187 protein-coding genes, 4 tRNA genes, 2 pseudogenes and 1 riboswitch (2 of these 194 cut by a window edge) are annotated in these 230,686 nt (G+C 61.9%); of the genes and pseudogenes, 85 read left to right on the top strand and 108 right to left on the bottom strand.

The annotated features are described in order from the left end of the window. The 9 genes from Aeroheme_RS13360 to Aeroheme_RS13320 form a co-directional block, all read right to left on the bottom strand. Window positions 1–932, bottom strand: partial view of a DUF6270 domain-containing protein gene (locus Aeroheme_RS13360; RefSeq protein ID WP_411166013.1) — the 5' portion only. Its footprint begins 253 nt before the window's first position; only the first 932 of its 1,185 coding nucleotides appear in the window; the start codon lies at window positions 930–932; the stop codon falls past the left edge of the window. A gap of 154 nt (window positions 933–1,086) precedes the next feature. Beyond that, a complete protein-coding gene (locus Aeroheme_RS13355) occupies window positions 1,087–3,360 on the bottom strand; it encodes a CDP-glycerol glycerophosphotransferase family protein (RefSeq protein WP_411166012.1) in 2,274 nt (757 codons plus the stop codon). Between the two features lie 4 nt (window positions 3,361–3,364). Continuing rightward, entirely contained in the window at window positions 3,365–4,456 is a 1,092-nt protein-coding gene (locus Aeroheme_RS13350) for a stealth family protein (RefSeq protein ID WP_411166011.1), read from the bottom strand. 44 nt (window positions 4,457–4,500) lie between these two features. Continuing rightward, window positions 4,501–5,379, bottom strand: coding sequence for a UTP--glucose-1-phosphate uridylyltransferase GalU (gene galU / locus Aeroheme_RS13345; RefSeq protein WP_411166010.1), 879 nt, complete (start codon window positions 5,377–5,379; stop codon window positions 4,501–4,503). A gap of 410 nt (window positions 5,380–5,789) precedes the next feature. Further along, window positions 5,790–6,992 (bottom strand): sugar transporter, encoded by a 1,203-nt coding sequence (locus Aeroheme_RS13340; protein ID WP_368169346.1) that lies wholly within the window; start codon window positions 6,990–6,992, stop codon window positions 5,790–5,792. A 15-nt stretch (window positions 6,993–7,007) separates the two neighbouring features. Further along, window positions 7,008–7,658, bottom strand: coding sequence for an ABC transporter ATP-binding protein (locus tag Aeroheme_RS13335; RefSeq protein ID WP_275058440.1), 651 nt, complete (start codon window positions 7,656–7,658; stop codon window positions 7,008–7,010). Between the two features lie 22 nt (window positions 7,659–7,680). Then, window positions 7,681–8,481, bottom strand: coding sequence for an ABC transporter permease (locus tag Aeroheme_RS13330; RefSeq protein ID WP_368169347.1), 801 nt, complete (start codon window positions 8,479–8,481; stop codon window positions 7,681–7,683). 61 nt (window positions 8,482–8,542) lie between these two features. Continuing rightward, the gene (locus Aeroheme_RS13325; protein ID WP_411167248.1) at window positions 8,543–10,312 is read right to left on the bottom strand and encodes a polysaccharide biosynthesis/export family protein; all 1,770 of its coding nucleotides are present in this window, start codon (window positions 10,310–10,312) and stop codon (window positions 8,543–8,545) included. Between the two features lie 24 nt (window positions 10,313–10,336). After that, window positions 10,337–10,711, bottom strand: coding sequence for a hypothetical protein (locus tag Aeroheme_RS13320; RefSeq protein WP_106887241.1), 375 nt, complete (start codon window positions 10,709–10,711; stop codon window positions 10,337–10,339). An 816-nt stretch (window positions 10,712–11,527) separates the two neighbouring features. Here Aeroheme_RS13320 and Aeroheme_RS13315 point away from each other — a divergent pair. Further along, window positions 11,528–12,052: an acyloxyacyl hydrolase gene (locus Aeroheme_RS13315; RefSeq protein WP_408864815.1), complete on the top strand. Its 525-nt coding sequence runs from the start codon at window positions 11,528–11,530 to the stop codon at window positions 12,050–12,052. A 78-nt stretch (window positions 12,053–12,130) separates the two neighbouring features. Here the strand turns inward: Aeroheme_RS13315 and Aeroheme_RS13310 are convergent, their stop codons facing one another. The 3 genes from Aeroheme_RS13310 to Aeroheme_RS13300 form a co-directional block, all read right to left on the bottom strand. Beyond that, complete coding sequence (locus Aeroheme_RS13310; protein WP_408848751.1) at window positions 12,131–12,772, bottom strand: energy-coupling factor ABC transporter permease; 642 nt, start codon at window positions 12,770–12,772, stop codon at window positions 12,131–12,133. Between the two features lie 79 nt (window positions 12,773–12,851). Beyond that, window positions 12,852–13,694: a pyruvate formate lyase 1-activating protein gene (gene pflA / locus Aeroheme_RS13305; protein ID WP_411166009.1), complete on the bottom strand. Its 843-nt coding sequence runs from the start codon at window positions 13,692–13,694 to the stop codon at window positions 12,852–12,854. 75 nt (window positions 13,695–13,769) lie between these two features. After that, a complete protein-coding gene (locus Aeroheme_RS13300) occupies window positions 13,770–16,709 on the bottom strand; it encodes an EAL domain-containing protein (RefSeq protein ID WP_411166008.1) in 2,940 nt (979 codons plus the stop codon). 134 nt (window positions 16,710–16,843) lie between these two features. On the opposite strand from Aeroheme_RS13300, the gene Aeroheme_RS13295 reads away from it, so the two are divergent. Continuing rightward, on the top strand, window positions 16,844–18,532 hold the full coding sequence (locus Aeroheme_RS13295; RefSeq protein ID WP_411166007.1) for an FAD-dependent oxidoreductase: 1,689 nt from the start codon (window positions 16,844–16,846) through the stop codon (window positions 18,530–18,532). 93 nt (window positions 18,533–18,625) lie between these two features. Here the strand turns inward: Aeroheme_RS13295 and Aeroheme_RS13290 are convergent, their stop codons facing one another. Genes Aeroheme_RS13290 through Aeroheme_RS13270 form a run of 5 tightly spaced genes read right to left on the bottom strand, consistent with a single transcriptional unit; the run spans window position 18,626 to window position 23,739 of the window. Further along, window positions 18,626–19,054 (bottom strand): ion channel, encoded by a 429-nt coding sequence (locus tag Aeroheme_RS13290; protein ID WP_106887235.1) that lies wholly within the window; start codon window positions 19,052–19,054, stop codon window positions 18,626–18,628. A 1-nt stretch (window position 19,055) separates the two neighbouring features. Next, window positions 19,056–20,084 (bottom strand): DUF2955 domain-containing protein, encoded by a 1,029-nt coding sequence (locus Aeroheme_RS13285; protein WP_163134898.1) that lies wholly within the window; start codon window positions 20,082–20,084, stop codon window positions 19,056–19,058. An 8-nt stretch (window positions 20,085–20,092) separates the two neighbouring features. After that, the gene (locus Aeroheme_RS13280; RefSeq protein ID WP_111912798.1) at window positions 20,093–21,187 is read right to left on the bottom strand and encodes an HlyD family secretion protein; all 1,095 of its coding nucleotides are present in this window, start codon (window positions 21,185–21,187) and stop codon (window positions 20,093–20,095) included. Continuing rightward, window positions 21,180–22,697 (bottom strand): efflux transporter outer membrane subunit, encoded by a 1,518-nt coding sequence (locus Aeroheme_RS13275; protein WP_234676559.1) that lies wholly within the window; start codon window positions 22,695–22,697, stop codon window positions 21,180–21,182. The genes Aeroheme_RS13280 and Aeroheme_RS13275 overlap by 8 nt, the downstream gene beginning before the upstream one ends. 4 nt (window positions 22,698–22,701) lie before the next feature. Then, complete coding sequence (locus tag Aeroheme_RS13270; protein WP_234570474.1) at window positions 22,702–23,739, bottom strand: AI-2E family transporter; 1,038 nt, start codon at window positions 23,737–23,739, stop codon at window positions 22,702–22,704. Window positions 23,740–24,301: 562 nt separating this feature from the next. Here Aeroheme_RS13270 and Aeroheme_RS13265 point away from each other — a divergent pair. Together Aeroheme_RS13265 and pbpC are read left to right on the top strand one after the other, a co-directional pair. Beyond that, window positions 24,302–29,155, top strand: coding sequence for an alpha-2-macroglobulin family protein (locus Aeroheme_RS13265; protein ID WP_411166006.1), 4,854 nt, complete (start codon window positions 24,302–24,304; stop codon window positions 29,153–29,155). Between the two features lie 127 nt (window positions 29,156–29,282). After that, window positions 29,283–31,529 (top strand): penicillin-binding protein 1C, encoded by a 2,247-nt coding sequence (pbpC, locus tag Aeroheme_RS13260; protein ID WP_411167247.1) that lies wholly within the window; start codon window positions 29,283–29,285, stop codon window positions 31,527–31,529. A gap of 70 nt (window positions 31,530–31,599) precedes the next feature. Here pbpC and Aeroheme_RS13255 read toward each other — a convergent pair whose 3' ends face one another. Then, a complete protein-coding gene (locus Aeroheme_RS13255) occupies window positions 31,600–32,559 on the bottom strand; it encodes a hypothetical protein (RefSeq protein ID WP_411166005.1) in 960 nt (319 codons plus the stop codon). A 175-nt stretch (window positions 32,560–32,734) separates the two neighbouring features. On the opposite strand from Aeroheme_RS13255, the gene thiI reads away from it, so the two are divergent. After that, a complete protein-coding gene (thiI, locus tag Aeroheme_RS13250; RefSeq protein ID WP_042648533.1) occupies window positions 32,735–34,183 on the top strand; it encodes a tRNA uracil 4-sulfurtransferase ThiI in 1,449 nt (482 codons plus the stop codon). A 73-nt stretch (window positions 34,184–34,256) separates the two neighbouring features. On the opposite strand, the gene Aeroheme_RS13245 is transcribed toward thiI, so the two are convergent. Next, window positions 34,257–34,649: a hypothetical protein gene (locus Aeroheme_RS13245; protein ID WP_005326432.1), complete on the bottom strand. Its 393-nt coding sequence runs from the start codon at window positions 34,647–34,649 to the stop codon at window positions 34,257–34,259. A 101-nt stretch (window positions 34,650–34,750) separates the two neighbouring features. Then, a complete protein-coding gene (locus Aeroheme_RS13240; protein ID WP_025326511.1) occupies window positions 34,751–35,383 on the bottom strand; it encodes a trimeric intracellular cation channel family protein in 633 nt (210 codons plus the stop codon). A 388-nt stretch (window positions 35,384–35,771) separates the two neighbouring features. On the opposite strand from Aeroheme_RS13240, the gene Aeroheme_RS13235 reads away from it, so the two are divergent. The 8 genes from Aeroheme_RS13235 (at window position 35,772) to Aeroheme_RS13200 (ending at window position 44,446) form a co-directional block, all read left to right on the top strand. Further along, the gene (locus tag Aeroheme_RS13235) at window positions 35,772–36,641 is read left to right on the top strand and encodes a flagellin (protein ID WP_368169358.1); all 870 of its coding nucleotides are present in this window, start codon (window positions 35,772–35,774) and stop codon (window positions 36,639–36,641) included. A 610-nt stretch (window positions 36,642–37,251) separates the two neighbouring features. After that, window positions 37,252–38,157, top strand: a complete 906-nt coding sequence (locus Aeroheme_RS13230) for a flagellin (RefSeq protein ID WP_368169359.1) — start codon at window positions 37,252–37,254, stop codon at window positions 38,155–38,157. 615 nt (window positions 38,158–38,772) lie between these two features. Continuing rightward, window positions 38,773–39,675 carry a flagellin gene (locus Aeroheme_RS13225; protein ID WP_368169360.1) on the top strand — a complete coding sequence of 301 codons (903 nt, stop codon included), beginning with the start codon at window positions 38,773–38,775 and terminating at the stop codon, window positions 39,673–39,675. A gap of 36 nt (window positions 39,676–39,711) precedes the next feature. Continuing rightward, on the top strand, window positions 39,712–40,161 hold the full coding sequence (locus Aeroheme_RS13220) for a flagellar protein FlaG (RefSeq protein WP_368169361.1): 450 nt from the start codon (window positions 39,712–39,714) through the stop codon (window positions 40,159–40,161). 31 nt (window positions 40,162–40,192) lie between these two features. Further along, a complete protein-coding gene (gene fliD, locus Aeroheme_RS13215) occupies window positions 40,193–41,587 on the top strand; it encodes a flagellar filament capping protein FliD (RefSeq protein ID WP_368169362.1) in 1,395 nt (464 codons plus the stop codon). A 20-nt stretch (window positions 41,588–41,607) separates the two neighbouring features. Then, the gene (gene fliS, locus Aeroheme_RS13210) at window positions 41,608–42,030 is read left to right on the top strand and encodes a flagellar export chaperone FliS (protein ID WP_025326517.1); all 423 of its coding nucleotides are present in this window, start codon (window positions 41,608–41,610) and stop codon (window positions 42,028–42,030) included. Window positions 42,031–42,080: 50 nt separating this feature from the next. Then, window positions 42,081–42,353, top strand: a complete 273-nt coding sequence (locus Aeroheme_RS13205) for a hypothetical protein (protein ID WP_411166004.1) — start codon at window positions 42,081–42,083, stop codon at window positions 42,351–42,353. Beyond that, window positions 42,353–44,446: a 6-hydroxymethylpterin diphosphokinase MptE-like protein gene (locus Aeroheme_RS13200; protein WP_411166003.1), complete on the top strand. Its 2,094-nt coding sequence runs from the start codon at window positions 42,353–42,355 to the stop codon at window positions 44,444–44,446. The genes Aeroheme_RS13205 and Aeroheme_RS13200 overlap by 1 nt, the downstream gene beginning before the upstream one ends. A gap of 275 nt (window positions 44,447–44,721) precedes the next feature. Here the strand turns inward: Aeroheme_RS13200 and Aeroheme_RS13195 are convergent, their stop codons facing one another. The 14 genes from Aeroheme_RS13195 to Aeroheme_RS13130 form a co-directional block, all read right to left on the bottom strand. Next, on the bottom strand, window positions 44,722–45,387 hold the full coding sequence (locus Aeroheme_RS13195) for a class I SAM-dependent methyltransferase (protein WP_411166002.1): 666 nt from the start codon (window positions 45,385–45,387) through the stop codon (window positions 44,722–44,724). After that, on the bottom strand, window positions 45,388–46,446 hold the full coding sequence (gene pseI, locus Aeroheme_RS13190) for a pseudaminic acid synthase (protein ID WP_411166001.1): 1,059 nt from the start codon (window positions 46,444–46,446) through the stop codon (window positions 45,388–45,390). Continuing rightward, window positions 46,443–47,006, bottom strand: coding sequence for a UDP-4-amino-4,6-dideoxy-N-acetyl-beta-L-altrosamine N-acetyltransferase (gene pseH, locus Aeroheme_RS13185; protein ID WP_368169366.1), 564 nt, complete (start codon window positions 47,004–47,006; stop codon window positions 46,443–46,445). The genes pseI and pseH overlap by 4 nt, the downstream gene beginning before the upstream one ends. Next, window positions 46,988–47,932 carry a hypothetical protein gene (locus Aeroheme_RS13180; protein ID WP_368169367.1) on the bottom strand — a complete coding sequence of 315 codons (945 nt, stop codon included), beginning with the start codon at window positions 47,930–47,932 and terminating at the stop codon, window positions 46,988–46,990. Before Aeroheme_RS13180 ends, pseH begins: the two co-directional genes overlap by 19 nt. Next, window positions 47,933–49,222, bottom strand: coding sequence for an aminotransferase class III-fold pyridoxal phosphate-dependent enzyme (locus tag Aeroheme_RS13175; protein WP_168234751.1), 1,290 nt, complete (start codon window positions 49,220–49,222; stop codon window positions 47,933–47,935). It abuts the gene before it with no gap. Continuing rightward, the gene (locus tag Aeroheme_RS13170; RefSeq protein ID WP_411166000.1) at window positions 49,219–49,974 is read right to left on the bottom strand and encodes a cytidylyltransferase domain-containing protein; all 756 of its coding nucleotides are present in this window, start codon (window positions 49,972–49,974) and stop codon (window positions 49,219–49,221) included. Before Aeroheme_RS13170 ends, Aeroheme_RS13175 begins: the two co-directional genes overlap by 4 nt. Further along, a complete protein-coding gene (locus tag Aeroheme_RS13165; RefSeq protein WP_411165999.1) occupies window positions 49,971–50,816 on the bottom strand; it encodes an aldo/keto reductase in 846 nt (281 codons plus the stop codon). The genes Aeroheme_RS13170 and Aeroheme_RS13165 overlap by 4 nt, the downstream gene beginning before the upstream one ends. After that, window positions 50,807–51,949, bottom strand: a complete 1,143-nt coding sequence (gene pseC / locus Aeroheme_RS13160) for a UDP-4-amino-4,6-dideoxy-N-acetyl-beta-L-altrosamine transaminase (protein WP_368169371.1) — start codon at window positions 51,947–51,949, stop codon at window positions 50,807–50,809. The genes Aeroheme_RS13165 and pseC overlap by 10 nt, the downstream gene beginning before the upstream one ends. Further along, the gene (pseB, locus tag Aeroheme_RS13155; protein WP_411165998.1) at window positions 51,946–52,950 is read right to left on the bottom strand and encodes a UDP-N-acetylglucosamine 4,6-dehydratase (inverting); all 1,005 of its coding nucleotides are present in this window, start codon (window positions 52,948–52,950) and stop codon (window positions 51,946–51,948) included. The genes pseC and pseB overlap by 4 nt, the downstream gene beginning before the upstream one ends. Before the next feature lie 106 nt (window positions 52,951–53,056). After that, window positions 53,057–53,896: a cobalamin-binding protein gene (locus tag Aeroheme_RS13150; RefSeq protein WP_411165997.1), complete on the bottom strand. Its 840-nt coding sequence runs from the start codon at window positions 53,894–53,896 to the stop codon at window positions 53,057–53,059. Then, window positions 53,889–54,821: a cobalamin biosynthesis protein gene (locus tag Aeroheme_RS13145; protein ID WP_411167246.1), complete on the bottom strand. Its 933-nt coding sequence runs from the start codon at window positions 54,819–54,821 to the stop codon at window positions 53,889–53,891. The genes Aeroheme_RS13150 and Aeroheme_RS13145 overlap by 8 nt, the downstream gene beginning before the upstream one ends. 26 nt (window positions 54,822–54,847) lie before the next feature. Then, on the bottom strand, window positions 54,848–55,540 hold the full coding sequence (mtnN, locus tag Aeroheme_RS13140; protein ID WP_411165996.1) for a 5'-methylthioadenosine/S-adenosylhomocysteine nucleosidase: 693 nt from the start codon (window positions 55,538–55,540) through the stop codon (window positions 54,848–54,850). Between the two features lie 109 nt (window positions 55,541–55,649). Further along, window positions 55,650–56,408: a substrate-binding periplasmic protein gene (locus Aeroheme_RS13135; protein ID WP_411167245.1), complete on the bottom strand. Its 759-nt coding sequence runs from the start codon at window positions 56,406–56,408 to the stop codon at window positions 55,650–55,652. Between the two features lie 355 nt (window positions 56,409–56,763). Continuing rightward, window positions 56,764–57,693, bottom strand: a complete 930-nt coding sequence (locus tag Aeroheme_RS13130; protein WP_106887213.1) for a ZIP family metal transporter — start codon at window positions 57,691–57,693, stop codon at window positions 56,764–56,766. Between the two features lie 336 nt (window positions 57,694–58,029). Between Aeroheme_RS13130 and Aeroheme_RS13125 the strand changes: the two genes are divergently transcribed. Beyond that, entirely contained in the window at window positions 58,030–59,661 is a 1,632-nt protein-coding gene (locus tag Aeroheme_RS13125) for a methyl-accepting chemotaxis protein (protein ID WP_395948660.1), read from the top strand. Window positions 59,662–59,743: 82 nt separating this feature from the next. Here the strand turns inward: Aeroheme_RS13125 and gloA are convergent, their stop codons facing one another. The 8 genes from gloA to rsxA all read right to left on the bottom strand — a co-directional run bounded on the left by gloA (window position 59,744) and on the right by rsxA (window position 67,095). Further along, a complete protein-coding gene (gene gloA, locus Aeroheme_RS13120) occupies window positions 59,744–60,151 on the bottom strand; it encodes a lactoylglutathione lyase (protein WP_025326535.1) in 408 nt (135 codons plus the stop codon). 80 nt (window positions 60,152–60,231) lie between these two features. Next, the gene (gene nth, locus Aeroheme_RS13115) at window positions 60,232–60,873 is read right to left on the bottom strand and encodes an endonuclease III (protein ID WP_025326536.1); all 642 of its coding nucleotides are present in this window, start codon (window positions 60,871–60,873) and stop codon (window positions 60,232–60,234) included. 30 nt (window positions 60,874–60,903) lie between these two features. Then, the gene (locus Aeroheme_RS13110) at window positions 60,904–61,662 is read right to left on the bottom strand and encodes an electron transport complex subunit E (protein WP_025326537.1); all 759 of its coding nucleotides are present in this window, start codon (window positions 61,660–61,662) and stop codon (window positions 60,904–60,906) included. Between the two features lie 38 nt (window positions 61,663–61,700). Next, window positions 61,701–62,333 carry an electron transport complex subunit RsxG gene (gene rsxG, locus Aeroheme_RS13105; protein ID WP_168234758.1) on the bottom strand — a complete coding sequence of 211 codons (633 nt, stop codon included), beginning with the start codon at window positions 62,331–62,333 and terminating at the stop codon, window positions 61,701–61,703. Window positions 62,334–62,376: 43 nt separating this feature from the next. Beyond that, window positions 62,377–63,429: an electron transport complex subunit RsxD gene (gene rsxD / locus Aeroheme_RS13100; protein WP_139744532.1), complete on the bottom strand. Its 1,053-nt coding sequence runs from the start codon at window positions 63,427–63,429 to the stop codon at window positions 62,377–62,379. 3 nt (window positions 63,430–63,432) lie between these two features. Beyond that, window positions 63,433–65,928, bottom strand: coding sequence for an electron transport complex subunit RsxC (gene rsxC / locus Aeroheme_RS13095; protein ID WP_411165995.1), 2,496 nt, complete (start codon window positions 65,926–65,928; stop codon window positions 63,433–63,435). A 14-nt stretch (window positions 65,929–65,942) separates the two neighbouring features. Continuing rightward, entirely contained in the window at window positions 65,943–66,509 is a 567-nt protein-coding gene (rsxB, locus tag Aeroheme_RS13090; RefSeq protein ID WP_139744889.1) for an electron transport complex subunit RsxB, read from the bottom strand. Between the two features lie 4 nt (window positions 66,510–66,513). Beyond that, a complete protein-coding gene (gene rsxA / locus Aeroheme_RS13085; RefSeq protein ID WP_106887207.1) occupies window positions 66,514–67,095 on the bottom strand; it encodes an electron transport complex subunit RsxA in 582 nt (193 codons plus the stop codon). A 111-nt stretch (window positions 67,096–67,206) separates the two neighbouring features. Between rsxA and Aeroheme_RS13080 the strand changes: the two genes are divergently transcribed. Beyond that, window positions 67,207–68,103 carry a DMT family transporter gene (locus tag Aeroheme_RS13080; protein ID WP_411165994.1) on the top strand — a complete coding sequence of 299 codons (897 nt, stop codon included), beginning with the start codon at window positions 67,207–67,209 and terminating at the stop codon, window positions 68,101–68,103. Between the two features lie 61 nt (window positions 68,104–68,164). Beyond that, complete coding sequence (locus tag Aeroheme_RS13075; RefSeq protein ID WP_163153855.1) at window positions 68,165–68,362, top strand: hypothetical protein; 198 nt, start codon at window positions 68,165–68,167, stop codon at window positions 68,360–68,362. A gap of 79 nt (window positions 68,363–68,441) precedes the next feature. Here Aeroheme_RS13075 and Aeroheme_RS13070 read toward each other — a convergent pair whose 3' ends face one another. Both Aeroheme_RS13070 and Aeroheme_RS13065 read right to left on the bottom strand, forming a co-directional pair. Beyond that, window positions 68,442–69,740 carry a methyl-accepting chemotaxis protein gene (locus Aeroheme_RS13070; RefSeq protein ID WP_394293348.1) on the bottom strand — a complete coding sequence of 433 codons (1,299 nt, stop codon included), beginning with the start codon at window positions 69,738–69,740 and terminating at the stop codon, window positions 68,442–68,444. A gap of 322 nt (window positions 69,741–70,062) precedes the next feature. After that, window positions 70,063–70,518, bottom strand: a complete 456-nt coding sequence (locus tag Aeroheme_RS13065; protein ID WP_171275853.1) for a DUF4124 domain-containing protein — start codon at window positions 70,516–70,518, stop codon at window positions 70,063–70,065. A gap of 299 nt (window positions 70,519–70,817) precedes the next feature. On the opposite strand from Aeroheme_RS13065, the gene fabV reads away from it, so the two are divergent. Together fabV and Aeroheme_RS13055 are read left to right on the top strand one after the other, a co-directional pair. Continuing rightward, a complete protein-coding gene (gene fabV / locus Aeroheme_RS13060) occupies window positions 70,818–72,011 on the top strand; it encodes an enoyl-ACP reductase FabV (protein WP_106887202.1) in 1,194 nt (397 codons plus the stop codon). A 160-nt stretch (window positions 72,012–72,171) separates the two neighbouring features. Continuing rightward, window positions 72,172–73,647, top strand: coding sequence for a YfcC family protein (locus Aeroheme_RS13055; RefSeq protein WP_404835190.1), 1,476 nt, complete (start codon window positions 72,172–72,174; stop codon window positions 73,645–73,647). A 66-nt stretch (window positions 73,648–73,713) separates the two neighbouring features. Here Aeroheme_RS13055 and Aeroheme_RS13050 read toward each other — a convergent pair whose 3' ends face one another. Next, window positions 73,714–74,928 carry a pyridoxal phosphate-dependent aminotransferase gene (locus tag Aeroheme_RS13050; RefSeq protein WP_106887201.1) on the bottom strand — a complete coding sequence of 405 codons (1,215 nt, stop codon included), beginning with the start codon at window positions 74,926–74,928 and terminating at the stop codon, window positions 73,714–73,716. A gap of 359 nt (window positions 74,929–75,287) precedes the next feature. On the opposite strand from Aeroheme_RS13050, the gene Aeroheme_RS13045 reads away from it, so the two are divergent. Continuing rightward, on the top strand, window positions 75,288–75,518 hold the full coding sequence (locus Aeroheme_RS13045) for a DUF1653 domain-containing protein (protein WP_404835189.1): 231 nt from the start codon (window positions 75,288–75,290) through the stop codon (window positions 75,516–75,518). 41 nt (window positions 75,519–75,559) lie between these two features. Here Aeroheme_RS13045 and Aeroheme_RS13040 read toward each other — a convergent pair whose 3' ends face one another. From Aeroheme_RS13040 to Aeroheme_RS13020, 5 genes are all read right to left on the bottom strand, one after another. After that, window positions 75,560–75,817, bottom strand: a complete 258-nt coding sequence (locus Aeroheme_RS13040; protein ID WP_010674029.1) for a GrxA family glutaredoxin — start codon at window positions 75,815–75,817, stop codon at window positions 75,560–75,562. Between the two features lie 253 nt (window positions 75,818–76,070). After that, entirely contained in the window at window positions 76,071–77,504 is a 1,434-nt protein-coding gene (gene dacB, locus Aeroheme_RS13035) for a D-alanyl-D-alanine carboxypeptidase/D-alanyl-D-alanine-endopeptidase (protein WP_404835188.1), read from the bottom strand. 92 nt (window positions 77,505–77,596) lie between these two features. Continuing rightward, window positions 77,597–79,357, bottom strand: a complete 1,761-nt coding sequence (locus tag Aeroheme_RS13030; protein WP_289975308.1) for a DEAD/DEAH box helicase — start codon at window positions 79,355–79,357, stop codon at window positions 77,597–77,599. A gap of 113 nt (window positions 79,358–79,470) precedes the next feature. Then, on the bottom strand, window positions 79,471–80,508 hold the full coding sequence (locus tag Aeroheme_RS13025; protein ID WP_139744895.1) for an HlyD family secretion protein: 1,038 nt from the start codon (window positions 80,506–80,508) through the stop codon (window positions 79,471–79,473). Window positions 80,509–80,518: 10 nt separating this feature from the next. Beyond that, a complete protein-coding gene (locus tag Aeroheme_RS13020; protein WP_106887198.1) occupies window positions 80,519–80,851 on the bottom strand; it encodes a DUF3302 domain-containing protein in 333 nt (110 codons plus the stop codon). Window positions 80,852–81,094: 243 nt separating this feature from the next. Here Aeroheme_RS13020 and Aeroheme_RS13015 point away from each other — a divergent pair, with 243 nt between their 5' ends. Next, window positions 81,095–82,705: a mechanosensitive ion channel family protein gene (locus tag Aeroheme_RS13015; RefSeq protein ID WP_404835186.1), complete on the top strand. Its 1,611-nt coding sequence runs from the start codon at window positions 81,095–81,097 to the stop codon at window positions 82,703–82,705. Window positions 82,706–82,776: 71 nt separating this feature from the next. Here the strand turns inward: Aeroheme_RS13015 and Aeroheme_RS13010 are convergent, their stop codons facing one another. From Aeroheme_RS13010 to adhE, 5 genes are all read right to left on the bottom strand, one after another. Then, window positions 82,777–84,198, bottom strand: a complete 1,422-nt coding sequence (locus Aeroheme_RS13010) for a carbon starvation protein A (RefSeq protein ID WP_411165993.1) — start codon at window positions 84,196–84,198, stop codon at window positions 82,777–82,779. A 142-nt stretch (window positions 84,199–84,340) separates the two neighbouring features. After that, the gene (btsR, locus tag Aeroheme_RS13005) at window positions 84,341–85,045 is read right to left on the bottom strand and encodes a two-component system response regulator BtsR (RefSeq protein WP_111912446.1); all 705 of its coding nucleotides are present in this window, start codon (window positions 85,043–85,045) and stop codon (window positions 84,341–84,343) included. Continuing rightward, a complete protein-coding gene (locus Aeroheme_RS13000; RefSeq protein WP_411165992.1) occupies window positions 85,042–86,733 on the bottom strand; it encodes a LytS/YhcK type 5TM receptor domain-containing protein in 1,692 nt (563 codons plus the stop codon). The genes btsR and Aeroheme_RS13000 overlap by 4 nt, the downstream gene beginning before the upstream one ends. Before the next feature lie 352 nt (window positions 86,734–87,085). Further along, window positions 87,086–88,321, bottom strand: a complete 1,236-nt coding sequence (locus Aeroheme_RS12995) for an HD-GYP domain-containing protein (protein WP_411165991.1) — start codon at window positions 88,319–88,321, stop codon at window positions 87,086–87,088. 110 nt (window positions 88,322–88,431) lie between these two features. Next, entirely contained in the window at window positions 88,432–91,107 is a 2,676-nt protein-coding gene (gene adhE, locus Aeroheme_RS12990) for a bifunctional acetaldehyde-CoA/alcohol dehydrogenase (RefSeq protein WP_163153832.1), read from the bottom strand. A gap of 896 nt (window positions 91,108–92,003) precedes the next feature. On the opposite strand from adhE, the gene Aeroheme_RS12985 reads away from it, so the two are divergent. The 7 genes from Aeroheme_RS12985 to Aeroheme_RS12955 all read left to right on the top strand — a co-directional run bounded on the left by Aeroheme_RS12985 (window position 92,004) and on the right by Aeroheme_RS12955 (window position 99,836). Next, window positions 92,004–92,639: a YchE family NAAT transporter gene (locus Aeroheme_RS12985; RefSeq protein WP_162520114.1), complete on the top strand. Its 636-nt coding sequence runs from the start codon at window positions 92,004–92,006 to the stop codon at window positions 92,637–92,639. 280 nt (window positions 92,640–92,919) lie between these two features. Then, window positions 92,920–94,539, top strand: coding sequence for an ABC transporter substrate-binding protein (locus tag Aeroheme_RS12980; protein ID WP_234568642.1), 1,620 nt, complete (start codon window positions 92,920–92,922; stop codon window positions 94,537–94,539). A 98-nt stretch (window positions 94,540–94,637) separates the two neighbouring features. Next, window positions 94,638–95,558, top strand: coding sequence for an oligopeptide ABC transporter permease OppB (gene oppB / locus Aeroheme_RS12975; protein WP_106887190.1), 921 nt, complete (start codon window positions 94,638–94,640; stop codon window positions 95,556–95,558). Between the two features lie 14 nt (window positions 95,559–95,572). Then, window positions 95,573–96,484 carry an oligopeptide ABC transporter permease OppC gene (gene oppC, locus Aeroheme_RS12970; protein WP_111912458.1) on the top strand — a complete coding sequence of 304 codons (912 nt, stop codon included), beginning with the start codon at window positions 95,573–95,575 and terminating at the stop codon, window positions 96,482–96,484. 113 nt (window positions 96,485–96,597) lie between these two features. Then, the gene (locus Aeroheme_RS12965; RefSeq protein ID WP_368169389.1) at window positions 96,598–97,578 is read left to right on the top strand and encodes an ABC transporter ATP-binding protein; all 981 of its coding nucleotides are present in this window, start codon (window positions 96,598–96,600) and stop codon (window positions 97,576–97,578) included. Further along, entirely contained in the window at window positions 97,579–98,574 is a 996-nt protein-coding gene (gene oppF / locus Aeroheme_RS12960; RefSeq protein ID WP_106887186.1) for a murein tripeptide/oligopeptide ABC transporter ATP binding protein OppF, read from the top strand. Between the two features lie 302 nt (window positions 98,575–98,876). Beyond that, entirely contained in the window at window positions 98,877–99,836 is a 960-nt protein-coding gene (locus Aeroheme_RS12955; protein WP_163153828.1) for a TerC family protein, read from the top strand. A 53-nt stretch (window positions 99,837–99,889) separates the two neighbouring features. On the opposite strand, the gene alr is transcribed toward Aeroheme_RS12955, so the two are convergent. Further along, a complete protein-coding gene (alr, locus tag Aeroheme_RS12950; RefSeq protein ID WP_163155764.1) occupies window positions 99,890–101,116 on the bottom strand; it encodes an alanine racemase in 1,227 nt (408 codons plus the stop codon). A 176-nt stretch (window positions 101,117–101,292) separates the two neighbouring features. Between alr and Aeroheme_RS12945 the strand changes: the two genes are divergently transcribed. Then, complete coding sequence (locus Aeroheme_RS12945; RefSeq protein WP_163149251.1) at window positions 101,293–101,739, top strand: methyltransferase family protein; 447 nt, start codon at window positions 101,293–101,295, stop codon at window positions 101,737–101,739. Window positions 101,740–101,793: 54 nt separating this feature from the next. Here Aeroheme_RS12945 and Aeroheme_RS12940 read toward each other — a convergent pair whose 3' ends face one another. The 4 genes from Aeroheme_RS12940 to Aeroheme_RS12925 form a co-directional block, all read right to left on the bottom strand. Next, the gene (locus Aeroheme_RS12940) at window positions 101,794–103,047 is read right to left on the bottom strand and encodes a dicarboxylate/amino acid:cation symporter (protein ID WP_162520068.1); all 1,254 of its coding nucleotides are present in this window, start codon (window positions 103,045–103,047) and stop codon (window positions 101,794–101,796) included. Between the two features lie 202 nt (window positions 103,048–103,249). Beyond that, complete coding sequence (locus Aeroheme_RS12935) at window positions 103,250–103,720, bottom strand: CC0125/CC1285 family lipoprotein (RefSeq protein WP_139744341.1); 471 nt, start codon at window positions 103,718–103,720, stop codon at window positions 103,250–103,252. A gap of 133 nt (window positions 103,721–103,853) precedes the next feature. Beyond that, window positions 103,854–103,930, bottom strand: a tRNA-Pro gene (locus Aeroheme_RS12930). A 211-nt stretch (window positions 103,931–104,141) separates the two neighbouring features. Beyond that, window positions 104,142–105,485 (bottom strand): dihydroorotase, encoded by a 1,344-nt coding sequence (locus tag Aeroheme_RS12925; protein WP_106887180.1) that lies wholly within the window; start codon window positions 105,483–105,485, stop codon window positions 104,142–104,144. A 79-nt stretch (window positions 105,486–105,564) separates the two neighbouring features. Between Aeroheme_RS12925 and Aeroheme_RS12920 the strand changes: the two genes are divergently transcribed. Further along, window positions 105,565–106,440 (top strand): 6-pyruvoyl trahydropterin synthase family protein, encoded by an 876-nt coding sequence (locus Aeroheme_RS12920; RefSeq protein ID WP_411165990.1) that lies wholly within the window; start codon window positions 105,565–105,567, stop codon window positions 106,438–106,440. An 84-nt stretch (window positions 106,441–106,524) separates the two neighbouring features. On the opposite strand, the gene Aeroheme_RS12915 is transcribed toward Aeroheme_RS12920, so the two are convergent. Next, window positions 106,525–108,537 carry a methyl-accepting chemotaxis protein gene (locus Aeroheme_RS12915; protein ID WP_168234809.1) on the bottom strand — a complete coding sequence of 671 codons (2,013 nt, stop codon included), beginning with the start codon at window positions 108,535–108,537 and terminating at the stop codon, window positions 106,525–106,527. A 258-nt stretch (window positions 108,538–108,795) separates the two neighbouring features. Between Aeroheme_RS12915 and hinT the strand changes: the two genes are divergently transcribed. The 9 genes from hinT (at window position 108,796) to secF (ending at window position 116,933) form a co-directional block, all read left to right on the top strand. Next, window positions 108,796–109,146 (top strand): purine nucleoside phosphoramidase, encoded by a 351-nt coding sequence (hinT, locus tag Aeroheme_RS12910; RefSeq protein WP_025326574.1) that lies wholly within the window; start codon window positions 108,796–108,798, stop codon window positions 109,144–109,146. After that, window positions 109,146–110,567, top strand: a complete 1,422-nt coding sequence (locus tag Aeroheme_RS12905) for a COG3014 family protein (protein WP_411165989.1) — start codon at window positions 109,146–109,148, stop codon at window positions 110,565–110,567. Before hinT ends, Aeroheme_RS12905 begins: the two co-directional genes overlap by 1 nt. A 67-nt stretch (window positions 110,568–110,634) precedes the next feature. Continuing rightward, window positions 110,635–111,033, top strand: a complete 399-nt coding sequence (locus tag Aeroheme_RS12900) for a YcfL family protein (protein WP_139744339.1) — start codon at window positions 110,635–110,637, stop codon at window positions 111,031–111,033. Further along, window positions 111,033–111,629: a penicillin-binding protein activator LpoB gene (gene lpoB, locus Aeroheme_RS12895; protein WP_111912313.1), complete on the top strand. Its 597-nt coding sequence runs from the start codon at window positions 111,033–111,035 to the stop codon at window positions 111,627–111,629. Before Aeroheme_RS12900 ends, lpoB begins: the two co-directional genes overlap by 1 nt. Next, a complete protein-coding gene (locus Aeroheme_RS12890) occupies window positions 111,619–112,482 on the top strand; it encodes a phosphotransferase (protein ID WP_411165988.1) in 864 nt (287 codons plus the stop codon). Before lpoB ends, Aeroheme_RS12890 begins: the two co-directional genes overlap by 11 nt. Window positions 112,483–112,533: 51 nt before the next feature. Beyond that, the gene (locus Aeroheme_RS12885; RefSeq protein WP_106887116.1) at window positions 112,534–113,394 is read left to right on the top strand and encodes a DUF6279 family lipoprotein; all 861 of its coding nucleotides are present in this window, start codon (window positions 112,534–112,536) and stop codon (window positions 113,392–113,394) included. 68 nt (window positions 113,395–113,462) lie between these two features. Beyond that, on the top strand, window positions 113,463–113,960 hold the full coding sequence (locus Aeroheme_RS12880; protein ID WP_411165987.1) for a hypothetical protein: 498 nt from the start codon (window positions 113,463–113,465) through the stop codon (window positions 113,958–113,960). Between the two features lie 146 nt (window positions 113,961–114,106). Continuing rightward, complete coding sequence (secD, locus tag Aeroheme_RS12875; RefSeq protein WP_171275868.1) at window positions 114,107–115,909, top strand: protein translocase subunit SecD; 1,803 nt, start codon at window positions 114,107–114,109, stop codon at window positions 115,907–115,909. Between the two features lie 109 nt (window positions 115,910–116,018). Beyond that, window positions 116,019–116,933, top strand: coding sequence for a protein translocase subunit SecF (gene secF, locus Aeroheme_RS12870; protein ID WP_411165986.1), 915 nt, complete (start codon window positions 116,019–116,021; stop codon window positions 116,931–116,933). Window positions 116,934–117,001: 68 nt separating this feature from the next. On the opposite strand, the gene Aeroheme_RS12865 is transcribed toward secF, so the two are convergent. After that, window positions 117,002–117,604 (bottom strand): DUF924 family protein, encoded by a 603-nt coding sequence (locus tag Aeroheme_RS12865; RefSeq protein ID WP_411165985.1) that lies wholly within the window; start codon window positions 117,602–117,604, stop codon window positions 117,002–117,004. A gap of 127 nt (window positions 117,605–117,731) precedes the next feature. Between Aeroheme_RS12865 and Aeroheme_RS12860 the strand changes: the two genes are divergently transcribed. From Aeroheme_RS12860 to Aeroheme_RS12825, 8 genes are all read left to right on the top strand, one after another. Further along, complete coding sequence (locus tag Aeroheme_RS12860; RefSeq protein WP_411165984.1) at window positions 117,732–117,872, top strand: hypothetical protein; 141 nt, start codon at window positions 117,732–117,734, stop codon at window positions 117,870–117,872. A 1-nt stretch (window position 117,873) separates the two neighbouring features. After that, window positions 117,874–118,788 (top strand): DUF808 domain-containing protein, encoded by a 915-nt coding sequence (locus Aeroheme_RS12855; protein ID WP_234567640.1) that lies wholly within the window; start codon window positions 117,874–117,876, stop codon window positions 118,786–118,788. A 170-nt stretch (window positions 118,789–118,958) separates the two neighbouring features. Next, window positions 118,959–120,737 (top strand): M3 family oligoendopeptidase, encoded by a 1,779-nt coding sequence (locus Aeroheme_RS12850; protein ID WP_106887110.1) that lies wholly within the window; start codon window positions 118,959–118,961, stop codon window positions 120,735–120,737. Between the two features lie 114 nt (window positions 120,738–120,851). Then, on the top strand, window positions 120,852–122,660 hold the full coding sequence (locus Aeroheme_RS12845) for a M3 family oligoendopeptidase (protein ID WP_411165983.1): 1,809 nt from the start codon (window positions 120,852–120,854) through the stop codon (window positions 122,658–122,660). A 209-nt stretch (window positions 122,661–122,869) separates the two neighbouring features. After that, window positions 122,870–123,409 (top strand): alpha/beta hydrolase YcfP, encoded by a 540-nt coding sequence (ycfP, locus tag Aeroheme_RS12840; RefSeq protein WP_163137317.1) that lies wholly within the window; start codon window positions 122,870–122,872, stop codon window positions 123,407–123,409. A 74-nt stretch (window positions 123,410–123,483) separates the two neighbouring features. Beyond that, window positions 123,484–124,776, top strand: coding sequence for an NAD(P)/FAD-dependent oxidoreductase (locus Aeroheme_RS12835; protein ID WP_163156638.1), 1,293 nt, complete (start codon window positions 123,484–123,486; stop codon window positions 124,774–124,776). 227 nt (window positions 124,777–125,003) lie between these two features. Beyond that, entirely contained in the window at window positions 125,004–125,321 is a 318-nt protein-coding gene (locus Aeroheme_RS12830) for a heavy metal-binding domain-containing protein (RefSeq protein ID WP_025326589.1), read from the top strand. Between the two features lie 324 nt (window positions 125,322–125,645). Next, window positions 125,646–126,656 (top strand): S66 peptidase family protein, encoded by a 1,011-nt coding sequence (locus Aeroheme_RS12825; RefSeq protein WP_411165982.1) that lies wholly within the window; start codon window positions 125,646–125,648, stop codon window positions 126,654–126,656. Window positions 126,657–126,717: 61 nt separating this feature from the next. Here the strand turns inward: Aeroheme_RS12825 and Aeroheme_RS12820 are convergent, their stop codons facing one another. After that, window positions 126,718–128,979: an LTA synthase family protein gene (locus Aeroheme_RS12820; protein WP_411165981.1), complete on the bottom strand. Its 2,262-nt coding sequence runs from the start codon at window positions 128,977–128,979 to the stop codon at window positions 126,718–126,720. A gap of 249 nt (window positions 128,980–129,228) precedes the next feature. Between Aeroheme_RS12820 and Aeroheme_RS12815 the strand changes: the two genes are divergently transcribed. After that, on the top strand, window positions 129,229–130,323 hold the full coding sequence (locus Aeroheme_RS12815; protein ID WP_411165980.1) for a hypothetical protein: 1,095 nt from the start codon (window positions 129,229–129,231) through the stop codon (window positions 130,321–130,323). A 135-nt stretch (window positions 130,324–130,458) separates the two neighbouring features. On the opposite strand, the gene lysC is transcribed toward Aeroheme_RS12815, so the two are convergent. Both lysC and argA read right to left on the bottom strand, forming a co-directional pair. Beyond that, window positions 130,459–131,811, bottom strand: coding sequence for a lysine-sensitive aspartokinase 3 (gene lysC / locus Aeroheme_RS12810; RefSeq protein ID WP_025326592.1), 1,353 nt, complete (start codon window positions 131,809–131,811; stop codon window positions 130,459–130,461). A gap of 86 nt (window positions 131,812–131,897) precedes the next feature. After that, window positions 131,898–132,119, bottom strand: a riboswitch (Lysine riboswitch). 108 nt (window positions 132,120–132,227) lie between these two features. Beyond that, the gene (argA, locus tag Aeroheme_RS12805) at window positions 132,228–133,556 is read right to left on the bottom strand and encodes an amino-acid N-acetyltransferase (RefSeq protein ID WP_025326593.1); all 1,329 of its coding nucleotides are present in this window, start codon (window positions 133,554–133,556) and stop codon (window positions 132,228–132,230) included. A 252-nt stretch (window positions 133,557–133,808) separates the two neighbouring features. Here argA and msrA point away from each other — a divergent pair, with 252 nt between their 5' ends. Beyond that, window positions 133,809–134,441, top strand: a complete 633-nt coding sequence (gene msrA, locus Aeroheme_RS12800) for a peptide-methionine (S)-S-oxide reductase MsrA (protein ID WP_408781934.1) — start codon at window positions 133,809–133,811, stop codon at window positions 134,439–134,441. Between the two features lie 279 nt (window positions 134,442–134,720). On the opposite strand, the gene Aeroheme_RS12795 is transcribed toward msrA, so the two are convergent. From Aeroheme_RS12795 to Aeroheme_RS12785, 3 genes are read right to left on the bottom strand one after another with little or no spacing between them, the layout of a single operon-like run. Next, the gene (locus Aeroheme_RS12795; RefSeq protein WP_163137332.1) at window positions 134,721–135,056 is read right to left on the bottom strand and encodes a DUF3802 family protein; all 336 of its coding nucleotides are present in this window, start codon (window positions 135,054–135,056) and stop codon (window positions 134,721–134,723) included. A gap of 11 nt (window positions 135,057–135,067) precedes the next feature. After that, window positions 135,068–135,604 carry a GNAT family N-acetyltransferase gene (locus tag Aeroheme_RS12790; protein WP_395948631.1) on the bottom strand — a complete coding sequence of 179 codons (537 nt, stop codon included), beginning with the start codon at window positions 135,602–135,604 and terminating at the stop codon, window positions 135,068–135,070. Window positions 135,605–135,609: 5 nt separating this feature from the next. Next, the gene (locus Aeroheme_RS12785) at window positions 135,610–135,981 is read right to left on the bottom strand and encodes an MmcQ/YjbR family DNA-binding protein (protein ID WP_395948630.1); all 372 of its coding nucleotides are present in this window, start codon (window positions 135,979–135,981) and stop codon (window positions 135,610–135,612) included. Window positions 135,982–136,090: 109 nt separating this feature from the next. Here Aeroheme_RS12785 and Aeroheme_RS12780 point away from each other — a divergent pair, with 109 nt between their 5' ends. Next, window positions 136,091–136,879, top strand: coding sequence for an alpha/beta fold hydrolase (locus tag Aeroheme_RS12780; RefSeq protein ID WP_289987372.1), 789 nt, complete (start codon window positions 136,091–136,093; stop codon window positions 136,877–136,879). 134 nt (window positions 136,880–137,013) lie between these two features. Here Aeroheme_RS12780 and Aeroheme_RS12775 read toward each other — a convergent pair whose 3' ends face one another. The 6 genes and pseudogenes from Aeroheme_RS12775 to Aeroheme_RS12750 form a co-directional block, all read right to left on the bottom strand. Then, window positions 137,014–137,832, bottom strand: coding sequence for a DUF5677 domain-containing protein (locus Aeroheme_RS12775; protein ID WP_368169405.1), 819 nt, complete (start codon window positions 137,830–137,832; stop codon window positions 137,014–137,016). A 209-nt stretch (window positions 137,833–138,041) separates the two neighbouring features. Beyond that, a pseudogene (locus Aeroheme_RS12770) lies at window positions 138,042–138,586 on the bottom strand (lipocalin family protein); the annotation flags it as partial. A 92-nt stretch (window positions 138,587–138,678) separates the two neighbouring features. After that, window positions 138,679–139,380 carry a cold shock domain-containing protein gene (locus tag Aeroheme_RS12765; RefSeq protein ID WP_395948629.1) on the bottom strand — a complete coding sequence of 234 codons (702 nt, stop codon included), beginning with the start codon at window positions 139,378–139,380 and terminating at the stop codon, window positions 138,679–138,681. 495 nt (window positions 139,381–139,875) lie between these two features. Beyond that, complete coding sequence (locus tag Aeroheme_RS12760; RefSeq protein ID WP_411167244.1) at window positions 139,876–140,916, bottom strand: lipocalin-like domain-containing protein; 1,041 nt, start codon at window positions 140,914–140,916, stop codon at window positions 139,876–139,878. A 23-nt stretch (window positions 140,917–140,939) separates the two neighbouring features. After that, complete coding sequence (locus tag Aeroheme_RS12755) at window positions 140,940–143,360, bottom strand: FtsX-like permease family protein (protein ID WP_411165979.1); 2,421 nt, start codon at window positions 143,358–143,360, stop codon at window positions 140,940–140,942. A gap of 9 nt (window positions 143,361–143,369) precedes the next feature. Beyond that, the gene (locus Aeroheme_RS12750) at window positions 143,370–144,044 is read right to left on the bottom strand and encodes an ABC transporter ATP-binding protein (RefSeq protein WP_289975189.1); all 675 of its coding nucleotides are present in this window, start codon (window positions 144,042–144,044) and stop codon (window positions 143,370–143,372) included. A gap of 152 nt (window positions 144,045–144,196) precedes the next feature. Between Aeroheme_RS12750 and Aeroheme_RS12745 the strand changes: the two genes are divergently transcribed. The 3 genes from Aeroheme_RS12745 to Aeroheme_RS12735 all read left to right on the top strand — a co-directional run bounded on the left by Aeroheme_RS12745 (window position 144,197) and on the right by Aeroheme_RS12735 (window position 146,812). Continuing rightward, complete coding sequence (locus Aeroheme_RS12745; protein ID WP_025326602.1) at window positions 144,197–144,670, top strand: DUF4357 domain-containing protein; 474 nt, start codon at window positions 144,197–144,199, stop codon at window positions 144,668–144,670. Window positions 144,671–144,791: 121 nt separating this feature from the next. After that, window positions 144,792–146,219, top strand: a complete 1,428-nt coding sequence (nhaD, locus tag Aeroheme_RS12740) for a sodium:proton antiporter NhaD (RefSeq protein WP_411165978.1) — start codon at window positions 144,792–144,794, stop codon at window positions 146,217–146,219. Window positions 146,220–146,248: 29 nt separating this feature from the next. After that, window positions 146,249–146,812, top strand: a complete 564-nt coding sequence (locus Aeroheme_RS12735; RefSeq protein ID WP_411165977.1) for a pyridoxamine 5'-phosphate oxidase family protein — start codon at window positions 146,249–146,251, stop codon at window positions 146,810–146,812. An 82-nt stretch (window positions 146,813–146,894) separates the two neighbouring features. Here the strand turns inward: Aeroheme_RS12735 and Aeroheme_RS12730 are convergent, their stop codons facing one another. From Aeroheme_RS12730 to Aeroheme_RS12660, 15 genes are all read right to left on the bottom strand, one after another. Beyond that, window positions 146,895–148,097, bottom strand: coding sequence for a Bcr/CflA family multidrug efflux MFS transporter (locus tag Aeroheme_RS12730; RefSeq protein WP_411165976.1), 1,203 nt, complete (start codon window positions 148,095–148,097; stop codon window positions 146,895–146,897). 116 nt (window positions 148,098–148,213) lie between these two features. Further along, entirely contained in the window at window positions 148,214–149,860 is a 1,647-nt protein-coding gene (locus tag Aeroheme_RS12725; protein WP_411165975.1) for a hypothetical protein, read from the bottom strand. Window positions 149,861–149,947: 87 nt separating this feature from the next. Beyond that, complete coding sequence (locus tag Aeroheme_RS12720) at window positions 149,948–151,213, bottom strand: hypothetical protein (RefSeq protein WP_411165974.1); 1,266 nt, start codon at window positions 151,211–151,213, stop codon at window positions 149,948–149,950. Between the two features lie 106 nt (window positions 151,214–151,319). Beyond that, window positions 151,320–151,892: a hypothetical protein gene (locus Aeroheme_RS12715; protein WP_411167243.1), complete on the bottom strand. Its 573-nt coding sequence runs from the start codon at window positions 151,890–151,892 to the stop codon at window positions 151,320–151,322. A gap of 169 nt (window positions 151,893–152,061) precedes the next feature. After that, entirely contained in the window at window positions 152,062–153,486 is a 1,425-nt protein-coding gene (locus tag Aeroheme_RS12710; RefSeq protein ID WP_411165973.1) for an NAD(P)/FAD-dependent oxidoreductase, read from the bottom strand. 80 nt (window positions 153,487–153,566) lie between these two features. Continuing rightward, a complete protein-coding gene (locus Aeroheme_RS12705) occupies window positions 153,567–154,391 on the bottom strand; it encodes an FTR1 family protein (RefSeq protein WP_106887089.1) in 825 nt (274 codons plus the stop codon). Then, on the bottom strand, window positions 154,391–157,405 hold the full coding sequence (locus Aeroheme_RS12700; RefSeq protein ID WP_411165972.1) for a YncE family protein: 3,015 nt from the start codon (window positions 157,403–157,405) through the stop codon (window positions 154,391–154,393). The genes Aeroheme_RS12705 and Aeroheme_RS12700 overlap by 1 nt, the downstream gene beginning before the upstream one ends. Before the next feature lie 4 nt (window positions 157,406–157,409). Then, window positions 157,410–157,859 (bottom strand): hypothetical protein, encoded by a 450-nt coding sequence (locus Aeroheme_RS12695; RefSeq protein WP_411165971.1) that lies wholly within the window; start codon window positions 157,857–157,859, stop codon window positions 157,410–157,412. A 122-nt stretch (window positions 157,860–157,981) separates the two neighbouring features. Continuing rightward, window positions 157,982–158,467, bottom strand: a complete 486-nt coding sequence (locus Aeroheme_RS12690; RefSeq protein WP_106887087.1) for a YqhA family protein — start codon at window positions 158,465–158,467, stop codon at window positions 157,982–157,984. An 87-nt stretch (window positions 158,468–158,554) separates the two neighbouring features. Then, on the bottom strand, window positions 158,555–159,256 hold the full coding sequence (locus tag Aeroheme_RS12685) for a peptidase (RefSeq protein ID WP_411165970.1): 702 nt from the start codon (window positions 159,254–159,256) through the stop codon (window positions 158,555–158,557). A 43-nt stretch (window positions 159,257–159,299) separates the two neighbouring features. Further along, entirely contained in the window at window positions 159,300–160,100 is an 801-nt protein-coding gene (locus Aeroheme_RS12680; RefSeq protein ID WP_411165969.1) for a transglutaminase family protein, read from the bottom strand. Beyond that, a complete protein-coding gene (locus Aeroheme_RS12675) occupies window positions 160,097–161,023 on the bottom strand; it encodes an alpha-E domain-containing protein (RefSeq protein ID WP_307764878.1) in 927 nt (308 codons plus the stop codon). Before Aeroheme_RS12675 ends, Aeroheme_RS12680 begins: the two co-directional genes overlap by 4 nt. Beyond that, a complete protein-coding gene (locus Aeroheme_RS12670; protein ID WP_411165968.1) occupies window positions 161,017–162,453 on the bottom strand; it encodes a circularly permuted type 2 ATP-grasp protein in 1,437 nt (478 codons plus the stop codon). Before Aeroheme_RS12670 ends, Aeroheme_RS12675 begins: the two co-directional genes overlap by 7 nt. A gap of 310 nt (window positions 162,454–162,763) precedes the next feature. Beyond that, window positions 162,764–162,839: transfer RNA gene (locus tag Aeroheme_RS12665), tRNA-Asn, on the bottom strand. Between the two features lie 2 nt (window positions 162,840–162,841). Beyond that, window positions 162,842–162,917 (bottom strand) — tRNA-Asn (locus tag Aeroheme_RS12660). A gap of 544 nt (window positions 162,918–163,461) precedes the next feature. Between Aeroheme_RS12660 and dauA the strand changes: the two genes are divergently transcribed. Then, on the top strand, window positions 163,462–165,198 hold the full coding sequence (gene dauA, locus Aeroheme_RS12655; RefSeq protein WP_411165967.1) for a C4-dicarboxylic acid transporter DauA: 1,737 nt from the start codon (window positions 163,462–163,464) through the stop codon (window positions 165,196–165,198). A 182-nt stretch (window positions 165,199–165,380) separates the two neighbouring features. Next, window positions 165,381–165,468, top strand: a tRNA-Ser gene (locus tag Aeroheme_RS12650). A 686-nt stretch (window positions 165,469–166,154) separates the two neighbouring features. On the opposite strand, the gene Aeroheme_RS12645 is transcribed toward Aeroheme_RS12650, so the two are convergent. Next, window positions 166,155–167,369, bottom strand: a complete 1,215-nt coding sequence (locus Aeroheme_RS12645; RefSeq protein WP_411165966.1) for a hypothetical protein — start codon at window positions 167,367–167,369, stop codon at window positions 166,155–166,157. Between the two features lie 884 nt (window positions 167,370–168,253). Here Aeroheme_RS12645 and hybO point away from each other — a divergent pair. The 11 genes from hybO (at window position 168,254) to Aeroheme_RS12590 (ending at window position 179,414) form a co-directional block, all read left to right on the top strand. Beyond that, window positions 168,254–169,387: a hydrogenase 2 small subunit gene (gene hybO, locus Aeroheme_RS12640; protein ID WP_025326646.1), complete on the top strand. Its 1,134-nt coding sequence runs from the start codon at window positions 168,254–168,256 to the stop codon at window positions 169,385–169,387. 2 nt (window positions 169,388–169,389) lie between these two features. Beyond that, window positions 169,390–170,433, top strand: a complete 1,044-nt coding sequence (hybA, locus tag Aeroheme_RS12635) for a hydrogenase 2 operon protein HybA (protein WP_411165965.1) — start codon at window positions 169,390–169,392, stop codon at window positions 170,431–170,433. Next, entirely contained in the window at window positions 170,426–171,613 is a 1,188-nt protein-coding gene (gene hybB / locus Aeroheme_RS12630; protein ID WP_139744840.1) for a Ni/Fe-hydrogenase cytochrome b subunit, read from the top strand. Before hybA ends, hybB begins: the two co-directional genes overlap by 8 nt. Next, complete coding sequence (gene hybC, locus Aeroheme_RS12625; RefSeq protein WP_163149123.1) at window positions 171,610–173,313, top strand: hydrogenase 2 large subunit; 1,704 nt, start codon at window positions 171,610–171,612, stop codon at window positions 173,311–173,313. Before hybB ends, hybC begins: the two co-directional genes overlap by 4 nt. Then, window positions 173,313–173,843, top strand: coding sequence for a HyaD/HybD family hydrogenase maturation endopeptidase (locus Aeroheme_RS12620; RefSeq protein WP_411165964.1), 531 nt, complete (start codon window positions 173,313–173,315; stop codon window positions 173,841–173,843). Before hybC ends, Aeroheme_RS12620 begins: the two co-directional genes overlap by 1 nt. Beyond that, window positions 173,825–174,364 (top strand): hydrogenase-2 assembly chaperone, encoded by a 540-nt coding sequence (hybE, locus tag Aeroheme_RS12615; RefSeq protein WP_411165963.1) that lies wholly within the window; start codon window positions 173,825–173,827, stop codon window positions 174,362–174,364. The genes Aeroheme_RS12620 and hybE overlap by 19 nt, the downstream gene beginning before the upstream one ends. Before the next feature lie 103 nt (window positions 174,365–174,467). Next, complete coding sequence (locus Aeroheme_RS12610) at window positions 174,468–176,096, top strand: ABC transporter substrate-binding protein (RefSeq protein WP_411165962.1); 1,629 nt, start codon at window positions 174,468–174,470, stop codon at window positions 176,094–176,096. Beyond that, the gene (locus Aeroheme_RS12605) at window positions 176,081–177,085 is read left to right on the top strand and encodes an ABC transporter permease (RefSeq protein WP_411165961.1); all 1,005 of its coding nucleotides are present in this window, start codon (window positions 176,081–176,083) and stop codon (window positions 177,083–177,085) included. Before Aeroheme_RS12610 ends, Aeroheme_RS12605 begins: the two co-directional genes overlap by 16 nt. Beyond that, window positions 177,075–177,890 carry an ABC transporter permease gene (locus tag Aeroheme_RS12600; RefSeq protein ID WP_411165960.1) on the top strand — a complete coding sequence of 272 codons (816 nt, stop codon included), beginning with the start codon at window positions 177,075–177,077 and terminating at the stop codon, window positions 177,888–177,890. The genes Aeroheme_RS12605 and Aeroheme_RS12600 overlap by 11 nt, the downstream gene beginning before the upstream one ends. Continuing rightward, window positions 177,884–178,672 carry an ATP-binding cassette domain-containing protein gene (locus Aeroheme_RS12595; RefSeq protein ID WP_411165959.1) on the top strand — a complete coding sequence of 263 codons (789 nt, stop codon included), beginning with the start codon at window positions 177,884–177,886 and terminating at the stop codon, window positions 178,670–178,672. Before Aeroheme_RS12600 ends, Aeroheme_RS12595 begins: the two co-directional genes overlap by 7 nt. Window positions 178,673–178,772: 100 nt before the next feature. Continuing rightward, window positions 178,773–179,414, top strand: coding sequence for an ATP-binding cassette domain-containing protein (locus Aeroheme_RS12590; protein WP_411165958.1), 642 nt, complete (start codon window positions 178,773–178,775; stop codon window positions 179,412–179,414). Between the two features lie 365 nt (window positions 179,415–179,779). Here Aeroheme_RS12590 and hypB read toward each other — a convergent pair whose 3' ends face one another. After that, window positions 179,780–180,622 (bottom strand): hydrogenase nickel incorporation protein HypB, encoded by an 843-nt coding sequence (hypB, locus tag Aeroheme_RS12585; protein ID WP_411165957.1) that lies wholly within the window; start codon window positions 180,620–180,622, stop codon window positions 179,780–179,782. Between hypB and Aeroheme_RS12580 the strand changes: the two genes are divergently transcribed. Then, a complete protein-coding gene (locus Aeroheme_RS12580) occupies window positions 180,515–180,883 on the top strand; it encodes a hypothetical protein (protein WP_338120454.1) in 369 nt (122 codons plus the stop codon). The two genes, hypB and Aeroheme_RS12580, sit on opposite strands and share 108 nt — an antisense overlap. On the opposite strand, the gene hypA is transcribed toward Aeroheme_RS12580, so the two are convergent. The 5 genes from hypA to hypF form a co-directional block, all read right to left on the bottom strand. Continuing rightward, entirely contained in the window at window positions 180,861–181,202 is a 342-nt protein-coding gene (hypA, locus tag Aeroheme_RS12575; RefSeq protein WP_059168076.1) for a hydrogenase maturation nickel metallochaperone HypA, read from the bottom strand. The genes Aeroheme_RS12580 and hypA overlap by 23 nt on opposite strands. A 66-nt stretch (window positions 181,203–181,268) precedes the next feature. After that, the gene (gene hypE, locus Aeroheme_RS12570) at window positions 181,269–182,273 is read right to left on the bottom strand and encodes a hydrogenase expression/formation protein HypE (RefSeq protein ID WP_319889741.1); all 1,005 of its coding nucleotides are present in this window, start codon (window positions 182,271–182,273) and stop codon (window positions 181,269–181,271) included. Between the two features lie 85 nt (window positions 182,274–182,358). After that, window positions 182,359–183,477: a hydrogenase formation protein HypD gene (gene hypD / locus Aeroheme_RS12565; RefSeq protein WP_411165956.1), complete on the bottom strand. Its 1,119-nt coding sequence runs from the start codon at window positions 183,475–183,477 to the stop codon at window positions 182,359–182,361. Then, window positions 183,471–183,722 carry a HypC/HybG/HupF family hydrogenase formation chaperone gene (locus Aeroheme_RS12560; protein WP_411165955.1) on the bottom strand — a complete coding sequence of 84 codons (252 nt, stop codon included), beginning with the start codon at window positions 183,720–183,722 and terminating at the stop codon, window positions 183,471–183,473. Before Aeroheme_RS12560 ends, hypD begins: the two co-directional genes overlap by 7 nt. Before the next feature lie 5 nt (window positions 183,723–183,727). After that, a complete protein-coding gene (gene hypF, locus Aeroheme_RS12555) occupies window positions 183,728–186,157 on the bottom strand; it encodes a carbamoyltransferase HypF (protein ID WP_411165954.1) in 2,430 nt (809 codons plus the stop codon). A gap of 955 nt (window positions 186,158–187,112) precedes the next feature. Here hypF and recR point away from each other — a divergent pair. The 9 genes from recR (at window position 187,113) to Aeroheme_RS12510 (ending at window position 196,838) form a co-directional block, all read left to right on the top strand. Beyond that, window positions 187,113–187,712 (top strand): recombination mediator RecR, encoded by a 600-nt coding sequence (gene recR, locus Aeroheme_RS12550; protein ID WP_025326665.1) that lies wholly within the window; start codon window positions 187,113–187,115, stop codon window positions 187,710–187,712. 306 nt (window positions 187,713–188,018) lie between these two features. Continuing rightward, on the top strand, window positions 188,019–189,932 hold the full coding sequence (htpG, locus tag Aeroheme_RS12545; protein ID WP_411165953.1) for a molecular chaperone HtpG: 1,914 nt from the start codon (window positions 188,019–188,021) through the stop codon (window positions 189,930–189,932). A gap of 252 nt (window positions 189,933–190,184) precedes the next feature. Further along, window positions 190,185–190,829 carry an adenylate kinase gene (gene adk, locus Aeroheme_RS12540; protein ID WP_106887067.1) on the top strand — a complete coding sequence of 215 codons (645 nt, stop codon included), beginning with the start codon at window positions 190,185–190,187 and terminating at the stop codon, window positions 190,827–190,829. A gap of 154 nt (window positions 190,830–190,983) precedes the next feature. Continuing rightward, entirely contained in the window at window positions 190,984–191,958 is a 975-nt protein-coding gene (hemH, locus tag Aeroheme_RS12535) for a ferrochelatase (RefSeq protein ID WP_106887066.1), read from the top strand. A gap of 62 nt (window positions 191,959–192,020) precedes the next feature. Further along, window positions 192,021–192,413, top strand: coding sequence for an MAPEG family protein (locus Aeroheme_RS12530; protein ID WP_317841011.1), 393 nt, complete (start codon window positions 192,021–192,023; stop codon window positions 192,411–192,413). 186 nt (window positions 192,414–192,599) lie between these two features. Continuing rightward, a complete protein-coding gene (locus tag Aeroheme_RS12525; protein ID WP_106887064.1) occupies window positions 192,600–193,904 on the top strand; it encodes an inosine/guanosine kinase in 1,305 nt (434 codons plus the stop codon). 161 nt (window positions 193,905–194,065) lie between these two features. After that, entirely contained in the window at window positions 194,066–195,694 is a 1,629-nt protein-coding gene (locus Aeroheme_RS12520) for a methyl-accepting chemotaxis protein (RefSeq protein ID WP_262109765.1), read from the top strand. A 114-nt stretch (window positions 195,695–195,808) separates the two neighbouring features. Beyond that, on the top strand, window positions 195,809–196,171 hold the full coding sequence (locus Aeroheme_RS12515; protein ID WP_010674427.1) for a DUF2750 domain-containing protein: 363 nt from the start codon (window positions 195,809–195,811) through the stop codon (window positions 196,169–196,171). A gap of 172 nt (window positions 196,172–196,343) precedes the next feature. Beyond that, window positions 196,344–196,838, top strand: a complete 495-nt coding sequence (locus Aeroheme_RS12510; protein ID WP_106887063.1) for a hypothetical protein — start codon at window positions 196,344–196,346, stop codon at window positions 196,836–196,838. Here the strand turns inward: Aeroheme_RS12510 and Aeroheme_RS12505 are convergent. Then, on the bottom strand, window positions 196,801–198,441 hold the full coding sequence (locus tag Aeroheme_RS12505) for an EAL domain-containing protein (protein ID WP_106887062.1): 1,641 nt from the start codon (window positions 198,439–198,441) through the stop codon (window positions 196,801–196,803). The two genes, Aeroheme_RS12510 and Aeroheme_RS12505, sit on opposite strands and share 38 nt — an antisense overlap. A 187-nt stretch (window positions 198,442–198,628) precedes the next feature. Between Aeroheme_RS12505 and glgC the strand changes: the two genes are divergently transcribed. Continuing rightward, on the top strand, window positions 198,629–199,903 hold the full coding sequence (glgC, locus tag Aeroheme_RS12500; protein WP_163149105.1) for a glucose-1-phosphate adenylyltransferase: 1,275 nt from the start codon (window positions 198,629–198,631) through the stop codon (window positions 199,901–199,903). 63 nt (window positions 199,904–199,966) lie between these two features. On the opposite strand, the gene Aeroheme_RS12495 is transcribed toward glgC, so the two are convergent. Both Aeroheme_RS12495 and Aeroheme_RS12490 read right to left on the bottom strand, forming a co-directional pair. Further along, window positions 199,967–201,964 carry a hypothetical protein gene (locus Aeroheme_RS12495; protein WP_411165952.1) on the bottom strand — a complete coding sequence of 666 codons (1,998 nt, stop codon included), beginning with the start codon at window positions 201,962–201,964 and terminating at the stop codon, window positions 199,967–199,969. Between the two features lie 148 nt (window positions 201,965–202,112). Further along, window positions 202,113–202,664, bottom strand: coding sequence for a lipoprotein (locus Aeroheme_RS12490; protein WP_368169490.1), 552 nt, complete (start codon window positions 202,662–202,664; stop codon window positions 202,113–202,115). A gap of 321 nt (window positions 202,665–202,985) precedes the next feature. On the opposite strand from Aeroheme_RS12490, the gene Aeroheme_RS12485 reads away from it, so the two are divergent. From Aeroheme_RS12485 to Aeroheme_RS12455, 7 genes are all read left to right on the top strand, one after another. Next, window positions 202,986–204,149 carry an isochorismate synthase MenF gene (locus tag Aeroheme_RS12485; protein ID WP_411165951.1) on the top strand — a complete coding sequence of 388 codons (1,164 nt, stop codon included), beginning with the start codon at window positions 202,986–202,988 and terminating at the stop codon, window positions 204,147–204,149. Beyond that, complete coding sequence (locus Aeroheme_RS12480) at window positions 204,146–205,807, top strand: (2,3-dihydroxybenzoyl)adenylate synthase (protein ID WP_411165950.1); 1,662 nt, start codon at window positions 204,146–204,148, stop codon at window positions 205,805–205,807. Before Aeroheme_RS12485 ends, Aeroheme_RS12480 begins: the two co-directional genes overlap by 4 nt. A gap of 23 nt (window positions 205,808–205,830) precedes the next feature. After that, on the top strand, window positions 205,831–206,739 hold the full coding sequence (locus tag Aeroheme_RS12475) for an isochorismatase family protein (RefSeq protein WP_411165949.1): 909 nt from the start codon (window positions 205,831–205,833) through the stop codon (window positions 206,737–206,739). Continuing rightward, a complete protein-coding gene (amoF, locus tag Aeroheme_RS12470) occupies window positions 206,736–209,837 on the top strand; it encodes an amonabactin biosynthesis non-ribosomal peptide synthetase AmoF (RefSeq protein WP_411165948.1) in 3,102 nt (1,033 codons plus the stop codon). The genes Aeroheme_RS12475 and amoF overlap by 4 nt, the downstream gene beginning before the upstream one ends. A 20-nt stretch (window positions 209,838–209,857) precedes the next feature. Next, the gene (gene amoA, locus Aeroheme_RS12465; RefSeq protein WP_411167242.1) at window positions 209,858–210,607 is read left to right on the top strand and encodes an amonabactin biosynthesis protein AmoA; all 750 of its coding nucleotides are present in this window, start codon (window positions 209,858–209,860) and stop codon (window positions 210,605–210,607) included. Window positions 210,608–210,742: 135 nt separating this feature from the next. After that, window positions 210,743–217,024, top strand: a complete 6,282-nt coding sequence (gene amoG / locus Aeroheme_RS12460; RefSeq protein WP_411165947.1) for an amonabactin biosynthesis non-ribosomal peptide synthetase AmoG — start codon at window positions 210,743–210,745, stop codon at window positions 217,022–217,024. Further along, the gene (locus Aeroheme_RS12455; protein ID WP_411165946.1) at window positions 217,021–218,571 is read left to right on the top strand and encodes an amino acid adenylation domain-containing protein; all 1,551 of its coding nucleotides are present in this window, start codon (window positions 217,021–217,023) and stop codon (window positions 218,569–218,571) included. Before amoG ends, Aeroheme_RS12455 begins: the two co-directional genes overlap by 4 nt. Window positions 218,572–218,640: 69 nt before the next feature. Here Aeroheme_RS12455 and Aeroheme_RS12450 read toward each other — a convergent pair whose 3' ends face one another. Then, complete coding sequence (locus Aeroheme_RS12450; RefSeq protein ID WP_411165945.1) at window positions 218,641–219,579, bottom strand: ABC transporter substrate-binding protein; 939 nt, start codon at window positions 219,577–219,579, stop codon at window positions 218,641–218,643. Window positions 219,580–219,789: 210 nt separating this feature from the next. Between Aeroheme_RS12450 and Aeroheme_RS12445 the strand changes: the two genes are divergently transcribed. Then, window positions 219,790–220,515 (top strand): 4'-phosphopantetheinyl transferase family protein, encoded by a 726-nt coding sequence (locus tag Aeroheme_RS12445; protein ID WP_411165944.1) that lies wholly within the window; start codon window positions 219,790–219,792, stop codon window positions 220,513–220,515. A 75-nt stretch (window positions 220,516–220,590) separates the two neighbouring features. On the opposite strand, the gene Aeroheme_RS12440 is transcribed toward Aeroheme_RS12445, so the two are convergent. From Aeroheme_RS12440 to Aeroheme_RS12420, 5 genes are all read right to left on the bottom strand, one after another. Then, complete coding sequence (locus tag Aeroheme_RS12440) at window positions 220,591–221,418, bottom strand: amonabactin ABC transporter ATP-binding protein (RefSeq protein WP_411165943.1); 828 nt, start codon at window positions 221,416–221,418, stop codon at window positions 220,591–220,593. 43 nt (window positions 221,419–221,461) lie between these two features. After that, window positions 221,462–222,544, bottom strand: coding sequence for an amonabactin ABC transporter permease subunit 1 (locus Aeroheme_RS12435; RefSeq protein WP_411165942.1), 1,083 nt, complete (start codon window positions 222,542–222,544; stop codon window positions 221,462–221,464). A gap of 11 nt (window positions 222,545–222,555) precedes the next feature. Then, a complete protein-coding gene (locus tag Aeroheme_RS12430; protein WP_411165941.1) occupies window positions 222,556–223,572 on the bottom strand; it encodes an amonabactin ABC transporter permease subunit 2 in 1,017 nt (338 codons plus the stop codon). A 75-nt stretch (window positions 223,573–223,647) separates the two neighbouring features. After that, window positions 223,648–225,621, bottom strand: coding sequence for a siderophore amonabactin TonB-dependent receptor (locus tag Aeroheme_RS12425; RefSeq protein WP_289983026.1), 1,974 nt, complete (start codon window positions 225,619–225,621; stop codon window positions 223,648–223,650). 58 nt (window positions 225,622–225,679) lie between these two features. Then, entirely contained in the window at window positions 225,680–226,915 is a 1,236-nt protein-coding gene (locus Aeroheme_RS12420) for an MFS transporter (protein ID WP_411165940.1), read from the bottom strand. 286 nt (window positions 226,916–227,201) lie between these two features. Here Aeroheme_RS12420 and Aeroheme_RS12415 point away from each other — a divergent pair, with 286 nt between their 5' ends. Further along, complete coding sequence (locus tag Aeroheme_RS12415) at window positions 227,202–227,948, top strand: hypothetical protein (protein WP_163137025.1); 747 nt, start codon at window positions 227,202–227,204, stop codon at window positions 227,946–227,948. 18 nt (window positions 227,949–227,966) lie between these two features. Here Aeroheme_RS12415 and Aeroheme_RS12410 read toward each other — a convergent pair whose 3' ends face one another. The 3 genes and pseudogenes from Aeroheme_RS12410 to Aeroheme_RS12400 all read right to left on the bottom strand — a co-directional run. Continuing rightward, entirely contained in the window at window positions 227,967–228,428 is a 462-nt protein-coding gene (locus tag Aeroheme_RS12410) for a DUF2919 domain-containing protein (RefSeq protein WP_106887046.1), read from the bottom strand. A gap of 132 nt (window positions 228,429–228,560) precedes the next feature. Further along, window positions 228,561–229,508, bottom strand: a complete 948-nt coding sequence (gene corA / locus Aeroheme_RS12405; protein WP_005332981.1) for a magnesium/cobalt transporter CorA — start codon at window positions 229,506–229,508, stop codon at window positions 228,561–228,563. A 282-nt stretch (window positions 229,509–229,790) separates the two neighbouring features. Continuing rightward, a pseudogene (locus tag Aeroheme_RS12400) lies at window positions 229,791–230,686 on the bottom strand (electron transfer flavoprotein-ubiquinone oxidoreductase) (it continues 874 nt past the right edge of the window).

Here is a 230,686-nt window from a genome sequence, read left to right as displayed (position 1 = left end):
TGATTGGCCATGGGTAGGTCAAGTATAAATATGTTATTTATGGGTATTTTTTTAGCGCATTCTTCAATTAGTTTATTGAGGCCTTCCACAAGTTGTATCTTTTTATCATGAGAATCGAATGGTATTATTTTTCCACTCTTATTGCTTTGGTAGTGCTGTGTTTTTCGATAGTCCCAAGATAGTGTTGCTAGTGAGCCATTAACTTCCATTAAGTCGAAACGCTCATCCATAAAGTCGAGCAGAAGAATATAGTTGCTCGACTTAAGGGACGCTATAGTTTCCTTAATAGCTGTCTTACTTAGCTCTAATGATACACATTTTTTTATAAATGGACTGTCAATGTTTAAACTATCTTTGCTGTGAGCAATGCTAGGGCTTATTGCTGCGGCAATACTGTTTCTTGCGATATATGATGAGATGTAAACATCATCATTGGCGGTGTTAATTTCATCATAGATACGCACAGTATCTCTTGAATCACAGCTTCCAAGAATGGAAAGGGATATCTTTCTAGAATCATTATTATCCATCCCCAATATCTTCAAAGACTTAGGAATATCCTCATAAAAGACATGTATTTTCCTTTGAACTAGACTTTTTAATTTCAGTTCTTGTTCATTTAAACAATCGGACTGAACTTGAAAATATATGTTTTTTGTTTCTGGAATTGTGTTTAATATTTTAATGCATTCTTCAATGAAGTTAACATTAGACCAACGCATTTTATTGAAAATAATGTTATCTATCTCTGACAACCTATTGAAGATACTATCTATGGCAATCTTTGCTTTCGTGGCCTCATTATCTTCGGGAGATAAAAAGAGTCTCTCAAGAGATAGTGTAGATATTTCTATGAGAACATTCATCTTCCTTGCTTGGATTAAATCCAAGACGCGTGGCGTGACATCGCCTAATACTACGGTGTTATTCATAATGATATACCATAAATATGAATGAATTTGACCTTGATTGGGTGCAGTATCGTAAATACGAACTAAATTGTTTTCTAGGGATTAGTGTTACCTTAAATTCATGATGAGATATAAGATAACATGATAAGTAAGGCTACATGCCTAGTTTTGGCCCTCATAATTCAATCAATTCAATTATTCTTTTGGTATTATTATTATCCCTGTAATCAAAAAATTTATTGGCTATTTTGGCGTACTCTTTACCTATATTAAATTTGTTTGATGCCAAGTGCTTTATCGCTTTTAACAGATCATCTTCAGTAGTAACCACTGGACCTGGAATGCCTGTATGGGGGCATACAAGAGGGCCGCCGCGAGTAGAGAAGAACTTTTGAGAATCAAACCAATAATATATGACAGGTTTTCTTTGATAAAGCATGTCAAAGGATGCAGACGAATAATCGGTAATCATAATGTCAGCAGACACTATTAATGACTGAACATCTATGTCATTCATGCTATGTAGAGATATAAAGTTTGATTGAGGTAAGGTTTTCAAGTGTGCATGCATTTTATGGTGTAAACAGATATCAGCAGATAGATTATTTTCTTTTAAGAAACCATTTAATTCATTAGATTGTAATAATGCATGTATTTTTTTGTAGTATTGAGATTTTTTGAACTGTTGCTCGTTTACATTTGACAGCCAGTCTCTCCAAGTTGGTAGGATTAATATCCTTCTGGTCATTTTTGGCCGTTGCTTAGGAAGTTTATCAAAACGTGAAAGACCTGTGACAGCAACCTCCTCTTTATCAAAGCCAAATTGTCTACATACTAAACTTCTTTCAAATTCAGAACTAACAATAAACTTATTTGGTAATTCGGAACGCTTCTCCATTGAGTTTTTATCGTAGTATCCAGTCGCTCTATTTAAAGCGAAAATACCATGTTGTAAGAAAATCTTACTCTTATGGCCGTGCTCATGCGCAACACGCTTCCATTGATGGAACACATCCCTCATACTATCACTAAAAACATACGTTGATGCGAGATTGAATATAATGAAATGCTTTAGACTGCCATAAAAAATAACGTTGTCAAATTCTTTTATATTGACTATTGTTTTGGCTTTTCTGTCAATCACATAGTAATATTTTTTATCGCCTTTGTATTTTTTTGCGTCGTTAACATAACTAAAAACATGATAGCTTGAATCATTGGCAGTCTTTCCTAGTCGTTCACCGACCAAAACAATGTTTCCGTCATTTTTATATAGTCTTGTTATCAGCTGTGCTGACTTATATTTAACATGCCATTTGGTATTTATGTATGAAGATTTTAGTTTGTTTTTAATCTTGTTGAATCTGTTTTTTATCCTTTTCAACATTAAGTGTCTGTAATCTTTAGTTATGTCATCATCGCCAATTATTTTTCCTTTTTTAAGACAGGAGAGTTGAAGATTACCATTCATAACCCTGTGAGCTTCGGAATAAAAGCCATGATATATGAGTAACAACGGTAAGCGTCTTGGTGGCGTAAATGCACGTAAAGGTTTATCACCAATTTTAAATTTTAAGAAATTATGAATGTGTTTATATATTGGTTTTGCTTCATCAATGGATGAATCTGAAGCATACTTTGTTAATCTATAGAGAATGCCACGGAGAATAAAAAGTTTTGCTAAATAAGTTTGTCTTTCTGGCAAACTAAATTGTAAACTTAGGTCATATACTTTTGTCAAATCATAGAATACTTTTTCATTTACTATCTGAGTGCAGGATGGATTATCTTCATCATCTCTTCCCCTATACAAGTAACTAATATGTGGAGTGGTAGATATATGATTGGATTTATACATAGCCTTCATTACAAAAATCCAGTCCTCGGCTAACTTGATACCAATAGGGAACTCGATATTGTTTCTTAATAAAAGATTTCTTTTATATAACTTTGCCCAAGGTGCTGGGGTTTTAACTAACATTGAGTGATGAAAGAATTTCACTTTTCGTAGCGCAGCGCTCGCAACTTCGGCATGTTCTTCTATAAACCAACTTCTTCTGGAGTTGAACGCCTTACTATGAGAAACAATGACTTCTGAACCAGTCTCTTTTGCCAACTTATATAATGGTGATAATGCATCTGCAGGTAGTAAATCATCTGAGTCCAAGAAAAATATATACTCACCAGATGCTATCTTCACTGCATTATTTCTAGCTACAGATTGACCGGCATTTTCCTGCTGTATAAGATATATATTACTATAGGTGCTCTGATACTCTTTTATTATCTCAACTGAATTATCAGGAGTTCCATCATCAATTAAAATAACTTCAATGGATTGTTCAAAGCTTAAGCCATCAACAGTCTGTATTATTAATGAATCTATACAGTCTCGAATATATTTCTCAACATTGTATACAGGAATGATGATTGAAATTAGTTTGTTCACTTATTTATCCCAATGTCTTATTAAAATAATTAGAAAGTAGTAATTTAACATTGCTGTTTTGTTTTATATTTTTTACATTAAAATCGTTTGCGCAAAAAGAGTGGGGTAGCGTCCCTTTCTGTTTTGCTATTTCAAGAGCTTTAAAGTATGCCGCAGCAGCCGGAGATCTCACATTAAAATAATAGCAAATGTCTCTGGAGGGTACAGCAACCCCCCTTATATAGGAGAGCCAAGGTACGAAAAAAGTTGCTAAATTAATATCATGATTCGTTCTAAATCTATTTGGGAGAAATTTCTTTAAATCAGAACGGTATAATCTCCAACTTTCTTCATACATACTTTTTCTAAGTGGTACATAAGTGTGTACTAAAGGATGGTCGACTAGAAAACTGTAGTCATGGTTTAATATGGAGGCTGATTTTAATGACGCAGATAATGTTGGTGTATTAGTTCCTTTTTCTTGCATGATCGACAAACTTTTTTTTGACATAAAAAGTGAGGCGATGCCATTGCTTCTGAAAAAGTGGCCTGCAGGAAGCGGTCTGGCAACAAAAACATCATCATTAAAATAGATAAAGTGCTCTGCCAAATCTGGGATCCGGTGCAGGTGGGCTTCTATGACATGTGAGTTGAATGTGGGTAGATACTGTGCTTCGATAATATCAGTATGATCAACGATACGAACTCTATCACTTGGCGTCAACCATTTAGGGCACTGGTTATCTGTGACAATATATATTCGCCGGACCCAAGGGAGAAACTTCAAAACACTACCTAAGGAATATTTCAGTTCATCATGATTACTAAATCTAGCTGGATCGACAGCATATTTTCCTACATAGCTTTCATCTATCAGCAGTTTTTGTTCTTGATAGCGTGATTGCCATTCAGGGTCTGCATCATCAACCCATGTAAAAACAACATCAATTGGAAAGTCAATGTCTATCTGACTCTCCAATGCAAGATCGTGTCGCATTAGAATATGCTCTTCATTCTCTGAACAAGCGATCTCATTACGAATTACAGGGTACTTGTTATTCAAGTGATCCCTAATGAAAATACCTGGATTTTTGAAGAACTTTTTAAGTTTACGCATATTTTTGCATCATAAAGAGCGGGATACCCGCTCTTTTATTTAAATCAAATTAAGGATGTTATAAAATCTCTAAAACCATCTTTATAGTCTTTATGGCGGAGACCATATTCAACAAATGCCTTCATATAACCCAATTTGTCACCACAGTCATGAGATTTTCCCTGCATACAGAAGGCGTCGACCTGTCCACCTTTGAGTAACTCGGATATGGCATCAGTGAGCTGAATTTCATCTCCTGCTCCTGGTTGTGTCATACGCAAATGCGACCATATATCCGGGGTCAATACGTAACGTCCCACGATGGCAAGGTTGGATGGTGCTTCATCTTGTGCTGGCTTCTCGACCACATTAAATATGGTGGCAGACTCACCTGAGGTTATATCAATGGAATGGCAATCCACAATACCGTATTTTGAAACATCTTGAACCGCCACCGGTTCAACCATGATCTGGGAACGACCTGACTCTTTATAATTACGGACCATTCTAGCCAAGTTGTCTTTTTTAAGATCGCTGGCGGCATCATCGATGATGACGTCGGGCAGTACCACGACGAAAGGGTTGTGACCAACAAGGGGATAAGCTGAAAGCACTGCATGGCCCAACCCTTTTGCTTCCCCCTGGCGGACATGCATAATGGTTACGTCTTTGGGGCATATGGATTGAATCTCTTCCAGTAACTGCCGTTTGACGCGACTTTCCAATGTTGCTTCCAGCTCAAACGACTTGTCGAAGTGGTTTTCGATGGCATTTTTCGACGAGTGTGTGACCAGAATTATTTCCTTGATACCGGCAGCGATACATTCATTGACCACATACTGAATCAAGGGTTTATCTACAATAGGCAGCATTTCCTTTGGAATGGCTTTTGTAGCAGGTAGCATGCGGGTACCCAACCCCGCGACTGGAATTACAGCTTTCATTTTATCCCTTAGCATTGTTTATATTGATTATTATATGGCATAGAGCAGGTGGGACTATAAATATGAAATAGTTCCTCTGTCTTACCTTGTGGAAATTGAAATTATGATTTTTGATGTCCTCTCAAAAATCAGTTTCACTTCGTTTTAAAATAACCCTGGACAATTAAAGAAGTTGGATGCCGAGATTGAATTAATAGTGAGCTACTCGACTCGAAGGTGATCTCTTTATTTTTATGGTTGTACCTCTCGAACTAGCTAAAGGTGGTTATATCAAGAAGAGTGCCGGATACAAGTGTGACTGGCTTCTGGCTAAACCGTCGGCAGATTGGCAGAGCCTTGGCCCATCAAGTGAGATAGGGCACATGAGATCCTCATGTGTCTGAGCCAGATAATTCAACGTCATATATCGGTCAGTCTTGGTGCTCGCGGAGGGTTGCGAGACCCATCACTATCAAGCCATAGAAGAGGAACAACAATACACCGACGGTAGCCAAGTTGTAGAGACGGCGAGGGTATTCCGCATCCTGTGCCAGGCTCGGTTGACTGATAACCAGCAGGTGTTTGAGCTTGCGGTATGCCTCGACCCTGGTCTGCTCCAGGCTGATGAGGCCCGTCTTATAGAGATCCGCTGCCAGAGTGGCCTGGGTCTGTACATCCAGATAACCGGCGTTGATCTCGTTCATGGCATCTTTATCGAGACCGGTGAGCTTGGCACGCTCCTGCTCCAGTTGCCGGGTCAGGGCATCGACGCGGCTCTGCACCGAGATGACGGCGGGGGCGTTCTCTCTCATATAGCTGCGCAGTTGTTTGAGCTGCGCCTGCTGGTTTACCAGCTCGGCCTCGATCTGGCTGACTACCCCGAGACGGGCGCTACTGGTGGATTCCGGGCTGATAAGTTGATGGCTGTTTTGAAACGCCAGCACCTTGGCCTTCTCATCCTGCAACCGTCGATAGGCGCGATCGACCTCTTTCTCGACAAAGGCCAGTTGATCCAGCGCCACTTGATGCCCCAGCTTGTTGATAAAGCGCTCGGACTCCTTGAGCATCAGGCCCACTACCCGCTGGCCATATTCGGGATCAAATGCCTGCAACTCGATGGTGAGCACGCCCGACAGTTCATCAAAACGTAACATCAGGTGGTTACGATAATATTCGATAAAATCTTCCCGGCTGACATCCTGTGGCAGGCGGGAGAAATAGTCTGCCTGATCGTTCTGGTAATGGGACTTGAGGTCAAGCTCCTTGTCGAGTTTTGCCAGCAGGTCCCAGGAGTTCAGATAATCCTGGATCAATAGGGCATCCTGATGATTGCTGCCGCCAATACCCAGCATCGAGAGGGCATCGGGCAGCATCTTGATCTGGTCAGCCTGCTTGATGATGATCTCCGCCCGGCTCACGTAACGGTCAGAGGCGATGACCCCCAGATAGAGAGCCGCAATGGTAAAACAGGCGACGACCCAGAGAAAACTGCCGAGCTTGAGGCTCTGCTGCCAGGAGCGGTGGGCAATCTGAAAGCCGCTGGAGTCGATAAAGAAACGCTTGGGCTCATTGCCGAGCTTGCGCAGTTTGCGTGCGAAGCGGGATGGTCTTTCGGAACGGATAGGTTGGGTCATGGTGAATGCAGCTTGTTAGAGATTCTGATAAATGCGGATGGCGTCATCGATATTGTCGAAGATTTCCAGTGTACTGTTGCGCAGCAATATCCCCATGTCGCACTGCTGGCGCAGGTTTTTCATGTCGTGGGACACCATGATAAGGCTCGCGGTCTCGCGCTTTTGATTGAAGGTATCAATGCATTTTTGTTTGAAACGAGCATCCCCCACCGAAGTGATCTCATCGGTCAGATAGATATCAAAGTCAAAAGCCATACTGACGGCAAAGGAGAACTTGGATTTCATGCCGCTGGAGTAGGTTTTTATTGGCAGCTCGAAGTGCTTTCCTATTTCGGAAAACTCCTTGACCCACTCCTCCACCTCTTGGGTATCGCGTACACCGTGGATACGACAGACGAAGCGGGTGTTCTCCCGCCCTGTCATGCTCCCTTGAAATCCGCCACTGAGGGCCAGCGGCCAGGAGACGCGACAATGGCGCGTTACCTTGCCCTGATTGGGTGTATCCATACCGCCCAGCAGGCGAAGCAGGGTGGATTTGCCCGCACCGTTGACCCCCAGAATACCGATGTTGCGATCCTGCGGCAGTGTGATGCTCACATCGCGCAGCACATAGTTGCGGCCGAACTTGGTGGGGTAGTACTTGGATACATTGTCGAGAATGATCATGTTATTCCGCACTCATTGGCGATCAACTGGCGATCAGCCGGCGATGGCTCAGACGATAGCAGCTCATGGCAAAAGTCAGCAGCAGCAGGGTCACGCCTGACAGATAGGCCGCGCTGACATTGGGACTGCTGTAACCGGCGATCCAGCCACTTCGGATCAGCTCGAGGGCATGCACCAGCGGGTTCCATAAAAACCAGTGTTGATACTGGACTGGGATGCTGATCAGGGGATACATCACACAAGAGATAAACATCAGCGGCATCATCAGCAGACCGAGGAACTTGTCTGCCTCCTGAAATAGCGTGCAGATAACGCAGAAGACGATACCGAGGGAAAAGGAGAACACCATCAACAGCAAATAGATGAGGATCACCTGCAAGGGATCCGCCGGAATGGCATCGAACCCGAACCAGAGCAGCCCCAGTACCAGGATGATACCAACCATCATGCCAATCATGGTCTCGAGCATGAAGCGGGCAACAAAGGTAGAGAACGGAGTCACCTGCCGGTAGCAGAACAGCCCCATATTGGCGCTGACTGCGGATTGCAGCTTGCTCACGACATTCTTGAAAAAGAGAAAGGGCAAATAGCCGGCAGTTATAAAGAGTGGTGCCGGCGCCCCCCCGAACCCACTGTGGCCGCGCAGCCCGAAAATCAGGCTGAAGGCGCTGATCATCAGTAAGGGATCGATCAAGGCCCAGGCATAGCCAAGCCGGTAACTGCCAAAACGGGTCTTCAGTTCTCGGATAAGCAAACCGAACGTCACATCGCGCAGCACCTGCAAGGGCGTTCGAGGTGTTTGATTGAGAATGGGTTTATGCATTGAGTCGTTTACCGTATGGCAGACTCGCCGATTGGCGAGCCTGCATTGTTCGGTTGGCGGTTTAGTTGATGGCTACGTTCGCCGCCACGGCGATCTGATAGATGATTTGGGTAATGTCTTTGACCGACTGCATGGTTTTGCTGTCAACCTTGGGCAATACCATGATCTGATCCCCAGGTTGAACGTTCCCCTGACCCTTGAACTCCACCAGCCCGTTGGCATGGACCACGGCGATGCGCTGATCATTGGCTCGTTCGGTAAACCCACCGGCCCAGGCCACATAATCATCGAGGTCGGCATTGGCGTTGTAGACCACGGCTTGTGGCATCAACACTTCACCACCCACCTGGATAAGGTCAGTCTTGTTCGGGATCACTATCTGGTCGCCTTGCTCCAGCTGAATGTTGGCGATGATGCCCTTGTCGGCGACCACGACCTTGCCCAGGGGTTGAATCTTGCGAGCCTTGTCCACAAACTGCATGACCAGCTCGGCCTCTTTGGCACGGATGGTCGCCTCACCATCCGAACTGGCCGGCGCGGTGAATACGCTGCGCTCCAGCCGGTTGAGCGACTCATCCAGCATATCTTTTTGCCTGATGGCCACGCTCTTTCGCATCAGATAGATGGATTGGTAATCGGCCAGATCCGGATTGATCGGAATGTGGTTGAGCAGATCGTGCAGTTTGGTCTCTTTGCGGACGGTGAAGTAAGAGGGGCCCATATAACTGCCGGTGACCTGCACATCGTAAACTTGTGCATGCATGTCATCGTTAAACAGCACCTTGTCGCCGTCCTTGAGTTGGACCTGAGCAAAATCTTTGTAAGGCAGATAAATAGAGAAGGGACCGTTTGCACGATCGCCAATTACCCCGACATGACTCACCTTGGCGAGGGGCAGGGCATAATTGACCAGTTCCGAACCCAGGGTATTGCGCTGCTTTAATTCGAAGCGGAATGGGTTGCGAACCTTGCCAGCCACATTGATCATCGGCCCCTGGGGTTCCACCAGGATCACATCCTGATCTTTCAGGGAAAGCTTGGGCATTTTGCCTTTCTGCATGAATTCATACAGGTCGATCTGCTGGAGGACCTGGTTTTGGCGCAAGACCTTGATTTGACGGTAGCTGCCACGCTCTGAATCGATGCCACCCGCCCGCTTGAGGAAATAGAGCACGCTGTCAGACGATTGTCCGGCATATTGGCCTGGGCGGATCACCGGCCCTGTCACGAATACACTCACTGGGGTTGTCGTCAGCAAATTGACGTAAATGTTGACGTTGTTGGTGAATACATCACCAATCTTGCTGGTTACCAGATTATTGATTTGGCTGGCAGGAACATTCTTGACATTGATGGGGCCAACATCAGGGATGAAAATATTGCCCTGATTGTCGACCGTTACCACATTGGAGAAATTGACTGCGCCCCAGATCCAGATATTCAGCTTGTCACCTGGTGCTATCAGGTAATTGTCATTCAAGCCATCACTGCGTTCAGTTTCATATCCACCTGCAAACAGGTTGGCGCCGTAGGGGGGAGGGAGTCCGGCTTCGGCCTGTGGCAGTAATTTCCGCACATCTGCCTCACCTGGCAGCAACATGCCTTGCCGATTTTGTTGCGCAAAACTGCCGGTTGTTGAACTTGTGCTGGCTTGACCACTCAGCGATGACTGGCCGCCAAGTTGGGGCCGATTGTTATCCCCTGAATTACCCGACAGGTTATAGCCAAATGATGCCCCATTTGCCAGGGCCTGGTCCGGTGCACTAGCCGCCATGGTGGTGCAGGAGGCACTGATGAGAAACAGGAGGGTACTCAGATGACGAACGTTCATTTTCAAAACAGATACCTTCGAGTTTTATTGTTCAGCAAGAAGGCTGCTGACAGAAGCTTGATCCAATTGAGGTATCAGGTACCACATTTCTTCACTCTTGCATGCGACACTTCTTTGTGAGTGGCCTTGCATGTTGTTGAACAGCAGGTCAACGCACTCACGTCCCATGGCCGACACATAGCGTTGACCCAGGGTGAAGGTAACGCCGTTCGTGCTAAGTGCTGCCCCTTGAGGTTGGGTATTGAGCGCCTGTTGCAGATTTGCTGGCATGGCTTGTTGTGCTGTGGTCGATGATGGATTGACGAGGGGACGGGAGGCTTCGACCTGCTTTGGCTCATATGCGCAGCCAGCGATAGACATGGCTAGCGATATCGCCAGAAACCGGGTTGCGTAGTTCATGTGTCAATATTATCCATGGAGTCAAAACTTGAAATGTAAATAATGCGTTAATTTTGTGTTATCGGTGGTGTTCGTCTTGCGATAATACTTGCCTCATGTCCTACCTTGGTCGTGCTGTACCGAAACTGTACATGGAAGTACATTATCTCAAAAGTAAAAAAAGAGAAAAGCTACCGCACGGAAGTGACATTGCTCCGGCCTAGGGGGGTCAAATTGAGGCTTGAAATAAAATTAAAAACATAAGGCGGACTGTCATCAACAGCCCTGTTTGAATAGCTTTCCAGTCGTGCTGGAGCCGAGCTCACATATATTGCGTTATTTCGAAACGCTCGTCATGTTTAATTTTATTCCGGGCGCATATTACCTGTGGGTTGCGAATGAGTCAACACATATTAGTCGTGTAACTGGTAGCGCCAGAGTGATTTAATCTATTGTTATGTAACTATATTTTCATGTTTTCAGTAATGATTGAAACAGGTCTGATGAGTATTTTTAGCGCAGAAGTTGTCAATTTAGAAAGCTCTTAAATAAGGAATGTTTGAGATATCCATTTGATGATGGATATTTTTGTTGCATCAGAAGTAATGATGTGGTTGGTGTGGCAGGGAACGTTATTAAGGCTTACATAGTGTAGGTCATTAGTGTTATCCCCTTGAACATAACGCTCAACTGCTAATTTTGTAGACTATTTCTTCGAAAACATATGCATTTTTAGTTTTTGGTGTTGAGTTGACAGCTCTTTCCCTCACTGACTATGCCTGATGTGTACCTGTTTGACGCTTGACAAAGCGGGGACATCAGGATGCAGGAGGGGGCATGGACGCCAATCTTCACTCGATAGCCAGATTATTGCTCTTGCTGAGCATGAGCACGACAGCCATTGCCAATGACGAAGTCGTGGCTGTGCAGCTAGGAACACCTGCCGAAAACGAGAAGCTCGATATTTATACTGCTGACATCAAGTTCCACCATATGTTCTGGCAATGGGGTGAATCGGGTTGTCAGTTTGGTCTGGGAGTGCGTGGTGGCGTGCTGGATGTTGGCCATGAATCCGGGGCCCGGTTGGGTGCTGGAGGGCGTGCTGAATGCCTGTGGGGCCAATGGGTGGTATGGATGCCGGTTGAGGTACTGTGGCTGAGCAAACATGAGTTCGGGCACAAGGGGAATGGTTTCAAGGACTATGGTGGCCCTGTCCAGCTATCAACAGGATTGGGGTTGGGGTATGCCTTCAATCGGAACTGGCTGTTGGGGTACCAGTATGAACATATGTCCAATGGACACATGTATGAGCACAACCCGTCACTGGACAGCCATACACTCCACATCGATTACAGATTCTAGATTTTCATCAGGTCTTCTTAGCGGTGTTCGACGTTCAGGGTACCCGTGGCATGGGCCGGTACGACCATCATACCTGGTTCAGCGCCCCAGATACTCCCTGTCGAAGAAGGTGTTGACCCAGTGGGGTCGGTAGACGGCGAGCAGTGTCATGGCCATGCCGTTGAGCAGGGCCTCGGGGAAGAGTAGCAGCGGCCAGATCGAGAGGTAGTCGGCACTGATGGTGTGCCAGGGGTAGGCGCCGCTCATCCCCATCAGCAGGGCGCTGGCGAGGATCTTGACCGAGATGCTGAGGGCCCCCCCAAGAAAGGCGGCCACGAACAGGTAGACGAAGAGGTGGCGGGGCAACCAGGCCCAGCTTGCCAGAAACAGCAGCCAGCTGGTGGCCACCGGCAGCGCGACACCGATGAGCGCCTGCCAGCCGAACTCCGCCAGGTTGGTGACACCAAAGGCCCCGAGGATCAGCAGGGTGAGGCAGGGGGCCAGCAGGGCGAGGCGCCAGCCCAGCAGCAGGGTCAGGCTGGTGAGGCCGAGAAAGTGGATCTCCAGCCCCTCGTGGAGGCCTGCCCGCAAGGTCCAGAGCGGCACCAGGACGATGGCGCTCCCCAGGCAGAGGTGCTGATAGAGGGGGTTGGCGTGGAGGGTGCGCAGCAGGGAGGCGTTCAGGCTGAAGGCGAGCAGCACCAGCCAGAGCAGGAGGGCGGCGACTTGTCCTTCACTCATGACCTCTCCTCTTGTGCCGGCGCTGCAAGGCCAGGGGCGCAATAAAAAGAGGCCGCCCTGTGCCGGGCGGCCTCCTGTCTCAATACTTCACGTTGGGGTGGTACTTGCCGAGGATGGCCTGGACCCTGTCCATGGTCTCCTTGCTGGGGGGCTTGATCCCGGTCAGATCGTAAGTGTCTCCCAGCACGTCCCACTTGTGCTTGCCGAGTTCGTGGTAGGGCAGCAGCTCCACCTTCTCGACGCACTTCCCCAGCTCTGCGATGAACTGGCCGAGGCCTTCGGCGCTCTCGTCATCGTCGGACCAGGTGGGCACCACCACGTAGCGGATCCACATGGTCTGGCCGCGGGACGCCAGGTAGCGGGCAAACTCCAGGGTGTACTTGTTGCTGACATGGGTGAGGGGGATGTGCTTCTCGTCGTTGATCTGCTTGATGTCGAGCAGCACCAGATCGGTGTTGTCTAGCACCCGATCGAGCAGCTCGTCGTAGTGACGCACGAAGCCGTTGGTATCTAGGCAGGTGTGGATCCCTTGCGCCTGGCAGGCGGCAAACAGCTCGGCGATGAACTCTTGCTGCAGCATGGCTTCCCCACCGGAGGCGGTGACGCCGCCGCCGGAGGCATTCATGAAGTGGCGGTAGCTGGTGAGATCCTGCATCAACTCGGGCACAGTGACCTCGCGGCCGCCCTGGGTGTCCCAGGTGTCCCGGTTGTGGCAATACTTGCAGCGCATCAGGCAGCCCTGCATGAACACGATGAAGCGGATGCCGGGGCCGTCGACTGTGCCGCAGGTCTCGACGGAATGGATCCGGCCAATGATGTCGGGATTGCTGGTGTCGCTAACGGTGGCGGCAGGGATCCGCTGAGTGCCCTGATCGGCAGGGCCGCTGGTTTCAACGGCAGGGATCCGGTTAATGACTGACATAGACGACTCCAATTGTTCGGACAGGGTTCGAGCGGTCGTTATTTTATGACATAAAGCCCTATAAATCCTACCAGTTTAGCCTGCCGGGGTGGCACCCAGCAGACTCTCCAGTGCCTTGACGGGGAGCGGGCGGCTGGTCAGGAAGCCTTGGTAGTGCTGGCATCCCAGGGCCTTGAGCACGGCCAGCTGCTCCTCGTCCTCCACCCCTTCGGCGGTCACCGTGAAGCGAAACACCTTGGCGAGATCCAGGATGGCCTTGACGATGGCCTTGTCCTGCTCGCTGTGCACCAGCGTCTGGATGAAGCTCCTATCCAGTTTGACCTCATCGGCGGGCAGATCGCGCAAATAGGCGAGAGAAGAGTAACCAGTACCGAAGTCATCGATGGAGATGAGGATGCCCAGCCCCTTGAGCTGGCGGATCTTGGCGATGCTGTCCAGCCGGTTTTCCAGCACCACGGACTCGGTGACCTCCAGCAGCAGGCGCGACGGCGGAACCCCGGTATCGCGCAGCACGTACTCCACCTGCTGCACGAAGCCGGCGGTGTGGAACTGGCGGGCGCTGACGTTGACCGACAGATGGGGGATGGCGAGGCCGTTGTTGAGCCAGAAGCTGTACTGGGCGCAGGCGGTCTTCATCACCCAGTAGCCTATCTCCTGGATCAGGGTGGTCTCTTCGGCGATGGGAATGAAATCCCCGGGGGGGATCATGGTGCCGTCCATCTTCTGCCAGCGCAGCAGGGCCTCCACGCCGGAGAGGCTGCCGTTGTCGACCCTGTACTGGGGTTGATAGTGCAGCACCAGCTCGTTGTTGCGCAGGGCATCGCGCAGCTGGTTGTTGAGGGAGAGCTTGCTCTTCTCCTTCTCCGCCATGGCCTCGCTGAAGAATATGTGGTTGCCCTGGCCGGCCCGTTTGGCCATGTGGACGGCGGTATCGGCCTGCTGCATCAGGATAAGGTGATCCTTGTCATCGTCGCTGAACAGGCTGATCCCCACGGAGGCGCTGCAGTGCAGCTTGTGATCGCCGATGTCGAAGGGGAGCCGGAAAATGCTCATCAGCTCGCGGGCGAAGTGCTCCGCCAGTATCTTGGCGGTGACATAGCCCTGGCCCAGCGCGGTGAACAGCAGGGCGAACTCGTCCCCCGAGGTGCGGGCCAGCACCAGGTTCTCCTGGGGCAGGGACTTGAGCCGCACCACCACGGCCTGGAGCAGCAGATCGCCGCAGGCGTGGCCGAGGGAGTCGTTGATCGACTTGAAGTTGTCGAGATCCAGCAGCAGCAATGCCCCCCACTGCCCGCTCGGGATCGCAAGGGTGCGCTGCATGATGTCGTTCAGGCTGCGCCTGTTGTAGAGGTCGCACAGATCGTCGTAATAGGCGAGCCGCTCTATGTGGCGGGCCGCCTCCCTCTCCTGGGTGATGTCGTGGAAGCTGCAGACGAAGTGGCTGATCTCGTCCTCCTCATCCTTGACGCCGCTCACCATCAGCCGCACCGGGAAGAGATGGCCCTCCTTGTGCAGACACTGCTCCTCGCCGAGCCAGTATCCCTGCTTATCGACGGCGGCAATGACCTCCTGCTTGAGGCTGTCGCCATAGTAGGTGGGCCTCAGGGCCTCGATATGCTGACCGAGCATCTCGTCATCCCCGAACCCTGTGATGCGGCTGAAGGAGTTGTTGACCTTGAGGATGATGCCGCCGTGATCCATCACCAGCAGACCGTCGTGGGTGTTGAAGGCCACTTCGGCCAGGCGCAGGGCATCGTCGTTGGCGAGGCGCTGCAGTTCGATGGCGGCACGCTCACGCTGCTCGTAGAGGGCATCGAGCAGGGGAATGGGGTCGGCCAGCGGCCCGTCGAGCAGCAGGGTGATCTGACCCAGGGGGACGCCGCCCTGGCCCTGGAGGGGAATGCCAATGTAGGCCTTGGCGTTGAGGGCCAGCAGCTGGGTGGCCTGGGGATAGCGCAGGGGCAGGTCTTCCACATAGAGGCTCTGGCCGTGCTGGAAGATCTCCCGGCCCGGGCCTATCTCCATCCGCATGGGCTTGACCGCGGAGAAGGTCTCTCCTTCCAGTACGCAGCGGGGAATGAGCCAGAGATCCTGGCCACGCAGCTGAAACTCTCCGAGCCAGCCGATGCGGGCGCCGCTCGCCGTCATGGCCCAGCGCACCAGGGCGCGGCAATACTCATTGCCGGTGTTGCAACTGAGCCCGCTTGGCAGGGTGAAGGGGGAGGCCTCGGCCACCTCGAGTTCGGGCTGCCAGTGGCCCAGCAACTGGGCGCAGTGGCGCACCAGCTGCAGCGTCTCTTCGCCTATCAGGGTCGTCTCGGCGTATTCGAGGCTGAGCACGCCGATGAGCTTCTCCTGCTCCAGCAGGGCGCCGTCCAGGCGGGAGCTGACATTGGCATTGGCCAGATAATAGTGCTGGCTCAGCATGGGTTGGTGGGCGGCCTCCGAGAAGCTCAGGGCACCCCGGGTACGCAAGGCCCGGATGTAGCGACTGTCACCGCGAATGGCACCGACAGAATCCGCATTCAGGGTGAAGACAGGGGTCAGCTGCTCGCTGCCGAGGGGGCCATTGGCCTGGTAGTGCCAGAGGATCAGGCGATCGGCCCCCAGGCACTCCCTGAGGCTCTCCAGCATGGGGGCATACTGCTGCTGACTGGCCATCTGGCTCAGGCGCGGCAGTTGCAGCGACAAGCTGGCCGCACTCTCCTGGGGTTGGGTCTGCAGGCAGATGAGCCAGAAGGCATCCTGTTCATGGGAGAGGGAGATATGCCACTGCTGGGCGGCAAAGCGCAGCAGCAGCTTGCCCCCCTTGCCGCTGGTGAGCCGCTGCTCTATGGGCTGGCGCAGGGCATCCGGCAACTGGGCCGGCCAGGCGCTGCGGGGCTCATCAAGCCAGTGGAGCGGGGTCTGCATCACATCGGTCAGGGCGACCAGCCGTTGACTACGGGTATCCAGGCGAAAGAACAGGGGGGCCTGGCTGGCTGTCGGGAGATGACTGAGCGCGGTAGACGACATGAACTGACACTATCCTGTTGAGCAATTGTCGGAGGGCAAGAATACTGCAAATCCGCGGCAAACAAAATTTCATTGAAACCTAAATTAGATTGCTCTAATTTAATGTCAATTTCTCGTTGAGTGGAGTCTTGCAGATGAAACGGATCCTGATTGTGGGTGGTGTCGCCGGGGGCGCATCGGCGGCGGCCCGCGCCCGTCGTTTGAGCGAAGAGGCAGAGATAGTGATGTTCGAGCGGGGCGAGTTTGTCAGCTTCGCCAACTGCGGTCTGCCCTATCACATCGGAGGGGATATCCCCAATCGGGATGCCTTGTTGCTGCAGACGCCCCAGAGCTTCAAGCGCCGTTTCAACGTCGATGTGCGGGTCTTCCACGAGGTGATCGAGATAGACAAGGCGAGCAAGAGTCTGCTGGTGCGCAACCTGCAAACCGGCGAGGAGCGGCGCGAGCCCTACGATGTGCTGCTGCTGAGCCCGGGGGCGGTGCCCATTCGTCCTCCTTTCCCCGGCATCGACAGCCCGGGCGTGCACACCCTGCGCAACATTCCGGACATGGATCGCATCCTGGCGGCTTTGCACCATGACAAGCCGCGCCATGTCACCGTGGTCGGCGGCGGCTTTATCGGGCTGGAGATGATGGAAGCGCTGCATCAGCGCAAGCTGGAGGTCACCCTGCTGGAGCTCTCCGATCAGGTGATGGCGCCGGTGGATAAAGAGATGGCCAACATGCTCCATGCCCGCATCCGGGAAGAGGGGATAGATCTGCGTCTGCGCACCGGTCTCTCTGCCATCGAGCGTCTGGATGTGCCGGCAGAGAAGACCTCGGCCGTATCTGTCGCCAGCTGTGCCGGCCTGCGCCTGACCCTCAATGACGGCTCTCATCTCGACACCGGCCTGTTGATCCTCGCCATCGGCGTCAAGCCCGAGACCCTGCTCGCCGCCAAGGCGGGGCTGGAATTGGGACCCCGCGGCGGCATCAAGGTGGATGCCGGCATGCGCACCTCGGATCCCTTCATCTACGCGGTGGGGGATGCGGTGGAGGAGACCGACTTCGTCACCGGCGAGTCCGTGCTGATCCCGCTGGCGGGCCCGGCCAACCGTCAGGGGCGCATCGCCGCCGACAACATGCTGGGCCGAAGCGAGACCTACAAGAAGACGCAAGGCACCGCCATCTGCAAGCTGTTCGACCTGGCGGTGGCCAGCACAGGCCTCAACGAGAAGCGGCTGGTGCAGCTGGGTCTGCCGTTCGAGAAGGTCTATGTTCACCCGGGCAGCCACGCCGGCTATTACCCGGGCGCCCATCCGATCAGTCTCAAGCTGCTGTTTGCCCCGGATGGCAGGATTTACGGCGCCCAGGCCATCGGCAAGGATGGCATCGACAAGCGCATCGACGTGCTGGCGGTGGCCCAACGTGCCGGGCTCACCGTGTTTGACTTGCAGGATCTGGAGCTCACCTATGCGCCGCCGTTCGGCTCGGCCAAGGATGCGATCAACATGGCGGGTTTCGTGGCGAGCAACCACTTGAAGGGGGACAGCATCCTTTGCCACGCGGCCGAGGTGCAGGCCCGCAACCCGCACCAGCTAGTGGTGGATGTGCGTAACGCCCCCGAGCTCGACAAGCTGGGGCGCATACCGGGTGCCCTGCATATCCCCCTCGACGAGCTGCGTGGCCGCCTCGATGAGCTGCCCAAGGATAAAGAGCTGCTCATCAGCTGTCAGGTGGGCTTGCGCGGCCATGTGGCCTGTCGCCTGCTGAGCCAGCACGGCTTCAAGGTGAAGAACCTCTCCGGTGGCTTCAAGACCTGGCAACTGGCCATTGCCGAATAGTCCTGCCCGGCCGAAATGGCCCAATCGACTGCTTTGCATGAAAATGGGCCACTCCATGGAGTGGCCCATTTTTACACCATGAACACAGCCCGATCAGGGGGCGCCGTCATTGAGCTGCTTGCGAATGTGGTGCTGCAAGACCGCCAGCATGGAGGCGCCGGAGAGGCCTATCATCAGGGCGCCGTTGACCGCCTCGAGGGGGCCGAGCAGCTTCCACTGCGGACTCATGACGATGTCGCCATAGCCCAGGGTGGCGAAGTTGACCCCGGAGTGGTAGACGGCCTCCTGCAGGGTGTCGAACTCCCCGAGCCACAGGAAGAGCCCGCCCCAGACGCCGATCTGTGCCAGGTTGCCCAGCATCACCAGGGTGATGATGCCAAACAGCGCCAGCATGCCTGCCAGCACCCCCTCACGCTTGCCGAACCGTTTGATGTAGAAGCGGATGCACCAGACGGATACCAGGGATTGCAACAGCATGTTGATCAGGATCACCGGGATGCCGACCATAAATATGAGAAACATGTCAGTCTCCTAACTTGGCTTCTGCCAGTGGGCGGCCGACCGGCCACCACTGCTCGAGCAGCAAGATACACAGCCAGCCATAGCCGGCCACCACCAGATAGAGGCCACAACGCATGGCCGCCGCCAACCACACATCCTTGCCGGTGGCGCTGTCCTCGATGGCCGGGCCAAACAGGATGAGCGCCGTGATCCAGGCGTTGCTCCAGAACGACGGCGAGCAGCGGCTCGCCACCAGCCGGATCAGACGCCGCGCCAGCCAGAGGGTCATCAGGGCCAGCATCAGCACCAGCATCAAGAGCGAGGGCCAGAGGCTGAGCCCCAGCCAGAGTGCGCAGGCCAGCAGGGCGCCCATCAGGGTCGAGAGCACCAGCTCCTGGCCCGCCTGTCTGGCGTTGAGGGAGGTGCTCTGCTGGGCCAGCGCCACCGTCTTCATCACCGCCGGAATGTAGAATGCCGGGTTGCCGAGGGCCAGCAGCCACACCGGCAGCACTATGGCGACGGCGCGCAGCGCCAGCCGTTTGGGATGTTCGGGGGGCAATGGCACCGGCCTTGCCGCCGCTCCCGCCACCGGCAGGGGAGGGAAGAGCGCGTGAGCCATGCGGTTGACCAGGGTGCCTATCAGGATCCCCAACCCCATCATCTGGGCGATGGCGATGGCAAGGGACTGCTCGATGAGCCCGGCCACCGGGATCACCGTAATGGCCATGATGAGCAGCATGGCGGCGGCCCCCTTGCCGGCCATCGACTGCTGCATCAGCAGGTAGAGCAGCAGGCCGATGAGCAGCACGGCCGCCAGGGCATAGTGGGTCAGCAGGGGGACCAGCAGCACCCCGGCGGCCATGATCCCCAGCAGCAGGAGTCCCCCTGCCAGCCCCTTCTTCAGGCCGAGGGCCTCCCCGGGTCGGCACAGCACCACCCAGGCCATGATGACGCCGAGGTGGGGCATGGGCAGGGCCAATCCGTAACAGATCCCCGCCGCGAGCCCGATGCCAGTGCCAATGCGCAGTACAGCCCTGTCGGCGTTATGCATATGGCGCCTCAATAGAGGAAGGAGAAGAGGCTCATCAGCCGGATATAGAGCGCCCCCAGGAAGTGCATCACCCCGCTCTCACCGGTGTAGACCAGCACATCGGCCTGGCCGCCGACCCGCAGCGCCTCGACCGGTGGAAAGTCATCACTCTGGAAGGCGATTTTGACCGGGAAACGCTGCGCCTGACGCAGCCAGTCACGGTTGTTGTCCACAGTGGGCAGGGCACCGGCGGGCTGGCTCTTGCCATCGCCTACCCCGTAGCCGACGCTGCGGATCTCCCCCTTGAACAGCTGTCCGGGCAAGCTGTCGAGCAATATGGTGACCTTATCCCCTGGCCGGACGTTGCCCAGGTTGTTCTCCGTCAGATCCGCCGATACCCAGACGTCATGGATGGCGATCAGTGTCATGGCCGGTGCGCCGGCCCCGATGAACTGGCCGGCATCCGTGCTGAGATCCGTGATGAGGCCGCGACCCGGCGCCACCACTCGGGTGTTCTGGCGATCCAGCTGCGCCTTGTGGACAGCCGAGCGGGCGCTGAGCAGCTGGGAGTTGTCATCGCCGCTCGCCCCGGCGGCCTCGATGGCGCGGCGGACGTCGGCTTCCGCTGCCGCCACCTGGCTCCTGGCCGTCTCGCGGGTGGCCTGGGCCACCTCGAGGCGACGCACCGAGATGGCGCCCGGATCCTCGCGATAGAGCCGCTCCTGGCGCTCCGCATCCTTGGCCGCGTTGTCATAGGCGGCGCGCATGGCCATCAGGGAGGCCTCGGCCGCCTTGACCCCTTCGGTGTTCGCCTTGACGCCACTCAAGACCGTCTGGTAGTCGGAGTTGGCCTTGGCCAGGGCAATGTCATAGGGCTCGGGGTCTATCTCGAACAGGGGGGAGCCTGCGTCCACGTCCTGATTGTCGTGAACATAGACCCGCTTGATCTGGCCGGACACCTCGGCGGCGACGGGGACCACGAAGGCCTGCACCCGGGCCTGGGAGCTGTATGGGGTCAGCCTGTCCGCCAGCAGATACCAGATGAGCAGGAGGAGGATTGCAGCCAGCAGCCCTAGGGTGGCGCGGCGGCTGGCCTGGCCGGGAGATGCAGTGCTGTCAGTCATGGGAGCTTGCCTTCTGTGTCATGGGGGAGTGGGTTGCGTCGAGCAGGGGAGCCCAGTCGGCGCGCGTGCGCAGCTGGGCCTCCACCTCCGGGGTCACCAGGGGGCGTTCACGCCCCTGTTCCCAACCGCCACCCAGTGCCTTGTAGAGCGTGATGAGATCGCGCATCCGGGCGCCACGGCTGTTGACCAGGCGCTCCTGCTGGTTGAACAGGGCGCGCTGGGAGTCGAGCACCCGCTGGAAGTCCGCCATCCCCTCGCGATACTGGGTGTTGGCTATCTCGAGGGAGCGACGAGCTGCCTCGCCGGTCTGGGTCAGCAGGGCGATCTCGTCCTGGCCGTTGGCGTAGGCCACGGCCGCGTCATCCACCTCGCGGGCCGCCTTGAACACGCTGTCACGATAGCGCTCGTGCAGTTGCTGGAAGCGGGCGTCCTGCACCAAGATCTGGTTGCCGAGCCGTCCCTGATCGAGCAGGTTCCAGCTGAGCGAAGGGCCGACGGCCCAGGAGAAGGTGCCGCTCTCCCCATTGGTGGCGTTGACGCCCAGGGTGCCGAGCAGGGTGATGGAGGGGTAGAGCTCGCTCTCGGCCACCCCTATCAGGGCCGACTGGGCGGCCAGTTGCCGCTCCGCGACCCGCACATCGGGGCGTCGGCGCAGCAGATCGGCCGGCATCTCGGTGACCAGAGCCAGCTCGCCCTGAGGGATCTTGCCGGTGTTGGTGCCCATCTCGGGCAGGGGGCCAGGGGGTCTGGCAATCAGGGTCGAGAGGGCATTCTGGCTCTGGCGCAGGCTGGTCTCGAGCTGCGGAATGCCGGACAGGGTGCCGAGGTACTGGGTCTTGGCCTGCTGCACGTCCAGCTCGGCGCTGTTGCCGCTCTTGAACAGCCGTTCGGTGATCTCCAGGCTGCGCTGCTGGAGGCGGGCATTCTCCCGGGCTATGTAGAGGCGAGCCTCCACGGTGCGGATGCTCACATAGAGCTGGGCCACCTGGGCGGCCATCAGCACCTGGATGTCATCATACTGGGCCAGGGTGGCGAAGTAGTTGGCATCCGCCGCTTCGATGCCGCGTTCGAACTTGCCCCAGAAGTCGAGCTCCCAGCCGAGGTTGAACCCGGCGCCGTAGCTGCTGCCGGTGCTGCTGTGGCCGTTGCGGGTCTGTCCGGCTTGCAGGAACTCGCCCGTGCCCACAGTGGCCTGGGGGCCGAGCAGGCTCTCGGCGATGCCGAGCTGGGCCTGGGCCTCGAGGATCCGCAAACCAGCGATCCGCACGTCCGGATTCTTTCGCAGCGCTTCCTCGACCAGGGCACTCAGCACGGGATCGTTGAGCCGGTTCCACCATTGGCGATAGTCGGCGGTTGCGCTCGCCTGCTGACCCTCGCTGGCGCTGTGCCAGCTGGCCATCTCTTCGACTCTGGGAGCCTGATAGTCGGGGCCTAGCACTGTGCAGGCACTCAATAACAGGCACGCGCCCCCCGTGAACAGGGGGCGCATGGTGTGACGTTGGACGGCCATGGGGTTATTTATCCGCAGAAGCCAGACCTTCGTTGACCCAGGCCATGAAGATGCGATAGCCGATGGAGAGCAGGGTGGCACCGATAAACATGCCGAGGATGCCACTGGCCGCCATGCCGCCAAGGGCGCCCAGCAGTACCACCGGCATGGGGGCATCGACACCGCGACCCAGCAGCAGCGGTTTGAGGACGTTGTCGGCCATGCCTGCGACGATCAGCAGGACGCTGTAGATGATGTTCACCGCAGTGCCGTGATCACCCGTGCTCCACATGTAGGCGATGGCGGGAGCCGTCACCAGGATCACGGGCACCTGGGCGATGCCGAGGATCAGCGCCAGGACGAAGAAGATGCCGACGGCCGGGATCCCTGCCAGCATCATGACGATGCCCGCCAGCAGCGCCTGGATGAAGGCGACCCCGATGACCCCTTGAGCGACGGCACGTATGGTGCTGGTGCACAGCTTGGTCAGCGCCAGCCCCTTGCGTTCATCCGTGATGCGCATGGCGATGCGATCGGCGCTCGCAGCACCCGGTGCGCCCCAGGCCATCATGATGCCGGCCACGATGAAGGAGAAGACGAAGCCGAGCAAGCCCCCCCCCATGCTGGCCAGGATGCCGACGACCTTCTTGGCCAGATCCCCGAGCTGCGGTTTGTAGCTGACGATGAGGCTGGGCAGATCCACCGAGGCCTTCAGCCAGACGGCATGGAGCTTGGCGCCCACCAGGGGAATGTCGGCGATGTCGGCGGAGGGCGCCGGGATCACCAGGGTGTTGTTGTTCACCTTGTCGACCAGGGAGCTGACGCTGTCACCCAGGGAGCTGACCATGACGACGGTAGGGGCCACGATGAGCAGCACCCCCAGCAAGACCAGCAGGGTAGAGGCCTTGCCCTGTTTCCCGCCCAGGCGCGCGGCAAAGCGCTGGTGGAGGGGATAGAGGGTGACGGCCAGGATCAGGGCCCACAACATCATGTTCATGAAGGGGGAGAACACGGTGAAGCAGAAAGAGCCCAGTGCCAGGATAAGGCCAAACTTGATGAACATATCCAGGAATCTGGCAACCAACCTTTTTTCGACTATGGACAGATCATTATTTTCCATTCTGGTATGACTCCGACGGGGGATGAGCACACAACCATGCTGGCCCAACACAGGTGTCGGGCCAGCAGGCATAGGGTGTGTAGTGATAAAGAACACTGAGTTCAGCGTGTGGGGGGCACTCTGACCTTGCCTGCATTTAATTTATGGCACAGGAACTCAATGTTTAAAAAATATTTAACTGCTTGATATTAGGCTGATTGCTTCTACAACTTCAGCGGTGCCAGAGAATAAAGAGTATTCCTATACCACACAAGGGAACTGTTGCCCCCAGTCTAGCTTGGGTTCAGAAAACGGGGAGGAGTTTACCTGTATAAAATAACTGCCTAAAAAAGAGTTTCGAATGGGAAATATTATTTACTGGCTCATTAATAGCTATTTCTGCTGCCAGTCACGGAATGCCGTGGATGATGTGTCCGCCGCACTGAGCTTTGTGTTAATGGGGGCGACGTTTTATCCTATTGGCTCCTGCGCTGCGCTGGCAGCGACTCAACCCGGGATCAAACCTATGCGTCTCCTCAAGCCCTCTCCTGTGTCTCGCGTCCCTCGCTTACTGGCCTCGTTATTGGCGGGGGTGGGGGCTCTGCTGCTGGCAGGCTGCGGCCCGGACACCCCGGCGCCCGCATCCCCCCCAACCGAGGTGCAGCAGGAGGCCGGGGCACCGACCTCAGTGGTGCAGGCCAATGCCCGCCAGTACAGGGACGCCCCGGCGCTGGCACTGGTCTTCTCCGGCCCCCTGACGCCCAAGGCGAACTGGCAGAGTTGGCTCATTGTCAATGAAGGTGGCAAGCAGGTGCAGGGGGAGTGGATCCTGGCCGAAGATGGCCGCACCCTCTATTTCCCGAACGTCCAGCCCGACAAGAGCTATGAGGTGAGTCTCAAGGCGGGGCTGGGCCCATCTCCCCAGCGCTGGACCCTCAAGACCCGGCCGCTGGAGGCGGGGGCCTCCTTTACCGCCAGTGGCATGGTATTGCCCCTGCGCGAGGAGCTGCGCCTGCCCATCAGCGCGGTCAACGTGGACGAGGTCAACATCGACTTCTTCCGGATCGATGCCGAGTATCTGCCGCGCTTCCTGGCCGAGTATCGCCCCGGCGCCGGCATGGGCAACTGGGAGCTGGAGCAGGTCACCCAGCGTGCCAAGCGGGTGTTCAGCGGCCGCTATGCCCTGGCGCTCGATGCCAACCGGCGCGAGACCCGCCTTATCAATGTGAAGGAGCCGCAACTGGCCGAGGCCGGGGTCTATTTTGCGGTGATGTCTCCCCTTGGCAACTACGACTGGCGCAAGGAGACCACCTATTTCGCGGTGAGCGACATGGGGCTCAGTGCCCGCCGCTACCGGGATCGACTGGAGGTGTTCGTCAGCTCCCTGGCAACCGCCGACCCCCTCAAGGAGGTGCAACTCTCCCTGCTCGACGAGAAGGGTAACCGGCTGCAGGTGCAAACCACGGATCCCCAGGGCCATCGTCGCTTCGATCAGGTGCAGGGGGCTCGCCTGCTGCTGGCCGAGCAGGGCAAGCATCTGGCGGTGCTGCGCCTCGATGACGCGGCCCTCGATCTCTCTACCTTCGATCTGGGCACCCAGCCCTGGCAGGCCCAGCAGCTCTATCTGTTCAGTGGACGGGATCTCTACCGCCCCGGCGAGCGGCTCGACAGCGAGATCCTGCTCAAGGGGCAGGATGGCCAGCTGTTGCCCGGCATGGCGGTGGAGCTGGAGGTGAAACAGCCGGACGGTCAGCTGCTGGAGCAGAAACGGCTGCTGCCTGACCCCTTGGGCGCCGCCCACTACGGCCTGCGCCTGCCGCAGGATGCGCCCCTGGGGCGCTGGACCATCACCCTCAAGACATCGGCAGGCAGCCGCTTCGAGTGGCCCTTCCTGGTGGAGGAGTTCCTGCCCGAACGGCTGAAACTGCAGCTCGGCAAGGGGCCGGATGGGGAATTGCAGAGCCCGGAAGCGGCCCTCACCTTGCCGCTGCAGGGGGACTACCTCTACGGTGCCCCGGCGAGCGGCACCAAGGCGAAGGCGGAGGTGAAGATAAGCCGCGCCACCATGCCCTTCACTCAGTGGCAGGAGTTTACCTTAGGGGACGTGCTGCTCGCCGAGCAGGCCAAGGTACTCGAACCCGTCAACCTCACCCTCAATGCTCAGGGGCAGGGAGCCTTCTTGCTGCAAGATGAGCTCGATGGCGTGCGTGCCCTCGGGCCGCTGGAGGTGGCCTACCGGGTGTCGCTCTCCGAGCCCGGTGGCCGCGCCGTCAATCGCAGCCGCACCCAGTACGGCTGGCCCGCCGGCAGCCAGTGGCCGGCGCTCAGGGCCGATTTCGTGGCGGAGCGGGTAGAGGGGGGCAAACCGCTGCCCTTCCAGATCCTCAACCTCGACGACCAGGGCCAGCCGGTGGCGGGGGAGGTGAAGGTGCGCCTGGTCAACGAGTACCGCGACTACTACTGGCACTACGCCGACGGCGAGGGGTGGAAGTACGAGTTCAACAGCCAGCCCTATCTGGAGCAGGAGCAGACCCTGCAGCTGGACGGCAAGGGGCCGACCCCCCTCAGCCTGCCCCTTGCGGCCGGTTGGTATCGCCTCGAGGTGGAGAACAGCCAGGGCCATCAATCCAGCCTGCGGCTGGAGATCGGCAGCTACGCCTGGGGCGGCGGTGGCGAGCAGGCGCGGCCCGACAAGATTGCCATCACCCTCGACAAACGAGCCTATCAGGCGGGTGACAAGGCCAAGGTGACCCTGGTGGCACCGCGTCCGGGCAAGGGGTTGCTGCTGGTGGAAGATGGCGACGGCCTGCGCTGGTGGCAGCGCATCGAGCTGAACGCCGAAGGCGCCGGGCAGGGGGAAGGGCGTGGCGAGTTCGAGATCCCCATCAGCCCCGAGTGGCAACGTCATGATCTCCATATCTCGGCCCAGATCGCCGTCCCTGACAGCGAGTCGAGGCCAGCGAGCAGCAAGGGCATTCAAAGCCTGCGTTCGGTCGGCCTGGTGCCGCTGACGCTCGACCGGGAAGCGCGCCGCTTGCCGTTCACCCTGAGCGCGCCGGATAAAGCCGTGCCGCTCACCCGGCTCGAAGTGACCGCTACCTCCACCCCCAACAGTCAGGGGCGGGTGGTGCTGGCGGCGGTGGACAGGGGCGTGCTCAACATCAGCGACTACAAGCCACTCGACCCGTTCGAGATCTTCTTCGGTCGCAAGCGCTTCGCACAAGACTTGTTCGACAACTACGGTCAGGTGATCCCGCCCCAGGACGGCAAGCTGGCTCGCCTCAACTACGGCGGTGATGCCCCGGCCCTGAAGAAGGGGGGAGCACTGGAGAGCCGGGTCGAGGTCGCTGCGCTCTGGAGTGGCGAGGTGAGTTTTGATGAGCAGGGCAAGGCGGTGATACCGCTGGATCTGCCCAACTTCAACGGCGAGCTGGCGCTGATGGCGTTGGCCTGGAACGAGCAGCAGGTGGGTCAGGCCGAGCGTGCCGTCAAGGTAGTGGCGCCCCTGGTGGCGGAAATTGGCTGGCCGCGCTTTGGCGCTCGCGGGGATCAGACCCGGGCCCTGGTGCAGCTGCGCAACATGAGCGGCGAGGATCAGACCCTCTCCCTTGCCTGGACCCTCAACGGCGGGCTCAAGGCAAACGGCGAGCTGCCCAGCACCCTTTCCCTTAAAAACGGTGAGGAGCAGTGGCTGACCCTGCCACTCACAGTGACAGGCGCCAGCGGCGTAGCAAGCCTGCAGCTGGCGGCCAGCGGCAAGGGCTTTGCGATAAGCCGCGACTGGTCGCTGCCGCTGCGCTCCCCCTGGCCGGCACAGACGCGCCAGCGCTACCAGATGCTGGCCCCGGGTCAGCAGATGAGCTTTGCCCAGAGCGAGCTGGCCGGGCTGGATAGCACCAACCTGCAGGGGCTGCTCAGCCTCTCAGGCACGCCCCCCTGGGATCCGGCCGCCCAGTGGCGGGCGCTGGCCGATTACCCTTATGCCTGTCTGGAGCAGACCCTGTCGCGCGCCTGGCCTTACTTGCTGACCACGGCGGATGAGCGTGTCGCCTGGTCACAACCCACAGAGGGCCGCAAGCCGGTGAGCGAGGCGGATCTGCAGCGCGCCCTGCTGCAACGCTTGCAGCGGCTGCAACTGCCGAGCGGCGGTTTCGGTTTGTGGGATGGACGCTCCGACGAGGAGCAGTGGCTCACCGCCTATGCCGCCGACTATCTGCTGGCCCGCAAGGAGGCGGGGGATGCCGTGCCGGAGGCCATGCTGAGTCAGGCTCTGAACCGGTTGCAGAGTTATCTGACCGACAGCCAGTACGGGGAGCGCTGGAGCAGTGCCCCCGAGCATAGCCGGCTGGCCTATCAGGCCTACAGCGCCTATGTGCTGGCACGGGTGGGTAAGGCGCCGCTCGCCACCCTGCGCCTCATCTGGGAGCAACAGGCCGATCACGCCCGCTCCGGTTTGCCGCTGCTCCACCTCTCGCTGGCGCTCTCGGCCATGGGGGATGAGCAGAACGCCGCCAAGGCCCTTGCCCGGGCGCAGGCGACCGAGCGCGGTGACGACTATCTCGGGGATTACGGGTCCCCCCTGCGTGACCAGGCCCTCGAGCTATCTCTGCTCCGTCAACACAAGCTGGCCGAGGAGCGCTGGCCAGCGCTGAGCGCCAAGGTGGCCGATACCCTGGCTCACCGTCAGTGGCTCAGCACCCAGGAGCGCCTCGCCCTGCTGCGGCTGGCGCAAGTTGATCCCGCCGCCGACTGGCAGGCCAGGTTGGTATCTACCGATGGCGAGCGCCCCTTTGCCGGCGAGGCCAGTGTGCAGCTCGGCGCCCCGGAGGCGCTGACAGCCAGCGCCGTTACCAACGAGGGCAAGGGCTCGCTTTATGTGCAACGCACTCTGATCGGCTACCCCGAACAAGCTCCTACTCGGTTGAGTCAGGGCATGAGCGTCACCCGCAGCTGGTTCAACGGCGACGGCAAGCAGCTTGATCCTGCCAAGGTTCGGGTCGGCGATCTGGTGGTGGTGCGGCTCAATGTGAGTAGCGAATCGGCGGTGCCCGATGCCCTGCTGGTGGAGATGCTGCCGGCCGGTTTCGAGCTGGAGAATCCGGCCCTTGGCAACAGCATCAAGCTGGAAGAGCTTTCGATTGAGGGGAAACCGGCGTGGCAGAGCGAGTGGAACGACTACCTCAAGCATCAGGAGTTTCGTGACGATCGCTACACGGCGGCGCTGGATCTCAGTGCGGGGGGCAACCAGCAGCTGGTCTACCTGATGCGGGCGGTGACGCCGGGTCGTTATCCGGTACCGCCGACCCAGGTGGAGGACATGTACCGACCTGAACTGCGGGCCCTGGGGGAGGATATTCACGAGGTGAGCATCTCTGAGTAATCTTTCCTCCCTCGAGCGGGTTCGCCCGCTCACCCTCTGGCGGCGCAGTTTGCTGAGGCTTAGTCGCAGTGGCCGTGTTTGCCGTGCCTGGCTTGGCCGTTTGCCACCCTGGCTGCGCTGCTCGGGCATGGGGGCAATCGCCCTTATCCTGTTGCTGCTGGCGCTGGATCGCCTCTTCCCGCCGCCACCGCTGGATCCCGCCTACGCGCGGGTGGTGCTCGATATGAAGGGTCGGCCGCTGCGCGCCTTCGCCGACACCAGCGGCGTGTGGCGCTACCCCGTGACCCTGGAGCAGGTCTCCCCCCGCTATATAGAGGCGCTGCTGGGTTACGAGGATCGTTATTTCTGGCGCCATCCCGGGGTCAACCCGGTGGCCATGGTACGCGGGGTTTGGCAGTGGCTGCGCTACGGGCGGGCCGTCTCTGGGGGCTCGACCCTCACCATGCAGGTGGCCCGCCTCATCGAGCCCTACCACAGGAGCGTGCCCGGCAAGCTGCGCCAGATGGCGCGGGCGCTGCAACTGGAGTGGCATTACGACAAGCGCACCCTGCTCACCGTTTACCTCAACCGGGCCCCCTTTGGCGGCAACCTGGAGGGGGTGCAGGCGGCGAGTTTCGCCTATCTTGGCAAGAGCGCGGCCAAGCTGACCCACGCCGAGGCGGCGCTGCTGGCTGTGCTGCCCCAGGCCCCCAGCCGTTACCGGCCGGACAGGCACCCCGAGCGTGCCCGCGCCGCTCGCGACAAGGTGATGCAGCGGTTGGTGACGCAGGGCGCCTGGCCCGAGGCGGTGTGGCAGGAGGGGCGTATAGAGCCTGTGCTGGCCCGTGGTCACTTCACGCCTATGGAGGCGCCGCTGTTTGCCCGGCTGGCGGCTGGCAGCCAGCCGGGGGCCCTGGTGCACACTACGATTGATGGCGATCTGCAGCGCTGGCTGGAAGCCCGGGTGGCGAGCTATATCCGCCGCTTCCCCGAGCAGACCTCAGCCGCCTTGCTCCTGGTGGACAACAGCACAATGGCGGTGCGCGCCTATGTGGGCAGCGCCGAGTATGGCAACTTGCGCCGCCACGGCTACCTCGACATGGTGCAGGCGATCCGCTCCCCCGGCTCCACCCTCAAGCCTTTCATTTACGGTCTGGCCCTGGACGAGGGGCTGGTGCACTCGGCCTCCCTGCTCTCCGATGCCCCGAGGCTGGGCTCGGACTATAGACCCGCCAATTTTACCGGTGCCTTTCAGGGGCCTGTGACCCTCACCCAGGCGCTGCAGCAATCCCTCAACGTGCCGGCGGTGCAGGTGCTGGAGGCGCTTGGGGCCGACAAGCTGGTCAGCCGCCTCGACAACGCCGGGGTGCGGCTGGCGCTCTCGGACAAGCCCAACCCGGCCATTGCGCTGGGGGCGGCGGGCATTCGGCTCGAGCAGCTGGTGGCGCTCTACAGCGCCCTCACCCGGCAGGGGCAGGTGGCGATGCCGGTCTGGCTGGCGGGGCAGCAGGCGGTGCCCCGCCCCTTGCTGAGCCCGGGGGCGGCCTGGATCATCTGGCAGGTATTGAGTGCCCAGGGGCGGGCGGATCAACCCTTCGCCAGCGAGGCTACCGGCCGGGTCAACCGGCTGGCCTGGAAGACGGGCACCAGCTACGGCTATCGGGACAGCTGGGCCATGGGGGTCTCCGGCCGTTGGACCATAGGGGTCTGGCTGGGGCGCCCCGACGGTACCCCCTTGCCGGGCTTTTATGGCCAGAGCGCGGCTGTGCCGCTGCTGCTCTCGGTCTACTCGCGGCTCTCGGACAACAGCCCTTTGCCGGCGCAACCCAACACGGTGAGCGAGGCCGAGATCTGCTGGCCGCTGGGGCGCAAGGCAAGTGCGACCCTGCCTGAGGCCTGCCTGCAACGCCAGAGCGCCTGGCTGCTGGAAGCGCGGGATCCGCCCACCCTGCCGGATCCCATGGATTGGCCCTCGCCGCTGCGCCAGGTTGCGCTCACTGCCGAAGGCAAGCCGACCCTGGCCCGCTGCCAGGATGCGGCTCAGTCAGGCGTTCGGGCGCTCTGGCCGCTCTCGCTGGAACCCTGGCGCACACCCGGCGAGCGCCGCCAGGCGCTGCTGGCAAGTGGTTGTGCGGGGGAGGAGCAGAGCGCCGACTTGCAGGCTCCCATTCGCATCCTGGCGCTGGGGGAGGGGAATCTTATCCGCAGTCAGCGCTACCGCCTGCAACCCAGGGTGCTGGGGGGCGTGGGCAAGCCGCACTGGTTTCTCAACGGCCAGCGGCTGCGCTGGGACGGGGATCAGGTACTGAGCGAGGCGGGGCGCTACCAGCTGGTGGTGGTGGACGAGGCGGGCAACAGCGATCGCATCGAGTTTCGGCTGGAGAACCCCTCCTGAGGCAGGCGGGTCAGGGGGGCCTCGTTCAGGGCGACAATATCTTGACGGCAGCCCCTGTGCTGGCGCTGGGTCAGGGTTTGACCTGACCCAGCCGGGTGAAGAAGTGCTGACTCTTGCGCTGGTGAAAGTGGCTCTTCTTGATGGGATGGAAGACAAGGTGGCTGTCGGGGTGACTCTCCTTGAGCCTGTGGATCATCGCCATGGCGGGCAATGAGCAGCTGACAAGGGTGGTGAGTGGCAGGCTGCGGGTCTCTGGGCCCAGCAGCTGGTTGAGCCCCTGCTGCGCCTGCTCGAAGCGGGCCAGTACGGCAGGGTCGGCGTAGCCGCTGCCCAGCATGGCGAGCAGGGCATCGAGGGCCTGATGAAACTCGGCCAGCTGCTGGCGAAAACCGCTGCGCCCGCGCAGGGCAACCAGCTCATCGAAGGAGATCTCGGCGAGGTGAGTGGGCACTTGCAGCGGGATTTCGAGGTGGAAGCAATCCTGGCCACCCCGGTTGTGGTAGCGGGATTCGAGCAGGTGCAGCAGCCTGTCCAGGTAGTCGTGATCCGTGATGAGGGCCCCCTCATTGGCGAGCGCCCACTCACGGGCGAGGCGCATGGAGAGCAGGTTGGCGAAGCGTCGCGCCATTCTGATCCCCCCCTCATCCTGGGTCGCAAAGCCGTGGCTCAGGCAAAAACCGTGCAGCCGCTCCAGACCTGGCTGGGCGGGGCAGAAGCAGTCGTGGTTGGCACGCTGGCGCCAGCGAGCGATCAACTCCTTGTTGCCAAACACCTTGTGGCGGACGAAATCGGGGGCGATAAGGCCGGTAATCTGATTTTCGATTTGGGGGGTGATGGCGGCAAAGAAGGTTGGTGCCGGCCGCTCGGCCAGCAGATCGCTCTGCTGGCGCAGGGTATCGAGCAGGGCGGTGAGGCCGCTCTTCTCGCTGACGGTGAAGACGAAGGCGAGCCGCTCCAGATAAACAAGAGCAAACTTGAGCCAGAGTTCATCCCGTACTTCCATGCCGGGGTAGTAGATATAGGTCTTCATCGGATCGTCAGTGTTCAAGCCGGTGGCCAAGGCGCAGGCTCGGGAATATACGCAAGATTGCCGCCTTGCGGCAAACATTGTGTGGGAAAATCTGCCGTCACCTGGCCAGTAGGCGCTGGCGCCAAACTTCTGATATAATTCGCGCCCTTAAATCAAGGCCACCCGAGTCAACACCATGAAGTTCATTATCAAGCTGTTCCCCGAAATCACCATCAAGAGCAAGTCAGTGCGTCAGCGTTTCACCAAGATGCTGCAGGGCAACATCCGTAACGTGTTGCGCCGCTTTGACGAAGACGCCCGCGTGCGGATGGACTGGGACAAGCTGGTAGTGAGCTCCCGCAACGATCAGTTCCACGCCCAGTATCTCGAGACGCTGGCCTGCATCCCTGGCATCCAGTATTTCCTCGAAGTGAAACTGAGCAACTTCACCGATCTGCACGACATCTTCGAGCAGACCCGCGCCGTCTGGGGCGATCGCCTGAAAGGCAAGACCTTCTGCGTGCGTGCCCGTCGCGTCGGCAAGCACGACTTCAGCTCCCTGGAGCTGGAGCGCTATGTGGGCGGTGGCCTCAACCAGCACTGTGAAACCGCCGGTGTGCGCCTCAAGAAGCCGGATATCCAGGTCAACCTGGAAGTGGAAAACGACGAGCTCTACATCATCAGTGCCGTCCACCACGGCATGGGCGGCTTCCCCATGGCGACCCAGGAGGACGTGTTGAGCCTGCTCTCCGGCGGCTTCGACTCCGGCGTGGCCTCCTACCAGTTCATCAAGCGCGGCTGCCGCGTGCACTACTGCTTCTTCAACCTCGGCGGCGCTGCCCACGAGATCGGGGTCAAGCAGGTCGCCTATTACCTGTGGAGCAAGTTCGGCGCCTCCCACAAGGTGCGTTTCACCGCCATCGATTTTGAGCCCGTGGTGGCCGAGATCCTCGAGAAGATCGACAACGGCCAGATGGGGGTGGTGCTCAAGCGGATGATGATGCGCGCCGCCGGCCAAGTGGCGGAAACCTTCCAGATCCAGGCCCTGGTGACCGGCGAGTGTGTGGGCCAGGTCTCCAGCCAGACTCTCACCAACTTGAACGTGATCGACCGGGTGACCGACAAGGTGATCCTGCGCCCCCTCATCACCTGGGACAAGCCGGACATCATCAGCGAGGCGCGTCGCATCGGCACCCTGGAGTTTGCAGAGACCATGCCGGAGTATTGCGGCGTCATCTCCAAGAAGCCCACCATCAAGGCAGTGCTGTCCAACATCGAGGCGGAAGAGGCCAACTTCGACTTCGCCATCCTGGACAAGGTGGTGAGCGAGGCCCGCTATCTCGACATTCGCCGCATCGGCGAAGAGACTGCCGCCCAGGTGCAGGAGGTGGAGACCACCCAGGTGCTGGCCGCCAACGAAGTCATCCTGGACATCCGCTCCAGTGATGAGCGCGACGAGAAGCCGCTGGTGGTGGAAGGGCGCGACGTTCTGCACATCCCCTTCTTCAAGCTGGCGACTGCCTTTGGCGATCTGCCCAAGGAGCAGACCTACCTGCTCTATTGCGATCGCGGCGTGATGAGCAAGTTGCAGGCGCTCTATCTGAAAGAGCAGGGCTTTGACAACGTCAAGGTGTACCGCCCCTGATAGCGTGTGCATGCGCCCATAAAAAAATCCGGCCAAGGTGCCGGATTTTTTTATTTCACATCTTCGGTGATGATCAGGGGCAGGGGACTGGGGTAAAGGTCTCCTGGCCCTGGCAGCGCCAGCCCATCTCGGCCTGACGCATCTGCCACAGGTTGTTGCTGCGAAACAGGGTCAGGATGTAGAGCATGTCGCTCTTCTGGCCATCGAGGGCCACCGAGAGCACCAGATCGTTGTCCAGCTGCTGGGCATGGATGCGGGTGGGCACGTCTTCATGACCCACGAAGCGGCGAGCCACTTCGCGATAGTCGTTGACCCAGCCCTGCTGACTGCTGCTCGCCTGACGGATCTGCTGGTTGAACTGCTGCACCGGGGTGGATGCCAGGCGCCCGAACAGGGCCTGTGCCCCCGCATGAGCCGCTGCCACCATCATCAGAATCAGCGTGGTAATGAGCCCAAGTTTTTGCATGAGGTAATCCGGCTTGAAACGACCACTCTATGACAACAGAAAAGCGGGCTTGGTTCAATCTTGCCCCTGCAAGGGTGGGATCTCGCCCACCCAGACCCGGCTCAGTTGCGCTGCAACGAAAAGGTCGGCAGGGAGAGGTGCCAGTAGATGGCGGCAACGCGCAGGCCAAAAACGGCCGTCATGCAGATGAGCATGGCGGTGACCCTGTCCATGTTGACCTCCAGCGCCAGGGTATAGAGGATGCCCCCCAGGATGCAGGCGGTGGCATAGATCTCCTTTTGCAGCACCATGGGCACTTCCCGGGCCAGCACGTCCCGGATCATGCCACCAGCCACCCCCGTCATGGTGCCCATGAGCACAGCAATCAGCCCAGAGGTGCCGAAGTTGAGCGCCTTCTGGGCGCCAATCACGGTAAAGAGCGCCAACCCGAAGGCGTCCGCCACCGGCAGCACATACCAGGGCATGCGGCGGGGCAACTTGACCATCCACATGCCGATGAGGGCCGTGGCGATGACGACCCAGATGTAGAGTGGGTCGCGTACCCAGAATACCGGGGTGGCGCCCAGGATCATGTCACGTATGGTGCCACCGCCGATGGCGGTCACCGCTGCCAGCACCATGACGCCGAAGCCGTCCATTCTGAGGCGCCCTGCCACCAATACCCCCGAAAACGCGAATACCGCAGTACCAAACATGTCGCTGATGTAAACAATCTGCTCAACCAGTGTCTGCATGGAGAACAACTCACGTCCAATAAATGATGGGGCGGCGATTTTAGGGGCAAGGGGCGCGTGTGAGCAATGCCGGTATGCAAAAGTGGGAGCCAGGGCGGGTTTCTGGGGGCAGGGGAGGGCGGGTGGCTGGCAGCACAGACCCGGCTGGCATGGGCGCTGGCCACCAATCTTTGTGTCGGTTGGGGCGCAGTGGCAAAAATTCTGATTTTTTTCTCAAGGCTGGGAAATAGAGGCCGATATATAGGTTAGGCGGCGATTACTGCCAAGAAGGCAGAAAAAAGAAATTAAAGTCTTACCAAACAGCGCCGTTAACTAAACATATCAGGCACAAAACAAAATAAAGCCTGAGTGAATTAAAGATAAAATTTAATAGCTTAGGAGAAAAATTATGAGTCTGTATATCAATACCAACGTTTCATCGCTCAACGCTCAGCGTAACATGATGAACAGCACCAAATCTCTGGATACCTCCTACACTCGTCTGGCCTCCGGCCTGCGCATCAACAGCGCCAAGGACGATGCGGCGGGTCTGCAGATCTCCAACCGTCTGACCTCCCAGGTCAACGGCCTGGATCAAGGCAACCGCAACGCCAACGACGGCATCTCCCTGGCGCAGACAGCTGAAGGCGCCATGGACGAAGTGACCGGCATGCTGCAGCGTATGCGTACCCTGGCCCAACAATCTGCCAACGGCTCCAACTCCGCCAAGGATCGTGAAGCCCTGCAAAAAGAGGTGGATCAACTGGGGGCCGAGGTCAACCGTATCTCCAGCGCGACCACTTTCGCGGGCACCAAGCTGTTGGATGGCTCCTTTAGCGGCACCTTCCAGGTCGGTGCGGATGCCAACCAGACCATCAGCTTCAGCCTGACTCAGGGTGGGGGGTTCAGTATTTCTGGTATTGCGACAGCAGCATCTGTAACCACGGTTTTTGTCAGTGGCTCAACAGCCGGAGGTATTAGTATCAGCAGTCAGAGCAATGCTCAGAGCGTGCTGGGAGCTGTGGATGCTATGCTGGAAATCGTGGATGGAAAGCGTGCCGAGCTGGGTGCGGTGCAGAACCGGTTAGATTCGACCATTCGCAACCAGTCCAATATCTCGGAAAACGTCTCGGCCGCTCGTTCCCGCATCCGTGATGCAGACTTCGCCACCGAAACAGCCAACATGACCAAGCAGAATATCTTGCAACAGGCTGCCTCCAGCATTCTGGCCCAGGCTAACCAGCGTCCGCAGTCTGCGCTCTCCCTGCTGCAAGGCTAAGCTGACTGATTGCAAGAAAAAGAAAAGGGCGGTTGTTCAGGCCGCCCTGGTAAGCAAGATGGAACAATGGGGTGTTCGGATTTACGCCTTGTCCTATCGAAAGAGAGTTTCTCTTATTGGTATTACCCCTCGAGTGTTGCGCAGATCGTTCACTCTGTCACCCTCGAGGTTGTTCTCCTGAGCGTAAGCTCTTCTTTGGCCGACATTGTCGGCCTTTTTTATGGGCGCCGATAAACTGGCGACACATAAACTTCAGCATAAAACATGCCAATTTTTATTGTGCAGACATCCATGAGTCGCGTCGGAGTATCTCGTGACGACAGGGCTTTGCGGCCACGTCGCCTGGAACAGGGCTGTTGCCCGTTTTTTGCGTGGGGAGGTTGAATAAATTGCTTAAAGCTTCTGATGGGACTGCCGTTACAGAGAGTGAAGCAAATCGAGGGGGTGTTCGGAAAACCAACATTTGCGCAACTGCGGGTCCTGTGTCTGTTCAAACAGGGGACCCGCCAGATGGCACAGACCGTTCAATCTGTCCATCTGAACGGTGGGACCCTGGCTGCACTGACGCAAGCAGAGCCCGCAGTTTCTTGTTCATCAGGAGAAATCTTTTATGGCCATGTTTATCAATACCAACACTTCATCATTGAACGCTCAGCGTAACTTGATGAACACCACCAAGTCGTTGGATACCTCATACACGCGCCTGGCCTCCGGCCTGCGCATCAACAGCGCCAAGGACGATGCGGCCGGTCTGCAGATCTCCAACCGTCTGACCTCTCAGGTCAACGGCCTGGATCAGGGCAACCGCAACGCCAACGACGGCATCTCCCTGGCGCAGACCGCAGAAGGGGCCATGGATGAAGTGACCGGTATGCTGCAGCGTATGCGTACCCTGGCCCAGCAATCTGCTAACGGTTCCAACTCCGCCAAGGATCGCGAAGCCCTGCAGAAGGAAGTGGATCAGCTGGGGTCTGAAATCAACCGTATCTCTACCGATACCACCTTCGCGGGTACCAAGCTGCTGGATGGCAATTATGGCGGAACCTTCCAGGTGGGGGCCGATGCCAACCAGACCATAGGTTTTAGTTTGAGTCAGGCTGGCGGCTTCAGCATTTCAGGAATTGCGACGGCTGCATCCAATTTTACCAGTGGTCCTGCTGGCTCTATCGTCGCCGCGGTTTCAACCATCTTTACCAGTGGCTCAACCCCAGGTGGTATCAGCATCAGCAGTCAGAGCAACGCCCAAAACGTGCTGGCAGCCGTTGACTCCATGCTGGGTGTGGTGGATGGCAAACGTGCCGAGCTGGGTGCGGTACAAAACCGGTTGGATTCGACCATCCGCAACCAGGCCAATATCTCGGAAAACGTCAGTGCCGCCCGCTCCCGTATCCGTGATGCAGATTTTGCGACTGAGACCGCCAACATGACCAAGCAGAACATCCTGCAACAGGCGGCTTCCAGCATCCTGGCCCAGGCCAACCAGCGTCCGCAGTCTGCCCTGTCACTGCTGGGCTAATCAGCAAAAAGAACAGGGCGGTTGTTCAGGCCGCCCTGGTAAGAAAAGATGGAACAATGGGGTGTTCGGATTTACGCCTTGTCCTATCGAAAGAGAGATTATCTTGTTGGTGTATCTCCTCGAGTGTTGTGCAGTCGTTCACTCTGCCACTCTCGAGGAGGTTCTCCTGAGCATAAACTCTTCAATGGCCGACTATCTGTCGGCCTTTTTATTGGCGCCAGAAAAGTGGCGGCGAGAAGTATCCAGCATAAACTATGCCAGTTGAACTTTCTGGCCTGAGTCCAATATGAACAGAAGCCGCCTGCTCTGGACGAGAGCGACCAATAGCCTGATTAACAGCCATCAGCCTCTGAGCGGAAGGCATTTGCCTCTTTGTTGATGAGAGCGGCAATAAATGTCCTAAAGCTTCTGATGGGACTGCCGCTACAAAGGGTGAAGCAAATTGTGGGGTGTTCGGAAAACCAGCATTTGCGCAACTGCGGGTCCAATGTCCGTTCAAACAAGGGACCCGCCAGATGGAACAGACCGTTCAATCTGTCCATCTGAACGGTGGGATCCTGGCTGCATAGATGCAAACAGAGCCCGCAGTTTCTTGTTCATCAGGAGAAATCTTTTATGGCCATGTTTATCAATACCAACACTTCATCATTGAACGCCCAGCGTAACTTGATGAACACCACCAAGTCGTTGGATACCTCATACACGCGCCTGGCATCCGGTCTGCGTATCAACAGCGCCAAGGACGACGCGGCCGGTCTGCAGATCTCCAACCGTCTGACCTCTCAGATCAATGGCCTGGATCAGGGCAACCGCAACGCCAACGACGGCATCTCCCTGGCGCAGACCGCAGAAGGGGCCATGGACGAAGTGACCGGCATGCTGCAGCGCATGCGTACCCTGGCTCAGCAGTCTGCCAACGGCTCCAACTCCGCCAAGGATCGGGAGGCCTTGCAGAAGGAAGTGGATCAGCTGGGCTCCGAGATTAACCGTATTTCCCAAGACACTACTTTTGCCGGCACCAAGCTGCTGGATGGCAACTACAGCGGTAGTTTCCAGGTGGGTGCGGATGCCAACCAGACCATTGGTTTTAGTTTGAATCAGTCCGCAGGTTTCAGCATTTCTGGAATTGCGGCAGCAGCAAATACCACTATTATGGGGGCGAGTGGAGGGGCTCTAGCAGTAACACTGATTTTTACAAACGGGGCTGCAGCCGGTGGCATCAGTATCAGCACTCAGACCAATGCTCAGAATGTTCTTGCTGCGGTTGACTCCATGCTGACCGTAGTTGATGGCAAGCGTGCCGAACTGGGTGCGGTACAAAACCGGCTGGATTCGACCATTCGCAACCAGACCAATATCTCGGAAAACGTCAGCGCAGCGCGCTCTCGTATCCGTGATGCGGACTTTGCGACCGAAACTGCCAACATGACCAAGCAGAACATTCTGCAACAGGCCGCGTCCAGCATACTGGCCCAGGCCAACCAGCGTCCGCAGTCGGCGCTGTCGCTGCTGGGCTAAGTCGGTTCAACCGTCAATTGATATGAGGAGCAGCAGATGGCCAATGAATCGATAGCCATGCCTTCTGTTACTTCGACGCTGACTCAACATGGCGGCCCCCAGGCCGCCATGGCTGTTTCTCCACCCACATCCAGCGGAGAGGAACTGGCCGAACAGACAAGTGTCGAGCCGACAGCCAAGACATCACAGGCACAGGCCAAGGTGTCAGAGCCGCGTATGGACAAGGCCTATATGGAAAAACAGGCCCAGGAATTGCAAGAAAGATTGGACGATTTGAGCAAGTTGAAGGGATGGACCATCAATTTCAGTCTGGTCCCCGAATTTGACCAGCCGGTGATCAAGGTAATAGATGCGGAGACCAAGCAGGTTATCCGTCAGATCCCGAGCGAGGAAATGCTCTTGATAAGCAAGAGGTTGCAATCCATGGATCAGGCGAATGGCAATGGCTCCGGTCTCTCCGGGCTGCTGTTCGATGGTCAGGTGTGACCCAATTTTAAGTCGATAGACAGGAGGATGTATGGCAATTACCTCTGCGGGGGCGGGATCCGGGCTCGATCTTGAAAGTGTGATATCGGCGAGTGTGGCAGCGAAAAAAGCCCAGTTGCAACAACCGATCGTCACCAAACAAAACAGTACCCAGATCACCTTGTCTGGCATAGGTCAGCTGAAATCCTCCATCTCTGCCTTCACCGACATCCTCGACAAGCTGAGTGCCTCCGGTGCTTTCAACAAACGCGCCATCAACATTACCCAGAGCAAAGACGACCCCATACTGAAGGTGGAGAGCAAGTCTGGCGCCTCAAATGGGCAATACAACATCATCGTCAATAAGTTGGCGGAAACGAGTCGTCAGGAAGGCATTTTCGATAGTTCCACCACCTCCCTGGTCACCCAGGATGGGCAACTGACCTTCAAGGCCGGCGACAAGACGTTCAAGGTGGATGTGAAAGCGGGCGATACCCTGCAAGACATTCGCAAGAGCATCAACAGCAATGGCGACAACTTCGGCCTCAGCGCCAACATAGTCAACACGGCGGATGGCAAGGCCAAGCTGGTGATCGATTCCGGCATCTCGGGCGATGGCAAGGACCTGACCATCACCGGGGATACAGCGGAGCTCGCCATCTTCGAGTCGGGGGGCGGTGTCATGAACCAGACCCGGGCTGCCAGCAGTGCTGAGATTTCCGTGGATGGCAACGTCCTCAAGAGCGACACCAATACCTTTGATGACTCTATCCAGGACCTCAAGGTGACTGTGCTGCGCGTGTCGGATAAAGACAGTGCGGGGGATCTCAAGGCAAACAAGGTCGATATCACGACCGACAAGACCTCTATCCAGGAGCTTGTCCAGCAGTTCGTGGATGGTTACAACACCCTGCAAGACAAGATGAATACCCTGGGCAAACGCAACACCTTCGTGGGTGGTGTGAAGCAGGACGATGGCGGCGCCCTGGCCGGTGACTCAACCACAAGAGCCATCGAATCATTCATGAGCAATCTGCTGGTCAGCCCTTCCCAGAACAGCGGTACCTACTCCACCATCTTCGAGGTCGGTATCAAGATGGACAACAAGGGCAAGCTGTCCCTTGACAAGACGAAGTTTGGCGAAGCCGTCGACAAGAACTTCGATCAGGTTGTGGCGCTGTTTGGTGGAGAGAAGGGCCTGGCGGGCACCTTGAATACCGGCTTGAAAGAATATACCAAGAGCGGTGGCATGCTGGCACAACGAGAAGATGTCTTGAACTCGGACTTACGTGCGCTTACCCAGAAAACCGCAACGGCCAGTGCACAATTGGCAAAATATGAAGCCTCACTGCGTGCCCAATATGGCAGCTTGGATGCCTTGCTGGTCAAGATGAACAACTCGGCCTCTGCATTGTCCAGCCTGCAGACGAATTATCAGAAATCTTGATAGATCGAGAGTATTGAAATATGTACAAGCGCAATATCAAAGCCTATACCGCGGGCAACCTCGCAGCCGATCTGGCCACGGCGGATCCTCACCGTGTCATTCAATTGATGATGCAGGGTTGCCTGGAACGCCTGGCACAAGCCAAGGGCGCCATCGAACGCCAGGACATGGAAGCCAAATCGGTTGCCATCTCCAAGGCACAGGGATTACTGCATGGTTTGCAGGATGCGCTGGATATGAGTCAGGGCGCCATGGCAGAAGACCTGTATGGGCTTTACGCCTATATGGACGAACGTATCTGGGATGCCAGTCTGGCACGGGACATTGCCCCCCTCGACGAGGTCATGGGACTGATGCTGACCATCAAATCCGGTTGGGATCAATTGCCTGAAGCTGAAAAACAGCAAGGTTTTCAGATGAGACAGCAGCTGGGTGAGCTGTGAGAGCCACTCTCACCGAGCTCGATGACGCACTGCGGGAAAATACCCGCTTGATGGACGCACTATTGCAGCAGCAGCAATATGATGAGGCCCTGCTCTGCATGGATGAGCGGCTGGCGTTGATAGGTCGTCTGGTGCAGTTTGCTCAAGATGACCCTGAACAACAACAGGCTGTTGCGGCACTGGTTGGCGAACTGTCCATTCAAGAAGAGAGCACGAAAGCCTTGGCAGCCAGCCATCATCACGCCATTTTCGAACAGCTGACCCACGTTGGGAAAGCCAGCAGGGCCGGGCAAGCGTATCGTGCAAACAGCAAGGAGTTCTGATGCCAGTCAATATTGATGCAGCCCTGATAAAAGCGGAACAGGATGCACTGCGACTTCAGCAGCAAGCGGAGCAGGAAGCTGCCATGAAGGTGGCGTTGCCCCTTCGCTTTGCACAAAATATGGCCGCGTTTCGCCAATATATTCCCCATATCGCCGACATGTATGAGGGCTATCAGCCTGCCCGTCCGTTCAAGTTCTTCTGCAATGAAAACGGTCAACCCAATCTGGCCTGGCTCGACGATGATGTCGCAGTGTACGGCGCCGAACCTTATCTCATCTGTGAGACGCTGGTGAAGGAGTTCATGGAGAAGGGGGGCTTGTCCAGGTTCTCCTTCAGCCAGGAGGCTAATGCGATAGGTTTCGTGCATGTTGATTATCTCAACAGGCTCAATGCCTATCTTGACGACATTTCTACGCGGGAAAAAATGCTCGGCCAGGTGCCCCATGAGGTACCGAGTGCCCTTATCTTCGGGGTGGGTCTGGGGTATCACCTCGGTTATCTCTATGAAAGATGCAAGATCGGTACTCTTTTCCTGTTTGAGCCGGACCTGGATCTCTTCTACGCCTCCTTGTTCTGCTTCGACTGGGCGCCATTGCTGACTTATCTGCATCAGGAGAATCTGGGGCTGCATATTTTGCTGGGGCAGGATGAAGAAACCATTGTCAAGGATTTTGCTTCGGCCATTCACAGCCGCGGCTCTTTCCTGATCGCCAACGCTTTCATCATGTGGGGTTATCAGAACGAGAGGATAAGAAAGCTGATAGAGAAGGTGCAGCAGGAATATTATCTGCTGGTCATGGGGTGGGGCTTCTTCGATGACAATCTGATCGCCCTGTCTCACACCATCAATAATATCGAGCGTGCTGTGCCCTTTTTGAAAAAGGGAGGAAAGGTCCCCGCTGGTTATTCTCGGACACCTGTCTTTATTATTGCCAATGGCCCCTCGCTGGATGATGCCATTGCTGTCATCGAGAAAAACAAAGACAAGGCCCTAATTATCTCCTGTGGCAGCGCCATTTCAGCCTTGCACAAGGTCGGCATCAAGCCGGACATTCACGTTGAAACGGAGCGGACCAAGATAGTCTATGACTTCCTGGTCAACTTGAATGATCCTGATTACCTGCGCGATGTCCTGTTCTTGAGTACGGATGTCATTCACCCCGATTGTGCTTCGCTATTCAATCAATCAGTGCTTGCATTCAAACTCAGCGAGCCCGGGGCGGCGATCTACCATAATTACTTTCCCCATTTGAACGCCTGCGCCGCCCTCGGTGGGGTGAACCCCCTGGTGGGCAATATAGGTGTCAGTGCCCCCATCCACCTTGGCTTTAAAAACCTGTATCTGTTCGGTCTGGATAACGGCTACAAGCACAAGGGGCACCATCATTCCAAACTCAGCTCGTACTATAACAACGAGGAGAGTGCGGGGGCGCTGGGCGAGATGATGTATGGCGATAGTTTGTGGCAACGGGAAGGGAATTTTGGCGGCATGGTGATCAGCAATGCCATGTTTGATACCTCGCGGCGGGTGATGGAGCAAGTACTGGCCACCAACGAAGATGTACGCTGTTTCAATTGCAGCGATGGCGCCAAGATAGAGAAGGCGAGGGCCCTGCCCAGTGCCGAGATAAACCTCTCTATCCCGGTTGAAAAATCCGCTCTGCTCGGGGAAATAGTTGCCTTGTGTGCACCAATTTCCTTGTCAAAGCAGGATGTCGAGTCGTTGCTGGATATCGAGTTCTTTAATATCTTCATCGACAAGATGGTGGCCGAATGGCAACAAGACTTCACATCTCGCAATGAGATAAATCAGCTGATGCTGCGCAACTTTGGCTATCTTGCCCAGATTTCTGCTACACGACAGCAGCATATTGCACAAGTCATGATAGGTTCGATGAACTATGTATTTACCCTGCTGAGCTCCATTCTCTACTCCTTCGAGGGGGAGGAAGAGACGCTGGTGCTGATGAAGCCGGCCATCGAACTCTGGCTGGAGTTCTTGGCGAAAGTCAGAGACATGTATCCCAAGGCGCTCGACAGTGTAGATATGAATGACAATGAACTGATGGCTCTGTTTAGAAAGAAAAGTTAGATACTCTGTCTATAACCTTTTTTAGACAAAAAGCACAGTTCCAAGGGGATAATAGCGAACAGTCAAACACCTTTTTGACTGAATGTTCGTTAATTTGAATATTCAGAGTTGTTCCAAGGTTAGAGGGTCAATATGACTGAAACCCTTCCCCTGACTGGCATTCAATAGTAAGAGGGAGGCATCATGCCTCCCTCGCTTTTTAGCTCTTATACCACGCGGGTTGGGACTCAAATTCGCTTAACTGACTTGCATTAGGCCCTTGGGCCGGTGTTTTTTTATCCCTTGGGATAAGGATTCTGTGCCGCGAGCAGGCGTACATCTTTTCGCAGGATCTGCACCGAGATCAGCGCATCCGGCTCAAGTTCAGTGCCACCGTCGTGATGCTGCACGTGTTCAAACAGGCGATGGTAGCCCGGGTGCCAGCCAAACAACTCTCCGTAATTCATCTTGTAGCTGAAGAGATTGGCGTGATGCTGATAGTCGTTGCGATAGTGGCCGGCCGGGGGGTTGAAATCCAGTATGGTCATGAGGCCCCGATCCGTCAGCAGGGCATCACTGCCGGCGGCAATCCTGAACAGATCCTGGGGATCGCACAGATAGAGGCAGAAGCCGAAGATGATGAGATCGACCGGTTCTATTTCGGGCAGGCTGTCGGCTGTTCCCACAGTGAGCTGCAACCCTGGATAGCGGGAGAGCCCATCTTGGATGGCGCTGGCGGACGGATCCACCCCATAGCAACGGGCGTCGTAGTGCTCGGCCAGCTGCGCCAGCCGCCAGCCGTTGGCACAGCCTATCTCCAGGATCCTGGCAGGTTTGCTGCCCAGGTATTCCAGCGCCTTGAAGATGGGGTCACTCGCCAGAGATTTCTCGAGGATGGCGGCCTTGTTGCGCTCGTACCACTCGTTCCCTTCCCGGGCCATGAAGACGTTTTTCTGTTGCATCTACTGCTCCTCGGCAACTTGGGCAATCAATGGCCATGCCAGCGGTGTGCCAGCCTGAATATCCTGGCTTGCACGGCGACCCAGCAGGGAGGGGAGGTGAACCGGGGGTAATCCATCCGCAGGTCGGACGGAGCGGACATTGCGGGAGGTAAAGACCTCTCCGGCTTTCATCGGCTCACAGACGAAGAGTGAGCGGGAGAAGTGCCGGTTTGCCATCGCCTTGTCATTGAGGCTGTAGCAGACCTCCCCCAGGGCTGCTTCAACCTGCCTGATCCCGTCGACCATATGGCAGAACTCGTTCGGTGTCATGGAGAAGGAGGCGTCCGGCCCACCCAGGGCGCGATCCAGAATAAAGTGTTTTTCAATCACGCGAGCCCCCAGCGCCGTGGCGGCCATGGCCACGGCCTCTCCCAGGGTATGGTCGGACAATCCTACCTTCACCCCGAATGTCTGTCGCATATTGGGAATGGTGAGCAGGTTGGCCTCCTCCACCGGGGCGGGGTAGGAGGAGGTGCACTTGAGCAGGGTAATATCCTGATTGCCCATGCGGCGGCAGGCCTGCACGGCGGCATCGATATCGGCCAGGGTCGCGATGCCGGTCGAGATGATCATCGGCTTGCCCTTGCTGGCCGCGTATTCGATCAGGGGAATGTCGGTGATTTCAAACGAGGCGATCTTGTAGAGGGGGACATCGAGGTCTTCCAGAAAATCGACCGCGGTCACATCAAAGGGGGTGGAGAAGAAGAGCAGCCCCTCTTTCTGCGCCTCGGCCTGGATGGCGGCATGCCACTCCCAGGGGGTATAGGCCTCCTGATAGAGCTTGTAGAGCGTGGTGCCATCCCAGATGGTGCCCTGATTGATCTGGAAATACTCATTGTCGCAATCCAGGGTGATGGTGTCGGCCGTGTAGGTCTGGATCTTGATGGCATCGGCACCACATGCCTTGGCCGCGCGTACCGTCGCCAGCGCCGTCTCCAGGGAGTGGCCATGGTTGGCAGACAGTTCGGCGATGATGAAGCAGCGATCCGGATTGATGGCGCTCGCCTTGGCTTGGGTCATGAATGTGTCCACTCCTGTTCGGTGATCCCCATCAGCACGAGATCGACATGGTTTGTTGTTTGGGGGCGATAGACCGCCTCCCGCCAGGCGCCTTCATGGCGAAAGCCTGCTCTCAGATAGGCTTGAATGGCTCTTTCATTGTCCGCCGCGACCTCCAGCTTGAGGGTGTGCAGATGGGCGACGTCGAAGGCGAGCCGGTTGACGGCGGTCAGCAGGCGCGCGCCAAGCCGTTTCTCGCTGCGCCAGGGATTGCGATAGATCCCGAGCCAGGCCAGGCGATTGTGCCAGTCCAGCCGGTGCAGGGAGAGTACCCCCAGGATCCCTTGAGGGTCCTGGCAGAGATAGTTCAGGTTGCGGGTTTCCTGGTGTTGACGTGCCATGAAGGCGCGATGCGCCTCCAGGCTGATGTCACCCCCAGTGTTCATCCAGCCTGCAATCTCCGGATGGTTGCGCATCTGCCAGACCGCCACTAACTGCTGCTCGTCCAGCATGGAAAAAGGGATGAGGGTGACATCGGCCAGCTCGAAGCGGCGCTGCAGATCTATCTCTGGCTGAGCCATGAGAGGGCCTCCAGGGTGCCGTTTCCTGCCATCAGCGCTTGCAGCCTGTGTGCTCGTCTGGAGCGTTCGTCCGGTGCTGCCAGTCTTGCCAGCCCTTGTTCCAGCCGCGAGAGCAAGCCGGCATCATGCCACCAGCCGCCCGGGAGGAAGGCGTCCGGCCCGCACCAGCCAGCCAGCTGGCTGGCCTGGTTGTCGACAACGCCGATGAGCAGGCCCGGCAGACCGCAGCGCGCCAGCTCATAGGTCACCTGTCCGGCACTGCTGATGGCCAGATCGCAGCGACACATGAGAGCGGCCATCTGGCTGGCATCGAGGCGGTAATGTTGCCTGCATCCCGACAGTCGCGGATCGTGTTCCCGGATGACGACGTCCAGCTCCACCTCGGGACAGTGCTGGCGTAGCCAGGTGACCAACCCGGGAGTCAGGTCGCGCACGTCGGTTCCCCCCATGATGATCAGGATGCGCTCGATGCGCTCGGGAATCCGGGTTCGGGCGGGAACGGACCAGAACGGAGGGCGCAGGGGTTGCCAGCCCGGTCCCCACTGCCATATGGCGGCACCGCACTTGTTGCCTGGGATTCCGGGGCTGGCATGGATCACCATCCCCTCTGGATAGTCCAGGCGCTCGGTGTCATCGAGGTAAATCACCCGCACAAACCCCGCCGCTATGCTCTGCAGTGTCGTCAGGCTAGCCGAATAAGAGTCGACAATGGCGACCGCCTGCTGCGGGGAGATGGGCTCTTGCTGCCAGTTGCCCCAGCGAACGGACTCCTCCTTGAGCATGGCGCCGGCCAGCTCATCGCCCTCGACCACCCAGTGGACAGTGCCGCCCTGTTGCCGCCAGGCGGCGGCATAGGCGCTGCAGCGACTGAGGTGACCCAGACCCCGCCCCTTGTCCCCTTCGCTGAAAATCCACAGGGGCAGCACTCAGCGCACCTTGAACACCGGCTGGATCGGCTCGCCATCCAGAGATTGGTGAATGGCCTTGTCGGCATCCAGACGGATAAGCGCTGGCAGCACCTCGGCATAGACGCTCAACAGGGTGTGAACGTCCTGCTCGCTGTGGGCGAGGTTGAGGTTGTGGCTGCCGAGGCTGAGAATGCCCCGCTTGCACAGCTCCTGGATGAAGTAGCTTTTCAGCAGCCAGCTGGAGTGGTTGGCCGAATCGCCGATCAGCAGGAAGCTCCAGCTCGGGTGACCGGCGCTTTGCAGCCAGCTCGGGGCGTTTATTTGTTGCAGCAGTGCGTTGAGCCCATCGAGCAGTTGCTGGCCCCGCTCGGCCAGTCGTGCTGGCACGTCGAGCCGGCGCATCTTCTTGATGACGGCGTTGGCTGCCGCCAGGGCGATGGCATCGCCGCCAAAGGTGCCGGAGAAGAAGATATCCTCCATGCGGCCCATGTACTGGCGGCGGCCTACCACGGCTGAGATGGGGAAACCGTTGGCCATGCCCTTGCCAAAGGCGGCCAGATCCGGCGTGACGCCGAACAGGGTCTGGGCACCGCCGAGGTGGAAGCGAAAGCCGGTGATGGTCTCATCGAAGATGAGCAGGGCGCCGTGCTGGTCACACAGCTGGCGCAGGCCGGGCAGGAACTCAGGGGTGGGCCAGGCGACGTTCATGGGTTCCAGGATCACGGCGGCAAATTCGCCGGGATGGGCCTCCAGCTGGGCCTTGAGGGAGCCCAGATCGTTGTAGTCGAAGCGATGGGTCAGTTCGCGTACGCATTCGGGCACCCCCAGGTGGCGAGTGGTGGAGCCGATGTACCAGTCCTGCCAGCCGTGGTAGCCGCAGACGGCGACCCGCTCCCGACCGGTAACGGCGCGGGAGAGGCGGATGCAGGCGGAGGTGGCATCGGTGCCGTTCTTGCCAAAGCGCACCATCTCGGCACAGGGAATCAGCTCGATCAGCTGTTCGGCAACCTCGGTTTCCAGCCGATGGGGAAGGGAGAAGATGGAGCCCAGATTGAGTTGCTCCAGCACGGCCTGGTTCACATCCGGGTCACAGTAACCCAGGCTGATGGCCAGCAGACCGCTGGCAAAGTCCAGATAGTCGTTGCCATCCACGTCCCACACCCTGGCGCCCTGGCCGCGCTCGATAAAGAGCGGGGCGGCGCCATGGGGGAAGCAGAGGCGGCTCTTGGAGAAGGTCTGGGAGCCCAGAGGAATACTCTGCTCGGCACGGGCAGAGAGCGCCAGTGAATGCTGATAACGTGAGGTCATGAATGCTTCTCCTTGGCCAGTGAGGTTGCCAGCCCTTCATTGCGCTGGTGTTGGGTGTTCAGGGTCGCCAGTTGCGGCTCCCGCGCCAGCAGGGCGAGGATGTCTTCTGTGGTGAAGGCGGGCTTGACCGGATAGAGCCGGCGGTAGATTTGCTCGACCAGCTCGAAGTCGGCGGGCTCGTCCACTGTCCAGCGCAGGTGGGCCAGGCTGGGGGTGCGGCTCAGTGTCCCTATCTTGAACCGATCCGCATGCTGGCGGATGTAGTAGGTCACATGCTCGCGCTCGGCCGGGGTGTGCGCGCGTTCGGCCAGCAGGTCGAGGGTGGCGGCGCTCAGGATCTCCGCATCCAGTCCGTCCGGGTAGCTGGGGTCCCAGCAGTTGCTGCTGTAGTCGTAGCCGCCGGTCAGATGAAGCTCGATGAGTGCGTCGATGAGGACGGGATCCGCGAGGGGGCAGTCGCCGGTGAGCCTGACAATCTGGCTGGGGCCAAAGGGTTGCGCCGCAAGATGAAAGCGTTGCAGCACGTCGTCCAGGGGGCCGCGAAAACAGGGAACATCCAGCTCTGCGCAGAGCGCCGCTATGGCGAGATCGTCGGCCTGGTCACTGGTGGCGACCACCAGCTGATCCAGTCTGGCCGAGCGCTTGAGCCGTTCAATCTGGCGGGCGAGCATGGGGGCGCCTAGCAGGGGCTTGAGCACCTTGCCCGGCAGCCGGCTGGAGCCGGCTCTGGCCTGCAGGATACCGAGGATCATGATGTTCTCCACAAGGCTGGATTGATGAGGGCCGGCTCGTCACAGGCGAGGGCAGCCAGCTCGTTGTCATGGCACGGATGCAGATGGGCATAGGCCGACGCGATCGCCGCCAGCTCATGGGCATGACAGACCCCCACCACGAAGCGGCTCACTTGGGGCAGGGCCGGGATCAGGGAGAGCGCCTTGTGGAGGGGGGAGCTGTGGGGCTGCCACCCATCCAGCCGCGCCAACTGTTCGCTGAAGGGGTGAAAATGGTCGGGACGCAGGTCCGGCTGCATCAACAAGAGGCCTTGCAGGAAGAGGGAGCGAACATGGATTTCACACCCCAAGTCCTGCAATCGGTCGAGCCAGCCCGAGCGTAAAAAACGCTGATCGAGCAGGTTGGCAGGCAATTGCACCAGCTCCAGGGGGTAACCCTGCTCCAGCCACAGTGCCAGCTCCTCGGGGGCGTAGACGGAGACCCCTGTCTTGCCCACCTTGCCCTCTTGCTGCAGAGTCGCCAACGCCTCGAACAGGGCAGGGCTGGCATCCTGGCTGCGATGCAGCAGCAAGCCATCCAGCCTGGGGCGTCCCAATCGTTGCAGGCTGGACTCCACATAGGAGTCTACGTCTTTGGCGTCGATGCCCGGTGCCAGCTTGGTGATGAGCTGAAAGTCGTTGGTGCTGTGCATCCCGAGCCTCGCCTCTGCCTTGCCATAGGCCTGAGCCGTGTCCAGGGTATCCACGCCCAGCTGGCGCGCCAGGGCCAGTATGGTGTCGAGTTCGTCATCCGCTACCTCGCCCGCGCTATTGCTGATGCCATAGGCGAGCCCGAACTGCACAGTCCCCAAGGCTAGGCGCATAGTACCCGCTCCAGGGCCTCGACGACCTTGTCCTGCTCGGCTGATGAGAGGGCCGGGAACAGGGGAAGGCTGATGGCTTGTCGGTAGTAGGCCTGGGCGCCGGGATAATCGGCGGGATCATGGCCCAGACCACGGTAATAGGGCTGGGCTGGAATGGGCATGTAGTGGACGTTGACACCGATGCCAGCCTCCCTCAGCTGTGCAAACACCCGATCCCGGTCGGCGACCCGGATCACATAGAGGTGGTAGCCGTTGCTGCGGTCATCCATTTGACGCAGGGGCTGCACCGGCAATCTGGCCAGCAGGGCGTCGTAACGGGCGGCCAGTTGCTGGCGAAGGTCGATAAACAGGGGCAGGCGGCGGAGCTGGCTTGAGCCCAGCGCCGCCTGGATGTCGGTCAGGCGGTAGTTGAAGCCGAGCACTTGCTGCTCGTAGTACCAGCCACCCGGAGTGGGAGCGCTCAGTTGCTCGGGGTCCCGGGTGATGCCATGGCTGCGATAGAGGCGGAGCTTGGCCGCCAGTTCGGCACTGCGGGTGGTCACTGCGCCACCTTCCCCCGTGGTGATGGGTTTCACGGGATGGAAGCTGAAGACGGTCATGTCGCTGTGGGCACAGCTGCCGATGGGGTCCCCCTGATAGCTGGCTCCCAGGGCATGGCAGGCATCCTCGATGAGGTGAACGCCATATTGCCGGCACAGGGCGCCAATCTCGGCGAGATCGCAGGGCTGGCCCGCCAGATGCACGGCGACAAGGGCCCTGGGCTGGCGAGGGCTGCCCTGGACGCCTTGTAGCTTTTCGCGCAGCGCCGCCACGCAGAGGTTGCCGGTCTCGGGCTCCACGTCGACGAAATCCACCTGGGCGCCGCAGTAGCGGGCACAGTTGGCGGAGGCGACGAAGCTGACGGCCGAGACCCAGACCCAGTCGTCCGCGCCCAGTTCCAGCGTGGCGCAGGCGAGATGCAGGGCAGTGGTGCCGTTGCTGCAGGCGATCACATGGGGGGCTTGGCAATAGTCGGCCAGTCCCTGTTCAAAGGCGGGGACCATCTGACCTTGTGTTAGATAGTCCGACTTCAGAACGGCAACGACGGCATCGATATCTTCATCTGTGATGGATTGGCGTCCATAGGGGATCATTCGGCTAGCACCTGCTGGTTCATCGTTTTCAATTCCTCTATCGACAGGAAATGGCGATTATTGAGGGAATTGTATTCGAAGCCGGGCTCGACCAGGGTCGCCTGCTCCCCCAGGGCATTGATCGCGAAGTCATTGTTGCGACTCGTGAAGGTGATGCTGGGGGCGATGACGTAATAGTCATTGAACTCATAGGTATGGTAGGAGTCATCGGCCGGGCACATCACCTCGTGCAGCTTCTCGCCCGGGCGTATGCCGATGATCTCCTGGGGCAGCTCGGGGGCCATGGCGCTGGCCAGATCCGTGATGCGCACGGACGGGATCTTGGGAACGAACACTTCCCCCCCCTTCATGCGGGCGAAGTTGGTCAGCACGAACTCCACCCCCTGTTGCAGGGTGAGCCAGAAGCGAGTCATCTCCCCATGGGTGATGGGCAGGCGGCTGGCCCCCTCCTTGATCAGGCGGTCGAAGAAAGGCACCACAGAGCCGCGGGATCCCACCACGTTGCCGTAACGCACCACTGAGAAGATGGTCGGATGCTTGCCCGCCATATTATTGGCGGCCACGAACAGCTTGTCTGAGCAGAGCTTGGTGGCGCCATAGAGGTTGACCGGGTTGGCGGCCTTGTCGGTGGAGAGGGCTATCACCTTCTCGACCCCGTTGTTGAGCGCCGCCTTGATGACGTTTTCGGCGCCCCCGACGTTGGTCTTGATGCACTCCATGGGGTTGTACTCGGCGGCCGGCACCTGCTTGAGGGCGGCGGCATGGACCACGAAGTCCACGCCGTGCATGGCCATGTTGAGCCGCTCGGCATCGCGTACATCGCCGATGAAGTAGCGCATGCAGGGATGGTTGAAGCGCTGCTGCATCTCGAATTGCTTGAGTTCATCACGGGAATAGACGATCAAACGGCTCGGCGTGTACAGGGAGAGGACAGCCTCGATGAACTCCTTGCCAAAGGAGCCGGTACCCCCGGTGATCAGGATCGTTTTTCCGTTGAACATGTCATAGTCCCGTTATGGAGTGAGTATCTGTCAGGATAGAAAGCATATTTTATGCCATATCTTGTGGCGAGCCATCGGAGGGCTCGCCCGATGTGAAGCCCGGGTCTCAGTCCGATGGCGGCTTGCTGCGGGCGATGGCCTCACACAGCTGCTCCACCGCATTGAGGGCTCGCGGGGTGAAGCGGTGCAGCTCATCGGGATTGATGAGGAGGAGCCGCTGCTGCTTGACGGCATCCAGCATGGACCACTGGCGCCAGTGGGCCAGCACGGCAGGATCCCGGCTGCCAGCCAGGATGAGCCTGGGGTTGGCCTTGATCACCTGCTCCAGCCCGACCTGGGGGTAGGGGGAGCTGGCATCCGCCATGATATTGCGGCCGCCACAGAGCCTGATGGCGTGGCCCGGCCAGGTCGAGTCATTGACGCTGGTCAGCGGCGGATACCAGAGCTGATAGAAGACCGAGACCGGCTTGGGCTTGCCGTAGCGCTGTTTCAGCGCATAGAGCCTGGCCAGATAGGCGTCGGCCTGCTGGTCGGCCTTCTGTTGGGTGCCGAGCAGGCGCCCCAGGCTGCGCATCTCTGTGGCCAGGGAGGCAAAGTCGGTGGGCTCCGAGTAGAAGACGGGGATGCCGAGCTTCTCGACGGGGGCCAGCATGCGGGACTGGGCCGAGCGCCAGGCCACCACCAGATCCGGCTTCTGGGCCAGCAGGGCCTCCAGGTTGATGCTGCGGTAGTTGGCGACCCGGGGCAGGGGCGCCACCTCGGGGGGGAAATCGGAGGCATCGTCGGTCGCGACTATGCGATCCCCGGCCCCTATGTCGTACAGCAGCTCGGTCAGGTGGGGGGTGAGGCTGATGATGCGCTGCGGGGTGGCCGCCGCACCGGACAGGGGCCAGCCGAGCAGGCACAGCAACAGGCACAGGGTGCGATGGGGGATAAGGTTAACCATGGCGAAGCGTCATCAGAGTCAGGAGCAGCGAGAGCACCAGCCAACCCCAGCCGATCAGCAGCAGGCGATGGAGCAGGCGCCGGGGAAGGGTGGCATCGGGCTCGACGCCTTCGTCAAACACCGGGAGGCGCACCAGCTGGCCCTGATAGTAGCGGGGGCCCCCGAGGCGGCAACCCGTGCTCTGTGCCAGCAGGCTGAGCAGGCCGCCCATGGCCGGATAGGGCCAGCGCAGGGCAAGGCGCAGCTTGCCCCCAAGCTGGCGCAACCGGGTCAGTGCGAGGGGGAGCGCCAGCAGCAGTATGGCGGGGGCGCAGAGCCCCTGATAGAGCGCACTGGCGGCGCGGCCGAAGTGGACGAACTCCGCCTGTTTCGGGCTCCAGGCCTGATTCATCAGCTGGGCGAGACGCCAGAGCAGGGCCCCTTGCACCCCGGCGAGGGCAAAGCCCAGCAGGGGGCCGGCCCACTGGCCCACGAGGCGCAGCACGCAGGTCTCGCTCACCGCCTTGTTCAATCCCATCACCGACAGGGCGCCCGTCTCTCGCCTGAGCCAGCTCGCTGCCTGCAACCTCGCCACCACCAGCGTCTCCTGGGTTGCCAGGGCGCGGCTCGTCTGGGCGAGTTCCCGCAGGGGGCGTGATTCCAGCATCAGCAGCAGGAACAGCAGGTCGAACAAGGGCTCGGAGAGGGAGAGATTGCGCACCGCCCAGAGGCCGGCGGCGCAGGGCACCCAGACCACCAGCAGGGCCAGCAGCCCCGCCTGGCGTTGCTGACTGGGGGAACCGTCCGGGCGATACACCTTGTGACCGAGGCGGGTCAGCAGCGGCACTGTGGCGCCGGGCCTGAAACGCGCGGGCCAGGGCAGCAGGGCCTCCAGCAGGGCGGCACCCACCATGATGGCCGCCGTCGTCGAGGTGAGGGCGGTCATCAGGGCGTCCCAGGGGATGGTGTCGATCACAGCTTGCCGAGCAGCGCCATGATCACCTCGGCGGAGTGTTGACCCGCCACCTCGATGAAGGCATCGAAGGATTCCACCTGCTCCTTGCCGGCTATGTCGGACATGGCGCGCACCACCAGATAGGGCACCTTGAACATGTGGCATACCTGGCCGATGGCGGCCCCTTCCATCTCGACTGCCAGCATCTGCGGGAAGTCAGCCCGGGCTTTGGTGATGGCGTCCGGCTTGCACATAAACTGATCACCGGTGCAGATGAGGCCGACTTTGGTCTGGTGCTTGCCTTGCTCGGCGATGCAGGACTGGGCCAGGGCGATGAGCTTGTCATCGCAGGGGAAGGCGGCGGGCTGCTGGGCCATCTGGCCCATCTCGTAACCGAAGGCGGTCACGTCCACGTCGTGGAAACGCATCTCGCTGGCGATGACCACGTCTCCGATGTGCAGATCCTGGGCGAAGCCGCCGGCGGAGCCGGTGTTGATGACGCAGTCGGGGGCAAATTTCTCCAGCAGCAGGCTGGTGGCGACGCTGGCGGCAACCTTGCCGATGCCGGAGCGGGTCAGGATCACCTCTTTACCGGCCAGACGGCCCTGATAGAACTCGCAGCCGCCCAGTTGCAGGGTGGTGGGTTCACTCAGCTGGCTGCGCAGCAGGGCAACTTCCTGCTCCATGGCGCCGATAATACCTACTTTCATCATCTACCTCGTCTCTGTGGCCGCTGGGCCGGAAAAGTTGGCGGGGATGATAACAAAACTTGGCGGTGGCGCCGAGCATTCCTGTGGGGCTGCCGGGGCATCTCCTGCGTCAGTGGTAGTGATCGACCAGGGCGGCAAGCTCGCCGCTCGAGGCCAGCTGCTGCAAGGTGTTGGCAAAGAGCGCCAGCCGCTCTGGGGTAGTGCGGCGGTGGAACAATATGTAGAAGGGGGTCTCTTCCATCACAGTGGGGAGAATGCGGATCCGCTCCCCCAGCCCGTGCTCGCGCAGATCGGATTCAAACCCCGGGGAGCGGTAGTAGACGAAGCGCCCCCGCTTCATCAGCAGCTTGTCGTAGTTGGCCTTGCTGCCGATCCCGCCGCTGTCGATGATGAGGCCGCCGATGGCCTGGAGCCGTGCGATGGCGCCGCTGCCGTGATTGATGAGGATGATCCCCTGCTGACCGAGTGCCCTGACGTCCTCCCAGCGGTGGATCTCGACAGGATCGTCGCTGCGTACCGCCAGGTGGTAGCGCACCGTGAAGATGGCGGGTTGCAGGTAGATGAACTGGCTGCGCCGCTCCGGGCTGTCCCCCACGCCGCAGATGAAATCCAGCTGGCCGTGCCGCACCTTCTTCTCCAGGCGCTTGAGGGGCAGGGTGCTCTGATCTCCCGCGATGCGCAGGGCCGGCTCCCGCGCCTCCATCCGCCGGAACAGATCGACGCAGATCCCCCCTGTCTTCCCTCCCGCCAGGGTCAGGTACTTGGGGGCCGAATCGGCTTGCGCCGCCGTGTGGTAAACCTCGGTGGCAGCGACGGCCCCACTGGCTGGGGCAAGCAGGCAAAGCAGCAGAGCCATCCGGACGATCATCTCATGCAGGGTCTCGATAGAGGCGACGCGCACCCATCATCAGCCGGATCAGGAACGCAAGGAACTAGACATTAGGCTATTTATCAGCGTGTTATCAACCCAGGGCCGTATCTTGCGTCATCATCAGGGCGAACCGGCCATCGGCCCCGGGAGGAGATGGGTCTGATGGCCGTAGCGATTGGCCCGGGGATCACTGAGTGGGAAAAGACGGCTGCATCCAGCCCGGGCTTCTCAAGCCCATATCAACCCAAGGCCGTATCTTGCGTCATCATCAAGGCAAATCTCGCCATCAGGTCCGGGGATCACTGAGTGGGAAAAGACGGCTTGCATCCAGCCCCGGCCTCTCAAGCCCATATCAACCCAAGGCCGTATCCAGCGTCATCATCAAGGCAAAGCCGGCCATCAGGCCCAGGGTGGCATGGGTCTGGTGACCGTTGCGGTGGGTCTCGGGGATCACCTCGTGGGAGACCACGAACAACATGGCACCGGCCGCGAGCCCCAGACCTATGGGGTAGGCGATGGCCATGCCGCTGGCGAGCCCGACCCCGAGCAGGGCGCCGAGCGGTTCCAGCAGGCCGCTGCCGATGGCCACCAGCACGGCGACCGAGGGACGAAAGCCGGCGGCGGACATGGCGAGCGCCACCGCCAGTCCCTCGGGGATGTCCTGCAGGGCGATGGCGGTGGTGAGCGGCAGCCCCACTGCCATGTCCCCCTGGGAGAAACTGACCCCGATGGCCATGCCTTCCGGCAGGTTGTGCAGGGCGATGGCAAACACGAACAGCCAGACCCGGGAGCAGCTCTCGTGGCCGGGGCCGCAGGGGCCCGTCTTGTCGTGCTCGTGGGGGGTGAACTGATCCAGCCCCAGCATCAGCAAGACCCCCAGGGTCATGCCGGCCACCACCACGGCGGCGGCGAGGAAGCCGTCCCCGGTGATCCCCTCGGCCGCCTCCAGCCCCGGCAGCAGCAGGGAGAAGGCGCTGGCCGCCAGCATCATGCCGGCGGCAAAGCCCAGCATGGCGTCTTCCACCCGCTGGGGGACAGATCGCAGGAACAGGGCGGGCAGGGCGCCGAGCGCCGTGGCGGCAAACCCCGCGACGCCGCCGATGAGGCCATAACGCACCCCGGGGCTGATGTCACCGGCCGCCAGCATGATGAGGCTCTGCAACAGGAGCAGCAGGACGGCGGCCAGGGCGAGCAGCAGTCCCAGGGCGATGAGGGGGCGTTCCTGTATCTGCTCGCGCAGTTGGACTGACCAAGGGGGGCTGAGGGTCGATGCGTTATCCATGGGGCCTCGGGGGACTGTGGTTGGGAGAGACGAGAGGGCCATTACATAACCTGGCCTCCCGTTTGTCCATGATGGCGGGGCGATTGGGGCAATCGGCTCAAGTTTGTGGTCATCCGGTCGCTCTTGTATCCCGGGCCCATGCCAAACGACATGGCCCTGTGCAACACGAGAGGGATGAGCGAGGGCGGCAGCTGTGATAGGGTGCGCGCCTGCGAACGCGCTTCCCCGCTCGTTCGCGTTGTTTCATTTTCCCGTCAGGAGTCTCGGGTCACCGCTTACACGGATGTGATCGCCACTGTGCACCTGCTTATCAGCAGTCGAGGATCACCAGCCAACATGTCTTACAAGAACCTCTCCATCGGCAAGAAGATTGCCGTGGTCTTTGCGGTAATCGCCGCCATCAACGTGATATTCGGTCTTTTTCTCGCCAGCGAGCTGCGCGGAGTTCGGGATCGGGTGCTGAATTTCACCGACTCCACCCTGCCGAGCGTGATCTCGGTGGAGAACCTGCTCTACGACGTCTCCTATGTGCGCCGCGCCCAGTTTGCCCTGCTGATGATCGAGGACACCGCCGATCAGCAGGCCCGTCGCGGCCGCATCCAGGAGAGCGTGGCCAAGGTGGAGCGCGCCCTGAGTGCCTATGAGGCCACCGTCGGGGCCGAGCATGAGCGCCAGGTGTTCAACCGGGCCAAGCAGCAGTGGCTGCACTACCTGAGCGCGGTCAACCGGGTCGACAGCCTGCTGGTGCAGGGGCTCAAGGAGCAGGCCAGGGACGCGCTGTTCCAATCAAACGGTAGCTACACCGAGCTGGAGCAGGGGGTCAACGCCCTGGTGGAGGTGAACCTCGGCTTCGTCAAGGAGAACCGTGGCAGCCTGCTTGGCAGCGTCAACATGGTGACGACCTTCGCCACTCTGAGCATCGGCGCCCTGCTGCTGTTCATGGGGGTGATGACCTGGTTCCTCACGCGCCAGATCTGCCTGCCGCTGCAGGCCGTGGTCGCCCAGGCCAACGCCATAGCGCAGGGGAACTTGACCCACAGGCTGGATCGCCAGCACATAGGGCAGGATGAGCTGGGCATGCTGGCCAGTGCCTCTCTCAAGATGCAGGACAACCTGCGCGGTCTCATCGAGGAGGTGGTCGCCGCCGTGACCCAGCTGGGGGCCGCCATCGAGGAGGTGAGCGCCGTCTCCGAGCAGTCGGCCCAGGGGATCCAGAGCCAGCAGCAGGAGATCTCCCTGGTGGCAACCGCCATGGCCCAGATGAAGGCGACGGTGGCCGATGTGGCGGGCAACACCGAGGTCGCCTCGGAATCCGCCAGCTCGGCCAATGCCCTGGCCCGTCGCGGCAATCAGGATGTGCAGGGCGCCCTGGTGGCCATCACCCGGGTCGCCGAGGAGATGGAGCAGGCGGGCACCCTGGTGGCGGAGCTGGAGCGGGAATCGGCCCAGATCAACCTGGTGGTGGACGTCATTCGCGGCATCGCCGATCAGACCAACCTGCTGGCGCTCAATGCCGCCATAGAGGCGGCCCGCGCCGGCGAGCAGGGCCGCGGCTTTGCGGTGGTGGCCGATGAGGTGCGCACCCTGGCGGGCCGCACCCAGGCCTCGACCGGCGAGATAGTCGCCATCATCGAAACCCTGCAGGCCCGCGCCAACCAGGCGAAGGCGGTGACCAGCCAGAGCTGCGAGATGATCCGCCAGTGCGTGAGCCAGAGCGAGCAGACCAGCTCGGGGATCCAGCAGATCGAGGAGGCGGTCGGCCAGATTGCCGACATGGCGATCCAGATCGCCAGCGCCTGCGGTGAGCAGGATGCGGTCTCCGACGAGCTCGGCCGCAACGTGGAGCGGATCAACGAGTCCTCCAACGAGGTGGCGACCGGCGCCGATCACACCGCCCGTGCCTGTCTGGAGCTGAGCCAGCTGGCGGCGAGCCTGCGCCAGACCATAGGCCGTTTCCGCCTCGCCTGATGCAGGACGGCTGGCAGAGTACCAACAAAAACGGGGCCCCAGGGCCCCGTTTGCTATGTCACCACCAGGGTGTCGGTCTGGCTCAGACGCCGAGGCCGGTTCCTGTGTCTTTCTTGGCGATCAGCTCAATCTTGTAACCGTCCGGATCTTCCACGAAGGCGATGACGGTGGTGCCCCCCTTGACCGGGCCCGGCTCGCGGGTGATCTTGGCGCCGGCGGCGCGCAGGGCGTCGCAGGTGCCATAGATGTCGTCCGCTTCCAGGGCGATGTGACCGTAGGCAGAGCCCAACTCGTACTCGCTCACACCCCAGTTGTAGGTGAGCTCGATGACGGCCTCGTCCTTCTCGTCACCGTAGCCGACGAAGGCCAGGGTGTACTTGTATTCGCTGTTCTCGCTCTTGCGCAGCAGTGTCATGCCCAGCACGCGGGTGTAGAAGTCGATGGAGCGTTGCAGGTCGCCGACGCGCAGCATGGTATGCAGAATTCTCATTGCTCAATTCTCCGGGTTGGTGATTGGTACTGCTTTCAATCTAGGTCGTGAGGCCAACGGCTGGATATCAGGGGCCGCCGTCAGCTCTCCGGGTAGACCTTTTCTTTGTACTCGCACAGGTCTTCGATGATACAGGAGCCACAGCGTGGTTTGCGCGCCAGGCAGGTGTAGCGCCCGTGCAGGATGAGCCAGTGGTGCACATCCAGCTTGAACTCGGCGGGCACCACTTTCAGCAGTTTCTCCTCCACCTGATCCACGTTCTTGCCCACCGCGAAACCGGTGCGATTCGACACCCGGAAGATATGGGTATCGACCGCTATGGTGGGCCAGCCAAACGCCGTGTTGAGCACCACGTTGGCGGTCTTGCGACCGACCCCGGGCAGGGCTTCCAGTGCCTCGCGGTCCTCCGGCACCTCGCCGCCGTGGCGCTCCAGCAGGATGGCGCAGGTCTTGATGACGTTCTCGGCCTTGGTGTTGAACAGGCCTATGGTCTTGATGTACTCCTTCACGCCGTCCACCCCGAGAGCCAGCATGGCGGCTGGGGTATTGGCCACCGGATAGAGCTTGTCGGTGGCCTTGTTGACGCTGACATCGGTCGCCTGGGCCGACAGCAGCACGGCGATCAGCAGCTCGAACGGCGTGGTGAAGTTGAGCTCAGTGGTGGGGTGCGGGTTGTTCTCCCGCAACCGCTCCAGTATCTCTCTGCGTTTTTGGTTATTCATCGAGTCTCATGTCTGTCTTGGTGCCAGCCCTCAGAGCTGGGTGGCGCGGGCACCGGCTGCGGGCAGGCTGCAGTGCGCCTTGTCGGCACGCTGTTTGCGGCCCATCCAGTCGTTGATGGCATTCTTGCCGGCGATGAGCAGGCCCAGGCCGATGAAGCCCCCCGGCGGCAAAATGGCCAGCAGCAGGCTGGCATCGGCATGGAACAGCTCGATGCGCAGGGACTTGGCCCAGTCCCCCAGCAGCAGATCGGCGCCGTCGAACAGGGTGCCCATGCCGATGATCTCCCTAAGCCCCCCCAGCACCAGCAGCACCAGGGTGAAGCCCAGCCCCATCATGAAGCCGTCGATGGCCGCCAGCAGGGGCGGGTTCTTGGAGGCATAGGCCTCGGCCCGGCCTATGATGACGCAGTTGGTGACGATGAGGGCGATGAAGATGCCGAGCGCCTGATAGAGGCCATAGGTGTAGGCGTTCATCAACAGCTGCACGCTGGTCACCAGGGCCGCGATGATCATCACGTAGACCGGGATGCGAATGTCCTTGGGCACCCAGTTGCGCACCAGGGAGATGGCCAGATTGGAGCTTATCAGCACCACCATGGTCGCAAGACCCAGCCCCAGGGCATTGGTGAAGGTGGAGGAGACCGCCAGGGTCGGGCAGAGCCCCAGCACCTGCACCAGGGAGGGGTTGTTCTTCCACAGCCCCTGGAGCATCAGCTCCTTGAGCTCTTCGCGGCGGCTGTTGCCTTCCTCGGCCGGGCTCTGGCCGTCAATCACATCAACTTGTTCCATTGCGTGTTCCGTTGTATGTGCCATAGGGGGCTCCGGTGTTAGGGGGTGGCGTCACAGGAGGGGGCCTCTTGCAGCAGCTCGGGGTGCTCCTGTTGCAGCAGCAGCAGGTTCTTCACCGCCTTGACCACGGCGCGGGGGGTGATGGTGGCGCCGGTGAAGGCGTCGAATTCGCCGCCATCCTTCTTCACCGCCCAGCTGGCCGCGTTCTCCCTGGTGAGGAACTTGCCGACGAAACTCTCTATCCAGCTCGATTTCTTCAGCTCTATCTTGTCCCCAAGACCCGGGGTTTCCTTGTGGGCCAGCACCCGCACCGCGCTGATGGCCCCCTTGGCATCTGTGCCGACCACCATGCGAATGGCACCACTGTAGCCGTCGGGGGCCACGGTTTCCAGCGCATAGCCGGTGTGCACCCCCTTGAGGGTCGCGGTATAGAGCGGCATGGGCTGATCGCTGCCCAGGTACTCGCGGCTGGTGACAAGCCGGCAGCTGGCCACCAGATCGTTGTCATAGCTCCCCGCCGGCAGCAAGGCTTCCAGGGTGCGCAGCTTCTCCAGCTGTTGCTGGTGGGCGATGCGATCCCGGGTCAGTTCGTTGGTCAGCACCACCATGGCGGTGCAGGCCAGGGCGAACAGGGCCAGGGTGACGCCGTTTTTGCGCATGCTCTTTAACATGTAGTGGCTCCGGTTCCGCGGGTATGAGAAGTCAAAGATGAAGTCATTTGCGGCGATCCCCATAGACCTTGGGGCGAGTCAGACTGTCTATCAGCGGCACGCAGAGGTTGGCCAGCAACACGGCAAAGGCGAAGGCGTCCGGGTAGCCGCCGAAGCGGCGGATGAGGTAGACCAGCACGCCGATCAGCACGCCGTAGATGAGGCGACCCCTGGCCGTGGTGCTCGCGCTCACCGGGTCGGTGGCGATGAAGAAGGCCCCCAGCATGGTGGCGCCGCTGAACAGGTGCAGCATGGGGGTGGCGGTGGCGTCCGGCGTGGCCAGATAGCCCAGGGTGGCCGAGAGCAGCAGGGCCCCCAGCACGGCGGTGGGAATGCGCCAGTTGATCACTTTTTGCTGCAACAGGAAGAGGCCACCCAGCAGGTAGCACAGGTTGACCCAGCTCCAGCCAATCCCGCCCCAGCCCTCGAACACCGCATGAGTCATCACCTCGCTGGCGGTGAGCCCCTGGGTCAGGCCCGTCTTCAGGGTGTCGAGGGGGGTGGCCATGGTCAGGCCATCCACCCCCTGCTTGAGCTGCGCCAGGCTGTAGCCGTCCAGGCTGAAGCCGGTGAAGATCACCGAGACGGCGTCCCCAAAGTCGACCCCGTAGGCGGCGATGCTGGAGGGGGGCAGCCAGCTGGTCATCTGGACCGGGAAGGAGACCAGCAGCAGCACATAGGCCACCATGGCCGGGTTGAACAGGTTCTGACCGAGCCCGCCATAGAGGTGCTTGGCGATGATGATGGCAAAGGCGGTGCCGAGTACCAGCATCCACCAGGGCAGCAAGGGGGGCAGGGAGAGGCCGATCAGCACGGCGGTGAGAGCCGCGCTGCCGTCCAGCAGGGCCGGTTTGACGGGGCGGCCACGCAGGCGCAGGACCAGGGCCTCGCAGCCCAGCGCCGTCACCAGGGCCAGCAGGGTCTGGATCAGGGTTCCCCAGCCGAAGAACCAGGTCTGGGCCAGGAAGCCGGGCAGACAGGCCAGGATCACCAGCAGCATCAGGGTCTGGGTCTGTTTGCGGTTATGGGCGAAGGGCGCACTCGCGAGATTGAACATGGATCAGTGGCTCTTGTCGGTCGAAGGGGAAGAGGTGTTCGCCGCGGCGTCGGCCGCCAGCTTCTTGGCCTTGGCGCGTGCTATGGCGGCGGCGATGGCTGCCTTCTTGGGATCGATCTCGGCAGCGGGCTCAGCCACCGGCTCGCTCGGGGCGTCACTTGAGGAGACTGAGGCGTCGGATACGACCTCGTCACCGGCGGCCTGGGCCGCTTTCTTGGCCTTGGCGCGGGCTATGGCGGCGGCGATGGCCGCCTTCTTGGGGTCGACCTCGGCAGCGGGCTCAGCCACCGGCTCGCCCGGAGCGTCACTTGAGGAGACTGAGGCGTCGGATACGACCTCGTCACCGGCAGTCTGGGCAGCCTTCTTGGCCTTGGCGCGTGCTATGGCGGCGGCGATGGCTGCCTTCTTGGGATCGATCTCGGGGGCGGGCTCAGCCACCGGCTCGCTCGCGGCGGTAGGCGAGTCGCTTGTGACCTCGTCACCGGCGGCCTGGGCGGCTTTCTTGGCCTTGGCGCGGGCTATGGCGGCGGCGATGGCTGCCTTTTTGGGGTCGACCTCGGCAGCGGGCTCAGCCACCGGCTCGCTCGGAGCGGCTGCTGTGTTGCTGGCCCCGTCATCGGCAGCCTGGGCCGCTTTCTTGGCCTTGGCGCGAGCCAGGGCGGCGGCGATGGCTGCCTTCTTGGGGTCGATCTCGGCAGCGGGCTCTGTCACCGGCTCGCCCGGAGCGGCAGCCGTGTTGCTGGCCTCGTCACCGGCAGCCTGGGCGGCTTTCTTGGCCTTGGCGTGAGCCAGGGCGGCGGTAATGGCCGCCTTCTTGGGATCGGTCTCGGCAACGACAGCAGTGCCGGCATCATCAGACTCAACGGTCTCGGCCGCCTTGGCGGCGCGGCGCGCCAGCGCCTCCTGCTTGCGCGCCTCGCGGGCGGCCATCATGGCGGCGTTGTCCGGCTGGGTTTCTGCGTTGGCGGCATCTTGCTTGGCCTTGAGGCGGGCCAGGGCGGCGGCGACGGGATCATCCCCCCCTGCCGCGGCCATGGCTTGGCGACGCTGGGCTGCGGCCTCGGCGTGGCGAGCCTCCCGCGCGGCCTTGTCCCGCTCGAAGCGGGCCTGCTTGGCCTCGAAGCGCTGCTTGGCGCGCTCCGCCTTCTCGGCCTCGGCACGGACCTCGCGGATGTCATCCTTGGCAATCTTGTAGTACTGCACCAGGGGGATCTCGCTCGGGCAGACCCAGGCGCAGGCCCCGCACTCTATGCAGTCAAACAGGTTGAGCTTCTCGGCCTTGTCATACTCCTTGACCCGGCTGTACCAGTAGAGCTCCTGGGGCAGCAGGTTGGCGGGGCAGGCATCGGCACAGGCGCTGCAACGGATGCAGGCCTGTTCGGGGCCGGGGGGCGGCAGCTCGGCCCGGGTGGGGGAGAGCAGGCAGTTGGTGGCCTTGACCACGGGCACCATGGCATGGGGCAGGGTGAAGCCCATCATGGGGCCCCCCATGATGACCCGCTGATCCGCCTCCGGTTGCAGCTCGAAGCGTTGCAGCAGCCAGCGCACCGGCGTGCCGAGGCGCACCCAGGCATTGCCCGGCTGCTTGAAGGCATCCCCGGTGAGGGTGACGATGCGCGAGATGAGCGGCTCGCCGTCTATGATGGCGCGTTTGATGGCAAAGACGGTGGCGACGTTGAGCACCATGATGCCCATGTCGACCGCCCGGCCCCCCTTGGGTACCTGGCGTCCGGTGAGCAGCTCTATGGTCTGCTTGGCGCCGCCGGAGGGGTACTTGGTCGGCACCGACTTGACCAGCACATCCGGGTCTGTGGCATGGCGGGTCAGGGCGTCGATGGCCGCCGGCTTGTTATCTTCCACTCCGATCAGGGTCAGCTTGGGCTTGAGCAGGTGCTTGAGCACCCGTATGCCGTCCATGATCTCGTCGGCATACTCCTGCATCAGGCGATCATCTGTGGTGATGTAGGGTTCGCACTCCAGGCCGTTGACGATCAGGATCTCGGTGAGCTGGCCGCGGCCATCGAGCTTGCTGTGAGTCGGGAAGACGGCGCCGCCGAGCCCCGCGACCCCCGCCTGCTGGATGCGCTCGAGCAGTTCGCCTCGCTCCAGATTCCAGTAGTCGGGTTGGGGGTTGCGCTCGCACCAGGCATCTTCCCCATCCGGGGTCAGGATGATGCAGAGATCGTCAAGGCCGGAGGGGTGCGCCACCGTATGTTGTTCGATGGCGGTGATGGTGCCCGAGGTGGAGGCGTGCACCGGCACTATGCGCCCCTTGTCGTGACGGGTCAGGGGTTGACCCTTCTTGACCCTGTCGCCCACCCGCACCAGCAGTTCGCCGGCCGGGCCCGCGTGCTGGCGCACCGGTATGATGAGCTGGGGGGGCAGACCCGCGTCCACGACGGGGGTCAGGCTGGACTGGTGCTTGTTCTCGGGAGGATGAATGCCACCGTGAAAATCCCAGAGGGTGCCGGCTTTGATGCGTTCTAGCAGATGCTGCATGGTTACTCCGCTGTTTATTCCACTATCTTGACCGGAATGGCGACCTTGGCCAGATCCCATTTCCAGTTGTCGACCGTGGTCGGCACCGGGATCATCTCGATACAGTCGGTCGGGCAGGGGTCGACGCAGAGATCGCACCCCGTGCACTCGGCCGCGATGACGGTGTGCATCGCCTTGGTGGCGCCCAGGATGGCATCGACCGGGCAGGCCTGGATGCACTTGGTGCAACCTATGCACATGTCCTCGTGAATGAAGGCGACCTTCTTGACGGGGGCGGCGGCTTCGTCGCCACCGTCCAGCGGCTGGGGCTCGACCCCCATCAGATCCGCTATCTTGCGCATGGTGGCGTCGCCACCGGGCACGCACTTGTTGATCTGATCACCGTTGGCAAGCGCCTCGGCGTAGGGCTTGCAGCCCGGGTAGCCGCACTGGCCGCACTGGGTCTGGGGCAGCAGGGCATCGAGCTGGTCGACTATGGGGTCGGCCTGCACATGAAACTTGACGGCGGCATAGCCCAGAATGATGCCGAAGGAGAGGGCCAGCAGGGCCAGCACCAGAATGGCAAAGAGTATGTGAGTCATAGCGCTATATCTTGATGAGGCCGGTAAAGCCCATGAAGGCCAGCGACATCAGGCCGGCGGTGACCATGGCGATGGAGACGCCGCGAAAGGGGGTGGGCACGTCGGCGGCCACCAGACGCTCACGCATGGCGGCAAACAGGATCAGCACCAGCGAGAAACCGCAGGCAGCCCCGAAGCCGTAGATGATGCTCTGGATGAAGTTGTGGCGCTCGTTGATGCTCAGCAGCGCGACGCCCAGCACGGCACAGTTGGTGGTGATGAGGGGCAGGAAGATGCCGAGCAGGCGATAGAGGGTCGGGCTGCTCTTGCGGATCACCATCTCGGTGAACTGCACCACCACGGCGATCACCAGGATGAAGCCCAGGGTGCGCAGGTAGGCGATGTCCAGCGGGATCAGGATATAGTGCTCCATCAGATAGGAGCAGGCGCTGGCGAGCGTCATCACGAAGGTGGTGGCCAGTCCCATGCCGATGGCGGTTTCCAGCTTGCCAGAGACGCCCATGAAGGGGCAGAGGCCGAGAAACTTCACCAGCACGAAGTTGTTGATCAGCACGGTGCTGACCAGTAAAAGCAGGTACTCAGTCATTGACGATGGGTTTTCCGGTGTGAAGGCGGCGGTATTATCTGATGTTAGGTGCCTTTAGACAACCGCAAGGCCGTATGGTTATTATTCGGGGGCCCAATTCATGGAGGCATTGTGCGCCCGCTACCCATACTGACCCTCACCCTGGCCATGCTGCTCTGGTCCAGCTCCTTCATCGCCCTCAAACATGTGCTGGAGGTCTGGTCCTTCGGCCAGGTGCTCTTCATGCGGATGTTGGTGGCCTCCTGCTGCTGGCTGCTCTGCTACCGCCAGCTTGGCCGGTTCAGCTACCAGAAGGGGGATTGGCGCTGGCTGGCCCTGATGGGCGCCCTGGAGCCCTGCCTCTATTTCCTGCTGGAGGTCAACGCCCTGCGCTACACCAGTGCCGGACAGGCGGGCATGGTCTGTGCGCTGCTGCCCCTGATGGTGGCCCTGGTGGCTTTCGTGTTGCTGAGGGAGCGGGTGAGCCGCCGCCAGCTGCTGGGTTTTGCCATCGCCATCTGCGGCATCGCCCTGCTGGGGCTGGCCGAGGGGGCGGATGAGTTCGCCTCCAACGCCCTGCTCGGCAACAGCCTGGAGATGGGGGCCATGCTCTGCGCCGCCACCTATTCGGTGGTGTTCAAGAAGCTCTCCAGCCGCTACGGCGTCATGACCCTGACCGCCCTGCAGGCCTTCGTCGGCACTCTGTTCTTCGCCCCCTTCGCCTTCAGTGCCCCCTGGCCTGCGGACTGGGACTGGCAGGACATGGGGGTCATCCTCTTCCTCGGTGCCTTCGTGACGCTCGGCGCTTACCTGCTCTACAACTGGTCGGTGACTCAGGTGAAGGTGACCCTGGCGGCCGCCTACGTGAACCTCATCCCTGTCTTTACCCTGCTGCTCGCCTATCTGCTGCTGGGGGAGACGCTGGGTGCCTTGCAATGGGTTGCCTGCGCCGCCGTGCTGGCCGGCATCGGGGTCGGTCAGTTGCCCGTGGGCAAACACCGGGTGCGCAGCGCCGCCGCCCAGAGTTGACTTCCCCCCGATCGGCTACAGTCTGGACAGGGACCTATGCTGGCCATGAAGGAGCCACACCATGAGCGACATGAACTTGCTGGCCGAGGCCAAGACCTTGCTGAGCCACCACCCTTTTACCCTGGCGGATGCCAGGGCCCTGGAGGCCCTGGAGGAAGCGGCGGTGGGGGAGGAGGGGCTGTGCATCGCCGAGTTGTGGGAGCTGGCCCTGGGTCAGGCCGACGAGGAGGCGAGGCACTATCTGCAGGGGGAGGATTGACGCCTCTTCAAGCCTCCTGGATGACAAAAAACAACGCGGGGCCTGGCCCCGCGTTGTTATTGGATGGCGCACCCCGGCCTCAGATGGAGAGACTCTTGACGGTGTCCGAGACGGAGTTGGCGTCTTCGATGATCTCCTTGATAACGTCGGCGATGATGTTGGCCTGATCCTGCCCCGCCACCGCCTTGCCTGAGACGACGGAGACGGTCTGGGTGATCTTGGAGGTGATGTCAGAGTTGTGCTTGATGACGGAGACGATCTCGTTGGTGGAGGTCGAGGTTCTGGCGGCAAGCTGCCTCACCTCGTCGGCGACCACCGCAAACCCCCGGCCCTGCTCGCCGGCCCTGGCCGCCTCTATGGCGGCATTGAGTGCCAGCAGGTTGGTCTGATCCGCGATGCCGCTGATGGTGGAGATGATGGACTCTATGCTCTTGGATTGCTGATTGAGCAGGTCTATCTGCTTGCTCACCTCGTTGACCGAGGTGTTGATGTGGGAGGAGGTCTCCAGCACCTTGTCGATCACCTCGCGCCCCTTGGCGGCACTGGCGACGGTTTCGCTGGCGATGGCGCAGGCCTTCTGGGCCGCCTCCCGGGTGGAGATGGATTTTTCCACCCGCTCAGTGATGTCGCTCGCCAGCTTGATGATTTTGACCACCTTGCCCTCGTGGTTGAAGATGGGGTTGTAGGTCGCCTCCAGCCAGATCTTCTCCCCGCGGTTGCCAAGGCGCATGAAGAGCCCGGACTTGATGTCCCCCGAGCCGAGATCGCGCCAGAAGTTGGGGTTTTTCTGGTAGAACTCCGGATCGCAGAACTGGCGGTGGTGTTTGCCGACCACCTCCTCCAGCCGGTAGCCGAAGCAGTGGAGGAAGTTCTGGTTGGCGGTGATGACGGTGCCGTCCGGCTGGAAATCGATCACCGCCAGCGACTTGTCGAGCGCCGCCAGCAGGGCCTGGGTGCGCTCCAGGGAGGACTGCTGCTGGGTCACGTCCGAGGCAACCTTGGCGACGCGCGCCACCTTGCCATCGATCATGATGGGGAAATAGGTAGCCTCCAGCCAGATAGCCTTGCCCGACTTTGACTGGCGGATGAAGCGGCCGTTGCGGGAGATACCGCCGCGCAGATCCTGCCACAGGCTCTCGTAATCACGGGTCTTGACGTCCTCGGGGAAGCAGAGCGCACTGTGGTGCTTGCCAATCACCTCCTCACGTTGAAAGCCCACGATCTTCAGGAAGAGGTCGTTGACGAAGGTGACCATGCCCGCCGGGGTAAACAGGATGAAAGGCACCTGGGACTGGATGGCCTGCTCGAAAGCACCCAGCTCCGCCATCTTCGCCACCTGTTCACTCGCTTCCTTGCTTGCTTTGTGATTCCAGAACATACGGAGCTCCTCCATGAGACCCTTGAATGACAGACCGACAGTAATCTGAGTGAATTAACAATAGCATTGCTGCCTGATGAAGCTTCATCGACTCCGAATCAACTTTTTGAATATTTAATTTCAATCCTGATGAATTTTTCTCCCTCAATCAGGTTTCTAACGAAGATTGCTCCTGGCCGGATACTGGCGAACAGCCAGACCTGATAGTGGCATGGGGGTGACCCTGTTGGCACTGACGATTGTGTTACTTTTTGGTGTCACAGTGCGGGCAGTGAGCCCATCCGGTGAAAAACGGGCCTGTGCACAGGGCAGGGGGAGGGGATTATTTTGACTGCTGGAGGGTGTTTATCTTCTTGTTCAGCGCCTCCATCTCGTTCTGGTATTGGCGCGCCACGGCCTGCCTCCTGGGAGAGCGTACGCTGCCCTCGAGATCGCTCGTCTCTGTCGTCGTCGCCCTCTGTTCGTTGTTGTCACCGGCTATTTCACGGCTCATCTGCTGTTTCTTTGTCTCCATCTCGGCGCGAAGCGCGTCTATCTGGCGCTGCTTCTGGCCGCTGGCCAGGTTCTCTTCGATCTCCCGGGTCTGTCTGGTGGCCCTCTCGACCTCCTCGGGGGAGGGGGTGTAGATATTGAGTGGCAGCGGCTTGGCGTCACTGCTGCAGGGAATGTCGCTGAAGGTGACCTGGCCGTTGCGGGTACATTGATAGACATCGGCACGGACGACCGGGGCTGTGACGGCAACCAGACAGCCAAGCGAGATTATCAGCACGGGTGACATAGACTCCTCCTTGAATCCTCTCTTTGCACAGTAGTACAGAGGCCCTGACCAGACAATCAGCCACTATCGACGCCGCCAGTATGGATCCGGCCCTTTCCCCTGTCGTGTCGCCACTCGTCCGGGCTCCCTCGTGCCCCCGCCGGGATCGGGCGATCGGCATATGGGGTGTGGATGGTGGCGACAAACGGCGGGATCTTGGCCGGTTTTCCCCGCAGTTCAACACATCAGAGCACCATAACGGGCCACAATGAGGTATCTTATGCCCCGATTTCATTCATTTAACGGTGTCGAGACCCAACATGATTATAAAACCCAAGGTTCGCGGCTTTATTTGCACCACCACCCACCCGGTCGGTTGTGAAGCCAATGTTCGTCGCCAGATTGCTTACACCCAGGCCAAGGGCACCATCGAGAATGGTCCCAAGAAGGTACTGGTGATCGGCGCCTCCACCGGTTATGGTCTGGCCTCCCGGATTGCCACTGCCTTCGGTAGCGGCGCCGCCACCATTGGCGTCTTCTTCGAAAAGCCGAGCTCCGAGACCAAGACGGGCTCCGCCGGCTGGTACAACTCCGCCGCCTTCGACAAGGCCGCCAAAGAGGCTGGTCTCTACGCCAAGAGCGTCAACGGCGATGCCTTCTCCCACGAGTGCCGCGCCAAGGTGATCGAGCTCATCAAGCAGGATCTGGGTCAAATCGATCTGGTGGTCTACTCCCTGGCCTCTCCGGTGCGCAAGATGCCGGACACCGGCGAAGTGGTGCGCTCAGCCCTCAAACCCATCGGCGAGGTCTACACCTCCACCGCCATCGACACCAACAAGGATCAGATCATCACCGCCACCGTCGAGCCGGCGAACGAGGAAGAGATCCAGAGCACCATCACCGTGATGGGCGGTCAGGACTGGGAGCTGTGGATGGGAGCCCTGCGTGATGCGGGCGTGCTGGCCGACGGCGCCAAGTCCGTGGCTTACTCCTACATAGGCACCGATCTGACCTGGCCCATCTACTGGCATGGCACCCTGGGCCGCGCCAAGGAAGATCTGGACCGCGCCGCCACCGCCATCCGTGGCGATCTGGCTGCCAAGGGCGGCACCGCCCACGTGGCCGTGCTGAAATCCGTGGTGACCCAGGCTTCCTCTGCCATTCCGGTGATGCCGCTCTATATCTCCATGGCCTTCAAGATCATGAAGGAGAAGGGCATCCACGAAGGCTGCATGGAGCAGGTGGATCGCATGCTGCGCACCCGTCTCTACGCTTCCGACATGGCGCTGGACGAGCAGGCCCGCATCCGCATGGATGACTGGGAGCTGCGTGAAGACGTGCAGCAGACCTGCCGCGATCTCTGGCCCTCCATCACCACCGAGAACCTCTCTGAGCTCACCGACTACGCCGGCTACAAGCAGGAGTTCCTGCGCCTGTTCGGTTTCGGTCTGGACGAGGTGGATTACGATGCGGATGTGAATCCGGATGTGACCTTCGACGTGGTCGAGCTCTGAGCCTGACGCGTGACTACAGGGCCCTGCGGGGCCCTGTTTTTTTGCCGCTCATTCAAGCTGTTGCCGCAGGTTTATTATCCGCGATCACCTTTTTTCACTAACAAACCCGCTAGGCTTGCGCTGATCGGAACATTGACGGCATTGCCGAGGAAGGGAAGCCATGACCACTCCAAACGAGGCGCCCAAGAAGCGCCAACTCCCCACTGTCTATACCCTGCTTTTCATCATCATCGCCCTGATGGCGGCCCTCACCTGGGTGCTGCCTGCGGGCAAGTACAACTATGTCACCGCCAAGACCCAGCAGCCGGTTGCGGCCGCCACAGTGGCCGATTACAGCGGCGATGAGCGCTTGCTGCCTGTGCCCGGCAGCTACACCGAGCTGCCCGCCCAGCCGCAAGGGGTGTTCGAGGTGCTCAAGGCCCCCATTCAGGGCTTCCACAAGGCGGCCGATGTGGCACTCTTCGTGCTCATCATCGGCGGCTTTCTGGCGGTGACCATGCAGAGCGGGGCGCTCGATGCCGGGGTGGGAGCCATAGTGCGCGCCTTTGCCGGGCGCGAGCGACTGCTGATCCCGGTGCTGATCGCGCTCTTTGCCCTCGGTGGATCCACCTTCGGCATGGCGGAGGAGACGGTGGCCTTCTGGGCGCTTATAGTGCCGGTCATGATGGCGGCGGGCTTCGATCGCATGGTGGCAGCGGGGATCATCCTGCTCGGCTCCGGGGTCGGGGTGCTCGCCTCCACCGTCAACCCCTTTGCCACCGGCATCGCCTCCGGTTTTGCCGGCATTCCCATCGGCGAGGGAATTGGGCTGAGGGTCATCCAGTGGCTGCTGCTGGTGATCTTCGCCTCCTGGTTCGTGATGCGCTATGCCAAGCAGGTGCAGCAGGACAAATCCCGCTCCGTGCTGGCCGACATCGTCTATGACGACGAATTCTCCCAGATGAAGAGCAGCAATCTTGCCTTCAGCGGCAAGCAGAAGCTCACCATGCTGGTCTTCTTCGGCACCTTCCTGCTGATGATCTATGCGGTGGTGCCCTGGGTGGATCTGGGCATAGATCTGCTGCCCACCTTTGGCTGGTGGTTCGACGAGCTCTCCACCCTGTTCTTCAGCGCCTCCATCCTGATTGCGATCATCAACCGGATGCCCGAATCCAACTATGTGGCGACCTTCCTGAACGGGGCTCGGGATCTCATCGGGGTGGCCCTGGTAGTGGCGGTGGCGCGCGGCATCTATGTGGTGATGGAGCAGGGCGTCATCATAGACACCATATTGCACTGGGCCGAGGGGCTGGTGACCGGACTCTCCTCGTCAGTCTTCATCCTGATGGCCTATCTGGTGCACATCATTCTTAGCTTTTTTATTCCCTCCACCTCGGGGCTGGCGACCGTCTCCATGCCGCTGATGGGGCCGCTGGCGGATTTCTCCGGCATCTCCCGGGATCTGGTGATCACCGCCTATCAGTCAGCCTCCGGCTGGATCAACCTGTTCGCTCCCACCGCCGCTCATCTGGTGGCCGGTCTGGCGCTCGCCAGGATCCCCTACGATCGCTTCGTGCGCTGGGTGCTGCCCTTCATCATCGGCGTGGCCCTCATCACCATGGGGGTGCTGGTGGCCGGTACCCTGCTCCACGGCTGATGGCACGGATGAGAAAACGACAGACAGCAAAAAGGCTCCCGAGGGAGCCTTTTTCATGAGCCTTGCTTACTGCTTGTAGCCCTTGAGGAAGCGGGCGAGACGGCCTATGGCCTCTTCCAGCTCCTCTTCCCGGGGCAGGAACACCAGCCGGAAGTGATCCGGTGCCGGCCAGTTGAAGCCGGTGCCCTGCACCAGCAAGAGCTTCTCTTGCTGCAGCAGGTCGAACACCATCTTCTGGTCGTCGCGAATGTCGTACACCTTGGGGTCGAGGCGCGGGAACATGTAAAGCGCCCCCTTTGGTTTGACGCAGGAGACGCCGGGGATCTCGTTCAATAGCTCCCACGCCTTGTCCCGCTGGCGGCGCAGGCGGCCGCCCGGCAGGATCAGCTCGTTGATGCTCTGGTAGCCACCCAGCGCAGTCTGGATGGCGTGCTGCATGGGCACGTTGGCACAGAGCCGCATGGAGGCCAGCATCTCCAGCCCTTCGATGTAGCCCCTGGCACGGCCCTTGGGCCCGGTGATGACCATCCAGCCCTGGCGGAATCCGCAGGCGCGGTAGGCCTTGGAGAGGCCGTTGAAGGTCACCACCATCACATCGTCACACTGGGTGCAGACGCTGGTGTGGGAGATGTCGTCGTAGAGGATCTTGTCGTAGATCTCGTCGGCGAAGATGATGAGGTTGTGCTGGCGGGCGATCTCGATCAGCTCCAGCTGGAATTCGCTGCCGTAGACGGCGCCGGTCGGGTTGTTCGGGTTGATCAGCACCAGGCCGCGGGTGCGCGGGGTGATGCGGGCGCGGATGTCGTCCAGATCCGGATGCCAGTCGGCCCCTTCATCGCAGCGGTAGTGCACCGCATGGCCACCGGAGAGGGTGACGGCGGCGGTCCAGAGCGGGTAGTCGGGGGAGGGCACCAGCATCTCGTCGCCGTTGTTGAGCAGCGCCTGCATGGCCATCACGATGAGCTCGCTGGCGCCATTGCCGATGTAGATGTCGTCGATGTCGACCTTGCGCATCCCCTTTTGCTGGTAGTACTGCATCACCGCCTTGCGGGCCGAGAAGAGCCCCTTGGAGTCGCAGTAGCCCTGGCTCTGGGGCATGTTGAGGATCACATCCTTGATGATCTCCTCAGGCGCATCGAAACCGAACGGGGCCGGGTTGCCGATGTTGAGCTTGATGATGCGGTGGCCTTCGTCCTCGAGACGGCGGGCCTCTTTATGCACCGGGCCGCGAATGTCATAGCAGACATCGTCGAGCTTGTGCGACTTGTCGATAGTGAACATGGTGAGCGTGATTCCTTCCCCTGGGGGCGCGTTGGCAGAAAAGCTTTTTTTAGTATCAAATTTCTCTACCCCTATTCTTCACAGAATTGAATGCTAGAACAATCTAATTTATGGAATAAATACCTGATATTTATCCCTGAAACAGGGCTGCCAAAATGTTAAATTCAGCAGGATCGTTTGCCTGTCTCACGAGAGACTAGTGAAAGATGAGGGGGAGGTTCATAAAGCAGCAAGAGTGTATTGAATTATCCACCCCATCTGGCACGATTGGCTGGGGTAAAAATCTGCTCCAACCCCTGCTGCCGGCCTAGGGCGCGCGCAGCTCAGGGCGTCCTTTCATCCTGTCATCGAGGATCTTCATGCACGCACCCGCCACCGGTCGCTACCGCCACTTCAAGGGGGGTTACTATCAAGTGCTCGCCCTGGCCCTGCACACCGAAACCCAGGAACAGCTGGTTGTCTACCAATCCGAGCAGGATGCACAGGTCTATGCCCGCCCGGTCGCCATGTTCATGGAGTGGATTGAGCATCAGGGGCAGGTGGTGAGCCGCTTCACGCCTGTGACATGCGGGGGTGATCAAGGTCCATAAGAAAAGGCGCACCAGGCGCCTTTTTCATGTGGGTATCGGGCTTACAGGCCCAGATTGGCTCTGGCATAGGCCTCGAAATCGGTGCAGCCACCGATGTGCTGCTCGTCCAGGAAGATCTGCGGCACTGTGGTGACCGGCTTGCCCGCCTTGGCGGCCAGATCGTCCTTGGTGAGCCCGGCGACGTTGATATCCACATAGCGGAACTCGAAGTCATCGCGCTCCTCGGTCAGCTGCTCGGCAATCTGCTTGGCACGAACGCAATAGGGGCAACCCGGGCGACCAAAAATTTCTACAAACATCTTTTCTCTCCGTTAAACAAGCCGTTGAAGAAGGCCATTGAGACGAGGCTGGCGACAGCATAGCCTCGGCTCCTGGCCAGTCAAAGCTGAAAATACCGATACGCGCATTCGCCGTGCTCGATTGCACCCCGGATAGGTGCCGACACAGAGGTCGGCATGCTGGATTGGCGGCGGCGAACTATTCCAGCCCTATAACTCGGCAATCTGGATTCGTGGCTGCTGAGCGATGCGCTCCGCTCCACTCAAGCCTGCCTTACTGCTCGGCAATCTGGAGGGGTTGCTGCTGATAGATGCTCTCCAGCACCCCCTTCTCGAACACTGTCCAGGGCCAGGCGGCCTTGCTGGCGCGGTAGCGCTCGTGGGTCGCCGGATCCTGGGACAGACCGCGCTGGAACATCACGAAGGCCTTGCGCTGGCCACCCGCGGTGTCGATAAAGCCGGCCAGGTTGGAGGTGCCGGTGATGGTGCCCGTCTTGGCGTGCACCTTGTTCTTCATCATGGGGGCGGTGACGCTGCGTCGCCAGGCCAGGGTGCCGTCCACCTGGGAACTCGGCAGCAGCTTGATGAAGTCGAGCTCGGCGTCGTTCTTCTGGATGAAGTTCAGCACCGACAGCATCTGGCGTGCGCTGATGAGGTTGTGGGCGGAGAGGCCGGAGCCGTCGGCCAGGGTAGCGTTGCCCAGATCTATGCCGTGCTTGGTCAGGATGGCGCGCACCGCCATGGTGCCGCTGCGATAGCTGCCCGGCTTGTTGTAGTAGTGACGGCCCACGGTTTTGAGGAAGGTGTCGGCGTAGAGATTGTCGGATTTCTTCAGCATCTTGGAGAGCATCACCGGCAGGGAGACCGAGTAGTGGGTGGCCAGGGTATCGGCGCTCACCGGGGCCTGATGGGTGACCCGCAGCAGGCCGTCGTGGCTGATCCCGGCGCGGTTCATGGCCCAGCGGATGTTGTCCCAGCCCCAGGCTTCCACGTCGTGGATGGCAAAGCGCAGGCCTTGCGGCTCTTTGTTCGGGGTGATGCAGCCCTTGAGCTCGTAGAAGTTGCCCTTGGCCATGTCCACTTCCAGGGCGCAGAACTGACGCGCCATGTCGCCATAGCTCATCACCTCCACGTTGTCGGCACCTATGCCGATGGGGACGCCGGTGGCGACGTTGCCCACCGCAGGCCTGCCAATCTGGGTGGCTGTGATGGTGCCGTAGGCGCAGTTCTTGTCGATGATGACGGCGGAGACGGGGGCTGCGAAGCAGAGGGTCTGATCCCCCCAGGACCAGCCGTTGCCGCGCTCATAGCCGTTGTAGGCGCCGGTGTTGACGTAGACATTGCCCTGAATGCGGGTGACCCCGAGCTGCTTGAACAGGGCCACCAGATCCATCCGCGACAGTGTGGGGTCACCGACGAAGTTGATCCAGATGTCGCCATTGATGGTGTTGCCCTGTTTGGCGCCAGCCTGGGCCTGAATGTCGGTGGCGAAACGGAAGTCGGCGCCGAGCTCGAGGCGGGCGGCCAGGGCGGTCAGCACCTTCATGGTGGAGGCGGGGGCTATCATGTCGTCGGCGTGACGGGCAAACTCCACCCCGCTGTTGCCCTGGACTATGACGGCGTACTGGCCCCCCTTGGGCGGGGTCAGCGGGGTGGCCTGGGCCACCAGGGAAAAGAGAGCACAAAAACCAATCAACAACCGCTGCATAAGATCCTCTAACTGAACGAAGGGCGCCGGCAGTGCGGTGCGCCCCTGATAATCAAACCTGGTGACTGTCATTTGCCCGCCAGACGGCGTGGCTAGGCAAAGGCGTTGGCAGTGCGGTACCGCCCTTCATAATCAAAAATTTTCTCCTTCACCTGCCAGAAACGCCCCGACTTGCGTGCGATGACGAAATCCGGGTGACGGAACTGGCTTTGCACAGCCAGCACGCTCGCCAGAGTGGTGAATTCGGGCTCCAGGCCCGGGGCGGGCCAATGATGACGCACAAAGCGTTGTTGAAACAAGCGCCGCGCACCGCTGGTGTGAAAGGCGAAGTACTCCGTCAGGGTAAGACCGTCCTCATCGTGGTAGGTCACCTCCAGCCGCTCCCCCTGTTTGCCGCGCCCTGCGGTGAGGGTGAGACCGGCGCAGCGAATGACCATGCAGTCCTTGAGATTGAGGGCTTCCTTGAGCTTGTCGTCGGGATCCACCAGCAACTGGTCGCAGCTCTGGCAGCGGCGGGCTGCGATGTCGTTTTCGGCGCCGCAGGCGGGACAGATCTTGGCGCGAAAGCGATAGTCGCACTCCTCGCGGTGGCCCTCGTCATCTTCAAACAGCCCCTGGCAGCGGCGGCCGTAGTGCTCGACCACCTTGCCCTCCTCGTCTGTCTTGCCCCAGAAGGTGTTGGCAAAGCCGCAGGCGGGGCAGGGGACCTGTACCGGCTCTGTGCCGGCGTGGGGTCTGGGCTCTCCCACTTCGGGGGCAAACAGGTTGAAGTTGTTGCCCGCGTAGTCGAGCACCAGACAATCTGTCTTGCCCGGCGACAGGCGCAGGCCGCGCCCGACGATCTGCTGATAGAGCGACACCGACTCGGTGGGGCGCAGCATCACGATGAGATCCACGTGGGGGGCATCGAAGCCGGTGGTGAGCACCGCCACGTTGACCAGAAACTTGATCTCCCGCTCCTTGAAGGCATGGATCAGGGCATCGCGCTCCGGCCCCGGGGTTTCGCCGGTAACGAGGGCCGCCGTCTGGGATTTGGCGAGCAGCAGCCCCTGAATTTCCCGGGCGTGCTCGACGGTGGCGGCGAAGATCATCACCCCTTGCCGCTCGGCGGCATACTCCAACACCTGACTCAGGATATGGGGGGTGACCCGCTGCTGGCGCTTGAGCTCGCCGTTGAGATCCGCCTCGCTGAAGAGGCCGTTCTCCCTCGGTACCAGCTTGCTGAAGTCGTAGTGGACTATGGGGGCATCTATCATGCGCGGTGGCGTCAGGTAGCCATTCTTCACCATGAAGCGCAGGGGCAGCTCGAACACGCAGTCGCCAAAGAGCCGCTCGCCGTGACTCTTCACCATGCCGTGGTAGTGGCGCCGGTAGATCCAGCCCAGCCCCATCCGGTACGGGGTGGCGGTGAGCCCCAGGATCTTGAGGGCCGGATTGGCCCCCTTGAGATGCTCGAGCACCTGATGGTACTGGCTGTCGTCATCGAGCGAGACCCGATGGCACTCATCGATGATGAGCAGGGAAAACGCCCCATCAAACGCGGTCAGGTTGCGGGCCACCGACTGCACCGAGCCGAACACCACCTGGGCGCTCGCCTCCTTGCGGGCCAATCCGGCGGCGAAGATGTCGGCCTTGAGCCCCCAGGCCTCGTACTTGGCGTGGTTCTGCTCCACCAGCTCCTTGACGTGGGCCAGCACCAGCACCCGGCCACGGGCCTTGCGGGCCAGCTCGGCGATCACCAGACTCTTGCCTGCCCCCGTGGGCAGCACCACCACGGCGGGATCCGGGTGTTTGCGAAAGTGGCTGATCACGGCGTTGACGGCGTCGGTTTGATAGGGTCTGAGAACGAACATGGGGGCGTGGCGTGTGAGCATGGTGGGGCGCAGGATGGCGCCATTATAGGGATCTTGGGGCCACAAAAACAGCGGGCCGGCATGATGCCGGCCCGCAGGTACCACCAAGGTGCTTAGTGGAAGGGGAACAGGTAGTTGAGCCAGCTGCCCATGCGCAGCAGGATCTTGCGCATGATGGCCACATGGTGCATGTGATCGGTGTAGATGGCGGCCTGACCGCTGGAGCCGGCGATCACCTGATATTGGGCCCAGTCTGGATCCGTGATGCGGATGAGCACCGGCAGGCGACCCGGTTGCTGCGCCGAGCTCTGATCCACCAAGGGGGCGTTGGCTTGCACGTTGCCGGACGCTATGGCCGGGATGATGGCCTCGACCTTGCCCTTGAAGATGCGGCCTGGGGCGCCATCGATGACCACTTCCGCTTCGTCACCCGCCTTGAGGCGTTGCATGCTGTTCTGCCAGAACCAGCCCACATAGAAGTTCTCGTCCTTGTGAACGAAGGTCATCACGGGGCGATACAGGTAGGGAGTGGCCACCATGCCGGGGCGCAGGGCCATTTGCAGCACATAGCCATCCGAGGGGGCATAGACCACTGTCTGATCCAGGTTGTACTGTGCTTCGCTCAGTTGGGCCTGCAGATCTTCGATGGTCGCTTTCTGCTGATCTATCTGCGCCGTGATGTCATCGACGTTGGCCTGCGTCACATCCAGATCGCGCTGTTTGCCGATACCACGGCGCATCAGTTCTTTCGCCCGATCCCGGTCAAGCACCGCAGAGCGGAGTCTGGCGCTGATGGATTTGAGGCTCTCCTTGCTGGCGGTGAGACGGGCGGCCACGCTGTTGACTTTCTGCTCGAAGCGCACCGGATCTATCTTGAACAGCACGTCGCCTTGCTTCACTTCCTGGTTGGGCTTGACGGGGACCTCGGTCACTCGTCCTTTCACCAGGGGAACGACGGGGGTGGAGACGTAGTAATCCCGAGCCGTCTGGGCATAGGGGTGGTTGTAGTTCATCAGGGTGATGAGGGCCCCTATGATGAAGACGCCACCAAGCACGGCGGTCGGTACAGTCCACTTGTTGAGCGGGATCTTGAAGATCTTGAAAATCCCTACACAGATGGCCGTATAGGTGAGAATAAGTAGCAAATCCATGGAGGGTTACCTATTTTTCAGTCTGTTCGAGCGTGGTCATACGGGCCTGCAGGGCGGCAAGCTCTTGCTTGAGTGCGGTGATTTCGCCTTCGTCTTTTTCAAGACGCTGACTGAACCCCCAGCCGCGATCAGGGCGATAGAGCGTGGCCCAGATCCAGAGGAAAGGCCAGAGCACGTGCAGGGTGAACAGGCTGACCCAGCCGGCCACATGAATGGCATCCTGGTGCGGGTGATTGCGATGCTTGGCTATTTCATACGGAATGTCGTGGATGACGATGACTCCATAGAACATGATCAAGACAACGAACACCAATATTCCCAGGGCAATGTAGTCAAGTACCATCGGTTTCTCCCATCAAAGTCGCGAGGCCATACCCGGAGCCTGGCATTCACAATAATCGGCTCATGATGACAGCATATTAGCAGAGCGCAAGGGGGCGAGCAGGGAGTTGGGTCATCAGTACAGGCTCGGTTAACCGGTTGGCTATTTATCAGGCATCATTGATTTCCTTCTATAAAATCAAGCATGAAAGAGATTCGTATGTCTCGTAACAAAAAAAGGTGCGCGATGGAAAGGCGATACACAATGAACCTCTGGTTGGGGCTGCTGCTCATGCTAGCCCAGGTCACGGCAGCATGGGCCGCCGAACCCAGGCTGGAGCCGACCGTGCAGGAGAAGGCACAGACCCTGGTGCTGCTCCATGAACCCATCGTCATGCTCCAGGCCAAGTTTGGCAGTCTGGATGGGGCGGGCAGGGTCCGGCTGGTGCAGGAGCGGCTCAAGCAGATGCAGGCCTCCGATCTTGAACAGCCGGTGGCCGTGGTGAGCGCCAGGCGCTTCGGTCAGGACAGCCGGGAGTTCCTGGTCAACGGCAAGCGGATCCTGGTGCTGGTGGAGGGGGATCTGGAAGCCCTCGACGAGCTGAGCCTGGATCAGGCGAGCGAGCGTGTCCGGCAGCGGCTCGACAAGGTACGGCTCAAATACCTCGAGTTGCACTCCACCCCCTATCTGGTCAAGGCTGGCGGCTTGGCGCTCTTGTCCAGCCTGTTCTTCTTTGGTCTTATCTGGTCTCTGCAATGGGGTCATAGACGAGTCAGGAAGTGGCTCGCCAATCGCCTCCTGCTGCAGAAGGGATTGATCCCCCATCAGTGGCGCCAGGTAGCGGGCAACGTGGAGGTCCGCCTGCTCGGCCTGCTGACCCTGTTGCTGATCTTCATGCTCACCTATGGCTGGCTCACCTATGTGCTTGGTCTCTTCCCCCAGACCCGGGCCTGGAGCGAGCGGCTGGGAGACTCCCTGTTTGCCCTGTGTGGCGACATGCTGGAGGGCATGATTGCGGCCATGCCGGGCCTGGTGACAGTGATGCTGATCGTCATCATCACCCGCTTCTTCATCCGTATGCTGGCCATTCTCTTCGATCGCATCGAGCGGGGGCAGTTTCGCGTGCAGGGGCTGCATGCCGAGACCATAGGAGCGACCCGGCGGCTGCTCTCTGTGGTGATCTGGCTGTTTGCCCTGACCGTGGCCTACCCCTATCTGCCCGGTGCCGACTCCGACGCCTTCAAGGGGATCAGCGTCTTCTTCGGCCTCATGGTGACCCTGGGGTCGGCGGGCATCATGAACCATGCCATGAGCGGCCTGGTGCTCATCTACTCCCGCGCCCTGCGGCCCGGCGATCTGGTGCAGATTGGCGAGGTGGAGGGGATGGTGAGCGAGCTCAATGCCCTCTCCACCAAGCTGGTGACACGCCAGGATCACGAGGTGACCCTGCCCAATGCCGTGGTGGTGGGGGGCAAGGTGGTGAACCTGACGCGGCTGGCGGGGGAGAAGGGGGTCGCACTGCTGACCAAGGTGACGATCGGCTACGATGCGCCCTGGCGTCAGGTGCATGCCATGCTGGAGCTGGCGGCCCGGCGCTGCACCATGCTCAATCAGTCCGAGTCGCCCCTGGTGCGTCAGCTCAATCTGCAGGACTGGTATGTGGAATACGAGTTGCAGGTACGGATGAAGGCGGACTTGCTCCCCGCCGTGGTCAAGACCGAGCTTCATGGCCACATCCAGGATGTGTTCAACGAGTTCGGGGTGCAGATCATGTCCCCCAACTTCATCGCCCAGCCGGAGCAGGCGGTGCTGGTGGCCAGGGAGCACTGGTACCAGGCACCCGCCGAGGCGCCCGGGGCGCCCAGCAAAGGGTAAGCCATTGGGAAATGAAGAGGCCCGGCAGCAATGCCGGGCCTCTTGTCTTGGGGAAAACGCAGTCTCTGGACTCAGCTCTCCTTGGCTTCTCTCAGCTGCGAGGGTCTGAACTTCACCAGGAAGGCCAGGGTGATGAGGGCGGTACTCACCAGACCTATGATGGTGGAGACGTTCATCGCCAGCCCGAAGCCGATGGGGGCGTTGGCCAGGTAGGTGATGACCACGGCTGTCATGAAGATGGCGGGTATGGTGCAGATCCAGTGCAGCTTGCCCTCCTTGATGAGGTAGGCGGCGGCGGCCCACAGCATGATGACGGCTGTGGTCTGGTTGGCCCAGCCGAAGTAGCGCCAGATCACCCCGAACTCGGCCTTGGAGATGATGAAACCGAGGATGAACATGGGGATGGCGATGAGCAGGCGCTTGACCAGCGGCTTCTGGGTCATCTTCAGGAAGTCCGCCACTATGAGGCGGGCGCTGCGAAACGCGGTGTCACCCGAGGTAATGGGCAGGATCACCACGCCCAGGATGGCCAGAATGCCGCCCACTGTGCCGAGCAGGCTGGTGGAGACTTCGTGTACCACGGCCGCCGGGCCGCCGTTGGCCATGGTGGCGTTGAGCGCTTCGGTGCTGTCGTAGAAGGAGAGACCCAGGGTGCACCAGATGAGGGCGATGATCCCTTCCCCTATCATGGCGCCGTAGAAGATGAAACGGCCGGACTTCTCGTTCTGCATGCAGCGCGCCATCAGCGGTGACTGGGTGGCGTGGAAGCCCGATACCGCGCCACAGGCGATGGTGATGAACAAGAGCGGCCAGAGCGGCAGCTCGGTCGGGTGCAGGTTGGAGAAATCCATCCCTGTGTTGTAGAAGCCTTTGCCGGAAACGATGAGGCCTATGATGAGGCCGACCGACATGAACACCAGCAGGGCGCCGAAGATGGGATAGAAGCGGCCGATGATCTTGTCGATGGGGACTATGGTGGCGAGTATGTAGTAGGCAAAGATCGCCACTATCCAGTAGACCAGATCGGTGGAGGTGAGGTTGGCGAGCAGGCCCGCCGGGCTCAGCACGAAGACCACGCCCACCAGCATCAAGAGCACCACGGCGAACAGGTTCATGAAGTGCTTGGCGGCGGTGCCGAGGTGCTCACCGACCACGGTCGGTACAGAGGCCCCCTTGGCGCGCACCGACAGCATGCCGGAGAAGTAGTCGTGAACCGCGCCGGCGAAGATGCAGCCGAACACTATCCAGAGCATGGCGACCGGGCCGTAGAGGGCACCGAGTATGGGGCCGAAGATGGGGCCGACGCCGGCGATGTTGAGCAGTTGTACCAGGTAGACCTTCTTGTCCGACATGGGGACATAGTCCACGCCGTCGGCCATGGTGAGGGCGGGGGTGGCCAGCTCGGGTTTGGGGCCGAATATGCGTTCGACGAATTTGCCGTAGATGAAGTAGCCCGCGACCAGCAGGCCGACACAGAGGAAGAACCAGATCATTGTTACGCTCCAGCATTGTTATTTTATGGTGTGCGCGGTCAGTCTAGGTGGGGCCTTCTGTTAACGGCAGGTAAATGATGGTGAGCGGCGACATGGCGACCCGAGCGGTCGCCCACTGTGATCCGGCGCACAGCGGGCGCCCTCATTCCAGCCCCAGCTCGTCTTTGAGCTCCTTGAGATAGCGTCGGCTGACCGGCACCCGGGCGCCGCTTGGGGTGACTATCTGGGCCAGCTGGTTTTCCAGCAACTGGATCTCGAAGATCGCGCCCGGGGCCACCAGGTACTGGCGGTGGCAGCGCAGCAGCGGTGTCTTCTCCTCCAGGGATTTCAGGGTGAGCTGGGTGTGAAACAGCTCACCCTGGCAGGCGACATGCACCCCGCCGAGATCCGAGAAGGCATACTCCACCTGCTCGACGGGTAGCAGACGCACCCGGTTGTGCAGATAGCCGGGGATGTGGCGAATGGCCGGTGAAAGCGCCGCCACCGGCTGGGGGCTGAGATCCTGCTTGAGGCGCGCCAGCGTCTTGGCCAGCCGGGCGGGCTCCACCGGTTTGAGCAGGTAGTCGAAGGCATTCTCCTCGAAGGCCTGGATGGCGTAGTCATCAAACGCCGTGACAAAGACGATGCGGGGCAGGGGATCCAGCATGGCCACCAGCTCCATGCCGCTGAGCTTGGGCATCTGGATGTCGAGAAACACCACCTCCGGCTTGAGCCGCGCAATGAGTGAGAGCGCCTCTATGGCATTGGCGGCCGAGCCGATGATCTCGATGTCGGGGTCGCTGCCGAGCAACTCAGCCAGCTCCTCGCGGGCATAGGGTTCGTCGTCGACTATCAGGGTGCGGATCATGTTATCTCCTTGGAAGGGGAATCCGGCTGTCTGGGCAGGGTGAAAGAGACCCGGGTCCACTGCTCCGGCTCACACTGCACCTGGATGCCAAAGCGCTCGCCGAAGGCACTCTTGAGCCGCCTGTCCACAATACTCATGCCAAGGCCGTCCCCCTGGGGACCCGGCTGCCAGGCTCCGGCATTGTCCTCCACGCAGAGGGTGACACCCTCTGGCCCCTCCTCGGCGAAGAGCCGGATCCGCCCCTGCTCCAGCAGAGAGCAGATCCCGTGCTTGATGGCATTCTCGATGAGGGGCTGCAGGGTGAAGCTCGGCAGTTGCATGTCGGCCAGGTGCGGCGGTATCTCGTTGATGACGGTCAGACGCTCGCCAAAGCGGGCCTGCTCTATCTCCAGATAGGACTGACAGTGCTCCTGCTCCTCCCGCAGCGTGGTCAAGCCACTCTGGCGCTTGAGGTTCTTGCGAAAGAACAGGGAGAGGTGCAGCAGCAGCTGGCGTGCCCGCTCGGGGTCGCGCCGGGTAATGGCACTGATGGTATTGAGGGTGTTGAACAGAAAATGGGGATTGATCTGCGCCTGCACCAGCTTGAGCTCGGACTGCACCAGCAATCGCTGCTGCTGCTCCAGCCGCCCGCTCAGCAGCTGCTGTGACAGCAGGTTGGCTATCCCTTCCCCCAGGGTGTGGTTGATCTTGAGGAAGAGCCGCTTCTTGGGTTCATAGAGCTTGATGGTGCCTATCACCCCCTGATCCCCTTGCAGCGGGATCACCAGCACTGAGCCAAGTTGGCAATGGGGGGAGATGCTGCAACGATAGGGACGGCGGTTGCCATCGGCAAACAGCACCTTGTTCTGGGCTATGGCCTGCAGGGTGATGGCGGAGGTGATGGGGGTGCCCGGTTTGTGGTGATCCTCCCCGGTGCCGATGAAGGCGAGGATCTTGTCGGTGTCAGTAATGGCGACGGCGCCGACCCCGGTCTCCTCCTGCACTATATGGGCTATCTTGCGGCTCGCCTCCGGGGTGAAGCCCTGGGTCATGATCCCCAGGGTGCGGTTGGCTATGGTGAGCGCCTTGGCGGAGAAGACCCGGGAGAACTTCTCGTACATACGTTGCTGGTCGCGGATCATGCTGATGAAGAGCGCCGCCCCGCAGGAGTTGGCGAGGATCATGGGGGTGGCTATGGTGCGCACCAGCTGCAGGGCCTGCTCGGACGGCGTGGCGACCAGCAGTATGATGACCATCTGCAGGATCTCGGCGTAGAGGGTGGTGAAGAAGGCAATCCGGGGATTGAACAGGGCATCCACCCGGTTCGTTCGCATCAGCCGCCAGTGCACCAGGCCTCCCAGCAGCCCCTCGCAGGTGGTAGAGATGGCGCAGGCGAGATCGGTAAAGCCGCCCAGGGTATAGCGGTGCAGTCCCCCGGTCAGTCCCACCAGAAAGCCCACCAGGGGACCTCCCAGCAGCCCCCCCAGCACGGCGCCGACGGCGCGGGTGTTGGCGATGGCGTCGTCGATGTCCAGCCCCACATAGGTGCCCAGTATGCAGAAGCAGGAGAAGATGACGTATATCAGTATCTTGTGCGGCAGTCTGACCGAGTAGTTGGCCAGGGGGCGCAGCAGGGGGCTCTTGGAGAAGAGGTAGGCAATGACAAGGCTGACACTCATCTGCTGGAGCAGGGAGAGGACTAATTGCATAAAAAACCTTCCTCAAGATGTATCCCGGGCCCGAACACCACCAGGGCGAACTGTGAGCAAGATCTCGTCTTGATGCAGGACGCGGCCCCATGGCGGGGGCAGTTTGCCAGAATGAAAAAATAAAACCATATAAAATCAGCACGTTAAATTGATATTTGTGTAACCGGGCGGCGCTTGATATTGCTGGATGGAGCATGAATGTGCCCACTGGGTGCGCCACACGGAGGTGGCATGCTCCGCCCGGCCTTCGGCTGGGCGTTTTTTATCCAGCTCCAATGGCGGACTATTTTGAGGGGGCTCGAGCAATTATTCAGGTTTGTCCAATGAGTTATCCCCAGCTTCTGGGGATAACTCAGAAGGCGAAATAGTAGCAGACGCGTCGGCCCAGGTTGAAAAATGGCCGTTGTCCTTCATCCAGCTCCTCCTGCCTGAGGGTGGCTATGATGCTTCTCCCATCTTCCCGCAGATCCATCATGGCCACGGCTTCCGGGCGCTGCCCCTTGATATAGGGTTGCACCTTGGGTTTGAGGGGCATGCTGGGCTCGCTCGAGAGCACCAGCGCCACCGAGTCATCGTCGAGGCGCACCAGGGATCCGGGCGGATAGACCCCCAGCACCTTTATCAACAATCTGACCAGATCTTGATCGAATTTCTTCTGGGACAACTTGTAGAGCTGGCCGATGGCCTGGCTCGGCCCCGCCGGGTGGAGTCCGCTGCGCGGGTGCAGCAGCTCGTCGTAATAGTCCACCAGGCCGATGAGGCGGGCGAGGGGAGGTATCCTGTCCCCCTGGATGCCAAGGGGAAAACCGCTGCCGTCCAGCCGCTCGTGATGGAGGTGGGCAACCTCGCGGATCCTGGGCTCGAAGGCCTGCAGCTGGTTGAGCATCTCCAGTCCGTACTGGGGATGCATGTTGAGAAAGTTGATCTCCGCCTTGTTGAGCTCTCCCCGCTTCTGGGTGATCTGGCTCGGGATCCTGAGCTCGCCGATATCGTGCAGCAGGCCAGCCAGCCCCGCCTCCTCGATCTCGATGGGGCTCATGCCCAGCTCCCTTGCCATCAGCATGGCGATGAAGGCCACGCTCAGGCTGTGTTGCAGCAGGATGTCAGTGTGCTGGCTGCGGATGAGGTGCAGGCCCAGGGGCCCCTGGTGGTCGGCGAGGCGGGTGGCGACGGTACGCACCATCTGGGCGGTGTTGGCCAGTCCCTCGTCGGGCTTGAGATTGAGGGCGCCGAGGGCGTCGCGAAGATCAGACAGAGATTGGCCGAATGCCTTGTCGGCGGCGCGCAGGGAGCGGCGAAAGGCCTTTTCGTCGAACGCGGGTTCAGTCGGGAGAGCGGAGGCATCTTGCGTCGCCCCAAGATCGGGTGAAGGTGCAGGCTCGGCCCGCAGCAGGGGCTCGACGGGCAGATCGCTCTTGTCGGGATCCACCATCAGCAGGGTGAGTTCGAGGTGACGGATGATCTCGAGTTGCTGCTGGTCGCGGATCTTGAAGGCATTGAACATGAAAGGGTGGCTGGTCCATCCCGTGGGGAGATGGATGTAGTGGCCGACTCTCAATTGCTCGATGGAGGCCTGGATCAGCGCCATAGACTCACTCTTCTGTCGAATTTGCCTATCAACAAGCTAGCAAAATTAAACAGATAGACAAACAAAAAAGCCCGCGCATGTGCGCGGGCTCTTGTCATCCTGGCCGGTTATCAGGCTTTGGATTTTTTCTTGCTGTCTACCTTGGCGTCGACTTTGGCCTCAACCTTGGTCGCTACCTGAGCTTCCTCGGTGAAGGGACGGCCGTAGTAGGTGTCCATCAGTATGGCTTTGAGCTCGGTGATCAGCGGGTAGCGCGGGTTGGCGCCGGTGCACTGGTCATCAAAGGCTTCCAGGGCCAGCTGGTCAACCTTGGCCAGGAAGTCGGTCTCGTTCACGCCGGCTTCACGGATGGAGGCCGGGATGCCCAGAGTCGCTTTCAGCTCGTCCAGCCAGGTCAGCAGCTTCTCGATCTTGGCCGCGGTGCGGTCACCGGCGGCAGTCAGACCCAGGTGGTCGGCCACTTCGGCGTAGCGACGACGAGCCTGCGGACGGTCGTACTGGGAGAACGCGGTCTGCTTGGTCGGGTTGTCGTTCGCGTTGTAGCGGATGACGTTGCTGATCAGCAGGGCGTTGGCCAGGCCGTGCGGGATGTGGAACTCGGCACCCAGCTTGTGGGCCATGGAGTGGCACACACCCAGGAAGGCGTTGGCGAACGCGATACCGGCGATGGTGGCGGCGTTGTGCACCTTCTCACGGGCAACCGGGTCGTTGGCACCGTTCTGGTAGCTGGACGGCAGATACTCTTTGAGCAGTTTCAGGGCTTGCAGCGCCTGACCGTCGGAGTATTCGTTGGCCAGCACGGAGACATAGGCTTCCATGGCGTGGGTTACGGCATCGATACCACCGAAGGCACACAGGGACTTGGGCATACCCATGACCAGGTTGGCATCGACGATGGCCATGTTCGGGGTCAGCTCGTAGTCGGCCAGCGGGTACTTCATGCCGGTGGCGTCGTCGGTCACGACCGCAAACGGAGTCACTTCAGAACCGGTACCGGAAGTGGTGGTGATGCAGACCAGTTCTGCCTTCACACCCATTTTCGGGAACTTGTAGATACGCTTGCGGATGTCCATGAAGCGCATGGCCAGATCTTCGAACGCAGTGTCAGGGTGCTCGTACATGACCCACATGATCTTGGCGGCATCCATGGGTGAACCACCGCCCAGGGCGACGATCACGTCCGGCTTGAAGGAGTTGGCCATCTCGGCGCCCTTGCGTACCACGGACAGAGTGGGGTCGGCTTCCACTTCGTAGAAGATTTCCACTTCCATGTTCAGCTTCTTGAGCAGACGAACCACTTCATCGGCATAGCCGTTGTTGAACAGGAAACGGTCGGTGACCACCATGGCGCGCTTCTTGCCTTCCAGGTCGCCCAGGGCGATCGGCAGGGAACCACGACGGAAGTAGATGGATTTCGGAAGTTTGTGCCACAGCATATTTTCTGCCCGTTTTGCGACTGTCTTCTTGTTGATCAGGTGCTTGGGACCGACGTTCTCGGAGATGGAGTTACCACTCCAGGAGCCGCAACCCAGGGTCAGGGACGGGGCGAGAGCGAAGTTGTACAGGTCACCGATACCGCCCTGGGTGGAGGGGGTGTTGATCAGGATACGAGCAGTCTTCATCTTGTCGCCGAAGTACTTGATGCGGTCGGCGTTGCGATCCTGGTCGGTGTAGAGGCCGGAGGTGTGGCCGATACCACCGATGTTGACCATGTCGCAGGCCATTTCGACGGCTTCTTCGAAGTTCTTGGCGCGGAACATACCCAGGGTCGGGGAGAGCTTCTCGTGAGCGAACTCGTCCTCTGCACAGAGCTCCAGACCTTCACCGATCAGGATCTTGGTGGTGGCAGGCACTGTCACACCGGCCATGGCGGCGATCTTGGTGGCGGGCTGGCCCACGATGTCGGCGTTCAGGGCGCCGTTGATCAGCAGCACTTTACGCACCTTGTCGGCTTCGTCCTTGGAGAGGATGTAGCCGGCGTGAGTAGCGAAACGCTCCTTGACCTGGTTGTAGATGGAGTCAACCACGATGACGGCTTGCTCGGACGCACAGACCACGCCGTTGTCGAAGGTCTTGGACATCAGGATGGAGGCGACGGCGCGCTTCACATCGGCAGTCTCGTCGATGACGATGGGCACGTTGCCGGCACCCACGCCGATGGCGGGCTTGCCTGAGGAGTAGGCGGCTTTCACCATGCCCGGGCCACCGGTGGCCAGGATCAGGTTGATGTCATCGTGCTTCATCAGCGCGTTGGAGAGTTCGACTGACGGTTGGTCAATCCAGCCGATGATGTTCTTCGGGGCACCGGCGGCGATGGCTGCATCCAGTACCAGCTTGGCAGCGGTATTGGTGGAGTTCTTGGCGCGGGGGTGCGGGGAGAAGATGATGGCGTTGCGGGTCTTCAGGGAGATGAGGGCCTTGAAGATAGCAGTGGAAGTCGGGTTGGTGGTCGGCACTATACCACAGATGATGCCTACCGGCTCGGCGATGGTGATGGTGCCCATCTCGTCGTCCTGGCTCAGGATGCCGCAGGTCTTCTCGTCTTTGTAAGCGTTATAGATGTATTCGGAGGCGAAGTGGTTTTTGATGACCTTGTCTTCGATGATGCCCATGCCGGACTCAGCCACTGCCATCTGGGCCAGGGGGATACGGGCGTTGCTGGCGGCCAGTGCGGCGGCGCGGAAGATCTTGTCTACCTGCTCTTGCGAGAAGCTGGCGAATTCACGCTGGGCTTCTTTGACGCGGGCAACCAGTGCATCCAGTTCAGCCAAATTGGTTACTGCCATGTTTATCTCCTGATGATTTGAAAACTGTTTAGTAAGACCTTGGCAATGCCCGGCAATTATAGCCGCCCTGTCAAGGAGAGAATCACCATAACGGGGTATTTACATGCCTTACTAAATTGTTTTCTGGCTCGATTATAGAGCCGGGATGTGTCAGAAAAGATTGATCTGGATCATATGTAACAAAAGAACAAAAGAAATTTTGTTTCACCATCCCGACCGGCCAGATGTTACGCATTTGTAGAGTAGAGCGCCGGGGGGATGAACACGAGGTGAACAGCCATTTTTGCGCCTGGTGTCAAACCCTTGCCTCATATCCTCCCGCAGTTTCGCGGCTGGCAATGAGGGCGCTGAGGTCCTGCCTGGCGGCGGCCCTTGACAGCCTCTCGCCCCAAAGAGAGGCAGGCGTTTCATTTCTGTTGGAAAAAATGGTGGTTGTTTTCATCCAGCGTCGGGCCTTTTCGTCGGACTTTGGATGGCTGTTCGGCAAATCTCATAACGACGCCTTTGTGGGCGGACTGCTTGCGCCATGGTTGTCCCGGGCACATCAGGATGAAGATAGGGTGCCAGCCTGGGGCGAGCCGTGGGGGTGAATAGGGGTTATCCCCTTGGGGCCTCCAGATCAATCCATGAAAATGGCGCTTTATTGAAGGGAAATAGGGTGATGGCTGGGCGTTTCGACATAAAACACCACCATACTTTGCTGGCGTGTTAAATGGCCTCCATAACGGTTAACAACTCGATATGTTGATTTTTGTCGATTCATTAGAGGAACTAACTGAAAAGCCCCGGAAAGGGTGAGATTATTTGATTGGAGAAGGGAAATATCATGGTGTAAATTTACGCGCAGTTTGACGGGGATGGCCCTCGGTGGCCCGAATTGGTTCTGGATGGCGCTTATGGCAGCAATTGACTTCTCTTTATACCTGAAATTTTTCGTCGGCCTGTTTGCGATCATCAACCCGCTGGGTCTGTTGCCGGTCTTTGTGAGCCTGACGGGCCACATGCAACCGGATGAGCGCAGGAAGACCAACACCACGGCCCACATTGCCGTGATGATCATCCTCATGGTCTCCATGACCATGGGGCAGCTGATCCTCGACGGTTTCGGCATCTCGCTGGCGTCGTTCCGCATTGCCGGCGGCTCGCTCATCACCCTGATCGCCTGGTCCATGTTGCAGGGCAAGCTGGGGGAGGTGAAGCACAACAAGCAGGAGAAGGGTGAACTGGCCGCGCGCGAATCCATCGCCGTGGTGCCGCTGGCGCTGCCCCTGATGGCAGGCCCCGGGGCCATCTCATCCTCCATCGTCTATGCCAGCCAGAAGACCCTGACCGAGCTGATGGGCATGTTCGTGGTGGTGATGGCCTTTGCCTACTGCTCCTGGCTCATCTTCCGTGCCGCTCCCCTGCTGTTCAAGCTGATGGGCAATACCGGCATCAACGTGGTCACCCGTATCATGGGTCTCATCATGATGTCTCTTGGTATCGAGATCATGGTGGCAGGGATCAAGGGAGTCTTTCCCGGATTGATGTGATTCAGGTCTGTTTTGTCGGAGCCGGTCCTCGTGACCGGCTTTTTATTGTTTCTTTTTTGTTAGTCATTTCCTAGAATCGAGCGGCTTTGTATGAAAAACACCCATTACGCGATATTTAAATGCTGAATAAATGGTTTAAAGCTGTTTTTTTGACCGCCAAAGCCGTCCCTACCTGATGATATCTATTGCATTATCAGAATTGTCAGGGAATTATGCGGGCAGCGGGATTTTTATCTCGTGAATGGACAAATGCATGGAACGTTCTTGTTGGAGTATGGAAATGACTCATAGAAAAACAATTATTAATACCCTTTTATTGACCGCACTCTTTGGTGGCGCCACCCTGGCCCACGCCGCCGACGTCCCCGCCGGCACCAAGCTCGCCCCCGAGCAGACCCTGGTGAAAGGCAATGGCTCCGAACCCGCCACCCTGGATCCCCAGAAAGTGGAAGGTACCCCCGAATCCAATGTATTGCGTGACCTGTTCGAGGGTCTCGTCAGCTCCGGCCCCAAGGGTGAGACCCTGCCCGGCGTCGCCGAGTCCTGGGAAACCAAGGACAACAAACACTATGTGTTCCACCTGCGCAAGGATGCCAAGTGGTCCAACGGGGATCCGGTGACCGCCCATGACTTCGTCTTCGCCTTCCAGCGCGCGGTGGATCCCAAGACGGCTTCTCCCTACTCCTGGTACATGGAGATCCCGACCATCATCAATGCCTCCGATATCATCGCGGGCAAGAAGCCGGCCGATACCCTGGGTGTGAAGGCGGTTGACGATCACACCTTTGAAGTCCAGCTGGAGAAGGCGGTGCCTTACTTCGTCAGCATGCTCTCCCACACCACCACCTATCCGGTCCCCAAGGCGGTGATCGAGAAGTTCGGTGACAAGTGGACCCAGCCCGGCAACATGGTTTCCAACGGCGCTTATGTGCTGAAGGATTGGGTGGTCAACGAGCGCGTCGACGTCGAGCGCAACCCCAGCTACTGGAACAACGCCAAGACAGTGATCGAGAAGGTCACCTACCTGCCCATCCAGTCCACCAACGCCGAGCTGAACCGCTACCTGGCCGGTGAAGTCGATCTCACCTACAACATGCCCATCGAGCGCTTCAAGCAGATGAAGAAGGAGCACCCGAACGAGGTGCAGGTGAGCGGCTATGTGGGCACCTACTACTACCAGTACAACTTCAAGCACAAGCCGTTTGACGACGTGCGGGTGCGTACCGCGCTCTCCTACGCCATCGATCGCAACGTGATCGCTGACAAGGTGATGGGCAAGGGCGAGACCCCGGGTTACACCCTGGTTCCTGACTTCGTGGACGGTTTCAAGCCGGTGGCCCCTGCCTGGTCCAAGCTGACCCAGGCCGAGCGTGATGCCAAGGCGAAAGAGCTGCTGACCGAAGCCGGTTACGGCCCGGGCAAGCCGCTCAAGTTCGAGCTGCTCTACAACACAGACGACAACCACAAGAAGGTGGCCGTGGCCGTTGCCTCCATGTGGAAGAAGCTGGGGGTGCAGGTGAGCCTGGTTAACCAGGAGTGGAAGACCTACCTGGAAACCAAGAAGCAGGGTAACTTCGACGTGGGTCGCGCCGGCTGGATTGCGGACTACAACGAAGCCTCCTCCATGCTGGATCTGATGCAGACCACCCACGGCAACAACGACGGCAAGTACTCCAATACCGCCTTTGACAAGCTGATGAGCGAGTCGCGCAACCAGGTGGATGCGGATGCGCGCAACAAGCTCTATGTCCAGGCCGAAGATATCCTGGCCAAGGACATGCCGATCGCCCCCATCTATCAGTACGTGACCTCGCGCATGGTCAAGCCCTATGTGGGCGGCTACCCGGCCAACCCGCTGGACAACCTCTACAGCAAAGACATGTACATCATTGCTCACTGAGTAAAGAAACAAGTCGCATAACAAGCAGGCCCGCCAGACGGCGGGCCTTAGTATTAAAACCGCGACCCTTTGGAAGCAGTACAGGACAGGAAATGTCTATGTTGAAATTCATCCTTAAACGTCTACTGGAAGCGATCCCGACTCTACTGGTCTTGATCACAGTCTCCTTCTTCATGATGCGTTTCGCACCGGGTAACCCCTTTACCAGCGAACGCGCCCTGCCGCCGGAAGTGCTTGCCAACATCGAGGCCAAGTACGGCCTGGACAAGCCCATAGGTGTGCAATACCTCACCTATCTGGGCAACCTGGTCCAGGGAGATCTGGGGCCCTCTTTCAAGTACAAGGACTTCACCGTCAATGATCTGGTGAGCCAGGCGCTGCCTGTTTCCGCCAAGATAGGGAGCGCGGCTTTCGTCCTTGCCGTCTTGCTGGGAGTCACCTTCGGCACCATTGCGGCCTTGAAACAGAACACCTTCATCGACTATCTGCTGATGTCGTCGGCCATGGCCGGGGTGGTGATACCCGGCTTCGTGCTGGCGCCCTTGCTGGTGCTCTTCTTCAGTATCTACCTGGGCTGGTTCCCGGCGGGAGGCTGGCAGGGGGGCGGGGTGCAGTTCATGGTGTTGCCGGTGTTCGGCATGATGATGTACTACATCTCCGCCATCTCCCGCATCATGCGTGGCAGCATGATTGAGACCATGAACTCCAACTTCATCCGTACCGCCCGTGCCAAGGGGCTGCCGCTGCGCCATATCATCCTGAGGCACGCGCTGCGTCCGGCCATGCTGCCTGTGGTCTCCTACCTGGGCCCGGCCTTTGTCGGCATCATCACGGGCTCAGTGGTGATCGAGACCATCTTCGGTCTGCCGGGGATTGGCCAGCTGTTCGTCAACGGTGCCCTCAACCGTGATTACTCCATGGTGCTCGGTCTGACCATTTTGGTCGGCGCCCTGACCATCACCTTTAACGCCGTGGTCGATATTCTCTATGCCGTCATCGATCCCAAGATCCGTTACTAAGCCGGGAGTACATCATGGTAGTCACAACTGAAAAGCGCGAAGCCGTCGAGGCGTTCGCCCAGCAAGTGGAAGTGGTGGAAGGACGCTCCCTGTGGAAGGATGCCCGTCGCCGTTTCCTGCGCAACAAGGCGGCCCTGACCAGCCTCATCATCCTGACCATCATCGGTCTGGCGGTGATCGTCGGGCCGCACCTGTCCCAATACACCTTCGACGATCCTGACTGGGGCGCCATGCAGGCCGCCCCTGACATGGAGACGGGTCACTGGTTCGGTACCGACAGCCTGGGGCGCGATCTCTTCGTGCGCACCCTGCTCGGCGGCCGCATCTCGCTCATGGTCGGCATCATGGGGGCCGTGGTGGCCGTCATCATAGGCACCCTGTATGGCGCCGCCTCCGGCTTCATCGGCGGTCGCGTCGACAGCCTGATGATGCGGGTACTGGAGATCCTCAACGCCTTCCCCTTCATGTTCTTCGTCATCATGCTGGTGACCTTCTTCGGTCGCAACCTGGCCCTCATCTTCCTCGCCATAGGCGCGGTGAGCTGGCTCGACATGGCGCGGATAGTGCGAGGCCAGACCCTGAGCCTCAAGAGCAAGGAGTTCATCGAGGCGGCCCACGTCTGTGGCGTCTCCAAGTGGAAGATCATCACCCGTCACATAGTCCCCAACGTGCTCGGCATAGTGGCGGTCTACGCCACCCTGCTGGTGCCGGGCATGATCATGTTCGAATCCTTCCTGAGCTTCCTGGGGCTGGGTGTGCAAGAGCCCATGACCAGCTGGGGTGCCCTGCTGGATGAAGGCTCCAAGTCGATGGAAGTGGCCATCTGGCAACTCCTGTTCCCCGCCGGTTTCATGGTGGTGACCCTGTTCTGCTTCAACTTCCTCGGGGATGGTCTGCGTGATGCCCTCGATCCAAAGGATCGGTAAGACGCCAACGGATCGATAAGACGCCAACGGCGCCATAAGACCCATCCGCTGAACGCGCGGCGTCATCCGGATGGGCAGGAAAGCATCACGAGAGATCGATAAGGAGTTTTGATATGAAGTTACTGGATGTGAAAGATCTGCGGGTCGAGTTCAAGACCCCGGATGGCAATGTGGTGGCGGTCAACGACCTCAACTTCTCCCTCTCTGCCGGCGAGACCCTGGGAATCGTCGGTGAGTCAGGCTCAGGCAAGTCTCAGACTGCCTTTGCCATCATGGGGCTGCTCGCCAAGAACGGCATCATTACCGGCTCGGCCAAGTTTCAGGGGGACGAGATCCTGAATCTGCCGGAGCACAAGCTCAACAAGATCCGCTCCGAGAAGATCGCCATGATCTTCCAGGACCCCATGACCTCCCTGAACCCTTATATGAAGGTGAAGGATCAGCTGATGGAAGTGCTGATGCTGCACAAGGGAGTGAGCAAGGCGGCGGCGTTCGAGGAGTCGGTGCGCATGCTGGACGCGGTGAAGATCCCCGAGTCGCGCAAGCGGATGAACATGTACCCCCACGAGTTCTCCGGTGGCATGCGCCAGCGGGTGATGATCGCCATGGCGCTCCTGTGCCGGCCGCAACTGCTCATCGCCGACGAGCCGACCACGGCGCTGGACGTGACGGTGCAGGCCCAGATCATGACCCTGATGAACGAGCTCAAGCGGGAGTTCAACACCGCCATCGTCATGATCACCCACGATCTTGGCGTGGTGGCGGGCATCTGTGACAAGGTGCTGGTGATGTATGCCGGTCGCACCATGGAGTACGGCCGGGTCAACGACATCTTCTATCGCCCGAGCCACCCCTATACCGAAGGCTTGCTGCGCGCCATTCCCCGTCTCGATACCGAAGGGGAAGTGCTGCCCACCATACCGGGCAATCCGCCCAACCTGCTGCGTCTGCCCACTGGCTGCCCCTTCCAGGAGCGTTGCCACCGGGCGCACGAGATTTGCGGCCAGCAATCTCCAGTCCTGACCCCCTTCGGCGACGGACGGACACGGGCCTGCCATTGGGTATCGGATGCCATGATCAAGGGGGCAAACTAAATGGGTACTGACAAGAAACTGCTGCTGGAAGTATCTGACCTCAAGGTTCACTTCAGCATCAAGAGTGACAAGGCCTGGCCCTGGGCCAAGCCCTCCGCCCTGAAGGCGGTGGATGGCGTCACCCTGCGCCTCTACGAGGGGGAGACCCTGGGCGTAGTGGGGGAGTCCGGCTGTGGCAAGTCCACCTTCGCCCGGGCTCTGATAGGCCTGGTGCCGGCCACCGACGGCAAGGTGGTGTGGCTGGGCCAGGATCTGACCAAGCTCGAGCAGGGGGCGCTGCGGGAGAAGCGCAAGGAGATCCAGATGATCTTCCAGGACCCGCTGGCCTCCTTGAACCCGCGCATGACCATAGGCGACATCATCGCCGAGCCCCTGGTCACCTTCTATCCCAATCTCTCAAGGGATCAGGTGAAGGAGAAGGTGCGGGCCATGATGACCAAGGTGGGGCTTTTGCCCAACCTGGTAAACCGCTACCCCCACGAGTTCTCCGGCGGCCAGTGCCAGCGCATCGGCATCGCCCGGGCGCTGATCCTGGAGCCCAAGATGATCATCTGTGACGAGCCTGTCTCGGCGCTGGATGTCTCCATCCAGGCCCAGGTGGTCAACCTGCTCAAGTCCCTGCAAAAGGAGATGGGGCTCTCCCTCATCTTCATCGCCCACGACTTGTCCGTGGTCAAACACATCTCGGATCGGGTGCTGGTGATGTATCTGGGCAACGCGGTTGAGCTCGGGACCCGTCAGGAGATCTTCGCCAATCCCCTGCATCCCTACACCAAGGCGCTGATGTCGGCGGTGCCCATTCCGGATCCGGATCTGGAGCGCAGCAAGGTGATCCAGATCCTGGAGGGGGACCTGCCGTCGCCGATGAATCCGCCGTCCGGCTGCGTGTTCCGTACCCGCTGCCCGGTGGCGGGGCCTGAGTGCGCCAAGACCCGCCCCATGCTGGAGGGGAACTTCGATCACGCGGTCTCCTGTCTCAAGGTGGATCCGCTCTGAGGGCGAGGGCGTGAACGAGCATGCGGGGCACCCAGGTGGTGCCCCGTTTTATTTCCATCCGCGGTGAAGATGCCCCTTGGCGCCACCTTTGGAGGCTGTTACTATCCGCCGCACAAGGGGAGTAACTTCTCGCCGGTTTGTCGTCATTACGGTGCACCCATATCCTGCAGTGCACCCGGCAGCCGGGCAGTCGATGAAAATTGGCTGTAAGTGAGACCTTGCCGAGAGGCAAGGTGTATCTGCTCCAAACGCAAACCCACGCCTCTCGGTCGTGGGTTTTGTCGTTTTGGGAGAAGTGAAAAATGGGTGAATGGTGGATGTGGACCGGTTTCTTCAGCATAGTGCTGGTCCTGTTGTGGATTGACATCCGCTTTGTCGGCGGCGGCAAGGCGCACAAGGTGTCCCTCAAAGAGGCGGGGATCTGGTCCCTGGTCTGGGTCAGCGTGGCCCTGCTGTTCAACCTGGCCATCTGGCTCTGGCTGGATCACAGTGCCGGGCGTGAGATCGCCAACGAGAAGGGGCTGGAGTTCCTCACTGGCTACCTCATCGAGAAGGCGCTGGCGGTGGACAACGTCTTCGTCTGGCTGATGCTGTTTGGCTACTTCGCCATTCCGGCCGAGCTGCAGCGCCGGGTGCTGCTCTACGGGGTACTGGGTGCCATCGTCATGCGCGCCGGCATGGTGTTCGCGGGCAGCTGGCTCATCGAGCAGTTCCACTGGATCCTCTATCTGTTTGGCGCCTTCCTGCTGCTGACCGGGGTCAAGATGCTGTGGGCCGCCGACAAGGAGCCGGACTTGGCCAACAACCCGTTGCTGGGCTGGATGCGTCGCCGCTTCAAGGTGACCGAGACCCTGGAGGGGGAGAACTTCTTCGTCTGGCGTGACGGTGTGCGTTATGCCACCCCGCTGCTGCTCATTCTGGTGCTGGTGGAGGTGAGCGATCTCATCTTCGCGGTGGACAGCATCCCGGCCATCTTCGCGGTGACCACGGATCCCTTCATAGTGCTGACCTCCAACATCTTCGCCATCATGGGCCTGCGCGCCATGTACTTCCTGCTGGCCGGCGTCGCCGAACGCTTCGCCCTGCTCAAATACGGTCTGGCGCTGATCCTGATGTTCATCGGGGTCAAGATGCTGCTGCTCGACATCTTCAAGATACCGACTGGCATCGCATTGGGCGTGGTCGCGCTGATCCTGCTGGCCTCCATGGGGCTCAGCCTCTGGGTGACCCGCAAGAAGGTGGCCGACCAGAAGACGGTGTAAGCACCCGCAAAAAAGGGCTCCCTAAGGAGCCCTTTTTCATATCAGATATGTGCTTAGCGCTTGATCTTCTTGGGGTTGGTGTAACCCCAGATGGTGTACATGTCCGCCAGCAGGGCGCCGTTGTACTCCTCCAGATCCGCCTGCTTCACCTCGGCCTCACCCTGACGGCCGAACAGCACCACTTCATCACCGGGTTTCACCCCTTTGAGGTCGGTCACGTCCACCATGATGGTGTTCATGGAGGTCTTGCCCACCACGGGCACCTTCTGGCCCTGGATCAGCACATAGGCCTTGTTGCTGAGCGCACGGCGGTATCCGTCGGAGTAACCGAGCGGCAGGTTGGCGAGCAGGGAGTCACGCTTGAGGGTGAAGGTGCGGTCATAGCCGACGGTGTTGCCCGCCGGGTAGTGATTCACCGAGGCGACCTGGGTCTTGAACGCCATCACCTTCTTGTATTCGGTGTAGGAGGGGATGGTGTCACCGTAGATGATGCCGCCCGGGCGTACCATGTCAAAGTAGGCTTCCGGCACTTCCAGGGTGGCGAAGGAGTTGGCGGCGTGTATGGTGAGCTTGCTGCGATCCAGTTTGCCCGCGTCGATCAGCCACTGGTAGTCCAGCTTGAACTGGGCCAGCCCCAGCTTGACGTCCTCTTTCTCCTCCACCGGGAAGTGGGTCATGATGCCGACCGGGGTGATCCCCTTGAGCTTGACCATGGCCAGGGCATCTTCCTTGGCGTCCGCCTGGCGCAGGTCGATGCCGTTGCGGCTCATGCCGGCGGAGTTCAGACCTATGTGCACCGGAATGGTGGTATGGTGGCGCTGGGCGATGTCGGCGATCCCCTTGGCGCTCTCCAGGCTGCCCACCAGCTCTTCCAGCTTGTAGGGCAGGGCCTGCTCCACTTCGGCCGGGGTGGCGGCACGGACCCGCATCAGGCGGCCCTCGAAGCCCTTCTCGCGGGCCACCCGGGCCTCTTCATTGCTGGCGATGCCGATGCAGGGAATGCCCGCCTTGACCACGGAGGGGACCAGCAGATCGATGCCGTGACCGTAGGCGTCGGCCTTCATGATGGCGCAGATCTGCGGGCCCTTGTCGCCGAGACGATCCTTGAGGGTCTGGATGTTGTGCTCGAAGGCGGTCAAGTCCACCTCCAGCCAGGCGTTGGCGGCGGTCTGCTCCTGACCGTTGCGGGTGTCGCTGGCGAGCGGCAGGTAGGGGGCGGCGACGGCCTGGCCGGCGAGCAACCCGAAGACCAGGGTCGCGAGCAGGGTTTTCTTGTGCATGGGATGGTTCCTTTTTTATTGTTTCGTTGAGGATGGGCCCCTGTCAGATGCGGGCCGCGGCATGGCTGGGTCAGCATGTTGCTATGCTAATGATATGTTTCACTTTTTACCCAGATGCCGACGCTGCGAGTGTATCGCAATGGCGTCATTTGTGGCACTTGTTGCAGGAAGAAAATATGCGTTTCGAGCTGCGTATTCCGCCCTTGTTGCTCTTTGTCCTGCTCGCCCTTGCCATGTGGTTGGGACGGGGGGAGGAGAGGGGGAGCGGGGTTTTGCTGGTGCTGGCCACGGCGTTGCTGCTGGTAGGGGCCGTGCTGGGGGGCGGGGCGCTGCTGCACTTTCGCCGGGAGCGTACCAGCGTCCATCCAGTCCGCTTGCAGCAGAGCCGGGTGCTGGTGACCCGGGGGGTCTATCGCATCAGCCGCAACCCCATGTACCTGGGGCTGCTCTGCTGGTTGCTGGCGCTGGCCTGCTATCTCGGGGGCCCCTGGGTCTGGCTCGGGCCGCTGTTGTTGCTGGGCTGGCTCACCCGCTTTCAGATCTTGCCGGAAGAGCGTGCCCTGCGCGCCCGCTTCGGCATCAGCTATGTGCAGTACTGCCGGCGGGTGAGGCGCTGGTGCTGACCGCCAAACGAAAAAAGGCCCGCAGTTGCGGGCCTTTTGCTGGGTGTCCTTGACTCAAGCCTTGGCGAGTTCGCCCTCGGGCTGGGTCTCTCCCAGACTGTCTTCCGTCTTGGCCACCACGCTGGCGGCGATGGCGTTGCCCAGCACGTTGGTGGCGGAGCGACCCATGTCGAGGAAGTGGTCTATGCCGAGCAGCAGCAGTATGCCGGCCTCCGGGATCTGGAACTGGTTCAGGGTGGCGGCGATCACCACCAGGGAGGCGCGCGGTACCCCGGCCATCCCCTTGGAGGTGACCATCAGCAGCAGCAGCATGGTGATCTGCTGGGCCATGCTGAGCTCTATGCCATAGGCCTGGGCGATGAACATCACCGCGAAGGTGCAGTACATCATGGAGCCGTCCAGGTTGAAGGAGTAGCCCATGGGCAGCACGAAGCTGGCGATGCGCTTGTCACAGCCGAACTTCTCCAGCCTGTCCAGGGTCTTGGGATAGGCGGCCTCGGAGCTGGCGGTGGAGAAGGCGAGCAGTATGGGCTCGCGGATCATGGCCAGCAGGGTCAGGATGCGGCGGCGGATGAAGAGGCTGCCCATGGCGATGAGCAGCAGCCAGAGGCAGGCCAGGGCCAGGTAGAACTGGGCCATGAAGGTGCCATAGGTGGCGAGGATGCCGAGCCCTTCCTTGGCGACCATGGCGGCGATGGCGCCGAACACCGCGAAGGGGGCGAAGTTCATCACGTAGCCGGTCACCTTCAGCATGATCTCGGCGCTGCTTGCCATCAGCTTGACCACGGGTTTGGCGGCATCCCCCAGGGCGGCGGCGGCCAGCCCGAAGAAGAGGGAGAACACCACTATCTGCAGGATCTCGTTGGTGGCCATGGCCTCGATCACGCTTTTCGGAATGGCGTGGGTCACGAAGTCCTTGAGGGAGATGGCGGTGGCGGCCACCCCTGAGCTGGCGCCGTCATCGGGCAGGGAGAGGGAGAGGCCGACCCCGGGCTGCATCAGGTGCACCATCACCAGCCCCAGGGTCAATGACATCAGGGAGGCCAGCATGAACCAGCCCAGGGTCTTGGCGCCGATGCGCCCCACGGTGCGGGTGTCGCCCATCTTGGCGATGCCGACCACCAGGGTAGTGAACACCAGGGGGGCGATGATCATCTTGATGAGGCGCAGGAAGATGTCGGTCAGTATGGTGATGTCACTGGCAAAGGTGGCGGCCTGGGCCGGGGCAAACAGGCGATAGCCTTGCCCGGTAAAAATGCCAAGCAACATCGCAATGAGGATGGCAACGGTCAATTTGTTCATTTTCATGGGGGGACAGTCTCGATATGTGCAGTGCCTGTGCAGGTGGATTTGGTGCCACCTAAGTCCGTTTTTGTGATCCGGGCCATGGAATCCTGACAGCCGGTATGCTGGCAGCATGCCTAATCATGGAGGGGAAATCCAGCGACTTATATCAGAACTTTATGTTGCAATTAGTTGTATGTGATGTAGATCTTGTAAATTAATTATATTAATCACTGTTTGTTTTCATCTTTGCCAGATAAATGGCTTCCAGGCTCTGGTCGTCCAATGGGGCTCTCCCGAGGGAGAAGATCAGCAGTGCCGAGGTGCGGTGCTCTACCTGCATCTCGTCCATGAAGGTGTCGGGTTCGTACTCATCGAAGCCGAACTGGGGGCGGGTCGGGGTGACCCTGACCGCATCCCGCGACAGGGTCAGCGACTGCACCTGCACCCAGGCATACCCCTGCGCCAGCGCCATCTCTCCCGCTCGCTTGAGCACGTACTTGCGGGCCGTCTCCCTGTCCACCAGATCGTTGCCCACAAACTCCAGCTGCCAGCGGGTCGCCCCGAGCTGGGTCTGGGAGAAGCCTGTCTGGCCGTTCCAGAAGGACTTTTCGCTGTCATAGGCGGTGGCGCAGCCGCCGAGCAGCAGCGAGCCGCACAGGGCGAGGACGAACAAGAGGGGGGAGCTTGGTGACATGGAACTGGCCCTTGGCTGAGAGGACCTCACTACAGCACAACGGCGCTCATGAGACAATCGCCTGCCAGGGCGTTGCCTTGGAGAGACAAAAAGAAAAGGCCTTGTCGTTTGACAAGGCCTTTCTCGGGGAATTTGGTCGGTGTGAGAGGATTCGAACCTCCGACCCTCTACACCCCATGCAGATGCGCTACCTGGCTGCGCTACACACCGACGGAGTCAGCTCGGCTGACGGGGAGGGAGTTTATGGAGATGCCCCGACCCTGTCAACAGGGGAAATCCCGCGCCGAGATCGTTTGCCTGCTTTGCGAGCAACTTCGGATCAAAGTGCGACCAGTCGCGCATTTTGTCAGCACCCCGCCGCCGTCTTGCATGAAAAACGGCCGCCCTGGTGGGCGGCCGTTTGGTATCAGCGATGACTGGCTTAGCGGTTGAAGGTGAGCCGCTTGCCCAATACCTGATCGGTGACCTGGCCGTTCTGCCAGGCGATCTGGCCGTTGACCAGGGTCATCTCTATGGTGCTCTGGAAGCGGTAGCCATTGAAGGGCGACCAGCCGCACAGATAGAGCAGGTTGCTGTCGTTGACCACATAGGGCTTGCCGAGATCCAGCAGCACCAGGTCTGCGAAGTAGCCCTCGCGGATGTAGCCGCGATCCTGCACCTGGAAGCGCTCGGCCACCGCGTGGGAGGTCTTCTTGACGATAGTCTCCAGCGAGAAGACACCGTTGTGGTAGAGCTCCAGCAGCGCCTGCAGGGAGTGCTGCACCAGGGGCACGCCGGACGGCGCCTTGAAGTAGCTGTTCTGCTTCTCTTCCCAGGTGTGGGGGGCGTGGTCGGTGGCGATGATGTCGAGCACGTCGTTGCGCACCGCATCCAACAGGGCGTGCTGGTCGGCGGCGCTCTTCACCGCCGGGTTGCACTTGATCTGGCTGCCCAGGGTGTCGTAGTCCGCCTCGTTGAAGAACAGATGATGGACGCACACCTCGGCGGTGATGTTCTTGTCCTTGAGATCCTTCAGATCCGGGGTGGCGGTGAAGAGCGACAGCTCCTTGGCGGTGGTCAGGTGCAGCACGTGCAGCTTGGCACCGTACTGCTTCGCCAGCCCCACCGCCATGCTGGAGGATTTGTAGCAGGCGTCGGCGCTGCGGATGCGGCCGTGCTCGCGCATGGGCACATCCTCGCCCCACTTGGCGCGGGCCTCGTCTTCCAGCACCTTGATGGAGGGGGTGTCCTCGCAGTGGGTGACTATCATCACCGGGCTCTCGCGGAAGATGGCCGCCAGTGTCTCCTGGTTGTCCACCAGCATGTTGCCGGTGGAGGCTCCCATGAAGATCTTGATGCCGCAGGACTGCTTGGGATCCAGCTTCTTGATCTCTTCCAGGTTGTCGTTGGTGGCACCCAGGTAGAAGCTGTAGTTGGCGGCGGCGGAGTTGGCGGCTATCTGGTATTTGGCTTCGAGGGCGTCGATGGTGGTGGTCTGGGGATTGACGTTGGGCATTTCCATGAAACTGGTGGTGCCACCGGCGACGGCGGCCCGGGATTCACTGGCGATGGTCCCCTTGTGGGTCAGGCCAGGTTCCCGGAAATGGACCTGATCATCGATCATCCCGGGGATGAGGTGACGGCCTGCGGCATCGATCACCACGGCATCGGGGGCGCTGATGTCCGGGGCGATGCGGGCGATCCGCTCACCCTCGATCAAGACGTCGGAAGCATAGATGCGGCCTTCGTTGACCAGGGTGGCATTCTTGATAAGCAATTTGTTCATGGGGGGTTCCAGTTCCTTTGCCGATAATCCGGGGTCATAATATCGCAAACTGCACTTTCTCTGTAGCAAGGCCTGAGTGATGAAGTTATTTGTTAGAGATTTGACTGTGATCGATTCCAGCTATCTGTGCGAGCGTCGCGGCATGGTGGGGGAGAGCTGGCTGGTGGACATCGAGATGAGCGGCGAGCTCAACGAGATGAGCATGTTGCTGGACTTTGGTCGGGTGAAGAAGCTTATCAAGTCGATCATCGATGAAGAGGTGGATCACAAGCTGCTGGTGCCGACCGAGAGCGCTCTGGTGCACATCCACCCCCTGGATAACGACGAGTGCACCGTAGATCTGCTGCGCCCGGGTCGCTCCATCCACCTGCGCTGCCCGTCCCAGGCGTTCGCCTTCATCCCCGCCCCCCAGGTGGACAAGGAGTCGGTGACCCGCTATCTGCTGGCGGTGCTGGCCAAGCGCCTGCCTGGCAACATCAAGGATCTCTCACTGACCCTGCGCCAGGAGAAGATCGAGGGCGCCTTCTACCACTACAGCCATGGTCTGAAGAAGCACGACGGCAACTGCCAGCGCATCGCCCACGGCCACCGCTCTCCGGTCGAGATAGAGGTGGACGGGGCGCGCAACGAGGAGCTGGAGCTGAACTGGGCCGAGCGCTGGGCCGACATCTACCTCGGCACCCTGGAGGACAAGGTGGCCCTCTCCGAGCTGGAATTGAGCGAGCTGGCCAAGGCCCAGCTGGGGGAACATCACTTCGGCTTCAAGTACCTGGCGCCCCAGGGGCTGTTCCAGCTCGCCATGCCGGCCGCCGAGGTGGAGATGATAGACACGGACACCACCATAGAACTGCTGGCCCACTACATTGCCCGCGAAGTGAAGAAGCAGGTGGGGGACAAGTTCGTCAAGATTGTCGCCTATGAAGGGGTCGGCAAAGGCGCCATCGCCTACGCCTGATCTCACTGCAAGCCGCAATTAAAACAAGGCCCCGCATCTGCGGGGCCTCGTCGTTTCAGGGCAATGGAAGAACAGACGGCCTCATCAGGCGCTAAGCCGGAAGCGCTGCACCAGCCCCTCCTGCTGCTCGGCCAGGCTGTCGAGCTGCTGGCTGGTCTCGGCGACCCGCTCTATGCCCTGATAGTTGAGATCCGAGATGTCGGAGATGCGGTTGAGGTTGGTGGCGATGTCGGCGCTGGTGGCCTGCTGCTGCTCGGCGGCGGAGGCTATCTGGCTCGACATGTCGCTGATGAGCACCACTATGCCCTGCACCTCCTCCATGGCGTTGTTGGCCTGGGAGCTCTGATCCACGCAGCTGTCCATCTCGCGGGAGCACTCCTGCATCACGTTGACTGCCCGGGCGACCCCCTGCTGCAGGTTCTCTATCATGGTCTGGATCTCGCTGGTGGACTGGGCGGTGCGACCGGCCAGGTTGCGCACCTCGTCCGCCACCACCGCAAAGCCGCGGCCCTGCTCGCCGGCCCGGGCCGCCTCGATGGCGGCGTTGAGGGCCAGCAGGTTGGTCTGCTCGGCGATGCCGCGGATGACGTCGAGGATATTGCCAATCTGGCCGCTCATGGCGCTCACATCGGCGATGACCGCACCGGTCTGCTGCAGCTTGCCCGCCAGCTGATGGGTGGTGGTGATGTTGCCTGCCATCACCTTGCGGCCCATCTCGGAGGCCTTCTCCACGTCCTGCACCCGCTCCAGGGTCTGGTTGGCGGCCTGGGCCACCTCCCGCACCGAGGCCTCCATCTGGGTCATGGCGGCGGCGACCGAGGCGGTCTCCTGACGCTGCTTCTCCAGATCCGCCCGCACCGATTCGGTGGTGTGGCGGTTGTCGTGGGCGGCGCTGTTGAGCTGGGTCGAGGCCTGGGAGAGCTGCCTGAGCACGTCTCCCATCTGCTGGATCAGCAGGTTGATCTGGCTGCCGAGCTGGCCGAACTCGTTCTGGCTCTTGAAGCCGACCCGCTGGGTCATGTCACCCTGGGTCACCTCGGTCAGTACCCGCAGCAGCTCTTTCAGGGGGCGGCGTATGGCCTTGCCGAGGGTGAAGGCCACCAGTATGGCGACGAAGATGGCGATGACTATGCTGATCCCCTGGGTCAGGGTGCTCTGGGTCTGCACCCGATCGGAGGCCTTGATGCTGGCGTTCATCAGCTGCTGGCTCTGGGCGGTGATCCCCTCCAGCTTGTTCTGGATGCTGACGATGAGCTGGCTCGCCTGCTTGCTCTGCTCGCGCATGGTCTGCTGCTGCTTCATCAGCGCCAGGTACTGGGCGAGCACCCCTTCAGTGGCGGTGGTGTCGCGCACGAAGCCATGGACGTAGTGGCCCATGTTGTTGTCGAACTCCTTGAGCTCCCCTTGCAGATCCTTGATGGTGCTGTTGAAGCCCTCGATCTGCATCTTGTTGCGCTTGAGCGCCGCTTCTATGGGGGCGGGGATGCTCTGGTTGAGGGCATCCATGGTGGAGAGCTCGATTGCGGAGAGCTTGGTGGTCAGGGTCTCGGAGAGCATCTTGATGAAGCTGTCGTCGACGGTGACCATCATGTCGCCGAGGTTCTTCTTGAACTGGGGCAGGCTGACCTGGAACTGGCCCTTGGCCTGGTTGACCTTGTGCAGCCGTGTGAGCAGGGCTTCGTGCTCGGTGGGCAGGGTCTGGGTCAGCTGCAGGTAGTCAGCCACCAGCTTGCCGAGGGCCGTCATCTCCCCCTGCAATTCGGGGTGCGTCGCCACCTGCTGCCTGAGGGTCGTCAGCATCTTGTCGACCTGACCCTTGGCCTGCTGCAGCTCGGCCACTTCCGCCGGCAGTTGCTTGGGATCCTGCTCGGTCAGCACGTCGGTGAGCCACTTGTTGGCGCTGAGCAGGCTTATCTGGGTCTGGCTGCTGGCGATCACCAGCGGCATGGACTCTTGTGTTACCTGGTCCAGGGCATCGTTGAGTTCGCTCTGGCCGCGAAAGGTCAGTACCGCGCTGGCGACCATGACGGCGACCAGGATGGCAAAGCCCAGATAGACTCTCTGTAAGATCGAGAGGTCTGACATTGTTTGTTTCATTATTGTCCCGCTGTCTATGCAAAAGTCCCTTGCCTGAGTACCCCGTCCCTTTGGTACCCTGCATGCCCCCACGGGGAATGCCGCTGGGGTACTCGGGACGTCATCCTCACTATCGGTATTCTTCACAATAACTGAAGTGATTGGGACAACGGCTGTGTCAAATGTCGGCTTGTGTCACACTTGGCGGGCTGTGGCGACATTTTTGGGAGTCGCTTGAGTTTTGCATTGAATTTTCTTTTTCATATAAAGGAGTTACCCATGGCGCAAGAAACCATTTTCAGCAAAATCATCCGCAAGGAGATCCCCGCCGACATCCTTTATCAAGACGATCTGGTGACCGCCTTCCGCGACATCCAGCCCAAGGCCAAGACCCACATACTGATAGTGCCGAACGTGCTCATTCCCACGGTCAACGACGTGGAAGCGGATCACGAGCTGGCGCTCGGCCGCATGTTCACCGTGGCCCGCAAGCTGGCGGCGGATGCCGGGATCGCCGAGGACGGCTACCGCCTCATCATGAACTGCAACCGCCACGGCGGGCAGGAGGTCTACCACATCCACCTGCACCTGGTGGGTGGTCAGCCGCTGGGACCTCTGCTCAGCCTGTGATGCGTCCCGCCTCATTGACCGGCCTGCTGTTGGCCGGTCTGCTGCTGGGAGGCTGCGCCTCCCGCTGGCAAGATCTCTTCGTCTCCTATTCCGATCAGATGGTACCCCTGCGCAACCAGCTGCTGCTGGGTCATGCCGCCGAGGCCCTGCCGAAGGTGCGGGAATCGACCCCGGGAGACGACACCTATGTGCTGGATCAGCTTGAGAAAGGGCGCATCGCCTGGCTGGCGGGTCAGGATGGCGTCAGCAAGCAGGGCTTTGCCGCCGCCGACAGCCGGCTCGCCTGGGAAGAGAGCCAGGCCAAGTACCGCCTGAGCCAGGGGCTGGCCCAGGCGGGCAGCCTGCTCACCAACGATCAGACCATGGCCTACCGGACGCCTGACTACGAGCGCACCATGCTGCACCACTATCTGGCGCTGAACTACCTGCAACGGGGGGATGCCGAAGGGGCCCTGGTGGAGGTGCGCCGCGCCAATCAGGTGCAGGAGCGGGCGCTCAAGGCGCGGGCCGACGAGGTGCGCAAGGCGAAGGAAAAGAGCGAAGAATCAGAAGCAGATGGGGAGATGCGCCAGCTGATGTCGCGCGGGGCACCCGAGCTCGATCGCCTGATAGGCCAGGTGAAAAACGGTTTCCAGAACGCCTACACCTTCTATTTCTCCGGCGTGCTCTATGAGGCGGCCGGGGATCTCAACGACGCCTGGGTGGACTATCAGCGGGGCTACCAGATAGCGCCGGACAACCAGAGCCTGCAGGATGCCCTGCTGCGCCTGGCCCGGCTTCGCGGCTCCGCGGACGAGCTCAAGGAGACCGAGAAGAAGGTGGGTCGCAAGGCGCCGCCACCGGCCAAGGATCAGGGCCAGCTGGTGGTGCTGTTTGAAGATGGCCTGATCCCGGCGCGGCGGGAGATCTTCCTGCCGCTGCCCATCTCCACCTCCAGTGGCGATTTTCGTACCTTTACCGTGGCGGTACCCTATTACGACAACAGGGCCAGCGACACAGGCCCGCTGACGGTGTCGGTGGGCAAGCAGGCCGGGCGGACCAGCTCGCTGGTGCGACTCGAATCGCTGGCGGCCAAGGATCTGCAGGAGCGGCTGCCGGGCATGCTGACCCGTCAGGCCCTGCGGCTGGTGGCCAAGGAGCAGTTGCGCCGCAGCGCCGCCAAGGAGGGGGGCGATGTGGGCAATATCCTGGTGGGCATCTTCAACACCCTCTCTGAGCGGGCCGATACCCGCAGCTGGCTGACCCTGCCCGCCGAGGCATCGAGCTGGCAGGGAATGGTCCCGGCCGGGGAGGTGCAACTCCAGCTGGGGGCGGGCAGCGCCATGCGCACACTCCCCCTCACAGTGCACGCCGGGCGCACCACGCTAGTCTGGGTGCAGCGCCTCGGCGCGGGCCTGAGCACCCGGGTGATGCCCCTATGAATGCCCCTTTGGGCAAGGATCACAGACTGACCGGTTCGGCCCCTCGGCCACCGGCAAGGAGAACAAGATGAAAGCACATGGCTTGGCCCTCGGGCTGGTACTGCTGCTGGCGGGGTGCGCCACCAATACCTCCGGCGTGGCGCTCTATGGCGCGGCCGGGGCGGCGGCGGTGGCGGAGCAGCACCAGAACGTCAACGTCACCCTGACCGAACTCAGCCGCCGTCAGCAAAACGGCCTGCTGCAGGTCAACGTGGCCGCCGCCAGCACCCAGCGCGGCGACAACAAGTTGCAATACCTGTTCTATTGGTATGATGAGGCCGGGCAGGAGGTGGCCAGCGATGGCCGCGGCTGGACCCCCATCAAGCTGCACGGCTACCAGACCCGCACCCTGTCCGCCCTGGCGCCGAGTCCGGCCGCCCGGGGCTACCGGATTTACGTACGCGAAGTGATTGAGGAATCGAACTGATGAGAATGAACCATGCCCTGCTGATATTGACCGGCGCCCTGCTGCTCGGCGGCTGCTCCAGCACCACAGTCAGCTATGGCGATCCCACCGAGACAGAGACGGTGACGGTGGATTACGGCTCCTCCGACTTGCAGGCCATCGCCGACAAGATGGCGGACTCCATGCTGGCCTCACCGGTCACAGGCGAGATCACCGCAGGGGGCCGTCCCGTGATGTTCATGGACTCCATCCGCAACAAGACCTCGGAGCACATCGACACCGAGGCCATCACGGACACCATCCGCACCAAGCTGCTGCGATCCGGCAAGTTCCGCTTCGTCGACATGAGCAAGGTGAGCGCGGTCAAGCAGCAGCTCGAGTACCAGCAGAGCAGCGGCATGGTGGATCCCGCCTCCATGGTGCGCCTTGGCAAGCAGACCGGCGCCCGCTACATGGTCTATGGCAACCTGGCCAGCATCGTCAAGGACAATGGCAAGGTGAAGGACGTCTACTACCAGATGACCATGAACCTGATGGATCTGGAGAACGGCGAGCTGCTGTGGGCCGATCAGAAAGAGATCCGCAAGCAGGCGAAGACCTCCACCTTTGGCTGGTGAGGCGACCCGGCAGCAGGGGGATCTGGCGGAGCTGAGCCTGCTGGCCAGCCTGCCGGCCCCCTGGCACCAGGGGCGCCTTGAGCCACTGGCGAGCGGCCTGACCAACGGCAACTACCGGCTGCGTCTGCCCTCGGGGCAGAGCGGCTTCCTGCGCCGCGGCCACCCGGATCCGGTCCGGCTCGGCATAGACCGCGCCACCGAGTGGCAGCTCTATCAGGGGGCCGTGGGGCAGGGGCTGGCCTTGCCCTGTCATCACGGCGATCCCGCCAGCGGCCTGATGCTGCTGGCGTGGTGCGACGAGCCGAACTGGGCCGTCTCCCCGCCGCCCCTGGCGACCCAACCCCCCTTGCTGGCCGAGGTGCTGAGACGACTGCACCGACTGGCGCTGCCCGCCGTGGTGATGGCGGTGCGGGCTCATGCCGCCGGTTATCGCGGCCGCCTGGCCCGGATCCCTGACTGGTTGCCGGCGCTGGAGCGGGCCCTGCTCGCGAGCCACGAGCCGGACGACTGCTGGCTCCCTTGCCATCATGATCTCAATCCGGCTAACTTGTTGGGCCACAGGCCCTGGGTCATCGACTGGGAGTATGGCGCCGCCGGTCATCCTGGCTTCGAGCTGGCCAGCATACAGCGCACCCATGGCTGGAGCGAAGAGCTGCGGTGCCAGTTGGAGAGCTGCTATCTTGAAGGCAGGGGAGGCGCTCATAAGCTGCTCAATGGCAAGGGATTCCAGGCCGATGCCTTCCTGCCCTGGGTCGATTACATCGGCCTGCTGTGGGCGCTGCTGATGGCGGAGCAGCAACCCGGGCCCGACTATCAGGCCCTCATCGACATGAACCGCCAGCGCCTGGAATGAGATAGGCCAGAGGCCAGCGCGACGCTTATTTTCTACGACTTGGAGGCATGCATGGTGACCAGATTCTCATGGCGTCAACCCCGCAGCTGGAGCCTGCTGCTGCTCTGCCTGCTGCTGACCGGCTGCGCGACCCGGGTGATCTACTACTGGCTCGACTCGGCCATCGTCTGGCAACTGGACGACTACTTCTCCCTGGACCGCAGCCAGAAGACCCTGCTGGACAAGGAGGTGAAGGGGCTGATGGCCTGGCATCGCCAACACGAGCTGCCCATCTATGCCCGGGATCTCGATGCCCTGGCGAGGGCAGTGGCCAGCCCCATGACCCCGGCCCAGGTCACCCTGCACCTGGACCGCACCCAGGCCAGCCTGACCCGCACCCTGGAGAACGCCATTCCCCGCACCGTGCGTCTCGCCAGTACCCTGACCGATGCCCAGGTGGCGCGCTTCATGACCGATAGAGTGAAACGCCAGCAGGAGCGCAAGCATGATTTCGCCACCGAGCCCAAGGCGCAGATGCTCAAGGAATTCAGGGAGAAGATGAGCGAGCGGCTGGTGTTCTGGATTGGCAAGGTGAAGCCGGCCCAAGAGCCGCTGATTGCCCAGTGGGCCGAGTGGCAATACGAGATGATGCCCCCCTGGCTCGAGTTTCAGGAGGCCTGGACCAAGGAGCTGGAGCGGCTGATGAAGCAGCGCCAGGACCCGGACTTTGGCAAGGAGCTGACCCGGCTGCTGCAACAGGGGGACGGCCTGATGGATGGCCGCTTCACCGGTTACACCGACCAGTCACGCCAGCGCACCATACAGTGGCTCAGCGCCCTCAGCCAGTCGATGGATCTCTCCCAGCGCGCCCACCTCTACACCCTGCTCAAGGACTATGCCGAGGACTTCGAAGCCATGACCCGCAGCCGCTGACGACCGCGATCCGCACCGCAAGGGCGGCAGGCGTCATGGCCTGCCGCCCTTGTCCTTGTGGGGGGGCTATGGTAGTTTGCCCTTTCTATTATTTGGGAATTAACTTTTTGAGCCTGCTGGACAAAGTGAAACTGGCGGCGATGACCCTGCTCATCGCGCTCACTCTGCTGCTCTCTACCGTTTCGGTGGAGGGGCTCAAGGTACCCGCTTCCCAGCACGCCGCCCAGCTGATGGGGGAGGCCGCGGATCCCGCCGACGGCGCCCGGATGAAGCACGGCGCCAGCGACAGCGACGACGGTGTCGTCAAGTTTGTCGGCTCCCACCAGAGCCACCTGCTGCGCCTCGAGCACTCCCTGAGCCGGGATCATCAACCCGGCAGCGTGGTCTACGAGCTGGTCATGAGCTGGGCCCAGCAGGCCATACTGCTGCTGTTGTGCGGTCTGCTGCTCTACGCCGCCCTCTTCTACCCGAGGACGAGCTTTCGCGATCACTTCGCCAGCATCCACCTGCGCCGCCTGCAGCGCCGGCACCTGCAATACCGCTTCTCCCAGAGCTTCCTCGCCTGACCCCGATGGGGTCAGTCTGCCTGCTGTTGCCTCATCTTCTCTCTGTTGCTGTTCACTTTTAGTGAACGGCTAGGCTGTCTTGTTTCATTTTTTTGCACGGTGCGACCCGGCGTCGCCCTTGCCATCGCCTGACAGAGGCCGATTTCATGAGAAAAAAGAGTCATACCATACTGAACCGCATGAGCCCGTGGCAGTACGCCCTGCTGCTGCTGATGCTGGTCACCTTCACCTTCTATTCCCTGCCCACCTTCTTCGGTGAGCAGCCCTCCCTGGGCCTCCATGGCCAGACCCGCTTGAGCGGGGCGCAGCAGCGCCTGCTGCAGGAGCATCAGATAGCGCCCCAGAAGCAGATCGAGCAGAAGGAGCGGATCGAGCTGGTGTTCGCCACCCAGGCCGAGCAGCAGCGGGCCAAGCAGTTGCTGGAGCAGCAGGGGGTGGACAGTGCGGCCCTCACCCTGGAGTTTCACTCCAATGCCCCGACCTGGATAAGCCAGCTCGGCGCCGATCCCATCAAGCTCGGGCTGGACTTGCGCGGCGGCTCCCAGCTGCTGATCGGGGTCGATGTGGACTTTGTCATCGACAACCAGACCAAGAACCTGGTGGATACCCTGCGCACCCGCTTCCGTGAGGCCAACCTGCGCGGCGCCAGCGTGATGCGCACCGCCCAGGGGGCCCTGGCCGTCACCCTGCCGGACGTCGACGGTCAGGAGGGCTGGCTCACTATCATCAAGGAGAGCGCCGGCACCCGTCAGGATCAGTGGAAGCTCTCCCGCTCCGGCAATGAGCTCAAGCTGGTGCTGAGTGAATCGGAGCGCACCCTGCTGGTGAACAACGCCGTGACCCAGAACCTGTCGATCCTCAAGAAACGGATCAACGAGCTCGGCATCGTCGAGGCCTCGGTCCAGCGTCAGGGTCAGGACGGCATCCGCATCGAGCTGCCCGGGGTGCACAACCCCAAGCAGGCGAAAGAGGTGATAGGCGCCACCGCATCCCTGGCCTTCTACGAGGCCAAGGCCGACAGCCGCTTCTTCATGGCGGATCGCAACGGCCAGGCGGTCGGTCTGGCCCGCAAGCCGGTGCTGAGCGGCGAGCACATCGTCGATGCCCGCGCCAACATGGGGGAGATGGGTCAGCCCCAGGTCAACATAGTGCTCGACACCCTGGGTGGCAGCAAGATGAACCAGTTCAGCCGCCAGCACGTGGGCAAACCCATGGCCACCGTCTTCACCGAGTACAAGACCAACGCCGAAGGCAAGCTGCGGGCCAGAAGCGAGGTGATCAACGTCGCCACCATACAGACCGCCCTTGGCAACCAGTTCCGCATCACAGGGATTGGCAGCCTGCCGGAGGCCCAGGAGCTCGCCATGCTGCTGCGGGCCGGCGCCCTCACCGCGCCGCTCAAGATCCTGGAGGAGCGCTCAATCGGCCCGACCCTGGGGCTGCAGAACATAGAGGCGGGCTTCACCGCCCTGGCGTTCGGCATGGCGGGCATGATGCTGTTCATGATGGCCTGGTATCGCAAGTTCGGCTGGGTCGCCATCACGGCGCTCATCGGCAACCTGCTGATGCAGGTGGGGATGCTGGCGGTGCTGCCCGGCGCCGTGTTGACCCTGCCCGGGATCGCCGGTCTGGTGCTGACGGTGGGCATGGCGGTGGATACCCATGTGCTCATCTTCGAGCGGATCAAGGACAGGCTGCGGGAGGGGGGCTCGTTGGCCAACGCCATCGACTTTGGCTATCGCTCGGCGTTTCGCACCATCTTCGATGCCAACATCACGACGCTCATCTGCGCCGTGGTGCTCTATGCCATCGGCTCAGGGCCGCTGCAGGGCTTCTCCATCACCCTGATCCTGGGGCTCATCTCCAGCATGGTGACTGGCATCTGGGGCACCCGTGCCATCATCAACCCCCTGTGGGGCAACAGCCGCGCCAAGCTGCTGAGGGTATGACCATGACTGACACCCATTGCCTGCGTCATAGCACCGCGCGTCCGAGCGAGCTTCGCGCCACTTGCTTCCGGTTGGGAAGCCCAAGCCATCTGCTGTCGAGGGAAGAAGAATGCTGAGAATGATCATTGCCATGGGCCTGACCCGCTGGCGTTACATCGGGATGTGGGCCTCGGTGCTGCTGACGGTGGCGAGCATAGCCGTGCTCGCCATCAACGGGCTCTCCCTTGGGCTCGACTTCACCGGCGGCATACTGCTGGAGTTTCGCATCCAGACCCTGAAGGAGGCCCACGAACTCAACGCCCTGCTGAGCGCCCCCCTGGCCGGGGCTGTGGAGCTGCACGGCGCCGGCGTGCCCGGCGAGTGGCTCATCAAGCTGCCTCCTCACGAGCTGCCCTGGGCGGCGGAAGATCTGGCGATCATGCTGGGGCAGCAACTCGCCCTGCCGGTGGAGCTGCTGCGCACCACCATAGTGGGCCCCCAGGTGGGCGCCGAGCTGTTCCAGCAGGGGATGCTGGCGGTGCTGGTGGCGTCGCTGGCCATCTCTGCCTATCTCGCGGTGCGCTTCGAGTGGCGCCAGGCCATCGGCATCCTGGTCTCTGTGCTGCACGACGGTCTGGTGGCCCTGGGGCTGCTGGCGCTGTTCAATATCGAGTTCGACCTCAACGTCATCGCCGGCCTGATGGCGGTGATCGGCTACTCGCTCAACGACAGCATCGTCATCTCGGACCGGCTGCGGGACCTGCTGGGCTCGCGCACCCAGATGGGGATACACCAGTGTTCCGATGTGGCCATCAAGGCCACCTTCAGCCGCACCATGATCACCTCGGGCACCACATTGTTCACCGTGGGGGCCCTGCTGCTGTTTGGCGGCGACGCCCTGTTCGGCTTCTCCTTCACCCTGTTCGCCGGCATCCTGGTGGGCACCATCTCCTCCATCACTGTGGCTTCCACTGTGCAGGAGCTGCTGGGGCTCTCCCCCCAGGCTTACCAGAAGAAAGAGGATGATCTGGCCGAGGCGGCCTGATGCCCCTTGTCCACTCCCTGCATGCAAAACGGGCCCATCGGGCCCGTTTTTTTGTCTCTTTGGCTGGCCTAGAAGCCGGAGCCCGGTTGCTGCAAAAACTCGGCCTCCTCCGGGGTGCTGGTGCGCCCCAGGATGGCGTTGCGGTGGGGGAAGCGGCCAAAGCGCTGGATGATCACCTGATGGCGGCGGGCGAAGTCGGCGAATCCCTCGAAGGTCTCCCGGGCAGGGCCGTCCGCCTGCTCGGCCGCCAGTGCCTCGAACAGGGCCACGCTTCTGGCCTGCTGCTCTCGGGACTCCGCATGTTCCAGCGGCAGGTAGAAGAAGATCCGCGCCAGCGGGGAGAGGGCCTTGTCCGCGCCAAGGGACAGGCCCCTGAGGCAGAGATCCCGGGCCTTGGCATCCTGGGCAAAGGCCGCGGGTGAGGCGCGATGTATGTTGCGTGGCAATTGGTCCAGCAGCAGGATCAGCGCCAGCCTGCCCACCGGCACCTCGGCCCAGTGGGCGAGATCGCCTTCTGCGGCGGCCTGTGCCAGCTCGCCAAAGCGGTGCGCCAGCAGCGCGTCCGTCTCGCGGTTCTTGCCCCACCAGAGGGGGGCTTGCCGGGCGGCGCGGGGGGCGTCGCCTGAGTCGTCGCCAAACCAGAAATCGAGCAGCGGTTGCCAGGGTTGCATGGGAACTCCTTGGGCCTGGGGCCTTCAGGTGAAACAAGGCCGATTGACCCTGTCATGGGGGGCTGCCGAAAGGGCTGCTTCTCGTTACACTGTGCCATCTTTTGCCTGAAACAAGGAACCCCCTCCGATGGCCGGAACCAGTTTGTTGGCCCTGCCGGGCGATATCGCCAGCGTGCCGGGTGACCTGGCCCTGATGACCAAGGCTGTGACCAGGAAGAGCGCCGTGCTGCCTGGGGAGATGTTTCCCACTGATATAAGGAATGTTTGATATGGCCGGAACCAGTTTGTTGGCCCTGCTCGACGATATTGCCAGCGTGCTCGATGACGTGGCCCTGATGACCAAGATGGCGGCCAAGAAGACCGCCGGTGTGCTGGGGGACGATCTCGCCCTCAATGCGGAGCAGGTCTCCGGGGTGCGGGCCGAGCGGGAGCTGCCTGTGGTGTGGAAGGTGGCCAAGGGCTCGTTTCGCAACAAGCTGATCCTGGTGCCCGCCGCCATCGCCATCAGCGCCCTGATCCCCTGGCTCATCACCCCCTTGCTGATGCTGGGGGGCGCCTACCTCTGCTTCGAGGGGGCCGAGAAGCTGGCCCACAAGTTCCTGCCCCACGACAGCGGCGAGACGGCCTCGTCAGCGCAGGCGATCCCGGACGATCTGGAAGCCTTCGAGCAGCAGAAGATAAAGGGGGCCATTCGCACCGACTTCATCCTCTCCGCCGAAATCATCGTCATCGCCCTCGGCACAGTGCAGGGCTCGAGCCTGGGCCTGCAGATCGCCGTGGTGGCGGGCATAGCCCTGCTGATGACGGTGGGGGTCTACGGCCTGGTGGGGCTGATCGTCAAGCTCGACGACATAGGCCTGCACCTGCTGCAAAAACCCGATGCCAGCGTCCTGCGCCGGGCAGTGGGGCGGGGGCTGCTGGTAACGGCGCCCCGGCTGATGCACCTGCTGGCCCTGGTCGGCACCATCGCCATGTTCATGGTGGGGGGCGGCATTTTGGTCCACGGCTGGCCCTTTGCCCATCACCTCATTGAGGGGGTGGCCGCCAGTCTGGCGCCCCTGGCCGGGGGGGCCGTGCTGGCCGCGGTGACGCCGACCCTGCTGAGCGCCCTGGTGGGGGTGGTGGCCGGCCTGGTGCTGGTGCTGGCCATGACCCTGGTGGGCAAGTTGACCCCCGCGAAATAATAGCGGCCGCTCAGGAATCGTCCCCTGCCGACAGGGGGCGTCGCAGGCCGGATCTGCTGTTTGTTGACCAGAATGGGGGCTAGGCAAGGGCTGGCCCCCTTCGTACTATTTGGCGGCCACTGCCCACAGAGGCGGGGCGCCCACATGGACGCAAACAGACAAGGACAGTTATGACCAACACCCTTTGGCAGGATGATCACATCTATGCCGCCCCCGATTGCCCAGCCATCGACGCCGACTTCCAGCGCGCCGCAGAGGCCCTGACCGAGATCGCCAACCTGCTGGCAAGCCTGCCAGAGACCCGGGACATCAATGCCTTGCGCCACCTGCTTAGGGCCATTCGCCGCCAGGCCAATGCCGTGAAAGCCCAAGCTTGGAACAGCCAGACCTTCGCCTACAACAGGCTTAGCCGCAACGGCCGCGACGAGGCCGCCCGGGTGCTGCTATCCCGTGGCCAGCAGTTGCAGGCGAGGCTGGCCCAGCTCGTCAAGCCGGTGGCCCTGTTCTGGCTGAATGCCCCCGAGGATCAGGTGCGGGCCCTGCTGCAGGATCCCGAGCTGTTCGAGCTGGCCTACCTCATTCGCCACGATCGCCGGTTGCAGGATCAGGCCCTCTCCCTCGAGAGCGAGCAGTTGATCGAGGGATTGGCGGTGGACGGCCTGCAAGCCTGGGGGGATCTCTACGACAGCCTGGTGGCCAGGCTCAGGCCAGTGGTTGCGGGGGAGCCCATGGGGCTGGCCCAGGCGGACAACTTGCTCGCCCACCCGGACAGGGCGCGGCGCGCCAGCGCCTGGCACGGCATTCAGGCCGCCTGGGCCGGGGAGCAGGAGACGGTGGCCGCCATCCTCAACGCCATCAACGGCTGGCGCAACGAGCTGGCGGCCCAGCGCGGCAAGGGGCGGCGGCTCGATGCTCTGGATCTCTCCTGTCATCAGGGGCACCTGGAGCGCGCCACCCTGGAGACCCTGATGACGCAGGCCGAGGCCCACAAGGCGCTGGGCAGGCGGGCCCTGCGAGCCATGGCCTGTGCCCAGGGGATAACGGATTTCGCCCCCTGGGATCTCTATGCCCCGGCGCCTTATGGGGCGCAGGCCAGCGTTGGTTTCGGACAGGCGCTGACGCTGGTGGCCGATGCCTTCGCCGCCTTCGATCCCGAGATGGGGGACTTCGCCCGCATGATGGCGGATCGGGGCTGGATAGATGCCGCGCCGAGCGACAACAGGCGCAGCGGCGCCTATTGCACCGAGTATGCCGACCCCGCCGAGCCCCGGGTCTTCCTCACCTTCGAGGGCACCATGGACAACGTCATCACCCTGGCCCACGAGCTCGGCCACGCCTGGCACAGCTGGCTGTTGCGGGACGCGCCACTGGCGCAGCGCGACTACCCCAAGACGCTGGCCGAGACCGCCTCGCTGTTTGCCGAGACCCTGGTGCGGGAGGCCCTGCTCGCCCGTGCGCAGACCCGCGAACAGCGCCTGGCCATCGCCTGGATGGACGGGGAGCGGGTCGCGAGCCTGCTGCTCGACGTTCCCTCCCGCTTCCACTTCGAGCGGGCGCTGGTGGCAGGCCGGGCCGAAGGGTATCTGGGGGCGGGCCAGCTGAGGGCCATGATGAAATCCGCGAAGCAGCAGTGGTATGGTGACAGCCTCAGCGAATATGACGAGCTGTTCTGGGCCAGCAAGGGCCACTTCTCCATCGCCGATCTCGGGTTCTATAACTACCCCTATCTGTTTGGCTACCTGTTCAGCCTGGGACTCTATGCCCAGAAGGAGCGGGTCGGTGCCGACTTCGTGCCGGCCTATCGGGCGCTGCTCGCCGACACCGGCCGCATGAGCGCCGAGAGCCTGGTGGAGAAGCACCTGGGGGTCGACATTCGCGAGCCCGCCTTCTGGCAAGAGAGCCTGCACTATGTCGAGGACGCTGTGGTGCGCCTCGAGCGGCTGGTGTAGTCGCCCGTGTTTGATCCGGCTGGTGTCGCCGCCAGCCTTGGTATTCCTGTTCGTGGCCCTGGGGCCACCCCTGTTTCACGACGGGCCGGACCCGTCTCTGACAATGAGCGTTCGATGCAACAACGAGTCTACCCACAGCAGTGGCAAAATCAGCACATCTACCCCTCCCTCGACAGCAGCGTACTGGAAGCGGACATGAGCCTGGCTCGCGCCAGCCTAGCCGAGCTGGCGGTCTTTATCGACGGCCTGGGCCCGCTGCGTGATCAGGGCGCCGCCCTGCAGGATGGCTTGCGGGAGGTGCGGCTGCGGGCCCGGCGTATCCGCGAGATCGGTTGGAACATCGCCGTGCTGGCGGCCTGCACGGGGAGCCAGGATGCCCGGGATCCCCTGGCCAAGCAGCTGGCCTCCCGGGCCCGGGCCCTCAATGCGGACCTGTTCAAGACGCTGGCGCCCATCGAAGATCTGATGCTGGGGCTGCCCGAGGCCGAGTTCCGGCAACTGATGCAGGATCCCCTGCTCGGGGAGGAGGAGTACCGGCTGCGCCACGAGCGCCGCTTGCAGGATCAACGGCTGCCGGTGGAGGCGGAGCAGCTGGTCATCGGCCTTGGCACCGACGGCCTGCACGCCTGGGGCAACCTCTACAACGATCTGGTGGGCAAGATCCGGGTGCAGGTAGCCGGCCAGGAGCGGGGGCTGGCAGAGGCGAGCAACCTGCTCTCCAGCCCGGATCGGGCGCAGCGCAAAGAGGCCTTCGATGCCATCAGCGCCGGTTGGGAGGGGGAGCAGGAGACGGTGGCCGCCATCCTCAACGCCCTCAACGGCTGGCGCCTGGAGCTCTCGCGCCAGCGCGGCAGGGTGCGGACCCTGGATGCCCTGGATCTCTCCTGCCACCAGAGCCACATCGAGCGGGCGACCCTGGATACCCTGATGCGGGAGACCTGGCAGGCGCGCGGGCTGGGCCAGCGGGCCCTGGGGCTGATGGCCCGGCGGCTTGGCATAGAGGAGCTGGGGCCTGAGGATCTGTTCGCGCCGCCCCCGGCGAGCAGCCACCGCAGCATACCGTTCGAGGAGGCGATCGAGATCATCGCCCTGGCCTTTGCCGGTTTCGATCCCGAGATGGGGGCGTTCGCCCGCATGATGGCCGAACGCGGCTGGATTGATGCCGCCCCCACCCCGAACCGGCGCACCGGGGCCTACTGCACCAAGTTTGCGGATCCGGTGGAGCCGCGGGTCTTCATCACCTATGCCGGCACCATGGACAACGTCATCACCCTCGCTCACGAGCTGGGGCACGCCTGGCACAACTGGCTGATCCGGGACTTGCCCATGAGCCAGCGTAGCTACCCCATGACGCTGGCCGAGACCGCCTCCATCTTCGCCGAGACGCTGGTGCGCAGCGCCCTGTTCGAGCAGGCCCGAAACGCCGAGGAGCGCCAGGCCATCGCCTGGGCGGAAGCCGACGGCGCCGCCACCTTCCTGGTCAATATCCCGGCCCGCTTTGACTTCGAGCAGGCCCTGGTGGCCGAGCGCGAGCAGGGCTATGTGTCATCGGCCCGGCTCAAGGCGCTCACCGACGAGGCCTGGGGGCGCTGGTATGAAAAGAGCCTTGGCCGCTATCACCCCATGTTCTGGGCTGCCAAGGCGCACTTCTCCATCGCGGGCTTCGGTTTCTACAACTACCCCTACCTCTTTGGCTACCTGTTCAGCCTCGGGGTCTATCAGCAGCTGATGAGCCGCAAGGGGGCAGGGGAGGCGAACGTGGCCGAGGCCTATCGCGCCCTGCTGCGAGACACTGGCCGCATGAGCGCCGAGGATCTGGTCGCAAAACACCTGGGGCAGGACATCCGCGAGGCGGCCTTCTGGCAGGGGAGCCTGGCCCTGGTGGCGGCGGCGGTGGATCGTTTCGAGCAGACCCAGAGCTGAGACCGGGCGTGGGCAGGGGCGCCGTGGATGCCTCGTCAGGGGCCTGGCGCCCCTTTTCCCCTGCCGAATGCGCCCAAAGGGGGTGGAAAAAGGATTTTCCGGCGGCGGGGGGCGTGATCCAAAGCAAGAAAGTGCGATGTTTTGGTGGCGCCTCGGCCGTTCGCTGGGGTAGTTTCGATAGAACCGACACAGTTCTTGAGGTCTTATCCATGATCATCTATCTGCATGGCTTTGATGCCACCAGCCCCGGCAATCATGAGAAAGTGCTGCAGTTGCAGTTTATCGATGATGATGTGCGCTTCGTGCACTACAGCACGGTTCACCCCCGCCACGACATGAGCCACCTGCTCAAGGAGGTGAAGAAGCAGCTCGACATGAGCACAGACCCCAAGCCCCTCATCTGCGGAGTCGGGCTCGGCGGCTACTGGAGCGAGCGGATCGGTTTTCTGTGCGGCATCAAACAGGTGGTCTTCAACCCCAACCTGCACCCGGAAGAGAACATGCAGGGCAAGATCGACAGGCCGGAAGAGTACGATGACATAGGCACCAAGTGTGTAACCGAATTTCGTAATAAAAATTCAGGAAACTGCCTGTGCATCCTTTCCGTTCAGGATGAAATCCGCGATAATCGGGACACTGAACGTGAATTGAAGAACTATTACGACATCGTATGGGATGAGCGCGAGACCCATAAGTTCAAGAACATCTCGCACCATCTGCAACGGATGAAGGCCTTCAAAGAAGCCTGAGCCATCACGTCAACCGATTTCGTTTTAGGGAGCCAATGGCTCCCTTTCGTTTTGAGGAACCAAGGAAAATCATCATGATGAATATTGTCGTTGTAGGCGGTGGCGCCGGCGGTCTCGAGCTCGCGACCAGCCTGGGCCGCAAGCTGGGCAAGAAGAACAAGGCCAGGATCACCCTGGTGGATCGCAACCGCACCCACCTGTGGAAGCCCCTGCTGCACGAAGTGGCCACCGGCTCCATGGATGCGGGCATCGACGCCCTGAGCTACCAGTCCCACGCCAAGAACCACGGCTTCGAATTCCAGCTCGGCAGCCTGACCGACATCAAACGCGACGAGAAACGTATAGTGCTGGCGCCTATCCACGACGAGAGCGGCGCCCTGGTGGTCAACGAGCGGGAACTGCCTTACGACGTGCTGGTGATGGCCATAGGTTCTGTGTCCAACGACTTCAACACCAAGGGCATCAAGGATCACTGCATCTTCCTGGACAGCCCCTCCCAGGCGCATCGCTTCTACAACAGCATGATGAACCGCTTCCTGCAGTTCGCCACCGAATACAAGCCCGGTGACAAGGTGAAGATCGCCATCGTGGGTGGCGGCGCCACCGGCGTCGAGCTCTCCGCCGAGCTCTACAATGCTGTGGAGCAGCTCTATGCCTACGGCTTCAAGAACCTCACCACCGACAGCCTCAAGGTGACGCTGGTGGAGGCGGGCCCCCGCATACTGCCGGCGCTGCCTGAGCGCATCAGCGGCTCCGCCCACCAGGAGCTGGTCAAACTCGGCGTGGACGTGCGCACCGCCACCATGATCACCGAAGCCACTAGCGATGGGCTACACACCAAGGATGGGGAGCTGATTGAAGCAGACCTCATGGTGTGGGCTGCCGGCATCAAGGCACCAGACTTCATGAAGGAGATCGCCGGCCTCGAGACCAACCGCATCAACCAGCTGGTGGTCAAAGAGACGCTGCAGACCACCCGTGACGAGAACATCTTCGTCATCGGCGACTGCGCCGCCTGCCCGCAGCCGGACGGCAAGTTCGTGCCGCCCCGCGCCCAGTCCGCCCACCAGATGGCGACCCAGGCGTTCAAGAACATCCTGGCCAAGATGAACGGCGGCGAGATGAAGCCCTACCTCTACCACGACCACGGCTCCCTGGTCTCTTTGAGCCGCTTCTCCACCGTGGGCAGCCTGATGGGCAACCTGATGCGCGGCTCCATGATGGTGGAAGGTTACATCGCCCGCATCGTCTACATCTCCCTGTACCGGATGCACCAGGTCGCCCTGCACGGCTACATCAAGACCGGCCTCATCATGCTGGTGGGCCGCATCAACCGGGTGCTGCGCCCGAGCATGAAGCTGCACTAAGCCTGTGCCTTGAGTGGCAAGCACAAGACAAACGACAAGGAGAGGCCAGGCCTCTCCTTTTTTATGGCCGTTTTTGACGACCGCGACCCGGCAAGTGCCGCTGGAAGCGGGGCGGGGAGACCGGCCCTGCCTGCCCGTCCCCCCTGACCGGTTATTTGCGGTGGAGGATGTTGTCCTGCCCCGCTTTGGGGTAGTCTGGAGCCCATTTTCACCCCAAGGAGCGCAAGATGATCCTCTCAACCACCCCCACCCTGGAAGGCAAGGCCATTCGTGAATACCGCGGCATAGTCGTGGGTGAAGCCATCCTGGGTGCCAACATCTTCAAGGACCTGTTCGCCGGCATCCGCGACATCATAGGTGGCCGCTCCGGCGCCTACGAAAAGGAGCTGGCCCGGGCCCGGGAGATCGCCTTCGAGGAGCTCAAGGAGCGCGCCCAGGCGCTGGGCGCCAACGCCGTGGTCGGCATCGACATCGACTACGAGGTGGTGGGCCAGAACGGCAGCATGCTGATGGTCAGCATCAGCGGCACCGCCGTGGTGATCTAGCTCGCCTTTGCCCCCTGGACGCCTGCAGCAAGCCGACCCCGAGGTCGGCTTCTTTATTGGGCGCGGCACCCCTATGGTATGGGAGGCGATTCCCCCTTCTCCCCTTGCGGGAGAAGGGTTGGGGATGAGGGGGAGGCTCCGGGCCGGGAATATTGTTTATTTTTTCTATCCGACTTGGTTATGTTGTTCGATTTATCTAAACAAAAAGCGGCCTGCCCGGTGCCTTTTAGCCCTTGTTGGGAAGAAATCACCTGGATTAGGATGGAGCCTGATGCCGGATCATGGGGATCCCGGCCCCCAGACTCTCAGGAGCGAGCGTCATCCATGGCACTGCGCAAGCCCGCCGGGCTCAAACCCGGCGATACCATAGGTTTCTTCTCCCCCTCCAGCGCGGCCACCGCCTGGGCTCCCCGGCGATTCGAACGTGCCAGGGCGTTTTTGGAAGGGCAAGGTTTCAGGCTCAAGGCGGGCAGCCTGACCGGGGAGCGGGATCACTGGCGCTCCGGCTCCATAGCGGGGCGGGCCGCCGAGCTCAATGCCCTCATCCGGGATCCAGAGGTGCGCGCTATCATGTCGGTGATTGGCGGCAGCAACTCAAACTCCCTGTTGCCCTATGTGGACTACGAGGCGCTGAGAGAGGATCCCAAGATCATCGTCGGCTATTCGGATGTGACGGCCCTGCTGCTCGGCATCCACGCCCAGACCGGCCTGATTACCTTCTATGGCCCGGCACTGGTGGCCTCCTTTGGCGAGCTCCCGCCGCTGGTGAACGAGACCCTGGCGGGCTTTCGCCAGATCTGTCTGGCCGGTGGCGCCGCCGCGCCCCATACCCTGCCGACCCCAACCCACTGGACCGACGAGCGGCTGGATTGGGAAAACCAGAGCCGGGCCAAGTTGTGCCAGCCTAACCGGCTTGTCTCGGTGGGCAGCGGCCGGGTGCGGGGACGGCTGATGGGCGGCAACCTCAACACCCTGGCGGGGATCTGGGGCTCTCCTTATATGCCGACCATCCTGCAAGGGGATATTCTGCTGCTGGAAGACAGCCTCCATTTGGCAGAGACGGTGGAGCGTTCGTTTGCCCACCTCAAGTTGTGCGGGGTGTTCGACCGCATAGGCGCGCTCATCCTCGGCAAACACGAGCTGTTCGACAGCCAGGGCAGCGGCCGGCGGCCCCTCGATATCCTGCTGGAGGTGGTGGGGGAGCCCGGCTTCCCCATACTGGCGGAGTTCGACTGCGCCCACACTCACCCCATGCTGACGGTGCCGCTCGGCATAGAGGCCGAACTGGATCTCGACAGGCAGACCCTTACCCTGTGCGAGTCCTGGCTCCGTTAGTCGCCAGAGAAATGCAAAGAGGCCGCAGTTGCGGCCTCTTTGTTGTTGCTATCAGGCAGGATCAGGGCAGGGCATCGGCCCGGAAGCTGGCGCGGATCTGCGGCACCAGGGGGGAGGGGTCGAAGCCCTTCTCCTCCCCCAGCACCGGATGGAGCACGGGCTTGTCCTCTATGGGGGTGAGATCCCCTGCCAGCAGCGCTCGGGTGGCCTGTCCCATCTGGTAGAGCTGGCGTACCGGGGCGAACTGGCGCTCGAGCGTGATGGCGCCATCGTTGCGGGTGAAGGCCATCATGGGGATCTGGTAGGGGGCATCCCGGGGCGGCTTGGCGCCATGGATGTTCTTGCCCGCCGACATCAGGAAGGGCTGGTGATCCCCGAAGGCCACTACCAGGTAGCGCTTGCCGGAGCGATCGAGCGTCTTGAGCAACCGCTCCAGGGAGGCCATGGCGTCCACCACCCCTGTGTAGTAGGTGTTGAGCAACTGCCTGTCCGCCGGGCTCTGATCCGGGCAGGCCCTGTCGATCTGCTGGGCCCGGTAGCGATCCCCGTCGAAGGGGCCGTGCCCCTGCATGGTGACCGCGTAGGCGAACAGCGGCTTGTCATCCTGCTCGCTGCGTCTGATCAGGTGATCGATGAGGGCATCGTCCGAGATGTAGAGCCCTTTATGTTCAAGCGTGGTGAAGCGGGTGTCGAACCAGCGCTCCTCGTAGCCGAGGGCCGGGATCGCCTTGGCGCGGCCCCAGAACTTCTCCACATAGGGGTGGGCGAACAGGGTCTGGTAGCCGTTCTGCCTGGCGCTCCTGGCAAGGCCGGGCACCTTGTCCGAGAGGTAGTAGTAGGGCACCACCCCCTGCTTGAGCAGGCCCACCGGCAGGCCGGTGTTCATCTCGAACTCCGCCAGCACCGTCATACCCCCTGTGGTGGGGGAGTGGATGGTCTTGTGCCACTGGGCCACGTCGGCAGGCAGGGAGAGGGTGGGAGCGGGGGCGCAGATCTTGCCCTGCCAGTCGAGCCAGAGCGACTCATATTGCAGCACTATCACCAGATCGAAGCGGGGCGGCTGGCCCGGGGCTGGCTGGCTGAGCTCGGGGGTACGCTCGTTGATCTGCAAGGGGTAGCGGAAGATGTTGCCGCTTTGCAGCATCTCGTCCACCAGGTTGAACAGGTAGAGGCCGGGGCCGGCGCGGATGATGTCCCTGTGATAGTTGACCGCCCTGTCCACGTAGCGGATGTTGGCCCCGAGCAGCTTGTTGCCGGTCTGGGTGGCGAACACGCAGAGCGCGAAGAAGGCGGCGGTAGCTGCCATGGTGCGCAGGATCCAGCGCGACAGGGCGAAGCGCCAGCACAGGAACAGGAGCCCCAGCACGGCCAGCACCGGCAGCACGGGGTGCTGATCGAGCAGTATGTGCAGCAGGGCCATCAGGTTGCCGAGATCGTCCCCCCCAAGGGGCACCCCGTAGATGGCTATCTTCATGAAGTTTGCCAGCAGGCCTATGCCCGAAAGCGCCGTAAAGACCAGCCCCATATAGAGGTTGAAGCCCGCCAGGGCGCAGAGGCTCCAGCCCAGCACCATGCTGCCCCAGGCGAGGTAGTAGTGCTCGGGCCTAAAGCCCGACCAGAGCAGAAACTCCCCCAGCTTGAACACCACGAAGCCGTGCAGCAGCACGAAGGTGAGGTTGCCGAGCAGCAGGCTGCCCAGCACCCGGGAGCGGTAGCTGCGGCGCAGCCGCGGCAGCAGGGCCCTGAGCACGGCGGCGCTCACCAGCAGCACCAGCAGCAGGCTGGTCATCAGATAGGTCAGATTGAAGCCGCGCTCCGGCAGGGTCTGCAGGATCTGGCTGTATTCGGCGCTCTCGGGTCTGTCCGCCAGCAGCAGGCCGATCCGCAGCTGATAGCGGCTGTCCAGGGCGTCGTCGGGCGCGCGCAGGGCGCTGTTGAGATCCAGGGTGCAGCGATTCTGGCGACACTTCTGGCGCTTCTCCACCGCCTGACTCAGCTGATCGATGCGAATGCCCTTGTCGTTGAGCAGCTCCACCCGCACCTTGTCCCCCGCCTGCAGCGGCTTGAGCAGCTGCCACTGGCTGCGCACCACCAGATAGAGGCCGCGACTGTCGCTCTTGTAGAGCAGGCTGTGGCGGCTGAGGGTGGCGATGGGCTGATCGGCGGGCCCCAGGATCAGCGGCTGTGCCTTCCCGAGCCAGCCGACGGGATTGAGCAGCGGCAGGGCGAGAGTCAACAACAGCAGGGCGATCAGCAGACCGAACAACCACCCGGTCAGAGACTGGGAGGAAGAGGGGGGGCGATCACAGACGGGGGCATTCATAGGGGCTCATCCTTGGAGCGGGCAGGGCAGCAACGCTGCATCTATTTTGACCCGATGGTGAGGGGCTTGTTCCTTGATGTCAATTTAATGACGACGGGATGAATATTGGGTGACGGCCTGTGCGTGCAAATTGTGATCCCGATCCGGCAGGGGCACTCATTCTGTGATGAAAGCGTCATCATGGGCCTTTGCCGCTGGTCTGGGAGGGGGGCGCTGTTTAGTCTCTCAGTAACGGTTGGAGGTACATGTATGAATCCCAAGGTTGCGGCACGTCAGGCAAGATTGCTCCAGATGCTGGAGAACGGGGACGAGATCCGGATCGGGCGTGAGCGAGACTGTCCCTTGCCCCTGGCCCAGCTGACAAAGCTGACCGAGGATCACCCGGACGTCGTCAAGGTCTATGGTCAGGGGCTCACCGCCGAGGTGTTCCACCTCAAGGTGGAGGGGCACCACTGGTGCCTGAAGCGGTGCCGGCCAGACTCCCTGGTGGCCAACGTCGACGGCAAGACCGCCTTTCTCACCGAGCTGGAGCGGCGCCGGGAGATAGAGAGCCTGCGGGAATTGCACCCCACCATACTCTCCAACGTGGTCTGCACCAGCTTCGGCTCCGCCCGCGCCGGGGTGCTGGTCTCCCCCTGGTTGAGGGGAGATCCGGTGCGCAGGCTCAATGAGCGCAACCTGACGCAGATGCTGGCGGTGGAGGCCGAGCTGGCCCGCTGGGGCTGGTTTGACTGGGATCCGAGCCCGGGCAACCTGCTCGACGACGGCCAGCAGATCTCGGTGTTCGACTTTGGCTACATGTGGCCCTTCGATCCCCTGCACGAGTTCAACTCCAACGGCCTCAGCGATCCGGCATTTCATGTGGCTGAGCGGCTGGAGACCCGCACCCTGTCCGGGCTCTGGCTGGAGGAGGCCGACCCCCTGCCGCTGTTTCGCCACTGGCGCGAGCTCTGCCTCGCCTGGGCGAAGGGGGAGCTGCAATATCTGTCACGGGAGGGGGCCAGCGCCCCCGTGCTGGCCCGGATGCAGGGGCTGGTGGGGGAGTGGAGTGCGGCGCTGGCAAGCGAGCAGGCGCTCGCCGCCAACTGGTGGCGCGACATGTATCGCAGCCACCGGCTCGACATTCTGGACGATCTCAGCGGCAAGAGCTGCGGCCCTATGACCCTGCGCCGCCTCGACTGGCTGGAGCAGGCGGTGCGGGAGCACTTCCCGGCGCTGGCCGATAACCTGGGGTTTGATGAGGCCGGGCTCGGTCAGGCGGCACTGTTGCAACGGCTGGGGGGGCTGCGCGAGCAGATCCGGGCCAACCTGTTGCCGACCCGGACCAGCCAGCCTGCGCGCTGACATGGGGATGACAGAGTGACAAGAGGGGCGCATGGGAGCCCCTCTTCGTTGGTATAGCTTCTGGCGCCATGGCCTTCCCCCGATAACAGACACTTCTCCCCACGGGGAGAAGGGTCTGCCCAGGTTTCGTCAGGCTCAGTCGAGCAGCTCCTGATGGAGGCGGTTGACTATGTTGCCCGCCTCGCTCTCTTTCACCAGGAAGCAGAGGTTGTGGGCGCTGGCGCCGTAGCAGATCATCCGGATGTTGTGCTCGCGAATGGCGTCGAACACCCGGCTGCCCACCCCGGCGGCCTCGCTCATGCGGTTGCCGATGAGGGCCACCAGCGCGAAGTCGGTCTCCACCTCCACCTTGCACAGCTGGCCGAGCTCCGCCAGCACCTTGTCGCCCAGGATGGGCTCGCCGTTGCTCTGGCTGCCGGTGTGATCCAGGGTCAGGGAGACGCTCACCTCCGAGGTGGTGATGAGATCCACCGAGATGCGGTGACGGGCCAGGATGCCGAACACCTCTGCCAAAAAGCCATAGGCGTGGAACATGTTGAGGCTGTGCAGGGTGACCAGCACCTGCTGGCGGCGCAGGGCCACGGCGCGAAACAGCGGGCTGGTCTCGGTGCTGGCGCGGATCCAGGTGCCACCGGCGGCGGGATCCCTGGCGGAGCCGACGAACACCGGAATGTCCTGGCGCAGGGCGGGTTGCAGGGTGGCCGGGTGCAGCACCTTGGCGCCGAAGGTGGCCATCTCGGCCGCCTCCACGAAGCTGATCTCGGGGATGGGACGGGCCCGGGTGACCAGGCGCGGATCCGTGGTGTAGATGCCGGGCACGTCGGTCCAGATCTCTATGCTGCCTGCGTCCAGCGCCTCGGCGAGCAGGGCCGCGCTGTAGTCGGAGCCGCCCCGGCCCAGGGTAGTGGTGCGGCCATCGGCGTCGGCGCCGATGAAGCCCTGGGTGATGACGAGGCTGTCACCCAGCAGGGGGCCCAGCGTGGCTTGGCAGAGGGTGCGGGTGGCCGCGAGATCCACGGTGGCCTTGCCAAAGCGGCTGTCGGTGCGCAGCAGCTGGCGAGCGTCCTGCCACTGGGCCTTGATGCCCCGCTGGTGCAGCAGCTCGGTGAAGAGGCGGGTGGACATCAGCTCGCCGCAGGCGATGAGGCGATCGGCCAGCTCGGCGTCCGTGTGCTGGCAGGCCTGGCGGGCCATGGTGCGAATGTCGCCGAGCTGGGCGTGAATGAGAGCGCTCACTTCGCCCGGGTTGCCGAGCGCCGTCAGTATGGCCTGCTGGATCCCGGTCAGCTTGTCGAGCTGGGCATCCTGCCCGGCTTCATCCAGTTCACCCTGGGCCAGGCTCACCAGCAGGTTGGTGACACCGGCGCTGGCGCTCAGAACCACCACCCGGGTCGCCGGATTGGCCAGCACCACGTCGGCGCAATGGTTCATGGCCGCGGCATCGGCGACACTGGTTCCGCCAAACTTGGCGACGTTGATCGGGTTCATTGCATACTCCTGTCTCAAGGTGAAAATCCGGTTTCATCGGGCAAAAGAGAGGAGGAGGCAGAAAATGGCAGGAAAACGTAAGGATCCCGGCCAGAAGCACTCCATCCGCGGTGCCCATCCCACAAGGATCCTGCTGGATGCCTGTGGGATGCACACGACCGATGACAACCCGGGGGATTCAGCCCCCGCAGCCGACGTTGAGGTATCCAGTTGCCTCACTCGTCTCGGCGCTGCTCCCCCTGACCCAAGTTCACCGGACTCTGGCGTCCTCCCTTGGGCTGCCTGGGCAGCGCTCCTCTTCTGGTGCCACCTCGGAAGGTGGCGTGCATGTAGAAATACCCTGCACTGGATTGCACTGTCAATCGAGTTTGTAAAAAAGTACACAATTGGCAACAACCAGGCACAAGATCAATCAGTTACGAAATCGTCTTGGACAAAACCTTGGAGCGACGCTGCCAGTTGTAGAGGCGCTGGCGCGCCACCGGCAGATCTTCCACTTCCAGGGGATCGAAGCCCCGTTCCCGGAACCAGTGGATGGAGCGGGTAGTGAGCACGAACAAGCGGCGGATGCCGAGCCGCTTGGCCCGCTCGGCCACCTTGGCCACCAGCTGATCTCCCCGGTTGGAGTTGCGGTACTCGGGGTGGATGGCGACGCAGGCCATCTCGGCCATGGCTTCTTCCATGAAGCAGTAGAGCGCCGCGCAGCCGATGATGAGGCCGTCGCGCTCTATGATGGTGAACTTGTCTATCTCCATCTCCAGCTGCTCGCGGGAGCGGCGTACCAGTATGCCTTCCTCCTCCAGCGGCCGGATGAGGTCCAGGATGCCGCCGATGTCTTCGATGGTGGCGGCCCGCGCCCGCTCGGCGCTCTCGCGCACTATCTGGGTGCCGAGCCCCTCGCGGCTGAACAGCTCCTGCAGCATGGCGCCGTCATCCTGATAGCTCACCAGGTGGGAGCGCGGCACGCCGCCGCGGCAGGAGGCGATGGCCGCACGCAGGTAGCGGGCGGTGCCGGACATCTCCTCACCCGCCTGCTCCAGCTCCACCAGCAGCTCTTCGGCCTGCTCGGGGAAGAGCTCCGAGATGGCCACGCCCTGCCTGTTCATCACCCCCTGGGTGCTGCTGAAGCAGATGAGCTTGTCGGCTTTCAGATCCACCGCCACCCGGCGCGCCACCTCTTCCGAGCTCAGGTTGAAGCTCTCGCCGGTGACCGAGCAGCCGATGGGGGAGATGAGCACCAGGCCATGCTGATCCAGCTGGCGGGTGATCCCCTCCACATCGATGCGCCGCACCCGGCCGCTGTGGCAGTAATCGATGCCATCTTCCACCCCGAGCGGCTGGGCGGTGACGAAGTTGCCGCTCACCACGCTGATGCGCGCCCCCTGCATGGGGGTGTTGGCCAGTCCCATGGAGAGCTGGGCCGTGATATCGTATTGCAGGCCGCCGCACACCTGCTTGATGATGGCGAAGCTCTGATCGTCGGTGACCCGGATCCGTCTGTGGTACTGGGCCTCGATGCCGGCACGGGCCAGCGCCTCGTCGTTTTGCGGACGCGAGCCGAACACCAGCACCAGGCGAATGCCGAGCGTCTGCAGCAGGGCGATGTCGCTCACTATGTTGGCAAAGTTGGGGTGGCAGATGGCTTCCCCGCCCATCATCAGCACGAAGGTGGCACCCCGGTGCACGTTGACATAGGGGGTGGATTGCCGAAAGGCATGGACCAGGCTGGGTTCGCGTTCACGCACGTGTTTCGTTCCATAAAAAAGCAGCAATTTGCTCAATATATGAAAATAAATTCACAAATCAAGACTAAATATTGGTTTTGCTGTTTTGTGCCGCCATTTTGACCAGCCGCAGACGCCCTGCGCCTGGGTGAACCGGGCGGCGGTCAGCCTGCTGAAGGGGCCGCCTTGGTTGATCCGGGCTCATAACCTGTTATCTTCGGGGTTCCTTTTCGTCAGCCGCCTCGCGCGGGATTTTATTCAAGGACAGGGCATATGGAGCAGATTATTTCACCGGCAGAGGCCCTGCCGGGACGACGGGAAGCGCTGGCGATCGGCCAGCAGCATGCCGTCAACAGCCACCCGACCCAGGGCCCCTGGCCCGAGGGGATGGAGCTGGCCTGGTTTGGCATGGGCTGTTTCTGGGGCGTGGAGCGCCTGTTCTGGCAGCAGCCCGGCGTCTATTCTACCGCCGCCGGTTATCAGGGGGGCCTGACGCCGAACCCCACCTACAAGGAGGTGTGCAGCGGCCTGACCGGTCATGCGGAGACGGTGCAGGTGGTGTTTGACCCCAAGGTCATCAGCTACGGCGATCTGCTCAAGTTGTTCTGGGAGCAGCACGATCCGGCCCAGGGCATGCGCCAGGGCGGCGACATCGGCACCCAGTACCGCTCGGTGATCTTCTATGGGGATGAAACCCAGGAGGCCATCGCCCAGCAGAGCCTGGCGGCCTACCAGCAGGCCATGATGGCGAGTGGCGATGCCCGTGCCATCACCACCCGGATCCTGCCGCTGGCACCCTTCTACTACGCCGAGGATTACCATCAGCAATATCTGGAGAAGAACCCGGAAGGCTATTGCGGCCTGGGGGGCATTGGCGTCTGCCTGCCGCCTAGCTTGAACCGCTGAGGCGCAGCCTGGATAAAACAGGGGCCATTAGGCCCCTGTTTCGTTTTTTTGAAAGAAATATTAAAAAAAGCGTCATGGCCGGGAACTTAACCCAACCTCGGCAGACTAATCAGGGTAGCTACCATGGACGGCAGCCAAGACCAGACACATTTCTTGCCTCGATATTCATTCAACTGACAAGCGCGATGAATCGGAAGTGATAGCAAGCAGGGCTGCCCTTTGAGGCGGCCCTTTTCATTTTGCGGATCTTTGCGGGCCGTGTGGCCGCGGGGGAGGGGACTAGCCGATGGTGCTGTCGAACAGGTTCTTGATGAGATCGATGAACTCATCGAGGAAGGCGTGCTGGGCCGGGGTGGGCGCCCGCAGCCAGACGGCGGAGAGCACCTCCTCCAGATCGGCCACCACGGCGTCGGCCTCCTGCATGATCATGAAACGCACCTTGGGGTCGAGCTGGGGGTTCTGCTCGCAGATGGCCATGAGGTTGTCTGCCACCCGGTTGCTCACCAGATCCTCTATGGTCTGGGAGCCCGTGCCCTGCTGCTGGCTCTCGAACAGGCCCAGACTCTCTACCAGATACTCGATAAGCGCAATATAACCGTCGCTCTCTACCACCATGATGGCTGCCTTCATTCATTGCTTTGGGGAAATGGTGGGTATTTTAGTGGCTGGCCCTGGCTTGGCAAGCGGCAGTAGAGGCGATGGCGGACAAAACTGACCCCGCCGCGCTCCACGGTTTCCAATCCGGCCTGCTCGAAGCCGTGACGCAGAAAGAGCGCGAGGCTGAAGGCGCTGGCCTCTGTGGTCAGGCTGTGCAGGCCCAGCTGGCTGGCCGCCTGCAAGGCCCGCTCCAGCAGCAGGCCGCCGAGCCCCTGGCGCGGATGATCCGCGCTCACATAGAGCAGGCTGAGGTGGCCGTCATCGCTTAAGGTGACAAAGCCAAGGGGCATGCCCTCCTGCTCCATGACCCAGCCGTGGTGCTCGCGCAGCTGGCTGGCGAGACCCGGATGACGGGCGCCCTGGGCCCATTGCTCCACCTGCTCCGGGCTGTAGTGCTCCGGGCCCAGGCGGCGCACCGACTGCTCGAACAGGGCGAGCAGGGCGGGAATGTGCTGCTCCCTCAGGGGGATGATCCGGGCGGGCGAGGATTTTTGTGTCTGCGGCATGGCTGTTATCCTGCCTTTGCTGATAAGGTCGGCGCCTGTGGCCGCTTGGCTTTGGGCAAGCCCGCCACCACGCGCTGGTAGGAGTGTTCAATCCAGCCCTGCCAGAGCTCGGCGTCGAGGCTCTCGGCCAGGGTCACCGTGTTCCAGTGCTGCTTGTTCATGTGCCAGCCGGGTTTGACTTCGGGGTGTATCTCTCGCAGCAGCAGGGCGAGCTCGGGCTCGCATTTGAGGTTGATGGTCAGCGGCTCTGCCTGCCAGTCCACCAGGGCGAACATCTTGCCGGCGATGCGATAGACCAGGATCTCGGGGCCAAAGGGAGTATCCTCGGTGGCGCCGGGCTGGCTTAGCAGAAATTCACGTAACGATGCAAGGCTCATACAGGACTCCATGCTGGTCCGATGATGGGTGGCAGCATATTCAGCGGGGCGCCCCTTCTGTTAATATGCCCGCCGAGTATATCCCCCAACCCCCCCGGGAGCCCATAAGATGTTGTACCACAAGACCTTTGAGCTTGGCCCTGAGCGGGATTGGGTGGTGTTCGTGCACGGCGCCGGCGGCAGCTCCTCCATCTGGTTCAAGCAACTGCGCGCCTACCGGGAGCACTTCAACGTGCTGCTGCTGGATCTTCGCGGCCACGGCCAATCCAACCAGTTGCAACAGGTGGTCAAGGGCCACTACAGCTTTCGGGCCGTGACCGAGGACATCTTGCGCCTGCTCGATCACCTGCGCATTCCCCGCGCCCATTTTGTCGGCATCTCCCTTGGCACCATCCTCATTCGCCACCTGGCCGAGCTTTGCCCGGAGCGGGTCAAGAGCATGGTGCTCGGCGGCGCCATACTGCGCCTCGACATCCGCTCCCGGGTGCTGGTACAGCTTGGCCGGGTCGGCCAGCACATACTGCCCTACATGTGGCTCTACCGCTTGTTCGCCTTCATCATCATGCCGCGCCAGCACCATCAGGAGTCCCGCAACCTCTTCGTGCGCGAGGCCCGGAAATTGTGCCAGAAGGAGTTCAAACGCTGGTTCCGCCTCGCCACCGAGGTGAACCCCTTGATGCGCTACTTCAAGGAGCGCGCCCTGCCGATCCCGACCCTCTACCTGATGGGGGAGGAGGATCATATGTTTATCGCCCCGGTACGCGAGCAGGTCGCCCGCGACCCCTACAGCCAGCTCGCCATCATCGAAAACTGCGGCCATGTCTGCAATGTGGAGCAGCCGGAGCACTTTAATCGACAGTCGTTGGCGTTTATATCCAACCAGACGGCTGCGATATAAGCCATTTAATCGATAAGGTTTGGCGTAGGTTGGGTTGAGCGGAGCGAAACCCAACACGGAAATATTATTTTCATCCCAATGAACGTCGGTTTGGAGCATTTCGAGTAGGTTTGATTAGCGGAGCGTAATCGAATCTATGAACCAACTGCAAGCCCAGTTGCAATTGCAGCCTCCTTGAAAGCATTTTTAGATTCCTTAGCTACTGCATTGAAGGTTTCATCGTGGAGTGATGCTAAAAGGTTAAACAATGTGTCTATGCTAGCACCCGCCATTAAGTACAAGGTTGAGAGCGTTTGGTGAAAATAGCAGTCTAAACTCACTTGGTCGTGGGGTGGCTTGATCTCATAGGTACTTAAGTGAAAAATTGCGCCATAAATGGTCCCGTGCAATGCTTCTGATGCATTAGCATAAATTGCCAGCAGGCTCATAAATAATCCGGTATTACCTAACGTTGCTTCGATTACAGCAGCTCTTTCCGGGAGGGAAACATTTGTCCAACGTGTCTTTTCTCTTCCTCGTTCACTTGTGAATTTTGCGATTGCAGCGCGGATTTTTGGTGGGAGTTCAAAATCTCCACCGTTGAGCGTAAGTCGTGCTTTAACCTGTCCATTGGCTTCAATAGATTGATCTAGACTTCGACCTGCTTTGTTCAGGGAGTAATCAAGATAATCTGAAAATGTAGTGTCCGTGCAGAGTTGAAGAAAACAGAAATTTGTGACCCGTTCTATTAGAGCTCTCGAGATAATATAGGCCTGGTTAGTTCGGGAGTTATCACACAACAACCGTATTGAAATTGCGTCTTCGATAATTGCAGAATAGATCGCATAGAGGTGTGAGATACGTGGCTGGTTACACTGATTTATAGTGCTTACGTTATCTACGAGTAGCTTTATTTGGCTATCTAAAAATAGGGCCAAAATTTTTGAGCCAGCATGGGTGCTTATGGTCGTCATTCTTATTTCACAGATCTAATGTTTGGTCAAGGAGTGGACGTTTGTGGAAATTTTCTTGGTCTAACAAGCCGATGATAGAAATCATATGTGCAAAGGCAACAAAGGGTCCATCTAGATATGGTATCAAGCAACCACCTAAATGCTGAGTGAAAACTCACTCAACGAATGGAATTTGAATGATCTTTTGAAGCCGATCTGATTTCAAGGTCTCAATACCCCGTCATCTCCAGATAGCCCAGCCCTTGGGAATCTCCTTCCACAGTCACAGCGCCTTCCCAGTAATCGAAGCTGCCGGTCATGGCCTGATTGGGCTGGCGGGCACGGATGGTTAGCTGCATATCGGCGGCTTCCAGCTGCCACTCGACGGGATAGTCTTGCCCGGGGTGAGGCGGATTTGATCAGGGCTTAGCACCCGGCTGCTGCCGTCCCGCTCAATCAGGATGCCGTAGCGGTTCTCCGGTTCGGGACGACCTTCCTTGGTGCGCAGGCGAAACAGCATCAGCTCGCGGCCATCGGCAAGTTGCAGGGAGAACCAGTCCCAGCCCGATTGCCACTGGGCCAATACCGAGCTGATCCACTCGTGATCGAACCAGCCCTGGCCCGTGACAGTGCGGGTCTCCCCCTCCAGGGTCAAGGTGCCACTTAGCGTCAGGCGCGGGTAGGAGTAGTAGAAGGAGGAGTTGCCTGGACTCTTCTCGCTGTAACCATTTTTACCCAGCAGCACCACAGGCTTGGCGGTGTTAACCCTGAGATTGTGTTCAGAACGATGGTAGTCCTAGGTTTTCAACGAACTTTTATTTGTGGGGTTGCATAGCTGACACACACCAAGTTTTTGTTAATTGATGATTAACTAAGCCAATTTGCAATAGATAATAGACCCACAGGAATGGCTATCAATATTGCTAGAGTGCCAAGGCAACCACTGCCTCTGCTTGATGATGAGTAGGGGTTATGATTTGTGGTTTCTCGATTACGCAACCATTCAGCATGGCAATTTGAACAGTAGAGTTTTAGTGTGCCCATGTTCCATGCGCGTATAGTTCTATTATCAAATGGAACATTACAACGGCAACGAGAACAGGTAAACAACTTACTTGAAGGTGTTTTGGAACGATTAAAAAGAGCAAGAAAAAAGGCTGTAGGCAATGCAATTAGTACCGATATTGTTACATCGTTCGTTTTAAAGTAATTGAAACCGGCTAGAGCTAAAGAAACGATAGCAATGATCAGCAATAAATAATCCAGAAGCGTTTTTCTGACTGGTTCAAGGATGATTTTCTTATCACTTGATTGGCTCTTAATGTGAGAGTTTTGTTTGGCGCGCGATTTGATAGGGAGAAGCGTCAATCCTTCATAGTAAACCACAGTGGCTCTCATGCGTTGCTGACTATCTACTGTAGCTTCAAACCATACATCATCATTAATTTGTGGTCGTCTGCTTCTTGGATTTACAGTGGAGATATGAAAGAAGATCTTTTCTGATCTATCGTCAGGTATAATAAAGCCAAAACCTTTGTCGTCATTCCATTGAGTAATTTTACCTTTCATTGAACCCCCATAAGTATTAAGTGATTGTTTAATAATTTATTATGTGGAAGTTTCCATATAGTAAGGTATTTCTATTCCAAGTATATTCATAAATATTACTGAGGAATAGAACATACGACTGATATTTAAATGCCCAAGCGATCCCACGGATCCACGCCATGAATACATGGAACCTTTCCTCATTATCCATCAATAGGGTTCACAGATATCCATTCCTGATTCCTTTTCTCAGCAAACTACATAGCTACCGCACGGATCACAGAGTCCGTTGTGCTGCAGTTGACCAAATTGAGGAGAGATACACCATAGTCGCTCCCTGATTGCCTTTGGGGCTGTGAGGGCCGGATGAGTAGGGTACCAAGTGCGTATCCAGTTGTTGAGCGAAACGTTTTCTAGGGCGGGGAATTTAAGCGCATTTTTGATGGGGATCAGAAATCGGGGAGAGCAGACAGCTTAAACAAGGCATTATGCAGAGAAATAGAGCAGGCCCTAGGCTTAATACCCCGTCATCTCCAGATAGCCCAGCCCTTGTGCATCTCCTTCCACAGTCACAGCCCCCTCCCAGTAGTCAAAACGGCCCGTCATGGCCTGATTGGGCTGGCGCGCCTTGATAACGAGATTCAAATCGGCGGCCTTAAGTTGCCACTCGACGGGGTAGTCTTGCCCCTTAGGGCCGCGCCAGGTTTTGCCGGGGGTGAGGACGATGGATTCCGGGGGCAGCACCCGGCTGCTGCCATCCCGCTCAATCAGAATGCCGTAGCGGTTCTCGGGCTCGGCGCGGCCCGCCTTGGTGCGCAGGCGAAACAGCATCAGCTCGCGGCCATCGGCAAGTTGCAGGGAGAACCAGTCCCAGCCCGACTGCCACTGGGCCAATACCGAGCTGCTCCACTCGTGATCGAACCAGCCCTGGCCGCTGACCTTGCGAGTCTCTCCCTCCAGAGTAAGGGTGCCGCTCAAATTCAGGCGCGGGTAGGAGTAGTAGAAGGAGGCGTTGCCCGGGCTCTTCTCGCTGTAACCCGCTTTGCCTTGCAGCACCACAGGCTTGGCGGCGCTCACCTTGAGGTTCAGCTCACCCATCTTGCTCTGCACCTTCAAGGTGGCGGGAAAGAGCGCATCGCCTTGAGAGGCCAGCCGCCACTCTCTTAGCCAATATTCGCCGCCGCTGGCGCCGGCGAGCCCAGGCCCCTGGCGGCTGGTGCGCTCATCCTGGCTATGAGTGCCACGGTCCAGATCCGTGATGGCGAACTGGGCCAGCCAGAGCTGGGGGCTGAGCCAGGGGTTGTCAGATGTGATCTGCTGCTCGATACCTTGCCGAAACAGGGTCCACTGGATGCCGTAGTCGCGCCCCTGCTCGTCTTTCAGGTTGCCGGTGAGATACCACCACTCGGATCTGTAGTCCGGGTGGGCGCCGTGATCGGCGGGCAGTCGGATGGGCTGGCCCGGCTCGGCCTTCCTGAACTGATCGCTGCCGCCCCCGAGCAGGGTGCCCAGGTCGCTGGCACCGACCGTAGCGCCATGGAGGATGCAGGCAATCATCAGCGGCCACTTCCAACTCAATTTCATACCACTCTCCTTGCGGCATACCAGGAGGCGAGTGCCCCGCACAGGGGGGCCAGCAAGAGCGCCGTGACGGCGTGCAAGGGGGCGGCCTCGAAGGCGAGGCGCCAGCCAAAGGCGCGGGGGTTGACCACCTCAATCAGCACCCAGGCGAGGCCATAGCCCACCGGCAGGGCCAGCAGCGCCGTGAGCAGCCCCAGTCCTGCTCCCTGCCACACCAGCAGGCGGCGGCAGTGGCGGGGGCCTATCCCTAGGCTCTGCAGGGTCTGCAACTCGCCACGGCGGGCCAGCCCTAGCACCATAAAGGCGGAGCCTATGCCGACGAAGGCGATGCCGAGGATCAGCAATTTCAGCAGCTCGGTCACCACAAAGGTCTGATCGAACACCTTAAGCGCCGCGGTGTGGATGGCGGGGGCGGGCAGCAGGTTCACCCGCTCGCCAAAACGGGCACGCAGCCGATCGCTTAGGCCCTCGGGATCCGTGCTGAAGAGGGCGAGGGATTGCACCGCGCCCCCTTCGAAGGCGTGCAGTATCTGCCCCTTGTCGCTGCCGTAATCCTGATAGACGCCGGTGACGGTGAGGGCCCTTGGCCCCCCTTCGCTCGTCACATCGAGGGTCTGCCCCACTCTGACCCCGAGGCGCACAGTGAGGGGCTCGCTCGCCAGCACCTCGTCGGGCGTTGCGGGCCAGCGCCCGGCCAGCAAGGGGTAGGCGGCCTTGAGCTCGGGGATAAAGTCCATCTGCGCCCACTCTATGGGCTGCCCCTGCCAGCGGGCGGGATGCACGGCGCGGCGGGAGGCGGCACGCACGTCCGGCTCGGCCAGGATAGCGGTCAGGCTCTGCTCGCTCAGCTGGCCTCTGCTGCCTGCCACCCCCTTGGGGGCGCTGACATAGAGGTCGGCGGCGAGCCGCTGGCCGAGCCAGATCTCCACGCTCGAGCGAAAGCTCGACACCATGACCCCGATGCCGATGGCCGCGGCTATGGCAAGTTGCAGCGCCATCACGGCGATGGCGGTGCGATCCAGATGGTATTGGGTCTCGGCCACCCCGAGCCGGACGCTGAGGGGGCCGTGCCCGCGCAGCCGCCCCAGCAGGGCGCGCAGGGCATCGGGCAGGGCGAGGGCCATGGCGAGCAGCCAGCCCCCGGCCACGAAGAGGGCGCCCCCCAGGCCGGTCTGCGGTAACAAGAGACAGAGGGCGCAGAGCAGCAGTATGGCGATGGCGAGCAGGCGCCTGCGCCAGGGATGAACCGGCGGGCGGCTGCTCCCCTCCCGCAGTTCAAGAGGAGATTGGCGCAGCAACTGCCACCAGCCGGGGAGGTTGGCGGCAAGGGTGCCAGCCAGGCCTATCAGCAGCGCCTTGATGAGACTTGCGGGGGAGAGGCGCAGCAGATCGATGGGGTTGGGGCCATAAAGGTCTGCCAGCGCCTGGGTGAGCTGCCCCATGAGGGCCAGCGCCAGGAGGCTGCCGAGCAGCAGCCCGAGCAGGGTGCCTATGGTGGCGAGGATGAGCAGCTCCAGGGCCAGATAGCGGAGTACCCGGCTTGGCGGCATCCCCAGGATGATGAGCTGGGCGAGCTGGGGGCGGCGCACGCTCTGCACGAAGCGCTGGGCGTTGAACACCAGAAACAATCCCACCGCCATGGCGAGCAGGGAGAGGGCGCTGAGGTTGAGGGCCAGGGCATCCCCGAGCTGGCTGGCATCGAGGGCCGGGCTGATGGGCTCGAGCCAGAGCGGCTGATGGGGGTAATAGGTTTGCAGCGCCCTTTGCAAGGTATTGGCCTCTTCGTCGCTTAACTTGAAGACGATGCGATCCAGCCTTCCTGCCTTGCCAAGCAGGGGCTGGGCCAGGCCTATGTCGGTGACCAGCAGCCGCTCCATGGGGACGGCGCCCGGCTCGAAGGTACCCGCGAGAGTGAGGGTGAGTGTGCGGGCACTTTCCCCGTCACCGCCCAGCATAAAGGAGCGAGACTGCCCCGGGGACCAGTCGAGGCGTTTGGCCTCGGGGGCCGAGAGCCAGACGCTGTCGGCGCGGCTCAGGGTGAAGTCGGGTTCGCGCCCCGGCTGCTCGCCAAAGAGTCGGCGCAGGGGGCCCGGGTTGAAGAGATCCATCCCCAGCAGCTGGAAGCTGCGCCCCTGCTCATCCTTGAGCCAGGCGTGCAGCTGGGGCATGGCGTCAAGAGCGGGCTGGCTTCGCACCAGCCGAACGTAGAGCCCCTCATCCAGGCCGCCGCTCGGGGCCAGGCGGTAGTTCGCTTCCCCCGCGAGCTGGCTGCGGGCGGCGACGAAATTGGTGCGGGCGCTGTGGTTCAAAAGCTCGATGGCCACCACCAGGGTGACCCCTAGCATGAGCCCGGCCAGGCTCATCAGGAGCAGCCAGGGGTGGGCGCGATAGAGGCGCAGCAGCGCCTTCAGCGGCAGCATGATTTGGCGTCACTCATGGGGTCTGGCCTCGAGCAACTGCCCCCCTTCCAGGCGCAGCACCCTGTCTGCCAGGGCGCCATAGCCGGGGTTGTGGCTCACCAGCAAGAGCCCTGCGCCCGTGTCCCGCACCGCCGCCATCATCAGCCCCATCACCTGCTCGGCGTTGTGCTCATCGAGGCTGCCGGTGGGCTCGTCAGCGAGCAGCCACTTCGGCTGGTGAACCAGGGCCCGGGCCAGGGCCACCCGCTGGCGCTGGCCGCCGGAGAGCTGCTCCGGCCAGGCGTGGCGTTTGTGGCTCATTCCCAGACGTTCGAGCAGGGCATCGAGGCGCGCCATGTCGCGGGGCAGGTGGTTTATCTCCAGGGGCAGGCAGAGATTCTCCAGCACTGTGAGGGTCGGCAGCAGGTTGAAGTCCTGATAGACGATGCCAAAATGCCGGCCGCGCAGGCGGGCCCGCTCGTCCGGAGACTGGGTGTCGAGCCGGGTCTCTCCCAGCCAGATCTCCCCCTCATCCGGGGGGATGAGACCGGCGATGAGGTTGAGCAGGGTGGACTTGCCACAGCCGCTCTGCCCCAGCAGCAGACAGGTTTCGCCGGGGTTGAGCTTGAGATCCAGCCCGGCAAACAGGGGGAGCGTCTCACCGCCGTTGGCGAAGTGTTTACCGAGGTTGCGCAGATTCAGCATGGGATAACCGGTTGATGGTCAATGGCTTTCACAATGTCAGTCACTATGCCAGTTAGTGATCGCGCCTGCAAAAGGGATGAGGATCCTTGCTGGATCCCGCTCACCAGAGGTGGTTAGAATAGGGGCTTCCATGGGTCACAGGATGAGCAAGGATGTTACACAAGCAAGTCAGTTTTATCGTCGACAGCAAGGGGGCCAAGCAGGCTGCCGTGGTCCCCATCGATATCTACAACGAGCTGATGACCCTGCAAAAGGCGCTCTCCGACAACAAGCCTGGCGAGCGCGAGCTCTACCACTTCAATGGCAAGGGGGCCGAGGCCCATGGCTATCCGGTGGGCAAGCGGCAGAACCCCGGCTTCATGGTGCAGGCGGGTTCCACCGCCAACGGCGAGGATGCCGCCTCCTTGCGCGAGGCGGTGATCGAGCTGCGCCAGGAGCTGCTGGCCAAGGGGGTGCTTGTGCCCCGAGCCGAGGGGGGCTTCGTGTTTAGCGCCGATCAGCTGTTCAACAGCCCGAGCCTGGCCGCTAGTCTGGTAGCGGGTAACAACAGAAGCGGGCTGGATGCCTGGCAAAACAGTGCAGGCTACACCCTCAAGCAATCCGGTTTCGGCAAAAAATCCCCCTGATGCCCCCTGAGCCACGCCGCCCGGCCGAGGCGGGTGGCTCGATCATCAGGATAGGGATGAGGGTGACTTCCCTGTCCGCTGCTAGCCTCAATGCCAGACAGTTCTCAAGAGACGCGCACTCATGTCTGGATCCTCACGCCTTGCCCCCTTGTCCGGGCTCTGCCTGTTCTGTGGCCCCGCCCTGGCCGAGGGCGGCCCCCTAGCCCTGACCCACAGCGGCGTCGGCCTCTTTGCCCTCGTCATCTTCGTGCTCGCCTACCTCCTGGTGATGGCCGAAGAGTACCTGAAGCTGCGAAAATCCAAGCCGGTGCTGATCGCCGCCGGCATCATCTGGATAGCCATTGGCGTCGTCTATGCGGACGCGGGGCTGAGCCCGCTGGCCCACGAGGGGTTTAGGCAAAACCTGCTGGAATACGGGGAGTTGATGCTGTTCCTGCTGGTGGCCATGACCTACATCAACGCCATGGAGGACAGGCTGCTGTTTGCCGCCCTGCGCGCCCGCCTGGTGCGGGCCGGGCTCAGCCTGCGCACCCTGTTCTGGCTCACCGGGTTCCTGGCTTTCTTCATCTCCCCCGTGGTGGACAACCTCACCACTGCGCTCCTGATGTGCACAGTGGTGCTCAATGTGGCCAACGAGGATCGCCGCTTCATCAACCTGGCCTGCATCAACATCGTAGTGGCGGCCAATGCCGGCGGCGCCTTCAGCCCCTTTGGCGACATCACCACCCTGATGGTATGGCAGGCGGGCAAGGTGCCCTTCGGCCAGTTCTTTGCGCTCTTCATCCCCGCCCTGCTCAACTTCCTGATCCCGGCCCTTTTGATGAGCCTGATGGTGCCGCGCCATGCCCCCAGGGTGCTGGACGAGGAGGTGACGCTCAGGCGCGGGGCAGCCACCATAGTGCTGCTCTTCCTCCTCACCATAGGGACGGCCGTCGCCTGCCATCACTTCCTGCAACTGCCCCCTGTTCTCGGCATGATGACGGGGCTGGGCTATCTGCAATTTTTCGGCTTCTACCTGCGCAAGACCCAGCCTGGTGTCCTGGCGCGAGAGCGCGCCCTCTATGAGCGCACCGGTGACGAGGCGCGGCTGCTGCGCCTCGGCTCCATAGTGCCGTTCGACGTGTTCAACAAGATTGCCAAGGCGGAGTGGGACACCCTGCTCTTCTTCTACGGGGTGGTGATGTGCGTCGGCGGGCTCAGCTTCATGGGGTATCTGGCGCTGGCGTCCCAGCTCCTCTATCAGGGGGATCCGACCCAGGCCAATGTGGTCATAGGCCTGCTCTCCTCCGTCATCGACAACATTCCGGTGATGTTCGCCGTGTTGTCGATGGAGCCGCAGATGTCGACCGGGCAGTGGCTGCTGGTGACCCTGACCACGGGGGTGGGGGGCAGCCTGCTCTCCATCGGCTCCGCCGCCGGTGTGGCCCTGATGGGGCAGGCCAGGGGCATGTATACCTTCGTTGGCCATCTCAAGTGGTTGCCTGCCATTTTGCTTGGCTATATGGTCAGCATAGGGGCGCATCTGTGGCTCAACAGCGCCCTGTTCTGAGCACCATGAAGATTGCAAGGGAAGGGACTATGGGACAACTGTTCGAGGCGCTCTCGCCGCGCCATCTGGCCTTTATCGCGGCGCAGAAGATCTATTTTGTCGGCACGGCGGCGGAGGGCACGGTCAACCTCTCCCCCAAGGGCGGGGATTCGTTGCGCATTCTCGATGCCCATACCCTGGCCTGGCTCAACCTGACCGGCAGCGGTAACGAGTCGGCGGCCCATGTGTTGCAGAACCCGCGCATGACGGTGATGTTCTGCGCCTTCGAGGGGGCGCCCATGATACTGCGGGCCTATGGTCAGGCGCGGGTGCTGCACCGGGGCGATCCGGGCTGGGAGACGGCCCTGGCGCGCTTCCCGGCCAGCGTGGCGGCCCGCCAGATCTTCCTGCTCGACATTGAACGGGTCCAGACCTCCTGCGGCATGTCGGTGCCCCTGTTTGACTACCAGGGGGACAGGGAGGATCTCGCCAACTGGTCGGCCCGCCAGGGCAAGGAGGGTATCGAAGCCTACTGGCGCAAGAAGAATCAGCTGAGCCTGGATGGCGTGGAGAGCGAGATCCTGGCCCGCAGCGGCTTGCCGGCAGACGCCTGAGGAGCCGCGTCCCTGATGCAAAAAGCCCTGTCCGGTGGACAGGGCTTTTTCGTGTCGGCATAGCGGTGAGCCGAAGGGATCGTCAGACCGCCCTGGCACGCTTGCCGGTGAGCAGCCAGTAGCTGAGCGCCGAGCCCAGGCCACAGGCGGCGATGGCGATGGCCATGGGCAGCGGCGACTCGGGGGGATTGAGGTTGACCAAAATGCCCACCACGGCGCCTATGCCAAAGCGCAGTGTGCCCGCGAGCGCCGAGGCGGTGCCCGCCGACTGGGGGAAGTGGCCCATCAGGCCCGTCATGGCGTTGGCCCCCACCAGGCTGATGTGCCCGACGAAGAGCACCACGGGGATGACGATGCCCCAGAGGCCCCCGGTCTGGCTACAGGCGTTATAGATGAGCAGGGCCCCGGCCAGCGGCAGCACAGTCAGGCCGTATTGCAGCATGCGCTCGGCGCCCACCCCCTTCACCAGACGGCTGTTGACGAAGGTGACCACCATCATCAGCAGGATGTTGAGGCCAAAGAGCCAGCCGTAGTGCTCGGTCGGTACCTTGAAATACTCGATATAGACATAAGGGGAGGCGCTCAGGAAGGCGAACATGCCGGAGCTCGACAGGGCGCCGCACAGCACATAGCCCATGGCGCCGCGGTGGGAGAGCACGCCCCAGTAGTTGCGCAGCACCTGGCCAAGCTTGAGGGGCTGCCTGTGTTCGGGTTTGAGGGTCTCCTGGATCTTCCACTGCATCACCACGCAGATGAGCAGGCTCACCCCCACCAGCAGCCAGAAGATCACCCGCCAATCGCTGTGGGCGCTGATGTAGCCGCCCACCACCGGGGCCACCAGGGGGGCCAGCGTCATCACCAGGATGACGAAAGACATGGCCCGCGAAAACGCATCCTTCTCGAACAGATCTCGCAGCAGGGCATTGACCACCACGGATCCCGCCGCGCCCCCTGCGGCCTGCAGCATACGCCAGGCCAGCAGTTCCGGCAGGGAGTCGGCCATGGCGCAGCCCACCGAGGCCACGGCGAACATGGTCAGTCCCGCCAGGATCACCGGCTTGCGGCCGAAGCTGTCGGCGAGCGGCCCGTAGAACAGCTGACCGATGGCGAAGCCGCCGAGGAAGGCGCTGATGGTGAGCTGGGCCCCGTCTATGCTGGTGGCCAGATCCCGGGCTATGGCCGGAATGGCGGGCAGGTACATGTCCACCGCGAGCGGGGTCAGGCCCGCCAGGGCGCCGAGCAGGATGAACAGGAAGCGGGGAGAGAGGGGCGTGGCTTGAGGCATAGGGTATCCGAGTCGTGGCAGGGCCGGGAAAAGGGGCGAGTGTTGAGTCTATCAGCTTTGGCAGGCTTGAGCAGGTCTATCCTGCCCCGGCCCTTGAGGTCAGATCTGCGGCGGGATCAGCGCCCCGGACGCCTCGCCCTGTGGTGGCACAGAAGCAGCAGCCAGCCCAGCCACCCGAGCAAGGAGAGGGCATTGCCTGCCCGCTCGGGCCAGCGCGCCGTCAGCCTGAGGGTGAGGCTGTGGCTGCCCGCCGGCACCCAGAGCTGCATCAGGCCCTGGGGATTGGCGCCCACCGTCAGCATCAGGCGCTCGTCGAGCCAGGCCTGCCAGCCGGGGTAATCATACTGGTGCAGGACCAGCCGGGTCGGCACGGCCGCCGTCACCGCCAGGGTCAGGGCCCTGGGCTGCCAGCGGTGCACTGTCCAGCTGGCGCCCGGGGGCTCGGCGCTCACCGGGGGCTGGAACTCATCCTTCCAGGCGAGCAGGGTCGGGGCGAACATGCCCCCCGGCACCATTCTTGGCCTGTACTCCCGGGCGCTGCGCTTGCTGTCGAACTCCAGGGCCATGGCCTCCCGGGTGGGGGCCTGGGTGAGGGGGGCGTGACGGACGTAGGCGAGGGTGGTGATCAGGGTCAGCAGGAGTGTTCCCCACCAGAGCCACTGCCAGGGGCGGTGAGTGGGGGTGCCGAGCGCCACCACGGCAACCGTGGCCAGGGTGAGGATGAGATTGAGCCGCCAGGGAAACTGCACCCGTTGCAGGGGGGGCAGCAGGCTCCAGAGGGGCTGGCTCAGGGGCAGCATCATCAGGAAGGCCCCCACCCCGAGCGCCCCCCAGCACAGGAGCTCGGGGTGGCGCGGCTCGCGGGCGGCGGCCCAGGCGATGAGCAGCAAGGCCAGGGTCAGCAGGCTCTGCCACGCCAGGTGGCCGCGAAAGCGCCAGTCTCCCCAGCCCGAGGGCAGGCGGTCGAGGAAGTTGCGCCTAAAGTCGAACATGCCGCCGCGCATCAGCTCCATGGAGATGGCCCCCTGATCCGCCAGGGCGGGCAGCAGCAGGGCCGCCGCCATGCAAAGTCCCAGCCCCTGGGCCCCCAGGGCTATCCAGCAGGGCGCCAGGGTGCGGGATCGCCAGGCGAACCAGAGGGCGCGCACGCTGACCAGACCCATCATCAGCAACAGGCTGGGCAGGTGGGAGAAGGCCAGCAGCGCCAGGCCCAGGATCAGCAGGGGCAGGCCCTGGCGCAGGCCGCGATGGGCGAGATCCTGGCCAAGCAGGATGAGCGGCGCCCAGGCGAAGGCCCAGAACTCCGCCAGGGCGAAGCGGGCATAGAGATCCATGGCCAGGTGATAGGGCAGGATCAGGTAGAGCAGGCTGACCGCCAGGGCCCGGCCAGGGGGCGTGGTGGCGCGCAGCCACAGATAGGCGAACGCGCCCGAGAGCAGCAGCGCCAGGGTGGCGCTGCCGAGCAGGGGATAGATGGCCTGCTGGGCGGGGGCAGCCGGGCCGGCAAAGAGGGCGCTGACATAGTAGGGGAGCGGGGGATAGAAGAAGAAGGTGGGGCTGCCAAAGCCGCCATTCATGGCCATCAGCCAGCGGGGATAGAGCTCCCCTTGCCACAGCTGGCGGGCAAAATAGTGGCCTGAGAGCAGGTGGTGGAACAGATCGTGCCCCTGAGTGCCCCCCTGCAGCCAGATTGGCAACACCAGGAGCGCGCTGGCCAGCGCCAGAACCAGGGGCACCAGTGCCCACTCCTTGCCTCCCTTCATGCATCCTCTCCCTGCCACGCCCATGCGCAGTGAGTGTAGACGAGTCAGCTGGCGCAGCGACGCGTTTGGGCCAGAGCCCCGCACCTGTCAGCGCGGTATGGCGAGCCAGAGGCCGGGTTCGGCGCCAAAGCGGGGGGCAAACCAGTGCGCCTGGTGGGGGAGCGGCATCTCGCTCTGCGCTATGGGGCGGCGGCTGAGGCGGCAGGCCCCCTGGGTGAGCGCAAGGGCCGCATCCCCCTGGTACCAGCCATCGGTGACGGGCAGGGTTGTGGTTTCCCTAAGCAGCCGTACCCCCCACTGGGTCACCAGGGCCGGGCAGGTCCGTTCGGCCAGTCGGGCGGCCTGCACCATGGCGGGCGGCGCGGCAGGCGGGGTGAGAGTGCTCATCAGCAGCAACAGGGCCCCCAGCATGGCTGGTCGCTCGCCCCATAGGGGCAGCCTGCCCGCTAGCAGCACTATGCCGAGCAGGGTGACGGGGGCCAGATGGCGGGGATTGTCCGGGTTCTGGCCAAACAGGGTCCAGAGCAGCAGGGCGAGCCAGTAGAGGGTCCAGAGCGGGGAGAGGGCCTGAGATTGGCGCTGCACTCCTTGCCAAATCGGCAGCACCAACAGGGCTCCCATCGGCAGGGGCCAGAGTGGGGTGAGCTGAGCGTTGAAGGTGCGGGCCCAGCTCAGCAGCCGGTCGCCGTGGGCCGCCGCCGTGTTGCCCCAGAGGGTGAAGTGGCCGTCGGTAAAGCGCCGCCCCTCGCCAAAATAGGCCCAGCCATCGGCCTGCCAGACAAAGATCAGACTTATCAGCCCTACCAAAGCGATGGGCAGCAGAAATTTGCGCCGCTCACCCTTGTGCTCTATCCCGAGCCAGAGCGGCAGCAGGGCCAGCACAAAATAGGAGGGGCGCAGGGCCAGCAGCAATCCAACCATGAGGCCTGTCAGCGCTATCCTGCGATGCTGCAAGGCCAGCAGCGCCCCGAGCCAGGCGGAGAGCGCCGGCCCGTCCGAGAGGCCGGAGAGTGCCAGCGTCGGGGTGAGCGGCAGGGCCAACACCAGCAGCCAGACGGGGGCGAGCAGGCTTGGTCGTTGCCACAATCTCACCGCCAGCAAGGCGGCGAGCGGCGCTATCAGCGCTGTGCCCAGGAGGCTCGCCCACTGCACCGCAGCGGCGGGATCGTCCACTACCAGATTGATCAGCCGCGCCAGCCAAATAAAGGCGGGGTAGCCCGGAAAGTGGGGGGAGAACTCCAGCACGCTGAAGCGCACCACCCCGTGGGAGAAGTTCAGGGCGTCGTCGGAATCGAGGGCCACCGGGAAGGTAAATAACCAGCCCGTCCAGACCAGTTGCAGAAGGATCAGCAAGTAGGGTCGATTAGCGAAGCGTAATCGGCCGTGGTGACGCCCCCCTTCTCCCCTTGCGGGAGAAGGGCCGGGGATTAGGGGGGCCGTCATCATCGATGAAATGTCATCAAAGCGGCGCCAGCACGGCCATCAGCGCTTTTTCGGCGTCTGCGAAGGCGGCAGCATCGGCAGGCTTGGCCCCCACCCCGAATACCCCAGGGTTGCCGATGGCGTCCAGCACCTTTGCCAGCGCCTGTTCGGCGGCCTTGCGATCCCCTTCACCGAGGGAGGGGAGGATCAGATCGAGGAAGCGCTTGCTCTTGACCACCAGCACCTTGGCGGTCTGGTAGTCGCCGAGGTTCTGGCTGGCCCCCTCGAGGCGGCGCTCTATCTCCGCCTTGTAGGCGCGGTTGAGCAGGGCGGCTGTGGCAGCGGCATCTTTCCCCTTGATGGCGGCGGCCAGGGGCGCTTGCAGTGTCACCTTGTGGTGCTCTTCCAGATAGGTCAGCTCGTCCGCAATCTCGCTCAAGGTGGCGCTGGCATCCTTGCCGTCACTGGCGGCGCCAAGCAGCGCCTCGCGGGCGTCGATCAGCGGCTCCTTGCCGGCGGCGGCGTAGGAGTAAGCCTGCACCTGGCCGCTCAGGGTCAGCAGCGGGCCCGTCAGTAGGGCAAGGGCGATCAAGCCGTGGCGTATGGTCATCCTGTTCTCCTTGTTGATTTGTCCTGACGGCATGGCGCCAGTCCTGATTCGTTGGACCCCACCCCGACCCTCACCTTGTCAGGGGAGGGAGCAAATCGCGTTGCTGACAACGTCGGTAAAGCACCTCCCCCTTTCGAAGAGGGAGGCCGGGAGGGGGTTGTTCCTGTTGCTACGCCACGCTCTGGGTCTCGATCACGGTATTTTCGTTGCGATGATTGAAGATGGCATGTCGTCTGTCTACCCCGTCGATCACCATGTCCGCAGCCATCATCCCCATCTCCATGGCGGTGTCGGTGAAGATGTAGCGAAACGTCCCCTGACGACCTGTCATGATGAGGTTGGCTATAGGCATCAGCGCCTGAATGGCCGCGTTGCGGCGGGCCTGATAGCCAAGATCCATCAGCGGATAGGCGTACTCGCTTCGCGCCTCGAAGGTCTCGTCGCCAAGTTTGGCGGTATCAACGCCTAGGCTCGCGAGATCGGCGGTGACCCGGCCCCGCAGCTCGGCCAGCGGTGCCTGCCAGGTGGCATCCCCCGGGTTGCAGGGGATCTCCAGCATCACAGATGTCTGGCCCTGTGGCGCCATAAAGGGGCTGCGGCGGCGCGGCTCCTGCAGGCGGGTCGCCAGAATATGGGGGTCGGAGAGGTACTGCCAGGTGTTGTCCGACAGGTTCTCCTGTTTAAGCGGCATGTTGACGAAGCGCAAGGACCGGTAGTGCAGATCGCACGGCAAGCCCAGATGCTGGCAGGTGAGCGGCAGCGGCAGGGTGGAGATCACCTGATCAAAGTGCTCGCTCTGCTCAATACCCTCTTGTTGCCAATAGACCCGCTCAATGCGGCCATCGACCTGCTCGAGGCGGCTGATGGTGGCGCCTGTCTTGACCGTCACGCCTTCTGCTACCAGCCGCTCCCCCAGGGTGGTGAAGATCTGGCCGAAACCATACTTTGGATAACGGTATTTGCGGGCATAGGTGCGTACCGAGAGGTTGCCCTTGCGTCTTGGTAGCAGGCGGCGCGCCACGTCTTTCAAATCGATGAGACTGATGCGCTGACCGGCCCAGTCGGCGGAGAGTTTGTCCGGGTTGATGCCCCACAGCTTGCCGGTGTAACCCTCGAAGAACTGGCGGTAGAGGGTGCGGCCGAAGTGGCTCTGGATCCACTCGGCAAAGCTCGCCTTGGCGAAATCGTCCGGCTTCTTGGCAAAGGGCAACAGCAGCAGATCCTTCACCGCGCCCGCCATCAGGGTTAGGGGGGCAGTCCTCAGCAGGTTGGTGAGGTTCAAGGGGTAGTCATAGGTGCGCCCGCCGAAGCGGATGACGCTCTTGCGCTCGGCGTGGAGCAGGTCGTCCCCCATCAGTTCGTCGATAAAGGCGAGCAGCTCGGGGTTCTTGGTGATAAAGCGGTGGCCGCCGTAGTCGAAGCGATACTCCCCATCGCGTCCCTTGAAGGTCTGGGTGGCGCACATGCCGCCGACCACCGGCTCCTGCTCGAACAGGGTGACTGCAAAACCGGCGCGGCGCAGGCGCCAGGCAGCCATCAAACCGGCGGGGCCGGCACCCAGCACCGCAATGTTCTTCTTGTTGTTATCGCTCATGACGTTTTCCGAAACTGCTTGATAGATAAGGGAACCGCGTCAAGGCGCGGCTCCCGAATGGGGTTGCAACTGGGGCTGGTTTATCCCTGCACCCGAGGGCGATAGCTGCGATGCCAGAGGGTGACGAAGATGGCCAGATAGGTGGCCCAGGTCAGCAACTGCAAGCCGGCCGGTGAGGCATTGTAGCCAAAGAGGGCGCGCAGGAAGGTGCCGAAGACCCCTTGATCGTCGAGGATGTGGCTGATGTTGAACACGGGCGTGGTCCAGAAGGTGATGACGTCCGCCGCCTGCAACATGTTGACGGCGGACGACAGCAGCCCCGCGGCTATGATGATGATCAGCAGGCCGGTCCAGCGGAAGAAGGGGGCCAGCGCCACCTTGCGGGTGGAGCGCAGCAGCCCCCACACCAGCACCACAGAGACCAGCAGCCCCGCCAGCGCCCCCATCAGTCCCTCGTGCAGATCCACCCCTTGCCCGGAATAGACCAGGGCCGAGAAGAAGAGCACGGTTTCAAAACCTTCCCGCATCACGGCGAGGAAGGCGAGCAGCACCAGACCAAAGAGGTTGCCGCCGTCGATGGCGGCATCGATGCGCGCCGTCATGGCCCCCACCTGGGACTTGGCCTGCTTTTGCATCCAGATTGCCATATAGGTGAGCACCAGGGTGGCGAAGATCAGTATCCCCGCCATCAGCAAATGGTTGTAGCGCTCGCTCTCGAACTGGCTCACCACCACCTGGAACAGGAAGGCGACCACGAGGGAGGCGACAAGGCCCAGCCCCACCCCCAGATAGATGAACTTGTTGTAGCGGCTCGCCCCCAGCTTGGCGAGGTAGGAGAGGCAGATGCCCACCAGCAGGAAGGCTTCCAGCCCCTCGCGCAGGGTAATGAGAAAACTTGCAAACATCAGGATTGAGGCTCCGTATCGGGCGTGATGGGGAGGGGCTGCAGGGTCAGTTGCAGCCGATTAAGTTGTAGCCGAGCGAGTAGCACTATGGGTGGCGCCGGCAGGTTCGGCTCGGCGGCGCGCACCGCATCACTGACCCACTTGGGGTAGGTGCGGAAATTGAGTCTGATATCGGCCTGGAAGGGCCCTTGGGCATCTGCGGGTAGCGGCCAGGCTTCATCGCGCCAGCCATCGGCCGGGATGCGGGTGTCTTCCAGCAGTTTGGCGTAGCGCCAGAACTTGAGCCCCACCGGCTTGCCGTCGGCATCGCCAAATATTTTGCGGAACAAGCGCGCATCCTCAGGCACGGCGCCCTCCACCGGCTGGCCGCTGGTGAGCACTATGTTGCCGCTGGCGTCTGTGAGGGTCAGCTCCAGCCAGAGTTCGCGGAAATCGGCCACTCCGGTGGGCAGGGCGTGGCCCGCGCCTGTGTTGGCGACCCGCACCACCAGTTGCTGCCCATCGGCAGCCTGTTCGATGCGGGCCGAAAGGGTAGCGCTGGATCGCAAGAGCGCCAGGCTCTCCTGCTCAAGGTCTGGATTTCGTAACCCCACCAGCTGGTGCTGGGCGCCGGTAAAGTTGTGGCGATAGAGGCGCGCCTTCATTGTGCCGTTTTCGGTGGACTGGCCCGCCACAGGGGCGCCGCCGTTGCCCGGCTCGGGGTTCATATGGCAGTCGATGCAGCTGCGCCGCTTGGCGGGATCCTCCGCCTTGGCGAAGCTGGAGTTCTCCCACTCGTCCCAGGTGTTGACGATATTGGCGCCGCTGCCCGGGGCAAACTCGTTGTGGCATGACTTGCACAGGGCCGCATCCTGGTAGAAATCCTTCTGATAGGAGGCTTTGTGGGCCGCTGGACGGGCATTGATCTGCCGCTCTGCCAGCCAGTGGCGGGCGCTGCCCCCCGGGGCATCCTCGAACACATAGCTCTCGCGGTCTTTGAGGTTCACCGTGAAGGCGCTGTTGCCGCCGGCATCTTCGAGCCTTGTGATGCGATGGCAGAGCACGCAGCCTGTCCCTTCCTCCACCACGGGCTCGCCTGCCTTGTGGGCGGCAATGAGCGAGGCGCCCCCCTGCTCGAACATGTGGGAGCCCTTGGGCAGCTCCGTCTGGCCGTTCAGCACCTGCTGGGGCATGTGGCAGCCCTGGCACCACTGACCGAAGGCTTCCCCCTCGGTTTCGCGGGCCAGGGCCTGCACCACCTTGTAGTAGGGGTGGGAGTTGCCCATCAGCCTGTGGTTGCTCTCGCTCCAGTCCTTGAACGCCGCCTGGTGGCAGTTCTGGCAGGAGGCGGAGTTGAGCCACTCCTTGGGGTGGGTGGTCGGCGCCTTGGCGGGCTGATTGTCAAGGTCAGGGCGCGGGGCATCGAGCCGCAGCCAGTTGGCGAGATAGGGGAGGTTGCCATCGGCGGTGACGAAGGCGTGCAGATCCTCCATCATGGCCTTCACCTCGGGCTGGGGCTTGGCGGGATCGACCGGCTCGGCCCCATCGCGACCGTCGTGGCCCATGCCGCCCTGGGTCTGCTGGGTCATGCGCAGGTATTCGCCGACGAAGTCCCCCGCCACCATGTTGGCGAGGTTGGCGTGGCCGTTGATGGCGTTGTCGCCGCTCTTCTGGCGATGGGCCGCCATCAGATGGCGGTTGGTGAAGTTGAATCCGTCCAGATGGCAGGAGTTGCAGCTCATCCAGTTGTCCCCGGCCATGGGGAAGCGGACATTGGCGGCGGTGTTGCCCAGGTGGAACAGCCGCTCGCCGCGCTTGAGGGGGTCGGGGCGGGGATCCGTCTCCACCAGCTTGGCGAAGTGGGGCACATCGACAGTGACCCGGGCGAAGGGGCCGCTGCCGCCGGTGTTGAGGCGGGTAAGATCCTGCCCCATGACGTTGTGCACCAGAATGTGGTCGCCGTCGATCAGCAAGTCCCGCGGATTCTGGCCCGGCAGGTGACGCAGCAGCTGGGTCGCCTTGGCGCCCCCCTGGAACTTCTTGCGTCTGTGCCGGTTGTTGTTGGATTTGCCGCTGCGAGAGAGGTCAAACACCAGCAGATCTTCCGAGCCCGCCAGGGTCAGGTAGACCCGCTTGCCATCGGCGGCGAAGCGCGCGGCGAAGGGGTTGGAGACGATCTGGCTGCGGTTGCCGACGCTTGGCAGATTGATCTGCAAGAAGAGCTGCTTTCTTTCATCCACCCGTTCTTGCTCCTCATCGAGATCTATGATGGAGACGGCCGGGAAGACGGTGCTCTGAAACTGGAAGGGGTGGTCGAAACTCCACAGCACATGAGGCAGCCAGGCTTCGCTGCCATCGGGGGAGAGGGCGATGCCGTCCAGCAGACGCGGCAGCCCCTGGGAGTCGCTCGCTTTTCCAGTAGGGGGCGCGCTGTGGGTCTCGGCCAGGGTGATCAGGCGTGGCTTGGGCAAGGTGGCGCCCGTGAGCCCGCTGCCCAGTTTGGCGAGATCATAGATGGCAAGCTGGCCCGTCATGGCGTGGGTGAGCAGCAGGCGATCGTCGTCGGTCAATGCCAGTCCGCGGGGTGTCTCGGCAACGGTCACATCCAGCAGGAGCTTGCCCGAGCTGTCGTAGGCCTGCAGGCGAGCCGATTCGAACAGCGTGACCCAGAACCACTGCCGCTTGGGATCGAAGATGACCCCATAGGGTCTATGGCCGGTGGGGATAGCCCTCTCCAGGTCGAGATCTTCGTCCAGCAGCAGCAGGCGATCGCCGCTGTAGTCGGTGACCAGCAGGGTGCCGTCATCGGCGCGGGCCAGCTGGCGCAGATCCCCCCCCAGTTGCACCTCTTTTATTCCCTTGCCGCTGCCCCGTTCGAGCAGGGTGACGGAGCCCGCGCCCTGGTTGGCTACCAGCAGGCGCGGGGCGTCGCCCTCGTCATAGGCTACCATGGCCGTGCCCATCTCCTGGGCGCTGGCAAGGGGGCTGCCCAGCAGCAGGGCGGCAAACATCAGGGATAACAACAACTTCAACATAAGATCATGTGCGCCATTTCAAGATGGTCCAGCGCCAGGCGTGGCGCAGCACCAGGGGCGTCAACGCTAGCGCGCTCAGCCAGTGGGCCCAGCTGGCGAGGTTGCCCAGGCCGTCCCCCGGGGTGCCGTGCAGCACCAGCAACAGGCCGCTCGCCAGACAGACCAGCAGCAGGCCTTCGATGATGCGGCCAGTGGTGCGCAGAAAGGGTTTGCGGCTCTTGTTCAGCAGGCTGCGATGGGAGAGCCAGAAGGCGCCAAACAACAGGGGAAACAGGGAGAGGGAGAGCATCACATGGAGAAACAGGTTCCAGCGTGCCAGGGACCAGACCGGGGTCAGGGGTTCCCACAGCAGCAGGCCGGAGAAGAACATCAGGTAGAGGGAGCCCTCGGCGGCCTGATGGTGATAGGCCAGCCATTGCCAGAGGTGTCGCGGTGAGAGGGAAAGGCTTGTCATAGGTGCTCCAGCACCCGGGCGGTTCGGCCCGGGGCGAGCAAGTTTACAATGGGGTAAGGGTAATGAAAAGAGTTATCAATTCGGCCACTGATGAATAGATCCTGAATGAAATCAGGGCCGGGTCACTTGTGATCAGCCAGCCGCTCCGTGATGGCGTAGATGAGGGCGGCGGTGGAGAAGGCGAGGAAGACGATGACAGACCACTTCATCTCTATCTCGTTGCCGGTGCCATCTTCCAGGAAGGCCTTGAGCACTTCGATCCCGGCTATGGTCACCAGGGAGTTGATGACGATAAGCTTGAGGGAGGCGAAGTTGATCTTGCTGAGCCAGTTATCCCCTAGGGCCGCCCGCTGCTCCGGGGTCTTGATGAACTGCACATAACCGCAGATGGCCACCAGGATCAGCATCTGGGCCACCAGCACGAAGTCCACCAGGGTGAGCACCCCTGTGATGAGATCCAGATAGTCGATCTCGATGATGTCGCGGCACAGCACATAGAGCTGCATGGCGAACTTCACCATCAAGAGGGCGACGCACACCAGGATGCAAACATAGAAGGGGAACATCATCAGCCGGCTGCCGTTGAGCATGAAGTTGAAGCGGCGCATGGGGACTCCATCGAGAGGGAAGCGAATGGCAGCCAGAATATCTGGAAAGAGGGGGGCGGGAAAGCGCCATGGCGCTCCCTCGCCCGTTCAGAGGGGGAAGGGGGGCAGATCTCGAAACAGCCGTTGCAACCCCTCGCCCCAGGCCTTGCGTAGGGCCTGGAAGTGGGGGTTCTGCTCTGTGATGCGGTGCAGCTGTGCCGCCGAGAAGCTCCCTTCGGAATAGACGAGCGCATCCAGGGGCAGGCCCACCGAGAGGTTGCTGCGCAGGGTCGAGTCGATGGAGATGAGGGCGCACTGCAGGGCGGTCTGGAGCGGCGTCTCATGGTGGATGATGCGATCTATGATGGGCTTGCCGTACTTGCTCTCACCAATCTGGAAGTAGGGGGTATCCGGGCCCGCCTCGATGAAGTTGCCCTCCGGATAGATGTGGAACAGGCGGTGGCGCTCCCCCCGGATCTGGCCCCCCAGCAGTATGTTGCAGCCGAAGTTGACATGCCCCTGCTGCTGGCCCCCATCCCGGCTGATGACGGTGCGTATGGTCTGGCCTATGAGGGCCGCGACCTCGTACAGGCTGGGAAGGGCAAGAAGCTCCTGCCCCTCCGCCAGCAGGCTGATGACACTCTGGGTGGTGGCCAGGTTGCCGGCGCTTTGCAGCACTATCACCCTGTCCTCCTGGGTGAAGAGGTGCAGCTTGCGGAAGGTGGCGATATGGTCCACCCCCGCATTGGTGCGCGAGTCTGAGGCGAAGACGATGCCATCTTGCAGGCACATGGCGACGCAATAGGTCATGGCCGCGCTCCCGCCAGCACTCCCGCCAGCACTCCCTGGGCCCTCATTGCTGCTGCCCATCCAGGCGGGTGACCCGTGCCTGGCTCTGCAACTGCTCGCAGCCGCCGCCGTAGCGCACCCCGCGCACCGGGCAGGCATCCAGGTAATCCATGCCGACCGCGAGCTTGAGGTGCTCGTTGGCGGAGCAGGTGAGGTTGGTCACATCGAAGGTGTGCCAGCGCGCCTCAATCCACACCTCGGCCCAGGCGTGCATCGCCACGTGGCTGCTGTCCTGGCTGTAGAGGTAACCGCTCACGTACCTGGCCGGCAGACCGGCGTGGCGGCAGCAGGCCAGGAAGACATGGGTGTGGTCCTGACAGACGCCGCTGCCCGAGGCGAGGGCTTCGTCGGCGCTGAAGGTGGCGTCCGTGCTGCCCGGCTGATAGGGCATGAGCGCCAGGATGCGCGACATCAGGCCCTGCAGGTCGGCCTGGGTCGGCTCGGAGGGCAGGCACTCCTGCGCCAGGGCGCGCAGGGCCTCGCTTGGGCAGGTGAGGGTGGTGGGCCTCAGGTAGCTCAGGGGAGAGATGAGGGAGTGCTCTTCGTCCTCCTGGGCATCGTCGCGGATCTCCACCTCGCCACGGGCGCGGATCAATATCCCTTCGTGGGGGGGCTCCAGGCTCAGCACGTGCAGTATGTTGCCGTAACCGTCCGTGGTGCAGGTGGCCTCCCCCGGCAGCTCCAGCTGCCAGGAGAGGATCTGCTGGCGGGCCGTGCTGTGGGGGGTCAGGCGCAGGTACTGGGTGCTGCGGCGTACCACGTCGGCATAGTGGTAGCGGGTCTGGTGATCGATGATGAGTCTCATAATACCTCCAGGTAGGCGGCGTGGATGCTCTGGCCGATGGCGCCGATGTCGCTGAGAAAGTCCCTCAGGTACGCCTGCATGCCGAGGGCGAACACATCCTCGATGGCGCCATAGGTCAGATGGGCGTTGAGTATGGTGGTGAGGCGGCGCGGCGCTTGGCCGGCGTTGCCTTCGATCTGGGCCAGGATGTGCTCCATCTCGTCGAGGCAGGCGCGCAGGGAGCGCGGCACCTCGTTGCGCAGGATCAGCAGCTCGGCGATGGAGGCGTGGGAGAGGGTCTTGTAGAGGGTCTGGTGCGCCTCGTAGGCCCCCACCGAACGCAGCAGGGCGTTCCAGCGGTAGAATTCGCGCACGCTGTCCTCGTCCTCCCGGATCACCTGATACTTGACGGTGAGGATGCGCGCCGTGTTGTCGGCCCGCTCGATGAAGGTGCCAAGGCGCAGGAACCAGAGCACGTCCCCCCGCATCATGGTGCCGTAGGTGGCGCCACGGAACTGGTGGGATCGCTCCTTGATCCAGTCGAAGAACTCCTGTGCCTGGCCGCTGGATAGCCCCCCCTTGCGGCGCCTGCGGATCTCTATCCAGGCGGCGTTGATGCTCTCCCACACCTCTCCCGGGATCTTGCCGCGCACCCCGTGGGCATTGTCCCTGGCCATGCGCAGGCAACTGAAGATGCTGCTCGGGTTCTCCTCGTCGAAGCAGAAAAATTGCAGCAGGTTCTCCATGTTCACCTGGCCGTAGCGCGCCAGGAAAGGTTCGTGGGTGCCGCTGATGGTGAGGGGGGCCAGCAGCTCGCTGTGATCGGCGTCGATGGAGGGCATCAGCGACATGGTCTGGGTCACGTCCAGCATGCGCGCCGTGTTCTCCGCCCGCTCCAGGTGGCGGGACATCCAGTAGAGTTCGCTTGCGGTGCGGCTCAGCATGGGTTGCTCTCCATGACCCAGGTGTCCTTGGTGCCGCCGCCCTGGGAGGAGTTCACCACCAGGGAGCCTTCGGTCAGGGCGACCCGGGTCAGGCCGCCCGGCACCAGGCGCAGCTCCTGACCGGTGAGCACGAAGGGACGCAGGTCGATGTGGCGGGGGGCTATGCCCGCCTCGACGAAGGTGGGGCAAGTAGACAGGGAGAGGGTGGGCTGGGCTATGTAGTTGTCGGGCCTAGCCTTGAGCAGCTCGCGAAAACGGGCCAGATCCTCGCGGCTGGCGCAGGGGCCGATCAGCATGCCGTAGCCGCCGGCGCCATGGACCTCCTTGACCACCAGCTCCTCCAGGTGCGCCAGCACATAGGCCAGGGCATCGGGTTCCCGGCACTGCCAGGTGGGGACGTTGTTGAGGATGGGCTCCTCCCCCAGGTAGAAGCGGATCATCTCCGGCACATAGGGGTAGATGGACTTGTCATCGGCCACCCCGGTGCCGATGGCATTGGCCAGCACCACGCCGCCGGCGCGGTAGACAGAGAGCAGGCCCGGCACGCCTATGAGGGAGTCCGGGTTGAAGGCGAGGGGATCCAGGTAGTCGTCGTCGATGCGGCGATAGATGACATCCACCCGTTTCAGCCCTGTGGTGGTGCGCATCAGCACCTGACCATCCTTGACCACCAGATCCGCGCTCTCCACCAGCTCCACCCCCATCTGCTGGGCGAGGAAGCTGTGCTCGAAGTAGGCGCTGTTGAAACGGCCCGGGGTCATCACCACCACGCAGGGGTTGTCCACCGGGCTGCTCTCGCGCAGGGTCTGCAGCAACAGGGCCGGGTAGCGCTCCACCGGCGCTATAGGTTGGTTGTGAAACAGCTCCGGGAAGAGGCGCATCATCATCTTGCGGTTCTCCAGCATGTAGGAGACCCCGGAGGGGGTGCGCAGATTGTCCTCCAGCACGTAGTAGTCACCGTCGCTGTTGCGGATGATGTCCACCCCTGTGATGTGGACATAGGTGTTACGGTGCAGGTTGACCCCCTGCATACAGGGCTGGTACTGGGCATTGGTGAGGATCTGGGCGGCCGGGATCACCCCCGCCTTCAGGATGCGCTGATCGTGATAGATGTCGTGCAGGAAGGCGTTGAGGGCGGTGACGCGCTGGCGGATCCCCTTGTCCAGATGCTGCCACTCCTGGGCGGGGATGATGCGGGGAATGCTGTCGAACGGGATGAGACGCTCGGCGCCGTCCCCGTCCCCATAGACGTTGAAGGTGATGCCGACCCGGTGAAACAGCAGATCGGCCTCCTCACGCTTGCGTTCTATGCTCTTCTCGTCGGTCTGGTGCAGCCACGCCAGATAGGCGTGGTAGTGATCGCGAAACTGGTTGTTGGCGAGCAACATCTCGTCGTAGCAACCGGGTCCGGGCGGCTTAATGGGTAGCATAGGCAACTCCTTGTGACGTCCCTGAGGTCAGGAATTGCAAGGGCTGTGCCAGTCAATCGAGTCGCTATGAAGGCCGATATCAGTAATTTTATACTGATAAATCAGAGAGATGAGTGCGTTGTCATCAAGGGGGAAAGGACGCTGCACCAGACTGGCACCCCAGAGAGGGTAGTCCTGCGTCATCTTGTGGCAGCGCCCCAGGCGCGATGAGCAGAGGCGGACAGGGAGGGAAGGCCGCGCTGCTTCGCCTTGCCCCGTGCTGGGGCAGTAGAAACGAAAAAACCCAGCCAAAAGGCTGGGCTTTAGAAGATGGCTCCCTCGACAGGACTTGAACCTGTGACATACGGATTAACAGTCCGCCGTTCTACCGACTGAACTACGAGGGAATTGGCTCCTCCTACTGGACTTGAACCAGTGACATACGGATTAACAGTCCGCCGTTCTACCGACTGAACTAAGGAGGAATTGCCTGTCTCGTCGAGACGGAGCGGATATTAATGATCCCCCGGACGGGTGTCAACCCGCCATTCCACGGAAAAATGGCTTTTCGGCCCGTTTGCCCAAAACTTGGGCGCTGTGGACTATTTTCAGCACAATCAGCAGCTTGAGATGCCCTGCCTGCGGCCAAGGTTGAGCTGGCCGTGAAGGCGCGCCCCGGCCTGGAGGGGGCGAGGCAATGGATAAGCCGATCATGGAGGGGGAGGTGATGCATGTGCCTCTCGATGGGCTCGCCTCTGAGGTGATGGGCGGGTAATGAGGGGAAGATGCAAGTTCGCGATGACCAGGTAGATGAAGGGATGGCTGGGAAAATCGGCGATATGCGAGCTATCGATGACAATAATGCGGGGTAATGGCCATTTCTTGATCCTGCCCATCGAATTATCGGGCCGGCTCGGGTATGGTTGCTCTGGATACCATCGCCGCGTCGACAGCTCTGCCGGCCCTTGATGATGATCGGGTGCCGGTTCACTCCGGCCTTTGTCTCCCTCTTCTGGTATTACCCTAGACATGCACAATCAAGCTTCCTTACAAGGCGTGAAGCTGGCTATCGCATTGCGCCAATCCTGCATCGATGAACCCTATAGCGTGGCGCGCTTCGGCCGCGACCTCATCGCCGGCATCACGGTCGGTATCATCGCCATTCCGCTCGCCATGGCGCTGGCCATCGCCAGCGGGGTGCCGCCCCAGCACGGCCTCTACACCGCCATCATCGCCGGCATCGTGATTGCCGTGACGGGGGGCTCGCGCTTCTCCATCTCGGGGCCGACCGCCGCCTTTGTGGTGATCCTCTATCCGGTGGCCCAGCAATTCGGGGTGGGGGGCCTGCTGATGGCAACCCTCATCTCCGGCTTCTTCCTGGTGGCCATGGGGATGGCGCGCCTCGGTCGCCTCATCGAATACATTCCGCCCTCGGTGACCCTGGGCTTCACCGGCGGCATCGCCATCGTGATCGCCACCTTGCAGATCAAGGACTTCTTCGGCCTGCACGTTCCCGAGATGCCGGAAACCTATGTCGGCAAGGTGCAGGCGCTGGCCCATGCCCTGCCCAGCTGGCAGTGGGGTGATACCCTGGTGGGGGTGGCCACCCTGGCGGTGCTGCTGCTCTGGCCCAGATTGCGGCTGCCGGTGCCGGGTCACCTGCCGGCCGTGCTGGTGGGGGTGGGCCTGGGTGTCGGCCTGCACGCCCTGGGAGTGGACGTGGCCACCATAGGCAGCAAGTTCAGCTATACCCTGGCCGATGGCACCCAGGGCATGGGGATACCCCCCATAGCGCCGACCCTGGTGATGCCCTGGGCCCTGCCCGGGCCGGACGGCGCCCCCGTGGTCTGGGATCTGGCGGCCATAGAGCGACTGCTGCCCGCCGCCTTCTCCATGGCCATGCTGGGAGCCATCGAATCCCTGCTCTGCGCCGTGGTGCTGGACGGCATGACGGGGCGCAAGCACAGCTCCAACGGCGAGCTGGTGGGGCAGGGGCTTGGCAACATACTCGCCCCCTTCTTCGGCGGCATTACGGCGACGGCCGCCATCGCCCGCTCCGCCGCCAACGTGCGGGCCGGTGCCACCTCGCCCATCTCAGGCATAGTCCATGCGCTGGTGGTGCTGGCCGCCATACTGGTGCTGGCCCCCTGGCTCTCCTGGCTGCCGCTCTCCGCCATGGCCGCCCTGCTGCTGCTGGTGGCCTGGAACATGAGCGAGGCCCACAAGGTGGTAGATCTGGTGCGCAGGGCGCCCCGCTCGGATGTGCTGGTGCTGCTGGTCTGCCTGTCTCTCACCGTCATCTTCGACATGGTCATCGCCATCACCTTCGGGGTGATCCTGGCATCCCTGCTGTTCATGCGTGAAATCGCCAAGATGACCCGACTGCACAACCTGGCCGAGCACGGCCGTTATGCCAGCGAAGTGTCGGCACAGACCCTGCTCTACAAGATCAACGGTCCCCTGTTCTTTGCCGCCGCAGAGCGGGTCTTCGAGGAGCTGCTGGCCCAGGTGGGGGAGCACAAGGCGCTGATCCTGCAGATGGAGGCCGTCTCCATCCTGGACGCCGGCGGGCTCTCTGCCTTCCAGCAATTTGCCAGGCGCATGGCCAAGTCGGGCGTCCAGCTGAAGGTGGCCGAGTTGCAGTTCCAGCCCCTCAAGACACTGGCGCGGGCCAAGGTGCGTCCTGTCCCGGGTGAGCTGGAGTTCTACGGCTCGCTGGAGGAGGCTATCAGAGGGGAACATTTGCACGAAGCGGTTGAAAATTGACGTAAAGGGATAGGAAACGGCATCTTTTTGGTCAGTTGGTTCGCAAATTGAGCAAACGATAGCAAAAGATGAAAAATGAGATTGACCGGCTTGCTCCTATCCCTTACATTACGCCCCGTTCCAGCGCAGCAGCGCAACGAACCATGTGGCGATTGAACACGTTAAACAGCAGTCAAAAATTTGGTGAGGTGTCCGAGTGGCTGAAGGAGCACGCCTGGAAAGTGTGTATACGGCAACGTATCGAGGGTTCGAATCCCTCCCTCACCGCCAAATAAAGTAAAAGGGCCTGTCGCAAGACAGGCCCTTTTACTTTATCCGGTGATGGGCGGCTTGGTTCGGACCCTGGTTCGACAAAAGGGCAGGATAGCCCGCTTGGACAGCCGAAGGCCGCCCGCAGGGCGAGCGCCAGGGATGGTGCGAGTCAATCCCGACCCACCGCCAAATTGAAAAACCGACCTCAGGGTCGGTTTTTTGCATCTTGGGGCACCGCAAACCTGATGCCCAGCGAGGGGCGGTTCGGTTCGGGCCCTGGTTCGACAAGGGGGCAGGATAGCACGCTTGGACAGCCGAAGGCTGCCCGCAGGGCGAGCGCCAGGGATGGTGCGAGTCAATCCCTACCCACCGCCAAATTGAAAAACCGACCTCAGGGTCGGTTTTTTTGCATCTGGGGTTATCATATTCCCTGATGCCCAGCGAGGGGAGGCTTGGTTCGGGCCCTGGCTCGACAAGAGGGCAGGATAGCCAGCTTGGAAAGTCGCAGGCTGCCCGCAGGGCGAGCGCCAGGGATGGCGCGAGTCAATCCCGACCCACCGCCATATTCAAAGCCCGACCTGATGGTCGGGCTTTTTTGTTATTGGGGCCGTCATCTCCTCGGCTTCAGCGCAGGGTGGCTGTGTCTCCTTGCCGGAGACGGCAATACGTCCGTCTCAGGCCGACTTTTCCATTCCCTATCTGCATCAGAAGATCACCCCCACCAGCCTGTCGAGCAGTGTCTCGAAGGAGAAGAGGGTGAGGAGCAGGGGCAGGAAGGGCACCACAGTCGCGAGCACCAGTTGCAGGAACATGTCCCGACTGAATGGCATGGGCCTGACCTCCTTGATGACGGCATAGGCAGTACCCAGATCGGCGAGGGACTGGATATCCGAGGCGCCGAGCAGGGATTCCCCGTCTCTGTCCGCCGTGCGCAGCCAGCGGTGCTCGAAGCTGCGGCTGTACTCGGCGGCGAGGGCGCCGTATTCCCGCAGTCCCAGACGCTTGGCCGCCAGAATATGGGGAGCAAAGACCGTCAGAGGCGCCAGCACCAGCAGCAAGCCGAAGCCGGCGAGCAGAATGATCTCCGGTTTGTAGGCGGTGAGCACGGCGGCGTCATGGAAGATCCGGTTGGCGATAAAGCCGGCCAGCTGGGCCCCCAGAGCTGTCAGCAGCGGCGAGTAGGCGTAGGCCGAGCCACCGAGAAAGCCGAGGCCGCAGTTGCGATCGGGATGGGTCGGCATGAGGGAGAGGGGGATCCGGGAGACCTGCCAGAGGAAGCGGGTCCAGATCAGGAGCCGGTAGAGCCAGCGCAGGAGCAGAAACTGGATGATGGGGTTGCTCACCCAGAAAAACCAGAAACCGGGCAGGGTCAGGGTCGGGCTACCCCCTTCCATGGTGGCGTACCAGGTCGAGGACTCCAGGACGAAGGTGTGGGTCCGGATGAAGTACCCCATAGAGAGGACCAGCAGGATGAGGCCGACCTCCGCGGGGATCGAATTTCGCCAGATCATGGCGCTGCGAATGGCGTCATGAAAGCGTGGCAAGGAGAGCTGCGAGATCAACCCCCGTTCGATGAACTGGCTGACGATCCCCCGGATGCGCTGGTGGACGACGAGTTCGGCGAACACCAGCAAGGAGACGCAGATGAGAAAGCGGACATGGGTCTCTACGTCCAGCAGAAAGGGCACCGCCACCCCTTGCAGCAGGCTGCCGTCCCACCCGCACAGCAACAACAGGGGCAGCCAGCAGATCCCGCTCAGGACGAGGATCCGTCGCCTGATGTGCGCCTCTATGTCACCAAGATGCGCCCGGCTCCAGAGCTGATAGAGGGGGCCCCCCAGGATCAGGGAGAAGTTGCTGGGATCGGACAGGGGAGGGCTGAGTGGATCGGGCGGGGTGACAGGCCTGTGATGCGACATGATGGGACCACCTTGCTGTGCGACAAATGTGCCATCCGGCCGCCACCGGCTCCCCTTGCCACCAGGGGGGAAGGGGAGGCTGCTGCGTACCGGGATTCGGGCTTGGTGTCATGAGGGCACCATGACGGATCCTCTGAATTCAGCCTCTTTGCTGGCTGAAAACCCCATATGAAAACAGGATTGGCAGAGGAAAATGACTGCCGTGACGGCGGGTTCCACCGCAATGCCCCTGAGCCAAGCCCCATGGCTATAGGTATAGCGTTTGCCCATGCTCATGGTGTGATAACCAGCCTATTTTGACATCCTTGTTTACTGCGTTTTGCACAGGCATTGCAGATGGAGTGCACCATAGCGTCTGATGCACACAACGGGTGGTTGAATGTCCCGGAAAGGGTTATGTCTGAGTGCGAAATGCAGGAAAACCTCCCTGTCGATCAGCATCGATAATTTCTGTCATTCAACCGGCGTCTTGACTCTGCCAATCGCGATCTGTTGATTGATTCTCCTGCAGTCTGGTGGTCTGGAACAAGGGAGTGTTATTTATCCCAAGGTGAGATCATGGGGTTAAATGGTCGATTAACAGCATCAAATAGAAAATACTGTGACAACGCTTTCATTTTTCATAACGCATGTTCTGAATAGGGCGTAATTTATATTTATTTAAATCACGATGCGCCAATAAATACTACTTTATGGGTATGGCGGGTTGCGTATTGAGCTTAATAAGTGCATGTTATATATAGCTTTTTATTTCGCGATGTCGATATCATGGGCAAGTAATGTGTTTCTGTTTGATAAAGATCAACATGGGGGGTAAGGGGTAGGAATAGCATTCCCGCCATTAAGCATTTGTCAAACAATGCTCACTGACGGGAATAAAAAGAATGGTCGAGGATACATTTTTATCGGCTCATGGAATTAATCGCCGTGACTTTATGAAATTGTGCGCCGGGATGGCCGCAACCCTGGGATTAAGCCAGAATGCCGTGGCCAAGATGGCCACGGCGCTCACCAGCCCCGAGCGGCCGCCGGTGATCTGGATTGGGGCGCAGGAGTGCACCGGCTGTACCGAGTCACTGCTGCGCGCCACTCACCCCACCATCGAAAACCTGATCCTCAACACCATCTCGCTGGAGTACCACGAGGTGCTCTCGGCGGCCTTTGGTCATCAGGCGGAAGAGAACAAGCACAACGCCATCAAGCGTTATAAAGGCAAGTATGTGCTGGTGGTGGATGGCTCCATTCCCCTCAAGGATGGTGGCGTCTACTGCATGGTGGCCGGTGAGCCCATCGTCGACCATATTCGCCGTGCCGCCGCCGATGCGGCTGCCGTCATCGCCATCGGATCCTGCTCCGCCTGGGGCGGCGTGCCCGCCAGCGGGGGCAACCCGACCGGCGCCGTCAGTCTGGAAGAGGCCCTCGGCAATATCGGCACCCCCATCATCAATATCCCGGGATGTCCGCCCAATCCCCACAACTTCCTCACCACTGTCGCCTACTACATCACCTACGGCAAGCTGCCAGCGTTGGATAGCAAGAAGCGTCCGCTGTTTGCCTATGAGCGCCTGATCCATGAGAACTGCGAGCGTCGTCCGCACTTCGACGCAGGCCGCTTTGCCAAGGAGTTCGGTGACGAAGGCCACCGTCAGGGCTGGTGTCTCTACCATCTGGGCTGCAAGGGGCCGGAGACCTACGGCAACTGTTCGACCCTGGAGTTCTGCGACGTGGGCGGCGGCATCTGGCCGGTGGGCATAGGTCACCCCTGCTACGGCTGCAACGAGCAGGGGGTGGGGTTCAGCAAGGGGATCTTCCAGCTCGCCAAGGTGGAGAACCCGACTCCGCGGGTGGATAAACCCGATGTGAAGATCCAGGAGGGGGGCTACACCTCGCCCACCGCGACCGGCCTTATCGGCGGTGCCCTCGGGGTGCTGGTGGGGGTGAGTCTGATGACGGTGCGTGAACTCGGTCGCCAGCAGAAGCGCCACGAAGCCGGGCAGCACCCATCACGGGAGGAGTAACCGTGAACAGACGCAACTTCCTCAAATTCGCCTCCGTCGGTGCACTGGCGGCGGGCACAGCAGTGCCCGGCACCGCACTGGCGGCGGCCAAGAACAAGCCGCCCATTCCCGGGTCGCTCGGCATGCTCTACGACTCCACCCTCTGCGTAGGCTGTCAGGCCTGTGTGGCGGAGTGTCAGCGCCTCAACGGCAACCCATCCAATCCGGAGGGGGCGCAGACCTGGTCCACCAACGACAAGCTGACCCCCTACACCAACAACATCATTCAGGTGTGGAAGAGCGGCAGCGGCGAGCACAAGGATCAACTGGTGGATGGCTATGCCTACATCAAGAAGCAGTGCATGCACTGCGTCGATCCCAACTGCGTTTCCGTCTGTCCGGTGCAGGCCCTTACCAAAGATCCCAAGACCGGCATAGTTCACTACGATCCGGACGTCTGCACAGGCTGCCGCTACTGCATGGTGGGCTGCCCCTTCGACGTGCCCAAATATGACTACGACAATCCGCTGGGGGCCATCCACAAGTGCGAGCTCTGCAACCAGAAGGGGCTTGAGCGGATCAGCCAGGGCAAGCTACCCGGCTGTGTCGAGGTGTGCCCGACTGGCGCCGTGATCTTCGGTACCCGCGAGGATCTGATGGCCGAGGCCAAACGCCGCCTGCTGGCGACCCCAGGCAGTGAATATGCCTATCCCCGCCAGACCTTCAGCGCCAACGACCCCTACCTGCATCAGGTGCCGAGTTACCAGCCTTACGTCTATGGCGAGAAGGAGGGGGGTGGTACCCAGGTGCTGGTGCTGGCCGGGGTGCCCTACACCAGGCTCGACATGCCCGATCTGCCGGAGCTCTCCTCCGGTGCCCGCTCCGAGCATATCCAGCACACCCTCTACAAGGGGATGGTGCTGCCCATGGTGGTGTTGACCGGTCTTTCGGTGCTTATTCGCCGCAACAGCAAGAAGAATGGCCACGACCACCATGATGACGAGGGCCATGGGCCTGACAGTCACCAGGATCAGGGCTCGGCAAAGGGAGGCAAGGATCATGAGTAATCACAAGGCGCATCCGCTCGGCGGCAAGCTGGTCAGCTGGCCGGTGCTGGTGCTGGCCCCCTTCGCCGTGCTGTGCGGCATGCTTATTCTCAAGCGCCTCTTCTTCGGGCTGGGCTCGGTCACCGATCTCAACGGGGGCTATCCCTGGGGGCTGTGGATCTCGTTCGATCTGCTGATCGGCACAGGTTTCGCCTGTGGCGGCTGGGCGCTGGCCTGGGCGGTCTATGTGTTCAACCGGGGCGAGTATCACCCGCTGGTGCGACCAGCCCTGCTGGCGAGCCTGTTCGGCTACTCGCTAGGTGGCCTCTCCATCACCATAGATGTGGGGCGTTACTGGAATTTGCCGTACTTCTATCTGCCCGGCCACTTCAACACCTCCTCGGTACTGTTCGAGACGGCGGTCTGCATGACCATCTATATCGGGGTGATGGCGCTGGAGTTCGCCCCTGTGCTGTTGGAGAAGTTCGGCTGGAAGGCGTCACTCATTCGCCTCAACAAGATCATGTTCTTCGTGCTGGCGTTGGGGGCGCTGCTGCCCACCATGCACCAGTCCTCCATGGGTTCCCTGATGATAGTGGCGGGGGAGAAGATACATCCGCTCTGGCAAAGCTACGAGTTGCTGCCGGTCTTCTCCTTGCTCACCGCCTTCATCATGGGCTTCTCCATAGTGGTGTTCGAGGGCTCTTTGGTGCAGGCAGGGCTGGCGGGGCGTGGGCCCAACGAGAAGTCGCTGTTCTACAAGCTGACCCAGGTGATCGACATCTTCCTGATCCTGTTTGTGGCGCTGCGCTTTGCCGAGATCGTCATCAACGACAAGTCGGAGTACCTCTCCGAGTGGAATCGTTACGCCTTGATGTTCTGGAGCGAGATCGCCCTGATGATATTCCCGCTGCTGGTGTTCCACTGGGACAAGAGCCGCCGGGATTCGCGCATGTTGTTCCTGGGGGCCCTCAGCATGCTGTTGGGCGCCGCCCTCTGGCGACTGGATTACTCCCTGCTCGCCTTCAACCCCGGCAATGGCTACCACTACTTCCCCTCCGCGGAGGAGGTGCTGATCTCCCTGGGCTTCGTCGCCATCGAGGTCTGTGCCTATTTGCTGCTGATCCGGCTGCTGCCGGTACTGCCATCACTTGAACGTGTTCACCAAGATTATCAGGCCCGAGGGAAAGCCAACGTATGAGCCAACGTATCACCATAGACCCCATCACCCGTATCGAGGGGCACCTGCGTATCGACTGCGAAATCGAAGGCGGCAAAGTGACCAAAGCCTGGTCGTCCGGCACCATGTGGCGCGGGATGGAGGAGATCGTCAAGGGCAACGACCCGCGCGATGCCTGGATGATAGTGCAGCGCATCTGCGGGGTCTGCACCTCCATTCACGCCATCGCCTCGGTGCGGGCTGTGGAGAACGCCATCGGCGCCAAGGTGCCGGTCAACGCCCAGTTCATCCGTAACCTCATCATCGCGGCCCACAACATCCACGATCACATAGTCCACTTCTATCAGCTCTCTGCGCTGGACTGGGTGGACATCACGGCGGCGCTGCAGGCCAATCCGCAGAAGGCGGCGGATATCCTCAAGGGGGTCTCTACCTGGTCCCTCAACAGCGCCGAGGAGCTCGCCAAGGTGCAGGAGAAGATCCGCGCTCTGGTGGCCAGTGGCCAGCTAGGCATCTTTGCCAATGGCTACTGGGGTCACAAGGAGATGAAGCTGAGCCCTGAGGTGAACCTCATCGCCGTGGCCCACTACCTGCAGGCACTGGAGTGCCAGCGCGATGCCAACCGCATCGTTGCCATTTTGGGGGGCAAGAGCCCGCACATCCAGAACCTGGCGGTGGGCGGCGTGGCCAACCCCATCAACCTGGATGCGCCGAGCGTGCTCAACCTCGAGCGCCTCATGTATGTGAAGAGCTTTATCGACCGGCTCGGCGAGTTTATCGAGCAGGTCTACAAGGTGGATGCCGCCATCATAGCCGCTCACTATCCCGAGTGGCTGGCACTGGGGCAGGGGGCCAAGCACTACCTGAGCGTGCCCGAGCTCCCCACCGACGCCGACGGCGGCAGCTTCCTGATGCCGGGCGGCTATATCGAGAACGGTGATCTGGCGAATTACCGCCCCATAGAGAGCCATCAGGATGCCTGGCTGATGGACGGCATCGCCGAGAGCAACAAGCACGCCTGGTACAAGGATGACGCCCCCCTCAAGCCCTGGGAGGGCAAGACAGAGCCGAACTACACCGGCTGGCAGGATGACGGCAAATACTCCTGGGTCAAATCCCCCACCTTCTACGGCCAGGTGGTGGAGGTAGGGCCGCTCGCAGATTTGCTGGTGAAACTGGCGGCCAAGCACCCTGGCACTGTGACCCATTTCGATCAGTTGAACGGCATCTACAAGGCGCTCACCGGCTCTGCCATCAAGACCGAACAGCTGCACTCCACCATGGGCCGCATCATTGGCCGCGCGGTGCGCTGCTGCGTGCTGAAAGACACCCTGGCACACCAGTGGAAGGCGCTCATCGACAACATCGGCAAGGGGGACTTCACCGCCTACATCAAGGCCGAGATCCCGGCGGACAAGGAGTTTCGCGGGGTGGGCTTTGAAGAGGCGCCGCGGGGCATGCTCTCCCACTGGGTAGTCATCAAGGAGGGCAAGATCGCCAACTATCAGGCGGTGGTGCCATCGACCTGGAACTCGGGCCCGCGCAACTTCAATGACGAGCCCGGCCCCTACGAGCAGGCGCTGGTGGGCACGCCGGTGGCCGATCCCGCCAAACCGCTGGAAGTGGTGCGCACCATCCACTCGTTCGACCCCTGCATGTCCTGCGCGGTCCACGTGGTGGATACCCAAAATGGCGAAACGACTCAGGTGAAGGTGTTGTGATGAACACCCTGATCCTGGGCGTCGGCAACCTCTTGCTGAGCGATGAGGCGGTGGGCGTGCGCCTCGTTGAGGCGCTGGGGCGCGAATACCGTTTCGCCCCCGGCATAGAGCTGCTCGACGGCGGCACGGCCGGCATGGAGCTGCTCGAAGCCATGGCCAGTCGTGACCACATCATACTGGCGGACGCAGTGCGAAGCGGTAACCCGCCGGGCACTGTGGTGACCCTGCAGGGCGAGGAGATCCCGACCCTGTTTGGCCGCAAGATCTCCCCGCACCAGCTGGGATTGGCGGACGTGCTCTCGGCGCTGCACATGACGGGGGAATCCCCCAAGCGGCTCACCCTGATCGGCATAGAGCCTGAATCCCTCGAACCCCGTATCGGCCTCACCCCAGTGGTGGCCGCCGCCATGGGGGAGGCGAAGGATCGGATTTTGACCCTGCTGGCCAGTGTTGGCGCTCCCGCCATCCCGCTTTCCGAACAGGAACGAGCAGAACAAGAACGGGAGGGCTTATGGCGCAGTCCCATTTAAGCGAGCTTGATGCTGAGCTGGAATGTGTGCAGGAGATTTCGGGTTTTGCCAGCAATCCCGCGCCTTTACTGGTAGCCCAGTATGAGCGGATCGCCCGAGAGGAGATGCAAGGGCTGCCCTTCTATCACGCCACCATGCCCATAGTTGCGGAGTGCGTGCTGTTTGAAGAGCAGTGGCTCGGCTGCGTGCTCACCCCCTGGATGCTGAGCCTGGTGGTGCTGCCGGGACCGGATCAGCTTTGGCCCGTGCGCAGCAGCAGTGATCGGCTCGCCCTGCAGCTCCCCTGCGGCAACATGACCTTTATGGTGGGTGAACTGCCCGAGACGGGGCAGTTGCTGGCCTGCTCCCTGATGTCGCCGCTCGATCCCCATCTCGGGGCCGAGCAGGGGCGCTCACTGGTGAGCAGCACCCTCAAGATGCTGCACTCCTTGCCGGTGCAGCAAGGCGGTGGCGTGGATCTGGGTCGCAGACGGCTGTTCGGTGCCCGCCGCAGCCAGGGGCTAGAGGCCACCGAGTCCTAGTTTCAGGGATCATCCGCCATTTATCGGGGGCCCCTGTCGGCCCCCTCGTTCGATGTGTCGCCCGGCGCCCTGCGTCGGCTGGCTCAGATGGATAAGGAGTCTTATGACCATCCCCCGTCATGCCCGCAGCCAGGTTCGCCCTTATGGCGCCCCTGTGGTTGCCACCCTGCTGCTGGCTCTGCTCTCGGGCATGTCTCATTCGGTGCAGGCCGCCCAACCTGTGCCTGCCGAACTCAAGCTTGCCATCGGCAGTGAGCCCACCGAAGGGTTCGACCCCCTGCTTGGCTGGAGTCACGGCAGCCATCTGCTGCTGCACAGCCCGCTGCTCAAGCAGATTGCTGGCGATAGTGCGGATCTCGGCTGGCAGGATCTGCTCACCCAAGCGGTGACCCCGAACAAGGATGGCAAGGGGTGGCTTATTACCCTCAAGCCCGACCTGAAATTCTCCAACGGCGCGCCGCTCACCGCCGAGGATGTGGCCTTTACCTACAACAGCGCGGCCGAGGGCGGCGGCAAGATCGATATGGGCAATTTCGTGAAAGCTGAAGTGGTGTCGCCCACCGAAGTTGCCATCGTCTTGAGCGCCCCCCAGAGCACCTTCGTCAATGTGCTGGGCTCCTTGGGGATAGTGTCAAAGCGGGATTATGACGCCAAGGCGTATGCCCGCGAGCCTGTCGGCGCCGGCCCCTACCGGCTGGTGAGCTTCCTGCCTGGTCAGCAACTGGTGGTGGAGGCGAACCCCTATTACGCCGGCGGCAACAATGACTTCAAACGGCTGGTGTTTGTCTTTATCGATGAAGAGAGCGCCTATGCCGCCGCCCAGAGCAGCCAGCTCGATCTGGTGCGCATACCCCCGTCGCTGGCGCCCACAGTGCCCGACACCCTCAAGCTGTGGGTGCGCCCTAGCGTGGAGAACCGCGGCATCGTCTTCCCGATCCCGCCAGCGGGCGGCAAGGATGCCAAGGGTTATCCCATCGGCAACGACGTGACCTCGGATGTGGCGGTGCGCCGCGCCATCAACTACGCCATCGACCGCAAGCTGCTGGCCGATCAGCTGCTGGAAGGGCACGCCATCCCCGCCTATAGCGCGGTGCAGGGGCTGCCCTGGTACAACCCGGCCAGCGCCTTTAAGGATGGGGATGTCGCCCATGCCAACGCCCTGCTCGACGAGGCAGGCTGGAAGATGGGGAGCGACGGCATTCGCCACAAGGGCTCTCTGCGCGCCGGCGTTACCCTCTGGTACACCAGCGGTGACAGCACCCGCCGGGATCTGGCGGAAGCGGTGCGCGCCATGCTCAAACCCATCGGGCTCGAAGTGAGCCTCAAATCAGGCAGCTGGGAGCAGGTGGAGCGCGAGATGCACGCCAATCCGGTGCTGATGGGGTGGGGGAGTCTGGACCCCATTGAGCTCTATCACCACTACCAGAGCGGCTCCGGCGGCGTTGAGTTCTACAACCCGGGCTATTACAGCAACCCTGTGGTGGATGGCCACCTCAAGCAGGCGCTGGATGCGCCGAACTGGCAGGCGGCCGTGCCGTTCTGGCAGCAGGTGGAGTGGGATGGCAAGAGCGGCGCCGGGGTGCAGGGGGATGCCGCCTGGGCCTGGCTGCTCAATGTGCAGCACACCTATCTGGCCAACCGCTGTATCGACCTTGGCAAGGGGGCGCCGGAAATTCACGGTAGCTGGTCCCTGCTCAACAACCTCTCTGACTGGCGGTGGACGTGCCGTTAAGTTCGTCCACGATGATGAGCGTCACTGTGAAAGCCCTGCTGCGTCTGGCAGGGCTGCTATGTCTGGTCTCTGTTGCCACCTTTGTGCTGCTGAGTTACTCCCCCATCGATCCCATCAAGGCCTATATCGGCAACGATCTGCTCCATGTGCCCCCCGAGCAGTACGCCCGCATCGCAGCCCGCTGGGGGCTGGATCAGCCGCTGTGGCTGCGCTACTGGCACTGGTTCGGCCAGGTGCTCAAGGGGGATCTCGGCTACTCCATGCTCTACAACGCGCCTGTGGCTCAGGTGATAGGCAGCCGTTTTGCCGCCTCCTTCCTGCTGCTGGCGGGTGCCTGGCTGCTCTCCGGCTTTTTCGGCATTCTGCTTGGGCTCTGCGCCGGTCGCTATCTCAACCGCTGGCCCGATCGCCTTATTTGTCGCTTCGCCTACCTGCTTGCCTCCCTGCCCACCTTCTGGGTTGGCCTCTTGCTGCTCGCCCTGTTTGCGGTGCACTGGCCGCTGCTGCCGGTCTGCTGCGCCTGGACGCCGGGCCTATCAGCCGATGAGGCGGACTGGCTGATGCGATTGCGCCATCTGCTGCTGCCGGTGACCACACTGGCGCTGCTCGGGGTGGGCAACATTGCTCTGCATACCCGGGGGCGGGTGGCCGAGGTGCTGGAGAGCGACTTTATCCGCTACGCCCGCGCCCAGGGGGATGGCGGCTGGCCCATGCTGCGCTTCCATGTGTTGCGCCACGCCCTGACCCCGGCGCTCTGCCTGCAGTTTGCCTCCCTCGGTGAGCTGATCGGTGGATCCCTGTTGGCGGAGAAGGTCTTCTCCTATCCGGGGCTTGGGCAGGCGACTGTGGATGCGGGGCTTAGGGGGGATATACCCCTGCTGATGGGCATAGTGCTCTTCTGCACCCTGCTGGTCTTTATTGGCAACACAGTGGCCAGTTTGCTGCTGGCCCGCATCAACCGGGGTTGGGAGGGTGAGCATGCTGTTTAATCCGCTTCCCTCCATACTGCGGCTGGGTTTTGCCCTGCTCGGATTGGCGCTGCTGGCCGCTTACGGCTGGAGCCTCTCTCATCAGGATGTGCCCATGGATCTGCTGGCCCGCCAGCAGCCACCCTCGCTGGCCCACTGGTTCGGGACCGATCAGATGGGGCGGGATCTCTGGTTGCGGGCCTTTCAGGGCACCCTCACCAGTCTGGAGTTAGGGCTAGGCACGGCGCTGTGCAGCGGCCTGCTGGCCATGGTGGCGGCAAGCCTCTCGCTAGTTCATCCCAGGTGTGATGCGGCAGTGCGCCTCGTGATCGACGCCATGCTGGCGCTGCCCCATATGCTGCTCTTGATCCTTATCTGCTTTACCCTGGGGGGCGGCATGCGCGGGGTGATCCTGGCGGTGGCGCTCACCCACTGGCCCAAGCTGGCGCTCATTCTCTGCGCGGAGGCGCGGCGGATCGCCTGCAGCGACTATGTGGTGCTGGCCCGCAGTCAGGGGATGGGGGCGCTGCGTCGCTGGCGCACCCACCTGCTGCCGGGGCTCTTGCCCCAGTGGTTTATCGGCACCTTGCTGATGTTTCCCCATGCGGTGCTGCACAGCGCGGCTTTGAGCTTTCTCGGCTTTGGTCTGGCGGCCCATGAGGCCTCCCTTGGCCTGCTGCTGGCCGATGCATTGCGTTATCTGGCCGGTGGCGGCTGGTGGCTGGCGCTCTTCCCGGGGCTGATGTTGCTGCTGCTGGTACTGCTGTTTGATCAGGCTACCCGCGCCTTGCAACAGCTGCTGTGGCACAGGAGTGAACCATGCTGAGTTTTGATCAGGTGACCATAGAGGCGGCCCACTACTCCTGGCTGGGGCGGCGCAGCTGGCAGCCTTTGCTGACCGATATCAGCCTGCAACTGGCACCGGGGGAGATAGTGGCGCTGGTGGGGGGGAGCGGCGAGGGCAAGAGCCTGCTGCTGCAAAGCGCCCTGACCCTGCTGCCGGACAACCTGCGGATGGGCGGCACCATTTCCCTCGATGGCGTGCCCCTGTGCGATGCAAGCCGTGCCAGCCTGCGCGGCCACACCCTCTGCTATGTGCCGCAGGGGGTGAGCGCCCTCAATCCGCTGCTGACGGTGGAGCGCCAGCTGGGCCGCGCGGCGCGTCTCTGCGGTCAGAACGGGTCTCGCGAGCGGCTTGGCGAACAACTGCTGCGCTACCAGTTGCCCGCTGCCACCCTGGACAGCTATCCGCGCCAGCTCTCCGGCGGCATGGCCAAGCGCATTCTGGCCTGCACCGCGGCGCTTGGCGGCGCCCGCTATATTCTGGCGGACGAGATCACCGCCTGGCTCGATGAAGAGCTGGCCTGTCTGCTGCTCGGCCAATTGCGTGAATTGGCCAATCGGGGCAGCGGCATCCTCTGGGTGACCCACGATCTGGCGCTGGCGGCCCGCTTTGCCGATCGCATAGTCGCGCTCCATCAGGGCCAGGTGAGCGATACCCTGAGTAGCCACCATCTGCGGCAAGGGCAGGGGAGCGAGATGCTCCGCGCCCACTGGCAGGCGCTGCCGGAGTTCAATGCACTCTTCTCTGTGTCGGAGGCTTCCTGATGTTGGTGTCTCTGAGACAGGCCGTGTGCGGCGCGGCAGATATTCAGTGGCAGGCGCTGCCGGAGTTCAACGCACTCTTCTCTGTGCCGGAGGTTTCCTGATGTTTGAAGTACGAGATCTTACCCTTGCCCAGAGGGAACGCCCCCTCTGGCAGGGGTTATCGCTAACGGTGAAAGCGGGCGAGCGGCTCGGCATCTCCGCTCCGAGCGGTTATGGCAAAACCACGCTGGGGCGGGTATTGGCGGGCTGGCAACCGGTTCGGGGAAGCGGGCAGATCCTGCTGGATGGGCAGCCGGTGCCTGAACAGGTAAAAGGTTATAACCCCATCCAGCTGGTGCCACAGCATCCGGAACTCACCTTCAATCCCTATCGCACCACAGGGCAGGCGCTCTGTGATGTATGGCGCCCGGACGAGGCCATGCTGGCCCGTTTTATGGTCAAGCCTGCGTGGCTTGGTCGTAAACCCGGCCAGCTCTCCGGTGGCGAGCTGGCCCGCATAGCGCTATTGCGCGCCCTCGATCCCCGCACCCGTCTGCTGATTGCCGATGAGGTGACTGCCCAGCTGGATCCGCTAATTCAGCGTCATATCTGGCGGGAGTTGATGCGCGAGTGTGAGCAGCGCGGTCTTGGCATGCTTGTCTTCAGTCACCAGCAGGCGCTGCTGCGCCAGGCCTGCCATCGGATGCTGCGCTTTGGTGAGGTGACTGCTGAGCAGGAGGCGATGGCTCGTAGCGTGGCCTGAGGATTGGCTTCCCCCTCATCCCCAGCCCTTCTCCCGCAAGGGGAGAAGGGAGCGGAAGGTGCCATCTCACCACGCTCAGGGTTTAGGGTTTGGAAAATCTCGGGGTTTGAAAATATGGCTGGTTGTTATGCTCGAAGCCCCCCTGAGGAGTTTGAGGGCGTCGTATAGTTGCAGCATGCTGTCGGCATCCACAAACAGGTTCCCTCTCCCTGGGGAGAGGGCCAGGGTGAGGGGATGTGCTTGTGAGACGCTTGCCATTCGGGACAGATAGTACGGCTGGCAAGGTTCGCAGATAAAAGAGAGGGAGGCATCAGCCTCCCTCTTTTGCTATCCGCCGTTGGCAACGGCGTTTAACCTATTCGCACTCAGGCGCTGGCCAGCCAGTTAAGCCAGGCATCCATTCCTTCGCCTGTGGTGGCGCTGACCTGGATCACCTGAATATAGGGGTTGACCCGTTTGGCGTTCTCGATGCAGCGGGCCACGTCAAAGCTGACATAGGGCAGCAGATCGATCTTGTTGATCACCATCAGCTGAGCGGCGGCGAACATGTCCGGGTACTTGAGGGGTTTCTCTTCCCCCTCGGTGACGGAGAGGATCGCCACCTTGTACTTCTCGCCGAGATCGAAGCTGGCGGGGCAGACCAGATTGCCCACGTTCTCGATAAAGAGGATGCCCCCTTCATTGGCGGGCAGCTGGTGGCAGGCGTCGTGGACCATTTTGGCATCCAGATGGCAGCCCTTGCCGGTGTTGATCTGCACGGCAGGGACGCCGGTGGCACGGATGCGATCCGCATCGGCACTGGTCTGCTGATCCCCTTCGATCACCGCGCAAGGCCGCTTGTCGGCCAGCTGGCGCAGGGTTTCGCAAAGCAGGGTGGTCTTGCCTGAACCCGGGCTCGACACCAGGTTAAGCACCAGCTGGGCCGCCTCCTCGAAGTGCTCGCGGTTGTGGGCGGCCAGCTTGTTGTTCTTGGCCAGCACATCCATCTCGATGGCGATCAGCTGGCGCTGTCCCATGCCCGGGACCGACAATCCCGCTTCCCCTTCGCCATAGTGCAGCTCACCCTGCTGATGGTCGTGGTCGTGGTCGTGGTCGTGGTCATGGGGATGCTCGTGGTCATGAGCATGACTATGGTGATGCGGGTGGGCGTGATCATGATGATGGTCGTGGGGGTGATTGTGATGGTGCTCATGACCCTCTGCTCCCACTGGCGCCCGCACCCCGTGGTAGTGGTGATGGACATCCCCCTGATGGTGATAGTGGTGGTGAATGATCAGGGTGCGCGGCGCGCTCTGCTCATGGGCATGATGATGATCGTGCTCATGGCCATGTTCATGGTGGTGCTCATGAGCGTGTTCATGGTCGTGATCGTGGTGGTGGGCATGGTCGTTACCATCTTTATGGCCGGCGATCCGCGCCTGGCCGCATCCGCATACGCTACACATATCAACTTACCTCGATGTCGGTGATGCGCAGGCTATCACCTTGCGCGACTCGTAATTTGTATCCGCCACACTCGGGACAGGCTTGCCCGCGCTCGGTGAGGGTGACCGTCTTGTTGCAGTCGTAACACCAGGCCTCTGCCGCCTGGTGCTGAAAGTGAAGTTGGGCCCCCTCGACGACTGTGCCCTTGGCGGCGGCTTCGAAACAAAACGCGATGGTGTCCGGGTCAACGCAGGAGAAGCTGCCGACCTCGAGCCAGAGGGCGGTCACCTTGTTAAAGCCCCGCTGGGTGGCCTGCTCGGCAGCCAGATCGATGGCGGCCATGGCCAGAGACATTTCGTGCATGGTGGCTCCTTAACCGATATGGGGAGGAGTGACTCCTCCCTGTGATTGGGTAGACGGCATGGCCGATCAACAGATCCGCGGGAGCAGTTCCCCCTGCGGCAGCTCCAGATAGCGGCGGCTGCCCCAGGGGTTGTTGAGGATCACCTTGTGGCGATCACTCGCCTGCACCACGCCGATCTGGCTGGCGGCGGGGTTGAATTGCCGCAAGATGCCCAGCGCGTCCTGCGCCTGTTCGGCAGGCAGGGCCAGCACCATGGTTCCCTCGTTGGCGAGATCATGGGGCTCGAAGCCGTAGAGCTCGCACAGGCCACGCACCGGATCGCAGACCGGAATGGCGGACTCCTCCAGCTCGATGGCCACCTGGGAGGCCGTGCTCCATTCATTCAGCACGGCGGCGAGGCCACCGCGGGTGGCATCGCGCAGGGCGTGGGGTGTGATCCCCGCTTGCAGCAGCGCTTCTACCTGCGGCCAGAGGGTGGTGCAGTCGCTCTTGAGATCAGATCCCAGTTGCAGGGCGTCACGGGCCATCAGGATGCAGGCGCCGTGGCTGCCGATATCCCGCGACACCAGAATGGCGTCACCGGCCTTGAGGTTGCGTACCGAGATACCCCGGCTCTGCTCAGGCAGCGGGAAGGTGCCGACCCCGCTGGTGTTGATGAAGATCTTGTCGGCTGCCCCCTTGGGCACCACCTTGGTGTCGCCGCAGACGATGCGAGCGCCGCTCTTGGCAAGTTCAGCCGCCATCGACTCGACGATGCGGGCCAGATCGGCGTAGGGGAAGCCCTCCTCGATGATAAAGCTGGCGCTCAGGTATTCCGGTTTGGCTCCCATCATGGCGAGATCGTTGACCGTGCCGGCGATGGCCAGCTTGCCGATATCGCCCCCCTCGAAGAAGAGCGGCGAGACGGTAAAGCTGTCGGTGGTGAAGGCGACGGGGCCGCTGACCGGCAGCAGGGCGGCGTCTTCACCGCGCAGCAGGATCTCGTTGCCAAAGTGGCGAAAGAAGAGCTGGTTGATCAGCTGATTCATCTCGACACCGCCACCACCGTGGCTTAACTGGATTTCTCTCATCTGGATTGGGACTCCGACATGTGACAGAAGCAGACAGGTTTATCTCCACGCACCATCCAGGCACCGTGGCTTAACTGAATTTCTCTCATTGCTGCTGGATCCCCATATAGCGGTAGTAGGCGTTGCAGGCCCCCTCGGAGCTGACCATGCAGCTGCCCATGGGCTGGGTCGGGGTGCAGCCCTGGCCAAAGACCTTGCACTGGTTCGGTTTGGCCAAGCCGCGCAGGATATCGGCGCATTGGCACGCCTTGTGGTCATCGATGGGAGTCTGATTGAGTGCAAAGTGACGCTCCGCATCGCGCTTGGCAAAGGCATCGCGCAGGCGCAGGGCGGAGGCGTTGATATCCCCCAGACCTCGCCAGCGAAAGTGCTCGCGGGTCTCAAAATATTGGTCGACCAGCCGCTGGGCGGCTTTATTGCCGCTGGCGGTGACGGCGCGGCTGTACTGCACCTCCAGCGCGTAGCGGCCCTCCACCTTCTGGCGCACCATCATCAGCAGCGCCTCCATCACATCCACCGGCTCGAAGCCGCTCACCACCACAGGCACCTGATAGCACTGGACTATGGGCAGGTAGATATCGGCACCTGTGATGACGCTGACGTGGGAGGGGCCGATAAAAGCGTTCACCTTGGCCACCCCGTCGGCCATCACCGCATGAATGGCGGGCGGCACCAGCACATGGTTGATATGAAACAAGAGGTTCTCAATCCCCTCAGCTTCAGCGGCAGCCAGCAAGGCGGCGGTCATCGGGGTGGAGGTCTCGAAACCGATGGCGAAGAAGACCACGGTCTTTTCCGGGTTCTCTTTGGCGATACGCAGGGCATCGAGGGGGTCATAGACGGGGCGGATATCGCCCCCCTTGGCGCGCTGCTGGGCCAGCGTACCTTTGGAGCCCGGCACCCGGATCATGTCCCCCAGGGTGACCAGAATGACGTTGGGCTCTCTAGCCAGCTCGATGGCCTGATCGATGCGCTCCTTGGGCATGATGCAGACCGGGCAGCCGGGGCCGTGGACAAACTCTATGCTGTCCGGCAGCAACTGGGGCAGGCCGTATTTCATGATGGTGTGGGTATGGCCGCCGCACACCTCCATCACCCGCAGCGGTTCGGGGAGTAATTTGGCAAGCTCGGTAATTTGCGCGGCAAGGGCACGGATCACCTCGGGCTGACGAAAGCCCTGAAACAGGTCATTCAAGGTCAGCATGGCAAGATGTCCTGCTTGGGCATCAGGGCCACCATCTGGCGGAAGCTATCGAGGCTGGCCTGCGCCTCCTCTTCGTCAATCTTGCTCATCACAAAGCCGATATGGAGCAGCACATAGTCGCCAAGGTTGAGGGGCTCTTCGAGCAGCATGCAGCTGACGCGCCGCTGCACCCCCAGGGTATCGACGGTGACGCAGTTATCTTCTGGGTGCAGCTGCACCACCTGAGAAGGTATGGATAGACACATGGATTTCAGGACTCCGACAAGGTGGCGCCACTTTTTATGGCAGCAAGAGAGGAGATGGAGGGCTGGTGCGTGGCAACATGGTGGATGGCAAACCAGAGCTGACCGGCGGCTATGCCACCGTCATTGAGCGGCAGGGCTTCGCTGGTCAATACCTGCCGGCCGGCGGCTTCGAGGCCGGGCACCAGCTGGTCCATCAGCCCCCGGTTTTGAAATACGCCGCCCCCGAGCGCCACCGGATAGCCGGGGAAACGCCCGGCCAGGGCAACCACCAGATTGCTGATGGCGCGGATAAAACCGGCGGCCAGGCAGGTGGTTGAGGTGCCTTGGCGACGCTCGCCGACAAGGGTATTGAGCAGTTCGGCCCACTCGATTTTAAGCGGCCCCTCCGCGCTCTGGTTCAGGCCAAAGGCGAGGGGGAACGGCTGTTCATCGGGGGCCAACTGCAAGGCGGCCGCCTCCAGCAAGAGTCCCGCTTCGCCCTCGTAATCCGGGGTATCGATCACCCCCAGCAGCGCCGCGACGGCATCAAACAGTCGGCCGATGGAGCTGGTATGGGGGGCATTGCGACCGAGGCGCCAGAGCTGGTGCAGGTTGCTGATCCGCTCGATAGGTAGCTTGCTTACCAACGGAATATCGAGGGCGCTGATCTCCTCAGGACTGTGCGATTCAAACAGCAGCCCCAGCAGCTGGCGCACCGGCTCGCGGATAGCCGCCTCGCCGCCGATCAGTTTGAAGGGTTTTAGGTGGGCAACCCGTGAAAAGCCCTTAACGTCTGCGATCAGCAGCTCGCCACCCCAGAGGGTGCCGTCATCCCCAAGGCCGGTGCCATCGAAGGCGACCCCCAGCACCGGGCCCGTGATGTCATGCTCGGCCATCACTGCCAGCAGGTGGGCGTGATGGTGCTGCACCTCGATATGGGTGGCGCTGTGCTCGCGGCAATAGCCCTTGGCCCACTGATGGCTCAGATAACCCGGGTGGCGATCCGAGACCAGAACTTCGGGCTTGAGATCGTAGAGACCGCGAAAGGTGGCCAGGGTCTGCTCGAAGTGGCCCTGCATTGGCAGGCTGTGCAGATCGCCGATATAGGGGCTGTAGATGCGCTGGCGGCCGAAGGCCAGTGCCAGCTGGTTCTTCTGCTGCGCCCCGACCGCCAAAAGCGGCACCTTGACCGCCTCTTTCAGGCTGGGAGTGCAGGGGGCATAACCCCGGGCGAGGCGCAACGTCTGGCGCCGTCCGCCCGCCCACTGCACCAGACTGTCGTCGCAGGGGTGAAGGATGGGGCGGTTGTGATCCAGGATGCCGTCAATCTCGCTGCCGAGCACCCTGACCACCGCCTCGCACTCGATAAGGATAGGGCTGCCGCGACCATTGGCGCTGGTGGCCACCAGCGGCATGGCGCAGGCATCCAGCAGCAGCTGGTGCAGCGGGGTGTAGGGGAGCATGACGCCAAGGTAGGGGATGCCGGGAGCGATCCCTTCGGCCAGCGGCGCCGCTGGTTGCCGGTTTTCTGAGAACCGATCATCCTTGGTGCGCTTGCGCAGCAGGGTGATGGGTCTGGCCTGAGAGCCGAGCAGCTTCCACTCCGCCTCGCAGCCGGTGACATGGAGCCTGGCCTCGGCAAGGGAGCCCATCATCACCGCCAGCGGCTTGCGCGCGCGCCGCTTGAGCTCGCGAAGCCGTGCCACGGCGGACTCGCTTCGCGCATCGCATATCAGGTGATAACCCCCCATCCCCTTGACCGCGATAAGCTTGCCCGTTTGCAGGGCACGGGCGGCGGCCTGCAAGGCATCCTCCCGCTCGGCCAAGGCATTGCCATTGCGCCAGCTGAGATGGGGCCCGCACTCGGGGCAGCTCACCGGCTGGGCGTGGTAGCGTCTGTCCAGCGGGTTTTCATAGGCCGCCGCACAGCGCGGGCACATGGCAAAGTCGGCCATGGCGGTGTGTGGCCTGTCGTAGGGGAGGCGGCGGATGATGGTGTAGCGCGGGCCGCAGTGGGTGCAGTTGGTAAAGGGGTAGTGATGGTGGCGATCTGCGGGGTTGGCCACGTCCGTGGCGCACGCCTCGCACATCCCCTGATCCGGCGAGATGGCGACCGTGGCCGCGCTCTGCTGCTGGCTCGCTTTAATTCGAAACTGGCTATGAAATTGGCCATCGAAGTCGGGATCATGAGCGAGGGGCAGCTCCCGCTCGCTGAAGTGATCGATACGGCTAAGTGGCGGAGCCAATTCCCGCAGTTCGCGGGCAAAGCTGGTCAGCTGCTCGGCGGAGCCTTCGGCGCCGATGGTGACGCCGTTGGCATCGTTCAGCACATAGCCGGCAATGCCGTGGCGTAGCGCCAGTCCATAGACGAAGGGGCGAAAGCCGACCCCCTGCACTATGCCGTCCATATGAAATTCGCGGCGCAGCCTGGAAGGCGTCTGGGTCCGGGCCGTCATGACGCCATCCAAAGAGGGGCAGGCGCCCCTCCCTGATAACAAGGGGGCTGCGGGCCTTCCCTGATGACAAGAGGGCAAGGGAGGGCCGGCAGGGGCGGCCATCCGGCGATCATCCTGGGGAATGTCATGCGATATCGAACTCCCGTCTGCTGGCCTGCCGCCACGGCGTCGGCCTCAGGGTGCAACGAACAGGGTTGCAATGGGCGGCGCCGGGAGGGGAAGGGGCCTTGGCTTGGCAGGGAAAAGAGGAAGGTCGGCCCTGCCGCGGGGGCCAAGTTTATCGGGTCAGTGGCCCTCATTACCTTGATCTCGCACCGGTTTGAGTGCCAGACGCGGCGCTTCTTTGCGATCCTGCGAGGCGGGCCCCGTTCGGTATGGATAATGGGCATAGGGTGGGGGAATCGGCGGGGCAGTGACGGCGCCGCTCTGCGAGGCGGGCCCCGTTCGGTATGGATAAGGGGCATCAGGTGAGAGAATCGGCGGGGCAGTGACGGCGCCGCTCTGCGAGGCGGGCCCGTTCTCTATTGAGGAGGGGCATAGGGTGGGGGAATCGACGGGACAGTGACGGCGCAGCTTATTAGGCGCCCCGATAGCGCCCTTGCAGGGGGCCGCGTTCAGGGGCGCTGGCATCGGGAAGGATTTTTTGTTTGGTTTTACTTAATGATCTTCATAAATCGAATAGAAAAACTAAACGACCTGGGCGCTTTTTTATCGCCTTATGAGCCCTGGATGGCCATGCGGGGTCTGCATGGGCCTGGAAAGCGGGGCGCCGCCCGGTTCGCCGGGGAGCTGTGTGGCAAGGGGGAGGGGCCATTTGGCGGGATCTGCCATTGGCGGCTGGGGGCGGCTCGGGTATAGTCCTGCGCCAACAAGATAGGTTCGGATGGAGGCGTCGGCGCCGCGTCAGGCACGCGGGCCTACTCCTCCCTTCGGCGCGGCTTTAAAGGATATCCCCATGAAATTCAGTCCCCTGCTCGATGAGATGATGAAGGCGCTGCAGGTCTTGCCGGGCGTGGGCCCCAAGTCGGCCCAGCGCATGGCGTTCACCCTGCTGGAGCGCGAGCGCAGCGGCGGCCTGCGTCTGGCCTCCCTGCTCAATCGGGCGCTGACCGAAATCGGTCATTGCAGCCACTGCCGCACCTTCACCGAGAACGATCGCTGCGAGATCTGCGCCAATCCCAAGCGCGAGGAGAACGGTCTGCTCTGCGTGGTGGAGAGCCCGGCAGACGTGGCGGCCATCGAGCAGACCGGCCAGTTCTCCGGCCGCTACTTCGTGCTGATGGGCCACCTGTCGCCCCTGGACGGCATAGGGCCCGAGGAGCTGGGGTTGGAGATCCTGGAGCGGCGCTTGAAGGATGAGCACATCAAGGAGCTGATCCTCGCCACCAACCCCACCATAGAGGGGGATGCCACCGCCTGGTATATCGCCGACATGGCCCGCGCCGCCGGGGTGGAGGTGAGCCGCATCGCCCACGGGGTGCCTGTGGGCGGCGAGCTGGAGCTGGTGGATGGGACCACGCTGTCTCACTCCCTGATGGGGCGCCAGCGCATCTAAACATGCTTATGGGCCTGCTGCGAAACCGTGATCAAGGCTCATGTGCTGCTCGCTTATGTGAAACCAGGGGCTCACGTATACCTATACGTTCCGGTTCCTGCGCGGATCGATACCTTGCTGACGGCTTCTCGCGACGGCTCATCAACAGGTTTGGCTGGATGGTACAAAAAATGGGCAACCAAGCCCGCGACGAGGGGCCAGTGTGCAAGTTTGCTCTCAAGTTTGCACGCAAGCCCCTTGATATTTGAAAGGCCAACCCCATCTAGGTTGGGAATCTGTTCAACCCGACGTTTTGAGGACTGGTCGATGACCCAAAGTGTTCACGCCGAAACCCACGGCTTTCAGACTGAAGTCAAACAACTGCTGAGCCTGATGGCTCACAGCCTCTACTCCAACAAAGAAGTATTCCTGCGCGAGCTTATCTCCAACGCATCCGATGCGGCGGACAAGCTGCGCTTCAAGGCGCTTTCCGATGCCTCTTTGTTCGAAAACGACGGCCAGCTGCGCGTGCGCCTGGTGGTGGACAAAGAGAACAAGACCCTGACCATCTCGGACAACGGCATCGGCATGACCCGGGATCAGGTGATCGAGCACCTTGGCACCATCGCCAAGTCCGGTACCGCCGAGTTCTTCAAGCACCTCTCCGGTGATCAAGGCAAGGACTCCCAGCTGATCGGTCAGTTCGGGGTGGGCTTCTACTCCGCCTTCATCGTCGCCGACAAGGTGACCGTCATCTCCCGCGCCGCCGGCACAGAGCCGGGTCAGGGCGTGCAGTGGGAATCCGAAGGGGAAGGCTCCTTCACGGTGGCTGACGTGACCAAAGAGGGTCGCGGCACCGACGTCATCCTGCACCTGCGCGCCGAGGAAGAGGAGTTCCTGGACGACTGGCGCCTGCGCGCCGTGGTCGCCAAGTATTCCGACCACATCAGCGTGCCGGTGGAGATGTACAAGGAGGGCACCCCGGATCGCGAAGAAGATGGCGAGACCATAGTCGGGACCCCCGGCGAGTGGGAGCAGGTCAACCGTGCCACCGCGCTCTGGACCCGCAACCCCAAAGACATCAAGGACGAGGAGTATCAGGAGTTCTACAAGCACGTCGCCCATGACTTCGAAGATCCGCTCTTGTGGGGTCACAACCGGGTGGAAGGGGCCCAGGAGTACACCAGCCTGCTCTACATCCCGGCCCGCGCACCCTTCGATCTCTACAACCGCGAGCAGAAGCACGGCCTCAAGCTCTACGTGCAGCGCGTCTTCATCATGGACGACGCCGAGCAGTTTATGCCGACCTACCTGCGCTTCGTGAAAGGGGTGCTGGACTCAGGCGATCTGCCGCTGAACGTCAGCCGCGAGATCCTGCAAGACAACAAGGTGACCGCCTCCCTGCGCAAGGCCTGCTCCAAGCGCGTCCTGACCATGCTGAACAAGCTGGCCAAGGACGATAGCGAGAAGTACGCCAAGTTCTGGAGCGAGTTCGGCAACGTGCTCAAAGAGGGCCCGGCCGAGGATTACGCCAACCGCGAAGAGATCGCCAAGCTGCTGCGCTTTGCCAGCACCGCCGGCGAGGGCGAAGCCCAGACCGTCTCGCTTGAGGATTACGTTGGCCGCATGAAGGAAGGCCAGCAGAAGATTTACTACATCACCGCCGACTCCTATGCCGCGGCCAAGAACAGCCCGCATCTGGAAATCTTCCGCAAGAAGGGCGTCGAAGTGCTGCTGATGTGGGAGCGGGTGGACGAGTGGCTGATGAGCCACCTCACCGAGTTCGACGGCAAGCAGCTGGTCTCCGTCACCCGTGGCGAGCTGGACTTGGGCGAGCTGGAGGACGAAGCGTCCAAGCAGGCCCAGGAGGAGGCTGAAAAGGCCAACGCCGGTCTGGTGGCGCGGGTCAAGCAGAGCCTGGCCGATGCGGTGAAAGAGGTGCGTGTCACCCACCGCCTGACCGACTCGCCGTCTTGCATCGTCACCGACGACCACGGCATGAGCACCCAGATGATCAAGCTGATGCGCGCCGCCGGCCAGCCGGTACCGGAGCAGAAGTACATCCTGGAGCTCAACCCTGACCACGCCCTGGTGAAGAAACTCGACACCATCGAAGACGAGGCGCTGTTCGGTGAGTGGGTCAGCCTCTTGCACGAGCAGGCCCAGCTGGCGGAGCAGGGCGGCCTCAATGATCCGGCGAGCTTCGTCTCCCGTATCAACCGTCTGCTACTCCAGGCGTGATGTGATTGGCCCACTGTAAAGCAGTGGGCTTTTTTTGGCCGACGCCGCCCCCGGGGCGGCGTTGTCCGCCTTGGCGGTTGCTGCATTTTCAATCATTTTTCGTGGCTGGGGCCTGCGTCTTTGGTCGCAGAGACGGCGCGAACGGGTGGTGATAATCTGGCCACTCACACGGGGCGAGCTTGTTAATATGGGCGAAAACGTGTAGTTTTTTGCCTTCTCAAGAATTGAATAACCAATCAATTAGGAGCGTGTATGCGCATTGTTCTGTTGGGAGCACCGGGTGCCGGCAAAGGTACCCAGGCTCAGTTCATCATGGAAAAACACGGTATTCCGCAGATCTCCACCGGCGACATGCTGCGTGCGGCGATCAAGGCGGGCACCGAGCTGGGCCTCAAGGCCAAGGCCGTGATGGACGCAGGTCAGCTCGTCTCCGACGACATCATCATCGGCCTGGTCAAAGAACGTATCGCGCAACCGGATTGCGCCAACGGCTTCCTGCTGGACGGCTTCCCCCGCACCATCCCCCAGGCGCAAGCCATGAAGGATGCCGGTGTGGTGGTGGACTTCGTGCTGGAATTCGCGGTGCCGGACGAAGAGATCGTCAAGCGCATGAGCGGCCGCCGCGTGCACTCCGGCTCCGGCCGTACCTACCACGTGGTGTTCAACCCGCCGAAAGTGGAAGGCAAGGATGACGTGACCGGCGAGGATCTGGTGATCCGTGCCGACGACGAAGAGACCACGGTTCGCAAGCGTCTGGATGTCTACCATCAGCAGACCGCACCGCTCATCGGCTTCTACGGCAAGGAAGCGGAAGCGGGCAACACCCGTTACGTCAAGATCGACGGCACCCAGCCGGTGGATCAGGTCAGCCAGCAGCTGGCGGCTATCCTCGGCTAAAGCTGGTCTTGCCACCGACATTGCCCGGCGTGCTGGCAATCCTCTTGCCACGCCAAGGGCGATCGCCTGGCAACGACATTGAGACAAGGGTCCACACAGGGCCCTTTCTTGCATTATCACAAGCACCACAAATACCCCACGACAGGACGCTAACGTGACCACGAAAACCGGGATCTTGCTCGTCAATCTTGGGACCCCAGCGGCGCCAACCTCGGCGGCCGTCAAGGCCTTTCTCAGTCAGTTCCTGCAGGACCCGCGCGTGGTCGAGATACCTCGCCTGCTGTGGGCCCCGCTGCTGACCTTCGCCATATTGCCGTTTCGGGCCCCCCGGGTCGCCAAGCTCTATCAGCAGGTCTGGACCGAGCAGGGCTCACCCCTGATGGCCATCAGCCAGCGGCAGCGGGCGGCGCTGGAGCAGGAGCTCAAGCGGGAGGGGGTCGATGTGCCCGTGGTGCTGGCCATGACCTATGGCTCGCCCTCCCTCGACGAGGGCTGGCAGGCGCTCAAGGCCCAGGGGGTCAACCGGGTGATACTGCTGCCGCTCTACCCGCAGTATGCCGCCAGCACCACGGCAGCCGTGTTCGACGGCTGGGCCCGGGTGATGAAGAAGGAGCGCCACCTGCCGGTGATGCGCCTCATCCGCGACTATCACAACCACCCGGAATACATCCAGGCGCTGGCCATGAGCGTGCGCCGCCAGTGGGAGCAGCAGGGCCAGGGTGAGCACCTGCTGATGTCCTTCCACGGCATTCCCCAGCGCAGCGAGGACGAGGGGGACCCTTACGGTCACCAGTGTCGCCGCACCGCCGCCTTGCTGGCGGAGGCGCTGGGTCTGTCCCCCGAGCAGTGGAGTGCCAGCTTCCAGTCCCGCTTTGGCAAGCAGGAGTGGCTCAAGCCCTATACCGATGTCACCATAGCCCAGCTGGGGGCGCAGGGTGTCAAGCGGCTCGATGTGATCTGTCCGGCCTTCTCGGCGGATTGCCTCGAGACCCTGGAGGAGATCCAGGTCGAGAACCGCGCCGTCTTTATGGACGCGGGGGGAGAGCAGTTCCACTACATACCGGCCCTCAACAGCGATCAGGCCCACATCCGCATGATGGTGTCGCTGATCTGCCGCGAGCTGGCGTGAGGGGTCTTCACGGCCGCGATTGCGCGCCGGGTGTTCGGGTTCAACGATAAAGGAGTGTCTTGATGATGCATATCACGCTGATCTACGGCGGCCTGCTGGGGCTCTTGTTCCTGCTGCTCTCGTTCTGGGTGGTCAAGCGCCGGGCCCAGTTCAAGGTGATGATAGGGGAAGGGGAGGCGCCCGAGATGCTCTCCGCCATCCGTGCCCACGGCAACTTCGCCGAGTACGTGCCGCTCACCCTCTTGCTGATGGCCCTGTGCGAACTGGCCGGGGTGGGAGCGCTCTGGCTGCACCTGGGTGGGGCGCTGCTGCTGCTGGGGCGCATACTGCACGCCATCGGCATCCAGATCCCCAAGGCGCCGAACAAGCCACGGCTGTTTGGCACCCTCTTCTTCTGGCTGTCCCTGGGACTCTTCTCGGTGCTGGCGCTGGTGCAGGGGCTGTCATTCGGCTGAGGCCAGAGGCCACTTGAGTGCGAAAAACCACCTCACCGCGAGGTGGTTTTTTGAGGGGGGAAGATCAAACGTTTTCCTCGCAAACCCTTGCCTATACTGACCCCATATTTTAATCGGGCGACTTTTCGGCGGGGTGGATTGTGTTAAAATCCCGCCCCTCTTCCCCCCAGAGCACAGAAGATTGCCATGAAATTTCCCGGTCAGCGCAAGTCCAAACACTACTTCCCGGTCGACAGGCGTGATCCCCTGATCCCGCAAAATCCCCAGCTCACCGAACTGGGCAAGGCCTATGTGGTGGGTATAGATCAGACTCTGGTGGATATCGAAGCCCATGTGGACGAGGACTTTCTGAACCGGTACGGCCTGAGCAAGGGTCACTCCATGCTCATCTCCGACGACGTGGCCGAGCGGGTCTATGAAGAGCTCAAGGCCAACAACATGGTGGTGAGCGAGTTTGCCGGCGGCACTATCGGCAACACCATGCACAACTACTCTGTGCTGGCCGATTCCCACTCCATCCTGCTCGGGGTGATGAGCCAGGACATCCGCATCGGCAGCTACGCCTACCGCTATCTGTGCAACACCTCGTCCCGGGTCAACCTCGACTACCTGCAGCCGGTGGACGGCCCTGTCGGCCGCTGCTTCACCTTCATCACCGAAGGGGGCGAGCGCAGCTTTGGCATCAACGCCGGCAAGATGGACCACCTGGACGTGGCGCACATCCCTGAGGCCATCATCAAGGACTCCTCCGCCCTGGTGATCACCGCCTACCTGGTGCGCGGCGCCGACGGTACCCCCATGAAGGAGGCGGCCATGGCTGCCGTCCGTTATGCCCGCGAGGCCGGTGTGCCCGTGGTGCTGACCCTGGGCACCCGTTTCGTCATCGACGAGAACCCCCAGTGGTGGCGTGACTTCATCAGCGAGAACGTGACAGTGCTCGCCATGAACGAAGACGAGGCCGAGGCCCTGACCGGGATCAAAGATCCGCTCGGCGCCGCCGACAAGGCGCTGGACTGGGCCGACATGGTGCTCTGCACCGCCGGTCCCATCGGCCTCTACATGGCGAGCTACACCGAGGAAGACTACAAGCGCGAGACCACCCATACCCTGCTGCCCGGGGTGATCCCCGAGTTCAACATGTATGAGTTCAGCCGCCCCATGGCCCGCGAGAAGTGCCGCAATCCGGCGCGGATCTACTCCCATATCTCCCCCTACATGGGCGGTCCGGAGAAGATCAAGAACACCAATGGCGCCGGGGATGGCGCCCTGTCTGCGGTGCTGCACGACATGGTGGCCAACGCCTATCACCGCATGAATGTGCCGAACTCCGCCAAGCACCTCTCCGAGTTCCTCACCTACTCCTCCCTGGCCCAGGTGTGCAAGTATGCCAACCGGGTGAGCTACGAGGTGCTGGCCCAGAGCAGCCCGCGTCTCTCCCGCGGCCTGCCGGAGAAGGAAGACAGCCTGGAAGAGGTGTACTGGGAGCGCTGATAGCGTCATCTGGTCGACAACAAGAAAGGGTGCCACTGGGCACCCTTTCTTGTTTTTGGGGCTGGATCATGTTTTTGGCACTGCTTTTGCTGTCATCGTGGACAGGCCGCGCCGTGGCGACATACCTTGTTAACAACATGTAGCTGGTTCGGGATGAGGGTATGTTGAGACAATGGAGTATCGGCCGGCGCCTGTCGCTGGTGACCCTGATGGTGCTGGCGCTGCTGGGACTGCTGCTGTTCTTCTGCCTGCAGATCTATCAGCAGGGGCTGATGGGGGAGAAGAGTCGCCAGACTCGTGCCCAGGTCGAGACCGCCTACAGCCTGGTGGCCGGGTTCGAGGCCAGGGTACGCAAGGGGGAGCTCGACGAGGGGCGCGCCAAGGCCGAGGCCCTCGCGGCGATCAAGGGGCTGCGCTATGGCGAGGAGGATTACTTCTGGATCAATGACAGCCACCCCACCATGGTGATGCACCCCATGAAACCCGAGCTGGACGGCAAGGATCTCTCCGGGGTGGAGGACAAGCAGGGGCTCAGGCTGTTTGTGGCCTTCGCCGATCTGGCGAAGGCGCAGGGCGCGGGAGAGGTGGCCTACTACTGGCCCAAGCCCGGGGTGGAGGAGCCGGTGCGCAAGATCTCCTACATCAAGCGCTTCGCCCCCTGGGACTGGATCATCGGCACCGGCGTCTATGTGGACGACGTCGAGGCTCAGTATCAGGAGGTGCTGCGCACCCTGCTCGGGATAGGCCTGGTGCTGGCCATACTGCTGTTTGCCGTGGTCGGGCTCATAGTGCGCAGCATAGTGGTGCCGCTCTCCCAGTCGGTATCGGCCCTCGGCAACATCGCCAGGGGGGAGGGGGATCTGCGTTTTCGGCTGCCGGAGTCGGGCCGGGACGAGCTGAGCCAGCTCTCGGTCAACTTCAACCTCTTCGCCGGCCAGATGGCGCAGCTGGTGGGGCGCAGCCAGCAGATCACGGCCCAGAACCGGGAGCAGGCGCACCAGCTGGCCCAGATCGTCGACCGGACCGGCGCCATCGTCACCGGCCAGGAGCAGGACACCCTGCGGGTGGCCAGCGCCATGGAGCAGATGACGGTGAGCAGCCGGGAGGTGGGCCAGCACGCGGCCCAGGCCGCCGAGGCGGCGGACTCCGCGCTCAATCTCGCCCAGCACGGGCGTCAGGTGGTGGCCCAGACCAGGGAGACCATCAGCCAGCTGGCGGACGAGATGGTGGAGACGGTGCAGGCGGTGAGCCAGCTCGAGCAGGAGACCCAGCAGATTGGCTCAGTGCTCGACGTGATCCGGGGGGTGGCGGAGCAGACCAACCTGCTGGCCCTCAATGCCGCCATCGAGGCGGCCCGGGCCGGCGAGCAGGGGCGTGGCTTCGCTGTGGTGGCCGACGAGGTGCGCACCCTGGCGACCCGCACCCACAGCTCCACCGACGAGATCCGGCAGATGATCCAGCGGCTGCAGGAGGGGGCGGGCCGGGTGGTCAGCGGCATCACCCAGTTGCAGCAACTCTCCCGCTCCACCGCCGACAGGGCCGGTGATGCCGACGGCGCCATTCATGCCATCGATGGCTCTGTGCACACCATCAATGCGATGAATAGCCAGATCGCCACGGCCGCCGCCGAGCAGAGCCGGGCGGCCGAGGAGATCAACCAGCGGCTGGTGGCCATCACCGAGCTGGCGGCGGATGCCCTGGCCCAGAACCGGTTGACCGAGCAGGCGGCAAGCCAGCTGGCGCTCTCTTGCGACGAGTTGGGGGCCCTGGTCGCCCAATATCGAACCTGATGGCGCTTATCCCCGCCTTTTTGGGGATAAGGCTTGAGTCTGGGGGGCTTTTGGGACACCATCAGCCCCAATATTGGCCAGCGTTGGCCGACCGCCTGCAAGAGAGAGACCCCCATGAGCAAACTAACTGACAATCTTGACGCCAATTTCCAGCTGTTCATCGAAGAAGTCCGCGAGTCGGGTCAGGTGTGGGGTCTGCGTTACGGTGAAGACTGGGTGGTGTGCCGCTCCGCCGAGTTCGAAGATGCCGACGTCATGCCGCTCTGGTCTGCCGAGGGCGATGCCCGTCTGCACTGCGTGGACGAGTGGGCGGATTACGAGCCGGAAGTGATCGAGCTCGAAGAGTTTCTCGACATCTGGATCAACGATCTGGACGAAGACGATGTGCTGGTCGGCCCGAACTGGAACGCCGATCTGGAAGGCCAGGAGCTCGAGCCCATCGAGCTGGCCAAGGCGCTGGTTGAGCTGGACGCCTGAACTGTGCTGCACTGATGGCCCCGACGCGGGTCATCGCCGAGACCAGAACCGACGGCTGCGAGGCCGTCGGTTTTTTTATGCCCGGCAAGGGCGCCAAGATGAGCGGGCGATTTGGCTTTGCACCCGTCACCGAGATGGGTCATCATCAACCCTTTGCCGATCGGGAGGTGCCATGTTTGTCTTTGACGTGACTACAGCGGCGGGCGCGCGGGCCCGGATCCGGGTGCAGGCGCTGGATTGGGGTCAGAGCGGTCCCGTGACCTTCCAATGCGACAGCGATGCCCTGGCCCTGGTGCTGCTGACCGGCTGCCGTTGCGATGCGGTGGGCTATTTCGATCTGCTGGCCGGTTGCAAGCCGCTCTATGTGGAGCAGTGGCTCGCCTATCTGCAGGAGAGCGGCCACCTCGACAAGCAGAGCTGCCAGCTGGAGAGCCCGTCCCAGGAGGACTATCTGGCCCGGGCGGGGTTGGCGGACGAGGAGCTCAATGCCTTGCTCGGTCAGGTCTACAAGGTGGCCGGTTTCAATCGTCTGCAGATCAACCGTTACCTCAAGAACCGCCATAACCCGACCATGCTGGCGACCCGTTACGATCAGAAGGAGCTGGAGCGCTATCGCCAGCTCAATGACATCATTCTGACCCTGCTGAAGTTGAAACGTCCCCAGTGAAGACTCCCGGATGGGGAATGTCAGGCCTCAGCTCCTGGGGCCGTGCGATCAGATACCCCTGCAATCCGTCCACATACATGCCTTGCAACAACTGCTTCTGACCGAGCTCCTCCACCCCTTCCGCTATCACCAGACAGCCCATGCGATGGGAGACGTCGACTATCATCCGCACGAACTGCTGGTTGGCGATGTCCCGTTCCAGGGTGCCAAGCAGCAGCGGATCCAGCTTCACATAATCCGGCCTCAGCTCATGAAGCAGGGTGAAGGAGTCCATCCCCTTGCCAAAGTTGCGAATGGTGGAGCGACTGCCATGGCGCCTGAGCAGTTCAAACAGCCGCTTTCCACCGATCATGTTGTGTTTCAGGTGCTCCTCATCCAGAGCGAAGACCAGATTGGCGCTGATGTTCGCATCCTTTTGCAGCTGGTGATCAAACCAGATCAAAAAGGCGCTGTTCTGCAGCAGGCAGCTGGATAGGTTGATCCCCCAGCGGTGGGTCTGCTGGTCGAAGGCGCGATACTGGCGCATGACATGGGTGATCAGCATCTGCTCCAGCCGCATCAGCATTTCCAGTCGCTGTGCCATGGCAAAGAGCGTGTCTGTGGGGAGCTGTATGCCTTCTCGATTGCTGAAGCGGGCAGAGATGTCCTGGTAGGGCACCATGTCCCGATTGAACGCCTGCACCGGCTGGCTGAAGAGCGTGATGCAATCCGGCTGCGACAATAGATCCTCCAGCACTCTCTTCCAGTGCTGCTGGCCATGGAGGTTGCTGGAGTGATCATGTTGCTGGATGGCCCAGCCGTTGATGGTTTCAGTCTGGGCCCGTGCCAGGGCGAGATCTGCGCGAGCCAGGATAGCCTCGATATTCTGCGCGCGGGAGAGCTGGGTCAGCCCTGTGTAGGCCACATTTTCCAATTCCCGTTCCCGATGATAATGATCGAAGGCCCGCTTGAACTCCTGCCCCAGCAAATGGGGCGGAATGTTGATGTCAGAGGGGAGCAGCACCGCAAAATCAGACCCCGAGATGCGATAGACCTGATGCCCGGGAAAGCGGTTGACCACCAGATTGATGAGGTTGGAAATATCCCTGATGTAGGCATCCCCGGACTGGAAGCCGCGCTGGGCATTGAGGCGGGCCAGCTCGGTGGCGCGGATCAGCACCAGGATGGCGGTCTGGGTCGTCTCCTGCAGCAGCAGCTCGGTGAGATCGCGCCTGAATGCATGGCGGTTGCGCAGGCCCGTCATCTCGTCCTGGGTCGCCTGCTGTTGCAGTTCGCTTATCTGGCGATGTGCATCGAGTTCGGCTTCACTGAAGGAGGCAAGCAACTGGCGTAGCGCCGTTTGTGCCTGCGGGCTCTCCAGCATGGCGGGATCCCGTTGTTGCAGCGCCAGCAGCCAGCGCTGCTCCTGCCTCTCCCGCTCCCCCTTGCGCACGCTGTGGGTGAGAAAGAGCAGCAGGGCGAAGCCGATGAGGGTGGTCATCAGGACCAGCAGCAGGGTGAGGGGGGAGGCCGGAGGCGCAAGCCAGAGTCCCTGCAGCAACAGCATGGGAATGCAGACCAGGGCGCTGACCAGCAGCAGATTTCCCTCGTGTTTATTCAACATCGTTTCATCCTTGATGATGCTCGTGATGTAGAAATTCTAATCAAGCCGCCGGCACAAAGCTTGAGTACTCACGCAACTCCATGAAAAGGGCCGTCGGAAAGCCACTAAATGTGAGTGAAAACACTTTCACAGTTCGCAAAAAAAGCGAAGATGGGTTGAAAACAGCCCCAACAGAGCAGAGGTAGATATGTTGCTAGAACCCGTAGACACAGCCAAAGCACGGCAACTATTGAATCAGAGTATGGCCTTGGTGCTCGCAGGGGGACGCGGTAGTCGCCTGAAGCAGTTGACCGACAATCGCGCCAAGCCCGCCGTCCATTTCGGCGGCAAGTTCCGCATCATCGATTTCGTGCTTTCCAACTGCATCAACTCCGGCATTCGCCGGGTGGGTGTGGTCACCCAGTACAAGTCCCACAGCCTGCTGCGCCACCTGCAATCTGGCTGGTCCTTCCTGCGCTATCAGATGAACGAGTTCATCGATCTGCTGCCCGCCCAGCAGCGGGTGGACGAGGTGCACTGGTACCGTGGTACCGCCGATGCTATCTACCAGAACGTCGACATCATTCGTGACTACGGCCCCAAATACATAGTGGTGCTGGCGGGGGATCACATCTACAAGATGGACTACGCCGCCATGCTGCTCGATCACGTGCGCCTCGGCGCCAAGGTGACGGTGGCCTGCATCGAGGTGCCGCGCGCGGAGGCGTCCGCCTTCGGGGTCATGGACATCGACGAGCAGCGCAAGATCCGCGCCTTCGTGGAGAAACCGGCCAACCCGCCCGCCATGCCGGGCAATGACCAGGTCTCCCTGGCCTCCATGGGGATCTACATCTTTGATGCGGAATACCTCTATCAGCTGCTGGAGGAGGACATCCACAATCTGGAGTCCAAGCACGACTTCGGCATGGACGTGATCCCGCGCATAGTGGGAGAGGGCAAGGCCTTTGCGCACCCCTTCACCATCTCCTGCGTCGGGGCCAAGGAGGGGCAAAAGCCCTACTGGCGCGACGTGGGGACTCTGGACTCCTTCTGGGAGGCGAACATGGATCTCGCCTCCGTGGTGCCCGAGCTCGACATCTATGACGAGAACTGGCCCATCTGGACCAGCCAGAACATGTCGCCCCCCGCCAAGTTCGTGCAGGACAGAAACGGCCAGCACGGCATGACCATCAACTCCATGTTCGCGGGCGGCTCCATCGTCAGCGGCTCCTTCGTGCTGAACTCTGTGCTCTTCACCAATGTGCGGGTGCACTCCTTCTGCACCCTGGATCAGGCGGTGATCTTCCCCGGGGTCGAAGTGGGGGCGGGCTGCCGCCTGCGCCGGGTGGTGGTGGACAAGGGCTGCAAGCTGCCCGATGGCCTGGTGGTGGGGGAGAACGCGGACGAGGATGCCCGTCGCTTCTACCGCTCCGAGCAGGGAATAGTGCTGGTGACCAAGGAGATGGTGGCCAAGCTCGGCTGATGAGACTGAGACCAATAAAAAGGGAGCCTTGAAGGCTCCCTTTTTCATGCGGTCATCGCTGACTTATTCGCTGACGATGGCCTTGCCGGCCATCACCATGGCGGTGCCGTGCTTGCCGCCCGCGGCAGTCACCTGGGGCACGCCGTCTTCGTCGGTGTCACCACCGGCGCTGTCGATGACGTTCTCGCCGGAGTCGCCGACCCACTCGGCCATCTGCATGCCGCCGTTGACTGTGCCACGGAACCAGCTAACGTACTGGCCGGTCAGCTTGGCCAGCTCCAGCTCGGGTGCCTTCTCGGCCCCTTCGTTGCGCAGGTTCAGCATGGCAGAGCGCAGGGCGCCGGAGATGGCAGCCTGGGTCCATGGGGTGTATTCGCCCTGCTTGCCCGCCAGCCAGGTGCCCGCCTTGGCATTGAAGTAGGCCTTGTCGGTGGCGATGAAGAGATCCCGTGCGGCAGTGCGGTACTTGGCATCCGAGGTGGCCAGGAAGGCGGCGGTCAGGCCACGGATGGCGGCAAATTGCGCCTCTATGGATTGACCGGCATCCAGCGACCCGCCCAGGGTCAGGCCGTCGTGGACCAGGCCGTTCTTGCCCACCAGCTTGCCGAGGATGAAGTCAGCCTGCTTGCGTACCAGCTCGAGGGCCTGTTGACCCTGCTGGGTCTTGAGGTTCAGCTCGCCGTTGTCACCTGCGGCGTAACCGACCGGCAAGGCATCCTGGGCGCGCTGGAAGATCTGCAGGGCGACCAGGGCGTAGGCGGCGTCGAAGGTGGTGACGTGAGCGCTCTGCTTGCCCTCTTGCCAGCTGTCCACCAGGGTACCGGCCTTGGGCTCGAAGTGCAGGGCGGCCAGGTTCTTGAAGGTCAGGTTGGAGAGGTTCAGCGCCAGGGAGAAGGCATCGCTGCCCGCCACTGCCTTAGCCAGATCATTGGCCTTGTTGGCGGCCGGGGCGGCGGCGAAGGGGGCGCCGTCAAACACGGCGTGGAAGGCCGGGTTCTGGTTGGTGTTGGCGCTGCGCTGATCGCTGAAGGCGTAGAACTCGGAGAGCGGCCACAGCAGCATCCAGGCATCGCGCAGCTGGGCGGAGCCGTCCACCACCTCCAGCTTGCCGATGGCACCGACGTCGTTCTTGCTGGTTTCGGTCACTTTCACCTGATGGGGGAAGTAGACGACACCCTTGGCCGGATCGTACTGGGGGCTGATCTTGGCGCCGAGCTGCTTGCCATCGAAGCCGAGCTGGCCCTGCAGTATGGCCAGCTTGTCGATGGACTGCTCGGTCAGCATCATGCCGTTGAAGCCGTCGGCGGCGGAGACGCCGAGCTTGTGCTTGCCATCCTGATCCATGGTGGCGGACGCGGCTTCCACCTCTTCATCGCTCTCGGCCACGTGCATGCCGCCCAGGAAGTCCTGGGACCACATCACTTCCTTGAGCAGTATGCCGCCCACGGCCGCCGGGACCAGCAGGTTGTCACTGCCGCTCCAGCGCAGGGTGGCGTAGTCGCGGAAGTAGGCCGGGACCTGGGTCTTGACCGATTTCTCGGTGCCCTTGGCGGTCTTGATGGTGAGCTGATCGCCGTTGACCGGGGCGGCGTTCACCGCTTGGGCGAACTCCGGATTGGCGGAGGCATAGGGCAGGGAGAGGGGATACATGCCTTGGGGCACCTCATCGGCCGGGAAGCCGACGGCATCGGCCATGGCCAGCACCCGCTTGCCAAGGTCGGCCAGGGTGCCACCACGAGCCAGGTTCTGCGGCCCGTTCACCAGGTGCGGGCCCATGCCGGACTGGTAGTTGAGGGCGTACATCGCCTCTTCGGAGTACTCATAGGATTCGATGCCAGCGGCGAAGTCGAACGGGGTCGGTTCATCGGCGCGGTTGGCGTCCAGCACGTCCAGATCCAGCCCCAGGGCTTCGGCCAGCGGCTCGCCGGAGAGTTCGAATTCGGTATAGGCCAGCATGCTGGCGGCGGTGTTGAAGGTCTTGTCTTCCACCTTGACGGCAGCGTGCGCGGCGCTGCTGAGCAGTGCACAGGCGATCGCCTGCACCAGTACGGTTTTTCTCATGTCCTTTTCACCCATATGTTTGATTTTATTATGACGCTTCTCATGAATCTAAATGAGAATGGTGTGCATTATGAGGCAAGGGAGGAAACTTTAGAAGCGAAAAACCGCGCCCCTGGGGTCTGGGGAGAGGGGGGCGCGGCGACAGGGGTTACATCAGCTTGAAGGGGATCACCAGACGACCGGGCTCCACCTTGAGGGCCTCGACCTTCTCCTTGATACGCGCCTCGTTCTTGCGACTGCCATCCAGCCGATAGACAGGGGTCTGGGAGAGGAAGAGGGAGAGGGACTGGTTGAAGGTGGGCAGCAGCGGCGTGAGGGCGGCCCCCACGTTGGCCGGCTCTGTCTTGACCGAGATGAGTTCGAGGTCACGCAGGTAGATGGCGCCCTGCTCGGCCACATAGTCCGGGCGGGCACTGAGGGAGAGGCGGATCTTCATCTGCTGGCTGCCAAGGGGGCTCGCCACCTCCAGATCACCGGCGGCATCCAGCTCTACCCGATCGGCGCGGGTGCGACCGATGCGACTCTCCATGTCGTCCAGGCGGATCTTGCTCGACATGATGCCGGGGATCCCCAGCTGTTTCTCGAAGGCGACTCGCTCCTTGAGGTACTGGTTGATCTCGCCCTCGCTGACGCTGTACTGGGTGAGGGAGCAGGCCGCCAGCAGCAGGGCGAAGGGGAGCAGAAGCAGGTGCTTTAACATGGGCAGGTTCCATCAAATGGGTGGCAACAACAGATGGCGCCATCTTAGGGGCAAAGCTGGTCGGCCGCCAGTGGGGGAAGACTGACCCCGTTTCTGTCGCATCCCCCATATGGGGATGGCAATTCGTGTTCATTCGAGTAGCGTTGCCACCCCTTGCGCCAGCAGGCCCGCCGCGGCGCCATGGCGCCAATACCCACAGACAAGCTCCTGTTTTATCGACTCAAAATCCCATTGACCCCGTTATTTCAAAGCGAGTATTTTACCGCCGCACAAAATCAAACTGATAATCATTATCATTTTGAATCTTTTTGAGGGTGTAACGTGAATACTCGTGTAATGGAAAATGGCGCACCTGCCGAGGCGGACACACCGCCAGACTTCTTGTTTACCTCGGGTCAGGGGAGCCTTGGTGCCTATGACCTGGGTCAACCCATAGTGACCCCCGCCGGTGACTGGCCTCTGCTGGCGCAGCAGATAACCCGGGCCCTCGATGCCGCCAGGGCCGCTGGCCAGGCCAACCCCTTGCTCATCGGTGCCTTCGCCTTCGATCCGGCGGAAGCCTCCTGCCTCTATGTGCCCGGCCGCTATGAGCGGGGGGATCGTGCCGCGCCAGAAGAGCAGACCGCCGAGACCAACAGCGTCATCTCGGTGCAGAGCACCCCGGCGTCGGGTGAATTCAAGGCCTCGGTGAGTGCGGCGCTGGATGCGTTCGCCCAAGGCAAGCTCGCCAAGGTGGTGCTGTCGCGCAAGCTGATCCTCACCCTGCACAAGCCCGCCGATCCCGAGCGGGTGCTGGCCCGTCTGATGGCTCAGAACCCCCACGCCTTCCACTTCTCCCTGCCGCTCGGTCAGGGCCGCCGACTGCTTGGGGCCAGCCCCGAGCTGCTGCTACGGGTCAGCGGGGGAGAGGTTTTCACCCACCCGCTGGCGGGTTCAGCCAGACGGGCGAGCGAGCCTGTGCAGGACGAGGCGGTGGCCCGGGATCTGCTGGCCTCTCGCAAGGATCAGCATGAACACAAGTTGGTGATCGACGAGATCCGCCGGGTGCTGACCCCTCATTGCCGCGAGCTGGCGATCCCCCAAAAACCCACCCTGATGAGCACGGACACCCTCTGGCATCTGGGCACCCCCATAGCGGGCCAGCTGCATGGCAGCGACGCTTCCGTGCTCTCCCTTGCCTGCCAGCTCCATCCCACCCCGGCCCTGTGCGGCTATCCTACCGATCTTGCGCGCCAGTTCATCCGCGAGCAGGAGCCCTTCAGGCGCGCCCTGTTCAGCGGCATCGTCGGCTGGTGTGACAGCCAGGGCAACGGCGAGTGGGCCGTGGTGATCCGCTGCGGCGTGCTTGATGGCCATCAGGTGGAGCTGTTTGCCGGCGCCGGTATAGTCGCGGGTTCGGATCCCGCCATGGAGTGGGCCGAGACCGGCACCAAGCTGGGGACCATGCTAAAAGCCCTGGGCCTGAGTCTGGAGGTGGCGCAATGACGCAGCCCAACCGTTTCCTGCCCTATACCCGCTGGCCCGAGGAGCTGGCCCAGCAGTACCGCGCCAAGGGCTATTGGCGCGGAGAGCCCCTGACCGCCATGCTGGCGCGCCAGTGCGAGCTGGCCCCCGATGCCGAGGCTATCCTATGCGGCGAGCGCCGCTTCAGCTATCGCGAGCTGGACGCCGCCTCGAGCCGATTGGCCGGGCGATTGGCCCACTGCGGCCTGGGGGTGGGGGATACAGCCCTGGTGCAGCTCCCCAACGTGGCCGAGTTCTATCTGGTGTTCTTCGCCCTGCTCAAGGCTGGCATTGCTCCGGTCAACGCCCTCTTTAGCCACAACCGGCTGGAGCTGGCCTCTTACGCCGAACAGATCCGGCCCAGGCTTTTTATCGGCTCGCTCGCCCATCCGCTGTTTGCAAGCGGGGATCGCCACAGTGACCTGCTGCGAGGCATAGGTGCCGAGCTGGTGTTGCTCGATGGCGAGAGCGGGGAGCTGGGGCTGACCCGCTGGCTGGCGCAGTTGGATGAGAGTGAGCCGGTGAAATGTGGCCCGACTCCGGCGGACGAGGTGGCCTTCTTCCAGCTCTCCGGTGGCAGCACCGGCACCCCCAAGCTCATTCCGCGCACCCACGACGACTATTTCTACAGCGTGCGCCGCAGCAACGAGATCTGTGAGCTGGGGCCCCATACCCGTTATCTGTGCGCCCTGCCGGCCCCCCACAACTTCCCCCTGAGCTCCCCTGGCGCTCTGGGGGTGTTCGAGGCAGGCGGCGCCGTGGTGCTGGCGCAAGACCCCAGTCCAATGAGCTGCTTCCCGCTGATCGCCCGCCACCAGGTCAACCTCTGCTCCCTGGTGCCGCCGGCGGTCTCCCTCTGGTTGCAGGCGGCCGAATCTGATCCGTCCGTCCGCAGTCAGATCGAGAGCCTCGACCTGCTGCAGGTGGGCGGTGCCAAGCTGGCCGAAGCGGTGGCCAGCAAGATAGGGCCGCTGCTCGGCTGCCGGCTGCAGCAGGTGTTCGGCATGGCGGAGGGGTTGGTCAACTACACCCGCCTCTCTGACCCCGACGACAAGATCATCCACACCCAGGGCCGTCCCATGAGCCCGGACGACGAGGTGCGCATTCTGGATGAGGCGGGCAATCCGGTCTCCCCGGGCCAGCCCGGCGCCCTGCATACCCGCGGCCCCTACACCTTCCGCGGCTACTACCAGAGCCCGGCCCACAACGCCCGGGTGTTCGATGCGGAGGGCTTCTACTGCTCCGGCGATCTGGTGGTGCAAGACCAGGATGGCTACCTGACGGTGGTGGGGCGGCAGAAGGATCAGATCAACCGGGGCGGCGAGAAGATAGCGGCGGAAGAGGTGGAAAACCAGCTGCTGCACCACCCGGCCATCACCCATGCGGCCCTGGTCTCCATGCCAGACAGCGCCATGGGGGAGAAGAGCTGCGCCTTTATCGTCAGCACGGATCCCGCCCTGAAGCCGCTGGCCTTGCGCAAGTTTCTGCGCGAGCGCGGGGTGGCGGACTTCAAGCTGCCCGACCGTTTCGAAACCCTGGATGCCCTGCCCATGACGGCGGTGGGCAAGATTGACAAGCAGGGGCTGCGGGCGCGTATCGCCGAGATCATCGCCGCCAGCCAACCCCTGACCACAGCTTAAAACTAAAAAGGAATCATGACGTTATGGCTATCCCAACCCTGAACAACTACGCCATGCCCAGCCAGTGGAAGGCCAACAAGGTCAACTGGACCCTGGAACCCAAACGCGCCGCCCTGCTGATCCACGACATGCAGGAGTACTTCACCGCCTTCTATGGCGAAAACAGCCCGCTGATCGCGGCCCTGACCGAGCGCCTGGTCGCCGTGCGCAAGCAGTGCAAGGCCCTCGGCATTCCGGTTTTCTACACCGCCCAGCCCAAGGATCAATCCCCCGAGGACAGGGCCCTGCTCAACGACATGTGGGGGCCTGGCCTGAACAAGAGCCCCGAGCTGCAGCAGGTGGTGGCAGCACTGCGCCCGGAGCCTGACGATACCGTGCTGGTCAAGTGGCGCTACAGCGCCTTCCAGCGCTCCGAACTCGAACAGATGCTCAAAGACCTGGGTCGGGATCAGCTGATCATAGGCGGCATCTACGGCCATATCGGCTGCATGATGACCGCCTGCGACGCCTTCATGCGCGACATCCAGCCCTTCTTCCTGGCGGACGGGGTGGCGGACTTCTCCCTGGCCGATCACCAGATGGCGCTTGACTATGTGGCGACCCGCTGCGGCAAGGTGATCCCCTGCGAGGAGGTGCTGGCGCTTGCCCCGGCTTCCGCTTTCGCCGTCCAGACCAATCCGTTGCTGACGTATGAGGGGCTCAAGGCGCGGCTGCTGAGCCACATCGACGAGGATGAAGAAGAGTTCGATGCGGACGAGAACCTTATCGACTACGGCCTGGATTCGGTGCGCATCATGTCCCTGCTCACCGAATGGCGCGCCGCCGGGGTGGAGCTGGGCTTCGTGGATCTCGCCAAGCTGCCGACCCTCAACGGCTGGTGGCGCCTCATCGAGGTCAAGCTGGCAGCCCAGGCGCTGGAGGTGACCCCATGAACCGCTTCCCCTTGACCATCCCCCAGCAGGGGATCTGGTCCGGACATCTGCTCAATGACGACAAGGCGATGTTCAACACCGCCGAGTGCATCGCCTTCGACGGCAAGGTCGAGGCTGCTGTGCTGGCCGCGGCCCTTGCCAAGGCGGTGGGGGAGTGCGAGGCGCTCAAGGGCCATTTCGAGCAGGATGGGGAGGCGGTCTGCTTCGTCTCGCACGAGCTGCCCCTGGCCTATGAAGAGGTCTCCCTCGAGCGCGACGACGAGACGCTGGCCCGCGCCTGGGCTTGGGGCGATCTGCGCCGCCCGTTTGAGCTGACCCAAGAGGCGCCCTGCCGCTTCGCCCTGCTGCGCGGCCCCGGCCGGGATTACCTCTACAGCTGCGTGCACCACATAGCCCTCGACGGCTTTGGCACCACCTTGCTGTTCCAGCGCATCGCCGAGCTGTATGCCGAGGGGCTGGCCGGTGAGATGGACTCTCCATCCCCCTTCGGCTCGTTGGCTGAGGTGCTGGCCGAAGAGGCGAGCCGCGAGCTAAGCGGCAAGAACGCCGCCGCTCGCGCCTTCTGGCAGGAGCAGCTGCAAGGCTGGCCCGAGGTGCGCTCCTTCAGCGAGTCCCGCGCCCCCATCGCCGCCGAGTTTATCCGCGAGAGCCGCCCCCTGCCGGCGGCGCTGTGGCAATCCCTGACCGGCTTTGCCGACGAGCACAAGCTGGGCTGGCCGGATCTGCTGCTGGCCGGTCTCTCGGCCCAGCTCTCCCTTGCCAGTGGCCAGCAACAAACGTTGCTTGGCCTGATGATGATGAACCGCATCGGGTCTGCCTCCCTGACAGTGCCCTGCATGCAGATGAACATCACCCCGTTGGCGCTGGCGCTCGGTGAAGAACTGGATCTGGCGGGGGCGGCCGGCGCCGTGGCCAAGGCCAAGCGCGGCGTGCGCAAGCACCAGCACTATCGCTACGAGCTGCTGCGCCGAGACCTTGGCCTGGTGGGGGGCGACAAGCGATTGTTCGGCCCCTTGGTCAATATCATGCCGTTCGACCATGCCCGCCGCTTCGGGCCGCTCAGTGCCCATATCCTCAACATCAGCGCCGGGCCGGTGGAGGATCTCACCATAGAGGTGCTGGTGGGGGCCGATGGCCAGCCCAGACTGGATCTGGATGCCAACCCCGGCTGCTACCAGCAGGCCGATCTGGCGACCATTGCCGATACCCTGTTCGCCCTGCTGGGCCGCTGGCTCGCCGAGCCCGCCCAGACCCTGGGCAGCCTCAAGGCCGACTGGCTGGCGGAGCAGCGAGCCAGAGCCCTGATAGCCGGTCCCGCGCATGAAGCTCTCCAGGTGCGGCCGGTGCTGGAGGCGCTCTGCCACTTCGCCGCCCAGACCCCGGACAAGATTGCCTTGATTCAGAGCACGGCGCAGGGAGAGGTGAGCGTCAGCTACGAGGCGCTGCTGACCCGTGCCGAGCAGATGGCTGCCGCCCTGCAGGCGTCCGGCGTGCAGCCGGGGGACCGGGTCGGTGTCATGCTGGCCCGCAGCCCCCAGGCCATCTTCGCACAGCTGGCGGTGCTGCTGGCTGGCGCCGTCTATGTGCCCCTCGACCCCGAGCAGCCGCTGGAGCGTCAGGGCCATATCCTGCGTCTGGGGGAGGTGAAGACCCTGATCACCCAGGCCGAGTACCGTCACATGCTGGCCAGCCTGTTCGAGGGGCGCGCTCTCCTGGCGGGGGATCTGGTGAGCGACGATCGGCTCAACCAGCCGGCCGCCGGCCGCGCCGTCGCCTACCTGATGTTCACCTCGGGCTCGACCGGTCTGCCCAAGGGGGTGGCGGTAAGCCACGGGGCGCTGGATCACTTCGCCGCCGCGGCCCGCTGCCGCTATCACCTGGACGAGGGGGCGCGGATGCTGCAATTCGCCCCCTTCAACTTCGACGCCAGCATCGAGGAGGTGTTTGCCACCCTGAGCGCCGGCGCCACCCTGGTGCTGCGCACCGACGCCCTGCTCGAATCCATGCCCGCCTTCGCGGCAGGGGTGGAGCAGATGGGGATCACCCACCTCGACCTGCCTACCGCGTTCTGGAACGAGTGGGTAGTGGCGCTGACGGCGGGTCAGGCCCAGATACCTGCCAATCTGGCCACCGTCATCATAGGCGGCGAGGCTGTCTACCCCGAGCAGCTGGCCCAGTGGCAGCGCCAGGGCCGCTCCGATGTGCGCCTCTTCAACACCTACGGCCCCACCGAAACCACAGTGGTGGTGACCACCCAGGAGCTGCAGCAGGAAGACCCGAGCCTGGCCCAGTTGCCCATAGGCCTGCCGCTGCCCGGCATGCAGGCGCTCATTCTGGGGGCGGGGGAGCAACCCGCCAGTGAGGGTGAGCTGGTGCTGCTCGGCCCGCAGCTGGCCAACGGCTACGTGGGGGGCGTACAAGGCAGCTTTGGCACCCTGCGGATCGGTGAGGAGGATGTGCCCGTTTATCGCACCGGCGATCGGGTGCGCTTGGTGGCCAGCCGTCTGGTCTATCTGGGCCGGCGCGACAACGAGTTCAAGATAAGCGGCTATCGCATCCAGCCCGGCGAGGTGGAGGCCCAGTTGCTGGCCCTGCCCGGGGTGGACGAGGCCTGTGTGCAGGGAGTGAGCATCGGCAGCGTACGCCGGCTGGTGGCCTTCGTGGCCGGCCCTGAGCGCGACAGCCGGGCCATCAAGGCTCAGCTCGCCAGGGTGCTGCCCACCGCCATGATCCCCACCGACTATCGCCACTACGATCAGCTGCCCCGCACCGGCTCCAACAAGTTGGATCGCAAGGCGCTGCTGGCCCAGTACCAGGCCACCGACGAGGCGCTGGTGCTTGGCAGCGAGACCGAGAACAGGGTCGGCGCCATCTGGCAGCAGATCCTGGGGCTGGCCACCATGGCGCCTTCGGACAACTTCTTCGAACTGGGGGGCCAGTCCCTGCAGACCATACAGATAGTCAACCGGCTCGGCGTCGAGTTCGGGGTGCAGGTCAAGGTCTCCGATGTGTTCGATCACCCCCGTCTGGACGACTTCTGCCGTTTCCTCGATGGCAAGCTGACCGAGGATGAAGAGAGCGTGGAGATGGTGTGGTGATGAGCAAGGATCAACAAGCAATGGCCTTTGATTTCAGTGGCAAGCGGGTCTGGGTGACCGGGGCTGGCCGTGGCATAGGGCGCGAGGTGGCAGAGCAGTTCGTGGCCGCTGGCGCGTCCGTGGTGGGGCTGGATCTGGCGTTTCCCGAGGACGGCTATCCCTATGCCACCCGGCTGCTCGACATCGGCGATGCCGCAGCGGTGAACGCCTGCTGCGCAGCGCTGCTGGCGGACGGCGGGCTGGATGTGCTGGTGAACGGGGCCGGGGTGCTGCGCCTCGGCCCCACCGAAAACTTGAGCGACCAGGATTGGCACGACTGCATGACGGTCAACGCCAGCGGCGTCTTCTATCTGCTGCGGGCCCTGGTGCCCCACTTCAAGGGGCAACGGCGCGGCGCCATCGTCACAATCGGTTCCAACGCCGCCCATGTGCCACGCATGCAGATGGCGGCCTATTGTGCCTCCAAGGCGGCGGTCACCAGCTTGACCCAGACGGTAGGGCTGGAGCTGGCCCCCTTCGGCGTGCGCGCCAACCTGGTGTCGCCGGGCTCGACGGACACCCCCATGCTGCGGGGCATGCTGCCGAACGAGGAGGCCATGGCCCGCACCATTGCCGGGCTGCCGGAGCAGTTCAAGCTCGGCATTCCCCTGCGCAAAATCGCCACCCCGGCGGAGATCGCCCATACCGTCCTCTTCCTGGCCTCGGATCTGGCCAGCCATATCACGCTGCAGGATCTGGTCGTCGACGGCGGCGCCACCCTGAGTGCCTGAGGCTTGAGAAACAGATGAACAATATGATTTTGCTGTTGAAACAGCTGGACGGTCAGAGCGTCAATCTCGCCCTGAATGAGAAGGGGCAGGACGGTTTTTCTTCCTATCGCGCCACGCCGGCTGTCTGAGGTACAGATGAACAATATGATAACGCTGTTGAAACAGCTGGAGCGGCAGGGGGTCAAGCTGGCCCTGAACGACAAGGGCCAGCTTATCTCCCAGTCGAGCAAGGAGGCGGTGACGCCGGCCATCGGCGCCACCATCAAGACCCACAAGGATGAGCTGGTGCGCTGCCTGGCGGCCCGCGTCGCCTTCGAGGCACCTATCGAGGTGCAAGGGGCATTGAGCGGCCCGCTCTCCTCCTCCCAGAGCGGACTCTGGTTTATCGAGCAGTACGAGGAGGCCTCCCACCTCTACAATATGCCGGTCTATTTTCGCGTTAAGGGAGAGTTGGACACGGCGGCGCTGGAGTTTGCCTTCGACCATCTGTTTGCCCGCCACCCCAGCATGCGTACCCGCTTTATCAAGGACGAGGCGGGCAGGGGGGCCCAGGAGATCTTGCCCCACCAGCTGTTCAAACTGCAGATAGAGGATGTGAGTGCAGAGCCTGATGTCGAGCGCGAGGCCTATGTGGCCAGGCGGGTGCGCGAGGAGATCGGGCGCCCCTTCTCCCTGACCCAAGGGGACTTGAGCCGGGTGCACCTCATTCGCCTCGGCAGCCGCGAGCACGTGCTGCTGATCACCCAGCACCACATCATCTCCGACGGCTGGTCGGTCAAGAACATGTTCGCGGATCTCAAACGCGCCTTTCTGGCCCATCAGAACCGCGAACCCCTCAAGGTGAGCGAGCTGCCGCTCACCTACATCGACTATGCCCGCTGGTTCAACTCGGACCGTTTTCTCGATTATCACGCCGAGTTCAAGCCGTTCTGGGTGGATCGCTTGGGCGGCAGTCCCGAAGTGCACGGTCTGCCGCTGGACAAACCGCGCCCGGCCCATCAGGCCAGCGGCGGCGAGCTGGTCTTCTCCACCATAGACAACGCGCTGTGGGAGAGCTTCAAGCGCCTCTGTCAGCGCCACAGCACCTCCAATTTCATCGGCCTGCACGCCCTCTTTGCCCTGCTGATGGTGCGCCAGAGCGGCGAGAAGGAGGTGGTGATCGGCACCCCGCTCGCCTATCGCGAACGCCACGAGATCGAGCCGTTGGTGGGCTTCTTCGTCAATACCCTGGTGCTGCGCACTCAACTTAGCGGCAAGCCCAGCTTTGTCGACTATCTGCAGCAGTGCCGGGAGGAGGATCTGGCGGCATTCGATCACCAGCTCTACCGTTTCGAGGCGCTGGCCGAGGCCATAGGTGCCGATCGCACTACCGCCATCAACCCCATCTTCCAGATCATGCTGGTCTATCAGGCCAAGGTAGACTTCAACGATCTCATCCCCGGCTGCCAGCTGGTGGAGGAGACCTCGCCAGTGCTGCCGGCCAAGACCGACATCTCGGTCAAGGTGACCGAGCTGATGGACTCCGTCAGGGTAGACTGGCTGTTTGCCACCGCCCTGTTCGAGCGTGAGACAATCCAGGCTTATGCCGATCGCCTGCTGCACCTGATGCGCGCCGTGGTGGCGGCCCCGGAGACCGATATCTGGCAACTGCCGCTGGAGGCGGGCACAGACAGGGCAGCGCTGGCCGCCGAGCTGGCTGACCTGCCGCGGGACTACCACAACCGCGACACCCTGCTCTGCCATATCGAACGCCGCGCGGCGGAGCGTCCCGACGCCCTGGCGGTCAGCGACGGCGCGGATGCGTTGACCTATGGCGAGCTGGAGGTGCGAGCAAACCGGCTGGCCCACTGGCTGCAATCCTGCGGCGTCACCCCGGGCGCCGCCATCGGCATCCAGGCCAGGCGCGATGTGGCCTTCGTGGTTGCCCTGCTCGCCTGCTGGAAGGCGGGGGCGGCCTATGTGCCCCTCGACCCTGCCTATCCCGCCGAGCGGCTGGCCCATATCCTGAGCGACGCCAGTATTGCGCTGGTGCTCGGGGGAGAGCCGGATGCCCGGCTTGCCGAGGCCATCAAGGGCACAGATGCCGGTTACCACGGCCTGCATCGGCTGGCGCTGGATGGGCTGCCAACCAGCACGCCCGCCATCCCCCGGGACGCCGCCATGCTGGCCCAGATCATCTACACCTCCGGCAGCACCGGCCTGCCCAAGGGGGTCATGGTGGAGCAGGGCAGCCTGGTTAACCTGATGGCGGATCACGGCGATCGCATCGCTCTTGATCAGGACGGGGCCATGTTCAACTGCATGTCCCTCTCGTTCGATGCGGGCAACATGACCAGCTTGCTGCCGCTCTACTGCGGCGCGGCCCTGCACTTCGGCGAGCCGGGCGAGGGGGTGATCGGCGCCGCGATCGCGCGGGGTGCCAGCCATATGATTTTGCCGACCGCCCTGCTCGCGAACCTGTTGCCGCCGACGGATCTCGGCTCCCTCAAGGCCATAGGGTTTGGTGGCGAAGCCTGCCCGAGCAGCCTGGTGGAGCGCTGGGGAGAGCGGGTGGCGCTGTTCAACATGTACGGCCCGACCGAGTGCACAGTCACGGCGCTCTGCGCGCGGCTCGTGCCGGGTCAGCCCATAACCATCGGCCAGCCCATCAGCAATTTAAAAGCGCTGATCCTGGACGAAGGGGGCAACCTCTGCCCCGTCGGTGTGCCCGGTGAGCTCTGCCTGAGTGGTCTGGGTCTTGCTCGTGGCTACCTCAATCTGCCTGAGCGAACCCAAGAGACTTTTATCGAGCTGGCTCTCGACGGTCGTACCCATCGCCTCTACCGCACCGGCGATCGGGCGCTCAAGCGCCGCGACGGCAAGGTCCAATATCTGGGCCGGATTGATGAGCAGATCAAGCTGCGCGGCTATCGCATCGAGCCCGGCGAGATAGAGACGCAAGTCGCCGCGCTGTGTCCGGCCATCCGCCAGATCAAGGTAGTGGTGCAAGAGGGACGCCTGCTGGCGTACGCCTGCCTGCATGCGGAGGCGAGCGAGCCGGACGGCGAGGCCCTGTTGCAATGGGCCGGCGAATGCCTGCCCGAATACATGGTGCCGGTGCGGCTCTGCTGGCTGCCCGAGATGCCGCTCACCCCCAACGGCAAGCTGGACCTGCGCCGCCTGCCTGCCATTGACTGGCAGGAGAGCAAGAGCGAGCCACAAAGCGAGCTGGAGCAGACTGTGCTCGCCATTTGGCAAGGGGTGCTCAAGCAACCGCTCGGGGTGGAGGATGACTTCTTCCGCTTGGGGGGCGATTCTATCCTCAGCATCCAGCTCACCACCCGGTTGCGGGATGCGGGGCTGCACTGCAGCGTCAAGGACGTGTTCGAGGCCAAGACGGTGCGCCGCCTCTGCCGCCAGCTCGGCCAGCAGCAGGCGGTCAGCCACCAGACCGAACAGGGCAACCTGGTCGGCGAGTTCCCGCTCCATCCCATACAGCACTGGTTCTTCGAGCAGGGCTTCGCCAAGCCCGGCCACTGGAATCAGGGGGTGATATTGCGCCTGCCCGCCGGGATCGATGATGACACCCTGGCCGGCTGGCTGACCACCTTGCGCCAGCATCACGACGCCCTGCGTCTGGCGGTGACCCCGACCGGCCAGCGCTATCTGGCCGAGCTGGCGCTGCCGCCCTTGCCGACCCTGGATGCAGGAACACTCGGCGGGGCTGAACTGCAGGCCCGCCTGACCGAGCTGCAGGGGGATCTCGATCCCGCCAGCGGCCACACCCTGGCCTGGGCCCGCCTGCGCAACCTGGCCATAGAGGGTGAGGCCGATCCTGTGGAGGGGCTTTTCCTCGCCTTCCATCACCTGGTCATAGATGCGGTCTCCTGGCGCATCCTGGCCGAGGATCTGGCCCGGGTTAGCAGGGGCGAGCCCCTGCCCGCCAAAGGCAGCAGCTATCGCCAGTGGGGCGAAGGGCTGGCCGCCTACGCCCTGCGCGAAGAGGATCAGCTGGCGTTCTGGCTGGCCCAGGGGGAGGGCAGCCAGCAAGGCCTGCTGGAGGCCGAACGCGCCGAAGATGGCCGCGCCGCCGCCAGCCTGCTGCAACTGGACAAAGAGACCACGGCCCGCTTGATAGACCCGGCCAACCAGGCCTACTTCACCCGGGTGCCCGACCTGCTGCTGGCGGCACTGACCCGTACCCTGAGCGAGCTCGGTTACGGCAACCGTCACTGTGTGATGCTGGAAGGGCACGGCCGTGAGGCCATCGATGCTGAACTCGATGTGAGCCGCACCCTGGGTTGGTTCACCAGCACCTACCCGCTGGCGCTGGCCGATGAGCCAGAGTGGGATGCCCTGGTCTGCGCCACCAAGGAGCGGCTGCGGGCCGTGCCGGACAAGGGGGTGGGCTTCAACGCCCTGCGGCTGCACCATCCCCGCGGGCAGGAGTTACCGCAAGCCCTCATCGTCTTCAACTACCTGGGGGTCAGCCATCAGGGCGCTGCGGGTCAGCCCTGGCAGCCCCTGCCCATGGCGCCGGGGGCGCCCTCCTCACCGGACAACCTGCCGCGGGAGCTCATCAGCCTGCACGGGGGCGTCTATGACGGCTGTCTCACCCTGCGCCAGGTCGGCGCCCTCAACCAGCAAGGGAGCGACGCCCTGATGGTGAGATTGGCGGCCAACCTGCGTGCCCTGGTGGATCACTGCTGTAGGGTGAGCGCCCCGCGCCACACCCCGAGCGACTTCCCGGGGCTTGGCCTCTCGCAAGCGGCGCTCGACCAGGTGCTGAGCGGGCGCGAGGTGGAGACACTGCTGCCCATGACCTCGCTGCAGCAGAGCATGCTCTATCACAGGGCGCTGGCGCCTCGTGACACGGCTTACCACCTGCAGACCGAGATGGAGTACCGCCAGCCACTGGACCTTGCCGTCTATCGCCAGGCCTGGCAGGCGCAGATCGCCCGCTGGCCGGCCTTGCGCAGCGAGCTGGTGCTGGCGGATGGGGTGGCGCTGCAGCGCATACTGCGCCATGCCGAGCTGCCGTTCCACCATCAGGATCTGGTGGGGGATGAGCAGGCCGAGGCGCGCATCTCGGCCTATCGCCAGCAGGATCTGGGCCGCCCGATCCCGCTGAGCGAGGCTCCCTTGTTGCGGGTCGCCTGCTTCAAACTGGCCCCCGATCACCACAAGGTTGTCTTCAGCGCCCATCACGGCGTGCTGGATGGCTGGAGCGGCCCAGTACTGCTGGGTTCCCTGCATAGACACTACCAATCGCTGATGCAGGGTCGGGTACCAGAAGTGACGCCAGATACCGCCTGGCTGGAATTTGGCCGCCATATCGCGAGCCAGGCCCGCACCGCTGAGGCCTACTGGCAGGGACGTGCCGTGCTGCTGGCCAAGCCCAACGATCTCTCGTGCCTGTTCGGGGTGGCGCTGGAGCCACAGCTGACCCAGCGCTATACGCAACATAAGCCTGCGGTGTGCGGCCAGCCCCTGGCACCGCACATGTCGGCTCGACTGGAAGCCCGCGCCCGCGAGTTGGGGGTGACCCCGGGGCTGCTGGCCCAATACGCCTGGCATCGGCTGCTCGCTCGCCAGTGCGGCGACGAGGTCACCCTGGTGGGCAACGTGACCCCGGGCCGGGACTATCCCATCGATGGGATCACCGCGAGCGTCGGCCTCTACATCAACAGCCTGCCGCTCAGCCTGGATTGGCGCACCGAGTTGAGCCTGGCCGAGCATATAGCCAGGCTGCAGTCGGATTTGATGGCGCTCAATGAGCACGGCACCCAGTCGCTCTCGGCGCTGACGAAAGGCCGGGCGCGTCTGTTCCTGAGTCTGTTTGTATTCGAGAACTACCCCATGCCGGCGGCCCCTGCCGCCCCCGAACCCCACCAGCTGGTGCCCCGCTTCGGCGCCGTGGTGGAGAAGGTGGAGCTGCCGCTCTCCCTGGTGGTCAATGCCCGGGGCGGTCAGCTCAACCTGCGCTTCGAGTTCGACGGGGATCTGATCCCCATGGCGCGGGCCGAGGCCGTGCTGGCCGCCTGGATAAGTGAGCTGGAATGGCTGGCGCAGGCGGACCTGAGCCAGCCGGCCAAACCGGCGGCGGCCGTGCTATCCCCAGCGCAAGGGGCAGCCACACCATCGGCAGTCACACAGGTGGCCGCTTCCAGGGCTGAGTCCGGGCAGGTTCAGCCACCGGCCGAGGCCCGCGTTCTGGTGGCTCTGTGGCAGCGCCATTGCGGCGTGCCCGGTGTCTGGCAGCAGAGCCTGCAGGATCTTGGGGTGGACTCGGTGCAGCAGCTTGCCCTGCTGGCGGCCCTCAATGAAGCCTTTGCCGATGGGCGGGCCCCCCTCAGCCTGGGGGATCTCAAGACATACGGCTCCCCCTGCCGGCTGTTCAACCATTGGCTGGTGCGCCAGCCCGAGGAGGTGCTATGACGATGGCGATAGGCTCAGGCAAGGGGGTCGGGGCAAGGGAGCACTCCCTCGGTTCTCGGCTGGCGGCTTGCCTCGCCGCCACCCCGCTGGCCCCCGCCATCCGCCTGGGCGGGGTCGGTATGACTGAGCAAGGCATAAGTGAGCACGGCACGGGCGAGGCCGGCCCCGGCGCCTGGCTCAACTATGGCGAGCTCAGCCTGCGGGTCGGTCAGATCGCCGCCCGCCTGCAAGGGCTGGCGGTGGGGGAGCGGGTCGGCCTCTATCTGGCGCGCAGCCCGGATCTGGTGGCCAGCCTGCTCGCCTGCCTGCGCCTCGGCCTCACCTTTGTGCCGCTGGAGCCGGATTTCCCGGTGGAGCGGCTGCAGGGGATCGCCCGTCAGGCGCGCCTGTCGGCGGTGATCTGCGATGACGAGGTGGGGGCCCCGGATTTCGGTTGTCCCCTGCGCTCCCTCAAGGGGCCCGCCCCTGGCGGGACCCTCTCCTGGCCCAGGGTGGACGACGCCCTGGCGGCCTATATGATGTTCACCTCGGGCTCCACCGGCGAGCCCAAGGGGGTGGTCATCAGTCGGCGGGCTTTGCTCTGCTTCCTCGACGGGATCCGCGAGCGGCTCGGGTTATCACCTAACTGCCACTGGCTCTTTATCACCACACCGGCCTTCGACATCTCATTGCTGGAGATGCTGGGGCCGCTCTGGGGCGGAGGCCGGCTGACGGTGGCGGGTGGCGAGCACAACAAGGATCCCCTGGGGATGCTGGCCCTGCTGGCGGCAGACCCCAGTATTAACTTCCTGCAAGCCACCCCGGCCTGCTGGCGCATGTTGCTCAAAGCCGGATGGCAGGGACGCGATATCCTCACCGCCCTGTGTGGTGGCGAGGCGCTGGATATGGGGCTGGCCGAGCAGCTCTGCGCTCGCACCCAGCGGCTGTGGAACTGCTACGGGCCCACCGAGGCCACCGTCTGGTCCCTGGTGAGCGAGGTGCGCTGGCCACCGTTTGATGGGCAGATCACCATCAGCCACAGCCTGCCCGGCTACCGCCACTGGGTGCTGGACGAGACGGGGCTGCCGGTGGCAGAGGGGGAGGTCGGTGAGCTCTGCATCGAGAGCCCGGCACTGTGCGAAGGTTACTGGCGCAAGCCCGCCCTGACGGCGGCCGCCTTCCTGCGCCTGGAGAGCCACCGCCTCTACCGCACCGGGGATAGGGTGCGACTGCTTGGGGCGGACCGCTTTCTCTATCTCGGGCGGCGGGACGATCAGGTCAAGCTGCGGGGCTTTCGCATCGAGCTGGGGGAGGTGGAGGCGGGCCTTCGCCATCAACCCGGGGTGCAGGAGGCGGCGGTGCGCCTGATGGGCGAGGGGGACGAGGCCATGCTGGTGGGCTACGTGGAGGCCAGGGCCGGTGTGACCCTCAATCGACTCGCCCTGCGCAAGGGGCTGCAGGCCAGCCTGCCCCATTACATGGTGCCGGCGCGGCTTATCCTGCTTGATGCCCTGCCCAAGACCGGCAGCGGAAAATTGGACAGAAAAGCGCTGCCCTTGCCGGAGTAGGCCCCGCGCAGCAGATAAAAGGAAGCCCGCAAATGCGGGCTTCTTGTTGGCAGTCAACCGAGGGCGGGCTTAGTGAGTGATGGGGGTCGCGTCCGGCTTGGTGAGCAGCTGCTCGACGTCGTCGATCACCTTGAGCGCCGCCTGGGGGCCGCCGGTGGAGGTCCAGAGCGACCCGTCCACGGCGCCGAAGCGCTTGCCCTTGATGGCGCCGAGCTGCTGGAAGGCCGGGGTCTGCTCGGCCTGCTTCATGGCATCCACCGCATCGCCGCTGGCGCTCAGGGTGCCGACCACCAGCCAGTCACCGTCCAGCAGGTTGAGGGACTCGAGGCTGAGGGCCGGGGAGTGGGGGCTCTTGTCGCCTATCTGGTGGGCAGGGCGAGCCAGCCCCATCTCGGTGACCACGCTGCTGGCGAAAGTGCCGCCGTGCATGTAGCTAGGCCCCTTGGGGTTCCAGCGCACTATGCTCACCTGCTCACCCTGGTACTTGGCAAGCTTGCTGCGGGCCTGTGCCAGGCGGGCGTCATACCGGGCGAGGAAGGCCTTGGCCTCGGCTTCCTTGTTCATCACATTGGCGCTGCGGTTGAACACAGTTTTCCAGGGCTCGCCCCAGTTGCCGGTGACGACTGTGGGGGCTATCTCCTGCAGCAGGGCCAGCAGTTCGGGCTTGGTCTGGCCGGTGAGGATGAGGTCGGGCTCCAGATCGATGAGTTTCTCCAGATTGGGGTTGTCGAGATCCCCGACCACCTGGATCGCCTTGCCCGCCTTGTCCAGCAGATAGCGGGGCAGGGTGCCCTGGCCACGGCCGTTGACGGTGCCGACTGGTTGCACCCCCAGGGTCAGGGCGCTGTCGAGATCGAGCTCGCTCAGCACCACGACGCGCCGGGGATCATCGGGGACTGTCTGGGACTGGCCGTTGGCATCGAGCACCTGGCGGGTGCCGGCCTGGGCCTGAAAGCCGACCAGACTGGCCAGCATGAGCGCGGCGGCCAGGGGGGAGGAGATCTTCATGGTTACATCCTTAATGGGTGAAATCGGCGGCACTCTTGCCCCATGCCGGGTGGCCCCTGTTGGTCGTGCCTGCCAGTCAGCCTAAAACCGGGGTCCAAATGGGCGGGGACATGCTACCACAGAAGCGCAAGTGAGAAACATTGTCATTTGTGTTTGTGGTGCTGGCCCTGGCGGTTTTGTTACCATAAGGCTCCATTGCGAGGAGCCCAGATGCCCCCTTTACCCCCTATCACCCCCTTCCTTTTGCAACGGGATCACCTGCCGCTGCCAGGCTCCCCTGATCTCCTGTTGCACCGGATCTGCTTCGATGCCGCCGCCTTTACCCCCGCCTGCTTTGCGGCCCAGGGCATGGCGCTGCCTGCCAGCCTACAAGGGGCAGCCCCCAAGCGGCTGGGGGAGTTTCTGGCGGGACGCCTCGCGGCCCGCGAGGCCCTGCGCCCCTTCGGCCTGGCGGGGAGTACAGTGGCCATAGGGAGCGCCCGCGAGCCGCTCTGGCCTGAGGGGATGGAGGGGAGCATCAGCCACAGCCAGCTGGCGGGGCAGGGGGTGGCGCTCTGCGGGGTGCGTCCCGCCCAGGGGGGCATGGGGCTGGATCTGGAGGCCTGGCTCGAGGCCGACCAAGCGGCGCAGCTCTGGCCCGGCATAGTCGATGAGGATGAGTGGGGACGGCTGGAGGCCGGGGGCGGCGCGGTAGGGCTCGACAGATCCCGGGGACTGACCCTGGTGTTCTCCGCCAAGGAGAGCCTGTTCAAGGCGCTCTATCCCAGGGTGGGGCGCTACTTCGACTTTCTCGATGCCCGCTGGCTGGGGATGACGGATCAGACCCTCACCCTGGAGCTTAAGGCCCCCCTGACGCCGACCCTGCCCGCCGGCTGGCACTGCACCCTGCACTGGCAGCCGCTGCCGGGGGGCGTGCTCACCACCTTGCTGCTGTGAACGGCGCCCGTGCTCTCCTGCCCCGCCGCTGCCCAAACAAAGAAACCGCCATCAGGCGGTTTCTTGCTATCTCTTTCAGGCCGACTGCTTGCTCGGGGCCGTATCATGGCGCCGATGGTGCACCTCTTCACCGCGCCGACGCGGCACTATGACGGGGGCGCCATCGCCGGGTGCGTGCAGTATGTCCACATCGGTCTGGTAGAGACGATCGATCAGGGACTTGGTCACCACCTCACGGGCCGGGCCCATGGCCTGGATACCGCCGTCCCCCAGGGCAATCAGCTCGTCGCAGTAGCGGGCGGCGGTGGCGAGATCATGGATCACGATGAGCACCGTCTTGCCCTCGGCGGCGACCCTGTGGATGGCTTCCATCACCTCGGTCTGGTGGCCTATGTCCAGGGCGCTGGTGGGCTCGTCCAGCAAGATGAGATCCGCATCCTGGGCCAGCACCATGGCGAGCCAGACCCGCTGGGCCTGGCCGCCGGACAGCGAATTGGCGCTCTGCTGCCAGATGGCATCGAGCTGCATCCGCTCCCGGGCCCAGTCCACCATGCGGGCGTCCTCCTCGCTCCACTGGGTGAACCAGCCCTGATGGGGATGGCGGCCATACTGCACCAGCTGTTCGACCCGGATGCCAGGCGGCACCAGCGGCCGCTGGGGCAGGTAGGCCAGCTCCCGGGCCAGGGCCTTCATGCCATAGCTACCGAGGGGCCTGCCCTTGAGCAGTATCTCCCCGGACTGAGGCTGCTCCTGGCCTGCCAGCAGTTTGAGCAGGGTGGACTTGCCGCCCCCGTTGGGGCCGACTATGCCCACCAGCTTGCCCTGGGGGATGGAGAGGGAGATCTCCTCGAAGATGGCCTTGTGCTGGTAGCCGAAATGGAGTCGATTCACGGTGAGCGTCATCAGGCGGCCCTCGGTCTGTCTTGAAAATGGATGAATGGCATGGTCAGTCCGCCCGTTGTCTGTCTTTGATCAGGATGAAGAGCAGCAGCAGGCCGCCGAGAATGCGGGTCATGATGCCGGTGGCGACCTCGTGGGGGCTGGCCAGCACCCGCACCAGGGTGTCGCTGGCGAGCAGCATCAGGGCGCCGCACAGGGCCGCTATCCAGAGTGGCACTATGCGATCCCGGGAGAGCCAGGAGGCGAGTATGGGGGCGGCCATGGCGATGAAGACCACGGGGCCGCCGATGGCGGTGCCAAGGGCCGCGACTATGATGGCCTGGGCCAGCACCCCGAGCTGCACCCGGTTGACGTTCACCCCCAGGGTTCTGGCGGTGACGGATCCTAGGCGCAGCACGCCGAGGGCGCGGGAGAGATAGACGACCCAGGGGCAGATGAGCAGGATCAGTATCCCTACAGGCACAACTGTGCCGTAGCCCTGGCCGACGAAGTTGCCCATGTTCCAGAGATAGAGGCTGGTGAGGTGCACCAGGGACTGGGTGGACATGGCGAACTGGCCGATGGCGTTCATCAGCTTGGAGACGCCTATGCCGATCACCACGAACAGGTAACCCTGCTCCCCCGGCTTGTTGCACAGGGCATAGAGCACGGCGGCGGCAAACAGGGCACCGAAGGGCGCGGCCCACCAGGGCCAGCTGCCGAGCGTCAGGTAGAGGGAGAAGATGATGATGGCCAGGGAGGCCCCCTCGTTGACCCCTATCATGTCCGGGGTGGCGAGGCGGTTGCGGACCAGGGTCTGCACCAGGCAGCCGGAGAGGCCCATGGCGGCGCCAGCCACCAGCACGGCGACGATGCGCGGCAGCCGGATCTTGAACACAGTCACCTCATCGAGCCGGCTCCCCTCCCCAAGCAGTGTCTGGATGACCCCCATCATGGTGATCTTGCCGGAGCCCAGGGTCAGGGCCAGCAGGGAGAGCAGCACCAGTGCGACGATCAGCGCGAGGGTGATTAGCCAGGCGCGGCGCTCCAGCAGCAGGGTGCGGCGGCCGAGGCGCAGGCAGAGGGTGCCGGTGGGGAGTCGGGTCTCGGGCAGGGTGCCCGTCAGGGTGTCATTCATGGCATTGTTCATGGGAGGGCACCTTATTTGACGGCCAGCAGGGAGCGGAAACCGCCGCTACGCACCACCAGGATGAGCACGGGGGCGCCGATCAGCGCCAGAATGACGCCGTTGGGCAGCTCGAACGGCTGCAGCAGCCAGCGCGCCAGTATGTCGGCACCGAGCAGGAACAGCACCCCGAACAGGGCGGAGAAGCGCACCTGGATGGCCAGGCGCACCGGCTCCACCAGACGGGCGCAGTAGGCGGCCAGGAAGCCGACAAAGCCGATGGGACCGGCAATGGCGATGGCGCAGGCGGTGAACAGGGTGGCGGCCAGCAGCACGCCGATGCGCACCCGGGTCGGCCGTATGCCGAGCGCCTGGGCCTGGTTGTCCCCCATCTGCATCAGGGTGAGCTGGCGGCAGAGCGCCAGGGTCAGCAGCAGGGCGGCCAGCGCGAAGGGGATCACCGTCAGCACGGACTCCAGGCTGGAGGCGGCGAGCGACCCTAAGTTCCAGAAGCGGAACTGCTCCAGCACCACCTTGTTGGAGAGCAGCAGGAAGTTGGAGAGGCCGCCGAAGGTGGCGGAGAGGGCGACCCCCACCAGGATGAGTTTGAGGGGGTTGGAGCGCCCCACCATGAGGCCGAGACCCAGCACTATGAGGTTGCCGAGCAGGGCCCCCATGCCGGACCAGAGCAGATAACCGTAGGCGGATTCGACGCCAAACCAGGTGAGGCCGACCACCAGGGCGAAGACGGCACCGGCGTTGACCCCGAGCAGGCCGGGTTCGGCCAGGGGGTTGCGGGTGGCGCTTTGCAGCATGGAGGCGGCGAGTGCGAGACAGACCCCCACCACCAGGGCCGCCAGGGTGCGGGGCAATCGCAATGTATTGACTATCATGGCGAGTTTTTCATCGGCCACCAGGGCGGGATCGCCCAGCAGGAAACCGGCGACCTCGCGGCCACCATAGACACCGGCGCCTGTGGCCAGTGACAGAGAAATCAGCAGTATGAGGAGCAGCACTCCGAGCCAGAACAGCTGAGCTTGGTATCTGAGCACGCAACAACTCCTTTGATACGGGGCAGTAGAAACGCAAAAAGGGAGCCCCGATCTCGGGGCTCCCGCAGGGAGAGCTTACAGCTTGTAATCTACGCCAGCGTAGACGGTGCGACCTTCCAGGATGAAGTCGGCGTCGGTGGCCACCTCATCACGCTTGGTGTTGGTGAGGTTGGTGATGCCGAGCTTGAAGTCCAGCGCCGGGGTGACAGTCCAGTTGGTGTTGACGTCCAGGGTCTGGTAGTGCTTGGAGGTGAACGCCTGGGAGTTGCGGGCCGGGACCTTGATCACCTGGCTGCCGACATATTGCCAGGCCAGGTTGGCGCTGACGAGCTCGCTCGCCTGCCAGTCCAGACCGAGGTTGCCGGTGTGATCCGGGGTCTTGGCCAGATCATCCCCAGTGCTCCTGTCCACTGAGTCCAGCAGGGTGAAGTTGCCGGTCAGCTTCACGTTGTCCAGCACGTCGACCCAGCCGGTCAGCTCCAGACCCTTGATGCGGGCCTCCTTGACGTTGAGGTAGGTCATCACGGTCGGACGGTAGCCCGGGCCCCACTGATCGCTCTGGATCAGATCCTCGATCTCGTTGTGGAAGCCGGTCACCCCGGCGCCGAAGCGCGCGGCCTCGTAGGCGGTGCCCAGCTCATAGCTGACGGCGGTTTCCGGCTTCAGATCCGGGTTGCCGATGACCTGGCAGGCGCCGCGGCAGGCGGTGGTGGAGAAGCCTTCGCTGGACTGGGCCAGGGTCGGGGCCTTGAACGCCTTGCCGGCGCCACCCTTGATCACCCACTCGTCGGTCAGGGTGTAGAGGGCGTAGGCGCGCGGGCTGAACTCGGTGCCATAGGTCTCGTGGTGATCCAGACGACCGGAGAGGGTCAGGGCCAGATCGCCGAAGCCGAACTCATCCTGCAGGTAGACGGCGCTCTGGGTCGCATCCACGCTGCCATTGGCGATGTTGCGGCTGTGCTCCAGCTCTGTCTTGCGCAGCTCGGCGCCTGAGGTGAGCAGGTGATCACCCAGGTAACCGCTGACCTGACCGTCCACCGTGTTGTTGGTCTGGGTGACATCGGCGGCGCCGCCATTGAGCTGGGAGTCATCCATCAGATCGATTTGTTCGAAGTAGTAACGAGCGCGGCTGTCGAAGTGCTCCCAACGGCCGTTGTGGGTCAGCCCCAGGCTCAGGCGATCCAGGTTCTGCACGTTGTGGGGGGTGGCCGGTGCGGTCGGGGCGCGGGGCACGTTGTTGAAGTAGCTGTCCATGTCGTTCTGGTTGTAACCCAGATCGAAGTCGATGTCCTGGTTGTCTGCCACCAGCCACTTCAGGCTGGTCAGCACGTTGACCACTTCCCGTTTTTCCAGCGCATCGGCGTCCGGGTTGTTGGACTGATCGCTCTTCCAGTTGTCGCGCTGATAGCCTTCCACCACCACGCTGCCCAGCAGCTTGTTGTCGATCAGGGCGCCGGAAACATAGGCGCTGGCCTGGTTGGCATCACCGCCATCACCCTCGGTGGGCATGCTGTGGGTGTAACCCACGGCGGCCTCGGTTTTCTCCTTGGCCTGGCGCAGGATCACGTTGACTACGCCGCCCAGGGCATCTGCCCCGTACAGGGAGGAGACGGGGCCACGGATCACCTCGATGCGCTCGATGGCGGCCATGGGGATGGAGCTCAAGTCGAAGTCGTTGCCGTAGGCGCTGCCCAGGGTCTCGCGGGCGTTGACCCGTTTGCCGTTGATCAGCAGCAGGGTGTAGTCACCCCCCATGCCGCGGATCTTGATCTCGTTGCGGCCGGTGGGGTTGGTGGAGACTATGTTGACCCCCGGCACGTGCTTGAGGGCATCGCCGATGTTGTTGACGTTCATCTTGTCCAGATCGGCACGGGTCACCACCGAGACGCTGGCCGGGGCGGACAGCTCGGTGTGCTTGGTCTGGGTGGCGGTGACCACCATGGTCTCGTTGGCCTTGACCGACTCTGCCAGGGCCAGGCCCGGTACGGCCAGCAGGCCGAGGGAGAGCAAAATCGGGTTCAAACGAAATACGCCATGCTGCAACTGCATTGTCAAAACTCCATGAATAAACAGAGGTTATGGGGTAGGGCGCTGTGGGCCCAAATGCTCACTGACTTCCTTGTCTGGCAGTACCAGAGGCAGGATTATTGTTATCTCTTGTTCGCTCCAGCCCCTGGATGAGGAACCAGACGCCGGCGCAGGCCAGCAGGCCGCAGCCGATGTTGATCCAGGCCAGGGTGGAGAAACCGTGCAAGGCGCCCCCCGCATCGGAGACCAGGTATCTGGCCGAAAGCAGGCTGCCGACCCCGGCCGCCACATTGGTGACAGTGCCCTGGAAGGACATGAAGGCGGCGCGCTGATGGGGGGCCGGAATGGCGGCGGTGACAGCGAGGGTGGTGCTGGCGCGGGCCGAGCTCAGGGCCATGAAGAGGGTAAACAACAGGTAGACGGGCAGGCCGAGCGGCATGGCGAAGCCGAGCAGGGTGACCAGGGCCAGCAACAGGCTGGTGAGCAGTATGGCGCCCTGGGCACGGCCCTGGTCTATCCAGACGCCGCACAGGCGCATGGTGGCCATGCTCGCGAGGCCGCCGCACAGATAGAGGGCGGCGATCTGCTCCCGCGGGAAGCCGAGGTTGAACTGGAAGTAGTTGGCAAAGTGCGGGATCAGCAGGAAGTGGCCGAACATCTGCAGGCAGAGGATGCACAGGGCCCCCTGACAGAGCGGCGAGCCCAGCAACTGGCGCAGCCCCTGGCCTTGCGGGGCTCGAGTCACCGGCAGTGAGGGCAGCAGCCGGGCGCAGAGCAGGGCCAGCAGCAGGCCGTTCGCACCAAACAGCAGGAAGGGGCTCTGCCAGCCGAGCCACTGGGCCAGCACCAGGGCGACGGGCACGATCAGGATGGCGGCAAGTGAAAACGCCATCCCCACGTAGGCGAGGCGGCGCCCGCGATCGCTTGGAGGCACCAGATCCAGCACGGCGGCCATCAGGATGGCGGCAAGGGGCCCGGCCACGCAGCCGGACAGGATGAAGAGCAGCAGCAGTTGCTGGCTGTCTTGCACCAGGGCGCAGGCCATCAGCAGCAGAAAACGCAAGGTGAGCAGCACCAGCAGGGCGGGTTTGCGATCGAAGCGGTCGAGCCAGGGAGCGGCGATAATACCCATGAGGGCGGCTCCCAGGGTGGCGCCGCCGCTGAAGTAACCGGTCTGCTCCGGGGCCATGCCGAGGCTTGTCACCAGGTCCGGCCCGAGGGGCATCACCATCATCATGCTACCCATGGAGAGCATGTTGATCAGCAGGGCCAGATGGATGGCTGCAGGGGAGGAGACGACAGGTTCTGGCTTCATCAGAGGCTGACTCGAAAAAATGAGTCCGAATTGTATCCGAGGGATATTGTTGTGACAACAAATGATAACCATTTTTATTTGTATTGAGTGGTCTCTCAATGAGTCTTTTATTTGGGCTCGAAAACGAGCCGGATAAGGACCTCCATGACACCGTCATGGGCCAGGCAGTTTGCTCTTTGCCGTTGCAATCGGGGCGCCATGGCCCATGATGGCAAGGAGTGATGAGAGAGACGCCATGAGAGACGGCAAAAGGGACGGCAAGAGGGACGGCAAGAGGGAGACGAGGATGAGAGCTTGGTGTTGGGTGCTCGGGTGCTGCGTGCTCTGGGCCTTGCCCCTGCGGGCCGAGGTGAAGGTCATACCGGTGTTTGAGGCAGAGGGGATGGTGCAGACCCTCAAGGAGCTATACCCCGAGCTTGGGGTCAGTGCCATGGGCAACCAGCTGGTACTGAGCGGGACGCCCGCCCAGTTGCAGGAGGCCGAGAGGGTGCTGGATAAGCTCAACCAGCCGCCCCAGAGCCTGCTTATCGAGTGGCGGGTGGCGGGGGCGTCCAGCAGCCGGCAGGCGGGGATAGGCATCGGCAATGACAACGCCAAACGGCAGTGGCTGCTGGAGGGGGGGGCCGAGGATTACCAGCGCACCCAGCAGGACAACTGGCAGGTGCGCGGCCTCTCGGGGCGGCCCGTGCTGCTGCAGATGGGCTCCTATCAGCCGGTCACCTTCTATCGCTGGCAGGGAGGTCGGGTGGTGGGCATGATGCCGCTGATAAGCGGCCTCTACGCCACCGCCACCCTGATAGGGGACAGGGTACAGATAGCGCTCAGCAGTGAGCAGGCCAGGCTTGAGCGCGGCGACATCAAGACCGGGCAGAGTGCCACCGAGGTGAGCGGCGCCCCGGGGCAGTGGCTGACGGTGGGGGAGCTCTCCACCAGCCAGGAGGGTCAGGGGGCTGCGCTCTCCAATCCGTCACGGGTCGGGGTGGCGAGCGGCAGCGAACGCCAGACCCTGCAGATCCGGGTCACTCGTCAATGAGGCGGACGACGGCGGCCATTAATGGGGTTGATCCCGGGTGTAATCCCGCAACTGGCGGCTCTTGAGCAGATACCAGAGCGCCCAGAGGCTGGCGACCAGCACCAGGGCGGTGGGCCAGCTAAATGACCACTTTTGCAGATTGAGGCTGTGCAGCTGCATCAGCAGACCGCTCGCGGTGGAGCAGAGCAACAGGCCCCGGCTGTGGCGTCTGAGCCAGGCGCGCAGGCTGTTAGTCTGCTGATAGGTGCCGCCAAAGGCGAGCAGTGCCAGCATGGCGGGCACGTCCGTCAGCAGGCTGATGTAGAGGCTCATCTTGTCCGGGTAGAAGAGGGTCAGGATGGCGCTGCCGCTCTCTCGGGTGACGCCGGCCATCAGAAACAGCCAGACCGAGCGGGTCAGCAAGAGGGCGATGGGCCAGAACCAGAGCGGCGGGCGCAGCTGGCCATGATCGTCATAGCGATGTTCGGGGTAGAGGGTCATAAGGCCCGTTCCGGGGTTGAACTATTGATGCAGGGGATATGGGGCGGGGGGCGGCCCTTTGCAAGGCGGGGGAATTAATCGGGGGGCCAGTGCCCCCCAATCTCTGCTCAGCTTGTCTGATGCCGGATGGCGTTACAGCCAGCCCTTGCGCTTGAAGAAGAGGCCGGTGCCGAGCGACGACATCACCATCAGCACCAGGGACATCTGATAGCCGTATTCCCAGGCGAGCTCCGGCATGCGGCCGAAGTTCATGCCGTAGATGCTGGCGATCAGGGTGGGGGGCAGGAAGATCACCGCGGCCACCGAGAAGATCTTGATCACCTTGTTCTGCTCCAGATTGGTCACCCCCATGGAGGCCTCCAGCTGGAAGTTGATCTTGTCGAACAGGAACTGGGTGTGGGGCAAGAGGGACTCCACGTCGTGCAGCATCTCGTCGATCCACTTGTTCTGCTCCCCTGTCATCCGCTGGCGCAGGCTGCGTTTCAGAAAGCGCAGGGCTCGGCGGGTATCGTGCAGGGAGAGACGGATCTGGCCGTTGGCCTCTTCCTGGGCCATCAGCTCCTTGAGCATGGAGTTGATCTGATCCGGCTCGAAGATCTGATCGGCGGTGTTCTCCAGGGTCTTGTAGCCATCTTCGATGAGGTCCGAGAGGTACTCCACCTTGAGGTTCTGCACCTCCAGCAGGATGTCGAGGGCGTTCTCCACCTCCAGCCTGTCCTGACGCATGTAGTGGCGCAGCAGGCGCACCAGGCCGATGTCATCCTCGCGAATGCTGATCAGCAGGTTGTTGCGCAGGGTAAAGGAGACGTGGACACCCTTGGTGTCGCGGCCGATCCGCTGGGGGAACAGGGAGTGGATGTGCAGACCATCTGTGTCCCAGTAGAAACGGGCGGAGGCCTCGATGTCGTCCAGCTCTTCCTTGTCGGGCACCTCTTCCAGGAAGAGGCCCGTCAACCATTCTCGCTCCGCCGTGTCCGGCTTGTAGGCATCCAGCCAGACGGTGTTGTCGGGGACTATGTCGTCCGGCCCGAGCGTGACTATGTCCAGCACCTTGTTATTGAGAATGTAGGCGGTGATCATCTGTCCCCCCTTAAGAAGTCGTGGGTAATCAGGGATGGTTGCACAGGTTCATGCGGCCCTAGATCGCACAGAAAGCGATCCCATGAAATAGCATAACGAGGCCGATGGACAACCTGAATGCGGCGAACTATACAGGGGCGAGCCCCGCTTGTCAGGGGCTATTCATCGGGGGTTCAGCCTGTTTGCTCAAAAAAACGGCGAGGTCGGAGCAGCTGTCCGGGCCGGCATAACCCGGCCCGGACGGGGGATTGCCGGGGGATAAATCGACCAGGATCCCTGGGATCACATATTGGGGTAGTTCGGCCCGGATCCTCCTTGAGGCGGGGTCCAGGCGATGTTCTGGGGCTGAGCATCCTTGATGTCAGGCCCCAGCCCGAACCGCGCCGGTCACATATTGGGATAGTTGGGGCCGGAGCCTCCCTGGGGCGGGGTCCAGACGATATTTTGGCTGGGATCCTTGATGTCACAGGTCTTGCAGTGAATACAGTTGGCCGCGTTGATCTGCAAGCGAGGCTGGCCCTCCGCCTCCGGGATCTCGGTCTCAATGATCTCAAAGACGCCGGCCGGGCAGTAGCGCTGGGCGGGCTCCGCCCAGGTGGGCAGGTTGACAGTCACCGGAATGCGCTCGTCCTGGAGCCTCAGGTGGCATGGCTGATCCTCGTCGTGGCTGGTGTTGGCCAGGTACACCGAAGAGAGCTTGTCAAAGCTGAGTCGCCCGTCCGGCTTGGGGTAGTCGATGGGCTGGCAGCGGCTGGCCAGGCGCAGTTGGCGGTAGTCCGGCTCCTTGTCCATCAGGGTAAAAGGAGAGGCGCGGGCAAACAGCCGTTGCTCCAGCCAGTTGAAGGCGCCGCCGAGCCAGGGGCCGAAGCGGTGCAGGGCGGCGCCGAAGTTGCGGGCAGCGATCAACTCCCGGGCCAGCCAGCTCTGTTGCAGCGCATCGCCATACTCGGCGAGATCCCGCCCGCCTTCATCGCCGCCGCGCAGGCTCATGGCGACAGTGCCGGCCGCCAGCATGCCGGACTTCATGGCGGTGTGAATGCCCTTGATGCGGGAGAAATCCAGGGTGCCCGCATCGCAGCCGATGAGCAGGCCGCCGGGGAAATGCATGCGGGGCAGGGAGTGCCAGCCCCCCTTGGTGATGGCCCGGGCGCCGTAGCTGATGCGCTCCCCCCCCTGCA

The sequence above is a fragment of the Aeromonas sp. DSM 116730 genome (assembly GCF_046581335.1).
Lineage (GTDB): Bacteria > Pseudomonadota > Gammaproteobacteria > Enterobacterales > Aeromonadaceae > Aeromonas > Aeromonas rivipollensis.
The sequence above is the reverse complement of the archived record's forward strand: the minus strand, read 5'-3'. Positions and strand labels throughout refer to the sequence as shown.

Bases quoted from the DNA above. Each gene is read 5' to 3' on its own strand.
- Aeroheme_RS12455 (WP_411165946.1), top strand. From the start codon at position 217,021: ATGACGATGGCGATAGGCTCAGGCAAGGGGGTCGGGGCAAGGGAGCAC.
- Aeroheme_RS13070 (WP_394293348.1), bottom strand. From the start codon at position 69,740: ATGTTCTGGAATCACAAAGCAAGCAAGGAAGCGAGTGAACAGGTGGCG.
- rsxG (WP_168234758.1), bottom strand. From the start codon at position 62,333: ATGTTAAAGAGCATGCGCAAAAACGGCGTCACCCTGGCCCTGTTCGCC.
- mtnN (WP_411165996.1), bottom strand. From the start codon at position 55,540: ATGAAAGTAGGTATTATCGGCGCCATGGAGCAGGAAGTTGCCCTGCTG.
- Aeroheme_RS12865 (WP_411165985.1), bottom strand. From the start codon at position 117,604: ATGCAACCCTGGCAACCGCTGCTCGATTTCTGGTTTGGCGACGACTCA.
- oppF (WP_106887186.1), top strand. From the start codon at position 97,579: ATGGGTACTGACAAGAAACTGCTGCTGGAAGTATCTGACCTCAAGGTT.
- nhaD (WP_411165978.1), top strand. From the start codon at position 144,792: ATGTCTGGATCCTCACGCCTTGCCCCCTTGTCCGGGCTCTGCCTGTTC.
- Aeroheme_RS13125 (WP_395948660.1), top strand. From the start codon at position 58,030: ATGTCTTACAAGAACCTCTCCATCGGCAAGAAGATTGCCGTGGTCTTT.
- Aeroheme_RS12985 (WP_162520114.1), top strand. From the start codon at position 92,004: ATGGCAGCAATTGACTTCTCTTTATACCTGAAATTTTTCGTCGGCCTG.
- Aeroheme_RS12435 (WP_411165942.1), bottom strand. From the start codon at position 222,544: ATGAACAATGCCATGAATGACACCCTGACGGGCACCCTGCCCGAGACC.
- Aeroheme_RS12925 (WP_106887180.1), bottom strand. From the start codon at position 105,485: ATGAACAAATTGCTTATCAAGAATGCCACCCTGGTCAACGAAGGCCGC.
- Aeroheme_RS12475 (WP_411165949.1), top strand. From the start codon at position 205,831: ATGGCTATCCCAACCCTGAACAACTACGCCATGCCCAGCCAGTGGAAG.
- pseI (WP_411166001.1), bottom strand. From the start codon at position 46,446: ATGACCCAAGCCAAGGCGAGCGCCATCAATCCGGATCGCTGCTTCATC.
- Aeroheme_RS12580 (WP_338120454.1), top strand. From the start codon at position 180,515: ATGGGGATGCTCGTGGTCATGAGCATGACTATGGTGATGCGGGTGGGC.
- Aeroheme_RS12735 (WP_411165977.1), top strand. From the start codon at position 146,249: ATGGGACAACTGTTCGAGGCGCTCTCGCCGCGCCATCTGGCCTTTATC.
- msrA (WP_408781934.1), top strand. From the start codon at position 133,809: ATGGAGCAGATTATTTCACCGGCAGAGGCCCTGCCGGGACGACGGGAA.
- rsxA (WP_106887207.1), bottom strand. From the start codon at position 67,095: ATGACTGAGTACCTGCTTTTACTGGTCAGCACCGTGCTGATCAACAAC.
- oppC (WP_111912458.1), top strand. From the start codon at position 95,573: ATGGTAGTCACAACTGAAAAGCGCGAAGCCGTCGAGGCGTTCGCCCAG.
- hybB (WP_139744840.1), top strand. From the start codon at position 170,426: ATGAGTAATCACAAGGCGCATCCGCTCGGCGGCAAGCTGGTCAGCTGG.
- Aeroheme_RS12900 (WP_139744339.1), top strand. From the start codon at position 110,635: ATGAAAGCACATGGCTTGGCCCTCGGGCTGGTACTGCTGCTGGCGGGG.
- Aeroheme_RS12815 (WP_411165980.1), top strand. From the start codon at position 129,229: ATGAATCCCAAGGTTGCGGCACGTCAGGCAAGATTGCTCCAGATGCTG.
- Aeroheme_RS13220 (WP_368169361.1), top strand. From the start codon at position 39,712: ATGGCCAATGAATCGATAGCCATGCCTTCTGTTACTTCGACGCTGACT.
- rsxC (WP_411165995.1), bottom strand. From the start codon at position 65,928: ATGCAGCATCTGCTAGAACGCATCAAAGCCGGCACCCTCTGGGATTTT.
- Aeroheme_RS12595 (WP_411165959.1), top strand. From the start codon at position 177,884: ATGCTGAGTTTTGATCAGGTGACCATAGAGGCGGCCCACTACTCCTGG.
- Aeroheme_RS12785 (WP_395948630.1), bottom strand. From the start codon at position 135,981: ATGAGCCTTGCATCGTTACGTGAATTTCTGCTAAGCCAGCCCGGCGCC.
- amoG (WP_411165947.1), top strand. From the start codon at position 210,743: ATGAACAATATGATAACGCTGTTGAAACAGCTGGAGCGGCAGGGGGTC.
- rsxB (WP_139744889.1), bottom strand. From the start codon at position 66,509: ATGACTCACATACTCTTTGCCATTCTGGTGCTGGCCCTGCTGGCCCTC.
- Aeroheme_RS13340 (WP_368169346.1), bottom strand. From the start codon at position 6,992: ATGACCCAACCTATCCGTTCCGAAAGACCATCCCGCTTCGCACGCAAA.
- pseB (WP_411165998.1), bottom strand. From the start codon at position 52,950: ATGTTCAACGGAAAAACGATCCTGATCACCGGGGGTACCGGCTCCTTT.
- Aeroheme_RS12675 (WP_307764878.1), bottom strand. From the start codon at position 161,023: ATGCTGAGCCGCACCGCAAGCGAACTCTACTGGATGTCCCGCCACCTG.
- Aeroheme_RS13235 (WP_368169358.1), top strand. From the start codon at position 35,772: ATGAGTCTGTATATCAATACCAACGTTTCATCGCTCAACGCTCAGCGT.
- hybC (WP_163149123.1), top strand. From the start codon at position 171,610: ATGAGCCAACGTATCACCATAGACCCCATCACCCGTATCGAGGGGCAC.
- Aeroheme_RS13015 (WP_404835186.1), top strand. From the start codon at position 81,095: ATGAACCTCTGGTTGGGGCTGCTGCTCATGCTAGCCCAGGTCACGGCA.
- hypF (WP_411165954.1), bottom strand. From the start codon at position 186,157: ATGACGGCCCGGACCCAGACGCCTTCCAGGCTGCGCCGCGAATTTCAT.
- Aeroheme_RS12725 (WP_411165975.1), bottom strand. From the start codon at position 149,860: ATGAAGGGAGGCAAGGAGTGGGCACTGGTGCCCCTGGTTCTGGCGCTG.
- adhE (WP_163153832.1), bottom strand. From the start codon at position 91,107: ATGGCAGTAACCAATTTGGCTGAACTGGATGCACTGGTTGCCCGCGTC.
- Aeroheme_RS12980 (WP_234568642.1), top strand. From the start codon at position 92,920: ATGACTCATAGAAAAACAATTATTAATACCCTTTTATTGACCGCACTC.
- Aeroheme_RS13295 (WP_411166007.1), top strand. From the start codon at position 16,844: ATGAAACGGATCCTGATTGTGGGTGGTGTCGCCGGGGGCGCATCGGCG.
- ycfP (WP_163137317.1), top strand. From the start codon at position 122,870: ATGATCATCTATCTGCATGGCTTTGATGCCACCAGCCCCGGCAATCAT.
- hybO (WP_025326646.1), top strand. From the start codon at position 168,254: ATGGTCGAGGATACATTTTTATCGGCTCATGGAATTAATCGCCGTGAC.
- Aeroheme_RS13150 (WP_411165997.1), bottom strand. From the start codon at position 53,896: ATGGTTAACCTTATCCCCCATCGCACCCTGTGCCTGTTGCTGTGCCTG.
- Aeroheme_RS12745 (WP_025326602.1), top strand. From the start codon at position 144,197: ATGTTACACAAGCAAGTCAGTTTTATCGTCGACAGCAAGGGGGCCAAG.
- Aeroheme_RS13255 (WP_411166005.1), bottom strand. From the start codon at position 32,559: ATGAAGACCTATATCTACTACCCCGGCATGGAAGTACGGGATGAACTC.
- dauA (WP_411165967.1), top strand. From the start codon at position 163,462: ATGCACAATCAAGCTTCCTTACAAGGCGTGAAGCTGGCTATCGCATTG.
- Aeroheme_RS12590 (WP_411165958.1), top strand. From the start codon at position 178,773: ATGTTTGAAGTACGAGATCTTACCCTTGCCCAGAGGGAACGCCCCCTC.
- thiI (WP_042648533.1), top strand. From the start codon at position 32,735: ATGAAGTTCATTATCAAGCTGTTCCCCGAAATCACCATCAAGAGCAAG.
- Aeroheme_RS12825 (WP_411165982.1), top strand. From the start codon at position 125,646: ATGGCACTGCGCAAGCCCGCCGGGCTCAAACCCGGCGATACCATAGGT.
- Aeroheme_RS12450 (WP_411165945.1), bottom strand. From the start codon at position 219,579: ATGAAGATCTCCTCCCCCCTGGCCGCCGCGCTCATGCTGGCCAGTCTG.
- hinT (WP_025326574.1), top strand. From the start codon at position 108,796: ATGGCGCAAGAAACCATTTTCAGCAAAATCATCCGCAAGGAGATCCCC.
- hypD (WP_411165956.1), bottom strand. From the start codon at position 183,477: ATGCTGACCTTGAATGACCTGTTTCAGGGCTTTCGTCAGCCCGAGGTG.
- Aeroheme_RS13280 (WP_111912798.1), bottom strand. From the start codon at position 21,187: ATGACTGACAGCACTGCATCTCCCGGCCAGGCCAGCCGCCGCGCCACC.
- Aeroheme_RS13285 (WP_163134898.1), bottom strand. From the start codon at position 20,084: ATGCATAACGCCGACAGGGCTGTACTGCGCATTGGCACTGGCATCGGG.
- Aeroheme_RS12410 (WP_106887046.1), bottom strand. From the start codon at position 228,428: ATGACCCTCTACCCCGAACATCGCTATGACGATCATGGCCAGCTGCGC.
- Aeroheme_RS12670 (WP_411165968.1), bottom strand. From the start codon at position 162,453: ATGCTACCCATTAAGCCGCCCGGACCCGGTTGCTACGACGAGATGTTG.
- Aeroheme_RS13320 (WP_106887241.1), bottom strand. From the start codon at position 10,711: ATGAACTACGCAACCCGGTTTCTGGCGATATCGCTAGCCATGTCTATC.
- Aeroheme_RS12845 (WP_411165983.1), top strand. From the start codon at position 120,852: ATGCAACAACGAGTCTACCCACAGCAGTGGCAAAATCAGCACATCTAC.
- galU (WP_411166010.1), bottom strand. From the start codon at position 5,379: ATGAAAGCTGTAATTCCAGTCGCGGGGTTGGGTACCCGCATGCTACCT.
- amoA (WP_411167242.1), top strand. From the start codon at position 209,858: ATGGCCTTTGATTTCAGTGGCAAGCGGGTCTGGGTGACCGGGGCTGGC.
- Aeroheme_RS12690 (WP_106887087.1), bottom strand. From the start codon at position 158,467: ATGCGCCGCTTCAACTTCATGCTCAACGGCAGCCGGCTGATGATGTTC.
- Aeroheme_RS13315 (WP_408864815.1), top strand. From the start codon at position 11,528: ATGGACGCCAATCTTCACTCGATAGCCAGATTATTGCTCTTGCTGAGC.
- Aeroheme_RS12790 (WP_395948631.1), bottom strand. From the start codon at position 135,604: ATGCCGCAGACACAAAAATCCTCGCCCGCCCGGATCATCCCCCTGAGG.
- Aeroheme_RS13275 (WP_234676559.1), bottom strand. From the start codon at position 22,697: ATGGCCGTCCAACGTCACACCATGCGCCCCCTGTTCACGGGGGGCGCG.
- Aeroheme_RS13055 (WP_404835190.1), top strand. From the start codon at position 72,172: ATGACCACTCCAAACGAGGCGCCCAAGAAGCGCCAACTCCCCACTGTC.
- Aeroheme_RS12645 (WP_411165966.1), bottom strand. From the start codon at position 167,369: ATGTCGCATCACAGGCCTGTCACCCCGCCCGATCCACTCAGCCCTCCC.
- btsR (WP_111912446.1), bottom strand. From the start codon at position 85,045: ATGATCCGCACCCTGATAGTCGACGACGAACCCTATGCCCGCGAGGAG.
- Aeroheme_RS13020 (WP_106887198.1), bottom strand. From the start codon at position 80,851: ATGGTACTTGACTACATTGCCCTGGGAATATTGGTGTTCGTTGTCTTG.
- dacB (WP_404835188.1), bottom strand. From the start codon at position 77,504: ATGCAGCGGTTGTTGATTGGTTTTTGTGCTCTCTTTTCCCTGGTGGCC.
- Aeroheme_RS13050 (WP_106887201.1), bottom strand. From the start codon at position 74,928: ATGTTCACTATCGACAAGTCGCACAAGCTCGACGATGTCTGCTATGAC.
- htpG (WP_411165953.1), top strand. From the start codon at position 188,019: ATGACCCAAAGTGTTCACGCCGAAACCCACGGCTTTCAGACTGAAGTC.
- recR (WP_025326665.1), top strand. From the start codon at position 187,113: ATGAAATTCAGTCCCCTGCTCGATGAGATGATGAAGGCGCTGCAGGTC.
- Aeroheme_RS12775 (WP_368169405.1), bottom strand. From the start codon at position 137,832: ATGACGACCATAAGCACCCATGCTGGCTCAAAAATTTTGGCCCTATTT.
- Aeroheme_RS12680 (WP_411165969.1), bottom strand. From the start codon at position 160,100: ATGAGACTCATCATCGATCACCAGACCCGCTACCACTATGCCGACGTG.
- Aeroheme_RS13135 (WP_411167245.1), bottom strand. From the start codon at position 56,408: ATGATCGTCCGGATGGCTCTGCTGCTTTGCCTGCTTGCCCCAGCCAGT.
- Aeroheme_RS12600 (WP_411165960.1), top strand. From the start codon at position 177,075: ATGCTGTTTAATCCGCTTCCCTCCATACTGCGGCTGGGTTTTGCCCTG.
- Aeroheme_RS12945 (WP_163149251.1), top strand. From the start codon at position 101,293: ATGCGTTTCGAGCTGCGTATTCCGCCCTTGTTGCTCTTTGTCCTGCTC.
- Aeroheme_RS12995 (WP_411165991.1), bottom strand. From the start codon at position 88,321: ATGGCGCTGATCCAGGCCTCCATCGAGCAATTGAGAGTCGGCCACTAC.
- Aeroheme_RS12755 (WP_411165979.1), bottom strand. From the start codon at position 143,360: ATGCTGCCGCTGAAGGCGCTGCTGCGCCTCTATCGCGCCCACCCCTGG.
- Aeroheme_RS12695 (WP_411165971.1), bottom strand. From the start codon at position 157,859: ATGACAAGCCTTTCCCTCTCACCGCGACACCTCTGGCAATGGCTGGCC.
- Aeroheme_RS13265 (WP_411166006.1), top strand. From the start codon at position 24,302: ATGCGTCTCCTCAAGCCCTCTCCTGTGTCTCGCGTCCCTCGCTTACTG.
- Aeroheme_RS13200 (WP_411166003.1), top strand. From the start codon at position 42,353: ATGCCAGTCAATATTGATGCAGCCCTGATAAAAGCGGAACAGGATGCA.
- rsxD (WP_139744532.1), bottom strand. From the start codon at position 63,429: ATGTTCAATCTCGCGAGTGCGCCCTTCGCCCATAACCGCAAACAGACC.
- secD (WP_171275868.1), top strand. From the start codon at position 114,107: ATGAGAAAAAAGAGTCATACCATACTGAACCGCATGAGCCCGTGGCAG.
- oppB (WP_106887190.1), top strand. From the start codon at position 94,638: ATGTTGAAATTCATCCTTAAACGTCTACTGGAAGCGATCCCGACTCTA.
- Aeroheme_RS12415 (WP_163137025.1), top strand. From the start codon at position 227,202: ATGAGAGCTTGGTGTTGGGTGCTCGGGTGCTGCGTGCTCTGGGCCTTG.
- Aeroheme_RS13010 (WP_411165993.1), bottom strand. From the start codon at position 84,198: ATGATCTGGTTCTTCCTCTGTGTCGGCCTGCTGGTCGCGGGCTACTTC.
- Aeroheme_RS13130 (WP_106887213.1), bottom strand. From the start codon at position 57,693: ATGGATAACGCATCGACCCTCAGCCCCCCTTGGTCAGTCCAACTGCGC.
- pseC (WP_368169371.1), bottom strand. From the start codon at position 51,949: ATGATCCCCTATGGACGCCAATCCATCACAGATGAAGATATCGATGCC.
- alr (WP_163155764.1), bottom strand. From the start codon at position 101,116: ATGCACAAGAAAACCCTGCTCGCGACCCTGGTCTTCGGGTTGCTCGCC.
- Aeroheme_RS12520 (WP_262109765.1), top strand. From the start codon at position 194,066: ATGTTGAGACAATGGAGTATCGGCCGGCGCCTGTCGCTGGTGACCCTG.
- Aeroheme_RS13225 (WP_368169360.1), top strand. From the start codon at position 38,773: ATGGCCATGTTTATCAATACCAACACTTCATCATTGAACGCCCAGCGT.
- Aeroheme_RS13145 (WP_411167246.1), bottom strand. From the start codon at position 54,821: ATGACCGCCCTCACCTCGACGACGGCGGCCATCATGGTGGGTGCCGCC.
- Aeroheme_RS12820 (WP_411165981.1), bottom strand. From the start codon at position 128,979: ATGAATGCCCCCGTCTGTGATCGCCCCCCCTCTTCCTCCCAGTCTCTG.
- Aeroheme_RS12445 (WP_411165944.1), top strand. From the start codon at position 219,790: ATGCCCCCTTTACCCCCTATCACCCCCTTCCTTTTGCAACGGGATCAC.
- Aeroheme_RS12490 (WP_368169490.1), bottom strand. From the start codon at position 202,664: ATGTTAAAGCACCTGCTTCTGCTCCCCTTCGCCCTGCTGCTGGCGGCC.
- Aeroheme_RS12685 (WP_411165970.1), bottom strand. From the start codon at position 159,256: ATGACCTATTGCGTCGCCATGTGCCTGCAAGATGGCATCGTCTTCGCC.
- hypA (WP_059168076.1), bottom strand. From the start codon at position 181,202: ATGCACGAAATGTCTCTGGCCATGGCCGCCATCGATCTGGCTGCCGAG.
- amoF (WP_411165948.1), top strand. From the start codon at position 206,736: ATGAACCGCTTCCCCTTGACCATCCCCCAGCAGGGGATCTGGTCCGGA.
- Aeroheme_RS13030 (WP_289975308.1), bottom strand. From the start codon at position 79,357: ATGTTCGTTCTCAGACCCTATCAAACCGACGCCGTCAACGCCGTGATC.
- Aeroheme_RS12855 (WP_234567640.1), top strand. From the start codon at position 117,874: ATGGCCGGAACCAGTTTGTTGGCCCTGCTCGACGATATTGCCAGCGTG.
- Aeroheme_RS12920 (WP_411165990.1), top strand. From the start codon at position 105,565: ATGAAGTTATTTGTTAGAGATTTGACTGTGATCGATTCCAGCTATCTG.
- Aeroheme_RS12620 (WP_411165964.1), top strand. From the start codon at position 173,313: ATGAACACCCTGATCCTGGGCGTCGGCAACCTCTTGCTGAGCGATGAG.
- Aeroheme_RS12955 (WP_163153828.1), top strand. From the start codon at position 98,877: ATGGGTGAATGGTGGATGTGGACCGGTTTCTTCAGCATAGTGCTGGTC.
- Aeroheme_RS13170 (WP_411166000.1), bottom strand. From the start codon at position 49,974: ATGATCCTCGGTATCCTGCAGGCCAGAGCCGGCTCCAGCCGGCTGCCG.
- fliD (WP_368169362.1), top strand. From the start codon at position 40,193: ATGGCAATTACCTCTGCGGGGGCGGGATCCGGGCTCGATCTTGAAAGT.
- Aeroheme_RS13175 (WP_168234751.1), bottom strand. From the start codon at position 49,222: ATGACCTCACGTTATCAGCATTCACTGGCGCTCTCTGCCCGTGCCGAG.
- Aeroheme_RS13330 (WP_368169347.1), bottom strand. From the start codon at position 8,481: ATGCATAAACCCATTCTCAATCAAACACCTCGAACGCCCTTGCAGGTG.
- Aeroheme_RS13325 (WP_411167248.1), bottom strand. From the start codon at position 10,312: ATGAACGTTCGTCATCTGAGTACCCTCCTGTTTCTCATCAGTGCCTCC.
- Aeroheme_RS13245 (WP_005326432.1), bottom strand. From the start codon at position 34,649: ATGCAAAAACTTGGGCTCATTACCACGCTGATTCTGATGATGGTGGCA.
- Aeroheme_RS12880 (WP_411165987.1), top strand. From the start codon at position 113,463: ATGGTAGTTTGCCCTTTCTATTATTTGGGAATTAACTTTTTGAGCCTG.
- Aeroheme_RS12710 (WP_411165973.1), bottom strand. From the start codon at position 153,486: ATGAGCGATAACAACAAGAAGAACATTGCGGTGCTGGGTGCCGGCCCC.
- Aeroheme_RS12480 (WP_411165950.1), top strand. From the start codon at position 204,146: ATGACGCAGCCCAACCGTTTCCTGCCCTATACCCGCTGGCCCGAGGAG.
- Aeroheme_RS12765 (WP_395948629.1), bottom strand. From the start codon at position 139,380: ATGAAAGGTAAAATTACTCAATGGAATGACGACAAAGGTTTTGGCTTT.
- Aeroheme_RS13240 (WP_025326511.1), bottom strand. From the start codon at position 35,383: ATGCAGACACTGGTTGAGCAGATTGTTTACATCAGCGACATGTTTGGT.
- gloA (WP_025326535.1), bottom strand. From the start codon at position 60,151: ATGAGAATTCTGCATACCATGCTGCGCGTCGGCGACCTGCAACGCTCC.
- Aeroheme_RS12760 (WP_411167244.1), bottom strand. From the start codon at position 140,916: ATGATTGCCTGCATCCTCCATGGCGCTACGGTCGGTGCCAGCGACCTG.
- Aeroheme_RS12835 (WP_163156638.1), top strand. From the start codon at position 123,484: ATGATGAATATTGTCGTTGTAGGCGGTGGCGCCGGCGGTCTCGAGCTC.
- Aeroheme_RS12965 (WP_368169389.1), top strand. From the start codon at position 96,598: ATGAAGTTACTGGATGTGAAAGATCTGCGGGTCGAGTTCAAGACCCCG.
- Aeroheme_RS12780 (WP_289987372.1), top strand. From the start codon at position 136,091: ATGTTGTACCACAAGACCTTTGAGCTTGGCCCTGAGCGGGATTGGGTG.
- Aeroheme_RS12495 (WP_411165952.1), bottom strand. From the start codon at position 201,964: ATGAGAAAAACCGTACTGGTGCAGGCGATCGCCTGTGCACTGCTCAGC.
- glgC (WP_163149105.1), top strand. From the start codon at position 198,629: ATGTTGCTAGAACCCGTAGACACAGCCAAAGCACGGCAACTATTGAAT.
- Aeroheme_RS12560 (WP_411165955.1), bottom strand. From the start codon at position 183,722: ATGTGTCTATCCATACCTTCTCAGGTGGTGCAGCTGCACCCAGAAGAT.
- Aeroheme_RS13110 (WP_025326537.1), bottom strand. From the start codon at position 61,662: ATGGAACAAGTTGATGTGATTGACGGCCAGAGCCCGGCCGAGGAAGGC.
- Aeroheme_RS13195 (WP_411166002.1), bottom strand. From the start codon at position 45,387: ATGCAACAGAAAAACGTCTTCATGGCCCGGGAAGGGAACGAGTGGTAC.
- Aeroheme_RS13075 (WP_163153855.1), top strand. From the start codon at position 68,165: ATGAGCGACATGAACTTGCTGGCCGAGGCCAAGACCTTGCTGAGCCAC.
- Aeroheme_RS13270 (WP_234570474.1), bottom strand. From the start codon at position 23,739: ATGTTCATCAAGTTTGGCCTTATCCTGGCACTGGGCTCTTTCTGCTTC.
- Aeroheme_RS13065 (WP_171275853.1), bottom strand. From the start codon at position 70,518: ATGTCACCCGTGCTGATAATCTCGCTTGGCTGTCTGGTTGCCGTCACA.
- lysC (WP_025326592.1), bottom strand. From the start codon at position 131,811: ATGAACCCGATCAACGTCGCCAAGTTTGGCGGAACCAGTGTCGCCGAT.
- Aeroheme_RS12795 (WP_163137332.1), bottom strand. From the start codon at position 135,056: ATGGTGGTAGAGAGCGACGGTTATATTGCGCTTATCGAGTATCTGGTA.
- Aeroheme_RS13290 (WP_106887235.1), bottom strand. From the start codon at position 19,054: ATGTTTCTCATATTTATGGTCGGCATCCCGGTGATCCTGATCAACATG.
- Aeroheme_RS12700 (WP_411165972.1), bottom strand. From the start codon at position 157,405: ATGTTGAAGTTGTTGTTATCCCTGATGTTTGCCGCCCTGCTGCTGGGC.
- pbpC (WP_411167247.1), top strand. From the start codon at position 29,283: ATGGGGGCAATCGCCCTTATCCTGTTGCTGCTGGCGCTGGATCGCCTC.
- fliS (WP_025326517.1), top strand. From the start codon at position 41,608: ATGTACAAGCGCAATATCAAAGCCTATACCGCGGGCAACCTCGCAGCC.
- Aeroheme_RS12715 (WP_411167243.1), bottom strand. From the start codon at position 151,892: ATGACCATACGCCACGGCTTGATCGCCCTTGCCCTACTGACGGGCCCG.
- Aeroheme_RS13040 (WP_010674029.1), bottom strand. From the start codon at position 75,817: ATGTTTGTAGAAATTTTTGGTCGCCCGGGTTGCCCCTATTGCGTTCGT.
- Aeroheme_RS13300 (WP_411166008.1), bottom strand. From the start codon at position 16,709: ATGTCGTCTACCGCGCTCAGTCATCTCCCGACAGCCAGCCAGGCCCCC.
- Aeroheme_RS12510 (WP_106887063.1), top strand. From the start codon at position 196,344: ATGTTTGTCTTTGACGTGACTACAGCGGCGGGCGCGCGGGCCCGGATC.
- Aeroheme_RS13165 (WP_411165999.1), bottom strand. From the start codon at position 50,816: ATGCGCCTAGCCTTGGGGACTGTGCAGTTCGGGCTCGCCTATGGCATC.
- Aeroheme_RS13045 (WP_404835189.1), top strand. From the start codon at position 75,288: ATGCACGCACCCGCCACCGGTCGCTACCGCCACTTCAAGGGGGGTTAC.
- hybE (WP_411165963.1), top strand. From the start codon at position 173,825: ATGGCGCAGTCCCATTTAAGCGAGCTTGATGCTGAGCTGGAATGTGTG.
- secF (WP_411165986.1), top strand. From the start codon at position 116,019: ATGCTGAGAATGATCATTGCCATGGGCCTGACCCGCTGGCGTTACATC.
- pflA (WP_411166009.1), bottom strand. From the start codon at position 13,694: ATGTCAGTCATTAACCGGATCCCTGCCGTTGAAACCAGCGGCCCTGCC.
- Aeroheme_RS12440 (WP_411165943.1), bottom strand. From the start codon at position 221,418: ATGACGCTCACCGTGAATCGACTCCATTTCGGCTACCAGCACAAGGCC.
- Aeroheme_RS12850 (WP_106887110.1), top strand. From the start codon at position 118,959: ATGACCAACACCCTTTGGCAGGATGATCACATCTATGCCGCCCCCGAT.
- Aeroheme_RS12885 (WP_106887116.1), top strand. From the start codon at position 112,534: ATGGTGACCAGATTCTCATGGCGTCAACCCCGCAGCTGGAGCCTGCTG.
- Aeroheme_RS12530 (WP_317841011.1), top strand. From the start codon at position 192,021: ATGATGCATATCACGCTGATCTACGGCGGCCTGCTGGGGCTCTTGTTC.
- Aeroheme_RS12525 (WP_106887064.1), top strand. From the start codon at position 192,600: ATGAAATTTCCCGGTCAGCGCAAGTCCAAACACTACTTCCCGGTCGAC.
- Aeroheme_RS12905 (WP_411165989.1), top strand. From the start codon at position 109,146: ATGCGTCCCGCCTCATTGACCGGCCTGCTGTTGGCCGGTCTGCTGCTG.
- Aeroheme_RS12515 (WP_010674427.1), top strand. From the start codon at position 195,809: ATGAGCAAACTAACTGACAATCTTGACGCCAATTTCCAGCTGTTCATC.
- Aeroheme_RS13350 (WP_411166011.1), bottom strand. From the start codon at position 4,456: ATGCGTAAACTTAAAAAGTTCTTCAAAAATCCAGGTATTTTCATTAGG.
- lpoB (WP_111912313.1), top strand. From the start codon at position 111,033: ATGAGAATGAACCATGCCCTGCTGATATTGACCGGCGCCCTGCTGCTC.
- Aeroheme_RS13230 (WP_368169359.1), top strand. From the start codon at position 37,252: ATGGCCATGTTTATCAATACCAACACTTCATCATTGAACGCTCAGCGT.
- Aeroheme_RS13205 (WP_411166004.1), top strand. From the start codon at position 42,081: ATGGACGCACTATTGCAGCAGCAGCAATATGATGAGGCCCTGCTCTGC.
- Aeroheme_RS13335 (WP_275058440.1), bottom strand. From the start codon at position 7,658: ATGATCATTCTCGACAATGTATCCAAGTACTACCCCACCAAGTTCGGC.
- Aeroheme_RS12730 (WP_411165976.1), bottom strand. From the start codon at position 148,097: ATGCCTCAAGCCACGCCCCTCTCTCCCCGCTTCCTGTTCATCCTGCTC.
- adk (WP_106887067.1), top strand. From the start codon at position 190,185: ATGCGCATTGTTCTGTTGGGAGCACCGGGTGCCGGCAAAGGTACCCAG.
- Aeroheme_RS12830 (WP_025326589.1), top strand. From the start codon at position 125,004: ATGATCCTCTCAACCACCCCCACCCTGGAAGGCAAGGCCATTCGTGAA.
- Aeroheme_RS12860 (WP_411165984.1), top strand. From the start codon at position 117,732: ATGGCCGGAACCAGTTTGTTGGCCCTGCCGGGCGATATCGCCAGCGTG.
- Aeroheme_RS12705 (WP_106887089.1), bottom strand. From the start codon at position 154,391: ATGTTTGCAAGTTTTCTCATTACCCTGCGCGAGGGGCTGGAAGCCTTC.
- Aeroheme_RS12420 (WP_411165940.1), bottom strand. From the start codon at position 226,915: ATGAAGCCAGAACCTGTCGTCTCCTCCCCTGCAGCCATCCATCTGGCC.
- Aeroheme_RS13025 (WP_139744895.1), bottom strand. From the start codon at position 80,508: ATGGATTTGCTACTTATTCTCACCTATACGGCCATCTGTGTAGGGATT.
- hypE (WP_319889741.1), bottom strand. From the start codon at position 182,273: ATGAGAGAAATCCAGTTAAGCCACGGTGGTGGCGGTGTCGAGATGAAT.
- Aeroheme_RS12505 (WP_106887062.1), bottom strand. From the start codon at position 198,441: ATGTTGAATAAACACGAGGGAAATCTGCTGCTGGTCAGCGCCCTGGTC.
- Aeroheme_RS13000 (WP_411165992.1), bottom strand. From the start codon at position 86,733: ATGCAATTAGTCCTCTCCCTGCTCCAGCAGATGAGTGTCAGCCTTGTC.
- fabV (WP_106887202.1), top strand. From the start codon at position 70,818: ATGATTATAAAACCCAAGGTTCGCGGCTTTATTTGCACCACCACCCAC.
- Aeroheme_RS12915 (WP_168234809.1), bottom strand. From the start codon at position 108,537: ATGAAACAAACAATGTCAGACCTCTCGATCTTACAGAGAGTCTATCTG.
- Aeroheme_RS12940 (WP_162520068.1), bottom strand. From the start codon at position 103,047: ATGAAAATGAACAAATTGACCGTTGCCATCCTCATTGCGATGTTGCTT.
- Aeroheme_RS13310 (WP_408848751.1), bottom strand. From the start codon at position 12,772: ATGAGTGAAGGACAAGTCGCCGCCCTCCTGCTCTGGCTGGTGCTGCTC.
- Aeroheme_RS12750 (WP_289975189.1), bottom strand. From the start codon at position 144,044: ATGCTGAATCTGCGCAACCTCGGTAAACACTTCGCCAACGGCGGTGAG.
- Aeroheme_RS12610 (WP_411165962.1), top strand. From the start codon at position 174,468: ATGACCATCCCCCGTCATGCCCGCAGCCAGGTTCGCCCTTATGGCGCC.
- pseH (WP_368169366.1), bottom strand. From the start codon at position 47,006: ATGGCTCAGCCAGAGATAGATCTGCAGCGCCGCTTCGAGCTGGCCGAT.
- nth (WP_025326536.1), bottom strand. From the start codon at position 60,873: ATGAATAACCAAAAACGCAGAGAGATACTGGAGCGGTTGCGGGAGAAC.
- corA (WP_005332981.1), bottom strand. From the start codon at position 229,508: ATGATCACCGCCTACATTCTCAATAACAAGGTGCTGGACATAGTCACG.
- Aeroheme_RS12425 (WP_289983026.1), bottom strand. From the start codon at position 225,621: ATGCAGTTGCAGCATGGCGTATTTCGTTTGAACCCGATTTTGCTCTCC.
- Aeroheme_RS12935 (WP_139744341.1), bottom strand. From the start codon at position 103,720: ATGTCACCAAGCTCCCCCCTCTTGTTCGTCCTCGCCCTGTGCGGCTCG.